At 52.5% G+C, this 230,686-nt stretch carries 206 protein-coding genes, 5 tRNA genes, 1 pseudogene, 1 CRISPR repeat array and 2 other annotated features (1 of these 215 only partly in view); of the genes and pseudogenes, 56 read left to right on the top strand and 156 right to left on the bottom strand.

The window, feature by feature from the left end:
• Positions 1–283: the 5' portion of a deoxyribonuclease IV gene (locus tag MKY12_RS04660; RefSeq protein ID WP_036727528.1), read on the bottom strand. 845 nt of this gene lie to the left of the window's left edge; the window shows 283 of its 1,128 coding nt (coding positions 1–283); it begins with the start codon at positions 281–283; the stop codon falls past the left edge of the window.
• Positions 284–455: 172 nt separating this feature from the next.
• Between MKY12_RS04660 and MKY12_RS04655 the strand changes: the two genes are divergently transcribed.
• Positions 456–920, top strand: a complete 465-nt coding sequence (locus MKY12_RS04655; protein ID WP_209991726.1) for a DUF2621 family protein — start codon at positions 456–458, stop codon at positions 918–920.
• A gap of 48 nt (positions 921–968) precedes the next feature.
• On the top strand, positions 969–1,871 hold the full coding sequence (locus MKY12_RS04650; RefSeq protein ID WP_339313065.1) for a TIGR01777 family oxidoreductase: 903 nt from the start codon (positions 969–971) through the stop codon (positions 1,869–1,871).
• Between the two features lie 42 nt (positions 1,872–1,913).
• Here MKY12_RS04650 and MKY12_RS04645 read toward each other — a convergent pair whose 3' ends face one another.
• The 13 genes from MKY12_RS04645 to MKY12_RS04585 all read right to left on the bottom strand — a co-directional run bounded on the left by MKY12_RS04645 (position 1,914) and on the right by MKY12_RS04585 (position 14,361).
• Entirely contained in the window at positions 1,914–3,626 is a 1,713-nt protein-coding gene (locus tag MKY12_RS04645) for a DUF6382 domain-containing protein (protein ID WP_339313064.1), read from the bottom strand.
• A 38-nt stretch (positions 3,627–3,664) separates the two neighbouring features.
• Positions 3,665–4,174, bottom strand: coding sequence for an A24 family peptidase (locus MKY12_RS04640; RefSeq protein WP_339313063.1), 510 nt, complete (start codon positions 4,172–4,174; stop codon positions 3,665–3,667).
• Positions 4,175–4,199: 25 nt separating this feature from the next.
• Positions 4,200–5,192, bottom strand: a complete 993-nt coding sequence (locus MKY12_RS04635) for a TadE/TadG family type IV pilus assembly protein (RefSeq protein ID WP_339313062.1) — start codon at positions 5,190–5,192, stop codon at positions 4,200–4,202.
• 13 nt (positions 5,193–5,205) lie between these two features.
• The gene (locus tag MKY12_RS04630; protein WP_063830934.1) at positions 5,206–7,365 is read right to left on the bottom strand and encodes a hypothetical protein; all 2,160 of its coding nucleotides are present in this window, start codon (positions 7,363–7,365) and stop codon (positions 5,206–5,208) included.
• Between the two features lie 241 nt (positions 7,366–7,606).
• Positions 7,607–8,272, bottom strand: a complete 666-nt coding sequence (locus MKY12_RS04625) for a TadE family protein (protein WP_339313061.1) — start codon at positions 8,270–8,272, stop codon at positions 7,607–7,609.
• The gene (locus MKY12_RS04620) at positions 8,269–8,457 is read right to left on the bottom strand and encodes a Flp1 family type IVb pilin (RefSeq protein ID WP_036727518.1); all 189 of its coding nucleotides are present in this window, start codon (positions 8,455–8,457) and stop codon (positions 8,269–8,271) included. The genes MKY12_RS04625 and MKY12_RS04620 overlap by 4 nt, the downstream gene beginning before the upstream one ends.
• 13 nt (positions 8,458–8,470) lie before the next feature.
• Positions 8,471–9,343: a type II secretion system F family protein gene (locus MKY12_RS04615; RefSeq protein ID WP_036727516.1), complete on the bottom strand. Its 873-nt coding sequence runs from the start codon at positions 9,341–9,343 to the stop codon at positions 8,471–8,473.
• 18 nt (positions 9,344–9,361) lie between these two features.
• A complete protein-coding gene (locus tag MKY12_RS04610; protein ID WP_155991597.1) occupies positions 9,362–10,162 on the bottom strand; it encodes a type II secretion system F family protein in 801 nt (266 codons plus the stop codon).
• A gap of 53 nt (positions 10,163–10,215) precedes the next feature.
• A complete protein-coding gene (locus MKY12_RS04605; protein ID WP_036727514.1) occupies positions 10,216–11,487 on the bottom strand; it encodes a CpaF family protein in 1,272 nt (423 codons plus the stop codon).
• Positions 11,484–12,644, bottom strand: a complete 1,161-nt coding sequence (locus MKY12_RS04600) for a hypothetical protein (RefSeq protein ID WP_051478183.1) — start codon at positions 12,642–12,644, stop codon at positions 11,484–11,486. The genes MKY12_RS04605 and MKY12_RS04600 overlap by 4 nt, the downstream gene beginning before the upstream one ends.
• A 195-nt stretch (positions 12,645–12,839) precedes the next feature.
• Positions 12,840–13,259, bottom strand: a complete 420-nt coding sequence (locus MKY12_RS04595; protein WP_036727513.1) for a thiol-disulfide oxidoreductase DCC family protein — start codon at positions 13,257–13,259, stop codon at positions 12,840–12,842.
• Between the two features lie 107 nt (positions 13,260–13,366).
• Positions 13,367–13,645 carry a hypothetical protein gene (locus MKY12_RS04590; protein WP_036727511.1) on the bottom strand — a complete coding sequence of 93 codons (279 nt, stop codon included), beginning with the start codon at positions 13,643–13,645 and terminating at the stop codon, positions 13,367–13,369.
• A gap of 281 nt (positions 13,646–13,926) precedes the next feature.
• Positions 13,927–14,361: an organic hydroperoxide resistance protein gene (locus tag MKY12_RS04585; RefSeq protein WP_036727509.1), complete on the bottom strand. Its 435-nt coding sequence runs from the start codon at positions 14,359–14,361 to the stop codon at positions 13,927–13,929.
• Between the two features lie 171 nt (positions 14,362–14,532).
• Here MKY12_RS04585 and MKY12_RS04580 point away from each other — a divergent pair, with 171 nt between their 5' ends.
• Positions 14,533–15,012: a glutathione peroxidase gene (locus MKY12_RS04580; protein ID WP_036727508.1), complete on the top strand. Its 480-nt coding sequence runs from the start codon at positions 14,533–14,535 to the stop codon at positions 15,010–15,012.
• A 119-nt stretch (positions 15,013–15,131) separates the two neighbouring features.
• On the opposite strand, the gene MKY12_RS04575 is transcribed toward MKY12_RS04580, so the two are convergent.
• Both MKY12_RS04575 and MKY12_RS04570 read right to left on the bottom strand, forming a co-directional pair.
• Positions 15,132–15,214 (bottom strand) — tRNA-Leu (locus tag MKY12_RS04575).
• Positions 15,215–15,297: 83 nt separating this feature from the next.
• The gene (locus MKY12_RS04570; protein ID WP_036727506.1) at positions 15,298–15,675 is read right to left on the bottom strand and encodes a helix-turn-helix transcriptional regulator; all 378 of its coding nucleotides are present in this window, start codon (positions 15,673–15,675) and stop codon (positions 15,298–15,300) included.
• 146 nt (positions 15,676–15,821) lie between these two features.
• Here MKY12_RS04570 and MKY12_RS04565 point away from each other — a divergent pair, with 146 nt between their 5' ends.
• On the top strand, positions 15,822–16,019 hold the full coding sequence (locus MKY12_RS04565; RefSeq protein ID WP_036697411.1) for a hypothetical protein: 198 nt from the start codon (positions 15,822–15,824) through the stop codon (positions 16,017–16,019).
• A gap of 217 nt (positions 16,020–16,236) precedes the next feature.
• Here the strand turns inward: MKY12_RS04565 and MKY12_RS04560 are convergent, their stop codons facing one another.
• The 16 genes from MKY12_RS04560 to MKY12_RS04485 all read right to left on the bottom strand — a co-directional run bounded on the left by MKY12_RS04560 (position 16,237) and on the right by MKY12_RS04485 (position 31,416).
• On the bottom strand, positions 16,237–17,049 hold the full coding sequence (locus MKY12_RS04560) for a carbohydrate ABC transporter permease (RefSeq protein ID WP_076082389.1): 813 nt from the start codon (positions 17,047–17,049) through the stop codon (positions 16,237–16,239).
• Positions 17,046–17,975 (bottom strand): sugar ABC transporter permease, encoded by a 930-nt coding sequence (locus MKY12_RS04555; RefSeq protein ID WP_339313060.1) that lies wholly within the window; start codon positions 17,973–17,975, stop codon positions 17,046–17,048. The genes MKY12_RS04560 and MKY12_RS04555 overlap by 4 nt, the downstream gene beginning before the upstream one ends.
• 2 nt (positions 17,976–17,977) lie before the next feature.
• Positions 17,978–19,324, bottom strand: coding sequence for an extracellular solute-binding protein (locus MKY12_RS04550; RefSeq protein ID WP_339313059.1), 1,347 nt, complete (start codon positions 19,322–19,324; stop codon positions 17,978–17,980).
• A gap of 143 nt (positions 19,325–19,467) precedes the next feature.
• The gene (locus tag MKY12_RS04545) at positions 19,468–21,198 is read right to left on the bottom strand and encodes a histidine kinase (protein ID WP_339313058.1); all 1,731 of its coding nucleotides are present in this window, start codon (positions 21,196–21,198) and stop codon (positions 19,468–19,470) included.
• 2 nt (positions 21,199–21,200) lie between these two features.
• A complete protein-coding gene (locus MKY12_RS04540; RefSeq protein ID WP_339254207.1) occupies positions 21,201–22,745 on the bottom strand; it encodes a response regulator in 1,545 nt (514 codons plus the stop codon).
• A 140-nt stretch (positions 22,746–22,885) separates the two neighbouring features.
• Positions 22,886–23,158, bottom strand: coding sequence for a hypothetical protein (locus tag MKY12_RS04535; protein ID WP_339313057.1), 273 nt, complete (start codon positions 23,156–23,158; stop codon positions 22,886–22,888).
• A gap of 58 nt (positions 23,159–23,216) precedes the next feature.
• Complete coding sequence (locus tag MKY12_RS04530) at positions 23,217–23,759, bottom strand: GNAT family protein (protein WP_339313056.1); 543 nt, start codon at positions 23,757–23,759, stop codon at positions 23,217–23,219.
• 73 nt (positions 23,760–23,832) lie between these two features.
• The gene (locus MKY12_RS04525; protein ID WP_339313055.1) at positions 23,833–24,726 is read right to left on the bottom strand and encodes a polysaccharide deacetylase family protein; all 894 of its coding nucleotides are present in this window, start codon (positions 24,724–24,726) and stop codon (positions 23,833–23,835) included.
• Between the two features lie 459 nt (positions 24,727–25,185).
• A tRNA-Leu gene (locus MKY12_RS04520) sits at positions 25,186–25,268 on the bottom strand.
• Positions 25,269–25,272: 4 nt separating this feature from the next.
• Positions 25,273–25,347: transfer RNA gene (locus tag MKY12_RS04515), tRNA-Glu, on the bottom strand.
• Between the two features lie 142 nt (positions 25,348–25,489).
• Positions 25,490–26,623 (bottom strand): alanine dehydrogenase, encoded by a 1,134-nt coding sequence (gene ald, locus MKY12_RS04510; RefSeq protein WP_339313054.1) that lies wholly within the window; start codon positions 26,621–26,623, stop codon positions 25,490–25,492.
• A 177-nt stretch (positions 26,624–26,800) separates the two neighbouring features.
• Positions 26,801–27,997 carry an ABC transporter substrate-binding protein gene (locus MKY12_RS04505; protein ID WP_036723351.1) on the bottom strand — a complete coding sequence of 399 codons (1,197 nt, stop codon included), beginning with the start codon at positions 27,995–27,997 and terminating at the stop codon, positions 26,801–26,803.
• Positions 27,998–28,072: 75 nt separating this feature from the next.
• On the bottom strand, positions 28,073–28,774 hold the full coding sequence (locus MKY12_RS04500; protein WP_036723349.1) for an ABC transporter ATP-binding protein: 702 nt from the start codon (positions 28,772–28,774) through the stop codon (positions 28,073–28,075).
• A 4-nt stretch (positions 28,775–28,778) separates the two neighbouring features.
• Positions 28,779–29,561 carry an ABC transporter ATP-binding protein gene (locus MKY12_RS04495; protein ID WP_339313053.1) on the bottom strand — a complete coding sequence of 261 codons (783 nt, stop codon included), beginning with the start codon at positions 29,559–29,561 and terminating at the stop codon, positions 28,779–28,781.
• Positions 29,530–30,498 carry a branched-chain amino acid ABC transporter permease gene (locus tag MKY12_RS04490; protein WP_339313052.1) on the bottom strand — a complete coding sequence of 323 codons (969 nt, stop codon included), beginning with the start codon at positions 30,496–30,498 and terminating at the stop codon, positions 29,530–29,532. Before MKY12_RS04490 ends, MKY12_RS04495 begins: the two co-directional genes overlap by 32 nt.
• 12 nt (positions 30,499–30,510) lie before the next feature.
• Positions 30,511–31,416: a branched-chain amino acid ABC transporter permease gene (locus MKY12_RS04485; protein WP_036723345.1), complete on the bottom strand. Its 906-nt coding sequence runs from the start codon at positions 31,414–31,416 to the stop codon at positions 30,511–30,513.
• Between the two features lie 546 nt (positions 31,417–31,962).
• Here MKY12_RS04485 and MKY12_RS04480 point away from each other — a divergent pair.
• Entirely contained in the window at positions 31,963–32,793 is an 831-nt protein-coding gene (locus MKY12_RS04480) for a type II CAAX endopeptidase family protein (protein ID WP_339313051.1), read from the top strand.
• 116 nt (positions 32,794–32,909) lie between these two features.
• On the opposite strand, the gene MKY12_RS04475 is transcribed toward MKY12_RS04480, so the two are convergent.
• The 6 genes from MKY12_RS04475 to MKY12_RS04450 all read right to left on the bottom strand — a co-directional run bounded on the left by MKY12_RS04475 (position 32,910) and on the right by MKY12_RS04450 (position 37,263).
• Positions 32,910–33,992, bottom strand: coding sequence for a Gfo/Idh/MocA family oxidoreductase (locus MKY12_RS04475; protein WP_339314778.1), 1,083 nt, complete (start codon positions 33,990–33,992; stop codon positions 32,910–32,912).
• 13 nt (positions 33,993–34,005) lie between these two features.
• Positions 34,006–34,929, bottom strand: coding sequence for a helix-turn-helix domain-containing protein (locus MKY12_RS04470; protein WP_339313050.1), 924 nt, complete (start codon positions 34,927–34,929; stop codon positions 34,006–34,008).
• A gap of 42 nt (positions 34,930–34,971) precedes the next feature.
• Positions 34,972–35,976 (bottom strand): Gfo/Idh/MocA family oxidoreductase, encoded by a 1,005-nt coding sequence (locus MKY12_RS04465; RefSeq protein WP_339313049.1) that lies wholly within the window; start codon positions 35,974–35,976, stop codon positions 34,972–34,974.
• 238 nt (positions 35,977–36,214) lie between these two features.
• A tRNA-Ser gene (locus MKY12_RS04460) sits at positions 36,215–36,303 on the bottom strand.
• Positions 36,304–36,309: 6 nt separating this feature from the next.
• A tRNA-Asn gene (locus MKY12_RS04455) sits at positions 36,310–36,385 on the bottom strand.
• A gap of 125 nt (positions 36,386–36,510) precedes the next feature.
• The gene (locus tag MKY12_RS04450; protein ID WP_339314776.1) at positions 36,511–37,263 is read right to left on the bottom strand and encodes an MBL fold metallo-hydrolase; all 753 of its coding nucleotides are present in this window, start codon (positions 37,261–37,263) and stop codon (positions 36,511–36,513) included.
• Positions 37,264–37,401: 138 nt separating this feature from the next.
• Here MKY12_RS04450 and MKY12_RS04445 point away from each other — a divergent pair, with 138 nt between their 5' ends.
• Both MKY12_RS04445 and MKY12_RS04440 read left to right on the top strand, forming a co-directional pair.
• Positions 37,402–37,830 (top strand): Lrp/AsnC family transcriptional regulator, encoded by a 429-nt coding sequence (locus MKY12_RS04445; protein WP_339313048.1) that lies wholly within the window; start codon positions 37,402–37,404, stop codon positions 37,828–37,830.
• Between the two features lie 32 nt (positions 37,831–37,862).
• A complete protein-coding gene (locus tag MKY12_RS04440; RefSeq protein ID WP_339313047.1) occupies positions 37,863–38,504 on the top strand; it encodes a pentapeptide repeat-containing protein in 642 nt (213 codons plus the stop codon).
• Here MKY12_RS04440 and MKY12_RS04435 read toward each other — a convergent pair.
• Positions 38,501–38,986: a SprT family protein gene (locus tag MKY12_RS04435; RefSeq protein ID WP_339314774.1), complete on the bottom strand. Its 486-nt coding sequence runs from the start codon at positions 38,984–38,986 to the stop codon at positions 38,501–38,503. The two genes, MKY12_RS04440 and MKY12_RS04435, sit on opposite strands and share 4 nt — an antisense overlap.
• Before the next feature lie 119 nt (positions 38,987–39,105).
• Between MKY12_RS04435 and MKY12_RS04430 the strand changes: the two genes are divergently transcribed.
• Both MKY12_RS04430 and cmpA read left to right on the top strand, forming a co-directional pair.
• Positions 39,106–39,465, top strand: a complete 360-nt coding sequence (locus tag MKY12_RS04430; protein ID WP_339313046.1) for a hydrolase/acyltransferase — start codon at positions 39,106–39,108, stop codon at positions 39,463–39,465.
• A 119-nt stretch (positions 39,466–39,584) separates the two neighbouring features.
• The gene (cmpA, locus tag MKY12_RS04425) at positions 39,585–39,722 is read left to right on the top strand and encodes a cortex morphogenetic protein CmpA (RefSeq protein WP_143803736.1); all 138 of its coding nucleotides are present in this window, start codon (positions 39,585–39,587) and stop codon (positions 39,720–39,722) included.
• Between the two features lie 87 nt (positions 39,723–39,809).
• Here cmpA and MKY12_RS04420 read toward each other — a convergent pair whose 3' ends face one another.
• Positions 39,810–39,980, bottom strand: a complete 171-nt coding sequence (locus MKY12_RS04420; protein WP_200869223.1) for a hypothetical protein — start codon at positions 39,978–39,980, stop codon at positions 39,810–39,812.
• Between the two features lie 110 nt (positions 39,981–40,090).
• On the bottom strand, positions 40,091–40,585 hold the full coding sequence (locus tag MKY12_RS04415; RefSeq protein ID WP_339313045.1) for a DinB family protein: 495 nt from the start codon (positions 40,583–40,585) through the stop codon (positions 40,091–40,093).
• Between the two features lie 172 nt (positions 40,586–40,757).
• Here MKY12_RS04415 and MKY12_RS04410 point away from each other — a divergent pair, with 172 nt between their 5' ends.
• A complete protein-coding gene (locus MKY12_RS04410) occupies positions 40,758–41,330 on the top strand; it encodes a CGNR zinc finger domain-containing protein (protein ID WP_339313044.1) in 573 nt (190 codons plus the stop codon).
• 1 nt (position 41,331) lies between these two features.
• Here the strand turns inward: MKY12_RS04410 and MKY12_RS04405 are convergent, their stop codons facing one another.
• Complete coding sequence (locus MKY12_RS04405; protein ID WP_339313043.1) at positions 41,332–42,438, bottom strand: GGDEF domain-containing protein; 1,107 nt, start codon at positions 42,436–42,438, stop codon at positions 41,332–41,334.
• Between the two features lie 338 nt (positions 42,439–42,776).
• Between MKY12_RS04405 and MKY12_RS04400 the strand changes: the two genes are divergently transcribed.
• The 3 genes from MKY12_RS04400 to MKY12_RS04390 all read left to right on the top strand — a co-directional run bounded on the left by MKY12_RS04400 (position 42,777) and on the right by MKY12_RS04390 (position 45,315).
• The gene (locus MKY12_RS04400) at positions 42,777–43,133 is read left to right on the top strand and encodes a hypothetical protein (protein WP_339313042.1); all 357 of its coding nucleotides are present in this window, start codon (positions 42,777–42,779) and stop codon (positions 43,131–43,133) included.
• 68 nt (positions 43,134–43,201) lie between these two features.
• Positions 43,202–43,435, top strand: coding sequence for a helix-turn-helix transcriptional regulator (locus MKY12_RS04395; RefSeq protein ID WP_209876390.1), 234 nt, complete (start codon positions 43,202–43,204; stop codon positions 43,433–43,435).
• A gap of 445 nt (positions 43,436–43,880) precedes the next feature.
• A CRISPR array of direct repeats spans positions 43,881–44,241; the repeat unit is 32 nt; unit sequence ATTTCAATCCACGCACTCGTGTAGAGTGCGAC.
• 363 nt (positions 44,242–44,604) lie between these two features.
• Complete coding sequence (locus MKY12_RS04390; RefSeq protein ID WP_339313041.1) at positions 44,605–45,315, top strand: hypothetical protein; 711 nt, start codon at positions 44,605–44,607, stop codon at positions 45,313–45,315.
• A gap of 232 nt (positions 45,316–45,547) precedes the next feature.
• On the opposite strand, the gene MKY12_RS04385 is transcribed toward MKY12_RS04390, so the two are convergent.
• From MKY12_RS04385 to MKY12_RS04350, 8 genes are all read right to left on the bottom strand, one after another.
• Positions 45,548–45,865, bottom strand: a complete 318-nt coding sequence (locus tag MKY12_RS04385; RefSeq protein WP_339313040.1) for a hypothetical protein — start codon at positions 45,863–45,865, stop codon at positions 45,548–45,550.
• Positions 45,866–45,973: 108 nt separating this feature from the next.
• Complete coding sequence (locus tag MKY12_RS04380; RefSeq protein WP_339313039.1) at positions 45,974–46,435, bottom strand: hypothetical protein; 462 nt, start codon at positions 46,433–46,435, stop codon at positions 45,974–45,976.
• Positions 46,436–46,540: 105 nt separating this feature from the next.
• Positions 46,541–47,029 carry an NUDIX hydrolase gene (locus MKY12_RS04375; protein WP_339313038.1) on the bottom strand — a complete coding sequence of 163 codons (489 nt, stop codon included), beginning with the start codon at positions 47,027–47,029 and terminating at the stop codon, positions 46,541–46,543.
• A 61-nt stretch (positions 47,030–47,090) separates the two neighbouring features.
• Complete coding sequence (locus tag MKY12_RS04370; protein ID WP_339313037.1) at positions 47,091–48,095, bottom strand: HD domain-containing protein; 1,005 nt, start codon at positions 48,093–48,095, stop codon at positions 47,091–47,093.
• Between the two features lie 491 nt (positions 48,096–48,586).
• The gene (locus MKY12_RS04365; RefSeq protein ID WP_339254154.1) at positions 48,587–48,844 is read right to left on the bottom strand and encodes a ferritin-like domain-containing protein; all 258 of its coding nucleotides are present in this window, start codon (positions 48,842–48,844) and stop codon (positions 48,587–48,589) included.
• Between the two features lie 354 nt (positions 48,845–49,198).
• Positions 49,199–49,672, bottom strand: a complete 474-nt coding sequence (locus MKY12_RS04360; RefSeq protein ID WP_339313036.1) for a Type 1 glutamine amidotransferase-like domain-containing protein — start codon at positions 49,670–49,672, stop codon at positions 49,199–49,201.
• A 185-nt stretch (positions 49,673–49,857) separates the two neighbouring features.
• Positions 49,858–50,775 (bottom strand): DUF2785 domain-containing protein, encoded by a 918-nt coding sequence (locus MKY12_RS04355; RefSeq protein WP_339313035.1) that lies wholly within the window; start codon positions 50,773–50,775, stop codon positions 49,858–49,860.
• 93 nt (positions 50,776–50,868) lie between these two features.
• Positions 50,869–51,789, bottom strand: coding sequence for a YafY family protein (locus tag MKY12_RS04350; protein ID WP_339313034.1), 921 nt, complete (start codon positions 51,787–51,789; stop codon positions 50,869–50,871).
• A gap of 218 nt (positions 51,790–52,007) precedes the next feature.
• Here MKY12_RS04350 and MKY12_RS04345 point away from each other — a divergent pair, with 218 nt between their 5' ends.
• Positions 52,008–52,376, top strand: a complete 369-nt coding sequence (locus MKY12_RS04345; protein ID WP_036723313.1) for a DUF6713 family protein — start codon at positions 52,008–52,010, stop codon at positions 52,374–52,376.
• A gap of 178 nt (positions 52,377–52,554) precedes the next feature.
• Here the strand turns inward: MKY12_RS04345 and MKY12_RS04340 are convergent, their stop codons facing one another.
• The 6 genes from MKY12_RS04340 to MKY12_RS04315 form a co-directional block, all read right to left on the bottom strand.
• A complete protein-coding gene (locus MKY12_RS04340; RefSeq protein WP_339313033.1) occupies positions 52,555–53,433 on the bottom strand; it encodes a PhzF family phenazine biosynthesis protein in 879 nt (292 codons plus the stop codon).
• A 221-nt stretch (positions 53,434–53,654) separates the two neighbouring features.
• The gene (locus MKY12_RS04335) at positions 53,655–54,458 is read right to left on the bottom strand and encodes a hypothetical protein (RefSeq protein WP_339313032.1); all 804 of its coding nucleotides are present in this window, start codon (positions 54,456–54,458) and stop codon (positions 53,655–53,657) included.
• Between the two features lie 290 nt (positions 54,459–54,748).
• Positions 54,749–55,255 (bottom strand): AAA family ATPase, encoded by a 507-nt coding sequence (locus MKY12_RS04330; RefSeq protein WP_339314772.1) that lies wholly within the window; start codon positions 55,253–55,255, stop codon positions 54,749–54,751.
• 44 nt (positions 55,256–55,299) lie between these two features.
• Positions 55,300–55,758: a RidA family protein gene (locus tag MKY12_RS04325; protein WP_339313031.1), complete on the bottom strand. Its 459-nt coding sequence runs from the start codon at positions 55,756–55,758 to the stop codon at positions 55,300–55,302.
• A 118-nt stretch (positions 55,759–55,876) separates the two neighbouring features.
• Complete coding sequence (locus MKY12_RS04320; protein WP_339254137.1) at positions 55,877–56,200, bottom strand: hypothetical protein; 324 nt, start codon at positions 56,198–56,200, stop codon at positions 55,877–55,879.
• A 102-nt stretch (positions 56,201–56,302) separates the two neighbouring features.
• A complete protein-coding gene (locus MKY12_RS04315; protein ID WP_339313030.1) occupies positions 56,303–56,854 on the bottom strand; it encodes a TetR/AcrR family transcriptional regulator in 552 nt (183 codons plus the stop codon).
• Between the two features lie 147 nt (positions 56,855–57,001).
• Between MKY12_RS04315 and MKY12_RS04310 the strand changes: the two genes are divergently transcribed.
• On the top strand, positions 57,002–57,940 hold the full coding sequence (locus MKY12_RS04310) for a 2-dehydropantoate 2-reductase N-terminal domain-containing protein (protein ID WP_339313029.1): 939 nt from the start codon (positions 57,002–57,004) through the stop codon (positions 57,938–57,940).
• 522 nt (positions 57,941–58,462) lie between these two features.
• On the opposite strand, the gene MKY12_RS04305 is transcribed toward MKY12_RS04310, so the two are convergent.
• From MKY12_RS04305 to MKY12_RS04195, 23 genes are all read right to left on the bottom strand, one after another.
• Positions 58,463–59,269 (bottom strand): hypothetical protein, encoded by an 807-nt coding sequence (locus MKY12_RS04305; RefSeq protein ID WP_339313028.1) that lies wholly within the window; start codon positions 59,267–59,269, stop codon positions 58,463–58,465.
• 15 nt (positions 59,270–59,284) lie between these two features.
• Positions 59,285–60,583, bottom strand: a complete 1,299-nt coding sequence (gene hemW / locus MKY12_RS04300) for a radical SAM family heme chaperone HemW (RefSeq protein ID WP_339313027.1) — start codon at positions 60,581–60,583, stop codon at positions 59,285–59,287.
• Between the two features lie 4 nt (positions 60,584–60,587).
• Positions 60,588–61,874, bottom strand: a complete 1,287-nt coding sequence (locus MKY12_RS04295) for a B12-binding domain-containing radical SAM protein (protein WP_339313026.1) — start codon at positions 61,872–61,874, stop codon at positions 60,588–60,590.
• 26 nt (positions 61,875–61,900) lie between these two features.
• Positions 61,901–63,184 (bottom strand): radical SAM protein, encoded by a 1,284-nt coding sequence (locus MKY12_RS04290; protein ID WP_339313025.1) that lies wholly within the window; start codon positions 63,182–63,184, stop codon positions 61,901–61,903.
• A 2-nt stretch (positions 63,185–63,186) separates the two neighbouring features.
• Positions 63,187–63,945 (bottom strand): alpha/beta hydrolase, encoded by a 759-nt coding sequence (locus MKY12_RS04285; protein WP_339313024.1) that lies wholly within the window; start codon positions 63,943–63,945, stop codon positions 63,187–63,189.
• A gap of 39 nt (positions 63,946–63,984) precedes the next feature.
• On the bottom strand, positions 63,985–65,181 hold the full coding sequence (locus MKY12_RS04280) for a flavodoxin family protein (RefSeq protein WP_339313023.1): 1,197 nt from the start codon (positions 65,179–65,181) through the stop codon (positions 63,985–63,987).
• Positions 65,178–66,617 carry a U32 family peptidase gene (locus tag MKY12_RS04275; RefSeq protein WP_036723296.1) on the bottom strand — a complete coding sequence of 480 codons (1,440 nt, stop codon included), beginning with the start codon at positions 66,615–66,617 and terminating at the stop codon, positions 65,178–65,180. The genes MKY12_RS04280 and MKY12_RS04275 overlap by 4 nt, the downstream gene beginning before the upstream one ends.
• The gene (gene hemW / locus MKY12_RS04270) at positions 66,614–67,993 is read right to left on the bottom strand and encodes a radical SAM family heme chaperone HemW (RefSeq protein ID WP_339313022.1); all 1,380 of its coding nucleotides are present in this window, start codon (positions 67,991–67,993) and stop codon (positions 66,614–66,616) included. Before hemW (MKY12_RS04270) ends, MKY12_RS04275 begins: the two co-directional genes overlap by 4 nt.
• Positions 67,983–68,300: a carboxymuconolactone decarboxylase family protein gene (locus MKY12_RS04265; RefSeq protein WP_339313021.1), complete on the bottom strand. Its 318-nt coding sequence runs from the start codon at positions 68,298–68,300 to the stop codon at positions 67,983–67,985. Before MKY12_RS04265 ends, hemW (MKY12_RS04270) begins: the two co-directional genes overlap by 11 nt.
• Before the next feature lie 14 nt (positions 68,301–68,314).
• Entirely contained in the window at positions 68,315–69,673 is a 1,359-nt protein-coding gene (gene hemW / locus MKY12_RS04260; protein WP_339313020.1) for a radical SAM family heme chaperone HemW, read from the bottom strand.
• A gap of 16 nt (positions 69,674–69,689) precedes the next feature.
• Positions 69,690–69,998 carry a TIGR04076 family protein gene (locus MKY12_RS04255; protein ID WP_209878724.1) on the bottom strand — a complete coding sequence of 103 codons (309 nt, stop codon included), beginning with the start codon at positions 69,996–69,998 and terminating at the stop codon, positions 69,690–69,692.
• 53 nt (positions 69,999–70,051) lie between these two features.
• Positions 70,052–70,813 carry a cyclase family protein gene (locus MKY12_RS04250; RefSeq protein WP_339313019.1) on the bottom strand — a complete coding sequence of 254 codons (762 nt, stop codon included), beginning with the start codon at positions 70,811–70,813 and terminating at the stop codon, positions 70,052–70,054.
• An 8-nt stretch (positions 70,814–70,821) separates the two neighbouring features.
• Positions 70,822–71,787, bottom strand: a complete 966-nt coding sequence (locus MKY12_RS04245) for an amidohydrolase family protein (protein WP_051477854.1) — start codon at positions 71,785–71,787, stop codon at positions 70,822–70,824.
• A 50-nt stretch (positions 71,788–71,837) separates the two neighbouring features.
• Positions 71,838–72,218, bottom strand: a complete 381-nt coding sequence (locus MKY12_RS04240) for a cupin domain-containing protein (protein WP_036723287.1) — start codon at positions 72,216–72,218, stop codon at positions 71,838–71,840.
• A gap of 10 nt (positions 72,219–72,228) precedes the next feature.
• Complete coding sequence (locus MKY12_RS04235; RefSeq protein WP_339313018.1) at positions 72,229–73,428, bottom strand: MFS transporter; 1,200 nt, start codon at positions 73,426–73,428, stop codon at positions 72,229–72,231.
• 20 nt (positions 73,429–73,448) lie between these two features.
• Positions 73,449–73,829 carry a holo-ACP synthase gene (gene acpS, locus MKY12_RS04230; RefSeq protein ID WP_036723284.1) on the bottom strand — a complete coding sequence of 127 codons (381 nt, stop codon included), beginning with the start codon at positions 73,827–73,829 and terminating at the stop codon, positions 73,449–73,451.
• A complete protein-coding gene (locus MKY12_RS04225) occupies positions 73,826–74,044 on the bottom strand; it encodes a phosphopantetheine-binding protein (RefSeq protein ID WP_036723283.1) in 219 nt (72 codons plus the stop codon). Before MKY12_RS04225 ends, acpS begins: the two co-directional genes overlap by 4 nt.
• Before the next feature lie 46 nt (positions 74,045–74,090).
• The gene (locus tag MKY12_RS04220) at positions 74,091–75,338 is read right to left on the bottom strand and encodes a beta-ketoacyl synthase N-terminal-like domain-containing protein (protein ID WP_339313017.1); all 1,248 of its coding nucleotides are present in this window, start codon (positions 75,336–75,338) and stop codon (positions 74,091–74,093) included.
• On the bottom strand, positions 75,335–76,648 hold the full coding sequence (locus MKY12_RS04215) for a beta-ketoacyl-[acyl-carrier-protein] synthase family protein (RefSeq protein WP_339313016.1): 1,314 nt from the start codon (positions 76,646–76,648) through the stop codon (positions 75,335–75,337). The genes MKY12_RS04220 and MKY12_RS04215 overlap by 4 nt, the downstream gene beginning before the upstream one ends.
• A gap of 17 nt (positions 76,649–76,665) precedes the next feature.
• The gene (locus MKY12_RS04210) at positions 76,666–77,121 is read right to left on the bottom strand and encodes an SRPBCC family protein (RefSeq protein ID WP_339313015.1); all 456 of its coding nucleotides are present in this window, start codon (positions 77,119–77,121) and stop codon (positions 76,666–76,668) included.
• 173 nt (positions 77,122–77,294) lie between these two features.
• The gene (locus MKY12_RS04205) at positions 77,295–77,894 is read right to left on the bottom strand and encodes a winged helix-turn-helix domain-containing protein (RefSeq protein WP_162174671.1); all 600 of its coding nucleotides are present in this window, start codon (positions 77,892–77,894) and stop codon (positions 77,295–77,297) included.
• Between the two features lie 290 nt (positions 77,895–78,184).
• The gene (locus tag MKY12_RS04200; protein ID WP_339313014.1) at positions 78,185–79,414 is read right to left on the bottom strand and encodes an MFS transporter; all 1,230 of its coding nucleotides are present in this window, start codon (positions 79,412–79,414) and stop codon (positions 78,185–78,187) included.
• A 109-nt stretch (positions 79,415–79,523) separates the two neighbouring features.
• Positions 79,524–80,111 (bottom strand): TetR/AcrR family transcriptional regulator, encoded by a 588-nt coding sequence (locus MKY12_RS04195; protein WP_339254098.1) that lies wholly within the window; start codon positions 80,109–80,111, stop codon positions 79,524–79,526.
• Positions 80,112–80,380: 269 nt separating this feature from the next.
• Between MKY12_RS04195 and MKY12_RS04190 the strand changes: the two genes are divergently transcribed.
• A complete protein-coding gene (locus tag MKY12_RS04190; RefSeq protein WP_339313013.1) occupies positions 80,381–81,220 on the top strand; it encodes an aldo/keto reductase in 840 nt (279 codons plus the stop codon).
• A gap of 77 nt (positions 81,221–81,297) precedes the next feature.
• The gene (locus MKY12_RS04185; protein ID WP_339313012.1) at positions 81,298–82,293 is read left to right on the top strand and encodes an S-layer homology domain-containing protein; all 996 of its coding nucleotides are present in this window, start codon (positions 81,298–81,300) and stop codon (positions 82,291–82,293) included.
• A gap of 292 nt (positions 82,294–82,585) precedes the next feature.
• Here the strand turns inward: MKY12_RS04185 and MKY12_RS04180 are convergent, their stop codons facing one another.
• From MKY12_RS04180 to MKY12_RS04165, 4 genes are read right to left on the bottom strand one after another with little or no spacing between them, the layout of a single operon-like run.
• Positions 82,586–83,521, bottom strand: coding sequence for an AraC family transcriptional regulator (locus tag MKY12_RS04180; RefSeq protein WP_209878746.1), 936 nt, complete (start codon positions 83,519–83,521; stop codon positions 82,586–82,588).
• A 54-nt stretch (positions 83,522–83,575) separates the two neighbouring features.
• The gene (locus MKY12_RS04175; RefSeq protein WP_339254092.1) at positions 83,576–84,505 is read right to left on the bottom strand and encodes a carbohydrate ABC transporter permease; all 930 of its coding nucleotides are present in this window, start codon (positions 84,503–84,505) and stop codon (positions 83,576–83,578) included.
• Between the two features lie 12 nt (positions 84,506–84,517).
• Positions 84,518–85,471: an ABC transporter permease subunit gene (locus MKY12_RS04170; RefSeq protein ID WP_339254090.1), complete on the bottom strand. Its 954-nt coding sequence runs from the start codon at positions 85,469–85,471 to the stop codon at positions 84,518–84,520.
• Between the two features lie 28 nt (positions 85,472–85,499).
• Positions 85,500–87,134, bottom strand: a complete 1,635-nt coding sequence (locus tag MKY12_RS04165; protein WP_209878751.1) for an extracellular solute-binding protein — start codon at positions 87,132–87,134, stop codon at positions 85,500–85,502.
• A 407-nt stretch (positions 87,135–87,541) separates the two neighbouring features.
• Here MKY12_RS04165 and MKY12_RS04160 point away from each other — a divergent pair, with 407 nt between their 5' ends.
• Complete coding sequence (locus MKY12_RS04160) at positions 87,542–88,513, top strand: S-layer homology domain-containing protein (protein WP_339313011.1); 972 nt, start codon at positions 87,542–87,544, stop codon at positions 88,511–88,513.
• Between the two features lie 178 nt (positions 88,514–88,691).
• Here the strand turns inward: MKY12_RS04160 and MKY12_RS04155 are convergent, their stop codons facing one another.
• The 11 genes from MKY12_RS04155 to MKY12_RS04105 form a co-directional block, all read right to left on the bottom strand.
• On the bottom strand, positions 88,692–89,606 hold the full coding sequence (locus MKY12_RS04155; RefSeq protein ID WP_339313010.1) for a GNAT family N-acetyltransferase: 915 nt from the start codon (positions 89,604–89,606) through the stop codon (positions 88,692–88,694).
• Positions 89,607–90,410: 804 nt separating this feature from the next.
• Positions 90,411–92,639, bottom strand: coding sequence for a Tex family protein (locus MKY12_RS04150; protein ID WP_339313009.1), 2,229 nt, complete (start codon positions 92,637–92,639; stop codon positions 90,411–90,413).
• 179 nt (positions 92,640–92,818) lie between these two features.
• Positions 92,819–94,030, bottom strand: coding sequence for an MFS transporter (locus tag MKY12_RS04145; protein ID WP_339313008.1), 1,212 nt, complete (start codon positions 94,028–94,030; stop codon positions 92,819–92,821).
• 67 nt (positions 94,031–94,097) lie between these two features.
• Positions 94,098–94,667, bottom strand: coding sequence for a TetR/AcrR family transcriptional regulator (locus MKY12_RS04140; RefSeq protein ID WP_339314770.1), 570 nt, complete (start codon positions 94,665–94,667; stop codon positions 94,098–94,100).
• A gap of 305 nt (positions 94,668–94,972) precedes the next feature.
• A complete protein-coding gene (locus MKY12_RS04135) occupies positions 94,973–95,323 on the bottom strand; it encodes a type II toxin-antitoxin system PemK/MazF family toxin (RefSeq protein ID WP_036697332.1) in 351 nt (116 codons plus the stop codon).
• Positions 95,324–95,326: 3 nt separating this feature from the next.
• Positions 95,327–95,608, bottom strand: coding sequence for a ribbon-helix-helix protein, CopG family (locus MKY12_RS04130; RefSeq protein WP_036697455.1), 282 nt, complete (start codon positions 95,606–95,608; stop codon positions 95,327–95,329).
• A gap of 211 nt (positions 95,609–95,819) precedes the next feature.
• A complete protein-coding gene (alr, locus tag MKY12_RS04125) occupies positions 95,820–97,001 on the bottom strand; it encodes an alanine racemase (RefSeq protein WP_076079572.1) in 1,182 nt (393 codons plus the stop codon).
• A 180-nt stretch (positions 97,002–97,181) separates the two neighbouring features.
• Entirely contained in the window at positions 97,182–98,264 is a 1,083-nt protein-coding gene (locus MKY12_RS04120; protein ID WP_076079571.1) for an outer membrane lipoprotein carrier protein LolA, read from the bottom strand.
• 310 nt (positions 98,265–98,574) lie between these two features.
• Positions 98,575–99,492 (bottom strand): DUF4367 domain-containing protein, encoded by a 918-nt coding sequence (locus MKY12_RS04115; protein WP_339254075.1) that lies wholly within the window; start codon positions 99,490–99,492, stop codon positions 98,575–98,577.
• On the bottom strand, positions 99,489–100,052 hold the full coding sequence (locus tag MKY12_RS04110; RefSeq protein WP_076079569.1) for a sigma-70 family RNA polymerase sigma factor: 564 nt from the start codon (positions 100,050–100,052) through the stop codon (positions 99,489–99,491). Before MKY12_RS04110 ends, MKY12_RS04115 begins: the two co-directional genes overlap by 4 nt.
• Positions 100,053–100,242: 190 nt before the next feature.
• On the bottom strand, positions 100,243–101,463 hold the full coding sequence (locus MKY12_RS04105; RefSeq protein ID WP_339313007.1) for an MFS transporter: 1,221 nt from the start codon (positions 101,461–101,463) through the stop codon (positions 100,243–100,245).
• 151 nt (positions 101,464–101,614) lie between these two features.
• Here MKY12_RS04105 and MKY12_RS04100 point away from each other — a divergent pair, with 151 nt between their 5' ends.
• From MKY12_RS04100 to MKY12_RS04090, 3 genes are all read left to right on the top strand, one after another.
• Positions 101,615–102,190, top strand: a complete 576-nt coding sequence (locus MKY12_RS04100) for a TetR/AcrR family transcriptional regulator (RefSeq protein WP_339313006.1) — start codon at positions 101,615–101,617, stop codon at positions 102,188–102,190.
• 185 nt (positions 102,191–102,375) lie between these two features.
• Positions 102,376–103,500, top strand: coding sequence for a stalk domain-containing protein (locus MKY12_RS04095; protein WP_339313005.1), 1,125 nt, complete (start codon positions 102,376–102,378; stop codon positions 103,498–103,500).
• A 27-nt stretch (positions 103,501–103,527) separates the two neighbouring features.
• Entirely contained in the window at positions 103,528–104,307 is a 780-nt protein-coding gene (locus MKY12_RS04090; protein WP_339254066.1) for a TatD family hydrolase, read from the top strand.
• A 293-nt stretch (positions 104,308–104,600) separates the two neighbouring features.
• On the opposite strand, the gene MKY12_RS04085 is transcribed toward MKY12_RS04090, so the two are convergent.
• Complete coding sequence (locus tag MKY12_RS04085) at positions 104,601–105,458, bottom strand: helix-turn-helix transcriptional regulator (RefSeq protein ID WP_339254064.1); 858 nt, start codon at positions 105,456–105,458, stop codon at positions 104,601–104,603.
• A 165-nt stretch (positions 105,459–105,623) separates the two neighbouring features.
• On the opposite strand from MKY12_RS04085, the gene MKY12_RS04080 reads away from it, so the two are divergent.
• Complete coding sequence (locus MKY12_RS04080; RefSeq protein ID WP_339254062.1) at positions 105,624–105,932, top strand: Dabb family protein; 309 nt, start codon at positions 105,624–105,626, stop codon at positions 105,930–105,932.
• 436 nt (positions 105,933–106,368) lie between these two features.
• Here MKY12_RS04080 and MKY12_RS04075 read toward each other — a convergent pair whose 3' ends face one another.
• The 6 genes from MKY12_RS04075 to MKY12_RS04050 all read right to left on the bottom strand — a co-directional run bounded on the left by MKY12_RS04075 (position 106,369) and on the right by MKY12_RS04050 (position 112,181).
• Positions 106,369–106,935, bottom strand: coding sequence for a histidine phosphatase family protein (locus MKY12_RS04075; protein ID WP_339254060.1), 567 nt, complete (start codon positions 106,933–106,935; stop codon positions 106,369–106,371).
• 48 nt (positions 106,936–106,983) lie between these two features.
• The gene (locus MKY12_RS04070) at positions 106,984–108,267 is read right to left on the bottom strand and encodes an MFS transporter (RefSeq protein WP_339254058.1); all 1,284 of its coding nucleotides are present in this window, start codon (positions 108,265–108,267) and stop codon (positions 106,984–106,986) included.
• Between the two features lie 82 nt (positions 108,268–108,349).
• The gene (locus MKY12_RS04065; protein WP_339254056.1) at positions 108,350–109,504 is read right to left on the bottom strand and encodes a winged helix-turn-helix domain-containing protein; all 1,155 of its coding nucleotides are present in this window, start codon (positions 109,502–109,504) and stop codon (positions 108,350–108,352) included.
• 209 nt (positions 109,505–109,713) lie between these two features.
• Positions 109,714–110,466, bottom strand: coding sequence for a YjgB family protein (locus MKY12_RS04060; RefSeq protein ID WP_339254054.1), 753 nt, complete (start codon positions 110,464–110,466; stop codon positions 109,714–109,716).
• An 88-nt stretch (positions 110,467–110,554) separates the two neighbouring features.
• The gene (locus MKY12_RS04055) at positions 110,555–111,127 is read right to left on the bottom strand and encodes a hypothetical protein (RefSeq protein WP_339313004.1); all 573 of its coding nucleotides are present in this window, start codon (positions 111,125–111,127) and stop codon (positions 110,555–110,557) included.
• A 148-nt stretch (positions 111,128–111,275) separates the two neighbouring features.
• Positions 111,276–112,181 (bottom strand): L,D-transpeptidase family protein, encoded by a 906-nt coding sequence (locus MKY12_RS04050; protein ID WP_339313003.1) that lies wholly within the window; start codon positions 112,179–112,181, stop codon positions 111,276–111,278.
• 257 nt (positions 112,182–112,438) lie between these two features.
• On the opposite strand from MKY12_RS04050, the gene MKY12_RS04045 reads away from it, so the two are divergent.
• Entirely contained in the window at positions 112,439–112,996 is a 558-nt protein-coding gene (locus MKY12_RS04045) for a hypothetical protein (RefSeq protein ID WP_339313002.1), read from the top strand.
• 136 nt (positions 112,997–113,132) lie between these two features.
• Here MKY12_RS04045 and MKY12_RS04040 read toward each other — a convergent pair whose 3' ends face one another.
• Together MKY12_RS04040 and MKY12_RS04035 are read right to left on the bottom strand one after the other, a co-directional pair.
• Positions 113,133–114,116 (bottom strand): sugar kinase, encoded by a 984-nt coding sequence (locus MKY12_RS04040; RefSeq protein ID WP_339313001.1) that lies wholly within the window; start codon positions 114,114–114,116, stop codon positions 113,133–113,135.
• A complete protein-coding gene (locus MKY12_RS04035) occupies positions 114,113–115,168 on the bottom strand; it encodes an SPFH domain-containing protein (RefSeq protein ID WP_209878793.1) in 1,056 nt (351 codons plus the stop codon). Before MKY12_RS04035 ends, MKY12_RS04040 begins: the two co-directional genes overlap by 4 nt.
• A 283-nt stretch (positions 115,169–115,451) precedes the next feature.
• Between MKY12_RS04035 and MKY12_RS04030 the strand changes: the two genes are divergently transcribed.
• A complete protein-coding gene (locus MKY12_RS04030; RefSeq protein WP_339313000.1) occupies positions 115,452–116,435 on the top strand; it encodes an ABC transporter substrate-binding protein in 984 nt (327 codons plus the stop codon).
• A gap of 134 nt (positions 116,436–116,569) precedes the next feature.
• Positions 116,570–118,243 (top strand): helix-turn-helix domain-containing protein, encoded by a 1,674-nt coding sequence (locus MKY12_RS04025; RefSeq protein ID WP_339312999.1) that lies wholly within the window; start codon positions 116,570–116,572, stop codon positions 118,241–118,243.
• Here the strand turns inward: MKY12_RS04025 and MKY12_RS04020 are convergent.
• Positions 118,240–118,935 carry a copper homeostasis protein CutC gene (locus MKY12_RS04020; protein WP_339312998.1) on the bottom strand — a complete coding sequence of 232 codons (696 nt, stop codon included), beginning with the start codon at positions 118,933–118,935 and terminating at the stop codon, positions 118,240–118,242. The two genes, MKY12_RS04025 and MKY12_RS04020, sit on opposite strands and share 4 nt — an antisense overlap.
• A gap of 213 nt (positions 118,936–119,148) precedes the next feature.
• Between MKY12_RS04020 and MKY12_RS04015 the strand changes: the two genes are divergently transcribed.
• The gene (locus MKY12_RS04015) at positions 119,149–119,820 is read left to right on the top strand and encodes a sensor domain-containing protein (RefSeq protein WP_339312997.1); all 672 of its coding nucleotides are present in this window, start codon (positions 119,149–119,151) and stop codon (positions 119,818–119,820) included.
• 111 nt (positions 119,821–119,931) lie between these two features.
• Complete coding sequence (locus MKY12_RS04010; RefSeq protein ID WP_339312996.1) at positions 119,932–120,534, top strand: hypothetical protein; 603 nt, start codon at positions 119,932–119,934, stop codon at positions 120,532–120,534.
• 28 nt (positions 120,535–120,562) lie between these two features.
• Here the strand turns inward: MKY12_RS04010 and MKY12_RS04005 are convergent, their stop codons facing one another.
• Complete coding sequence (locus tag MKY12_RS04005) at positions 120,563–120,973, bottom strand: NUDIX domain-containing protein (protein ID WP_339312995.1); 411 nt, start codon at positions 120,971–120,973, stop codon at positions 120,563–120,565.
• Positions 120,974–121,290: 317 nt separating this feature from the next.
• Between MKY12_RS04005 and MKY12_RS04000 the strand changes: the two genes are divergently transcribed.
• Positions 121,291–122,025, top strand: a complete 735-nt coding sequence (locus MKY12_RS04000; protein ID WP_036723244.1) for a glycerophosphodiester phosphodiesterase — start codon at positions 121,291–121,293, stop codon at positions 122,023–122,025.
• An 87-nt stretch (positions 122,026–122,112) separates the two neighbouring features.
• Here the strand turns inward: MKY12_RS04000 and MKY12_RS03995 are convergent, their stop codons facing one another.
• The gene (locus MKY12_RS03995) at positions 122,113–122,964 is read right to left on the bottom strand and encodes a GGDEF domain-containing protein (protein ID WP_051477842.1); all 852 of its coding nucleotides are present in this window, start codon (positions 122,962–122,964) and stop codon (positions 122,113–122,115) included.
• Positions 122,965–123,166: 202 nt separating this feature from the next.
• On the bottom strand, positions 123,167–123,745 hold the full coding sequence (locus MKY12_RS03990; RefSeq protein WP_036723243.1) for a histidine phosphatase family protein: 579 nt from the start codon (positions 123,743–123,745) through the stop codon (positions 123,167–123,169).
• A 196-nt stretch (positions 123,746–123,941) separates the two neighbouring features.
• Here MKY12_RS03990 and MKY12_RS03985 point away from each other — a divergent pair, with 196 nt between their 5' ends.
• The 6 genes from MKY12_RS03985 (at position 123,942) to MKY12_RS03960 (ending at position 130,806) form a co-directional block, all read left to right on the top strand.
• Positions 123,942–125,108, top strand: a complete 1,167-nt coding sequence (locus tag MKY12_RS03985; protein WP_339312994.1) for a phosphodiester glycosidase family protein — start codon at positions 123,942–123,944, stop codon at positions 125,106–125,108.
• A 392-nt stretch (positions 125,109–125,500) separates the two neighbouring features.
• Positions 125,501–127,123, top strand: coding sequence for a spore germination protein (locus tag MKY12_RS03980; protein WP_339312993.1), 1,623 nt, complete (start codon positions 125,501–125,503; stop codon positions 127,121–127,123).
• Positions 127,120–128,223 carry an endospore germination permease gene (locus tag MKY12_RS03975; protein WP_036723240.1) on the top strand — a complete coding sequence of 368 codons (1,104 nt, stop codon included), beginning with the start codon at positions 127,120–127,122 and terminating at the stop codon, positions 128,221–128,223. Before MKY12_RS03980 ends, MKY12_RS03975 begins: the two co-directional genes overlap by 4 nt.
• Positions 128,220–129,455: a Ger(x)C family spore germination protein gene (locus MKY12_RS03970; protein WP_235191797.1), complete on the top strand. Its 1,236-nt coding sequence runs from the start codon at positions 128,220–128,222 to the stop codon at positions 129,453–129,455. Before MKY12_RS03975 ends, MKY12_RS03970 begins: the two co-directional genes overlap by 4 nt.
• A 12-nt stretch (positions 129,456–129,467) precedes the next feature.
• Complete coding sequence (locus MKY12_RS03965) at positions 129,468–129,701, top strand: hypothetical protein (protein WP_155991300.1); 234 nt, start codon at positions 129,468–129,470, stop codon at positions 129,699–129,701.
• Positions 129,702–129,711: 10 nt separating this feature from the next.
• The gene (locus MKY12_RS03960) at positions 129,712–130,806 is read left to right on the top strand and encodes an endospore germination permease (protein WP_036723239.1); all 1,095 of its coding nucleotides are present in this window, start codon (positions 129,712–129,714) and stop codon (positions 130,804–130,806) included.
• Here the strand turns inward: MKY12_RS03960 and MKY12_RS03955 are convergent.
• Complete coding sequence (locus MKY12_RS03955; protein WP_036723238.1) at positions 130,798–131,700, bottom strand: AraC family transcriptional regulator; 903 nt, start codon at positions 131,698–131,700, stop codon at positions 130,798–130,800. The two genes, MKY12_RS03960 and MKY12_RS03955, sit on opposite strands and share 9 nt — an antisense overlap.
• 246 nt (positions 131,701–131,946) lie before the next feature.
• Here MKY12_RS03955 and MKY12_RS03950 point away from each other — a divergent pair, with 246 nt between their 5' ends.
• Genes MKY12_RS03950 through MKY12_RS03940 form a run of 3 tightly spaced genes read left to right on the top strand, consistent with a single transcriptional unit; the run spans position 131,947 to position 134,316 of the window.
• A complete protein-coding gene (locus MKY12_RS03950; RefSeq protein WP_036723378.1) occupies positions 131,947–132,201 on the top strand; it encodes a FeoA family protein in 255 nt (84 codons plus the stop codon).
• Positions 132,198–132,929, top strand: a complete 732-nt coding sequence (locus tag MKY12_RS03945; RefSeq protein ID WP_036723237.1) for a FeoB small GTPase domain-containing protein — start codon at positions 132,198–132,200, stop codon at positions 132,927–132,929. Before MKY12_RS03950 ends, MKY12_RS03945 begins: the two co-directional genes overlap by 4 nt.
• Positions 132,907–134,316, top strand: a complete 1,410-nt coding sequence (locus tag MKY12_RS03940; RefSeq protein WP_036723236.1) for a nucleoside recognition domain-containing protein — start codon at positions 132,907–132,909, stop codon at positions 134,314–134,316. The genes MKY12_RS03945 and MKY12_RS03940 overlap by 23 nt, the downstream gene beginning before the upstream one ends.
• A gap of 41 nt (positions 134,317–134,357) precedes the next feature.
• Here the strand turns inward: MKY12_RS03940 and MKY12_RS03935 are convergent, their stop codons facing one another.
• Positions 134,358–135,041, bottom strand: coding sequence for a hypothetical protein (locus MKY12_RS03935; RefSeq protein ID WP_339312992.1), 684 nt, complete (start codon positions 135,039–135,041; stop codon positions 134,358–134,360).
• A 161-nt stretch (positions 135,042–135,202) separates the two neighbouring features.
• Here MKY12_RS03935 and MKY12_RS03930 point away from each other — a divergent pair, with 161 nt between their 5' ends.
• The 6 genes from MKY12_RS03930 to cysC all read left to right on the top strand — a co-directional run bounded on the left by MKY12_RS03930 (position 135,203) and on the right by cysC (position 141,220).
• A complete protein-coding gene (locus MKY12_RS03930; RefSeq protein ID WP_209878820.1) occupies positions 135,203–136,048 on the top strand; it encodes an STM4015 family protein in 846 nt (281 codons plus the stop codon).
• The gene (locus MKY12_RS03925; RefSeq protein ID WP_339312991.1) at positions 136,048–137,562 is read left to right on the top strand and encodes an STM4014 family protein; all 1,515 of its coding nucleotides are present in this window, start codon (positions 136,048–136,050) and stop codon (positions 137,560–137,562) included. Before MKY12_RS03930 ends, MKY12_RS03925 begins: the two co-directional genes overlap by 1 nt.
• Before the next feature lie 15 nt (positions 137,563–137,577).
• Positions 137,578–138,363 (top strand): STM4013/SEN3800 family hydrolase, encoded by a 786-nt coding sequence (locus MKY12_RS03920; protein ID WP_339312990.1) that lies wholly within the window; start codon positions 137,578–137,580, stop codon positions 138,361–138,363.
• 72 nt (positions 138,364–138,435) lie between these two features.
• The gene (locus MKY12_RS03915; RefSeq protein ID WP_339314768.1) at positions 138,436–139,794 is read left to right on the top strand and encodes an STM4012 family radical SAM protein; all 1,359 of its coding nucleotides are present in this window, start codon (positions 138,436–138,438) and stop codon (positions 139,792–139,794) included.
• A complete protein-coding gene (locus tag MKY12_RS03910; RefSeq protein WP_339312989.1) occupies positions 139,791–140,660 on the top strand; it encodes an STM4011 family radical SAM protein in 870 nt (289 codons plus the stop codon). Before MKY12_RS03915 ends, MKY12_RS03910 begins: the two co-directional genes overlap by 4 nt.
• Complete coding sequence (gene cysC / locus MKY12_RS03905; protein WP_339312988.1) at positions 140,660–141,220, top strand: adenylyl-sulfate kinase; 561 nt, start codon at positions 140,660–140,662, stop codon at positions 141,218–141,220. Before MKY12_RS03910 ends, cysC begins: the two co-directional genes overlap by 1 nt.
• A gap of 360 nt (positions 141,221–141,580) precedes the next feature.
• Here the strand turns inward: cysC and MKY12_RS03900 are convergent, their stop codons facing one another.
• The gene (locus MKY12_RS03900) at positions 141,581–142,297 is read right to left on the bottom strand and encodes a hypothetical protein (RefSeq protein WP_339312987.1); all 717 of its coding nucleotides are present in this window, start codon (positions 142,295–142,297) and stop codon (positions 141,581–141,583) included.
• 65 nt (positions 142,298–142,362) lie between these two features.
• Positions 142,363–143,787, bottom strand: coding sequence for a PLP-dependent aminotransferase family protein (locus tag MKY12_RS03895; RefSeq protein WP_339312986.1), 1,425 nt, complete (start codon positions 143,785–143,787; stop codon positions 142,363–142,365).
• Between the two features lie 261 nt (positions 143,788–144,048).
• Between MKY12_RS03895 and MKY12_RS03890 the strand changes: the two genes are divergently transcribed.
• Entirely contained in the window at positions 144,049–144,999 is a 951-nt protein-coding gene (locus MKY12_RS03890) for an EamA family transporter (RefSeq protein WP_339312985.1), read from the top strand.
• 88 nt (positions 145,000–145,087) lie between these two features.
• Here the strand turns inward: MKY12_RS03890 and MKY12_RS03885 are convergent, their stop codons facing one another.
• The 4 genes and pseudogenes from MKY12_RS03885 to MKY12_RS03870 all read right to left on the bottom strand — a co-directional run.
• Positions 145,088–145,729 carry an ABC transporter ATP-binding protein gene (locus MKY12_RS03885; protein WP_339312984.1) on the bottom strand — a complete coding sequence of 214 codons (642 nt, stop codon included), beginning with the start codon at positions 145,727–145,729 and terminating at the stop codon, positions 145,088–145,090.
• A gap of 4 nt (positions 145,730–145,733) precedes the next feature.
• Entirely contained in the window at positions 145,734–147,956 is a 2,223-nt protein-coding gene (locus MKY12_RS03880; RefSeq protein ID WP_339312983.1) for a DUF1430 domain-containing protein, read from the bottom strand.
• Between the two features lie 94 nt (positions 147,957–148,050).
• Positions 148,051–148,425 (bottom strand): lactococcin 972 family bacteriocin, encoded by a 375-nt coding sequence (locus tag MKY12_RS03875; protein ID WP_339312982.1) that lies wholly within the window; start codon positions 148,423–148,425, stop codon positions 148,051–148,053.
• A gap of 863 nt (positions 148,426–149,288) precedes the next feature.
• Positions 149,289–149,783, bottom strand: a pseudogene (locus MKY12_RS03870) (general stress protein); the annotation flags it as partial.
• A 341-nt stretch (positions 149,784–150,124) separates the two neighbouring features.
• Between MKY12_RS03870 and MKY12_RS03865 the strand changes: the two are divergent.
• The 3 genes from MKY12_RS03865 (at position 150,125) to MKY12_RS03855 (ending at position 152,525) form a co-directional block, all read left to right on the top strand.
• Positions 150,125–150,436: a (2Fe-2S) ferredoxin domain-containing protein gene (locus tag MKY12_RS03865; RefSeq protein WP_051477839.1), complete on the top strand. Its 312-nt coding sequence runs from the start codon at positions 150,125–150,127 to the stop codon at positions 150,434–150,436.
• A 161-nt stretch (positions 150,437–150,597) separates the two neighbouring features.
• Positions 150,598–151,440, top strand: a complete 843-nt coding sequence (locus tag MKY12_RS03860; RefSeq protein WP_036723222.1) for an AraC family transcriptional regulator — start codon at positions 150,598–150,600, stop codon at positions 151,438–151,440.
• Between the two features lie 95 nt (positions 151,441–151,535).
• Complete coding sequence (locus MKY12_RS03855) at positions 151,536–152,525, top strand: aldo/keto reductase (protein ID WP_036723221.1); 990 nt, start codon at positions 151,536–151,538, stop codon at positions 152,523–152,525.
• Positions 152,526–153,101: 576 nt separating this feature from the next.
• On the opposite strand, the gene MKY12_RS03850 is transcribed toward MKY12_RS03855, so the two are convergent.
• On the bottom strand, positions 153,102–153,308 hold the full coding sequence (locus tag MKY12_RS03850) for a hypothetical protein (protein ID WP_339312981.1): 207 nt from the start codon (positions 153,306–153,308) through the stop codon (positions 153,102–153,104).
• A 217-nt stretch (positions 153,309–153,525) separates the two neighbouring features.
• Here MKY12_RS03850 and MKY12_RS03845 point away from each other — a divergent pair, with 217 nt between their 5' ends.
• Positions 153,526–154,434 carry an aldo/keto reductase gene (locus MKY12_RS03845; RefSeq protein WP_339312980.1) on the top strand — a complete coding sequence of 303 codons (909 nt, stop codon included), beginning with the start codon at positions 153,526–153,528 and terminating at the stop codon, positions 154,432–154,434.
• 324 nt (positions 154,435–154,758) lie between these two features.
• On the opposite strand, the gene MKY12_RS03840 is transcribed toward MKY12_RS03845, so the two are convergent.
• The 13 genes from MKY12_RS03840 to MKY12_RS03780 all read right to left on the bottom strand — a co-directional run bounded on the left by MKY12_RS03840 (position 154,759) and on the right by MKY12_RS03780 (position 191,329).
• Complete coding sequence (locus MKY12_RS03840; protein ID WP_339312979.1) at positions 154,759–155,058, bottom strand: hypothetical protein; 300 nt, start codon at positions 155,056–155,058, stop codon at positions 154,759–154,761.
• Positions 155,059–155,152: 94 nt separating this feature from the next.
• On the bottom strand, positions 155,153–155,884 hold the full coding sequence (locus tag MKY12_RS03835) for a ZIP family metal transporter (protein ID WP_339312978.1): 732 nt from the start codon (positions 155,882–155,884) through the stop codon (positions 155,153–155,155).
• Between the two features lie 74 nt (positions 155,885–155,958).
• Positions 155,959–156,915, bottom strand: coding sequence for a peptide-methionine (S)-S-oxide reductase MsrA (gene msrA, locus MKY12_RS03830; RefSeq protein WP_339312977.1), 957 nt, complete (start codon positions 156,913–156,915; stop codon positions 155,959–155,961).
• Positions 156,916–157,105: 190 nt separating this feature from the next.
• The gene (locus tag MKY12_RS03825) at positions 157,106–157,468 is read right to left on the bottom strand and encodes a hypothetical protein (protein WP_339312976.1); all 363 of its coding nucleotides are present in this window, start codon (positions 157,466–157,468) and stop codon (positions 157,106–157,108) included.
• On the bottom strand, positions 157,455–157,631 hold the full coding sequence (locus MKY12_RS03820) for a hypothetical protein (RefSeq protein ID WP_155991288.1): 177 nt from the start codon (positions 157,629–157,631) through the stop codon (positions 157,455–157,457). The genes MKY12_RS03825 and MKY12_RS03820 overlap by 14 nt, the downstream gene beginning before the upstream one ends.
• Complete coding sequence (locus MKY12_RS03815) at positions 157,628–157,882, bottom strand: hypothetical protein (protein ID WP_036723207.1); 255 nt, start codon at positions 157,880–157,882, stop codon at positions 157,628–157,630. Before MKY12_RS03815 ends, MKY12_RS03820 begins: the two co-directional genes overlap by 4 nt.
• A 205-nt stretch (positions 157,883–158,087) precedes the next feature.
• A complete protein-coding gene (locus tag MKY12_RS03810; protein WP_339312975.1) occupies positions 158,088–159,245 on the bottom strand; it encodes a response regulator in 1,158 nt (385 codons plus the stop codon).
• 29 nt (positions 159,246–159,274) lie between these two features.
• A complete protein-coding gene (locus MKY12_RS03805; protein ID WP_339312974.1) occupies positions 159,275–161,032 on the bottom strand; it encodes a histidine kinase N-terminal 7TM domain-containing protein in 1,758 nt (585 codons plus the stop codon).
• A gap of 160 nt (positions 161,033–161,192) precedes the next feature.
• Positions 161,193–175,214, bottom strand: coding sequence for an S-layer homology domain-containing protein (locus MKY12_RS03800; protein WP_339312973.1), 14,022 nt, complete (start codon positions 175,212–175,214; stop codon positions 161,193–161,195).
• A 286-nt stretch (positions 175,215–175,500) separates the two neighbouring features.
• Positions 175,501–177,114 carry an S-layer homology domain-containing protein gene (locus tag MKY12_RS03795; RefSeq protein ID WP_339312972.1) on the bottom strand — a complete coding sequence of 538 codons (1,614 nt, stop codon included), beginning with the start codon at positions 177,112–177,114 and terminating at the stop codon, positions 175,501–175,503.
• Positions 177,111–182,783 carry a hypothetical protein gene (locus MKY12_RS03790; RefSeq protein ID WP_339312971.1) on the bottom strand — a complete coding sequence of 1,891 codons (5,673 nt, stop codon included), beginning with the start codon at positions 182,781–182,783 and terminating at the stop codon, positions 177,111–177,113. Before MKY12_RS03790 ends, MKY12_RS03795 begins: the two co-directional genes overlap by 4 nt.
• A 21-nt stretch (positions 182,784–182,804) precedes the next feature.
• Positions 182,805–189,623 carry a hypothetical protein gene (locus MKY12_RS03785; RefSeq protein WP_036723198.1) on the bottom strand — a complete coding sequence of 2,273 codons (6,819 nt, stop codon included), beginning with the start codon at positions 189,621–189,623 and terminating at the stop codon, positions 182,805–182,807.
• A gap of 53 nt (positions 189,624–189,676) precedes the next feature.
• Entirely contained in the window at positions 189,677–191,329 is a 1,653-nt protein-coding gene (locus MKY12_RS03780; protein ID WP_339312970.1) for a clostripain-related cysteine peptidase, read from the bottom strand.
• Positions 191,330–191,610: 281 nt separating this feature from the next.
• Here MKY12_RS03780 and MKY12_RS03775 point away from each other — a divergent pair, with 281 nt between their 5' ends.
• Positions 191,611–192,588 (top strand): tRNA-dihydrouridine synthase, encoded by a 978-nt coding sequence (locus MKY12_RS03775; RefSeq protein WP_339312969.1) that lies wholly within the window; start codon positions 191,611–191,613, stop codon positions 192,586–192,588.
• 144 nt (positions 192,589–192,732) lie between these two features.
• On the opposite strand, the gene groL is transcribed toward MKY12_RS03775, so the two are convergent.
• From groL to MKY12_RS03740, 7 genes are all read right to left on the bottom strand, one after another.
• Positions 192,733–194,367 carry a chaperonin GroEL gene (gene groL / locus MKY12_RS03770; RefSeq protein ID WP_036723193.1) on the bottom strand — a complete coding sequence of 545 codons (1,635 nt, stop codon included), beginning with the start codon at positions 194,365–194,367 and terminating at the stop codon, positions 192,733–192,735.
• 68 nt (positions 194,368–194,435) lie between these two features.
• A complete protein-coding gene (gene groES / locus MKY12_RS03765; protein ID WP_036723192.1) occupies positions 194,436–194,717 on the bottom strand; it encodes a co-chaperone GroES in 282 nt (93 codons plus the stop codon).
• Positions 194,718–195,041: 324 nt separating this feature from the next.
• Positions 195,042–195,806: a twin-arginine translocase subunit TatC gene (gene tatC, locus MKY12_RS03760; RefSeq protein ID WP_339314766.1), complete on the bottom strand. Its 765-nt coding sequence runs from the start codon at positions 195,804–195,806 to the stop codon at positions 195,042–195,044.
• Between the two features lie 103 nt (positions 195,807–195,909).
• Positions 195,910–196,152, bottom strand: coding sequence for a twin-arginine translocase TatA/TatE family subunit (gene tatA, locus MKY12_RS03755; protein WP_036723189.1), 243 nt, complete (start codon positions 196,150–196,152; stop codon positions 195,910–195,912).
• A 131-nt stretch (positions 196,153–196,283) separates the two neighbouring features.
• On the bottom strand, positions 196,284–196,769 hold the full coding sequence (locus tag MKY12_RS03750) for a MogA/MoaB family molybdenum cofactor biosynthesis protein (protein WP_036693720.1): 486 nt from the start codon (positions 196,767–196,769) through the stop codon (positions 196,284–196,286).
• A 91-nt stretch (positions 196,770–196,860) separates the two neighbouring features.
• Positions 196,861–197,337, bottom strand: a complete 477-nt coding sequence (gene moaC / locus MKY12_RS03745) for a cyclic pyranopterin monophosphate synthase MoaC (protein WP_036723188.1) — start codon at positions 197,335–197,337, stop codon at positions 196,861–196,863.
• On the bottom strand, positions 197,328–197,990 hold the full coding sequence (locus MKY12_RS03740; RefSeq protein WP_339312968.1) for a 5-formyltetrahydrofolate cyclo-ligase: 663 nt from the start codon (positions 197,988–197,990) through the stop codon (positions 197,328–197,330). Before MKY12_RS03740 ends, moaC begins: the two co-directional genes overlap by 10 nt.
• A 216-nt stretch (positions 197,991–198,206) precedes the next feature.
• Between MKY12_RS03740 and MKY12_RS03735 the strand changes: the two genes are divergently transcribed.
• On the top strand, positions 198,207–200,162 hold the full coding sequence (locus MKY12_RS03735; protein ID WP_036723187.1) for an ABC-F family ATP-binding cassette domain-containing protein: 1,956 nt from the start codon (positions 198,207–198,209) through the stop codon (positions 200,160–200,162).
• 351 nt (positions 200,163–200,513) lie between these two features.
• Here the strand turns inward: MKY12_RS03735 and MKY12_RS03730 are convergent, their stop codons facing one another.
• The 10 genes from MKY12_RS03730 to MKY12_RS03685 form a co-directional block, all read right to left on the bottom strand.
• Entirely contained in the window at positions 200,514–200,717 is a 204-nt protein-coding gene (locus tag MKY12_RS03730; RefSeq protein WP_339312967.1) for a hypothetical protein, read from the bottom strand.
• Entirely contained in the window at positions 200,699–201,145 is a 447-nt protein-coding gene (locus MKY12_RS03725) for a hypothetical protein (protein ID WP_339312966.1), read from the bottom strand. The genes MKY12_RS03730 and MKY12_RS03725 overlap by 19 nt, the downstream gene beginning before the upstream one ends.
• A gap of 218 nt (positions 201,146–201,363) precedes the next feature.
• Positions 201,364–202,926, bottom strand: coding sequence for a 2-isopropylmalate synthase (locus MKY12_RS03720; protein WP_339312965.1), 1,563 nt, complete (start codon positions 202,924–202,926; stop codon positions 201,364–201,366).
• Positions 202,927–203,001: 75 nt separating this feature from the next.
• Positions 203,002–203,291: a binding site (T-box leader), on the bottom strand.
• A gap of 51 nt (positions 203,292–203,342) precedes the next feature.
• Positions 203,343–203,685: a binding site (T-box leader), on the bottom strand.
• Positions 203,686–203,739: 54 nt separating this feature from the next.
• Entirely contained in the window at positions 203,740–204,789 is a 1,050-nt protein-coding gene (gene tsaD / locus MKY12_RS03715; protein WP_339253954.1) for a tRNA (adenosine(37)-N6)-threonylcarbamoyltransferase complex transferase subunit TsaD, read from the bottom strand.
• Complete coding sequence (rimI, locus tag MKY12_RS03710) at positions 204,786–205,310, bottom strand: ribosomal protein S18-alanine N-acetyltransferase (protein ID WP_209878273.1); 525 nt, start codon at positions 205,308–205,310, stop codon at positions 204,786–204,788. Before rimI ends, tsaD begins: the two co-directional genes overlap by 4 nt.
• Complete coding sequence (tsaB, locus tag MKY12_RS03705; protein ID WP_339253952.1) at positions 205,307–206,134, bottom strand: tRNA (adenosine(37)-N6)-threonylcarbamoyltransferase complex dimerization subunit type 1 TsaB; 828 nt, start codon at positions 206,132–206,134, stop codon at positions 205,307–205,309. The genes rimI and tsaB overlap by 4 nt, the downstream gene beginning before the upstream one ends.
• Positions 206,131–206,601, bottom strand: a complete 471-nt coding sequence (gene tsaE, locus MKY12_RS03700) for a tRNA (adenosine(37)-N6)-threonylcarbamoyltransferase complex ATPase subunit type 1 TsaE (protein ID WP_339257308.1) — start codon at positions 206,599–206,601, stop codon at positions 206,131–206,133. The genes tsaB and tsaE overlap by 4 nt, the downstream gene beginning before the upstream one ends.
• Positions 206,602–206,710: 109 nt before the next feature.
• The gene (locus MKY12_RS03695; RefSeq protein ID WP_339253950.1) at positions 206,711–207,685 is read right to left on the bottom strand and encodes a multidrug resistance efflux transporter family protein; all 975 of its coding nucleotides are present in this window, start codon (positions 207,683–207,685) and stop codon (positions 206,711–206,713) included.
• 246 nt (positions 207,686–207,931) lie between these two features.
• A complete protein-coding gene (locus tag MKY12_RS03690; RefSeq protein WP_036723178.1) occupies positions 207,932–208,117 on the bottom strand; it encodes an H-type small acid-soluble spore protein in 186 nt (61 codons plus the stop codon).
• Between the two features lie 15 nt (positions 208,118–208,132).
• Positions 208,133–208,312 (bottom strand): hypothetical protein, encoded by a 180-nt coding sequence (locus MKY12_RS03685; RefSeq protein WP_339253947.1) that lies wholly within the window; start codon positions 208,310–208,312, stop codon positions 208,133–208,135.
• Positions 208,313–208,454: 142 nt separating this feature from the next.
• Here MKY12_RS03685 and MKY12_RS03680 point away from each other — a divergent pair, with 142 nt between their 5' ends.
• Together MKY12_RS03680 and MKY12_RS03675 are read left to right on the top strand one after the other, a co-directional pair.
• Complete coding sequence (locus MKY12_RS03680) at positions 208,455–209,435, top strand: Ku protein (protein WP_339253945.1); 981 nt, start codon at positions 208,455–208,457, stop codon at positions 209,433–209,435.
• Entirely contained in the window at positions 209,428–210,426 is a 999-nt protein-coding gene (locus tag MKY12_RS03675) for a DNA ligase (protein ID WP_339253943.1), read from the top strand. The genes MKY12_RS03680 and MKY12_RS03675 overlap by 8 nt, the downstream gene beginning before the upstream one ends.
• A gap of 4 nt (positions 210,427–210,430) precedes the next feature.
• On the opposite strand, the gene MKY12_RS03670 is transcribed toward MKY12_RS03675, so the two are convergent.
• The 4 genes from MKY12_RS03670 to MKY12_RS03655 form a co-directional block, all read right to left on the bottom strand.
• Positions 210,431–211,252 (bottom strand): hypothetical protein, encoded by an 822-nt coding sequence (locus MKY12_RS03670; protein ID WP_339253941.1) that lies wholly within the window; start codon positions 211,250–211,252, stop codon positions 210,431–210,433.
• 126 nt (positions 211,253–211,378) lie between these two features.
• Positions 211,379–211,600: a hypothetical protein gene (locus tag MKY12_RS03665; protein WP_339312964.1), complete on the bottom strand. Its 222-nt coding sequence runs from the start codon at positions 211,598–211,600 to the stop codon at positions 211,379–211,381.
• A gap of 75 nt (positions 211,601–211,675) precedes the next feature.
• Positions 211,676–212,872 carry a hypothetical protein gene (locus MKY12_RS03660; RefSeq protein ID WP_339253939.1) on the bottom strand — a complete coding sequence of 399 codons (1,197 nt, stop codon included), beginning with the start codon at positions 212,870–212,872 and terminating at the stop codon, positions 211,676–211,678.
• On the bottom strand, positions 212,836–213,411 hold the full coding sequence (locus MKY12_RS03655) for a sigma-70 family RNA polymerase sigma factor (protein ID WP_339257307.1): 576 nt from the start codon (positions 213,409–213,411) through the stop codon (positions 212,836–212,838). Before MKY12_RS03655 ends, MKY12_RS03660 begins: the two co-directional genes overlap by 37 nt.
• A gap of 186 nt (positions 213,412–213,597) precedes the next feature.
• Here MKY12_RS03655 and ligD point away from each other — a divergent pair, with 186 nt between their 5' ends.
• The gene (gene ligD / locus MKY12_RS03650; protein WP_339253937.1) at positions 213,598–214,494 is read left to right on the top strand and encodes a non-homologous end-joining DNA ligase; all 897 of its coding nucleotides are present in this window, start codon (positions 213,598–213,600) and stop codon (positions 214,492–214,494) included.
• A 174-nt stretch (positions 214,495–214,668) separates the two neighbouring features.
• Here ligD and MKY12_RS03645 read toward each other — a convergent pair whose 3' ends face one another.
• Positions 214,669–215,577 carry a YitT family protein gene (locus MKY12_RS03645; protein ID WP_036723169.1) on the bottom strand — a complete coding sequence of 303 codons (909 nt, stop codon included), beginning with the start codon at positions 215,575–215,577 and terminating at the stop codon, positions 214,669–214,671.
• Between the two features lie 167 nt (positions 215,578–215,744).
• Entirely contained in the window at positions 215,745–217,175 is a 1,431-nt protein-coding gene (gene cls, locus MKY12_RS03640) for a cardiolipin synthase (protein ID WP_209878257.1), read from the bottom strand.
• A 277-nt stretch (positions 217,176–217,452) separates the two neighbouring features.
• Between cls and MKY12_RS03635 the strand changes: the two genes are divergently transcribed.
• Both MKY12_RS03635 and MKY12_RS03630 read left to right on the top strand, forming a co-directional pair.
• Complete coding sequence (locus MKY12_RS03635) at positions 217,453–218,730, top strand: M23 family metallopeptidase (protein ID WP_339253935.1); 1,278 nt, start codon at positions 217,453–217,455, stop codon at positions 218,728–218,730.
• 28 nt (positions 218,731–218,758) lie between these two features.
• On the top strand, positions 218,759–219,208 hold the full coding sequence (locus tag MKY12_RS03630; RefSeq protein WP_339253933.1) for a polymer-forming cytoskeletal protein: 450 nt from the start codon (positions 218,759–218,761) through the stop codon (positions 219,206–219,208).
• A gap of 51 nt (positions 219,209–219,259) precedes the next feature.
• Here MKY12_RS03630 and MKY12_RS03625 read toward each other — a convergent pair whose 3' ends face one another.
• Positions 219,260–220,048, bottom strand: coding sequence for an ABC transporter permease subunit (locus tag MKY12_RS03625; RefSeq protein WP_209878251.1), 789 nt, complete (start codon positions 220,046–220,048; stop codon positions 219,260–219,262).
• On the bottom strand, positions 220,041–220,967 hold the full coding sequence (locus MKY12_RS03620; protein ID WP_339253930.1) for an ABC transporter ATP-binding protein: 927 nt from the start codon (positions 220,965–220,967) through the stop codon (positions 220,041–220,043). The genes MKY12_RS03625 and MKY12_RS03620 overlap by 8 nt, the downstream gene beginning before the upstream one ends.
• Before the next feature lie 838 nt (positions 220,968–221,805).
• Between MKY12_RS03620 and MKY12_RS03615 the strand changes: the two genes are divergently transcribed.
• The gene (locus MKY12_RS03615) at positions 221,806–222,999 is read left to right on the top strand and encodes an IS256 family transposase (RefSeq protein ID WP_339249823.1); all 1,194 of its coding nucleotides are present in this window, start codon (positions 221,806–221,808) and stop codon (positions 222,997–222,999) included.
• 298 nt (positions 223,000–223,297) lie between these two features.
• Here MKY12_RS03615 and gltB read toward each other — a convergent pair whose 3' ends face one another.
• Both gltB and MKY12_RS03605 read right to left on the bottom strand, forming a co-directional pair.
• Positions 223,298–227,893, bottom strand: coding sequence for a glutamate synthase large subunit (gene gltB, locus MKY12_RS03610; protein WP_339312963.1), 4,596 nt, complete (start codon positions 227,891–227,893; stop codon positions 223,298–223,300).
• Positions 227,894–228,268: 375 nt separating this feature from the next.
• Entirely contained in the window at positions 228,269–230,623 is a 2,355-nt protein-coding gene (locus MKY12_RS03605; RefSeq protein ID WP_339312962.1) for a YhgE/Pip domain-containing protein, read from the bottom strand.
• Between the last annotated feature and the right edge of the window lie 63 nt (positions 230,624–230,686).

Genomic DNA, 230,686 nt, shown 5'->3' with positions numbered 1-230,686 from the left:
GGATCTCCTCCTGCAGGAAATCTACTGCCAGCTGGTAGGTATTCTCCTTATAGGAGCCCAGGTTAATAATGTAAGGGGCGTGAACCACAATCTCTCCGACGCCATTCTCCCGCATCTTCTGCTTGCCTTCCTCGGGGAACATCGATTCAATCGGCTTCCGGCGCGTATTTTGCGGCGCTCCCGTATATATCATAAACGAGGTAGATCCGTACTCATTTGCTTCATTGGCCGCGCTCAGGAGACCCTTGTCCGCGCAGGACACATGTGAACCTATTTTCAGCATGCTTAATTTCCCTCTTTCCTTCACGAATTAACCCTTATTCTACCGTGATCGGGAGAATAAATCTAGGCAAGCCCTGAAAGGCCGCTTCCGCTTCGCAAACCTAAGGAAATACGCTATACTCAAGAGGAGCAAAAGGAAAGTGACAATCATCATTGTCAAAGGCGGTGTATTAATGCATTTCCATTTACCCTCAAGCTTATTGTCCACATCTCCAAGCAACTGGTTTATGAACTCCATCGCATTTTGGACTTTTTTACTGCTGGGCAGCATGTGTATCGGCGGCTATTTTATGTTCCGCAAATTTCTGAAGGTGCTGCCCAAGGCTGACGGCAAATCCAAGCTGGACTGGCAGAACTACTGGGTGGAACGCAGCCGTCCGCTGTGGAGCGACGAGATGAAGTCTTTTCTGGACCAGCTTGTACAGCCGGTGCCTAGTCCATTCCGCGACATTGCCAAGCATTCTATCGCTGCCGAGATCGGCAAGCTGGCTGTAGAGAGCCATGCAACGGAGGTTACCCGTGAGCACTGTATCCAAGGGTACATTATTGCCACGCCCCGGCGTGACAACAGGTTCCTGATCACCTTCCTGGAGAAGAACGGTATTGATTATGCGCCTTACAAGCACCTGGTCAAATGAATTTATCTACTCACGCCGCCACAGGCGTCCAGAATAGGAGCAATCCCTATGAAATATATCATTTGCGGAGGCAGCGGATTCATTGGCAGCGAGCTTACCGGATATTGGCTGCACAGCGGACATCAGATCATCAGTGTCGGGCGCAAGAACCCCGAGAACAAGCTGGATCATCCGGGGCTTAGCTATCTCACCTGGGACAGCCTGGCAGCCCATCCTGAAGCGGCAGAAGGCGCAGATGCGCTGATTAATCTTGCCGGAGCTTCGCTTAGCCAGCGCTGGACCCCTAAGGGGAAGCAGGCGATTATGGAATCGCGTCTTGAAACCGTTACCGCTGCCGGGAAGCTGCTAAATTCACTCCAGCATAAGCCAAGCGTGATCGTCCAGTCCTCAGCCGTCGCCATTTATGGTACATCTGTGCAGGATACCTATACCGAAGCTTCCGAGACCCGGGTTATAGACTTCCCTTCCGAGGTGGTCAAGACCTGGGAGGAGGCTGCAGATGAGGCCTATGCCGGTATCCGTCTGGTCAAGCTGCGCACAGGGATTGTGCTTGGCAATGAGAGCGGTGCTTTTCCCAAAATGAAGCTGCCTTACTCGCTTGGCTTCGGCGGCAAAATCGGCACCGGCAAGCAGTGGATGTCCTGGATTCACCTTACAGACATTGTGCGCCTGATCGAATTCTGCATTCTTCAGCCTGAGATCGAAGGTCCCGTTAATGCCACCGCTCCACAGCCGGTCACCAATGAACAGTTCGGACGGATGATCGGCAAAGTCTACCATCGTCCGCATTGGTTCCCGATTCCCGCGTTTCTGCTAAAAACCGCTGTTGGCGAGCTGTCAGAGATTCTGCTGGAAGGCCAGCGTGTGCTTCCTTCCAAAGCAATTAACCACGGCTTCACTTTCAACTATCCCACCCTACAGCCCGCACTGGAGCAGCTGAAAAATCAGTAGGCTGCTGGAAACGCACCCTTCTATTCATCCCATCTGTCTCTGCTAAGCTGTGCGAAAGGTGTAGGTACCCTTAACAATGGTGAACACGGTGCCTTCGGTCAGCGGGTATTCTTTGTAGGGAACCATAGCTTCGCCTGCAAGCAGCGTCCCGTTCCTGGAATCCAGATCCTTCAGAATGTATCCTCCTGCGGCTCTGGAGATTTCAGCATGAACCCGTGAAGCACCCTCCGATTTCTCAATGTACTGGGCCACTTCAGAGGAGCGTCCAATAATGAAGCTGGGCCGGTTCAGCTCAATTCTCTCAATAGCTCCAACGTCATCCGGGTCGCTTCTTTCCAGATAAGGTACTGTCCTTCCGGCCTGGGGAAGACTGCTGCCTGTAGCCTGAACGGGTTCCCGGGTCAGCAGCGCTGTAGCCATCGCCGCTTCCTTCTTCTGCGGACTGCTGGCGGCCTTCCCCGGCGGAGCCTGTTGTCTGCCAGCCGGTGTAGCTGTGAAGCCGTTGACTCCCACAGTTGCTTCTTGTTGCTGAGGATTGTAGACCGGGGCAGGAGGACGATGCCGATCTACCGGATTTCTGCCGAAATCCCACTCCAGATCGCTTCTCAGCTTACGGTTCCGGGCTGTACTGTTATAATCCTCTGCCCCCTCCTCCAGAGTATCCATCTCTTCCTCAGCTTCGCCCCAAGCCAGCCTTCCACTCCATACCAGCCAGCATAATGCCGCAAGTATCAGAGTCACCGCAGCACAAACCGCCAGCCAGAGTGTCCGGGGGGCATTCAAATAGAGAAACTTCCATAGTAACGCATCACCTAATAATGCCCCCAGCAATATATATGTCCTGTAAGGACTCTGCTTGTCCTCAGCCTGAACAGGTCCAACTGTTGCATCCATTGCTGTCTGAGCTCCTGATAATCCCTCCCTCCGCTTCAGCTGTGGCGTACCGCTCATCCAAGGCGTGGGATTAAGCATCGAACCGGAAGGCTGCGCCTCCTTATCTCCAAGTACACGGGAGAACGATGCGGCTGCGGACCTTTCCCTGCCCGGGTCCTCCAGCCTGCGAGCCGTAGACTGCGCCCAATCTATCCTCGTTCCTGGTACAGCGGTAGAAGTGCCTGGGCCAGCCATAGGACTTAGATGTGCAGCCTCCGTCCCTTCAATATTGGCGTTATGGGGTGTAACCTCCGTCAGCATTTCTGCGAGCAGTTCCTTCAGCCCCGCCGGGCTAAAAGCTTCTTCCCCGCAATATTGCAGCAGCCGCTGAATCCCGTCACCCGATAACTCCTGAATGGCTCCCATGAAGACCATGATCAGCGATTTCAAGGCTTCTCCCGGCTTCGGTGCGGGATCTGTGAGTTCCAGCGGAATATAGGTCAGGAAGACCTTGCCGCTGCTGAGCGTACCTTCGATAAAGATAAAGTCCTCATGAAGCGCATACTGCTCTGTACGCAGCATATAGAGCTGCCCCTCCTCCATCCCGGCAGCGATCTGCAGCATCAGCCCGAAGAATTCCGTCATGCTCAGCTTCCCGCTCTTAAGTAGGGCTCCCAGCATTTTACGTCTTGCCACCGTGTATTCCAGTGTGACCTTCAGATCTATTTCTCTAAGCAGCAAGCGTAAATGATGCGGTATCCCGCTGGTCATCAGCATCCGGGCCTGCACCATATTCAGCTCTCCTGCGCTCAGTCCCCCGGATCTGCCCAGCAGCATCGTTATTCCATCCTGCTGGATGAAATCCCGTTCCAGTCCATACAAGTCTCTTCACCTCCTAAGCGTCAACGATAAGCTCCAAGTCAGAAATAAATATAAGCACAGATGAAGCCAGGGAACACGGCCAGCATAAAAGGAAACCGAAGCAACTCTCCCTCCCGGCCCTTGACGAGACTCATATTACGAAGCAGCAGGAACCCCGCTGTTCTGCTTATCATGCTGCGCAGCCTACGCCCTGTCTCCCTTCTGTAGAGAATGATAATCCAGCCTACAACTGCCCCCAAGAGCACCGAATAGACAATAACCTGAAGCGAGAAAAGCACTCCTGTCCAAGCGCCGATAGCCGCAAAGAGCTTCACATCACCAGCCCCCACCGCTCCGATAAAATACATAATCAGCAGGAGCAGGAAGCCTGCTCCGCTGCCGCAAAGTGAAAACAGCAGCCCCTGCCAGCCATTGATCATCCACTGCAGGAGCAGTCCGCCAATCAGCGCGGGCAGTGTAATCCAGTTAGGAATTCTCATCCAGCGTATATCTGTGAATAATGCCGCTGTCAGGAACGGCATGCAGCCCCATAGCGCCCATTCCGTCATCTGCCTTCCCCTTTTCTCTACTCTATTATTTGTTCACCACTGTAAAAGTCGCCTGAAGCGTAGCTCCATCAGCCAGACTAACCACAAAGGGCCAGGTGCCCGGCGTAGTATTCACACCGATCTTCCATTCCCATTCGATGTACCCTTGTTCATCTGCCTGCTTCCAGCCCAGATACTTGGCAGTACTCTGGCCGCTCTTGTAAAAGATCGACAGATTGGCCGATGCCCCGGGAGGCACCTTCACCTTGATAATGCCCTGGTGATTCGCTACTCCCGGGTTCGGCTTCTCCAGGATCATAATGGTCCCGGTCTCCTCAGCAGGCTCAGCCGGATCACCTTCCCCGGAAGAATCGGTGTTGCCGACCCATAAGCGTTCAACTGCGCTGGCCTCCAGCACGATTTTTTCATTCAGGAACGGGACTCTCATGGGCAGCTCATAGCTGACTACCATACCGAAATACGGATGCATCCCTTGCCTCAGATCAGGTACAGTGACATTAGATACATGAATTCTGCTATATTCAAGCCAGTCCGATGATAGATATGGCCGGAGCATCGGCTTAAGCACCAGATCCAGTGCAGCCTCGGATGCTCCCGCCTGCACCTTCTGCAGCGGCCCTTCTCCCTCCCGGACCACAGCCTTGACCCAGGATTCCATCGGCTGCGGAAGCTTCTCCACGTAATCCTCACTCCATTCCGTTATCGACAGGCGCGGTATGCTCCAGATGGTGGAGGAGTCCGCATCATCTGAGTGCTCAGCCTCACCTGCTTCTCCGGCTTCCTCCCCACCTCCCCCCTCCTGCTGCTGCATTGCCAGAGCTGCTGGATACATATGGGTTGAGATTATTTTGACAGTGTCAGAAGCCGTACTCTGCAGCGCTGTTGAATACAAGGTCATTTGGATAATGAAGATGAGGAACAGGACAAATAGCAGGAACACAGGCAGAATCAGTGCCGCCTCCACAACCATGCTGCCTTCATCCTTAGGGTCCGGCGATTTCCTCAGCCACCGCTTCATTCTACCCTCCCCCTTAGTAAGAAAAGTCAGCCGCTGCTTGTCTGAAATAAACTTTGCCCCGTACATCTCCTGGCAGACCGGCACTGTAATTCACCAGCTTCACTACACCCGGCAGAAACCAAAGCTGCATCCCCATCGTGATCCCGGCAGAGGCATATGTATATTTCTCTGCCGGATTGATACCGGTATTCAGGCGGATCAGCGCAAGAATCCGGGATAACTGTTCTTCCCCTCCCCCATGCAGCAGGAGGAACAGCCGAAGATAGTCACGATAGCTGAGCTGTGCGGTCATGTATTTGGATAAGGGAATCTCCCCCTTGGTGCAGAGCTGTATCATATCCTGGATAGCCTGCTCAATGCCGTACAGCAGTGCGGCGGCCAGAACGACAAGCGGATTCCCCATACCTGCTTTCTCAATCAGGCCTTCCATTGTCCGCACAGCCAGCCGCAGAGCAAAGATCTCACCATAAGCGGCTGCCACATTGCCTGCAGGATTATAGAATCCGTACAAAATATATTCCAGCTCTTGCGCCTGCGGCTTCAGCTGTTCTCCCAGCTGCTCACCGAATCCTTCAGCAGACCCGGAAGCCAGGGAGGTTAGCGCAGACAGATCGAAATGCCGGAAATACATCGCAGAGTACTCCGTCTGGTACAGCCGGTCTCTGGCTCCTGCCAGCACACTGCCCATAGCAGCATATATCCCATCCATATCTTTCATGGACGATTTGCCCGCAGCGTATTGATCACCAGTATTCACAGTAGCCCCCGGCTCCTGCTCCAGACCTTCGTTAAAGGCCACATTCTGCTGGTAGTATTGACGCAGACTACCATACTGCTCCATCGCTTCATGTGCGCTGCTTCCCAGCGCCCGGATCTGATCCAGCAGCTTCATCGCATCGCCAAGCTTCTTCTTCGCCTTCCCTTCTATCTGCTTACGCTGGCTGTCAGCAGTGCGGCGGTTCTCAATCTGTTCCGCTTCCTGCTTTATAACAGTACCGTCTTGCCCGTAGCTGCTTATATAGCCGTGCACTGCCCGGGAAGCATTAAGAACCCCTGCGCTCATAAGAGAATAGTCGGCATACAGCCCGGATGCTGTACTTAATATAGACGGCAAGCCGGAGACCAGCGGCTCCAAGGGAAGCGCGGCACTTCGCTGTACCCCAATGTTATTCCCCAGCTCGCTAAGCTCAGCTGGAGGAAGGATAAGTCCCTCCACCTGTGCTCTCAGCTTCTTAAGAGGCTCTGAGCTAAGCTCTCCGGCCGTGTCCGGAATGTCCCAACTATGGGCAGGATCATCCCCCGCAGTACTGGCATCCGCATCCGCCTGATTAATGACACTCTTCATTTGAAGGTTCAGCGCGTTCACCTGCTCAAGTGCAGCCTCTGCTTCATCCAGCAGACGGCTATTTTTCTCCTGGAAGTCCGCCAGCACTGCCGGTATCTTGCCTGTTACTTCACCAATCTGAACCTGATACTGCGATAGCACTGCCGTGTACTTCGGCCATGTCTTGGGGGGACGGTAATAATCGTCATAATATTTGTTGACATAATCCCCATACATCGCCGGGATATCGGAGCTTGCGGCCAAGGATGCAAGCGAACGCGCCGGAATACTGTCACCCGGAGGATTCATCAGCAGCTTCTGCAGGTTCTGCGCACTGTCAGCAGCTTCCTTGCGCTTCTTCAGCATAAGATCCAGCGCTTCCTCACGCTGATCATATATGGGCTGCAAGTCACCCAGTATCTCTGTTGTCCGTGAAGCCTCCGTCATCGCCGCCGATAACGGCTTAAGCTTGCCTGCCAGCTCCAGGGCGAAATCAACCGGCGCTTTGTACTTCATCTCTTCTATAATCTGCCGCCGGAAGACCTCATAGGTACCCAGCGGACGGCTCCAGTCCAGCGAAGAGGAATCGACCATCACGGGCAGCAGGTTAAACGCATCCCCCCGTCCGCTCTCGTACAGATTGTCATTAAGCACCTTCGATAGCAGTTGATTGCCGTCCCCGCCGCCGAAGGCGAATAAGCCATAGTTCTCGCGCAGCTCAATGTCATAAGCGGACATTACAGAGCGTATAGCAGCTCTCGCCAGACGTTCCTCCTGCACATTCACCGCCGCAATCCGCGCGTAATCGATCAGCACAGCATTAAAAAGAAACACAAACGCCAGTACCATAATAAGAAAGATAGATACCGAACCTTCCGCTGAGCGAAGATATCTGACAATATATCCCGGTGACCATTTGCCTATGCCTTGGGATGTACTACTGCTAATAGGATCACCGCCGTAATCCGAGCAGCGGCTCCGGCCAGACGATTTGCTTAAGCACCTGCTGTGACTGAAAATACGCATCCGAACTTCCCCTTAACCTTATTCTTGAACACCCCAGTCCAAGCTGCTCCATCACCAGTCATCCTTAATGCAGCTTATCAAGCATCTGGGCTGCATGCTTTTTCTCCATGCCGGTGCCCTCCTTACCGGCGGAGGAATCCTGTTTGAACTTCGACCCGTAGTAACGCATGAGATCCACCGTTCTTATGAATTCAACAGGCTCCGTAACGAAGGAGCGGGCATACACCTCAGGTGCGGCTCTATCGGCCAGCAGGTTGTCCAGAACAGGCAGATGTAGCACTTTCTTCAGCTCCGTACTGATTCTGCGGCCAGTCAATCCGTAGACATAGCTCATTTCTCCCTGTAATCCGGCAGGCACCATCTGTGATGCCCGGCGCAGCTTCACTACCGGCAGGGGCCCTCCTTCTTCAGCATTACCAGGCAGTGTAATGGCCGTACTGCCATTCTCTGCTCCTGAACCGAATAGCGAAGCCAATAGTCCATCCTCACCGATTCTCCAGTACAGCGGATCAACATTTCCGGTCTGGAATTCTCCGCTTACCGCCCGGTTACTATTCTCCCAGTTATATGCAGCCCGCTCCGCAGTAGCTGAGGCAATCTGCAGCAGCATCGACTTCTGATAGCTGTATAAGGAGAAGAACAGCAGCACCATCGTAATCCCCATAAGCATCGGCAGCAGAAGTGAAGCCTCGATAGTGAAGCTCCCCTCATCCTCCCGCAGCGGAATCACTCAAAAACTTCCTGGCTCTTATCTCCGGCCGTGCCGATCAGATCCTTAACCACCTTCACAATCTCCTCACGGAATACCAGAACGACCGCAATCAGGACAGCAATGATCAGAATCATCTCCAGTGTTCCCAGCCCCTCTTCATCTCTCCAAAAACTTCTTACTCCTTCTGCCATCTGCGTTAACATACGCCTCTACCTCCTACATTTTTAACATCATAATCGCCGGTGTTCCCACCAGCACAATCACAATCAAAAAGATAACCACCATCGGAAAAACCAGCTTCGACGATGCCTGTTCGCCGCGTGTGCGGCTGATCGCCTTCCGCTTCTCCCAGAGCATCCGTGACAGATCCCGCAGCGACAGAACAAAGTCGGCCCCGCCTCTGCGGTAATTAAGCAGCACTGTAGTAGTGAAGATGGAGACCTCCTGTACAGCACAGCGCTTACTGAAGTTCTCGAACGCCTGCTGGAAGGAGTAACCGCCGTCCCATTCAGCTGTCATCTTCATTAATTCAGCGTAGAGCGGATGGGCGCTATCTCCATGACGGCTGTTCACACAGCGGACAATCGCCCGCTGAACCGTCTCACCTGCGCCGACCAGCAGAACAATACTGTTCAGCAGCTCAGGAAGCTCCAGCATAATATTCTGCTCCCGTACACGTACCTTTTTGTGCAGATCGCTAACCATCGCCACCGGGAGTGCAACTGCCAAGAGCCCACCGAGGATTATTCCCGCCTGCTCTCCCGTAAAGCTTGTCAGCGCACTTCCTCCTGCGGCAAGCAGCCAGCTGTAGCTAAGCATCTCCCCCATGAACAGTAAGGTCCGTTCTGCACTGTAGCGCATACCATAGATCCGCTGTAGCGAACGTTGTATCCGAAACATCACAGAGGGGAGATAACTGGCGACTCTGCCCTGTTCTACTAGTAACAATAGAGGCTCACCCAGCCGCCGCAGCCGCAGGCCTTCCATAGGCAGCTCCCGCAGAGCAGCATAACGGCTGCCGCATCTCATCCTCAGAATGAGCCAGCCTGCTGCGAGCAGAAGCAGAATCGCACCACAGATCAATGACATCCCTTCACTCACCCTCCTTCACAGCGGAATATCCATGATCTTATGGGTCCAGAGGTAACAGAGGAACAATGCAATCAGCGCCAGTGTAGATACCGCTATTCCTGCCCCAGTATACATAGGTTCCATATAGTCTCCGGCGCTCAGACTCATGAACATCACCATCATCAGCGGAGAGACCAGCAGCGCCTTCGCCTCGAATTTCTTCTGGGCTATACTTACTGCGATGTCCTGCTGGATATCCAGCTTCTCGCCGATGATGGAGGATGTGCGGCGTACAATCTCAACCAGATCCCCGCCGGTACGCTTGCAGACCATGAACACATCTGCGAAGCGCTCCACATCCTCCATTCCTGCTCTTTTGCTGAACTCATACAGCGCATCTTCAATCGGCTCCCCGTTCTCCATCCGGGCACAGATGATATTCAGCTCGGAGATCATGTCACTTGCGCCCTCCGGGTCAAGCATCCGCAGGTCCTGCACGGCCTCGCGGAAGGCATTCTCCACCGAACGTCCGGCAGAGAGCGACGAAGAGAGTGAGAACAGCATCTGCTTGAATTGCAGATTCAGCGCAGCCCGGCGGCGCCGCAGCAGATATTCGCGCAGCAGCCGCGGCCCGTAGGCGCTTCCGGGGACAAGCAGTGCCGCCAGGAGCAGCCGGTGATAGAACAGGTAACCAATGCCGAACAACAGGGCGCCGGCACCCAGAATGACCAGCAATCTTTGCAGGGAGTTCAACTCATATACGGTATAATCCGGCAGCAGCACCTGCTCTCCCCCTTGAGATGCGTTAACCGGCAGCATGGGCGGTGTCGTCTTCATGAATCCTTTGCGTCGCCTTGCTAGGGGATGCCGGTCGCTCTTCTTCATGACGTTCAAGGTACACTCGCCTCCTTCGCAGAGCTTCTGCTCTCATACTGCTTGAGCGGATAATCAAGGATTCCGGCCATCCGCAGCTTGTCTGTATGCAGAAGCGGATGGCCGCAGACCTCAAGTCTCCCCTTCACCCGGCCATCTTGTTCGCCCGACTCCCGAAATTCATATAGTGGATTCAGTATGACTTCGCCGCTGCGGATACCCGCAACCTCACTGATCTCCATCACCCGGCGTGAGCGGTCACGCAGCCGCGACAGATGCACGAATATATCGATCGCTGAGCTGAGCTGCTGACGTACGACGGTTACCGGCAGATCAGCAGCGCTGAGCACCATGGTCTCCAGGCGGCTGAGCATGTCCAGTGCACTGTTCGAATGCCCCGTTGACAACGAACCGTCATGGCCGGTGTTCATCGCCTGCAGCATATCCAGACATTCAGCGCCCCGCACCTCGCCGACGACAATACGGTTAGGCCGCATCCGCAGCGAAGTGCGGATCAGATCACGGATCGTGATCTCGCCCCGCCCCTCTGTGTTAGCATTCCGGGTCTCCAGGGAGACCAGATTGGGAACCGTAACGATCTGCAGCTCTGCCGAATCCTCCACCGTAATGACACGCTCCTGCGGCGGGATGAACTGCGACAGGGCATTTAGAAAGGTTGTTTTGCCCGAGCCTGTACCCCCGCTGATGAAAATATTGTATTTGGCAGCAACCAGAATCCGCAGCAGCTCAGCCGCTTCCTCCGAGAGCGCTTCACGCCTCACCAGCTCCTCCATCGTCATCGGTGTCTCCGGAAATTTGCGGATGGTCATTGCCGGACCCTTCAGCGCGGCAGGCGGCAGTACGATATTGACACGCGAGCCGTCCTGCAGCCGCGCATCCACAATCGGCGAGGATTCATTGACCACACGGTTGACGCCGGAGACGATAATCTGAATGATATCCTCCAGCCTGCTCCCCGATTCAAAAGCCAGCGGCAGCCTGCGGATCATCCCCTCTTCCTCGATAAAGATCTCCTCGTGGCTGTTGATCATAATCTCGGTGATCGCCGGATTATCCACCAGCGGCTGGAGAATATCCAGCCCCCGGAAGGAATCGAACAGCTTCTTCACCAGCTCGTGCTTTTCCTGGGCAGTCAGGAGGCGTAATTGTTCCCGCTCCAGAATGATCCGTTCGATATAAGCAGCCAGCTCATCATTCCCGATGACCGAGGTCACATCCAGCCCTGCACGGATGTCGCTGCGCAGGGCGCGGAACATCTCTTCATTCATACAGGAATCCCTGTGAACACCCCAGGCAATTCAGGCTCTACTATAGCTCTGGAGAGCTGCTGAATGCCGTCAATGTATAGGGGAGAGCTTAGGCAGAGTTCTCCATAATGCTGTAACCCCCAGGATGGAATATACGGAAGTACAGTATCCAGCCGGAGTACTGCGGATAATGGCCTATCATTCTCTGCTCCGGTACAGCCGTTCATTACGAATCGGCTCCTGTTCACCAGCTCGGGCTGCATGCCGGAGTGCGGACTTGCGATATAATCCAGCCAGCGTTCGGTTTTGCGGATACTGGCCTGGTCATTCTTCAGCACCCACAGCAGGACACCGCATCTGTTCAGAACAGCCTGGGCCCGCTCCTCCTCAATAGCGCCGGTGTCTACAATAACTACATCATAGCTTCCGGCTCCAGCCAGCCCCTCCAGTAGATCCAGCGTGTCCTGCCGGGACATTTGGAGCATCTCCTTGAAATTCTCTACAGGCCTGAAGGCATCACACCGCAGACTGTCATGTCTGAACGCATAATCGGTCCATTTCGGCTCCCCTCTTCCTCCCTTATTCTCTGGTCCTCCGGCCTTTAGCTCATATAAGAGCCGCTCCAGACCGGGAACATGGCTGCCCGGCATCCGCAGAATGAATCCGCTGCTGTCTACACTCTCCAGGTTCAGATAGAACACGGACAGGCCAACCGCTCCAAGCTGCTTCGCCATGTTCAACGCTACCGTAGTTTTGCCGCTGCCGCCGCTAGCCGAGACAATCCCGAGCAGCAGCGTTGCTTCCTTAGGCAGAGCAGTCGTCCGGACCCGCTTCAGATCACTCAACTGGAGAATCGCTTCCAGCAGCGACGGCAGTGCCTGATACTTGGCAATATGCCTTCCCCCTGCCAGATCCCGCCCATTCGGCAATTCTCCGCCTTCGCTTAAGACTGCCCAGGGAACTGTACTTCTCCCTTCCACCAGCCAGGCTTCAATGAAGGACGGGTCCCCGGCTACCGCATCCGGCAGCTCATCGCCTGTCATAAATTCCATAAAAGCGTCCAGTCTGCTGAAAGCCGTAATCCGAAGCATCTCCGCGTATTCGCTATGGTGCAGATAATGCAGTAGCGGTTCAATATATTGGCTCTCCCGGACTGCAAGCACGATTCTTGCCGTCATGAACTCCTCCTCCTCTCTTGAATACATGGAAAAAAGAACAGCAAAAAAGCACCGCCAATAACCGTGAATACGGTCATTGAACGGTGCTTCCGTTACTGTTCCTGTAATTTACTGCTATAGTAGCATAGATATAAGAAGTCAGCAATAACTTTTTCACCACTATTTGAGAGAATCCCTCAGAATCCCCCTTACCGGCTACAGAAATCTGCGCTTCATATCCGGTGTCGGCAGCAGACACTGCTCATCCCTGCCGAACCAGCGGTAGCGGTTCCTGGCCACAATCCTGTACATAGCGTTACGCAGCGGTCCCGGAATTAGGATGAACACATATGCGGCAGGCCACGGGAACCGGAGTCTGCGGGCAATCCGCAGCACTGCTGCCGATTTCGTATAATACTTGCCGTTCTCTATCAGCACCACAGTGTCTAATTGCTGCTCGGGTAGACCGCCTGCCTTAAGCAGTTCCCGGGCCGCATCACTCTGCAAGGAAGCGAATTTGAAGTGCGCCTTGGGATCACGCGGAATAATGAACCGGACAATTCCCTGGCACAGATGACAGACCCCATCGATCAGCACAATAGATTCGCCCTGCACTTCCTTCCGCTCTTCAGTCACATCGCCGCCCCCTTCCTCTTAAGCATAGTGTAACATTCATATCCCCTTTTGAAAAAAAAGCAAAAAACGCGGGATAGCTCCCGCGCCTACAACGTCCGTTCGTCTAATTATTCAGCAATTGCCTTGTTAATCCATTCGTCCCCGGTCATTTGCTCTTCGAAATCAGCAGTGAAGGATTCCATGCATTTGCAGATGAAATCTTTGCGGCATACCGGACAAGGAGTCTTGAGCAGGCGGCTGATGTTCGTCATTTTCCATTCCGGAAACCGGTTGTAGAACGCGCGGCACTCCGTTCCGTCAGCAAGCTTGATAATGAACTCGTACAATCCTTCCTTATCATTGCTGCTGGCTTTGGTCACATTCGTAATACTCGGTTTGTAAGACATCTTCATCACCCATTATTTAAATTTTTGGTAGTTAATAGCACGCGCGACATTAACAGATACTTAGACATATTAAAGAATTTCCGGGGTGATGTCAACCAAAGTACAGGCTCCTGCAAGCTATTTACCACACTTCCGGCCTTCTCAGACTCTATTTAGTCATTATTCCCAGCTTTGTCCATTCCTACCCGTGGTTCTGCGGCTCTACATAACGTAAGACCAGACATTAACTTGTCTGGTCTTACGAATACGCATGCTATTCAATTGAACATTGCTATCTATCTCTACAGAACGTTCAGTTCAACCTCGATATTTCCGCGGGTCGCCTTGGAGTACGGGCAGAAATCATGGGCTTTCTTAGCCAGATCCTCTGCCACAGAGCGTTCAATGCCCGGCAGCTTCACATCCAGTTTCACGGCCAGCTTGAAGCCTCCGTCGCTCTCGTCCTTGCCGATCAGCACATTCGAGGTAATCTCGACATCCTGCAGCTTTACGCCTTCTTTACGGGCAATATTAGCAAGGGCACTCTCATAGCACGCACCATAACCTGCCGCGAACAGCTGCTCCGGATTTGTCCCTGCACCACCAGGACCTCCAAGCTCCTTCGGAATTTTGAGATCATGCTTCAGCGCTCCGTCGGACGATTCCACCGAACCTTCACGGCCTCCGCGAACCTTGGCTGTAGCAGTATATAGGGGTTTTAGTTTCAATGTACTCATCTTTAAAATCTCTCCTTTTTAACACAAATTTTGTAAGAACACTTACACTTAACTTAAACAACCTCACATTTTTGAAACGACCCGGCAGATTGTTACCTTTTAAAACTTGCTTCCGGCGGTGAATAGTGTACAATTAAATTGTGATAAATCAATGTTCGGGAGGAATCATTCATGAATGTCCATGATTTTGAAGCCAACACCCTGCGGGGCCAGGAAGAATCACTTTCCAAGTACAAAGGCAAGGTTCTGCTCGTCGTGAATACAGCCAGCAAGTGCGGACTCACCCCGCAATATAAGGGTCTCCAGGAAGTGTACGATAAATTCAAAGACCGCGGTTTTGAGATTCTGGGCTTCCCCAGCAACCAGTTTGCCGGACAGGAGCCAGGTGAGAGCGAGGATATTGCCGAGTTCTGCGAGATCAATTACGGTGTATCCTTTCCGATGTACGAGAAAATCAACGTCAAAGGCGCCGACGCCCATCCCCTGTTCAAGTATCTGTCCAAAGAGGCACCAGGAGTACTCGGCTCGAAGAGTATCAAATGGAACTTCACCAAGTTCCTGGTGGACCAGGAAGGCCGTGTACTGAAGCGGTTCGCCCCGCAGACAACACCGGATCAGATCGAAGAGGATATCGAGAAGCTGCTGCGCTAGAGCGGATTCAACAAAAACACCCTTCATACCCGGATTAGTTCCGTGCGAAGGGTGTTTTTGAGTTCAAAAAAAAGCCGAAACCCTTGAATGATCAAGGATCTCGGCTTTTATGAAAAATATGCGGTAGAGAGGACTCGAACCTCCACGGGTATACACCCACTACCCCCTCAAGATAGCGTGTCTGCCATTCCACCACTACCGCGCGGTGTGTCTAACGTTGAAGCATTGTTTGAGGCCAACATTCAATATTATAAATCGGTTGCGCTCAAAAGTAAAGGTACCAGCTTAAGAATTTTCGCCTTTCGTATCCTGATCCTTGTCCTTATCCTTACGATACTTGGTAAAGGCCAGATATTCCTTAATAAAGTTCTTTTCCTCCGGCAGCAGCTCCTCCGTTTGGCAATTCAATTGCCGCATTTGGCCAAAAAAATAATCCTCGCCGCTTTCCTGAATCGTCTGGGGCTGTTTGCCCAGGATCAGCCAATCTAAGCTCACATGAAAAAATGCAGCAATCTCAATCAGCTTATGTGTGCCAGGCGTAGATTTGCCACGCTTCCAGTCTCCCATATTGCCGGTGCTGATTCCGAGCTGTGCACAGAAGGATTTCTTCGTAATTCCTTGCCGTTTAATCAATAATTCAATACGTTCATAGATGGATTGCATCAGTCAACTGCCTCCCCAAAAAATATAATACGTAAAAACGTTATTTTTTATTGAAAAATGACGTAAAAAAGTATATAATTAACTATTATTATATCTTTACCTATTTTATATCATACCGGCTGGATAGTCGATACGAGGTGAGCAATCTGAACAGCAAACGCCCTATTACTGCCTACGGCTGGGCCATTAAGCAACGTCTGGCAGAACTGCACTTGGATCAGAAGAAATTCTGTGAATTACATGACATCCCACCCTATCGGCTGTCCAACCTGATTCACGGTACGCGCAAGGCAGACAGATACCGCCGTCAAGTAGCTGAATTATTGAATCTGCCGCCATCTTAGTTCCAGTTGGAGCAGCAGTTCTCCATGTGTGGGCCGACCGGCATTATTCTTCTTGTAGCTACTGTTATTCTACCTTATCTTGGCAAAATCCTTCTTTTCCCGTGCACTCTATTCATACACAAAAAAACCTCTCCGGTGAAATGGCTGAGCGTACTCCATTTCACCACAAGAGAGGTTTATTTCCTATTTTTTCCTGTTTCTTACCTAATTTAGTGAGTTAGCCTTTGACCGCTCCGCCGGTAAGTCCTCTGACCAGGGTCTTGGAGCCGAACAGGAAGAGAATAATCAGCGGCAGCGTACCGAGGGTCAGACCCAAGATACTAGCTGAATAATCCGTGCGGAAGACGGTGGACAGATTGGCAATGCCCAGCGGCAGCGTGTACAACTCCGGCTTGTTGATCGTGACCAGCGGCAGCAGATAGCCGTTCCAGGACCCGAGGAAGGAGATCAGCCCCAGGGTGCTGATGGCCGGCATGAGGAACGGAACAACAATTCTTGTGAGAATAGCCGGTTCCGAGCAGCCGTCGATCCGCGCGCTCTCAATAACCTCTGTCGGGACGGAGGAGCGGATGAACTGGGTCATGAAGAATACGCCGAAGGCATTATTCAGTCCGGCCAGAATCAGCGGCGCATGAGTGTTGTTCAGGTGGAACCACTTCATTTCCATCACATATGCAATCAGACCAAGGTGTCCGGGAATCATCATCGTCAGCAGAATGAAGCCGTACAGCGCATTTTTACCCTTGAATTCATATTTGGCAAAAGCAAACCCGGTAATCGAGGCCACCCCAACCGTCACCAGTGTGAACAATACAGCAACATAGAAGCTGTTCCAGTAATTCCGCAGGAAGCTGGCAGACATGATCGTCTGCAGATTCTCCAGCAGATAGCCGCTGGGCAGAATCGGAAGCTGCTTGAACAGGTCCTCGGAATAGTAGGTTCCCATCACAATCATCATATAGAACGGGAACAGGAACGCGATAGCGATCAGGCTAAGCAGCAATACGGTAAAAAATTTCTTCGCTCTCATTTGTCGTCACCGCCCCTGTTGATCCATTTCATGCCAACTACTGAGAACAAGGCGATGAACAGGAAGGTGCCGTAAGCGATCGCTGCCCCTTTACCATACTTGAACGCACTGCCGTTGAAGGAAGCATCGAACATGTACCAGATCGGTGTGAAGGTGGAGCCGTCAGGCCCTCCTACCATACTGGAGCCTGAAGCCCAGCCGCTGAACAGCAGCATCGGTTCTTCCACCAGCTGCAGGCCGCTGATAATAGAGGTAATAATCAGGAACAGGTTGATCGGCTTCAGCAGCGGAATCGTAATGCGCGTGAACACATCTTTGGAAGAGGCTCCGTCAATGACTGCGGCCTCATAGATGGAAGTATCAATACTGGCCATCCCCGCCGTGTAGAACATGACGAAATACCCAAGATTTTTCCAGAAGACCATCAGGATGACTACCCAGCGGGAGGAGCTGGCGGAGCCCAGCCAATTAATCTTCTCCTGAATAATGCCCAGCCCCATAAGCATATTATTGAAGAACCCGCCCTGCCAGTCGAACAACAGGGAGAAGATAATTCCGACTGCGACCGGAGTTGTCATATAGGCACTGAATACGCTGAGGCGGAAAAAGGTTTTGCGGCGGATCAGCTTGCTTTCGATAAGGCTGGCTACCAGCATTCCCATAAGGACAAGGGCCGGAAGGTATACCGCCATGAAGATAATGACATTGAGCAGGGATTTCCAGAAGAAGGCATCATGGAAAAATAACTGCGTGTAATTGCTGAATCCGATGAAATTCCGGTTGCCGTACAAATCCCAGTCGGTAAGACTGATATATAGAGTGAAGAGAATTGGAAACAAGCTCAGTACGGCGTAGGATAAGAAATAAGGCGTGATGAACAGGTACGGCCATTTATTTTTGCTGCTGATTCCTTTAGATTTCTGCATCGTTATTCAAAAGTCAGCTCAGGATGATTTTTCTTCAGCTGTTCTTCCCACTTGTCCAGGGCCTGCTTCGCATCGAAGCTGTTATCCTGCGCCATGACCTGAAGCACCAGCTCAGAGGAGCTGTAGATATCCTGATCGTATTTGGTCACTGCTTTGGACTTCATGTTCGGGAACACCTTCTCTACCCAGAACTTTCCAAGATCCTGTCCGCCGAAATATTCATCCGCCCCGGAAGATAGCTTGGAGGTATCCTTGAAGAAGGATTTCAGCGGCAAAATATAATCGGAGACGGCGAAGTTGGCTTCAGCGCCTTCGTCCGTGCCTAACAGCCAGTTGAGATACGCCCAGGCCGCATCTTTATTTTTGCTGTCCTTCCAAATACCGATAGTAGTACCGCCGTATGGATATCCGCCTTCCGGAGGCACCATCAGACCCCAGCGGCCATTACTGGCCTTGTCGTTAGGCTTGATTACGAATTCTGGCGACCAGTTCGCCGACGGATAAAAGATTACGTTGTCCTGCGAATACGAAGCATTCCAGGTGGGTGACCACATTGCCAGCTTGCCCTCTGCGTTATTGTCGCGGATGGACTGCAGCTGAGTGAAGATCCTAAGCAGCTCTTGAGTATTCACCTTGGTTCCGTCTACAACTGCGGTTGTCCCCTGGTTGGAGAGGATGGTATACGCATCCATCAGGCTTCCCAGCATGAATGTCTTACCGCCGCTCTTCTCATAGACTTCTTTGCCCTTGGCAATGAAGGTATCCCAATCAGGGAACATGGCAGTCAATGCATCAGGATCATCTGTCCCGAAGTATTCTTTAGCCAGATCACGCTTGTAAGCCAGTGCTCCAGGCGAGCCGGATTGCTCCAGACCAACAAGCTCTCCCTTGCTGTTCGTCAGCAGCGGAAGCTCGAAGTCGAGCAGATTGGAGGTATCGAAATTGTAGGGCTCTTCGGACAAGCTTTGCAGTACGTTAAGCTCATAGAGAGCGCCGCGGAAGGCCGCTTCTCCCCAGATAATATCCGGCAGACCGGAGCCTGCAGCGATAGAGGTCTGAATTTTTTTCAGATAATCCCCCGCCGAGACTTCAACGAACTCCAGCTTGACATTCGGGAACTTCTCGTTGAACTTGGCTCCGGTGCCCTCGAACCAGGCTTTGTCCCAGCCCCACACGGTTAATTTACCGGAAGCGTTTGCAGGATCGCTTGAGGTGTTCGCAGGGCTTGCGCCGCTGGAGTCCCCGGAAGCGTTGTTGTTTCCATTGCCGCAGCCGGCCAGCACCAAGGTGAAGCATAACGTTAAGACAAGCGCTATAACCGATGCTTTTTTACTGAATAGATTGTGCAAATTAAGATCCCCCTTGCATCTGTTGTGACAGCGGGCGGTTCCTGTAATGTCTTCCGTCCGTCTGTATAGTAGTACTATAAGCTTGAAGGCATCGCCCAACAATTAGACGATCCGATGATTTTGTATAAATAATGATAGTATTCTCACTCCGCCGATGGCGGCCGTGAGGGCAGAAGAACCGATACCCTGGTGCCTCCCTGCTCACTTGAACGGATGACCAGGCGGCCTTCCTGCCCGTACAAATACTCGATTCGTTCCCGGATATTCCACAGTCCAATCTGTTTCATCGCCCCTGAACGAAGTCGCGCCGGCGGCAGGGTTCCATTCGTAATGGCCTGCGCCTTCTCCTGGCTCATCCCGCAGCCGTCATCTCTGACCGAGATCAGCAGCCTTCCGCTGCGCTTACGGATAATGATCTCAATACGGCCTACAGACTCCTTCTCCGCAAATCCATGGAAAATAGCATTTTCCACCAGCGGCTGGATCAGGCTCTTTGGAATATAGTCCCCTTTCGCCTGTTCTTCCACGCTCCAGACTACCTCGAACCGGTCGGCATACCGGTACTTCTGAATGGTAACGAAGTGATTGATAATGTTCATCTCCTGCTCCACCGTGATATACAGACCGGCATCGCCGATATTGACAGCATCATGCAGAATGCCAATGAAGGATTCAACCATCTCTTCAATCGCGGCGTAATTCTTTTTGCGGGCCAGATATACCACGGTGTTCAGGGTATTGTAGATGAAGTGGGGGTTGATCTGGGCGAACAGCAGCTCGGCCGTCATTTTACGCTTCCAGCGCTCCTGCTCCACCTTCTCACTCATCTGCCGCTCAATATCGCCAAGCATCGTCTCAAAACCATTCTTCAGCACAGACAGCTCATCATTGCTGCGGAACGAGAGCTGAACATTATAGTTGCCCATAGACACCTGCTTCATCGCTTTGGTCATCTGCAGAATCGGACGGATAATATTGGAGATAATCGGAAGAAACAGCAGAAAGCACAGCACCAGACACAAGGCGAGGAAGACGGCCCAGTAGCGGACAATATAACCCACCCATTCATAGAAACGTTCATTGGAGGTAAACGTGGAGACGGACCAGTCCGATTTTTCAAAAGCGCTGGCCAGATAATAACCCTTGTCATGCTTAACGACTTGAATGTCCGGGCTGTCTGCGCTCAGCGTGTGGGCAGGCATCTCAGTGGCGGTGCCTTGCTGATAGAGCAATGATTGACCCGGGCCGATCCAGGCTACCTGGTCGAAGGACTGGCCCAAGTACTGGAACAGACTCTCAAAAGCTGCGTAATCAATATTCAAAAGCAGCACTCCGCCATACTGGGGATCAAAACGGATAAAGAAGCTGACAATTTTTTTGCTCTCGGGGTCCTGGATCAGATGGGGGGCTGTGAACCCGCTTTTGGCATTGTTCTTCAAGGCATCCTGATACCAGTCCTCTTGCAGCAGCCGTTCAAAATACGGATCAATATACAGCGAGGACCAGAAAATCTTCCCATCAGAGCGGACGATGGCCGAGCTCTCAAGGTAGTCCCGCAGCACATTAAATTTGGTCAGCTGAGTGACCACATCGCGGTATGCACTAAGCTCGTCATACGTAGAGGAATACTTCAACCTTGCAGCGAACTGCTGAAGCAGCTCATCGTTGACCATATTGGCGGCATATTTCTGCACATCGTCAATCATATGGTTCATCTGATTCGTGGTCTGCTCCAGATGGATGGTATCCTCACGCAGGGCCTGCGCTTCGAGAATCGAAGAGAACTGCTCATACGCCAGGGCACTGATGGCCGTTACCGACAGCGTAACGATCAGAATCACGCTGCCGAGAATTTTATTCTTAATTTTTCGCATAGCTATTCGCTGCCCCTCTGCTGCAGGAAGTCCTTGGGTTGTATGCCCGTTGTTTTTTTGAAAACCTGGCTGAAGTATTGGCTGGTTTTGTACCCTACCTTCTCCGATACCTCGTAGATCTTGTACTCACCAGTCTGCAGGAGCTGCTTCGCCAGCCCGATCCGATATTCCGTCGTATAGTCGAGCAGGGACTGGCCCGTCTCCCGCTTGAAGGTTGTCCGCAGATGGATGCTGCTGATCTGCAGATGGCCTGCGACCGTCTCCAGGGACAGATCGGGATCGGCGTAATTCCCGGCAACATACTCCATCGCTTTGTTCACCCAGCGGGAATACTGCTTCGGACTCTGCGGCTGCTGCAAGCAGTCTTCGAGAATCCGGTACAAGCTGTTAACTACTTGCCGCGCGTCTGTGCCCAGCTCCTGGTCTATGGCGAAGCTTCCGTCCTTGCGGCATGCGCCTCTGATCTCACCCATGACGGCGCGCAAATCTACCAAGTAGGCCTGGGTAGCGATGTGGTCCAGACCGGTCTTCAGCCGTTCCAGCAGGCTGCGTTCGGGAGATAACAGGTATTGTCTGACCTCTTGAGCAATACAGGTAGCTTCCCGAGTAGAAGCAGCTTGCTCCAGCAGAAATACAGCACCTGGCGGCAAAAACACAGAATAATCATAAGCCTGCCTCATCGCCGCATATCGGCGGTCCGGCAATTCTGCGCCATTGCCTGCGGAGAGGATCACTCTGGGAAGGTTCCCCCGATAGTAAGACTCCAGACAGAGCAGAACTTGGGCAGCGAGTTGCCGCAAGCTATAGTGCTGGAGCAGCAGACTGCTGGAAGAGGTTATCTTCAGCAGCACGATGTATCCGCCTTCATCCATCTCTAGAAGTTGAAGCTCCTCCAAGTCCGTTGTCTGACGGCGGATCTCTTCTTCGATATTCTTCCATACGAGGGCCGTGCCACTGCGCGTATTACTCCGGCTGCCGTCCAGCTTCATTGCAGCCTCCAGCTCGAAATACAGCAGTCCGGGCTGACCCTGCTGATAATCTGCGACGAGGCGGTGCAGACGGGATTCCTGATTTCCTGCAGGAGCCTGATACTTGCCTGCCAGCATATCCTTAAGCAGGATATGGAGCGCATGTCCGTGCCCTTCTTCCTCGGCGGCCTCCACTGCCAGACCTTCCTTCAGCAGCTTCAGCTGTTCCAGCAGGCGGTTACGACTAATCTCATGCTTAAGCAGATAATGGGCCGCGCGCAGCTCCAGCGCCTGGCGGGCATAGTCGAAATCCCGGTAAGCAGTCAGAAAGATCAGCCGCGTTCTTGGGGCAAGCTGGACGACATGCCGCCCCAGCTCCAAGCCGTCCATCGGCGACATGGAGATGTCGGTGATGACAATCTGCGGCTGTAATTCCTCGAACATCCGCAGCGCCATGCGCCCGCTGGTCGCCTGGGCGACCACCTGGAAGCCATTCTCCTCCCACGGAACCGAGTGGTACACATGATCTAGTGCAAGCGGCTCATCATCTACGAGCATGACTGAAATTAATGAATTCACTGTAGAAATCCTCCCGTCCCTGTCGAATCCTGATATATATGCAGGTATAACGGAACATGGAAGGGCTGTCAATGGAAATGGATTCCTAAATAAATTGCAGATAGCCCTAGTCTTCCACACAAAAAACTCACCGGCCGGCATTATCCAAGACTGCCGTCCGGTGAGTCGTTAACATCGTAATTTTTATGAAAATATGCTTCTGAACACCACCGGATCAAGTCCTCCCGCTCTTTCTCATGCAGCTTGACCAATTGATTCAGAACGAAGATCCTCTGCACCATATCCTCAGCAAAACGCAGTTGATTCGTGTAGTAATCGATTTCCCTTTGATAGGCCGAGTACTCTCCGTTGTTATGAGCAGAATAAGCTTTTAACAATTGAAGGTGAAGATCATAGATCTCAGAGTAATTCATTACCGTAGACTACCTCCCAATAAGGCGTTTACTAGTATTGTCTCCAAGATTGATAGGATTATACGATAGAACTCCACTCTTCATTTAGAATTGCATACTGGTACGCATCATGCCATACAGGCTGCCCGTCATCTGTTCTTTTGAAAAAGGCTTTTTTCTTGAAATGCCCTTCACGGCGCATATTCAATCGCTCCAGCAATCTCCAGGAAGACGCGTTCTCAGGATTACACATAGCCACCACCCGATGAATTCCTAATTCTTCAAACCCGTATTCTAAAACTCTTTGGCAAGCCTCAGTGGCATAGCCTTTTCCATAAAAATCAGGGTTGAAGATGTAACCTATCATCCATGTTTTAAATTCAGCAGGCTCTTGTTGCCCAAAATAAACATGACCGATCATTTTATTGGTCTCCTTCAAGCTAACTGCCCAGAAACAATCTCCTTCCGCACGTTCCCTGGCCATATTCTTGCATTCCTCTTCACCGCTTACACCGCCCGGCTCGTATTTCAGCACCTGCTCCAATGACAAATACTCGTGTAAATCGCTCCAGTCGTTTTCTGAAAATCTACGAACAATTAGCCTTTCCGTTTCCAGTAACATAGGATCTCCCTTTCATTCATCTTCGTTTCTCCATTCTAAAGGTTTCAGGTAATTGTCACCAGCTAGAGCGTGATCAAGTTAGAATTCTTTGGAAATCACGTATTTCTTTCCATGAGATTAAATTAATATTCTCTTTATTAAGCACTTTCTTAATATCTGGGTCTATTAGTAATAGATACTCAATCCCACGCTCAAAATAACAATTCGTTACAGACTTCAATTCTTCAGTTATTTTCGATGGATGTATAGTTAATTGTGTTATACCGGGCTTAATATTTTTTAATAGCGTGAGCAACTGTCTCTTCATTTCCTCATATTCCACGGGCTTACAGCAGTACGGCAAAGAAATTATATCATCAATAAACAAAATCCCACGTTTTCTTCCTGAATTAATTCTAATGCGAAAAGTTTCTTTTTGCTTGTTATTAAAAAATGGTTGTTCAATTATTCTTGTTGGTAAGTTAAAGGGGAGACGATATTTCTCGCAAAGATCAAAGGTTATTTCTAAAAAATCATTGCCCGCATATAAACCCATAATGCTACCACCATGACTGTCAAGATGAGTTGGGTCAATTCCTAACATAGTTGCACTTTGTATTTGAGCCTCTAATTCAATTCTAACTTCTTCATCATCAGCATTTTCCTCTATATACGAAATGTCATTATGGAATTTACCATTCTTATTGATTAGACTTTTCAATGGCCTTTCTTGAAATACTGGACTATATGAATGATGCTCACCGCTTGTTAAGGTAAGATGAATCCCGATATTTTCTAGAATGTTTTGATTACTAAACTTAAGGGCTTCCCGCGCTGCTGGACAGGGAAACATTATAGATGTTGAGGTTATAGCTTGTTGTTCAAATAGACTAACAATCGCTTCATTAGTTCCCTTAGTTATTCCGAAATCATCAGCATTAATAATTAATAAACGGTCATCTGAAGAAAAGCCTAATTTGCTTATCATAAAGATCTCCACCTCGACTAGTTTTGTGATCATAAAAGAAAAACAGTAGGGATACAAAACACATTGTCATGTGCGTATCGCTACTGTTTAGTTTCAAAAAAACTAAATACAAATTAACCCTAACGGGTGAATGATGCTGATGCCTTCCCTCACCGGCCGCTTGTATAGAGAATTGTTGCACTTCTTGCAAGATTCATCTATACCGATTACTCAATGAAGTACAATGTTGCATGATTTGCACAAATTTCGGTGGTTAGATCAAGTTAGCGCTGGATTTGTTGTATTTTGTGCAGGATTTCAGCATAGACCGCCCTCTATGGAGCAGTATTGTTGCATTTCTTGCATCATTCCTCAATCAATGTTACTGGCTGTGGGGCATGCCCCCTTCCCCCGGCGCAGCAGCTAACACAAAAAAGCAAAGACCCTTGGATAACCAAAGGTCTCTGCTCATTCCTAGTATGCGGTAGAGAGGACTCGAACCTCCACGGGTATACACCCACTACCCCCTCAAGATAGCGTGTCTGCCATTCCACCACTACCGCATATTGGTGACTCGTATGGGATTCGAACCCATGTTACCTCCGTGAAAGGGAGGTGTCTTAACCCCTTGACCAACGAGCCAAATTTAAAGTTTTTCTTTGTGACAACAAAAATGAGTATATCAAACGTCGGCGGATTTGACAAGCCTTTTTTTGAAGGTCGCATTTCCCGGAAAATACGGGGAGAACCGCAGTGTGCAGCCTCTGCTTCTCCCCTCTTAAGATCAGCTATCCCCGCCCGCAGCCAGCACCTGGATTCCATCCGTATATTCATACCCCAGACTCCCGGCCACCGCAGCATTGGTCACCTGTCCAGCTACCACATTCAGGCCGCGCGCAAGCGCCGCGTTATTCACCGCAGCCTCACGGATGCCACGGTTTGCAATCTGCAGCGCATAAGGAATAGTCACATTGGTCAGCGCCAGTGTCGAGGTCCGGGCGACTGCCCCAGGCATATTAGCTACAGCGTAATGGACCACGCCGTGCTTCACATAGGTCGGGTTCTCATGGGTGGTGATCCGGTCAATCGTCTCGATCGACCCGCCCTGATCAATCGCAACGTCCACAATTACAGAGCCCTCTTCCATCTGCTGCACCATATACTCTTTGACCAGCTTGGGGGCACGGGCACCGGGAATCAGCACCGCTCCGATCAGCAGATCCGCCCGGCGCACAGCCTGCTCCAGATGATAGGAATCCGACATCACGGTCACCAGCCGCCCGCCAAAAATATCGTCCAGCGCGCGCAGACGACCCGCATTCAGATCCAGCACCGTGACGCGCGCCCCCATGCCCAGCGCGATCTTCGCCGCATTGGTGCCGACAATTCCGCCACCGACAATGACGACCTCTCCCGGCTGCACGCCAGGCACACCGCCCAGCAGAACGCCCTTGCCGCCATACGGCTTCTCCAGCAGGCCGGCGCCGATCTGCACCGCCATCCGTCCGGCGACCTCACTCATCGGAATCAGCAGCGGCAGCGAGCCGTCTTCAAGCTGAATCGTCTCATAGCCCACAGCGGTCACACCGCTATCCACCAGTGCTTTGGTCAGCTCTGCTTCAGGTGCCAAGTGCAGATAGGTGAAGAGGATCAGCCCTTTGCGGAAATAACCGTACTCCTCCGGTAGTGGCTCCTTCACTTTGATAATCATCTCCGCCTTGCTCCAGACCTCAGCGGCCGTATCCAGAATCACAGCGCCTTTATCCGAATATTCCTTGTCGCTGAAACCGCTGCCTATGCCGGCAGAAGCTTGAATATACACATCATGACCTGCCTTCCGGAGCGCTTCCACCCCGGCCGGGGTGATGGCGACGCGGTTCTCGTTATTCTTGATTTCTGCGGGTACGCCAATAATCATGCCGATTCCCCCTCAAAGTTGTTCTATTATAGTCAACATTGTATCCCTGTAAGATGCGAAAAGAAAGGCTCCCATTCGGGGCCTTCCTCTTCACGGTTAAGGTGAGGCAAGAGGCTCCCTGGCCTCCTGCGGACCGGCTCCCCCGTTCCTTCACCTTAGTATATGCAATTTCGCAGCTTAAGGATTAACCTTGGTTTCAAAGGTTTGCTTCCCGTCCACGAATTTCAGCACAACTGCGGCTTTGACCGGGTCATGCTTGTCGTTCAGGGTGATTTTACCTGTAGCGAGCTGCAGATCCTTAGTCGCTGCCAGTGCTTCTGTAATCTTGGCCGGATCAGCTTCACCCGCACGGGTAATCGCATCAGCCACCAGCTTCAAGGCATCATAGCCCAGGGCCGCCATACCATCAGGAACCGCTCCGCCGTTAGCCGCTTTATAGGCGTCTACGAAGCTGGTTACTTCAGGAGCTGTATCTTCAGGCGAGTAGTGATTGGACATGAACGTGTTCTCCAGCGCTTTGGCACCGGCGATTTCCGCCAGCTGCGGGGAATCCCAGCCGTCGCCACCGAGGAACGGAACGGTAATGCCCATCTCACGGGCCTGCTTCACAATTTTACCTACTTCTTCATAATAACCAGGCAGGTAGATGACATCCGGGTTCGCTGCTTTGATTCGGGTGAGAACTGCTTTGAAGTCAGAATCCTTCTGCTGGTAAGACTCCTGGCTCAGCACTTCGCCGCCTTTGGCCTTGAAGGTCTCTTCGAAGAACTTCTGCAGACCCTTGGAATAGTCGGAGGACGTATCAGTATAGATAACTGCCGTCTTGGCCTTCAGGGAATCGAGCGCAAAGTTAGCCATAACCTCACCCTGGAACGGATCGATGAATGCGGCGCGGAACACATATTCATTCACATTGCCGCTGCGCTCATCCACGGTTACCTTCGGATTCGTAGCGCCTACCGAGACCAGCGGGATCTTCTTCTCCGTAGCTACCGGAACGATCCCCAGTGTGTTGGTCGATGTGGATGCGCCGATGATGGTCACGACCTTATCATTGGTGATCAGCTTCTGCGCCGCTTGTGTAGCTTCCTCCGACTTCGATGCATTGTCTGCAACTACCAGCTCCAGCTGCTTGCCGAGTACACCGCCTGCGGCGTTGATCTGGTCCACCGCCAGCTTCGCGCCCTTGGAGGCCGAGTCGCCGAAAGAAGCCTGGCCGCCGGTAAGCTCCAGGTCAGCCCCGATTTTGATCGTGCCTCCGGCACTGTTCCCGCCGCTTGCAGAGTTACCGCTGTTCTCTGTGTTGTTGCCGCAGCCGGATGCTAATACCGCAGTCAATACTGTCGACAAGATAATGGCCCCAATTTTCTTCATAGTTTCTCCCAGCCTCCTGATTATTTAGTTTATATATGTTGTTTCTGTGATGCTGCTGTAGGATGGATACCTCTGCTAGTGCCCGAGATAAGCCATTTTGATCTCATCGGAATCGGCCATTTCCTTGGCATCCCCTTCAAGCACTACCCGGCCTGTCTCCAGGACATAGGCACGGTCGGCGATTTTGAGCGCCTGGTGGGCATTCTGCTCAACCAGCAGGACAGTGGTTCCGGCATCGTTGACTTCCTTGATAATCCGGAAAATATCCTGGACCAGCAGCGGCGCCAGCCCCATCGACGGTTCATCCAGCAGCAGCAGCTTCGGGTGGCCCATAATAGCCCGGCCCATTGCCAGCATCTGCTGCTCCCCGCCGGATAAGGTCCCGGCCTGCTGCTTCTTGCGTTCAAGCAATCGCGGGAAGGTGTTGTACACCTTCTCGAAGTCAGCAGCCAGGCTGCTTCCATCCTGCAGGTAAGCGCCTAATTCGAGATTCTCCTCGACAGACATATTGGCGAATACGCGCCGTCCTTCGGGACAATGGATCAGCCCTTCTTTGACAATCGCCTGAACACTTTGATTCGCTATGGATTTATTCAGGAATTCGATACTTCCTGTCTTGGGCTTCAGCAGCCCCGAGAGCGTCTTAAGCAGCGTAGACTTGCCGGCGCCATTGGCACCGATCAAGGTCACGATCTCTCCCTGCTTCACGGTGATGCTTAGCTCCTTCAAGGCATGAATCGCTCCGTAATAGACATTAATCCCTTGTACTGTAAGCATAGCGTTACGCCTCCTGTCCCAAATACGCTTCGATGACCTTCGGATTGTTGCGGATCTCCGCCGGTGTTCCGTCAGCAATAAGGATTCCGCGGTCCAGCACGTAGATGCGGCTACAGACCCCCATAACAAGTGACATATCATGCTCGATCAGCAGAATGGTCAGGTCGAACTCCTCCCGGATCCAGGCGATCAGATTCATCAGGTCACGCGTCTCATTCGGGTTCATCCCGGCGGCCGGCTCATCGAGCAGCAGCAGCTTCGGTCCGGCCGCAAGCGCCCGGGCAATCTCCAGACGCCGCTGATTCCCATAGCTCAGGTTGCTCGCCACCTCTTCACTCTGGTCAGCCAGATTGAAGATTTTGAGAATCTCCATCGCCTTCCGGGTAATCTCCTCTTCGCCCTGGAAATGCTTCGGCAGACGTAGCATCGAAGAGAACAACGAGTGCTTCGCATGCTGATGGAAGGCAATCTTGACGTTCTCCAGCACGGTCATAGCCGTAAATAGGCGGATATTCTGGAACGTACGCGCAGCGCCTTTATGATTGATCTTGTAAGGATTCATCCCGCCGATAGACTCATTGTTCAAAAGAATGCTGCCCGACGAAGGCGGGTACACTCCGGTCAACAGGTTGAACAGTGTTGTTTTACCGGCACCGTTGGGTCCGATCAGGCCGATCAGCTCGCCTTTATCAATATGAAGGGATACCTCACTGACCGCCTTCAGTCCTCCGAAGGCCCGGCTGGCCGCTTTCACATCAAGGAGTACCGCTGCTCTCGATTGCGTCATTTGCCTTCGCCTCCTTTTTGCCGAACTTGCCAAATGAGAATTTGCTTACGCCAAGCAGGCCGCTCGGACGGAAAATCATCATCAGAATGAGCACAATCGAGTAGATAATCATGCGCCATTCCGGGAATTCACGTAAGTAGGTGTACAGCAGGGTAACGAACACCGCACCCACGATAGAACCAGCCGTACTGCCCAGCCCCCCAAGAACCACCATGACGATAATTTCAAAAGACTTTAGGAAGTTGAAGCTGCCTGGCGTAATAACATAGAACGTATGGGCCGACAGGCCGCCCGCCATACCGGCAAACAGTGCACCGATGGTGAAGGCGATGATTTTGTAGCGTGTCGTATTAATCCCCATTGCCTCAGCAGCAATCTCATTCTCGCGGATCGCAATACAGGCCCGGCCGTGAGTGGATCTAATGAAGTTATTAATCAGTACGACTGAGATCAGAGTGAAGAAGAAGAGCATGGTCCAGGTCGTCTTGGCCGGAATACCGCTGAGCCCTGAAGCACCGCCGACATATTCCGTATTCAGCATAATGATGCGGATAATCTCACCGAACCCCAGCGTAGCAATAGCGAGATAGTCCCCGTTAAGCCGGAGCGTAGGCATCCCGATCAATACACCGAATAGCGCTGCCAGCAGTCCGCCCGCAAGAATCGCAGGAATGAACGGCACATTGTAGTCAAGGGTAAGAATCGCTGAGGTATACGCACCCACCGACATGAACCCGGCATGACCGATGGAGAACTGCCCGGTAATCCCGGTAATCAGGTTCAGCGACACAGCCAGCATGATATTAACCCCGATGAGCAGCAGCATAGACTGATTCACATCGCTAAGGATTCCTGTTGTTAGAAGAACTTTTATGATTCCATAGAACGCAAGGGCAATAAGAATGCCCAGCCAGAATTTTTTATTTATCTTTTTCACGGCAGCTTCCCCCTACACTTTCTCCCGGACATTCTTGCCGAACAGCCCGGATGGTTTGAAGATAAGGATTAGAATCAGTACCGCAAAGGCTACACCGTCACGCCAGGAGGAGAACCCGAGCGAAGAAATCTCTGTCTCAACCGTTCCCAGCAGCAATCCGCCGACAAGCGCACCCGGTATACTGCCAATTCCTCCAAGCACTGCCGCGACAAAAGCCTTAAGCCCGGGCATTACGCCCATGAGAGGATCAACCGAATTGTACGTCATGCCGAAAATCACGCCCGCCGCAGCGGCCAGCGCCGAACCGATGGCGAAGGTGGCTGAAATGGTGCGGTCTACGTTGATGCCCATCAGCCGCGCCGCTTCTACATCGAAGGATACGGCCCGCATGGCTTTGCCCGTTCGGGTGTACCTGACGATATATTGCAGCACTAGCATAAGAATTATGGTTGTTAGCAGAATCATAATCTGATTGGATTCGACCTGGATGGAAGAACCGAACAGGTGATATTGCTTCTTATCCATAATATCCGGGAAGCCCTTGGCCTGCGGCCCGAGGATCAAGACCCCGGTATATTCGAGCAGGAAGGATACGCCAATCGCAGTAATCAGAGCCGCTATCCGTGTGGACTTACGAAGCGGCTTATACGCCAGACGTTCGATGCTGATACCTAGCAGCGCACTGATCGTCATCGAGATCATCAGCGACAAGAGCAGTACAACGATAGGCGGCAATCCCGCATTCGCCAGGTATTTGGCACTGTATAGACCGATGAACGACCCTACCATGAATACATCGCCATGCGCAAAATTAATCAGCTTGATGATACCGTACACCATTGTGTAACCAAGGGCGATTAGAGCGTAAATGCTGCCTACGGATATTCCGTTTATTAGTTGCTGAATGAAGTACTCCATCGCCATCCCCTTCTCCCCATATTCATCTTGTATACCCCTTTCTCTGTGCTGCTTCTCTTTTCTTGGATTATGATGTCATTTATATTAACACAAGGTCAGAGAATCGTCACTAATTTTTGTGGAAATTAATACAAAATTCAATTATTGGTGTTATATTACATAACATGATATATGTAGGATTCGGTAGGTTATTGTAGGTTTACGAAAAATGCGCAGAAAACAGGAGAAAAACAGAGGATTTTTAAGCAGGAACGTTTTAGAAGTTGTTTCCTTTTCTTATACAATACTTTTTTTCTGCGGAATTAATATAACATTTGTCTCTTTACAGCATCATTCCTTCAATTAATTAAAGGGGTAACGGATTGAACCGGCAGTGTGCGGTGGTAGAGGTCAGGATTAAGCGTATAAAAGTCCCCCTGCGTCTACAGTCTCATTGATGACTGGGCCAAGGTCCCAAGGGCTGCTAGGCTCCAGGTTGTTCCTCGCATTCCCGTTCGTTGCTATACTCTACCAAGCATTACACACATTCAAAGGAGTGAAATTGAAATGAGCAAAATCGAAAAAGAGGTGACCGTCCAATCTGCCAGGAGAGGGTTGCTAGTATTCTTCCTGATACTCATTCCTCTTACGGCTATTAGTTACATACTGGCTCTTACTGTAACGCCTGTATATGGCTTGCTGCTGATGTGGGCTCCCGGGATCTCCTCCATACTCACCCGTATCCTGCTGCGTGAGGGCTTCGCGGATATCTCCCTGAGATTCGGGGGACGGCGCACGTTGAAGGCCATTCCATTCATCTTGTTGTTGCCGGTGGCGGTTGGCCTGGTGGCCTACGGAACCGCCTGGATCACAGGACTGACGGAGTATACCGGCCACAATGGCAATATTGCCGGTTCGCTGGTCGGGGCTATCCTGATTCAAATGTCCATCGGAACCGCGACGGGAATCATCAGCAGTGCAGGCGAGGAATTAGGGTGGAGAGGATACATGCTGACCCGGCTCATCCAGGCCCGCGTACCCAGACCTATAATCACGGGCGGTCTGATCTGGGGCGTGTGGCATATCCCGGCGATTCTAATCGGCAGCTACTATTCAGGCCCTTCTCTGGCCTTATCGATCGTATTGTTCATGATAACCATCAGCTCATTTAATATCATTATTAGTCTATTGCGCTTAAGCACGGGGAGCATATGGCCGGCTGTTCTGCTCCACGCCTCATGGAATGCCATCATTCAGGACGCTTTCGACCGGTTCACCAACGGGAAGAATGCCTATCTCTGGACGGGTGAGTCGGGGATACTGGTGGCTGTTACACTCGTGATTGCAGCGTGGATCTTCTACAGAAGATCTGCGCTTGTAAAGGATGCCCGGTTGTAAATTGTAGTACGGCAAAATCCGGGCAAAAAGTAAGCCCATGCACAATTGCATGGGCCTCTCACAGAACTGGAAGTGCGGGTCATCGCATCCGAAAACCATCGTGTGGCAATGATTCTCTAGTCCAAATATACGGCCTTCCCCGTCTGGGCCGATTCATAGATTGCCTCCAGAATCCGGGAGACCACGTAAGCCTGTTCAGGAGTCACGACCGGATCTTTATCCTGTTCGATCGCTTCGATCCACTTTCTTAATTCGATATCCGTAGCTTTCTCTTCTTTGCCGTCATAGAAGGCTACTCCCCCGGCACCAAGCTCAATTTCATTCGTGTATAGCTTGCTATGCTTCTCCCCGTTAATCCGGAGGCCGTCCTTCATGTCCGCCCCCGCTTCGGTTCCGCTCAAGCTGCACTTGGCTTCATCCACATCCAGCGAATTCAGCGCCCAGCTGGCTTCCAGCGTAATCGTTGCGCCGTTCTCCATCACAATCATCCCGAACGCCGAGTCTTCCACGGTGAATTTCTTCGGGTCCCAGGGTCCCCAGGCGTTGGCAGCGTCTTCTTTTTGGGAGAGCTCGTGGTATTTGGTCCCCAGAACTACCTTCGGTTTGTAGTTATCCATCATCCATAGCGTCAGATCCAGCGCATGGGTTCCAATATCAATAAGCGGGCCGCCTCCCTGCTTCTCCTCATCCAGGAATACGCCCCAGGTAGGGACCGCTCTGCGCCGGATGGCATGTGCTTTCGCATAATAGATATGGCCGAGCTCGCCTGCTTCACAGACTTTTTTCAGGTACAAGCTGTCTTGCCGGAACCGGTTGTCATACCCGATAGTCAGCTTCTTCCCTGTACGTTTCGCTGCTTCAGCCATACGTTTGGCGTCCGCCGCAGTTTTGGCCATGGGCTTCTCACACATCACATGCTTGCCCGCTTCCAAAGCCGCAATAGATATTTCCGCATGCGCATCATTGGGAGTAAGCACATGAACAATATCAATGGAAGCATCCTTCAATAACTCCTGATAGTCCGTATAGACAGCAGCATCCGCACTGCCGTATTGTTCAGCAGCAGCCTCAGCCCGTTCCTTGATAATATCGCAAAAAGCTACCACTTGAACCTTATCCTGTCTGCTTAAGGCCGGCAAATGCTTCCCGTTCGCAATACCTCCACAGCCGATCACTCCAACACGATACACTTTGCTCATCGCCATCTCATCCTCACTGTTCATGTATTTTTCGGGCCTTGCGGTAGGCAGCCGGGGTCATGCCCAGCCGCTTGCGGAATACCGAATGCAGATAGGTCGCATTGGTGAACCCCTCGGACTCCGCGATGTGTTCAATCGACAGGCTGCTGGCTTCAAGCTTGCTGCACACTGCCTTCAACCGGATCTCTTCAAGAATCCGGCTGAAGGGTTGATCCGGATCAACTTGCTTAAATATCCGCTGTAGCTGCCTCGGGCTGATATTCAGCTTCTCCGCAACATTCTCCAGCGTCACGGCTGCTGAATAATTCGCTTCCATGTACTGAACAGCATATTGATAGCGGTAGGTCAACATATCCCGTACGGGTGCCTCAGCTCCCATCCCGCCTGTATCATAAGCTCTGGTTACCTTGAGCAAGATACTGATCACGAGATGCTTGATGGATGTGTAATATCCCGCAAGCTTGCCGTCACAGGCTTCATAGGCTTCCAGAAAACACTTCATCGCCCTGTGATAATCCTGCGCCGGGATAAGCGGCAGCCTCCTCAGCTTCTCCACACATTCCTCCGCTTCCGCAACCTCCCATGGGTCTGCATCGTCCCTCTGCTTCTCCGCAATATGGATATGCAGACATAACTCCTCCATCGACTCTTCCGCATCGGCTTCCTGACGATGCATAACGCCCGGTCCGGTCAAATAGAGCATTCCCTCCGATAAAGGATACTGCTGATCGCCAAGAATGACCGTTCCCTTGCCCCGTGGTATGAAATGAAATTCAAATTCAGCATGGTTATGGAAATCAATGACCTTCCCCGGCGGAAAAGAGGTCAAATGAAACCGGAGAACAGAAATTTCATAATGTCCCCACAGGATGGAAATATCCAGTCTTTCCAGCAGATCCATCTTCTCAAACATAATCTCGAAAGGAAAAGGGCTCATGTTAACCTCCTGCTTAAGCTACGTCAGGTATCGGATAAGTGATCAAGACTTCAGTTCGGCTAACCGGACCACCCGTCCTGCCTTCGCCGAGAGATTCGCCGCCTCCATTAACCGGGTAAGCTCCGTTGCCGCTTGAATATTGTCAGAAGCAAGCGTGTTGTTCTGGATGTGGGCAACCCACTGCTCAAAAGCGCTGTCACGGTTGGCCAGCACAGGCGTATCATTCCAGGCAGCCCCTTGATCTGCCGCTTTGGTACTTCTGACGAGCAGCTTCGCTTCAGGCGTTCCATAGAGCAGAGTTCCTTCCGTTCCATGCACTTCTATGGTAAAAGGAGAGTAGCTGTTCACGAAGCCGGCTTCCACCACACCGATCGCTCCCGAACCGGTATAGAGCGTCGCTACTGCGTTGTCTTCCACTTCCTTGCCCGTCACATATCCGAAGCTCGCGCTTACTCCGGTCACCTCTTGACCCAGAAACAGCCTGGTCAGGTACATGGGATGACATCCCAGATCAATCAAAGCCCCGCCCTGACATTGCTCCAGGCTATAGAAATGCTCGGGAAGCCAGTTGGCCGTTGCGCCGTTATGGGATAAACGGACTCTGACATAAGTGATCTCCCCAAGCAGTCCCTGGCTTAGAATGTCTGTAACCGATAACGTGTAACCGTCATTTAGCCGCGGCAGAGACACGGTCAGCTTCACTCCATGATCCGCGACCTCGGAGAGGATTTCATTCACCTCACTCAGCGTTGCAGCTACAACCTTTTCGGTGAAGATGTGCTTGCCTGCTCTGGCCGCCGCAATCATGACCTCCCGGTGCATATGGGTTGGCGCGTCGACAATCACGGCATCGATATCCTTCCGGGCAAGCATGTCCTCCAAAGAATCATAAAACGGGACATTCAAACTCTCTGCCGCCTTCCTGCCCCGCTCCGCATCCTCGTCCCATACCGCAGCAATTTCCGTATCGCTATGCTCCTGAGCCTGCTTCGTATAATCCCAGGCATGTACATGCCAAAAGCTGATCTTGCCAATCCTAATGCTCACCCGCCTGCACCTCCATATACATTATTCTGACATCACCTATAAAGTATCATATAATAAGCAGGATTTTTAGTAGATAAATGCGACATCGACTATATGGAATTACGACATCAGACAGGGAGATCGTATCGTTCAGATGTTCAGTGTTTCCCGCTAAAAGGACGCAAAAAAGGAGCTCAATATGAGCTCCTCCAACGAACCACTGAGGGTTCTCATCCCTGGCAGGGAAGTTTAATCAGAACGGAGAGAGAGGGATTCGAACCCTCGCACCGCTTACGCAGTCTAACCCCTTAGCAGAGGGTCCCCTTATAGCCACTTGGGTATCTCTCCAAGTAATGGCTCCCCGAACAGGACTCGAACCTGTGACAACTCGATTAACAGTCGAGTGCTCTACCAACTGAGCTATCAGGGAACATTAACATGAACAAGGATTAATTTATCATGATTCTACGGGTTAGTCAAGCGCGTAGCGAGAGATTATGAGATCGTTTACAAACTCTACCTATCTGTAGGGTATCCCTATAGGTGTTGCTTATGTCAGACCCACTCTCCATCCAGCGGAACAGCCACGCGGCTCAGTAAGCCCTCCTGTTCAAGGCGTTGCTTCAATAGTTCCCTCGTCACATGGCAGTGGTTAATCGTATCCATATGCATAGCAATTACCGAAGCGGCCGGAGCGGCATGGCATACCTCCACCACATCCTGTTCGTTCATGGTAATGGGGCCTCCGCTCAGGAAGCTGGCACCTCCGGCATTGACTATAATGACCTCCGGTGTCTGCGCCGCTATCACCTGCTGAACCTCTTCGCACCAGATGGTATCTCCCGCCAGGTACAGCACAGGTTCGCCCTCCGCCCGGAAGACGAAGCCGGAGACCTTGCCCATTAATTCCCCGATCTCCCCTGTCCCGTGATGCCCGCCTGTACGTGTCAGGGTCACACCGCCGACGGACACAGAGCCGGTATCCATAATTTCTGTAACACGCTCAAAGCCCTGGGCAGCAATTCGCTCCCCATCACCTTCCTGGCAATACACCGGCAACTCCTTGGACAACTGCTCTACTGCCGCAGCATCCCAGTGATCCTGATGTAGATGCGTGACCAGTACAGCATCCGGCTCCAGCCACTGCTGGACAGGCCCCGGCAGAGGCACCAGCGGATTCCGGCGGTCATCGCCCGAATTCATAATCGGCGGATTCACGCCCTGCGCACTCAGCATGGGATCGATCAGAAACGTCGCACCGCCGTATTCCAGCCATAGGGTGGCGTGGCGGATCAGCTTAATTTTCATCATATGCACCTCTTCCCGGATGTCTTACTTAAGATCAATTTCTGATACAATAAGTATAAATCAGGGCAAGAATAGAAGACATTGCGCCGCGAAAGAGATTCTTACGTTCTGCTTTCAGCCGGAAAGGAATTCAAGGAAATGACCTCTTACCTCATCGACAATACCGATTACCGCATCCTCCAGCTCCTTATCGGAGACTCCACCTTAAGCCATAAGGATATCGGGGCGATGGTCCATCTGACCGGCCAGGCTGTAGGCGCACGTGTCCGCAGATTGCGGGAGCTTGGCATCATTGAAGGCTACACCATCCGTTATAACCCGCTGCAGATGGGTCAGAACATTCATGCCTTTATAACGGTTTTTCTAAGCAGCAACAAGGATCATCCGCCTTTTCAGGCTTTTGCGAAGACCCATGAGAGTGTCACCGAGCTGTACCGCATCAGCGGGGAAGGCTGTTACTGGATGCGGGTGCGTACGGTGGATCAGGACGCGCTGACCGCTTTTTTGGACGAATTACTGAAGTATGGGAATTACCGGATCAACCTGGACATGGGCCAGATTAAATAGCATTAAGTATAAGAACTGCCAAGGAGGCCGACATGAGTAACAAGATTGAACCACCCAGAATCCCAGATCCCGGGCTACTTACGCCGCAGGACATTCACACCCTTGCTTCCAAAGACGAATTCAGCCGCTGCCTCATTGAAGGAGCGCTCATTGAATATCAGGAGGCTACGAGGGTAGCTTTCGACAAGACTATTTTCAAAAACGTCACCATCACGGAATCCTCGCTGCAGCGCATCGAGCTTACCGATGTGATCTTCGATCATTGCGACCTGTCCAATGTGGATTTCAGCGACGCCTTCATACACCGGACCGAGTTCAGGGATTGCCGCTTGATCGGCACAGACTTCACCAGAGCGCGGTTTCAAAATGTATCCATTACCGGATGTATCGGGGAATTCGCGGTGTTTCGTTTTGCCAACTTCAAAGGGGCTTCCTTCGAGCGCAGCTCGCTGGTCAGCGCGGATTATTACCAATCCACCCTGAAAGACCTGTATTTCTCGGAATGTAATCTGGAGCAGGCCACGCTGGCAGGATGCAAGCTGAAGGGCGTTGACCTGAGCGACTGCGAGTTCACCGGCCTGCTGGTGGATCTCCAGGATCTGGAGGGCTGTATCATCTCTGCGGAGCAGGCGGCTTCTTTTGCCGGACTACTAGGTCTGGTTATCAAACATTAAGTAGCCGGACCCGCGCCCGCTTCTAGCGCAATCAGCTTCAGCTTGCCGGAGCATTTACCGCATCGGTACCGCCCAGGATCGGCCCGGCGCTTACGCAGATATTCAGTGGCACAGACGATGCATACCAGCTTATACCGGTAAGGCTGCGGCTTACGGGCCTTGGCGCCCGGCAGGGTCTGACAATACCGGCTGCCGCCTACGCGGGCCAGCAGTGTTTTGAAATCAGCATCCCGGTGCATATATCCCCGCTTCGCAAGATGCAGGTGGTAGTGGCAGAGCTCGTGCTTAATGATCTTCTCCGTCTCCTCCCGTCCGTACATCGCCAGCTGCTGGGGGTTAATCTCTATATTATGGCTCTTGGTAAAATATCGTCCGCCGGTTGTCGTAAGTCTGCTGTTAAAGCTCGCCGTATGCCGGAAAGGCACGCCAAAGCTCTTCAGTGACACCTGCTCAATCCATTGCTGCAGCTCTTCGTTGCTCATACTGGTCATAGCGTTCCTTCACGGTCCTCTCTGCCTGAAATTAGATCACTACTTGAATTGTAACTTGCCCATACGCTACACTGTCAAGAAGGAAGACAAGTCCGGAGGGAGAATGAAACATGCCTAGAATGCGTTACGTAATTATGCAGCAGGATCAGGAATTGCTATTCGTGGAGATGCCGGAGGAATATGCTTACCAGCTAAGCGCCCTCAATCTTCGCCTGAACAAAGAAATCGACAAGCTGACAGCCGAGAATGTACCCGGACTGCCGCGGGCGGTGGCCGAATGCGAGGCGCTGGAGCTGCTGCGCGAAGAGCATCACTTGGAGTCGGGGCTGGCGTATATTAACCGGCTGGAGCAGGCTTTTGCCTCCATTAAGGAGGAGCATTACCCGCTGATCTCACTATTGACCGAAATCCGGGCGCTCCAGGCCCAGCTGGAACAATGGTATGAAGAGGAAGAAGAACGGGCGCAGTAACGCTGGTTCCGGGCGGCCTTGTGAAATTCGGCTTGGCTACCTGAAACTAACCGTGCACCTTTGGGCGTATTCCCCCATATGCTATCTATACACAGGAAGCATGCAGAGGAGGGGTACCCTTGCCACAATGGCTTCGCCAACAACTCATGAAGGCCTATTTCAAGAAGGACTGCCGTCAGATTAGACTGCTGAATGAATGCTGGTTCTTTTACCGGAATACCGCCGATTCCCACGAGATGATCCAGAAGAACGTATAACGGTTATGTAACAAAAAGCCGCGATCCCCTGAGGGGTATCGTGGCTTTTTGGCGTGAATCCGGCCAAGTCTGCGCTTGGCAGCCGGCTTATTTAAACATCGGGAATACGTATTTCACCAGGAAAAACAGAACTCCGAAGGTGATTATAATGTAGGCTGCATATTTAATGAACGTGGATGCGACCAGACTGGAATCCGATTTGCGGTGCACCTCTGTCCGTTCAACCTCAACACTTCTGTCCTTGTAATTCGGCTCCATCTTCAATCTCTCCTCTCGGGGTTTAGCTGCATGTCAACCATTAACCCGGGGATTTGGAGCTGAAACAGTAGTATAGAGACGCAGACTGCTTGTAAAATATGACTGTCGTCTTAATCGAAACGGCGGGTGCTTGGCCAGGAGCCCTGCAGCTTGCGGACCAGTACAATCTGTCCCGTATGATAGGCATCATGCAGAATCAGGCTCATGACCTCTTCGCCCGGCGCATGTCCGGAGCCGCCCCATTCATATGCGCCTTCTTCCAAAGCTACAATAATCTCGCGCAGCGAGGCATGAATGGACTTCAGCTTGTCTACCGCCTGCTTCCAGTCCTCTTCTCCGCTTCCTGTTACAGTGAATGTAGCATCATTGCTCTCCAGATCAGGCAATTTCTCCATTCCCTTGAGCTTACGCAGCAGACGCTCCTTATAATATGTCAGATGGTTAACGTTCTCCCAGATCGAATTGCCCGCAGCTCCCTCCGGCTTCCAGACGGCCTGCTCATTGTTCACGCCTTCAAGCGCAGCGCTAAGCGGCGGCTGCCAATCCTCCACATCCATCACATAATCCCAGTTCTCGATCAGCACATCGCTAATTTTGTTTTCCATCTGTATCCCTCCTGTAAATTGTGGGTGTACATGCTTCGGTAACGACCAAACAACCCGAATAAAAGTTACATGAGCAATGTAACATATTTGCCGGAGCGGTTCAAGTAACTAGCATAACTTATTTTTAACTGTTACAATCAAAGGAAAGGTAACGCGAAAGGACAGATGAAGCTTGCTGTGGGTAGATTTCATGAACAGCTATTGGCGGAATTGGCGGACTAGTGACCGGAGCACAGACAAGGACCGGTTGGAGGAGCCGGAGTGGCTGGCGGAATGGCTGGCAGAGCATAAGCTGCCGGCGGCAGCTTCTCCCCGGCCGGAGGAGTTGGAGCAGCTCAAAGACCTGCGCGGCTTGTTGTGGGACGAGCTCCAGCGGCTGGTCGCGGGAGAGTCTCCGTCTACAGAACTGCTTGCGCAGTTAAATACTTACATGGGCAACGGGCCGGTTGTTCGCCGTGTGGTCTGGACGCCCGCAGGTGACGCAGAGATCTCACTCCAGCCGCAGGGTGCGGACTGGGGGCAGATTATGGCGGAGATTGCCGCTTCTTTTGCGGCGGCGCTGCTGGAGAAGGAACCTTCTCGCTTCCGCATTTGCGGGAATCCTGACTGCCTCTGGGTCTATTACGACGATACCCGCAACCGCTCGAAGCGGTACTGCGACGACAAGCTGTGCGGGAATCTGATGAAGGTCCGGCGGTTCCGGGCACGCAAAAAAGCAGCGGAGGGTGAAGCTTCAAAGGAGTAATCTACACAGCATTCCGCTGGGTCAGCGGGGTCAGCGTAGTATTTTTGCCGGAGTGCTTGGCCGTATAGAGGAGATTATCGACTTCTTCGAAGAGCGTTTCTTTGGTGGTGCCTTCGTCATAGCTCTTGAGGCCAATGCTGACAGTAACCGCCCGTTGCTCCATCTCCTCATGGGACGTATGCGACAGCTCCTGGCGGACTTGTTCAATCAGCGCGTAGGCTTCCTCGAAGCTTTTCTCAAACAGCAGGATCGCGAACTCCTCCCCGCCATAGCGGGCCGCAATATCTGCGGGCGAGATGTGGTCCTTAATGATCTGGGCGACCCGCGCCAGCACCATATCTCCGGTACGGTGTCCATACTTATCGTTAATTTGCTTGAAATTATCGATATCCACCAGCGCAAGATGGAACGGGGCACCCTGGCTGCCGTATTCCAGCGCTTTTTCATAGAATTCGTGAAAAGAAATATGGTTATACAGTCCCGTCAGCGCATCGGTGGTCGACAGCTTGCGGATCACCGCATTCTCGATCATCAGATCCTGCTTGGCCGTTAAGGTAGCTTCCAGATCGCTCGCCAATTCACGCCCGTTAATAATGACAATCCCCGCCACCAGGGTCCCGACTAGCAGGAAGAGCGGAATGGCAACCAGGTCGAAGTCTGTAAGGTAATACTTGAACCAGTAATCCCAGCGGTACAGAATGAAGAACGCAGCCGCTTGGAGGGCAGACGTGAACAAGGTCAGATCCAGCCGAAAAAAAATCGCCGACGCAATAATCGGCAGCAGCATCAACGCCCCGATAATCCGGATATCCATATTCAGATGGATAATCATCATGGCAATAATCGTCCCCGCCACAAACAGCAGCACGAAGGAATACCTCGGTGCCGCAAAATCCACAAACTGCGTAATCCCCACCACCGCACTCATCAGCAGCGTCGGATACAGCAACACATCATAGTAGAACTCATGTGCCCCCATGGGATACGGCAAACATACAAAAGACCCCAGCTGGGCCAGAAAATGCAGAGCAATCACCAGCCAATACGTATACAGAAACCGCTTGACCCACTTCGCCTGCCGATGCGCCGAAGTCTCCGAAGGGCCCATGTAATCTCTCAATCTCAACGCTCTCACCTGTTGCCCCCCGATTAAATTCACACATAGGATGTACACATTGCTCCTATTTTAACATGTCACGGTCCGGGTCGGATACTCACTTGTGGGATATGTACGGGGGGAGTGGGGAGGGTGTGGGGGAGTGATTCCCACACTTCTATTTTCAGCTCAGGAAATATGGGATAATTTATAAATAGCGCTTAGCCGCTCCAATGGATGCGTGGATTCAAAGTAGTCTGAAACTAACTTCTTTTTTGTGTATGTACTCCCGTATATTCTCAATGTTCCTTTATAATATAAAGTATATTAAGTACAATGGGGTGTAAAAAGTGAGTATCAATTTTTTTGAGCACAGGGAGATAATTTCTAATAACATGGTGATCTTCTTGCGGTTGAGAGGGATCTCTAAACTGTCTTTATCAAAACAGACAGGGATATCCCGCCTTACCATCGACCAAATCATCAGCGGCGAAACTCCAAGCCCTAAGCAGTACAACTTACAACTCACAAATATTAACCATACCTATGAGTTACCCGAAGACTATTTCATCACTTCTCTCCCTTCAGTTCAACCAACCTATGCTTACTCCAGTATTGGTGATTCGGCGAAAGACCCAGTGGTTAGGGAGCTGTTGGATGGCTTGGATAACATTTTAGATATCTATTCTTTGTACCATTTACATTAAGGGAATGGGTATCAACATTATTCAATGTGCACTTTAGAAGTGTATTTTTTTCATGTAGGAGGACCCCTATGGAATTTGATAAATATACATTGCACTTTAAACTCGACCAAATTTTAAAAGTTCACAATATCTCAGTACTTAAACTGTCTAATGAGATAGGGCATCGAAGAACTACCATTATGGAATTGGTGCACAACACCAACATGGATAAAAAGAAAATATCCGCAGAGTTGATCATGAAGTTGTGTCTCTATTTTGAAGTTAGTCCTAACGATTTATTTGAGATACGCCTGAAGAAATAGAATAGGATTAAAAAAGCACTGAGTCCTGCGGCTGCGCAGATATTCAGTGCTTTTACTTATGAGTAGGGGCTAACCAGATTCTTGTAAATCAGCTAAACAAAAAGTTGGGACCCAACCGTATACGTTATTATCCGCCTTACAGTAAGTCCATTCGTTTAAGTGCTTTAACCCCCACAATATTTCCCCTTGAGTAACTGTTAGTTCATGCGCAGAATAATCTTCAGTCACTTTTGCAATATCATGGCTATCTGGAGAAGTTAAAATCTGCTTCGGCACCCCTCTTTGCTAGTGGACACTGATTTACAAAAAATCCAATTAGGAAATTGAGTCTCCTTTCGTATTTTTTAAAGTCCCAGGTTGGTATTCGCACATAAAAATGATAAATGAAGTGTGTTTGTGATGTTGTATAAGAGGAGATCCCTCCTATAGAGGATATCCCAAAGATATTTCAATCCACGCAATCATACAGAGTGCGACAATGCGCATTTTCCATAGACCACGAATTCAATCATTTCAATCCACGCAATCAAGTAGAGTACGACAGGTGATAGTAGTGAATGTTATCAGGTAATCCTTATTTCAATCCACGCACTCGTGTAGAGTGCGACGCCGAGGTTGTATCAATACTTTATCTACTGGCATATTTCAATCCACGCACTCGTGTAGAGTGCGACCTTGAATAGTTCAAGTGGACTTTTCCCATTGTTGATTTCAATCCACGCACTCGTGTAGAGTGCGACGGGTGGCAAAGGTAATTATTACGCTGAAACACATATTTCAATCCACGCACTCGTGTAGAGTGCGACAGCGAAAAAAGTGTAACCCATGCTTTTCCCGCATTAATTCACCATCTGTCCCCTTATTCTAATCTTGAAAAGATATACAACCACCCTTGGCTTTTAAAGACTATCCTCTTATTTATAAACTTTCGACAAATTCTGAGGTGCGAAACCCCCGGAGATTTCATGGGAGCTTGGCATTCGCACCGAGCCCTCTCCTTCTATTTTAACCCATTTGATAGGTTCTGTATAACTATAACTTCTTTCAATTTTGTAGTTTTTTTTCTTATCCACTGCGTTTTAAATTAAGAGACTATTCGATATACTGGGTAGGAATGTAAGCATCATGAGGGAAGAATCCTCGTAGAACATGGGAAGGAAGTAGACTCGATGAAAAAACTAATAGTAAGGTCCGTAGGAATTGTTGCCCTTTTAAGCTACATAGTGAGGTGTACTGATCCTTCTCATATTCAAACTGCTGAGGCAAAAGCAGCTTCAACCCAGACCCCAAAGCCAGTAGCCAAAGCAGATAACATCAACGCACTAATTCCGGCCGCGTGGCACATTTTAGAGCCTGTCCTGGGAGAGAAGGCCATCGCCAAAGGTGATTTGAACAAAGACGGGATCTCAGATCTCGCAGCGGTCATTGAGAAGGATATGGTTACGGACGAGGCGTCTCCGCGATCCCTTTTAATCGCTTTTGGCGATAAAAACAATTCGTACACCCTCTCTATCATTGCCAAAAATGTCATTTTGCGATCGGATGAGGGCGGCATCTGGGGCGATCCTTTTGATAGCCTTACCATTAATCGGGGGTCTGTCCTGGTTAGCGATTATGGGGGGAGCAACTGGAGATGGTATAACAAATATAGATTCCGGTATCAAGATAAGGATTGGTTTTTAATCGGTTACACGAGCGTTAGCTACTTTACAGGAGCCACTACCATAGAGCAATCGGACGAGGATGACATTAACTATCTGACCGGACAATTTATAGAGCGGCGAACGGACGAACAAGGACATACCACCACAAGAAAAGGAAATCAGAGGAAGAAGGAGTTAATTCGGCTTAAGGAGTTCAACCCAGAAAATTTGCATTAACCGAGGGACCCTAGCAAAACATAGCGGACAACACAGCCCTACTCGGGCGTTGTCCGCTTTATTGTGCCTACCCACCATTTTGCAGCATCCAAAAGTTCCATCGCCAATAACAGCACATCGAGTTAGATCTAGCCCGTAATACGCCGCAGCTTGTTAGCACATTCCTGGTTGAGGTTTATGACATCCACAGCCGTCTTCAAGCTCATGGGGACATATGTATGTTCCATCGTATTTATTTGAAGGTATGGGGAAATATCATTTCTTTTATTTGACTTAAAACGCTAGGTGAATATTCTTGTGGATGCATAATAATTGCAACCAGCACACTTATTAAGATAACTGTAATCCAATAAAAGCTTTTAATTACTTTAGATTTTATTTTTCGAGTGATAAGTAGAGAAATCAAAAAAATAGTAGTATTAAAAAACAAAGTTGAAGGAATACTCAAAATTCTTCCAAGTCCAGTATAAGGAAAATATTCTATTAATAAAAATATGGCCAGTATACTCGGAATCATGGCTAGAGAGATTGTTTTTATTGTCTTTTCCATGTGGACTCCTAATCAATTTCTTGATTGCCAATCTCCAGGCTGCTCTACCAGATAGGAAAAAGAAAATTTGGCAGAATTTTTCATGATAATTCTTACGTTTAATCAATTCTAAATCAGTACAAATTCAGAAGATACAATAGTTTTGTTCCATTCTATAAGTACTGTGTATGAACCAGGCTCCAAGTTCAAAAATGTCTTGCTATCTGTATACTCCTGACCAGACTCCAAATCTATATAGTCCTTTATGGGAACCCTGCCTTCGTCTGCTACTTGATTGTCCTTTAATAACTTATATCTTGCTCCTCCAACGACAGTCACTACTTTATCGCTCTGATTTTTGAAGGTATAAGTTACGTTTGTTTCGGAACCTGAGTTGTCTACCTTAACGGAACCGGTTACATCGGATTGATTGGTATTGCTGTTAGCATCGGATGGTGTATTGGTAGAAGTGTTCGTGGCTAACGGCTCAGTGTGTGTTATTTCGGATTCCGTATTTGTCTTTGTGCAGCCTGCAAGTATAATACCAACAACTAAAACTAACATTATGAGCAAGCTATTCGTTCTCGTCATCATATCGCCTCCATGATACAAACAGACGATAACTGTTTTGAAAAAGTTTCAATTCCAACGTTTGGTCATATTCAGGTGACCTGCCCGGTAGCGTCTCTCGTACAACTAAACTTCCCTTTGAAATTTGAGATTACATTCGTGCGTTGTGGATGTAGCGTAATCCATAAAATTCACAGAACCCTTAAAGTTCAAATAAGCTTCATAACGCAGACGGATCGCAGGTAAAGTAATGAATTCTAGAACATTTTCTTTTGGAACCCACCTGCAATCGCTTGTTTCATCCGAAGTAGTTAGCTCCCCACCTACAACTGTGCACACGAAATCAAACATGACCTTCGTTGGAACATCAGTCACACCGTCATACCACTTATGGATCGCTGTATTAGATATAACACTAATTAAATGGCTAACCGTGGCCTCTATTCCACTTTCCTCTTTAATTTCACGAAGCACGCCATCAATCAGGTTTTCTCCAACTTCTGTTATTCCACCAGGATACACCCAACCATCGTCATGTGCTTTCACTAATAAGATATTTCCATTTCCATCTTCTACAATTCCGCCTGCCGATACAATATGTGTCGGGAACGTCATTTAAAGACCTCCTAATAGGGATAAAGTAACACCGATCAGCATCACCATTAAGCCCTTAATTTTAACACTCCCACCAAACGTAGTAGGTGCCTAGCAGCTCTGTAAGTTGGTTAATCGTAGCGAGACAATCTTGCGAATATTCATCTGAATATTCAGTGATCACAACACCCTGGATGAGCGGCATTGCAAGATAGAGCTTACTCAAAACTGCCGTTTCCACTGGAAAAGCTGGCTTTTCCCGAGACACGCGAATTCGCCATGATTCCATGAGCAACTGCTCATACTCTTCCCGTGTGTCCGGATCACTACAAAGCAACTGCTCAATATGTGTATCCGTCATGGCCGGCAACTTTGCTGCTTCAATTTCATCCTTATGTATTACGCGGCCAGCCAGTTTCCTCATGATCGCGTTTACGCCGATGTTAGCCGGGGAAGCTTGCATACGGGCTTCTTCCCATATGAGCTCGGTGACCTGCTTGCCAGCCTCCAGTGTGAACTGGAGACTTCCATTTCTATAGCTCATCGCTTCTAAAAGTTCCCCAGTTGTAATAGTCAGATAACCGCCGACAAATGCACTTCTGACCCAGGAGTCCAGATGATCGGCATGAAGAATTCCGTCCTTGTTCCTCAAGAGGCTACGCTTTGACCCATCTATATAGTCCATAACATCAGTTGTACGAATATTCGCACTGGCTAGGATGTCAACGATCTCCTGTGAAAACACGGCCTCCCGCGTCCATTCATGATGATCCACACCTGGAAGGGATTCTAGTGTATGACTGAAAGGCGCATGTCCGATATCATGCAGCAATGCAGCTGCCCGCAACGTACGATTATCCGGCTCAAAATGCGCTGTAAGCGCAAATACACCTAACGTATGCTGTAAGCGGCTGTAGGTATGGTGGGTATTAATGAAAGAAGCTCCTCCATGCCGAATGTAATGAAGCCGCCGCACCTTTTTGCTTCGGAGCAGTGCTTTTTCTTCATCAGTGAGCTGAATCCTGAGCTTCCATAGAGGTTCATAGATTTCATCTAAAGCACCATCCAGTCTTAACCTAAAGTCCATTCCAAGGTTTCCTCCTGTGTTCTTAAATTCTACGGACCAGTGAACAGTAGACGCAAACTGTGAAGTAGAAGTATTTACGAATTAGATTTCTCTTTGTACTTTGACCAATTTATCCAAGAGATGCATAAAAGACCTAAAGTCATAATAAGAAATTGCATTGGACCTCGATTAATATCGAATACAATTACGATGCCAGCAGTGAGAGGTATTAATATAATACTAATGATGGAGATCCATTTATATATATTTTGATCTTCCTTCTTTTCGTTTTTCATATTTTTACCCCATTTTCAAATAAAGTAATTAACCTATTATATCATGCTAACTTGATCTGATGTCCACACACTGCGCAGTCCGAATATGGGGCGTAGCAGAAAGGGAATTTTTTATGTACTCTACACCAGATACGGCTAGTGAACACTAGATGCATATTAATCAGCAAAGAGGCCCCTCCACTCCCTGTGAGTAAAGAGGCCTCTTCGTGCGTAGGATCAGAACCGATTTGCAGCTAAGTTTTGTAGCAGGAGATTGTTATATTTAGCCGCATGTTTTTGCTCATCCAGAATAATGCCATACAGAGTATCCTTGTAAATGCCGTACGGAAGACCGAACCATATCTTTCGATATTTCTCAACAGCAGATAATTCACCTTGGAAGGCTTGTTGCAACCCGGCAATATAAGAATTAACATTATCCGGAGGTTCGTTGCCAACTCCTGTTACTTCATGCCCTGTTAATTCCTTATACATTTGTCGGAACATTTGATTATGTCCTCTTTCATCATTCCGAATAGAGGTAATCACTTCAACTTGTTCTTGGTTTGGGGCAAGTCTGATGAGTTGATCATAAAAAAGTTCATCATTTTGTTCACCTCACAGTTCCTAGATTAACACTCCCACCAAACGTAGTATGTGCCTGGATGAGCGGCTTTCCAAGGTATCCTCCTGGGTTCTCCTTTATTTTTCAACCTCAAATATTGAATCGATGATGATTGGAAGATTGTCTCTAACCGAAACAGCTCCAAAGACTGAACATGCATGGATACCTTTAGCATTGATCCAATCGCTGACTGTATTTCAAATGGTTCTGTGGTTGTTTCGTAATCATACACTTATTTTCTGAATCTTCGAGCGGGATATTAAATATACCGGGCCCATTATTTCGATTGCGCCGTCTTTTACACGAATCGCACTCTCCTGCTCTGCCGCATATACATCGATCTCCTCCGATAAGGGGAACAGGTAGCCTTGAACGAAAGAGGCGTAATCGCGTTTCGAATGAGATTCATAGGCAAAAGGATTAAAGTCCAACCCATCATGAATCGTATCTATTTCAACTGTATGATCGGCGTTCTGCGAGGTTACCCATTTGGCAGCCATGTTCAACGCCCCGGCGCTGGCCCCCAAGATGACGGCATTGCTGTTCTTAATCACATCGGTTAATTCATATTCCGCCAAAAAGTTGTTCTGTTGAACAGGATCTCCGCCGCATAAAAAAATGACCGACGCGTTCTGAATCCATTGCCGGGCCTCATCCTTCGGCATGCGGTAATCGATGAAATGCTTCTCCTTAAACATAAGATTAGCCTGATGGAACCATGTCCATTCCGTTATATCCTCAAAGTGAATCTGCCCGTCTTCATAATCAGAGGGTTGAGCGCTAATCATAACAAGCGATTGTCTGTCTTGTAGATCCTCCTGCAACCACTCAACCAGCCCCTCTGGTAAAAAATCATTAAACCAACTGAAATAATAGTGAGTACTCAAGCTTCATCACCTCCATATGCAGGGTTTACCCCGTTAAAGCGGTTTAATTTAGCTTCAGCCGCCAGCATGGCGCTGGTAAGTCTCCGATGATTCCCGTCATGCCGGGCAAGTGTTCTGAAATACAGGCTGCGCACCATATTTTTCCCGTTCACTCTGGCAACTCTCTGTGCGCGTGTATCCGGCCATTCCGTACACTGCGCCAAGCTATGAATCCAGTCGGCAATCTCCTGCTGTGGTAGCAGCGATTCACTGATCATCGTGTCCACAACGTTAGCCATACGTTCGTCTTCCTCCTCGTCAAAAATCCGGACACCGTTATGCAGCATTCCTGTAATCGCCATAAGCACCTCGTGCTGCACCTCAATGTCACTTTCCTTATAGCGGATCAGCTCCTCCAGGGCATCTGCCCCGTGAGCTGCGGCATGAGCCCAGCCTTCGGCTGCCAGATAACCGCGCAGGTCCTTCTCCTCCTGATAGTAGCGAAGCAGCGAGCGCTTTAGATGCTGGAAGTCTTTTGGCGTCAAGAATGGTTGAAGCCTGTCCCGTTGCATAATAAGAGCGATCGGCAGAACCGCGAATGCCCTGGTGAGTACGCTGTGGTCATCCACACTTCCAATCCGGTAGAACAAATACCGGTCGTCCATCAGGACAGTCAATAGATGCCGCATTTCCTCATCTGTGAACTTATTATCGCGCTTCAGCCATATGTAAAAGGTAGAATAAATATGCTCACGAAGCTCAGGCTCCGGGTCACCAATATGCCGCAGCATCAGATCGGTAAAGTCTTGGATGCTTTCTCCATCTCGCAGGATATACTGTTCTTCCTCCAATCTGTGCAGCTTGTGTATCAGTTCTGTCCGCGTGTCCATCGTACCCCATTCATTGACATCTTCGTCCAAAATGCAGGCTTTCATTTAGTCGGTTCACTCCTAACCCAGTTATAGCGGCGTTATGTATTTCTCTAGCCGATATGACTACTATAAAACACAATGACTGACACCAGGGGGTCAGTCATTGTAGGATAGAAGCATATTTTGCATATATTGCTGCAGCTCCGCCCGTAATTCACGAGGCTCCAGCAGCTCGCACTCCTTGCCGAAACTTAAAATGAACTTCAGCAGACCCTCCTCATGAGGAAATGTATCCGTAACGAGATAAAAGCCATCTTCACCCCGGCTAATCTTCTCTTTCTCAAAATACTCGGAAAGCTGCGCGCCAATTCGCGAAGTGAATCTCAACACAACCTGTATGCCCGCCTGCGAATAATTGTGCTCAATGACATCGGCGATCCGCTCTGCCGACAGCTCTCTTTTTTCAAAAGGCGGCCCCTGCTCTAATTGCCTGATCCGCACGAGCTTAAATCTGCGGTAGTCCTTTCTGACCCGGCAGAAGCCGACCACATACCAATGGCCGTGACGAAAGTCAATCCAGCCCGGCTCTACCGTTCGCTCCAGGTATTCCATATCCCGGTTGATATAATCGAACACTAGCAGCCTGTTATCCGTGATGGCCTCGCTTATGATCCCGAGGTACTCCTTAATCTCTTGCTCCATGCTGAAATGGGACAGATCCAGAGTCAGTTTATCCTTACCCGGCTCCCGCCTATAGGTATGTTCGACTTTTAGCAGAATGTCATTAAAAGCTTCGTTCCGGCCAAACAAGCCGTGTAAATTCTTCATTACAGCTACAAACGTATGAGCTTCGTCCCCATTAAGAAAGAGGTTGCTCACATTATAGCTGTCCATAATATAGTATCCTCCGCCCTTGCCGCTGGACGATGCAATAGGTATGCCGGCTTCGCCTATTTTCTCGATATCCCGGTAGATCGTCCGCAAGGATACCTCGAAATGCTCGGCAAGCGCCTTGCCCGTTACCGTACCTTGACCGGAGATGATCAGCAGCATGGAGAGTAATCGATTGACTCGCATGATTGGTGTGTGACGCTAAGTAACGTCTCCTCCTCTGGGTGGGATTTTTTTCATATTACATCTTTGGGAAACACCTTATTCATTATCGACAACGGATTCAAGTTAGACAGATATAACTTTTCTTGCTACATTTCCAACAGCTTTACGTATTAACATTTTAATGTGCATATTCATTGATCTGTATTAAACATTTGTTATACAATTTTGGGAGGTTTGATATGCCTGATTTATTGTTGTTACTATTCTTGTTTAACTTGTCTTTATTTCTGCTGCACGAAATGGATGCAATTCGACGTTCGGAATGGAAACTATTTCTCGTTCTACAAGATATGGATGATGCAAAAGCCTATAAAGTGTTCACCTTTATCCATCTCCCCCTGTACACCATCATACTCGCTTTACTTTTTAGCCAATATCAGACGATTACGTTTTGGGTGCTAGATATCTTTCTCATGATCCATGCGATCCTGCACTTTTTTTTCGAAAAGCACTCCCGCAACGAATTTAAGAATACATTCTCTCGTTTCATCATCTATCCGATGGGAATTATTGCCGCTGTCCATTTATTATTGATTGCGAATCCGTGATTTTCTCGCTTAACTTGCAGCCATCACATATAGTCACATTAAATCGCTTCAACTATCCTGCCAGTTAGCTTGATCACTTTACTGGTTAGCAACCAAATGGATATCTTCAAATGGTATGTACTTGTTTTGTCTGAGAGCTTCATTTCTTGCCCCCTATGGTATGGTGGCTTAATTCCGCTTATATCATGACATGTCTTCGTTCAATGCCAGCCACTGCACCGCCAACCCGAACCTGATTGATTTCACCGTTCTCGCTTAGGCGCAGTCCTGCCCTGATTTCAGAAGGACAATCCATCGAATACCCTTGCCTGAACATGACATTCTCTACTTCCCGCAAGGATCGTTGGCCATGTTGGTACAAATAGCTGAGCAGGGCACCGTTGGATGTTCCTGTCGCGCTCTCCTCGGGAATATCGTACAGCGGCGCAAAATTCCGGCATTCCGCAGCAGCATCGTCTGCAGTATCCATCGTGAACAGATGATATCCAACTACATCATATTTTTCGCTGATGGCGGTTATGGCATCAAAATTTGGCTGAACCTCATTCAAGAGCTTCCTGCTGCGGATGGGGATCATAATGTCCCGCAGACCCGTCGAAACAATCTGGATGGGCAGCCCGGTTTCCAGATCCCCGGCGTCCATCCCCAAAGATGGAGCGATTTCTTCACAGGATATCTTTTCAAGAAATTGAGGTAAAGCCTGTGACAAATAAACAAGACCCTCGGAGCTAATATCGACATCCAGAATCCCTGCCTTGGTTTCAATCGAATAGGAGGTCCCTGCCTTTGACAAACCCAGTGAATGCATTAGTCCAAACGCAGCAATCGTGGCGTGTCCGCACAGATCAACTTCGCTGGCGGGGGTGAAATAGCGGATTTTGTAATCCGCAAGCAGGGATTTTTCCATAAAGGCCGTCTCCGAAAAGCCCAATTCCTTCGCTATGAGCTGCATTTGAGCAGCATCCAGAGAAAGGCCATCCTCCAAGACAACGCCTGCCGGATTACCGCCACGCCCCCCTTTCGCAAACGCATTTAACGTATACACTTCCACATTCATGTTCTGATCATCCTCTCTTTATCTTCGAAAAACTGATGTGCGCAACCGCAATCTTCTCTCTATAACGTCTTAACAGTGCCATTCTTCTTTTGCAAGTAGAACAGTTAATTCCTTGCCCCCCCTTTCGACTGCTCCCGGACCAGTGAGAGAAATGCTGCCGTCGTGCGTGTTGATGAACTTGCGTTTCTCGTTAGTTCTCTCGGGCATTTTACTCCAGCCTATTAGAAACGCAGATTGCCCCCGATCAAATCTTTGGTCATTGGATCAAAAAACATTGTAATCGGTCCCAGTTGGCCGTTCATTTCCGTATCAAATTGATCGGATACAACAACATCTAACTTTCTGTCATCCATCCAATAGCCAACGTTTTTTCCAGACTCTAGGATCACTATGGCTTTCTCTTTCGGCGTGGTTAAAGTGCTTCTTTCCTTTTCTGAGATTTGGGCCCAAGCTAGATTCCGAAATTCATCTTCATTTTTAAGTTTGTCATAGTGGAAGACATAATAGTACCAGCCGCCGCCCAGATTCTTATAGTCATTCACATAGCTGAATTTCGAAGGATCCCCTTTGGCCATCTCTGGTAGGCTTAGGTAGGTTATGCCTTGTTGATACAAGTTTTCTTCGGCATCAAACAAAAAGTCAATACTTTTACTAGGGTTATCATTTAAGGAGGATATCCTTTGTACAATGCCTTCTTGAAAAAATGTTTGAACGATTTGTCGAATTTCAGGGTCTTGGATCTTCTCTATGGAATAATCTTGTTGAAGTATGACAGGCCGAGACTGGAACACTTTTTCATTCTCTAACAGATAACTGCCTAGAATATCAAAGTCCTCACGACGGTTCTGAAAATATTTAATAACCCCAGTCTCTGGACGCTTCAGCACTTCGCTAACGTTCAGGGGAATAATAAAGTCACTTGCCGTAACATGCTCCTTGCTCTTGCTGTTCAAGCCAGCACATCCGCATACCGCCAATGCCAAACAAATTACAACTGAAATGAATTTCATCGGCCAAAAATTCATAATGCGGCCCCCCATTAAGACAAGAGTTGTGAATTTATGTCACGAAATGGCTTCTCGGTGCTGTTGTATAGGTATATAGGAAAGGAGCTAGAATTGTAGAGATGATAAGTTATAAAGGACGTCAGAGACACAAGGTGAAGTGACCCTCAGTATATCCAATGTTGTTTTTGACGGGGACAACCTTGTCATGAAGATCAGTCAGATTTTCTGTGAGAAGTTTGTGCCTGGAGGTCACGCCAGTGCATAATTCATACGACTTGTAGCATTAGCCTGAAATGCAGAATGAGAGTCTAGACTGTTTTTCTTAAAATTATTTCAATAATTTCTTCAGTTTCTCTATGGTCAGTATCTATGTGTTCTTGAAATCTACTCTCATTAAATGTAGTTATACCTGCTTTTGTATGCTGCTGGTACCAAGCATCATAAGTGTTCCCTCGTTTTTCAATACGTTTTTTAATTGTGTTTTCGGATGCTAAGAGACAAAAATGAAAAACTTCTCGATCCATACTTTTAAAACCGTTGTAAATGTACTCGAAATTCACAGCTTTGTATATTGTCATAGGAACAATAAGATGTTTCTTGTACTTCTTCAATAATTCTTGAGCTGTCTTTACAGCAAGTATTCTCCATAATTCTATATCCTGAAAATCATCAGTTAGTTCCTCTTCATCTTCTGTAATGATCTTTCTTAACATATATCCAACTTCCTCAGGATCATAAATCATGCTATTTGGAATTAAGGGTTGAAGCCTTTGAGCAGTCGTAGTCTTACCAGAGCCAAACGCTCCGTTAATCATAATAATCAAGTGATCACTCCTGGATTTATAAATAAGTTGATTATTTACTCCTCAACCTCAAATATCGAATCAATAATGATGGGAAGATTGTCTCTAACCGAAACAGCTCCAAAGACTGAACGGGCATGAATACCTTTTTCTCCGAAAACATCCAGCATAAGATCAGAACAGCCATTTAACACTTTATGATGTTCTTCAAAATGAGCGACCGCATTCACAAAACCCTGAATTTTAACCACTCGTTTCACTTTATCCAGTGTATCTAAAGCTGTTTGTAGTACAGCCAAAATCTCAATCCCCGTTTGCCGGGCAAACTCATAACCTTCTGCGGTGGTATACTCCTGACCTAACTTACCTTTAGGCGTATCAGCAGGTCCTTTACCTGAAACAAACAGTAACCCATTTACTTTTACATAGTTTGCGTACTTAGCTGCCGGTTCGCTTGCATGGGGGAGAACGATTCCTAATGTTGCTAATCTACCAGCCACTGTTTGATCAGCCATTTTTCAATCTCCTCACTCATTAGATTTGGAAAAATTAAAGTGAATTTTAACGCTTTCATGGCATCCTATCCTCTACGTTTTTCAGCCTATCTTATCGCAGAGAACACCGAATCAGGTTCTACCACCGCTTAACCCAAACGGGCTCCAGGCTCGAGTAACCCATGGCTTGCAGCAGCTCCCAAGCATTCTCTATCGTATGCTGCTTTCCTGTGAGCCACAACTCAGGTTTTTCCCGTTGTATGTAAAGAATAAGCTCGGAAATATGTCTCGGTTTGCCTAGATGAATGGTGGTTTGGGAGTTGTTTTTGTATGCTGAAATATCATAAAACTCCCAGGAGGTGTGACGATCCTCTTCAGGTGGAGTGACTGCGAAAATGAGCGTGATTTTTGTGGTTTTATCTTCCTTGGGTGAAATATTTAACGTGAGGCGGGAACCGCCCACATGCCAGTATACAAAAGGCCGGTCTTGGACGGTTAGCTGTCTGATCTGAGTTTTTACCGTAGGACAATCCTCCTCATCATATCATTGTTGTATTTTAACATATTAAGGAATCACCGTCGTCCCAATCCCATTAGTAAATAGGGTATCTATCAGCTTGACCAATTCTTCCGACGACAGATCTTTGTCATTCCGTATCCACAGGCGAAACATCGACATTAGTGTGGATATGTAAAACTCAATGATATAGGGTGCTAAAGCTTCATTTGCCGGAAGGTCGACAATTAATCGTTCAAAAGGGATTTCTCTTTTCAAACGTTCGATAAAACGAACAGAACCATAGTCGCCCAAGAGGGCTTTCAGGATTGAAATTTCCTCTGCATTCTCCAGGCATTGAAGTGCGTCTTGGAAGGTATGTGTGGAGAACTCTCTGCTTGCCATTTCCTCTTTAATGGATCTAAAAACACGCTCTTCCACGTAATCCAACAACTCATAGATATCCGTAAAATATTGATAAAAGGTACTGCGGTTATATCCTGATCGCTTAGCGATCTCTTGGATGGTTATTTTTTCAATGGGTTTCTGGCTATATAAATCGCAGAATACATTGATGAAGGTTTGTCTTGTTTTATCCGTAATTTCAGGTTGCTTATTCATTATTGGCCTCCAGTTTCTGTACACCGATTACACGACAGATTTTAAAAATCTGATGGTTGATGGTCCTATAGCGCTTCTATACAATAAATTATACAACACGTTGTTGGATAATCAACAAGGATTAATATATAGGCTCAGGAGGCTAATATGCGAATTTTATTTTTCGGCAGAGGTGTCATATCGGTCCAGTATGCTTGGGCGATGGAACAGGCAGGGCATACCGTGGAATTTTACGTTAGAGAAGGGAGGAAAGAAACTTTTGGAAGCAGCATTAAGCTTGAAATGTGGGATGCACGAAAAGGAAAACAGCTCGTCAAAGAAAACTGGAACGTTACATTGCATGAGAAAATCAGTCCCGGTTATGACCTCATTATTGTGAGTGTCAACACGGAACAGCTTCCGGCAGCAGCACAATTATTATCGGCAGTTGTCGGGAGCACGCCTATCCTCATCTTCAATAACCTTTGGCAGGATTTGAAATCATCGATCTCGCCCCTGTCTATGAACAATGTGGTCTTTGGATTCCCGGGAGGCGGCGGTGGCATTGAGGACAACAGGCTTAGAGGCGGCTTTTTAAAAATGCTGTTTCTGGAGCAGCCACGGGCAGGCACTGAAGCTATTAATAACAAGGTCAAAGTGCTATTGGAAAGTGCCCATTTTAAAATTCGTTGGATCAAGGATATGCAAAACTGGCTCTGGAATCACTTCGCCATGAATGCGGCAATGGAAGCCGAGGTGTTGAGACTGGGAAGTTTTGCGGCAGTCTTGGATCATAGCGACTCCTTCGCAAATGTTGGCAGGAGTATGAGGGAGATGATTCCGGTAATAAAAGCCAGAGGCGGAAAAGCTGATGCGACTTCTCTGCTGCTGACTAAGATCCCGCCGGCACTTCTCGGCACGCTGTTTAACAAGCTGGTTTTTGCAAAGGGCAGCTTGGCGCGCCTTTTCATGGAATACAACAATAGCAAAGCAGGCTTTGCGATACATGAAGTTGTGCGGGAAGCGAAAAAGTTAGGTATACCTTTGCCTCGGCTTGCTGCGGCTTTGGAAAACAGTGGACAACACAAAGTAGAGGTATCAGGATAGGAGTGGTTTAAGCTATGTATTGAAACAGAGTAATTCTGAGTTCAATCCACGCACTCTACACACGTAGAGTGCGACTGCATCCAAATTAACAAATACATAAACACAAAACACTGCAAATAAGCCGGACCGCATACTTATGAATGCAGGCCGGCTATCTCTGTTTCCTTTACTTGACTAGGACCTCAGCGTGGTGCTCTCTTCCACTCTTCCAAGTGGACTCAGAGGCCCTTATTTCGCGAAAAATCCAACTTTTCCAGCATTCGCGGACTACAGGGCGCTTATTGATGGATATGCCACCTGAAAACGCCTCGCAGAGAGACAATAAGCGCACTACAGTCCGCCTAGCCGCAAAAAACAAGGTTTGTTTAAAAATAACGGCCCTCAGGTCCGCGAAGGAGCATGGAGCAGCAGAGTTGGGTAACCAGACGGGTTCGCTCCCTCAACAAGCGTATTTCTCAGGAGCCTTAAGCCGCCGCCCCTCCAATCCCCCACGAAGCGCCTCATTCCGCCCCCGCTCCCCCATCAAGCATTCATCAATACCTGAATGCGCTCCACATCCTGGCTGAATTTCTTCGCCAGGCGGGCTTTGCCGAGGTTGGACTTCACGATCTTCTGCATCCGCTTGTCATCCGTTACTGCGAACTTGGCGAGCATGCGGAAGCCTTGCTCGGGGGCGCGTTCCACGAAGACGCTGAGTGCGTACTCCAAACCTTTGGAGAGAACGCGGAATTCTTCCGCACCGTAGCGGGTCTGTCCGGCGGCAATCTGGTCCAGGATCTCCTCGGACAGCTCCAGCGCATACAGGACATTAGCCTGCTCCTTCAACATCGGCGGGTGGGCCAGGGCGGCGACGAAGGCCCGCTGCTCCAGCGCGTTAGCCGTGCCTTTCATGCCATCGAACAAGGCGCGGAGCGCGCCGAAGTCCTGCTCCCCGATGCGCTGCAGCGCCATCGCTGCCGCCTCGCGCATCCGCCAGCGGGCATCATTCATCGCCGCCCGGCAGCGCTCCAGAATGGTCTCCTGGCGGGCAGGCTCCGCATAACGGTAATAGCTGCCCATCGCCTGGAGCGCGCAGAACGGCAGGAACTCGCGGGGATCGTCCGTAGGCGCTTCCGCCTCCGTCTTGCCGGTCCACTCCACAAGCAGCTCCCAGGCTTCGCTGGCCACCCAGTCCGATGCCAAAGCATCCGCGAAGGTGGAAGCCGCGCCCAGATTCGCCCGGGGTCCCGGCAGGTTCGACTCGCCCATGAGACGCTGCTCCAGTTCCCCGAACCTCCCGGCCTCCTGAAGATCCTCATAGAAGACGTTTTTGGTTACTTTACTATTCATCTCAGTACCCCTCCATCATTTTGGAAAAGCCATCTTGATCTGCTCCTCGCAGAACTCCTTACATACATTGTTGCCCCAGAACAACCCGTGGAAACGCGTCAGCGCGATGGTGTCCTCGCGGATCTCCACCAGCCCTTCCTTCACGAACTTGTCGAACAGCTCGGGGAAATGCTCCTCCGGGAAAACGCCGAATTTGCGGCGGAACTGCTGGCGGTCAATCGCTGTACGGCGCAAGCCCATCGCCAGGAACTGGTTGGGCAGATCCTCTGCCTTCACTTCGTAGCCTAAAGCAATGGGCAGGTCGCCGGATGTAATCTTTTTCACATATTCAGGGAGTAATTTCACATTCTGGTAGGCATACCCGCCCACATCGCCGAACGCCCCCAGTCCCACAGAGAGCAGGTCCAGGTAATCGTCAAAATGCTTGCGGCTATACACATGATGGCCTCCCGGCCGGACGAAATCATAAGTCGATTCCACCGAATAGCCCTGCGACTCCAGATAACGGCAAGCCTCTATATACATCTGCTGCTCCAGCTCAAGTCCGCCGCAGGCCGGAAGCTCGCCGCTGGCAATGCGCTTCGCCAGACCGAAGCCGGGAATAATCTTCAGCGGAAACAGCGTGACATGACCGATGTCCAGCTCCACTACCTTCGCCAGATCCTCAAGCCATTCCTGCATCGTCTGGCCCGGCAGATTGTACATCAGATCCAGGCTGACGTTCGCGATGCCCGCCTCTCTGGAATCCTGAATCGCCCGCAGGGAATCCTCCCCGGTCTGAAGCAGCCCAAGACGTCTGCCCAGCTCATCGTTGAACGTCTGCACCCCGAGACTGATCCGGTTCACCCCAAGCGCCTGAAGCAGCTTCAGCTTGGCAGCGGTGAACGAGGCGGGATTGCCCTCGAATGTGATCTCTTCGATATTATGCATAGGAAGTGTAGCCTGTAGCTGCTCGAATAATGCGGTAATCTCTTCCTCGTCCAGCACGCTTGGCGTCCCGCCGCCGATATATAGCGCCTCCACGGAGCAATTGCGGATCTGCGGCGTCATCCCGTACATCTCCAGCTCGCGGAACAGTGCAGCTAGATAATCCTTGCGGGCTCCCTGCTCGTTGAACGCCTTGGGGTACGGGCAGAACGGGCAGATCGAGTCACAGAAGGGAATATGTACGTAGACCAGCTTGGAGCTTGCCGTGGCTTGATTCAAGTTCATGAGTGACGGCAGCCGTTTGCTGTCCTCTGGCGACACCGGCGTGTTCCCCATGGGATAGTGCCCTATCCCGATCTCCCGGAACGGGTACACAGGCTTGTTCATTCTATCAAGTCCTTCCTCCAATTGAATTCATAAGCATATCTTTATAGATGTGGCGTGATGCGGACAGAGCATCGGTGAGCAGGTCAGCGCTGTAGTCCTTGGACTGGTAGTAGGCTGGAGCAAGCAAGTTATCCTCAGCCCGGATCACCTGCTCCTGTAGAGCGATATGGTAGAGTGCGGTGTGAGGGTAGACACGAATGCCTTGGCTGGCCAGAATATACACAGGGTTCATCTGATTGACCACCTGGACCGTCTCTTGCACCGTCTCCGCATCCTCTCCCGGCCCGCCGAACAGCAGCGATACCGAATAGGGAAGCTGATAGTGCTCCAGCAGGTGTCCCAGCTCAACAAGCTGCTCCGTGGTGAATTGCTTGCCCATCCGCCGGAGCATCTGCCGTGAACCCGAGTCGGCCCCGATGTCCACGAAGCGGCAGCCGTTCTCCTTCAGCGAGCGGATCAATTCCTCCGTAACTTGAGCCGGGGTCAAGGCGCAGCTCCATTCCAGCGAGGGGCTTGTGCAGCCGATCAGCTTACAGAACTCCACCGTCTCCTCCACCTCATGATTGAACACCCCGTCTACAAAAGTGATGTTATGCACCTGATAGTCATTCTCCAGGATCTTCATATCTTCACTGAACTGCTCCGCAGGAATCCGGCAGGCACCGGCATTCATGTAGCCCTCCGAGCAATAGATGCAGTGCCGGCTGCAGCCTCTGGAGGCCTGGTAGCCCATCGAGGCTTTTTTGATGCGGGGATTCGGGATAAAATACTGCGGAGCGAACAGCGGCTTCGGCGGAATACGGCTGTACACCGGATGATAGGCGGGATCTGCATTACGTACCGTTCCTGTCTCCGGGGCTTGCCCCCGCTCGATCTCACGGGCCAACCGTACCGCTTCCGCTTCGCCCCCGCTCCCTTTGATGCCGTAATCCGCCCCCAGCTCCTTCACCAGTTCGCCCGGCATTACCAGCATTGCAGCCCCGCCAAGCAGTACCTTGGCTGAACTGCAGGTACGGCATACCTGCATGACTTGCTGTAAGAAAGAGAGATAGCTCTCCGGTTGCTGGATCACCTGATTATCGATGTTGCGCACCGAAAGGCAGATCAGATCCGCTCCGGTGACCCGCAGCTCCTCGCGGAGCGCCTCCAGCGGCTCAGCCACAAAAGCCAGATCCAGAAAGCGTGCCTTAAATCCGGCAGCCGTGAGGGCCGAGTAGACCATCCCCGCCCCGACAGGCAGGACTGGCAGCGGCTTCAGCAGCGTATTCGTAGACACCACCAGTATTCTCATGCTTCACTCCACCCGCTCTTCCTCATTCAAATGAACATCCAGTCCGGGTTGCGCTCCCGGTACGGCGCACAGATACTGTTCGCCTGCTCCAGGCTCAGCTGCGGGGACATGAAGAATTTCGGATGAAGCAGCTCATCCGGCTCCGGCGAACCTGCATAGCTGTACATATCGGTGGACGGCAGAATACGGATGCCGAACAAGCCGAAGATGCGCTGCACCGCAAGCTCCTCCATCAGCTCCAGCGTCTCGTGCAGGGTCTCCGGCGTCTCCTCCGGCCCCCCGATCAGCAGGCAGAAGCTGAAGTCCAGCGCCTGATCGCGGCAGAGCTGGACCACCGATCGGATCTCGGCCTGCCGGAAGTTTTTCTTGAACGACCTGAGACAGATATCGCTGCCTGAATCAATGCCGAACTCCACCTCCGTACACCCGGCCTGTTTAAGCAGCCCGGCGAATTCTGCCGTAAAGAACCGCGGATTCAGGAAGCAGCCCCAGGATAACGGAAGTGTCCGCCCGATCAGCTCCCGGCAGATTTCTTCGGCATGCTCCAGGGGATAGTTGAACACACTGTCCACGAAATCAAATGAGCCGATGTCATACTGCACCACCATCTGCTCAATCTCATCTGCCACCCCCTTAGGCGACCGCAGGCGGACGGCCCGGCCCTCCAGTGACGGGTAAGCACAATAGGTACAGCTTAGCGCACAGCCCCTTTTGGTCAATACATTATGACGGACCCTACGCTCTACATCATAGCTGTGCAGAAACCCGCTGCGGCTGGGAAAATACTCCTGATCCAGCTGTTCAGGCGCATACGGCGACCAGTAATTCCATTCCCCGGCCCTTGTCCTGAACATGAGCCCGCTTACTGCGGATGGCACCTGCCCCGCTTCCAGCTGGCTAAGCAGCTCCACGATGCTGTCACAGCCGTCACCGACAATGCCGTAATCGGCTCCCGTCTCCTGCAGCCACTGCCGGGGCAGGAGTGAGAAGCCCGCCCCGCCCAGAATGATTCCGGCCCTGCTATTCCATTCCCGCACCCAATCCACCATCAAGCAGACCTGATCCACGAAGCTCCGGGGATACTGCATGCAGCAATTATCCAGGTTACGGATCGACAAGCCGATGTAATCGGGCGCATAGGCGTTAAGGTAATTCGTAACGGCCTCCCGGGTGTACTCCAGCTGAGTCATGTCCAGCATGCCTGCCTCCCAGCCGGAAGCGACAAGACTGGCGTGAATATAGCTAAGACCCAGCGGGAATACAGGGGGCCGCTTCTCCGTATTCGCCGAGATCAGCAGCACTCTGCCCATGCTCACTCCCCCTTAAGAAAAGTGAGCGCGGCAGCAGCTACGTCTTCGCCCGCCTCAAGAAACATAAAGTGTCCAGCGCCTGGAACCGAATGCATCCGGGAGTCCGGCAAATACCGGTTCAGCTCCAGGGCCTTGTGCAGCGGCGTAATCCGGTCCGCCTCACCGGTAATAATCAGCGATCTCTGCCGGATGCCCTGAAGGATCGGCCGGAGATCGGGATGCTTGATCTGAATCATCAGACGGTGGGTCGCGGCAGGCAGCCGGGACCAGCCCTCCAGAATCTGATGCTGAACCTCCTCATGGCCCTCGGTGAAAAAATACGGAACCGCCGCCGCATTCGTCTGCCGCACAGCATCCGGCGTGATCTCTTCCCCGTGTTCCGGCCGCTTGAACGGAACCGCGAAGGTGGCGGCGGCCCCCATCAGCACCAGCTTCTTCACCCGGTCCGGCTCACGCGCAGAGAGCAGGAGCGCAAGCGTGCTGCCCAGGGAATGCCCGATGATCGAGACCTGCTTCAGCCCCTGCTCATCCAGCAGCCTGAGAATATCATCAACCATGTCCTCCAGGGTGAAGGCCGGACCGGCGTATTCCGATTGGCCGTGTCCGCGCAGGTCCGCGCGGAGCACCTGGTAATGAGGCTCCAGTGCCCGGGCCAGGTCCCCGAAGACGAGCGAAGAGTCCCGGTTGCCGTGCAGACACAGCACGGCCTCCCCGGCGCCCTGCCGGCTATAAAATAAAGGTATCCCCTTAGTCTTCAGCATGTAGTGTGTATCCTCCCTTGAACTTCCCGGCCGGGCCGCTCATACGACAGCTTCCTCTAGATAGTCCACGACCCGGTCTATATCCCGGCCGTCTGCTTCATCGACTGCAAACAACCTCCACTCCCCGGGGCTTCTGCCTACCAGAATAGCCGGCTGTCCAGGCGCCAGGGTGCAGCGTGAGGCCAGCTTATCCTCCCAGTCATAGTAGAGCATGAAGCCGGGAACGGTCTGGCTCGTCTTCTCCTTCACGAATTCATGCGTGATGAAGTGGGGCAGCTGCCCGACTCTTGCAATCAGCGCACAGTCTGCGCTCCCGCCGAACTGCTGCTCCAGCTGTTCCAGCAGCGGCCCGCAGCGGAGGCTGGCCTGCTGATCACCGATAACGAAGATGCGCGGCTGAATCGAAGCCAGTTCACCGAGCGTAACCTCCTCATCCCGGACGTCCTGCACAGTGAAGGCAGACCAGACTTCAGCCTGCACCCCGCGTTCCTGACTCGGCTCCATAGGGTCCTGGCTCGGCTTCATAGCATCCTGCCCCCCGCTTCCCTGCTCTCGCCCTGCCCCCGACTGCCCGGGAAGGTCGAAGTAAGAGAAGCCCAAGGATGAGGCCACCCGCATCCCGACCGCCCGGGCCATCATCTTCGCCTCTTCCGCTTCTTCAATCGGCTTGCTCCAGGAGCGCTTGCGGATACCCGGCTGGCCGTCATATTCAATCAGGCTGATGCCCGCGCTGGCAATCATCGACAGCTTGATCGCCGTGAAGCAGGGCATCAGCGAGGCCAGCGCCCATTCATGTCCCGGTCCCGCTGCGACAACAATCTGTCCGGCGACCTTGCCCTTGAACGCTTTGCCCTTCACTCCGGCTACCCGGTCATAATTGTAGTACTCGAAGTCCAGATCCTCGTCACTGCACGGCTCGCAGCGGTCGATCCAGTTCTTCCAGACGGCCGGAAGCGAGAGCGCATAGACCGGGGAGGCGAAGACGAACCCGTCCGCCTCCTTCAGCTTGTCGTACAGCTCCGCCAACTGGTCCTCCGGGTCCTTCAGCAGGTGGCAGTGCTTGCCGTTCATGCAGTTACCGCAGCCGTCACAAAGCAGAATGTTGTAATCATTCAGCCTCAGCAGCTCCGTCTGCACCCCCTGCTCCGCTGCGGCTTCAAGCGCAACGGAGAGCAGATATTCGCTGGAGCTGTGATGCTTCTTCATGGACCCGGCAAGCCCGATGATCTTCTTCATCCGGCTGCCTCCTCTAAGTCCAGCTCAGCCGTATCGAAGCCCAGAGCCCGCAGATCGCTAAGCGCGAACATCCGGAAGTCTGCCGGGGTGCACAGTACATTGGCCTTGGCGACATCCTGCCGTAAGACCTGGGCACTTCCCCGGGCAGCCGCCAGCTCCTCGGCCTTCTTCCGGATCTCAGGCCCGGCCATATCGCGGATGAACTCAGGCTTGCGCCCAATGACCGCGCCTAGAAGACTCTCGCCCTCCGCGCTCCAGACTGCCTTCGCCCCGGCCGCTGACTCGAAGAAGCTTCCCGAAGCAAGCGCCGCGAACAGCTGCTCGAATTCCTTCAGCGCCTCATCCCCGGGCTTCGCCATGGACACGGTCCGGCTGGCCCATTCAGCACAGTAGCCGCACTTGTCACAGTCCATCCGGTCGCAGCGCTTCGAGCGGAAGCCCTCCAGGAAGCCTTCCATACTCTTGTTGTCGATGCTGGCCTGGAAGCTGAACAACAGGCGGTAGACCTGTCTCATTTTGTCAGACGGTGCGAAATCCTCCTTGATGTTCTTCGAGAAGTTCGGCATTTCGAAGTCAGCCTCGGCCATCCGCGAATTAAGCAGGCTAAGCAGGTTCCCCTCATACTTCCGCTCGGAGTAGGACTGCGCAGTCGCGGCAATCTTCTCCGTGGTCTTCATCCGCTCGGTCAGCTTGAACTTGTGGTAGCCCAGCTCTTCATAGATATACATGTCCTCCGGGCGAATCCACTGCGACTTCAGCAGCTCCTCCGGGTGCTGGAGCTTACGCTCCGTACAGCGCAGCATATAGTAATCCAGCGCGAAGCCGTCCGTCACATGGTTACACTGCGAGGCATGGCTCTGAAAGTTCGCATGATTCTGGCGCATCGGGCAATCCAGCATACAGTCATTGGTCGCAATGAGCTGATAGTCGAGGCGGGTATTCTTGCTCAGGCTCTCCAGGAAGGCGAAGTCACGGTTCCGGCTCTCGGGCAGGGTAATCTCGCTGACACCCTTTTCCTCGAAATACCGGGCTTGTCTCAGCGTATTCACATTAGCAAAGGTAGACAGGCTGATCTTCACATCCGGCAGCGCGGTGCGAACCATATCAATCAGCATCGGGAGCGATACCGTCACATATTCCGGCTGCAGCGTGCCGATCCATTCCAGCAGCTCGCGCAGGCGGTAATGGAAATCCTTCGTGGTCTCCAGGTTATCCAGACAGGTAGCGTTCAGCAGATAATTGAACTTGAACCCGTAGGCATGCAGCAGCTTCACATGCTCCTCCACCCTCGCCCGGTCTATGGTTGGCAGTGCAAAGGTTGGTCTTCCGCCGCCCACCAGATCTGAGGACAGCTTGCCATAGAAAACATCCACATGCGAATCCTTCAGCAGGATAGGCAACCGGTCATCAAAGTTCGTGCCGACAGACAGCTTCATCCCTTCAGCTCCTCTCCGGCAGCCTCAGCCGGCTTTTGTCCGCGTGCCAGCTTCACACGGCTCTCGAAGGTCTGCTGGTTCGCTTCCGAGAAGAATTCCTTGCAGACGTTGTTGCCCCAGACAATACCTCTCGCGGACAGGCGGATCTCATGCTCATCCGTTTCCAGCAGGCCTTTGGCTACCAGCTCATCGATCGTCGTACCGAAGACCTCCTCCGGCTGGAATCCGAACATGCCGGTGAAATCCTTCCGCTTCACGGACAGCATCCGCAGGCCCTTGGCCATCATCCCGTGCATCGCTTCCAGATCATCCGCCTGGCTGGCGATGAAGACGGACAGGAGCTGCTGCTGGAGCCGGTCACTGTACTCCTGGATATCTCCCTGGTTGATATACATCAGCTTATTGACATAACCGAAGGCGGCCGGGCCGTGCGCGAACAGATCCTTCTGCTGGGTATAGTACAAGAGGACATGCCGGTCCTCGAAGCCCGGCTTGGCGAAATCCCACACGCTGTACTGGACATACCCCTCTTCCTGCAGCAGCAGCTTGGCCTCCAGGTACATATCCACTTCCAGCTCGACGCTGCCGGTTGGCGGAATCTTGCCTTCCTTGATCATTTTGAACAGTGCTGTGAAGGGTACTACACACAGAGAGAATACCGTGATATGGTCGATGCCGAGCCGCACCGCTGTTCGCACATCCTCCAGCCACTCCTCCATGGTCTGCTCAGGCAGGTTATACATCAGATCGATGCCAATATTCTCGAAGCCTGCTTCCTTCGCTTCCTCCAGCACCTCGAAGGCCCGCCGGGAATCATGGCTCATCCGCAGATGATGCCCCATCTTGTCATTGAAGGTCTGGATGCCGATGCTGATCCGGTTCGCCCCCTGGGCGCGGATGGCCTGCATTTTCTCCAGCGTCAAGGTTGCCGGGCTGCCCTCGAAAGAGATCTGCGCATCCGGCGTCACCCGGTAATTCGCCTGGACACTCTTTAGCATCTCCACCATCCGTTCAGCCGACAGAGCCGAAGGCGTTCCGCCCCCGAACGTCACTGCACTGATCGTGGACTGCGAACCATACGGGGAAGAGGCATAGATGCCGATTTCGGCCTTGACAGCCTCCATGTACTGCTCCACCTGCTTTTCCTGATAGGCCATCTTGTTGAAGGGGCAGAAGATGCAGACCGAGGCGCAGAAGGGAACATGGACATAGACTGCGCCGACATTATGCGCCGGAGGCTGGTCACCAAGGCCCATTGTTCCGTAAATATCAGCCGGGGTAACCTCGGTCACAGGATTGGGGTAGTGGGATACGCAGATAGGATCTCTGTGAGGATAGATATTATAAAAGCGCTCGTTGGACGTTTTAACTGCCATGATGAACACCCCGCTTGGCTTCCACAGCCGACATTGCCGCAGCAAGGCCCGAGGAGACCGCCTCAATCCCTGCCACCGGCAGACAATTCATCACGGTCTCTGTCACTTCCTCCGCGCTCGCACCCAGCTCATAAGCCTTCAGCGCATGCAGCCGGATGCCGTAGGTAGAACGGTCTGTAACTACGCAAGCCAGCCGGATCAATTCCCGCACCTTAGGCTCAAGCGTCCCTGTATCCTCAATCGACTTGCACATGCTATCAAAAGCGGCCCCTACCTGCGGATTAACTCTCATCAACATATCGCTCATCAGCTATACCCTCCTTATGATTGAACCGATTGTACCGGGCGTCCCTTAGCCAGCTTCATCCGGTGCTGCAGCCCGTAATCCGCATATTTTGCGGAGAAAAATTGCTTGCTCACATTGTTGCCCCATATAATGCCATCCTCGGTCAGGCGAATCCCTTCGGCATCCTGAATCAGCAGCCCGTCCTGCACCAGACGCTCTATCGTCTCCGGGAACAGCTGCTCCGGCTCCTGCCCGAACATCTTCACGAACTCCGCACGGTTAACGGACAGCATCCGCAGACCCTTGGCCATGGCCCCGTGCGCCAGCTCCCGCTCATCCGCCTTCTCCCCGCAATTGACCGGCAGCAGCCCGTCCTGCACGCGGGTCATATATTCATTCAGATTGCCGCTGTTGATATACATATAGCCGTTGATGATGCCAAAAGCGGCCGCGCCGATCCCGATCATATGCGACTGCTCCGAGAAGTATAGGGTGGCGTGTCGGTCCGTCTTGCCCGGCTTGGCGAAATCAATGACGCTGTACTGCTCATACCCGGCTTCCAGCAGCATCTCCTTGGCGATGGTATACAGCTCGATCTCCCGGTAGACATCCCCTATGCCCGGAATCTTCCCTTCCGCTATACGCGAGGCAATCTGCGTATGCGGGACCACACAGAACGAGATTACGCAGATATGGTCAATCTCCTGCTCAATGGAGGTGAGGATATCCGCCCGCCATTGATCCAGCGTCTGACCTGGCAGATTGTACATCAGATCAATCCCAACATTCTCAATACCGCTGTTACGCGCATTCTTCACTAACGCGAACGAGTCCTCCACACTGTGGTACAGTCCCAGCACCTCGGCCAGCTCCTCCTGGAAGGTCTGCACGCCCACGCTGATCCGGTTCAATCCCTGCAAGGCCAACGTCTCCAGCTTGTCAGCGGTGAAGTTCCGGGGGTTGCCTTCGATGAAGATCATGGCATCGTCGTCCACACGGAAGGACTGCTTCATATATTGCAGGAGTCCGGTCAGCTCTTCCGAGGACAAGCAGGAGGGTGTCCCGCCGCCGAGATTAATAGACGAGACGGTAATGCTGCTGCCAAATGGCGTAGCTGCATAGCTGTCCATCTCCTGCCGGACAGCGGCCAGGTAGCGGTCCACCTGATCCTTCCGCTTCAGATAACGGTTGAACGGGCAGAACGAGCAGGTGGCATCGCAAAAGGGAATATGCAGATACAGGGCTACCGGCGTATCCTTGGTATTCACCTGATCCAGCTCCATCAGCGACCGGACCTCAGGCTCTGTGTGCTGTGAGACAGGCACCGGATAATGCGAGACGCAGATCGAATCTCTCTCCTTGAACATTTCAACGTATGGCTTCGCATTATTCATATGGAGCGGTCTCCCTTCATTTGGATTGCAGCATCCGGCCTGCATATGGAGAATCTTCGGACGGCTCCACCGGGATGCGGCGGATTTCCATAGTCATCTGGTTGCGCATATCCGGGCAAGCCGAGTGTACAATATTGCCCTCCGGGTCCCACGGCAGCTTCGCATCCATGTTCAGCGCCAGCAGCATCGGGAAGACCGCATGAAAGGCCGTTCCGCAGAGATTGCCTGCGTTCAGCGGGGAGACCTTCATGACATCCCCTTCCTTATGCCCTGCCCGGCAGTGCCCTTTAACGCCTGTTACCTTGAGTTCAAATTCATAATTCATCCCTAATTCCTCCTCATATAATATGTGATTCGTTTCACTTGCACTGAAATGCGCTACTCGATAATCGCTACTGCCCGTACCCAGGACGCACCGGCCTGCCTGATCTTGATCGGAAAGCAAGCCACCTTGAATCCGTAGGGTACCGGAATCTGCTCCAGATTCGCCAGGCGCTCCATGTGGCAATACGTCTGTTCTCTGCCCCAGAAGTGAGCGGGGAACAGATAGGCGTTATCCCCGGTCCGCTTATAATCACTGATCATATGCTTGAACGGACGGTCGAACCCGTAGCTGTCGATGCCCATCAGCCTAATGCCTTGGCCGGTCAGGAATGCCGTAGCCTCCCTGCTCATCCCCGGATAATCCGTGAGATACTTGGAGGTCCCCCAGTACCGGTCCGCACCTGTACGGATCAGCACAATATCCAGCGGCTTCAGCCGGTAACCGATTCGCTCAAGCGCCTGCTCCACATCCTGCTTCTCAATCGCCCCGCCCGCCTGGATATGGGTGAAATCCAGCACCACTCCGTCGCCGAAGCACCACTCCAGCGGCACCTCGTCAATGGACGCTGCCGGCGCTCCCTCACTCCTGGAGCCGAAGTGCAGGGGGGCATCGAAGTGGGTTCCGGTATGAGTGGACGCGGTGATCATCTCCATATTCAGGAACTCTTCGCCCGGGAAGTCCTTCCGGCTCCCGTCGAATTGGCGGGCGAAGCGGTCCGCCCCCTCCTGATGGCCGGTCTGCTCGAACCCGTACGGGGCCAGCTCGCCCGGATTCTGCTCCATAGGCACACTTAAATCAATGAACTGAACTGCCATGTCCTCACCTACTTCATAATTCTGAGTGCGTTGCGTCCCAGGATGTTCTGGACATCCTCCCGCTTGATCTCCTTCACCCCCATCATCAGCTTCATGGGCAGCGGGATCACTACCTTTTGCATGTAATTCAGCACCTCGGCGATGTTCGGGGTAACCGTCCAGTCCGAGCCCCAGAGGATCTTGTGGCTGCCGCAGACCGAGATCATCTTGGCCAGCTCCATCCGGAATACCTTCGGATTATTGTGAATCAGGATATTGGCTACCGCCGTGATCGTCACATACATATTGTCGTGTCTGCCGACCATGTAATAGCACAGGTCATTCCAGGGATGGCCCATATGCTCCACAATCAGGGTCAGGTCGGGAAAATCCACAGCAACATCATCGAGCAGTATCGGGTAGTTATGCTTCATCCGAAAAATACTGCCCGGCGTAATTCCGGTATGCACGCTGACCGGAACGCCCAGCTCGCTGCACCGCTCATACAGTGGATACAGCAGTTCACGGTCGTTCAATACGAAGCCCCCATAATCATTGGGATTCAGCTTGAAGCCCTGCATGCCCAGCGTCTTAATGGCATAATCCAGCTCCGCCAGCGCTTCCTTCCCCTTATAGGGATTGACGCTGGCGAAGCCGCGCAGCTTGTCGGGGTGGGCGCGGACCGCCTCGGCGATTTTCTCATTGGACAGCACCTCATAGCCGTAGACATCCTCGAAGCTCAGCTGATGAACCCAGCTCATGGCGATCTGATTCTCGTCCATACAAGCAAGGTAATCCTCCAGCATATTGTTCTCGTCCACGAAGCCGTCTCCGCCAGCGCCCACCATCTTTTTCAGATATTGCAGGTCATCGAAGCCCTTCTGCTTCTTGTAATCCGGGACGGTCCCGGCCGCGGCCAGGCTAAGCTCCAGGCTCTTATTCTCCTTGACGGCGAAATGGGCATGGGTATCTACAATCACAAGATCACTCTTCACGTTTGTCTTCTCACCACTTTGCTTAGAATTGGTATTGCCTAGAAGGGAGGTCAGACCTCTCTGTGCCCGATCTCCGGCCTGGGGGCCAGCGGCGCTGTAGCGAAGACCAGCTCCAGCTCGCCCGGACCCTCATTGACTACCCGGTGCCGCTCACCCCTCCGCGCAATGAACAGGCTATTCTCCCGGATGGCATGCGGAATATCCTCAATGAACGCCGTTCCCCGGCCCCGGACGACGTAGACATTCTCTTCGCCGTAATCATGAAGATGCTCCTTGATCTCTTCTCCCGGCTGGAGCAGGACATGGCCCATGATCAGCTGGGTGGATCCGACTGTCGCCGGACTCGCCAGCACGCGCATCTGTCCTCCTCTGGAATGAACCACCGGCACTTCATCCATATGGACCACTGTTTTCGTGTAGACCTGGTTCATACTGCACCCCTTATCCCGCAGATTTATATTCGGTGACGTCAGCTTGTTCCTTCTTGCCAAGGCTCAGTGAGATCAGCAGCGTCAGCACCATCAGCCCGGCGGCCACCAGATAGCTGGGATGCGTTCCGATTCTGCTGTAGAAGAATCCGCCAAGCGTGGACCCCAGCGCAATCCCGACCCCCTGAAGGGTCCGGAAGGTTCCCAAGGCCGCGCCCATCTCCATCGGATTAATCTTAATGACCTTATCCGTAATAATCGTATTGACCAGGGTAATAATTGGCCCTTCCGTAAGTCCGATCAGGGCATATCCGAAGGTTAGCAGCCAAGGATTGAAGTCAAGTGCATACAGCAGCACAAGCGCTCCTACACAGATCGACTGGGCCCAGATCAGCGGTGCATGTCTGCCTACCTTGTCTGAGATCCAGCCAACGAAGACTGCTCCGAACGAGGCTACTGCTTCATACGGAATGAAGAGCAGGCTGAGCAGCACCAGGGAGATATCCTGTTCCTTAGCCGCGAACGGCACCAGGAAGGTGGTGAAGACCCCCACCATGAAGCACAGGGTTCCGACAATACCCGCCAGCAGAATTTCGCGGACGCCCAGCCATTTGAAGGAGCTTTTGAAGGCTTGCCCGATGCTTCTGCTTGTATTCTTGACCCCAGTCTCCCTCAGCAGCACCGTGGTAACCAGCGTGGACAGCAGCAGCAGTGAAGCCAACACCGCGAAGGAGGTATGCCAGCCGAAATAATTGCTCAGCAGGCCGCTAAGCACATACCCCAGCACCGACCCGGCACCGATGGCCCCGGACACAATGCCCATCGCTCTGCCCCGCTCCTCGGGCTTGCACACATCCATCACCACCGCGAAGATCGGTGTGGACACGAAGCCTCTGGCGAAGCCGAACAGCAGCCACCCCGCCGTGAACAGCAGGACTCCGTGGGATGCAGCTACCATGAATACGGCCACGGCCGACAGAGCCATGGAAGCGATAATAATCTTCTTCCGCCCGTAGCGGTCCGCGAACACGCCGGAGGGAATCGACAGAAAGGTCATCACCAGCGAGGCAATCCCCGCTATCGTTCCAATCTCACCGGAGGTCATGCCGAGATCACTGCTGATCAGGGGTGCGATGGGGAAGATGCTGACCATAATTGAAAATACAAGTAGAATGTTGATGGCCAAAAGTGTGAATATTTTGTTGTTGCTCATGTGACTCGTCCTCCTCACAGTCATTGACTGCTCTCAATAATGATGAATGCAGCAGCATAATCACCGTGATGGCTGATGCTTACATGGATGGAATCCTGCTGCTGTACATAAGGCTCCAGGCTGCGGCTGCGGACCAGATAGGGCTGGCCGCCGGGATGGTTAAGGAACTCCAGCTCATTCCAGTCCAGCTCACAGTTCATTCCGGTGCCGATGGCCTTCAGCAGCGCTTCTTTGGCGGCGAATCTGCCAGCCAGGAAGTGTTCTGCATGTCTTTTTTTACAGGCGAACAGCTCCCTCTCTTCCATGGAATAATACTGCTGTACGAACAGTTCACCGCATTTCTCCAGCATCTGCTCGACAAAGCTGATACTGACCAGATCCATGCCGATCCCTCTAATCATGCCTTCAAGGCAACGGCTTCGATCACTTGAGCTACAGAATATGTCTTAAGCACCCTACTCTCAATGAAGATGCCAAACGCCTTCGCAAGTGCTGTAGAGACCAGCGCCAGCTCTGTTGAATCCAGGGCCAAATCGTCATAGAGCCGCGATGATTCGATAATCTCATCCTCAATGCCAATATCCTCAATGATTGCTTTTACCTTCTCGAATACCATTAGATACACCCTCCCGGTTAAGTTAATGTGCCTTAATGTTCATCCTTCACAAGCCTTCAGCGTTCACAACCAGTGCCGAAGAGACACCCCCCCTCCCTCTGGACAGAATCAGCGAAGACTCCACAGCGATCCGGCGGCTGATCCCAGGCACGAAGTTCAAGCCATTGTCTTGAACCGATTCTGCCAGATACGGAAGGCCGGGCAGCTCCCCGTGATTCATAGCCAGCACGCTCAGTGCGACATCGAACGCTCCTGCCGCTCCAATCGTGTTGCCGAAGACGGTCTTGGGGCAGCCCGCCCACTTGGCTTCTGTACTACTGCCGAACACCTCCTGAATGGCCGAGCATTCAATTCCGTCTTCGCGGGCGGAGGCGGCCCCATCCAGCGACAGATAGCCGATCCGCTCCGGCTGCGTCTCCGAATGCCCGATTGCCAGCCGGATCGCCCTGGCACACTGCGCTATACTCTCCTCAGGCGGGGCGGCGGCTTGGCCGTCATTCGTGAAGCCGAAGCCCTGGATGCTCGCCCGCACCCGGCGGGACGCCTCGCGCTTCTGGAGGCTGCGCTCCGATTCGAGGCACAGGAATGCGGCTCCTTCAGCCAGGGCCAGCCCGCTGCGCCCCTCCACGAACGGCCGGTATGCCGTCTGCGGGCGGTCCGCACTCAGATTCAGCAGTCCCTCCGTGTTATAGAAGGAGAGCGCCCACGGATCGAGCGGCGTCTCGGCTCCGCCAACGATCGCCGCATCGATAATCCCGTTGCGGATGGCTCTGGCCGCATAGGCAATGGCGAGCAACCCGCTGCTCCGGTCGGCGATTACCGTCTTGCTGTAGCCCTTGATGTCGAAGGCCAGGGACATATGCCCTTGTGCCGCCGCAGGGAACCAGTTGCTCGCCAGATTTGGGTCAATGAAGGGCGCCCCTTCGGTATGGAGGACACGCAGGCCATTCCGTGCACTCTCCCAGCCGCCCGAGTTGTTGCCGACGAAGATGCCGATCCGCTCGCGGCTCATCTGATCAAGCTCCCAATGCGCATCATCCATGGCATCCTTCGCAGCCAGAATCGACATGACAGAGAAGCGGGAGCATTTCTTGAGCAGACGCTTCGAGATGACCTGCTCCGGCTCCATCCCGCGGACTTGTCCGGCGAAGGGAGGCGCGGTACCAGTCGTACCCTCAAGCTGGAGCGGAGTCATATAATTACGGCCGCTCAGGAGTCCTTCCCAGAAGGCCCCGGCACTATTTCCGCACGGCCCCACCATCCCTACTCCGGTTACGAATACTGTATTCTTCATAGGCTGCACATCCATTGTTCAGTCTGAAGCTTGCCTGCCCGGTTGCTGTATTCGTTCGCTGCCAGAATCATCGCGGAGTGAATCCCGGAGAATCCGCTGGCATTGGTCAGAATATGGTACAGGTCGCGCTGGATCGCTTGCTTCGGCACATAATTCAGATCACAGGCAGGGTCCGGCTCGTCCAGATTGGCGGTTGGCGGGATATAACCCTCGTTCAAGGCCAGCAGGCAATGCACAATTTCAATGGCACTCGCTGCCGAGAGCGGATGACCTACCATGGATTTCGTGGAGCTGATCGGGATGGAGTAGGCGAGCTCTCCGAACGTTCTTTTATAAGCGGCGGTCTCAAAAGCATCATTCTGCGGAGTCGAGCTGCCATGTGCGTTGATATATTGAATGTCCTCCGCTGTCAGGCCCGCGTTGCCCAGCGCCTCGTTCATCGTCAGACTGAGCGCATCCCCATCCTGTGGCAGATCGGTCATATGAAAAGCGTTATTCGTACTGGCGAATCCGGTCACCTCGCCATAGATCGGCGCCTGCCGCCGGAGCGCATGCTCCAGCTCCTCCAGCACCACGACGGCACACCCCTCGCTGAGAACGAAGCCGCTGCGGGTCTTCTCAAAAGGTCTCGAAGCCCGCTGCGGGTCATCGTTGAACCTGGAGGTCAACGCACCGATGGCATCGAAGGAGGAGATGGTCATGGAGCTGACCGGTGCTTCCGCTGCGCCGCAGATCATGACGTCATGTTCCCCGGCTATAATCGACTCATAGCCATATCCGACAGCATCAATGCCGCCCGTGCAGCCTGTGGACATGACCAGTGCCTCTCCCTGAAGCCCGAATTCATGCGCCACTTCGAAGGCAATATAAGAGAACATGCCTTTGCGGTACAAATCCTCCTGACAGAGTCCATGATCAATCGGCCCCTGCCCGCCCTCCGTCATCCGCAGGAAGGTCTGCTCCGAGAACGGGGTGTCGGCAATCGCATTGGCGATGCAGACCCCGGAACGCTCCCGCAGCTCCTTCGTGAACACAAGCCCCGCATCGGCAACCGCCCTTATCGCGGCGTTGACCGCCAGAATACCCGGCCGCCCCATGCCTGCCCGCTGCGCTTCATCAGCCGTCCGGCCCAAATGCTCGAACTGCGGTATTGTGCCGGTAACGCGGCTTTTCAACGCCATATGCTCATAGCCCTGCAAGCGGTCATATCCCACCTTGCCCTGCAGGCTGTTCCTCCAGAACTGCTCCAGCGTATTCCCCAGCGGGGTAAGCAGCCCCATGCCAGTGATCACGACTCTTTTTCTTGTCACATTCTCCATATAAGCCCTCAGCTCCGAACCGTTTGCTTCTCGATATTGTGCTTGATCGCCGTCATCTGCTCCTTGGTCGTGCGGTTCAGATGCGCTTCCACCTGCTCCCCGGTCAGCCCGCTTGCCGGATCTACCTCGAATTCCTGAATCCAGGTCATATACGTCCCTTCGTCCTGCTCCTCATAGAGCCATTCGAGATTCATATGCTTGAACGGCAGCAGCGGCGCCAGGCGTCTGGCCGTAATCCGGAAGTTCGGCCGGTCCAGCCAGCGTTCAGATTCCCACGTGCGCGAAGGCCGGTTCCCCTCGGGATGTGTCGTCAGCTCAAACCGGATGTAGGCCTCCCCTTGCTCCAGCACCCGCGTTTCCTTATATTCCGTGAATAAATCTGTCCAGTGCGCAATATCATTCGTCCGCTCAAATACGGTGATCCGGTCTGCGTGAATCCAGATACTGTTCTGAATCGTTGCCACTCCATATGCCTCCCCATTCGTAATAATGACATCGTAACGCCTAAGCCCGGAAGGGGACATAACCCGGCTGTTAAGCTTGCGTTAATTTACAGTTATTGTTTATTTATGGGAGGATACGGAAGAGTGCAGTCTATGTGTTTCCCGGGCACAAAAAAAGACCTGACAGAACTCTGTCAGATCAATGGGTTCACCGAATATCCGATCCCCCGGCGAAACAGGATGATGTCGCTTCGTCCGGAGATGATCTCGATTTTGTGCCTCAGCTTGTATACGTACTGCCTCACAATCTCAGGGGATGTATACCTGTCCCATAGCTGGTGCAGAATCTGCTCGGTGGGGATGTACTGGCCCTGGCATTCCAGCAGCAGCTCCAGGAGTTCGAACTCTTTACAGGTAAGCTCAATGACGAATTCTCCGACCTTCAGGGATTTGGAGTGCAGATGAAGGGCGATATCCTTGATTTGTCTGGTGTGGTGTGTGTGAGGGGCCAGTCCTTCGTCGAACCAGCAGCGCAACCGGCTGAACAATTCCTCCTGGAAGCCGTTGCGCTCGAAGCTGCTGATGTACATATGATTGGAAGGAAAAGGGACAGGGGTACCCTGCGCGCTGATCTCTTCTACAATGAAGAATATTCTCAGCGTAAGCATCTGTTGCAGATACTGCATCGTGTGAATGAAGCCCGGGTTGAAATCAGGGGTGCTGATCACTACACCATCCAGCTGTAGGCCTTCCTTCACAATATCGACCAGCGCCTCCAGCTCCTTGAAATGCAATACCTTACAACCGTACTCCTGTGCAAAAAAAGAATGAACAATTTTAAACCTGCAATCCTCACAAGGCTCTGTGGAATCTGCACAACACACCAGCGCAACACGCATGAACTTCTCTCCAATCCCATTCTTCTCAAAAACTACCGGTTTCACAAAGATTACATTTTCTATAATATAGTATTTTTTGGGATATAAAAGGAAAAATATCATAGCTTCTTACTTGAAAAATGAACAAAAAAGGGCCGCGCATTTTCGCTACGGTCCTCTGTTTTACGGACAACCCTCTATCTGCATTACTTACCCGCTGTTTCTCTCCCCTCTGCCTGCTTAGCTACAGGGTAGTCGAAGCGTAGACGAAGCGCTACCAAGGCCGCCAGCATCAAAATCAAACCGGATAGCATATAGACAAAGATAAGCGAGCTTTGCGCCACCAGCATACCAGAAAGTCCTGTCCCGATCAGCGTACACCCGATAAAAATTGGAGTGATGAGGCCATTAATCCGTCCGATATATTCAGCTCGAACCAAAGTCAGCATATACGTGCCAATTACAGTCTGCGTTAAAGCCAGGAACAGACCGGTAATCAGCCGCATCCCGCCTGTTAGAATGGGCCAGACCGACCATACTTCAATCATCGTCCCCGCCCCGAGCAAAATCAAACCGGCGAAAACCACCCCTTTGCCCTTCAGGCGACCGGACAGGCTGGCGGCGATTATTGCCCCGATCAGGAGGCCCAAGCCGGACAAGGCGGTAAACCACTGCAAGTCTGCTTCTGCCAATCCCAGCCGCTCCGTAACCAGAAAGATGTCAAGCGGAGCGGTCAGACCAGCTCCCAGAGCAAGGACGCCAAACATCACCATCAACACTTTCAAGTTGGCATGTTCCCGCAGGTAGAGCAGTCCGCCGCGTAAATCCCTGACCACAGCCTGCACTGACAACCTTTCCATGGAGCGCGGCGAATCCGGCAGGAAGAGCAATAAACAAGCGGAAAGCGCAAAGATTACCAGCAGGCTGCTCAAGGAAACCATAACTCCGAAGGTGTAGTAAACAAAGGTGCCGAGGATGGGGCCCAGAATGATAAACAGCGAGCCGACCATCTGGGTCATCGCCATGGCAGCCGTCAACTCTTGTTCAGGAACATGGGTTTTAAGCAATTTGGCCGAGGATGGTTGGGAGAACAGCGACACAATCGCGGAGATCATCGTCACAATAAAAACCGCCTGCCAGTATCCCCATGCCACCACAAATAAAATTGGCACAATGGAGAGAAAGCTTAGAACATCGCCCCAGATCATGGTGCGCTTAGGGCGCCAACGGTCAGCCAGCACACCGCCCACCAGGGAAAATAAGAAAATCGGCGCGTATTCCACCACCGTAAGCAAGGACACAGCCACCGGGTCACCCTGCGTCTGCTGCACCACATAATAGAGCAAAGCCATATTTCGCACCCAAATCCCCACCTGCTGCAGCACATCCGAGGCCATCACCAGCAGAAATACCCGATTTCGCAACAATTCTTTCATCGTATTACCTCCTTTTTCAATAAAACTGACCGTTCGGTTTAATAATTCTCAAATAAAGCGTGCCTGCCCGAGTAGTGCGGTTCAACGACTCGAACAGGCTGCGCTTCATTCATTTCTTCTTAATTCCCTCCAATAACGCAGCTACCGCTTCTTGCGTATGCTGATGCATCCCGTCTTTGGGGAACACTTGGGGGTACAGCGTCAAGCCGCTTAACATACTGGTGAATAACACAGCCAACTTGCCCGGGTCCGCCTTAGTAAAAACCTGCTGCTCCATTCCCTCCCGGAAGATCTCGGTAAATACTTCAATCTGCACCATTGAGATCTCAATCAGCCGCTGATGTATCTCCTCGTAACCATCCTGCATATTCATGGAGAACTCTTCAGCCACCTTCGTCAGAGGACTCTGGAAGCTGTTCACAAAATGCAAGCTTGCTCCCATCAGTCTGCTTCCGACCTCCGGAAATTGGCGGCGAATCTCCGACCACTCCTCCACCCATTCGCGGTTGATTTTTTCGACCATACTCACAAACAAATCATCTTTGCTGGAAAAGTGGTAATAAATGCTGCCCTTGCTGACCCCGGTATGCTTGACGATATCCTCCATCGAGGTGGCGGCATATCCCTTCTGCACAAAAAGCTCCAACGCCTGGTCTAGGATCATACTCCGCTTTACCGAACCTTTTGGTGTACTCATTTCATTCCTCCTAAAAAACCGACTGTTCGGTTTAATTATATGGGTTCATATTTGGGAATGCAAGCATGATTATTATACGGAGTGCGACAGCGGAGAAAAGAGCATAACCCATGCTATCTCCGCATTAATTTCTTGCTTTTCTCATAAAAATCCTACGAAGTGCATCCGTCTCGATTTTCTTTCCCAATGATGATTAGTTGCCTTCTTATGCTATAATCGTTGACCAAGAGGGCTGGTTATACGAACTCAAAAGGAAAGGAAGATGCGAAATGGAACATTTCGTTTTGAATAACGGAGTCCAGATGCCGAAGGTGGGTCTGGGTGTGTATAACATCAAAGACAATAATGAAGACGCTCTAGTATGGGCGCTTCAGAACGGGTACCGGCATCTGGATACGGCAGCAGCTTACCGCAACGAGGAGCTGATAGCCAGGGCTATTCAGAAATCGGGTGTACCTCGAAGCGAGCTCTTTATTACGACTAAAGTATGGAGCACAGACCTGGGGCGAAAGACCCGTAAAGCCTTTGAAGCCAGTCTTCAAAAACTCCAAACGGATTATGTTGACCTCTACCTGATCCACTGGCCCGCCAAGCACTATCTGGAAAGCTGGCATGTCCTGGAGTCTTTATACAAGGAGGGGAAGATCCGGGCGATCGGGGTGTCCAATTTTGAGCCGGAGCATCTGGACAAGGTCATGAAGCAGGGGACGATTGTCCCCGCAGTGAATCAAATTCAGACGAACCCGCTGCTCCAGCAAGGGTCGCTTCATGATTATATGAGGGGGCACGGTATCCAGCATGTCGCGTGGAGCCCTTTTGGACACGGTAACTCGGAGATGCTTGCCCACCCTGTACTCACCGAAATGGCAGCCAAATATGATAAAACTGCGGCTCAAGTCATCCTGAGATGGAACCTTGAGCGGGATATCGCTGTAATTCCGAAGTCTGTTACTCCTGCAAGGCTGAAACAGAATCTGGAGCTGTTTGATTTCTCCTTGTCGGACGAAGAGATGAAGAGAATCGCAGCCCTGGATCAGAATAAAAGAGGATTTACCGATCCGCAAAATAAATTGTACCTGTGGTCCACCCGGTTTATCCCGTTATCCTAAGTTTTTTCGTATTATTTTCCGGACAACTGCAACTTTTCGCCGTAAAGAACCATCTGAGTATATAGAGGTGATGCACAATGAAACCAACTAATCTAACGAAGCACGCAAAAAAAATGAGCATCGCGTGCGGAATCCTGGCTGCCAGCTTATCCTTCGGAGCGTCCGCATTTGCCTTTTCGGACCTCAAGGGAAATTCAGCCGAAACCAAGATCAATACACTGCATAGCGCTGGTGTAATTAACGGAATTACGAACGACCTGTTTGCCCCCAATGCCAAAGTGACGAATGCGCAAGCCGTACAGTTTCTTGTAAAAGGATTGGGGCTTGCACCGAAAGCCGGTTCCGACAGCAGTACTAAGGCCAGCCAGCTTTTTGACAATGTAAAAGATAATGCCTGGTACGCCTCCTCCTTCGCCCTTGCTAAGCAGAGTGGCCTGACGCTGGCAAAGGATATCAACCCGAATGCACCGATGACCCGCGCGGAATTCGCCCATCTATTGACCCAAGCCTTGCAGAGCAAGGGCAATTTCCCGGTAACTAAGATGTTCTTCATGATTGAGGATGGCGATAAACTTACTCCAGAGGTTAATTACAGCCTGCAGGTGCTGCTGAACACGAAGGTGCTCACACTGGATAACGGGAAATTCCGCCCGTCCGATGCGATTACCCGCGCTGAAGCCGCTGTTATGATCCATGATGCCGCTGAATTCGCCGACCGGGTGATTACGCCGAACAATCCGGGCAATGAGCCTTCTGAGCCGGAGCCGGTTCCGGCTAACAATTACGTCTCTGATGTAGTCCTGGACAAAGTCGCTGAAGGCGTCAACAAAGCGACCCTCACCGTCGACAATCTGCCGAATCCCGGTTACGGCCTCGCGGTAGAGCGTATCGAGTTCACCAGCGCCACCAAAGCCGTAATCTTCTTCAAGGTAACCCTGCCTGAGCCGGATAAAATGTATCCGCAAGTGATCACCAAAGGCTCGGTATCCACATACCTGCCCGCAGGCTACACTGCAACGGCTGAGCCTGTAATGGGTTCGCGCTGGCTTGATCCGTCGGCTCCAGCGAAGTGAGCTGTTCCCCTTCCACCACCAAGGCTTGCACTACAAGCAGATAAAAGCAGTTCCCATACGGGAACTGCTTTTTCTTGTTTTATATAAGAAGTGTTAAGGTTTATTACGAAAAGCAAAAAAGAAGCGGAGGGGAAATTTGGAACTGTAGGAGCGTTAGCGACCGCCTTTGTGTTTGGATTTTTACCACACGGAGCGGTTATAATCAGGAAATCCAAACACAACAGCGGCCAGAAGTCCAAATGTTCACCGCAGCGACGAACTCAGCTTCAAGTCGAATCTTAAGCTGCTCCGCCTACTTACTCTGCCTCAGCCGGTTCCGGTAATCCATCGGGCGGCAGCCGTAGGTTTTCTTGAACATCTCCGTGAACCGGTTCACATTGCTGAAGCCGGTCATGCCGGAGATCTCCATGATCTTCTTATCCGTGGTCTCCAGCAGGCTGACCGCCTCCGAGATCCGGTATTCATTCAGGAAGTCCATCGGGGACAGATCGAACTGCTTCTTCATGAAGCGGCAAAAGTAAGACGGGCTCATGTTGACCTGCTGCGCCATATCGGAGAGCGTGATCCGCTTACTGTAGTTCTGCTGGACGTAGGCCAGCGTTTTTTTGGCCAGCATGGAGCTGTTGCCGCCCCGGGACTGCCCGGGCAGTCCTGCCCGCGGATGCTCAGCCGCACACTTTTCCAGCCGGTACAGCACCTCGAACAGCCTGGCCTTAATCAGCATCTCATAGCCGTGCGCCTCCTGCTGATAGAGATCCCGCACCTCCTCCAGCAGTGGAATCAGCCGCAGCTTCTCCTCCAGCTCCCGCCCGATCAGCAGCGGATAACGCCGGTTGTCGAGGAAAAGCGGGGAAACAAACTGCTGCTGAATCTGGTCTCTCTCCAGGCTGGAGAGGAAATTGAAATGCACCAGCACCGCGCAGAAAATAATCTCCTCCTGATCCACCCGGATCGCCGAATGCAGCATATTGGGCTGAATGAAAACCGCCTCTCCGCTCTGGACGACCAATTTCTCCTGCCCCACATGGAATTTGGCCGTGCCCTTAATCATGAACAGCAGCTCCAGCTCTTCATGCCAGTGGGAATACAGCACCAGATTATTGAGCGAGGATAGCTTGGTTACATGCACACTCATGCGGAATTGCCTGCTGCCATGCATAAGCTTTTCCTTCATATCCTGAGATACGGGTTCGCCGATGGAATCGAGCAGTTCAAGACTTTTTTTCACTGAGGTTCCCTCCTCCCGGCCCACTGGATGCTGCCCGCAGCGTCAGCTATACGCTCAGCCCTTCACCGCACCGATCATTACGCCCTTCTCGAAGTACTTCTGGATAAAAGGATAGATAATCAGCACCGGCACCGTCGATACGATAATGACCGCATATTTGATCTGATCCGCGAACTGCTGGGCATAGCTGCCCGCACCGGCCCCGGCACCTGATCCGGCTCCGCCCGCGAACGCCTGATTGGATAATAGAATATTGCGCAGGACGATCTGCAGCGGCTGTAAGCTATCCGTATTGATGTAGAGCAAGGCGTTGAAGAAGTCGTTCCAGTGACCCACCATATAATAGAGCGTGATGACGGAGATCACCGCCTTGGACAGCGGAACCACCACCGAGATGAAGTAGCGGAAGTGCGAGCAGCCATCCAGGGTAGCCGCTTCGTGCAGCTCCTCCGGTATAGAAGTCTCGAAGAAGGTTCTTGTAATAATCAGATTGTATACACTAATGGCGCCGTTCACAATCATTACCCAAGGCGTATTCAGCAGATTCAGGTCACGGATAAGCAGATAGGTAGGAATCATGCCCCCGCCAAAATACATCGTGATCACAAACAGCGGCATAATGAACCTGCGTGCCCGGAATTTCCGCTGGGACAAGGCATACGCCGCAGGGAGCGTGACCAGCAGATTGAGCATCGTGCCCAGCACCGTGTAGATAATCGTATTTTTATACCCCTGCCAGATCCGGGTGTCCTTGAATATCTGCTCATAGCCGTACAGGTTAATGTCCTTAGGCCATAGAATAACCTGTCCCTGGTTCACCATGGTGGAGTTGCTGACGGAAGCTATGATGATGAAATACAGCGGGTACGCGACCATGATGAACGCGGCGATGCTTATAACCGCAACCACCAGCGTATACAGCCTGTCTGCGATACCGCCCGAATGCTGTATCTTTTGCGAATGAGCGGCTTGACTGTTTGACATCCCATTTCCTCCCTACATCAGACTGATTTTTGAAGTTTTTTTGGCCAGGGCATTCGCCAGCATCAGGAACGTGAAGTTGATCAGGGTATTGAATAGTCCGACCGCTGAACCGAAGCTGAACTGGTTGGATTTCACGCCCACATTGAAGACATACGTGGAGATGACTTCCGATACGGGCTTGTTAAGACTATTTTGCATAAGAAAAGTCTTCTCGAAGCCTACACTGAGTATGCTGCCCATATTCATAATCAATAAAATAATAATCGTCGGCAGGATGGCCGGAAGCTCCACGTGCCAGACGGTCTGCCAGCGGTTAGCCCCGTCAATCCGGGCGGCGTCATACTGCTGCGCATCCACCGAGGACAGGGCGGCGATGAAGATAATGCTGTTCCAGCCGCAGGCTTGCCAGATGGCAGAGATGACATACACCGGAACGAAGGCGCCGGGATCACCAATGAGATTCGTATCCGCAGGGATCAGGTGCAGGGCCTTCAGGAAGCCGTCGATCAGTCCAGTGGTAGGCGATAGCATAATTTGCAGCAGTGCGACCAGTACAACAGTGGAAATGAAGTAAGGCATATACACCGTAGTCTGCAGGATACGCTTGCGTCTGTTGCTGCGGATCGAGTTAACCACCAGCGCCAGCAGAATCGGCATCGGGAAGCCCAGCAGGATGGAGAAAAAGGCAATGATAAACGTATTTCGCAGCGTAGGCCAGAACATCGGGCTGTTGAAATACTGCTCGAAATATTTGAACCCGGCCCATTCCCCGCCCGTCAGTCCTTTGCTGAAATCAAATTCACGAAAAGCAAGCTGGATGCCATACATCGGACCATAACAGAAAATGGCGATGTAAATGACCGCAGGAAGCACCATCAGCCATAGCTGGTAATGCCCGGCCTGCTTACGAAGCCATCCGTTCCCGCGCAGCGTCTGATGCGGCACCGTGGTCTGTGCTGGTTTCATTTGGGAGCGCCCCTTCCATTCAAGTCCACTATTTCAAGGTCGAGAGGTATTCGTCATAAGCCTTTTGGCGGATTTGCAGATTCTGCTCCAGGCCGGAGCTATTGACGGAGGCGACATACGCAGCCCACTCCTTCTCAATGTCAACCTTGGTGGTCAGCCAGTTGGCCCACTTTTGATCCGTGATATTATTGACGTTCGCCTGATTCATTGCCAGGGTGTTAGTGTCCTCCGTGCTGTACTTCATGAAGTTCTGCGGGTAGACATTGCTCTTCTCGTCCGCCTTATTCAGCAGCTCATCATAGACAGCTTTCTCCTTCAGCACATTCTGCATATCCGAGCCAAGCGTCACCTTGTCCTTCAGCGCATCGGCAATGTACATCGGACCATTATCCGCGAACGAATTCGTCCATTTCCACGAGCCCGGGTCGAGGGATGCATCCGCCGGAGGAAGAATCGCATACGTGCCGTCCCCGTTATCCTTGATTCCCTTATCTGTGTCATTCATCCCGCCGAACAGGACCTGCAGACTAACCTCCGGCTCATAAAAAGCATCAATGAACCGCATCGCGGCTTCCTTGTTCTTGGAGCGGGCACTGACCGACACCGCATTGGAGCCGTAATTCTGGTAGTAGTAGTCATTGCTCCAGTACAGCTCATTCGTAGAGTCTGCATGCTGCTTCAGCTGCGGCAGGGTAACATATTGGTCTTTCAGCTCATTGCCGAAGCGGTCTCCTGTCTCCCAGCCCCAGGTGAATCCGACCTTGGCTGTAGTTCCATTCCCGCGGGCAACGGACTGGTATTTGGAGTAATCCTGCGTGACCACTTCCTTGCTGATCAGGTTCTGGCTGTACAGCTTCTGCAGGAATTGCATGAGTGTCTTGAACCGCTCATCTACATAGAAATTCTTAACCTGCGCCCCTTCGGTGAAGTAGCCGTCGCTCGCCCCGTTGGACAGAGGCAGCCCAAGGCTGCCCAGCAGCAGCTTCGGTGTGAAATCCCAGCCGATCGGGTTGAAGTCCATCGGAATCTCATCCGTCTTATCCCCGTTCTGATTCGGGTCTCCCTCGCGGAAGGCAAGCAGCACAGTCTCTAGCTCATCCCAAGTCGTAGGCACCTGAAGGCCGAGATTGTCGAGCCAGGTTTTGTTAATGAACATTGAGGCGGTGGAGCCGGGCCAGATCCCCTTATAACGCGGAGTGCCGTAGAGCTTCCCGTCAATTTGAGTAGCAAGCGTTTTCAATTCCGGGTGCTCGCTGAACATCTTTTGAATATTAGGAGCGTCCTTCTCAATCAGCGGGCCCAGATCCTCGAACAACCCGTTGAATTGTACAAAATCGGAGTTAGAGGTCGCATTGAACAGCAAATCCGGAATTTCACCGCTGGCAAACAGGGCACTTTTCTTCTGATCCCAGTCCGCAGAGATTTGCTGCCATTCAATTTCGACATTCGCCTTCTCTTCTATTTCAGCGAGCCATTTCATTTGCGTGACATCTTTGGTTAGTGAATGCTTCACAATAATCGCCTTCAGTTTCGTCTTCCCCTCCGGCGTGTTGCTGCCGTCGTTCCCCGCATCCGGGCTGTTCCCCTTACTGCTGCAGCCTGTGAGTGATAGTCCTGCCAAAGCGCCTGCCAGCATCAAGGCAAGAATACTCTTTTTTCTCATTTGACTTACCCCCTTAGTAGGAATTCATAAATGATCTATGCTTAAGAGCGAAGCTCTGTTAGCCGGGAGACTCGGAACTATTAGGTCACAAAACACTCAGGTAATACAAGCTATTCCTGCTTCGCATTATTCACGAAAGCGTTATCATTATTATAATTTTTCTTCCGCACCCTGTCTCACCGTATATTACCTTTTAATCATCGTATATTGACCTTTTTGGCTGCAAAAGTAGCTGAATTCAGGCGAAGATTCGACTTTCGGTAGGTGAAAATTGACACATGATGAATTTTTTTCGAGTGTGGAGAATCAGTGCTGCGGGGTTAGAGAATAATAATTCCATCTATGGAGTGACGGGCTGCAACCTTTTGCTCCTAAATCCCATCTAAGAGGATACGAGGTGATGTACAATGAAGAATACATTAACCCGGATGCGCACGGCCAAAATCTCGCTGGCCTGTAGCATTCTGGCGGCAACCTTAGCTATCGGGGCACCGGCTTCCGCTTTCTCAGATCTGAAGGGCCATGCGGCCGAAGCCAAAATCAATGCCCTTCATCAGGAGGGCATCCTTAACGGAGTGACCAGCGACAAGTTCGCGCCGAAGTCCAGCCTTACGTATGCGCAAGGCGTGCAGTTCATGGTGAGCGGCCTGAAGCTTGCTCCGCAGCAATCCTCTGGCAAGAAGGCCAGCGATTATTTTGACAACGTAAAAAATACCGCCTGGTATGCCTCCGCATTCCTGAAGGCCAAAGAAAGCGGCTTAATGCTGGAGCGGTCTATTGACCCTAATGCTGTGATGACACGTGTCCAGTTCGCACAATTGCTGCTTCAGGCGCTACAGAACAAAGGGGAATTCGCGTATACGGAGATGTATGCCAACATTACGGATGGCAGCAAGCTGTCTGCCGCTGAGATGAACAGCCTGCAGATTCTGATTAACACCGGACTGGTCACGCTGGAGAAGAATAACACCTTCCGTCCGAATGAAGCGGTTACCCGTGCAGAAGCTGCCGTCCTGGTCTACGATGCCGCCAAATTCGTGAAGGAAGTGATTATGATGGATGAGAACATTTCGGCCCCGTCCACCACATACGATGCCGCCGTTACGCTGGACAAAGCCGCCGCTGGTGTGAACAAAGCTACGGTGACTGTATCCAATCTGCCGAACCCGGGATATGGCCTGGTCATTGAACGGATTGAGTTCGGTGCTGACAAAACCGCAGTGATCTACTTCAAGGTCACCTCACCGAAGCCCGGTTCCATGAACCCGCAGGTCATCTCGGCAGGCACCGCCGTCACCTATCTACCGGAAGGCTATACCGCAGTAGCCCAAGCTACACCAGGCTCGGCAACCTCGGCTGCTTCCAGAGTGACAAAGTAACAGCCTCCACCTAACTAGATGCACCACAAAGAGCGCACCGCCGGATACCCGGCCGGTGCGCTCTTTGTGGTGCTTGATTTTACAATATCCATGAACCAGTAAGTCCACCCGTTGCGGACTGAAGATCTCACACTCTGGATCGGCTGGTTAGCGCGGCCTGCGGCTGGCTGGTTAGCGCTTAGTCCAGCTCCTTATAGTACCGGATCTCCTGGCGCCCAGTCTGGAAACCGGCTGACCGGTACAGAGACAGCGCGGAATCATTCGTGGTCAGTGCGACCAGCTGCGCCTGCTCCAGCCCTTTCTCCTGAAGATACATTAACGCATGATTCAGCAGCGCCTTGGCAATGCCCCTTCTTCTCCAGGGCTTGCAGACAAATACATCTTCAATGATGCCAAGCTCCTCCTCCTGCCAGACCATCAGACTGCCCGCCACCCGGCCTGCATCCCGCACAACCATCCATGTCCAGAGCGGATGCTCCTGATATTCCAGCAGACGCTCCATTCCGAGCGGGGTCTCCGGCCAGATCTCCGCCTCCAGCTCCAGATAAGCCGCCCGCTGCTCCGGCGAATCCATAGGCGCATTGGTCAATTCAAGGCCTTCCTCCAGCTCCACCGCATGGACGGGTTCACGAAGGTCGCGCTGGAGCGTATACAAGCAGCTATCCGGCAGGTAACCAAGATGCTCTGCGAAATAAGCATGGCAGCTCTCCTCCGGCGCATAATTGCCTGTGCACAGGAGGGTTCTATATTCCGGGGGCAGCGTACGCTTCAACACCTGCGCCCGTTCCAGCAGAAGGGCGTAGACGCTGTCACGCAGCTCCAGATCCTTTTCCCGTCCGGGCCATGTCTTCAGATTCACGAAAATCTTGTGTTTACTCTCCGCCGCGCGTCCCGGGGGCACCACATTAAGGAGCTGCAGCTGGCCCTTGGCCACCATCTGCTCCCCTTCAAAAGCGCAGAATACATTCTCCCAGTTGCTCTCATCCCCGACCCACCAGAACAGCACATCCTCCTGCGCCGACACCTGCCCGTACATCGCGCCAAGCGCCGCCATATCCCTCTCTTCAAACTGCCGGATCACTCTATTGCTCAATTCCCAACCGCCACCTTCTGTTTCTGTCCATCATAACACCACCTGGCAGGGGACCTCCGTTCTTGAATAACTATAGTTGTTTTATACTGCTGAGCTGAATCTCCAGCTCAAATTCATAAGACCCATCCTAGAACAAAATCACCCTTACAGGTGAATGAGATTACCTGCGCGCAAGCAAATGTATGTTGTTTTTCGCATACATTCGGGCCATGCGCCTGCTTGCGAGCACAATGTATGCTGTTTTCCATATACATTCGGACCATGCGCCTGCTTGCGAGCACAATGTATGCTGTTTTCCACATACATTCGGGTCGTGTGCCTACTTGCGAGCACAATGTATGCTGTTTTTCACATACATTCGGGTCGTGTGCCTACTTGCGAGCACAATGTATGCTGTTTTTCACATACATTCAGGCCGTGGCCTGCGTGCAAACACATTACTGTTTTTCATATACATTTGGTCCATATGCCGCTGTACCAGCCAATTGTATACGGTTTCAAGCAATTTACACTCACCTTTTCCACAGCAGCAGGATACTATAGTTTCCTATACAATAAAAAACTGTGCAATCCTGTTGAAGGAAAGCACAGCTCATTTTTGATTCTCCGGTCCTTTGCGGACCAGGATGCCGTTATTCACTTTGAAATGCCTCTTTTGTCAGCCTAAACGGACTCAAAAGACGCTAAGGAGGCTGTCAGGCCTATTTACAGGCTCCGAAGCCTGTATTAACGGCTCCTGAGTCCGCACACGATCCGCAAAACGCCGATTCCAGCACGATAAGGTCCTCTGAGTCCGTAACGCCTCTACTCCCCGCTGCCCGCCGCCTCGCGCGGCTGGCGCATCGTCAGGCTGACGCGGCCTTTCTTCACATCCACGCCGAGTACCCATACGGTGACATTGTCGCCGACGGAGACCACGTCCATCGGATGCTTCACATAGCTGCCGCTAAGCTGGGAGATATGGACCAGCCCGTCGTTCTTGATCCCGATGTCGACGAAGGCACCGAAGTCGATTACGTTGCGCACCGTGCCCTGCATCTCCATGCCGGGCAGCAGGTCTTCCATCTTCAGCACATCCTTGCGGAAGATGGGCAGCGGCAGCTCCTCGCGCGGGTCGCGGCCCGGACGCTGAAGACTCTCCAAGATGTCGCGCAGCGTAGGCACGCCCACCGCAAGCTTCACCGCAAGCTCCTCCGCATCCTGAGCACTTAGCTGCTCTGCAACCTCCTTGCTGCCGAGCTGCTTCACATCCAGCCCCAGCTCGCGGAACAACTTGTCGACCACCGCGTAGGATTCCGGGTGGATCGGCGTGCGGTCCAGCGTATTGTCGCCTCCCGGGATACGCAGGAACCCGATGCACTGCTCGTAGGATTTCGCGCCCAGGCGCGGCACCTTCTGCAGTGCCTTGCGCGTAGTGAACTTGCCGTTCTCCTCGCGGAACTTCACAATATTCTTGGCAATCGTCGTATTCACTCCTGCCACATAGGAGAGCAGCGAGGCCGAAGCGGTATTCACGTCGACGCCGACATGGTTAACCGCCGACTCCACGACGCCCCTCAGGCTCTCTTCGAGATGCTTCTGCGACACATCATGCTGGTACTGCCCGACACCGATGGCCTTCGGGTCGATCTTGACCAGCTCCGCGAGCGGGTCCTGCACGCGGCGGGCGATGGAGGCGGCGCTGCGCTCCGCCACATCCAGATCCGGGAACTCCTCCTGCGCCAGCTTGGAGGCCGAATACACACTGGCCCCTGCCTCGTTAACGATCAGGTAGGCCAGCTCAGGATCGCCGACCTCGGCAATGACCTCGGCCGTGAACTGCTCCGTCTCCCGCGAGCCGGTGCCGTTGCCGATCACGATGAGCTGGATGCCATATTTGGCAATCAGCTCCTTGAACTTGGCCGCCGCCTCACGCTTCTTGTTGTTCGGCGGCGTCGGATACGTGACCGCTACCTCCAGCAGCTTGCCGGTATCGTCCACTACGGCCAGCTTGCAGCCGGTGCGGTAGGCCGGGTCGACGCCCAGCACATGCCGTCCCTTCACCGGCGGCTGCAGCAGCAGGCTGCGCAGATTGCCCGAGAAGATGGAGATCGCCTGCGTCTCCCCCTTCTCTGTCATCTCTCCGCGCACCTCGCGCTCAACGGAAGGGGCAATCAGCCGCTTGTAGGCATCCTCGGTCACCGCTTCCAGCAGCTCCTTGACCGGAGAAGGCCCCTTCACCAGCTTGCGGATGATGAACGCATGGATCTTGTCCGGCACCACCTCGATGCCGACCTTGAGGATATTCTCCCGCTCCCCGCGGTTGATCGCGAGAATACGGTGCGGTGGCATCCGGTGCACAGGCTCCCGGTACGCATAATAATTCTCGTATACACTTTCCTGCTGGGCATCTTTGGCTTCGGAGACCAGAATCCCCTGACTCGCTGTATACTGGCGCACCCAGGAACGGATAGCCGGATCATCGGCAATATTCTCGGCAATGATATCCATCGCCCCTTGCAGCGCCAGCTCGGCACTCTCCACACCTTGGTCCGCATTGATATACTTCGCAGCCTCTTCCAGCGGAACCCCTTGGCGTCTCTGCTCCATCACCCAATCCGCCAGCGGTTCAAGTCCCCGTTCCTTGGCGACACTGGCCCGTGTCTTGCGCTTCTGCTTGAACGGACGGTACAGATCCTCCACTTCCTGCAGCTTCACCGCCTTCATGATGCTCGCCTGCAGCTCAGGAGTAAGCTTGCCCTGCTCCTCGATGCTGCGGATCACATCCTTCTTGCGGTCACCGAGGTTACGCAGATATCCGAGCCGTTCTTCGACATCGCGGAGGACATTCTCGTCCAGCTCCCCGGTCATTTCCTTGCGGTATCTGGCGATGAACGGAATGGTGTTGCCCTCATCTAGCAGCCCCACCGTAGTTCTTACCTGCTTCAGACTGATGCCCAGCTCCTTCGCAATAGCTGCAAGTATCAGTTCCTGCTCCTGACGGGCAGCGGCATCTTCCGCCGCCTTCGCCGCCTGATTCGTATCAACGCTCAAGTAGATCCCTCTTTCTATACACAGTCTGAGTTCATAACTCTCTACTGAAATACTATCACAGTTTGCCGCAGGACCAAAGTTTGTCCCTTACACAAGAAGAAGCGGCTGCACCGTCCCCACCGGGATAGCGCAGCCGCAATCATAATCATAAGTCCGTTATTCTATTCACGCTCCGGATACTAGCGCACCGCAGTAACCTGCTTGCTTCTTCTCCGCCGGGCATAGCCAACCGACAACATGAAGCTGATGAACAAGACGAGCGCAGCCACCGCATAAGGGAAATTGATATCCAGGTCGAACAGAACCCCTGCCACAATCGGGCCGGCAATGTTGCCAAGGCTCGTATACGCGGAATTCATTCCCATCACCAGGCCTTGCTGCGAATCATCTGCCATCTTGGAGAGCTGGGTGCCGACCGCCGGGCGAAGAATATCCATAGCCAGAAAAACAACAAAGGTCACAGAAACAATCGCTACGAAGCCATGCACGAACAGGGTCAGGAGAATCGACAAGCCCGCGATCAGCAGACAGGCGGAAATGACCCGGCTCTCCCCGAATTTGTTCAGAATCCAGCTGAAAGCGGTAATCTGCACCACCGCCCCGGCAATGGAGCCGAAGGTCAGAACAAACGCAATATCCTTAGGGGTGAACGCGAATTTATGATCCACGAACAGTCCGAATACCGTCTCATAATTGGCCAGTCCGAAGGACAGCACGAATACAATAATTAATCCGAAAAAATAAGGCTCACGATACGAGCGCATGAGCTGCATGATTAGACTATCATTATTCCCTTCCATCGTTCTTGATTCTTCGCGCAGCTCCGCTGAACGCGATTCCGGCAGGACTAACAGGGTGATAACCGCAACAATGGCGGCTGCCCCCGCAGCGACGAAGAAGGGGACGCGAATGCCCAGCTCAGCAAGATAGCCGCCGATTCCCGGACCGATGATGAAGCCGGTGGTAATGGCTGCGTTGATGAAGCCCATGCCTTGGGCCCGCTCCTCTGAAGTCGTGGTGTCTGCCACATAAGCCATAACCGCAGGCATAATCATCGCGGCACCGATACCGCCAAGCATTCTGGATACGAACAGCACCCAGGAGGCATTGGCCAGACCGAATAGAAGCTCCGAGAAGGCGAATACGGCCAGCCCGCCGACAATGATTTTTTTGCGGCCCATCTTATCCGACAGTCTTCCGGCGAAGGGCGAGACCAGTAGCTGCGTCAGCGAGAAGGCTGCCACCAGCAGTCCGACCACACTCCCGCCAATGCCCAGCTCGTTCATATAGGTCGGCATAATAGGGACAACCAGACCAATCCCCGTGAACGCCAAAAAGATATTTAACATCAGGAGCAGCATCGCTCCCCGGTTTTTTAACAGTAATGACATGGTGTTTCCCTCCGTATATCCCAGGGCCTTGCTATAAGCTCCGGTTGTAATACATCTATTTCTCTATTTATTGCTCCATCTTCCCCGACCCTATCCCCTGAAGCAGGATCTGAATTCCCGCACGGTAGTATGCCCTGATCGTCTCCGGGGTATCGGTCCTGCCTGTGATCTCATGGACCCGGCTGATTCCCTCCAGCATAGCACTGAGCGTGATTACATAGTTATCCAGGTCACCACGGACCAGGTAGCCGGAATCCATCCCCTCTTGCAGCAGCACACGGCAGGCCTCTGTGACCGATTCGAAAATATGTGAGAGACGCTCGCGGATATCCTCCGACAGCGTATGGGATCTACCGTATTCCTCCAGGGCATGGATCAGCGGATTCTGGATATCCTTTGCATAGTGATCCCCCAGCGCGTATAGACGGGCCTCCGTTCCGCTAATCCCGCTCCGCAGCTCCTCCCACTCATTGAGCCACTTCTGGGTATCCACCTCCACCACGTACAGGAACAATTCATCCTTGCCCGGAAAATGGTGATACAGACTGCCCTTGCTGACCTTCGCGGCTGTGCAGACCTCGTTCATGCTTACAGCGCCGTAGCCCTTTTGCGCAAATAAACTGGTGGCATGCTCCAGAATCCGGCTCTTCGTTTCTTCTCCATCTGAACGTCCCTTAATGGTTAACCCTCCTCTAGACCGACCGATCGGTCCAATTATAGCACGCAGTTATGCCCTCGCACAACCCCCATCATCAACACTCATCTATCCTCGGGTATATCAATAAGTATATATCGGTTAGGCGCCAAATAATCCCACCAAGTGGGGTTTTAGCTTCGATGACTCAGGTACTTTGCGGGGACCCCAAAACATCAAAAAGGCAGCACCGGAGCTGATCCGGCCTGCCTTTTGTTACGATGATTGATGTTATATCCCCGTAGGGTTCAGAAATCAATCAGCCCCAGGCTGATTTGCAGCGAATCATCCACCAGCTTCATGGTCTCATCGTCCAGGTGGGTGATTTTATCCGTTAAGCGTTGCTTGTCAATGGTACGAACCTGCTCCAGCAGAATCACGGAATCCCGGTCAAAGCCATGTGCAGCCGCATCAATCTCCACATGAGTCGGCAGCTTGGCCTTCTGGATCTGGGCAGTGATAGCTGCCACAATCACAGTCGGGCTGAAACGATTGCCAATATCGTTCTGAATAATCAGTACCGGCCTTACTCCACCTTGCTCAGAACCCACAACCGGTGAAAGGTCGGCAAAAAAAACGTCGCCGCGTTTAACAATCAATAGTTACACCCCGCTTACTAAGCGGCCAAGAGTACTGTCTGCATCTTCCTCAGCGAGAAAGGCCTCGCATGCCATGGTCAAATTAATCTTAGCCATTTCCATATAGCCCCGCTGCATGGACTCGCGGATGGTGCGTTTCCTCCGATCGCTCAAGTACAGCTTCATGGCCTGCCTGATCAATTCACTACGGTTAGAGTTCTCCAGTTGAACGATCCCATCTACTTCCTGCAAGAGATGATCGGGCAAGCTGATCATGATTCTTTTGGTGTTCTGCAAATTGGCCACCTTCTCTTCCACCCCCACAAACCTTCTGCCCTTGTGTTCCAGTGTTACAATATACAAGGAATTTTATACAAGGAATATATGCCGCCAGTATATCAAGTATGCTGCATCCCATTATAAACTAGAAATGGCGGTTCGTATAGACTATAAGTCACAAGCTCTATACGGTACGTTCCTTATATTCAGTTCCTGTACTAGGTATCTGGTCAGGGTATTAGGCTTGCAGCAAGGGATTAACGAGGTTGGGTAGCATACCATGGCGTACATACACGCGCGGTACCCGGTGAGCCAGCATACAGATTACTTCGTAGTGGATCGTCCCTAAATGGAGCGCCAGTTCATCTGCCGTGATCGACTCGGTGCCCTGGCGGCCGATGAGTACAACCTCTTCGCCTGCTTTGATTTGTTCCGCTTCTAGAGCGAAAGATTTCAGTGATACCATACACTGGTCCATGCAGATCGTTCCGACGACAGGAACGCGGCGTCCGCGTATTAGCACCTCCGCTTTGCCTGTTAGCATGCGGGAATATCCGTCAGCGTACCCCACGGGGAGCGTAGCGATAACCTCATCGCCTGCCGTGAAGTACCGGGTGCCGTAGCTGATGCCTGAGTCAGGCGGCAGGGTTTTGACATATACAGCCTGCGTCTTCAGCGTCATTACCGGGTGCAAGGCCACCAGCTCACGGTTCACCTCAGCCGAGGGGTAGAATCCGTACAAGCTTATGCCTACACGCACCATGTTAATGGATAGTAGAGGTGTATCAATGGCCGTAGCGCTATTGCCCGTATGTATGATCGGGATGGTAATGTTCATGTCCCGAAGCGCTTCCGCCACGCTCATGAAACGTCGGTGCTGCATTAGTGTATAGCTTTTGTTGTGTTCGTCTGCTCTGGCAAAATGGGTGAACATGCCCTCCAGCTCCGCCTGTTCCACCGCATGCACCTCAGCGATGAATGCGGGCGCATCCTCCGGCAATAATCCCAGTCTGCCCATTCCGCTGTCAATCTTGATGTGTACCTTCAGCCGGTGCTCCTTCTCAACAGGAAGGGCGCTAACCGCTTCCAGTACCTCCGGTGTGAACAGTGTAACGGTAATATTGTTCTCCCAGGCTACGGCAATGCCTTCCGGTGAAGTATAGCCCAGCACCAGGATAGGAAGTAGTATTCCCGCCTGACGCAGCTCCAATGCCTCATCGAGAAAAGCAACACTGACGTAGTCCGCTCCAAGCCGCTCCAGCTCCCGCGTCACTTCCACTGCCCCATGTCCATACGCATTTCCTTTGACGCATCCCATGAACTTGGTCTCCTGCGGCAATACGCCGCGAAAAGCTTCGTAGTTGGCACGCAAATCATCCAGGTTAATCTCGGCTGCTGTCGGCCGATAGCTTGCCTTCACTTCAGGTCACCTTCTTACATTGTAGTAAAACATCTCTGCCTTATTCGCACAGATCAGAAGTCTTACTGCCAATGGTAATGCTCGTGAAGGCCGCTGTCAATGTGAGCAGATGTAGACAAAAAACGGATACCGCGGGTAGAGGAATGATTCCCACCTTGCGCAGTATCCGCCCACTGTTTTTTATTTACCCGATTGTTCCTCCATAGAAGCGGCTATTTGCATCATTTCCGTAACTGGCAGATTTGCGCTTGTTATCCGGTACTCTACACCCTCGCTCATCCAGGTCAGCGTCTGCTGCTCATCCCCGCTAAGCAGGCCTGCCGTGAAGCCCAGATCGACCAATGTTCCGGGAGCCAGCGACACCGCACGGTCCAGCGGACGGGCTTCCATAATCGTATACTGGTAAACGCCGTCATAGCGGATCAGCACCGCATGGTCCTTGCTGCCTTCAATTTTGTTCGTGTCCTTCAGCTTCACACCAGCCGGAATGTAAGCCGGCTCAATGATCCCGAAGTCGCCCAGCTCGGCCGTAACCGGCTCACCGGCCTGTTCACCATCTTCAGAGACCACCGGATTACCTTCTTGGTCCACTTCCGCCATCGTGTTCTCGGAAGGGCTGCCGGCCGCCATATTCTTCTGCATATCGAAGGAATCTGCTGTGAATTCCGGATCGAACTTGAAGCTGTCGAAGGTCACATTCACCACAACCTTGGCTTCGGAATCCGATACCTGCACCTGCTTCGGCTCATAGGTCTTTTTATTCAGCCAGATCTTCTGGCGGACCAGCGCACTGCTCTGATAGTTCGCAGCGACCTCGAACACATAATTATCCCCGTCCTCCACGAACTGCCGGTTGTTGTCGGAGACAATTCCCTTCAGCAGCGTCTGGTACAGATACACCTGACCCTGGCTGTCCGGCCAGTCGCTCTGGAAGCGGAAGCTTTTGCCAAGGCTCGGGGTCAGGACGAATACGCCCTCATCATTGCGCAGCACAATCTGCTTCACATCCTTCTGGACGTTCGACAGGCTGATCCGGTAATACGAAGGATTCTTATACCATACCTCCACCTTGTAATCCTGCGGCTGCTCCCCGGTGTACAAGGTCATCGTGCCTGAGCCCTGATAAGCTCCCTGCTTGCTCTCCAGCTTGTCAGACACTTGATTCAGATCCTTGACCACAGAGGCGGCATCCTTCTTCCCGCACCCCGCCAATACTAAGGCCACGCTCATAATGATCGCGAGTACCCATGTTATCCGGCGCATGACATCATCCCCTTAACCTGTTTTGAATGCATTGATTAGTACATGTCTATGAAGGACTTGGCCTCAATATGCAGACGGGCATGACAAGCATGAAGAGAAGTGTTATTCCAGCCGCGAATCCGCTCCCGCCACCCGGGAATCTAACAATCTATGTATGGTTCCTCTTATTTCCTTATATATAGTAGAAACACTATTGCAAAAAGCACCAGCCCGCGATCCCCGCCACGCTCCGGGGTTGCAGTCTGGTGCTCTGATTCATCCCATGCCTGTCTATGCCTCGTACTTGTTCCCTTATCCGCTGCTCAGCAGCTTACCAGTTAATGGATTCTGCAATCTTCAGGACCTCTGCACGGTCAAGGCCGCGGGTGCTGAGACCGTATATCACGCCGTTCGCTTCCCAGTCCAGCGTTCTGCCACCGACAAGAGCTGCATCCGTCCCCTTGATCTTCACCTGCTCAACCTTATCATCCGTTGCCATTGAAAAGGCATTCTCCTCATTGGCCAAGCGCAGCTGCATCCAGATTCGCTTATCCTTATCTTTGCTAGCGAAGAACAGTTCAACAATCTGCCCGCTTACACCCGCCTCGTCCTTATAGAACTCCCCGTGGTCAAAGGCAAAGCCCTCTGGCAGGTATTCCGGCAGCTTCACCTTGAAGAGAGCGTATTGATCCAGCTTAACTGCCTCCTTGACGGTAAACTTCTGCTCTGAAGCTTCCTTGTCAAGCTGCTCCTGCTCGCTCAGGGTAATCAGCTTATCCCCGTCGAAATTGACGATGGCCTCCCCGGCAGCATTGAAGATGGCTTCCGGCATGGGGTTAAACGAAGTGACGGGATTCCCCTCCTGGTCAAATATCTTGCCCTTCCAGGCATCCGGGAACTCCTTAGGGTGACTCCCGTCCATCTGAGCGACCTCAATATGTCCCAGATGGACGGAATTCAGCACACGCTCCAGCATTTCCTGTGCGAACGAGGGTCTGACGAAAGACACGCTCACCACGGCTGCCACCAGCAGAGAAGCTGCAATCATCACCGGGCGTCTGATTCGTTGTTTGTTCTTCATTCTATTATCCTCCTGTTGTTTCTGAATGGAACGGCTTCTCACTTGGCGCAGAACCGCCGCCGGATCGGACTCTCGGGAGAAGTCCTGCTTCGCCAGGTATTCGCCCAGCTCGTGAAGCTCCTGAAGTTCAAACCCTTCCGCCTGTGCAGCGTTCTTCTTGTTATTCATAGCTCTTCCACACTCCCTATTTCAGATTTCAGTTTTCGCATGCTGCGATAGAGAATGACTCCGACATTGCTCTCCGAGATTCCGGTAATCCGGGCAATCTCCGTATTCTTCAGATCCGCCCCGAATTTCAGAGCGATGAGGTTACGTTCCTTCGGGCTGAGCGTGTCCAGCGCATCCTGTAGCCTATCGCTGCGCTCTCTGCCGAGGATGAGCGTCTCCGGCTCTTTTTTGCCAGACACCAGCTCCCGGATACTGTCCAGTGAGAAGAAGCGCTGCCGCGCGCGGCTCCGGTAATAATCATTCACTACGTTGCGGGCAATGGCGAACAGCCACACTTCCAGCGGTGCTTTCTCCGGGGAGTAGGCGGGCAGCTTGGATAGCGTCTTCTCGAACACCTGGCTGGCCAGATCCTCAGCGGTGTAACGGCAGCTCACCCGGTAGGCGATATAGTTGAATATCCGTTTATAATAGACTTCGAAAACGGCTGAAAACTCCAGCTCTGTCTCTATATGGGATGAAACCCTGTCATGTATCAAAGGCAGCAATGCGCGCTCTTGCATTCCTTAAGCCCTCCCTTCCAGGCTGAATTTACTTGGCCAAGTATTCTACATGAGCTAATACGCTCTATCTATCGAATCCATTACATATGCAGACGAAAAAAGACAGAGGATCGAAGCTCCCCTGCCTACTGTAGTTTTTTTAGGATTCACTGGCTATGCGGATTATTGCTGAACGCCACGGCTCCTTTTCTCAAGCGTGCTCCTTCTTCTCGGTCAAAAAGTAGATCAGCGCCAGCACTGGCAGTGCCAGCCCGATCAGGGTTGTCAGACTCCAGCCGCCGTAAGCATACGCCCAGCCCCCGAGTGATGATCCCACGGCTCCTCCAATGAAGAAGATCGCCATGAACAAGCCGTTCAGCCGGCCCCGGGTCTCATTGCCCAGTGAATAGATCGCCCGCTGCCCCAGCACCAGATTACCGGACACGCTCATATCGAGCAGAATGGCCGTCAGTACCAGCAGGCCTAGAGTAAGATTGGAGGTATCCCGCAGCAGGTAAGCCAGGATAAAGGAGAGAACGGCCAGTGAAATGCCAAGACCAGTCAATAGCCGGGTCCAGCCCTTGTCAGCCAATCTGCCCGCAATCGGCGCTGCTACGGCTCCGCCCACACCAGCCAGGGCAAACAGGGCGATTCCTTGCTGGGACAGGTGATACTCACTGGACAAATGTAGCGGAACAGTCGTCCAGAACAGACTGAAGGCACCGAACAGGCTGGCCTGGTATAAGGCGCGGCGCCGCAGCACCGGCGTATGCATGAGCAATGTGCCCAGAGAGCGGAGCAATTGTCCGTATCTCAAGCCGGGAGCGGGCTTCCGGGCGGGCAGGACACGGGCTAGTAGCAGCGTCAGCAGCGCAGTTACGACAGCGGAGACGATGAAGATGGACTGCCAGCCCCAGAGTCCGGCCATGAAGCTGGCAACCGGGCGGGCGAACATAATGCCCAGCAAGAGGCCGCTCATCACATTGCCGACGACGCGGCCGCGATCTTCCTCAGTGGCCAGATAGGAGGCATACGGCACCAGGACCTGTGCGGCTACCGAGCCCAGCCCGATCAGCAAGGAGGCGGCCAGGAACAGCGGTGCATTTGGTGCCAGAACGGACAGCACCAGGGCGGCCACAACCAGTATCAGAGACATCACAGTCAGCCGGCGGTTCTCGATAATATCACTGAGCGGGACAATGAACAGCAGTCCGGCTACGTAACCGATCTGCGTCAGGGTAACGATTAGCCCTGTAGCTCCGGCGGACAGATGAATGGCCTGCCCGATGGGCCCAACCAGTGTCTGGGTATAATAGAGATTAGCCACGATCAGTCCGCAGGATACAGCGAGCAGAAAAGTGATCCAGCCGGGGACAGCCTTTTGAGTAACAAGGGATACTGTTTGTTGTTGCGCAGGAATTCCATCTTTCATTTGAAGCGCCACCTTCCAGTTTTAAATAGTGAACGTCAAGTACATTAATTAACCATGACCAAATAATATACTAAACGTTCAGTATTGTAAATAGGCAGTTTTATGGTATACTCCAATTATAGTTGAGCTAGCACTGTCAGGAGGTATCACCATGGAGAAAAAAAGAGGCCGCCCGCGCAATACCGAGGCCAAGAACGCTATTCTGAACGCTTCATATGAATTATTGCTGGAGACGGGCTTCGGCGCAGTTACCGTAGAGAGGATCGCGGAGCGGGCCCAGGTCAGTAAAGCAACGATCTATAAATGGTGGCCGAATAAAGCGGCCGTGGTCATGGATGGATATTTGTACGCCGCTAACGCCAGACTGCCAATCCCGGATACAGGTTCCGCCAAGGAGGACATTCTGATTCATGCGGGGACGCTCGCGCAGTTCCTCACCAGCCGGGAAGGTAAAGTCATCACCGAGCTGATCGGTGAAGGGCAATCCGATGCCGGACTGGCGGAGGCGTACCGGAGCAGATATTTCGGCCCGCGCCGCGAGGAAGCCCGGAAGCTGTTTGAACGGGGGATTGCCCAGGGGGAACTGAAGCAGGGACTCGATATCGGGAGTTGTATTGATCTCGTCTATGGCCCCATCTTCTACCGTCTGCTGCTGACCGGGGGAGAGCTGAGCGAAGACTCTGTCAGAGCCCTTGTGTTACTTGCCCTTCAGGCGCTGGAAGCTTGAGGTTTCTGCAAGTCTTCTATTAGGATATGGCAAATTGCATTTGTCTAGGCACAATGCAGTATGGGCAATATAAGCATGGGCTGTAACAGGCTTGTCTTATCTTTGTTAACAGAACGTGACCCGCAGGCGGAGTTTTTCATTTATAATACAAGAGATTGGAATTTCCAGACTCCGGAGGTTATCTTATGAAAAAATTAATTACCGCTGCCGCTATCGCCCTGCTCCTCGCAGGCCATGCGGCGGGTTCATCCATAGATATTGCCAATTCTGCTGCTGCCCCTCTATCCCTTGTTGTGGACGGACAAGCCGTTCTTCCCGGGGCTCCCCCCTTCCACTCCGGCGGCACATTATACGTACCTGCCCGCACGCTGCTGGAGTTCTACCCGATGCAGCTACAATGGAACAACACCCTCAAGCAGCTTACTCTGTTCACGAGCTGGGACAAGACCATTCTCACCCCAGGCACCGCCTCCAAACAAGTGACTTATACGCAAACGGACGGAGGATATCAAGAGGATCTGGACGCTCCTGTCCTGCTGAAGGCAGGCCGTGTATATATCGCGGCAGCTACTTTGGACTCCCTTACAGGAGCTGTTACAGAGCTGAATCCGGGAGGAAGCCGGGTTAACATTACCCCGGGCAGTCTTAGCACAACCGTCAGAGTACCTGCAGCCCCACTAGCCATTGCAGAGAATAATCCCAAGGTGAAGCTGTACGCTGCGCTCAAGGACGGCAATACCTACAAGGGATTCATTCTTGAAGTGAACGGGAAAAAGCAGCACTTCAACTGGACCGTATCCAGAGACTACTCGCATCCGCCTCAGCTCTTCTATGCTGATGTAGATTCTGACGGCAAACCGGAGGCTACGGTTGTGTTCACCCTGGGAACCGGAACCTCGCTGGTTGCACAGGAGGTTCATGTCGTGAAGCCTGAACAGTGGAAGGAAATTTCGGTGCCTACTGCTGACAAAGCGGCCTCTGCTGTAGTATCCTCCAGTATTTCGCTGGATAAGGACGATGTCCTGCTGAAGCTTGAGCTTACAGGACCCACGCCGTCCAAGGTGGCCCTGAGAATTCCCGGCCGCGCCGGAGACGGGCTGAAGTATTTCGGCAGCAAAGCGGCTATTGGCGCAGTGACCTACTATTCAGTAGAGAATAACAAGCTGCTCGCAGATACCAGCTTAATGGTCGGCATGACCGAGAGTGTCGGTACCCTGAAGCTGGAATATAAGGCAGGCAAGACGGGAATGGAGCTGGGGTCTATTGCTTTTGAGCCGGACGAACGGGGTGAAGCCATTGTGGAGAAATAATCCGTTGCCGGAAGGAGAGGCTTGCAAATGATTGATGCCCATATTCATCTAGACCAATATGAGGATCACGTAGTGTCCTCGCTGCTGGGGGGACTGCCGGAGCAGGGCATCGAGTCGCTGATCGCCGTCTCCATGAACCTCGCCTCCAGCAAGCGCACCCGGGAGCTCGCAGCCGGATATCCCGGCCTGGTGAAGCCGGCTTACGGCTTCCATCCCGAGCAGCCGCTGCCTGCGGAGGAAGAGCTGAACGTGTTGCTGAAATGGATTACAGACCATGCGGACAATATGGCCGCTATTGGTGAAATCGGCCTTCCCTACTACTCCCGGGCCGAGGCTGTGGAGCGTGGCGAAGCTTGGGATATGGCACCCTATATTCAGCTTCTGGACAGACTTCTTGGACTGGCTGCACGTTTGGGCAAGCCTGTAGTACTACATGCCGTCTATGAGGATGCGTGGACCGTATGCGATCTGCTGGAGCAGCATGGCCTTACGCAGGCCCATTTCCACTGGTTCAAGGGCCCCGCCGCTACCGTTGACCGGATGATTAGCCGCGGGTACTACATTTCCTTCACTCCCGACATCCTCTACGAACCGGAGATTCAGGAGCTGGCACGCCGCTATCCGCCGGAGCTGGTCATGGCAGAGACGGACGGCCCGTGGCCGTTTGAAGGACCGTTCGCCGGGCGCACCACCCATCCGGCTATGGTCCTTGACGTTGCCGCCGCCTGGGGGGCGCTGCATGGATATTCCGTTCCAGAGGCCCAGGCCCTGCTGACGGCCAACACAAAACGATTCTATGGGCTATAGGGTTAGCAGTTCCACTTAAATACAGCACCAGACTTAAATCTGTTAAGGTACAAACTAAGCTATATACTTAAGTGCATTCCGTACAACTAAAACGTTTGATTCACTGCCAAATATACGTTTAGTTGTATTTCATACATTTAAAATAGCTCATTATCGGGGATCTCGCCCACTCGGGCAGATTTAGTTGTACAAACTACAGTTAGAAGAGCAAATTCTTCCTTTTGACTGTTTTTAAATGTACATAATACAACTAGCCCTGAATGTTAGCTTCGACCAAACTAATCCAATTGCCCTTAGGGCCCGTAACGCTGGTCCCGATAATCGGTTAACAGCTGCTGCATTTTTTCCACCGTGCCGTCTTGATGAGGAACATGGATGGATACGGTCAAATTTGAGTCGTTCAAATACTGAAACGATACAAGATCGAAATTCAATTTCCCGAGATTCGGACAATGCAGCGTCTTCGGAGCATCTATGGCATCGAGAATCTCATGAGAGTCCCAAAATTCACGAAACTCACTGCTAACCTTGGACAGTGCCTCGAACTGCTCAGACCACCAAGGGTCTTCGCCGTGTCGCGCATATCTGGCATGGAAAGTAGCAACGATTCGCCTGGCATGCATTTCCCATTGCTCTCCCTTAACGTAGCGAAAACGGGCAGAAGTAAACGTCATCCAGACGAAATTCCGTTCACTCTCCGACATAGCCGCGAGATCCCCATTCATTGCACAGTAGGCTTCATTCCAGGCAATGATATTCATATGCGCATCCATGACATTCGAAGGTGACAGGGTTTGGCTATCCAAAAAACGTTGAAGTTCCGCTGTTACCTTGGAGGGTTGATGGGTATTGATCAAGGGGAATTGCTTTCGAGCCAGATGGTACAGATGCCTGCGTTCTGCTTCATCTAACCGAAGCACTTCTGATATTCGGTCAAGTACCTCAGCGGATACGTTAATAGGACGCCCTTGTTCCAAGTAGGTGTACCAGTCCAATCCTACATCTGCCAGCTGGGCTACCTCGCTTCGGCGAAGTCCAGGTGTACGTCTGCGTCCGGTTTCCGGCAAACCCGCTTGCTTAGGAGTCATTCGTTCACGGCGTAAGCGCAAAAAACGAGACAATTCCCCGTAACGGTCCAGTCTGTCCGCCATAATCTCCTCATGCCTCCTATCTATTCTTGAACGTAGGATTTCCAATCCTACGATAACCAGATATCTCCCTAACCTCGTTAGGCTCATGTACACTAGTCTATGTCCTCCATAGGAGAAGAGCAAGAATGGTTAGGACAAGTTGATATTAGTTTTGGGGGGATTAAGATGTTTGAGCATATGGTGCTATTGAAATTCAAGCCTGATATTTCTATTGCAGAGCAAGAAGACGCTGTTAGGCGCGCGCAGAACTTTAAGGGGGAAATTCCAGGTATCGTAGATCTTAGCGCGGGGATTAACGTGACGGAGGAAATCGAGCACACCCAGGGGTTCACGCTGGGGATCAGAGTTACTTTTGAGAATCAGCAAGCTTGCCGTGAATATATTCAACACCCGCTACATCAAAATTTATTGAAATCCATAGGCCCATTTGTTGATGGAATCATCGTTATTGATTATCCGTTTGCGGCCAGTTGATCACGAAAAGCTAAAGAGGCAGCCACCACATTGGTCGGCTGCCTTCTTGGGATTATTGAGGTATTGTTTCCTTTTAGCGTAATGACTATCATTTTTTAGTAATAACTGTTCTCAAAAATCTCCAAGTAAAGTAAACCATTATTCCAAGTAGCATTAAACCAGAGAATTCAATTACTCTCCCTAACGGACTATATTCATACCCGAATGTGATTTTGTGTTGCAAATAATCCACCGACGTATACCTACCTGCAATGTCTGGAACATAGTTCTTTGTTAGATACATCCCACGGATGATCTGAATGGCATAATAAACACATGCAAATATTAGTCCAACAATTAAGCTTCGAAATAATGGATTTTTCATACTAACCTCCTTGTACTCCTCACCTCATTTTACCATTTTATTGTAATAACGATAACTATTCTACCCCTTAGTTTAAAAAGACATCCGCCGGACCGACACTTCATCTTCTCCGAACTCCATGACATAGATATCCGGCTTGGTCGTCTGTAGTAAGAAGTCCAGACCGTATCCCGGGGCAAAATAGCCCATCATCAAGGACATCACCATGCCGTGGGTTCCGATGGCCACTCTTTTACCTTCATGGGTCCGCAGAATATTCTGCAGCGCCTTCACTGCCCGTGCCTGGCACTCCCGGTTCGATTCCCCGCCCGGCAGGGCATAATCGGGATCGGTGTACATCTCCTGGAGTTCATCGTATAAGCCTTCGTCGGATAGCTGCTGGTTGCCCTCCATCCAGACCTTTTCTCTAAGATCATCAATCAGAATGATTTCCTGCTCCAGTTGATCCGCCAAATCCGCAATCGTATCGACCGCCCGGATATACGGGCTGCTGTACAACACATCTATCCCTTCATCCTTCAGGCATTCCGTGACCTGCAGGGCATCCTCCTCCCCCTTGGGCGACAGGCCGCGCGTCCATTCATCCACCCCGGTACGGAGCGAGTCTCCGTGCCTTACCATGTAGATATAAGTTGTCATAAGCTCCTCCTAATCGTACATACAGAAATTAGTGATCCGTTAACCTTCTTAGCTACTCTCTACCGCTGGCTGAGCGGCTTTCGCTGTAGACCTCGCCACCGGCCAGAGCTGCCGTCTGAACGCCACACCCAGCAGACCCAAGAGCAGCTGCAGTAAGCCAATGTTAACAAAAATGCGGGCCGGACCTGCATATTGCACAAGCACGCCGCCCAGCAAAGGTGCCACAATGAGTACCGTGCTGAGGACGGTGTTCTGAATGCCGAAGATGCGGCCGGTCATGTGCGGCGGGGTTTCTTTTTGCAGACAGTAATTGAAGGTAATCATGAATACCCCGTTGCCGATCCCCAGCACAAACCCGATCAGCAGCACCCAAATCATAGATGCTCCTGGTTGAAGCAGACCCAGCGCCGCAATCGATCCGCCGATCAGGACATACCCAGATCCCAGCTTCCAGCCATAACCTTCTTCCAATTTCAGCTTGTTCAGGATTAGGATGATGAGCACAGCTCCAGCTCCGGTAGCAGCTACCATCCAGCCGAGCAGGGATTCCCGGTCTGGAGCGAACACCCGGAACAGGCTGGTGAATTGAAAGTCGACGACTTGAATGACCAGCGACCCGGCAAGCCCGAACAGCATCGTATTCAGCAGCAGCCGGCTGCGGAGCATGAAGCTCCAGCCTTCCCGCCACATGGTACGGAGCGGAATTTTGTTGTCCGGCGCTTCCGGCTGCTTGCTGTCTTCTTCCTCCGTATGGATGTTTTTTACGGACAGCAACAGCAGATAAGAACAGCCGCGCAGCAAGGCATTGAGCAGGATGCACCACTGCGGCGTAAGGAAGGCGAGCGCCAGACCGCCGAGCAGCGGCCCGGCGATTTTGGAGCCTTGGTTGACCAGTCCGTTGAGTGACGAGGCTTGCAGCAGCTGGTCCTCTCTCACAAGACTGCGGGTCAAGGACTGCTGGGCCGGCATATTCAGTGTAGACAGCGCTGAGCGCAGCGCCAGCAGCGGCAGCAGCCAGACCATGCTCGGTGCAAACAGCACCAGCAGGGTCAAGAGCGCTGTCAGCAGGTCGCAGATGCGCATCAGCTTCAGCTTGTTCAGCCGGTCGGCGGCTACCCCGGCAATCGAGCCGAGCAGAATACTCGGCAGCGCCAGCGCTACCGGAATGAGGGCCAGCATCAGCGGCCCGGCCTGCCAGCGGTAACCGACCAGCACCTGAATCGCCAGTGCATCGAACCAGTCGCCGAAGCTCGCTGTGGCAAAAGCGCTGTACACCCGCATATACGTTTTGTTATGAAGCAGACTGTTTCCCTGCTTGGTTGATCGTTCCATCTGACACTCCTCCAGGTTACCTAAGATCGTAGATGAAGCTCCATCTATGATTCTAAAGTAACGGAGAATTGTCAGAGAATTATCATGGGGTCTCCAGCAGCGGCAGCAGGATGCGCTCCAGAGTGTGTTCCAGTCTGTCCAGGCCACAAGCTTCAAGCTCGGCCGCAAACAGGCTATTATACTTTCGGTCCAAGGCACTTCCGGTCAGGAACATCCGGCAAAAATGATGAATCTTGTACAGTGCATAGAAGCGCAGCGGCACGAATCCCGACATATCCAGCACCTGCAATCCCTCATTGATGAGCCGCTCCCCCTCTGCCCACTGTTCACGGCGCAGCTTCCAGAGTCCCTTCACTACCTTGTAGTTGCCAATCTCCCGCAAAAAGGGCTTGTCCTGCAAAATCCGGCTGACGGCTTCATCCATCCGTTCCAGCTCTTCATCGCAAGCTCCCGCTGAGAGATGGATGAACAGCTCTGTAATTACCGTGACCGGGATGAAATTCTCAAAGCCGGGTCCGGCGATCACCTGGTAGGAACGCTTCAGACGTTCCAGTGCTTTTTCCGGCTGACCTGCAAGGGTGTACATGTCCAGCATCGTCAGAATCTCAAGCTCGGTTTGTTCTGGCGGGTTCAGCAGATTCCGCGCAATCAGGCGCTCGGCGTACGCCACCTTCTCCCTGGGATCACCAATGAAGAAGTAGAACAGATTGAGGTAAAAGAGCCGGTCCTTCAGCGGAATCTCGTCCGTGTGGACCAACCAATCCAAATCTCCCTGCACAAAATGAACAACCATAGAATAATGCGGGTCCAGCTCGTAGCCGAGGATGTCCTGCTGGCGGGCAAGAGTGAGCATGGAGTTCCCCTGACCATAGACATGGAACTTCATGAACACCTCACGCATCGTGTCGCGCAGCTCCGGGTCATTCGTTGCCGGATTTACCGCTACGCCCGCAAGGCCGCCCGGAATTGCCAGACTGTACCCGAACCCACGAATCGTCTTAATGTCGATCCCGCCTAACGGCCTCAGCTTCTTTCGCAGCCTGTAGATATGATCGTCAACGGTCCGCTCCACCGGATACTCCATGGGCCAGACTTTATCCAGCAGCTGCTCCCGGCTGAAGGTCCGCCCCCGGTTACGGTACAGAAACTGCAGCAGCGCGAACTCCTTGGGCAGCAGCTCTACCTTTAATCCTCCGGCGGATACCTTATATTCACTTCCGTTCAACTCCAGATGCATGGCGGTGCCTCTTTTCTTCTTCTGCTAATGAATCCACAAGTCGATTATATCAGCTTGCACTTGCTTGCACGATATCCCTCTCACCCCTCACTGGCCTATTGTATTCGATTCACAAAAAATCCCCCTACAGTTGCCGCTGTAAGGGGATTTCTCACTACAATATTGATTTGACTACAGTCGCTCTAATCGTCCCACCTGTTGACGCGAGGCTAGCCTGCCATATTATTAATGGAGTCCTGCTCCGAGAACACCGAGATATGATCTACCGTTCCTGTTGATTCCGGGATGATGAATTTGAGCTGATACTGCTTGTTGGCCTGATAAATATAGATATTATGCTCGCCATTCACGGTAGTAACATCCGGCTTGCCGAGGACTTCTTCAATCTGCTTCAGTGTCAGGTTACGCAGGTCCGGGGCGCTGGAGCGCACATCAAAAATCTTCATACCCTTGTTAAAACCAAACACCACACTCTTCTTGGAATATGTGGAATAGACTCCCTTGCCTGCCGATTCCTTGAGGTCCGGCTCTCCCCACGCGGCTTCCACCTCATCAATAAGTCCGGTGTGTGCAGCATATTCGACGCCGGGCACCTTGCCCTGCTTAGCAAGCTCCAGCAGCTCCTTCAGCTGCTTGCTCCGTTCCTGCGGGGTAGCGGGAGCCACGGTATCTGCTTCAGCCCCTGCAACCTCAGTAACCGTAGACTCTGTTGAGGCTCCCACTGCGGCTTCAGAGTCAGCAGTTACAGGCTCTGCGCCCGCAGCAGCGCCGTCATCTGTACCAGATTCGCTCACCTGCGCACCTTCTGCTGCCGATGAAGCGCTATCCCCTGACTGCACAGTTGCTGTAGCCACAGCCGTATTGTTAGGCGATGGTTCCGTTTTGCCGGAATTACAGGCTGTAAGGCTGAGCATCGCCCCAACGATAAGAATACCTGTGATTGTTCTAATTAATGTAGTCATGATGCCATCTCCTTCGTTATGGGAACCATCCTCTTTTGTCTAAACTGTACCCTATGACGCAGGGGCTGTAACAAAGGTTGCATGCCTCCTAGGTTTCCAACACACTCTTCCCCTGCACATACCTGCCCACATGCTGCAAAATCTCATGATTCCCCTGCACGATGATCCGCTTAGCCTGATACTGTTCGGTTAATGCCATTATCGCAGGAATACCCTCTCTCCTGAAGCTGCGGTTCCATTCCAGCAGCATCACCCGGAGATACTTGAACGACTGCTTATAATTTCCCTGCTCAAGCCCCAGCCTGGTCTTCATGAACCTGCTGATGACCCGGGCATCCTGTACATAAGCCTTAGGCCGAATCAGAAAAATCAGATCCGCTTGCCGGAAGCTTTCTGTTCCCCACTGGTAATGTACGCCCTCTATGATCCACGACTCCGCATCCATAGCTTCCGCGAGCTTGGCATCCCGTACCTCCGGGGAGTTCTTGGTGTTGTCCCTGCGATCCCAGACAAAATTATCCGTTTCATAGCACGGGATTCCATAACTTTGAGCTAATTTCCGGGCGATATACGTCTTTCCGCTCCCGCAGCCGCCTATAATACGTACTCTAATCTTCAGTCCCTCCCCTGGCAGATCAAGAATATAACAAATCTCTCTCATATTACTATTCTCTATGTATCCTGTCACTCTACTCCACCCGGTTAAACACAGAAGCCAACCCATCAATAATCGATCGGCTGGCTTCTGGAGCCGCAGTATACGGCGGCATCTTGGTTGGATAATCTGGCCTTGTGCAGCCACTACTACTTTACAGCTTCACTGCTCCCTCTTTAGCATTCCAGGTGAACGGCAGGCCGAACAACGGCGTTAAGCTGCCCAGCGGAATGTACAGGCGGCCGTCTACACTTTTGGAGGCTAGCATCTCTACGGTTTTGCCGTTCACTTTGGCCTTCGTGCTAAGCGGCTTGTGAACGGCTGTCTTCTTGCCGATTGTGATGATAAGCGCTCCGGTTCCCGCCTCCTGCATCAGGCTTCCGCCCAGCAGCTTCACGGATTCACTCAGTGGAATGTATACCCGCGAATCCTCCAGCAGGAAGGAATTCTTCACCGGCAGCTTCTCCCCGCCCTTGACAAAAGCTCCCGCAATCATCGTAGATCCCAGACGGTAGCCGTTCTTCTCGGCAATCGCCGCCATCTCTAGCCCGGAGGTTGTAATGACGACCCGGGTATTCTTCGCAATCTTCGGATACAGCCAGTGAATATCGTCATTATGCATGCGGATGCATCCGGCGCTGACATATTTACCGATAGAGGATTCATTGTTGTTGCCGTGAATGGCATAGGTCGTGCCGTAAGTGTCATTGACCTCCAGCCCCAGCCAGCGGTCCCCCAGCGGATTGGCCGGATCGCCTCCGGGAATCTTATCCTTGTAGTAGGGTCTGTTTTTGATTTTGACCACCATCTTGAAGCTGCCTTCAGGCGTCAGGCTTTTCGTTTTACCGGTAGCGACCGGAAAAATCTTCACCAGCTTACCATCGCTGTAATACGCCAGTTTGTTCGTTTTTTTGTTCACAATGATCAGATCTGAGGAAGACGATGCCGCAGCAGCCGATCCTGTGAAGCATGCGGTCAAAAGCATTACGAATACCAGTATTAGTGCGATGCTTTTGGGAAAATACGTTTGAATCCGGCTTACCTGTTCACGCTGACTCATAGTTGCCCCACCTCCAGGTTATGGATGATTCTGGATTGTCTTTTCTACATAGACGTTCATTTGCCGCAATAGTTGCAGAGCAGCCTGTACCTATTCTTATCAACTCGTCCTGCCCGGAGTGACGCAACGTTTGCAATATTGTAACCGTTCTGGGCGGAAGCGCCTCCCTTGCACTCCGAAGCATGAATATTCGCCAGCGCCATCAGAGATAATAAGCCCGCATGACCATAACACCTATCTCAAGGAGGCCAACTATTTTGAATACCAACTCATCTGCACAGATCCGGGAATGCGAGCAAATCGTTCAACAGCTGATGGCACAGACCCAGCAGGGAACGCAGAATTACCAGCAGCTTCTTCAGCAGGAGCAGCAGGATGCCGCCAAGCTCCAGGAGCTTAGCCAGCATAACAGCAAGGCCATTCAGATGATCCAGCAGGCGCTGCAGGGCCATCAGACCGCGATGCAGCAGCTGCAGCAGATCTCGCAGTCGGTCAGATCGATGGAGCAGTTCACGCAGACTTCCGGCTTCAATACCCATACAAGCATTCCAAGCTTCAATTCCGGGAACCAGATGGGACTAATGCATTCTATGGGACAGAACCAGCCAATGGGCCAGAGCCACAATACAGGAATGGGAGGGTATAACTCCTCCTTTAGCCCATCCTTCACTTCAAACAGCCAGCCGGTGAACTCACTGCATAGCCCGATCAACGCGGGGATTAACCACCAGCCGATGCATACGCCAATGCAGACACCGATGTCCGCAGGATCCTCCTATAACGCTCCAATGAACCAGGGACGAAGCTTCCAGTAGGAAGAGCGGGGAGCATAGGCAGCTTCGCTTGAACGGCTGTTTTGTATGCTAAAAAGGGTTCTCTCAGACCGCAGCAGCGGAAGCTGAGAGAACCCTTTTGGCGTACCCGCCACGCCATGAACGGTCCGCGCCTCGTCTAGACTACCAGCCTGCCGGTCTTCTCCGCCAGTCCAATCGTCGCTTCCACCCCGGAGTTGAACTCCAGATAATCGCTCTCCACTCCATCGCTGAAGATCACGCCGTCCTCGGGCATCTGCGACGTAATGCGCAGCGGCAGACTGCTGCTGATTCTCCCGAATACCAGCTCTGCTGAAGTCGTCCGGCTTGGAAAAGGCTCCCGCACAGTGAAATACAACTCCGGATGATTCCAGGCCAGCCCGCTGCCCGCACTGACTGCGGCAACCTCCGCAGACACCCGGGCTGTCTGTTCAGCAGCTGCATCCTGCATTTGTGCGGCACGGCTGACGATACCTGCGGCTCCGGCGAGCACACTCTTGAGCCAGCCCGTGGAGCCCAGGCCGGTCGAGACAATGATGCCGCTGGAGGACTGCTGCTCCAGCTGCCCGTTCAGCTCCAGCTGATACCGGGCCGAGACATGGGTCCGGCGGCCGATGAACAGATCGTTCACCCCGTACAGGCTCTGCCCGTCATTCAGCTCCACCTTGGCAAGGGTAACCTCGCGGACCTGGCGCTGGGCGCGCAGCACCTCACTCACCACTTGCCGCACCTCCTTGACTCTGAAGGGCAGCAGCACGCCATCCCAGCGCAGCGGGTCAGGATTCACTCCGATCAGCGGCTGCTCCTGAAGGTATTTCAGCGTATTGGCGACCAGACCGTCCTGGCCCAGGACCACTACGGTATCCTTAGCCCCGAAGATGAAATTCGGCACATGCTGCCGCTCCAGCACCTGGAGCCGGCCGATGGCGCTGAGCTCGGTCACTGTGGTCTCCACCGCCTTGCGGTATTGAAAATCCTCGCTTAAGTAGTCGCTGAAATCGGCTCCCAGCCGTTCAATATAGAACTGGGCCTGCTGGATCGTATTGTAGCGGACCACCAGCTCCTCCAGGCGTGTCTTGCGCTTGATCAGTATGATTTTGTTCTCCGATCCCCGGCTGCTCATCGTCCGTTACCTCCTCTTTCTGCTCCGGCTCCACCTCCTGCCGAGCCGGCCATGATTCCTTGCAGCAGATCCGGTGTAATGTTAAGCTGGCCGATCTTCCCGGCATTCACCGCTAGCTCCTGGAAGGCGATGGCGATCAGCTTATCCGGGTTCATGCCGACATTTGTCAGCGCCTGCAGGACGTTAGGCGATACATTTTGCAGCGAATTCATTACCGCCGTCAGCTCGTAAGCCTTGGCATCCGCTTCGGCTCTCTTATTCGCTATGGCCAGCTCAATCAGCGCCTGCTTCTTCTCCTCCAGCTCCGTATCAAAAATCAGCTGCTCTTCCTTCATCTCATTCTGCTTCTGCTTCGCTGACCGGTCAGAATCAAGCAGCGCCTCCCGCATCTGTCTCTTCTTCGTCTGAACGGCGATCTCCGTATTCAGCTCATTCTCCTTCACCCGCCGCTCCTGCTCAATTGAAGCATTGCGCCGCTCATATAGCGCGTTATCCGCGCTGCGGAGCATCTCCTCTCTGGCCTGCGCTTCCAGGGCCCGCAGCGTCTCCTTATTCGGTACAATCGCCAGAATGGACAGGCCCATCAGCTCAATGCCCAGCTTCTCAATCTCCGCACTCTGGCCGATTTCATGGGTAATCATCTTGGCAAGACGTTCACTCGACTGGATAGCCTCCTTCAGCGGGAGCTGCCCCAGCTGCTTCTTGGTCAGGACCTTGGCGATATTAATTACCCGCTGGGCCAGCTTGTGCGGATCGTCGGAGAGATAGGTGTTCTTTTTGAGATTATAGGTGTAGTTGAGGATCTGGGTGGTCTTGCGGTAATCGACAATCCGGTAGGTCAGCTGCCCCTGGACGGTTACCGTCTGATAGTCCGCCGTAATTTCCTCGAACATGAATGGAACATCGATCGAGGAGACAGGCACGACAACCACCGAAGTTGTCGGCGCATAATAATGAAAAGAAAGCCCGACCCCTTCACGCACTACCTTGCCATTCTTCACCTTGAGCACATAATCACTAGGCTGAAATTTCACGAACCGGAATCCAAACATGGTCATTACCTCCTAGGGGTTGTATTCTGAGTCATCTGTTGAGCAAAGGTGAACTCAGTTATTAATTAATTGTTATTATTAATTTGTTATTAACAACATCATAGCAGACTCTCTTGATATTATCAATATGTTATTAACAGGACAGGCAAAAAAATATTGTACAAATTCAAATCCTGTCTCGTGTTTTGTCCATTGAGTAACAACTGGCTATAATTTATGATGGTCTAAACGATAATGATTATCATTATTGGTAATCACAATACCTTTGGGAGGCATACATACAATGAACAAGACTCGACAACCCTTCGCTATCCTGGGCATGCTCTTCCTGATGGGCACTTTACTGCTCGCCTGCAGCAGCAATAAGAATAATCAGGGGAGTAGTGCAGCAACCACCGCACCTGACGCGCAAGCTACTGCTGAAGCTGCAGCTACTACCCGTTCACACACGGATTACAAAGGCCACACGGCAGAGATTCCAGTGAATCCGCAGCGGATTATCTATTCCGGAGAAACGTATGGCGATCTGCTGGCACTTGGTGTACAAGCCATCGGCTATCCGCTCTCCATGGGGGAGGGCCAGGTCTTCGAGGACAAGCTGACCGGAATTGCAGATGTCGGGTTCCCGATCAATCTGGAGAAGACGCTGGAGCTTCAGCCCGATCTGATTATCTACGCCGGTATTGATGAAGCTGATTACGACGCTCTCTCCAAAATCGCTCCAACGATTATCTTCGATACCTTCGCCCCCCTGAAGGAGCGGATGCTGGATATTGGAGATATTTTAGGCAAGAAGCAGGAAGCGGAGGCTTGGCTGGCCCAGTATCAGGCGAAGGAGGATGCGATGTGGGCCCAGCTTAAGGCTGCGGGCATGAAGGACGGTGAGACCGCTTCGGTCTTCACTTATTATCCGGGGGACCGGCTGTTCGTAATGGCAACGACGGGCCTCTCGCAGGTACTGTACGGAGAGCAAGGCTTCAAGCCTACCCCGGCTATTCAAAAGGTGCTGGATGCCGATATGGGCTTCCAGGAAATCTCACTGGAAGTGCTCCGGGAATACGCCGGAGATCGTATCTTCCTGCTGACTCCGGTAGCAGACGAAGCCAAGCAATCGACCGGCAATCTGCTGAAGAGCGCGGTGTGGAACAGCCTGCCTGCCGTTAAGAACGGCTACGTCTACACACAGGACATCACGAAGACCTCCAGTGATGCTACCACCAGAGAGTGGCTGCTCGGTGAGATGCCTACCATGCTGGGCAAGCAATAATTCCGGGGCAGACAGACTGAAAAGCAGCTTATCAACGCCTGTTGATAAGCTGCTTTATTTTATATACAATATTGTTTATTGATAATCGTTCTCAATATAATTCAATTCTAAGCTGTCTGAAAGGAGTGCCTGCCTTGCGCGAGCCTGACCACGACCACCTGCCTGCACTCCCGTCCGCCCCTCTCCGTTCCCTGCTGTTTCAATTCAGGAGCATTGAACTGGTGATGCAGAGCGCTGACACTATATCGGCTGTGCAGACAGCGGAGCAGCATACGCTCCTGCTGTTTACGGGCGGGCGCGGTGAACTCGGAATCACTGAGCAGACCTCACTCTCTGTGCATGCGGACAAGTGCTGTCTGCTGCCTCCCGGAACCTCATACAGTCTGGATAACCGGGAGCTGACGCTTTATTTTTATGTGTTGACTTTTGCCGCTTTGACTACAGGGGATTCCCCTGCGTTCTACGTAGATGAACTGCTCCCGGGGCAAAAAGAGCTGATTGTCCACCCCTTCACCAGAGTGATCCGGCTGGCGGAAGAGCTGCTTGCGCATCATAATGGCAGGGATGAGCTCCAGCATGTCAGACAACAGCTCCAATTCCAAGAGCTGCTGCTCCTGCTGCTTGAACAGAACTACTCCACCCGCCAGCTGCCAAGTCCGGCGCAATCGGTGGAGAGTACGATACACTTCATGCAGCAGCATTATAGGGAGAGTATCACGGTGAAGCAGCTCGCGGAGCTGGCCGGTGTCTCCCCCTGGCAATACACTCCGATCTTCCAAAAACTGACCGGCCAGCGCCCGCTCGATTATCTGACGGATCTGCGCATTGGGCACTCGAAGACTTATCTGCTTGAAGCCGCCGAGCCGCTGCGCGAGATTGCCCTGCGGGTAGGCTTCTCCGACGAATACTACTTCAGCCGCCGCTTCCGGCAGAAGACGGGAATGACTCCCGGGCAATATGCCCGGTCGCAGCAACGCCGGATTACGGTCACGGACTGGACCGGACATTCGGTGGACATCCCTGAGCGTCCGAAGCGTGTTGTCTACCACGGGGAGACACTGGGCGATGTGCTGGCGCTGGGGGTGAAGCCTGTCGGCGGTGACGAAGCGTTCGCCCGGGGCAGTGTCTATAGCCACCGGGTCAAGCGCTTAGCCAATGTCGGATTTCCGCTGGACCCGCAGCTGACCCGGTCCATCCGGCCTGACCTGATTATCCTCGCAAGCCCGGATGAACAGATCTACCGGGGTGTATCCGGCATTGCCCCAACACTCACCTTCGACTCCTTCGCACCGCTGGAGCAGCGGCTGCGGATTCTTGGAGAGTGGCTCGGGAAGCAGCGCGAAGCTGAGGTCTGGCTGCAAGCCTATCATGCCAAGAACTCAGCCATGTGGCAGCATCTGTACGCCGGGGGACTCTTGAAGGATGAAACAGCTTCGGCGCTGTTCTATGACCATGGCAACCATCTATACGCCATGGGAATGACCGGCTTGTCCACGGCCTTGTATGCCCCTGGCGGCCTGCAGCCGACAGCGGAGATCAAGGACATTCTGGACAAGGATCTTGGGTTCCGCGAAGTGGACCCGGCGATGCTGCACAGCTACGCAGGGGACCGTGTCTTCATGCTGATTCCAGAGCGGGAGGACTCCCGGGAGGCCATGGAGCAGCTGCTCCAGACGGAGCTCTGGAGCAGTCTGCCTGCCGTGGAGCAGGGCCATGCCTATATGCTGGATGGAGCCAAATGGAATTCCGGCGATGCGCTGACCCGGGAGCGGCTGCTGACGCTGCTGCCCAGACTGCTGGGCCTCTAACAGGGCTTGAGAAGCGCACGGATGGCTTCAAGCCGTTCCGGGTCAATGGGCTTCAGCGGATCGCCCTCCTCCCGGACCGCCGATCCGAAGTGTACCCGGCGGACTCCGGTCCTTGTAACGAAATCCTTCAGATCTGCGGCGTTCAGACCGCTACCTGCCAGGATGGAGAGCGAAGAACCGGCAGACAGCCGTTCCAATACGGCGAGCCTTACCATACCGCCGGGTGTATTGGCCGCAGCAGTCCCGCCGGAGGTCAGGATATCGGTAATCTGCGGATACCGCTTCAAGACCTCAAGGGCTTCAAGCTGGTCCTGCACCTCGTCGAACGCACGGTGGAAGGTAACCTCCATCCCCCCTGCCCGCTCCAGCAGCCGATTCAGCAGTTCTTCATCTATTGTCCGGTCCTGGCGGAGCATGCCCATAACCAAAGACAGCCCGCCTACCCCGGCTACATGCCGGATATCGCGCAGCATAGTCTCCACATCGGATGCGTCATACACGAAGGAGCGGGCGTGCGGTCTGACCATCACTCTCACAGGAATACTGACCTTTTCCCGGACCGCTTCGATCAGTCCCAGACTAGGCGTTAATCCGCCCTCCCGGATACCCGTGACCAGTTCAATCCGGTCAGCACCATAACGCTCCGCTATGACCGCATCATTTACTGTAGTTGCTATAACCTCTAACAGCATAAATTGCTACACTCCCCTTCTTAGTCGTAATCCTTATAAACCGCTCTACCCTTAGTATAAAGATAAACATTGTAAATAGCAGGAAGATTCCTGACTATGTCAGTACTAGACCTGCGACCAGGATTTTTCCCGCCTTTTGGAGAGTGTGTTCTCTGGATGAAGCCTCTATACTGAAGAAGTTGAAATTTGGAAATCCGGAATGGAGCGCCCTGAATGATAAGACAAAGTATACACGCGTGGAAAATGCTGATCCTCTCTCTGCCTAAAGGAATCATCGCCTTCGTAATTGCTGTTACAGGTCTATGTGCAAGCCTGCCCTTGATTATTGTATGGGTGGGGCTGCCGCTGCTGGCCCTGACCTTGGCCTGGTGCCGCAGCATGATGTCCAGTGAACACAAAACAGTTGAAGCCTGGTCCAGCGGCAACAGCCGACGTGGAACAGGGCTGCCTGCTGCCGCAGATCATGCTCCCGCCTTCCGCTGGGAGGGGCTGCGGGCATTAGGACACCAGCTCCGCGAGAGGGAGTCATACCGGGGGATCCTGTACAGCCTCCTCCAGCTACCCGCAGGGATTCTGGGCTTCACGCTTGCGCTGGTCCTGCCTACGGTTGCCTTCAGTGCTCTTCTGTCACCTGTGGCCCAGCGAATCAGTTCATCCGTATTCTCCTATGATCTGAATATGCTGGACCCGGAGTTCTTCTTCTTCCTGTCCGGCACAACCTCAGATGAACGCTCGTGGATTCTATGCGGAACCGGATTTGTACTGCTGCTGATTCTGCCGCTGCTGCTTGTGGGTCTTGGACGTCTGTATGCGGCCTGGATCAACGCAGTTTCAGGAACACCTGTGAATTCCACCAGTACCCCGCTTGAAGTCATACATACCTGATCTCTTCCCGCATATCTATTAATAGTTCACTTGCCAAAGCTTACGAAGCGGGTTGTGCCCGAAGTGATTGCAGGAAGGGCAGCCCGCACAACCTTGTGAGGAGGCGGTTCAGTGCTCATGATCCTGGTGTATCTGTTTGCTGTGCTTGGCGTGTCTCTCCTGCTGTTGGCTGCGGTTCTTCAGTACAGACTCTCCCGTCCCAAGGCAGCGGGCCATAGCGGGGCTACCCATGCCCTGTCCGCCTTCAGCCTGAAATTCCCCCAGCGGTTCATAACTCCAGACGAATCCCATCTGATTGCCCTGGACGAAGAAGGCCAGGCGCTCGCCATCGGGCTGCTGCATCCGGGGAAGCCGGAGCCGGCGACAGCCACCCTGTATACGTTCGATGCCATCCTTGGAGCAGAGATTGTCGAGAATGCTCTGACTCTCAGCAAGGTAAGCAAGACCAGCCGGATTACCACCAGTGCACCGAGAATACGGGCAGGTGCCGCCGCAAGCTATGAATTCACAGAGCCTGTCCAGGGCGGCAGTCCTGCCGAAGAGATCCGCGAGCTAACGCTCAGAATCTATTTTAGCAGCGCAGATACGCCTGTGGTATCCATTCCTTTTCTCCCGGCGCGCCTGCCGGCCCGCAAAACAGATCTTCAATATTCCGCAGCCTTCCTGGAGGCGCAGCAGGTACATGAGAGAATCCGCGACATCGTCTCTGCATAAGTGAAGCCTTAGCCTTCAGAACTCGCAATTACCGGACAACCGCTGTAAAATCCTCCAGAGCCCTCCCCTGTCTCAGCTTATCAATAATTGTAAGCAGGAAGCTCTCCGCGAGGCTGCCTGGTAATATGGCGTCCGCAGCTTCATCCAGTGTGAACCAGGCTGCGTGGTCCAGCTCGTCGCTCATGGCACTCAGGTCCTCCGTGTCAGCCACACTAATGTAATTGAGCATTAATGTATTAGACGGGGCGAAATACTGGCTGCGCATATATTCATAAGCAATCACCTCAAGCCCCGCTTCTTCCTTCACTTCACGGATCAGGGCCGCTTCAGCATTCTCTCCCTTATTCACGTACCCGGCGAGCAGAATGTAATCCTTGCGCTTATACTGCTGGATAAGCAGGATTCTATCGAGTCCCCGGTTCATTACGGCTGTACTCATCGCTGTGCTGAACACAGGGAATCTGAAGACGGCGCATGAATCACAGTAGGGTACCTCACCTTCTCCATTGCATTCCTTCATTACCAAGTGTCTTCCGCATTCCAGACAAAACTTCAAGCTTTATCGCTTCTTTCTGTAGGTAGTATAGTTGTTGTCTATTCTAAGCGATTGCTTCCGAACGTACCACGGTAAAATTCAAGAAACCCGTCCTTTATAGAACAGGGGACAGGGTTTCTTGACGTGATGTGGAATATACTATAAGGGGCCCGGACACTACGGGCTGCATTACATCATAGAGATGGAGGGAACTACTCGACATGAACATCATTAATTTCGCGCATCGCGGCGCATCCGCAGCCGCCCCGGAGAACACAATGGCGGCCTTCCGCAAGGGTCTAGAGCTTGGTGCAACCGGCATTGAGACCGACGTACAAATGACCAGTGACGGAGCAGTAGTAGTGATCCATGATGAGAGTCTTAACCGCACCACTTCAGGCAGCGGTTATGTGAAGGATAAGACGCTTCGTGAGGTGCTGGAGGTGGACGCAGGCTCCTGGTTCAGCCCTGAGTTCGCAGGAGAACGGATTCCGACACTGGACGAGCTGCTGGATCTGCTGCAGGGCCGGGAGACGATTCTGAATATAGAGCTGAAGAACGGGACCTTCCTCTATCCCGGCATGGAAGAGAAGGTAATCGCCGCTGTCCGGGAGCAGGGTATGAGTGAGCGGGTGGTAATCTCCAGCTTCAATCATTATTCCCTGGCCTACTGCAAGTCGCTGGCACCGGAGATCCGTACGGGTATTCTCTACGGCGAGGGGCTGTACCGTCCTTGGAATTACGCGGCTACCCTGCAGGCGGATGCACTGCATGCCCATCATTCCTCGGTCCTGCCGGAGTTCGTGAATGCTGCTGCGGAGAAAGGCATTGTCTATCATCCGTGGACGGTTAATGATCCCGAGCGGATGCAGGCTCTAATCGATGCTGAGGTGGCGGGGATCATTACCGATCATCCGGATGTTCTGGCCGGGCTGCTGGCTGCCAGAAGCGTCTGACTGATATAACACGGCTACGCTGTCCATAGGATGGCGCAGCCGCTATTGTCAAAAAAGCCCCACAAAGTGGGGCTTTAGACGAAATATTTATTGTGCCCTTGAGCTGCTGACCAGCTTCACGGAAGGAATACGGCTCTCCTGCTTGTATACGGCATAACGCCCGCTTCCCAGCTGCTTGGCACTGTACATAGCCGAATCCGCCTCCTGAAGCAGCTGCTTCGGGTCAATCCGGCCCTGGCTAATCGTCACGCCTACACTGGCGGACACGAATAATTCATGGCTCTCCAGCTTATAGGTCCGGGTGATGCGCTCCAGAACCTTAAGGGCAAGCTGCTCTGACTCCTTACGGCTGCAGCGTTTGGCGATAATGACGAATTCATCTCCGCCCACCCGGAAAATATGCCGCTTGCCTTTGCAGGTAAATTGCTGCAGGCTGGTTCCTACAGCCTCCAGTAAAAGATCCCCTGTATGATGGCCGAGGGTATCGTTAATCGATTTGAACCGGTTCAGGTCCAGATATAATACCGACAGCTGCTCGCTCAATTTGCAGTGATCCCAGAAATGATCCATTCCGTTCTTGTTCAGCAGGCCGGTAAGCGTATCCCGGTATGCCAACTCCTTGAGCTGGTCACGCTCTCCAAGGATCATGCGGATCCGCAGGAACAGATACAGAATACCGGCAAGTGTCAGCATGTACAGGAACAAAGAGATCAGCAGGCTTCTGCCTTCTGTAGTGAAGCCGGTTATGGCTCTTCTGCCCAGCAGATGCATGCCGCCAAGTCCGGCACTGATTACCAGCACCACAAGACTCGAGCGGACCGCCCGGGTTCTTTGCGTTTGTCTGGAGAAATCCTTTGTCAATCTGAGCGTGCTATATACGGTCAGGACCCCTATAAGTATGGATAGAATCGTCAGCATATAATTGCGGGCCTCTTCCACTAGTCTTACGCCCTCCTTCAGCCTATCAATGAATTTATGGTTTTATCGCTTTCAAGCGCTACTGTACAGGATCCGACTGAACATATTCTGAACAACTCCGGCAGGGGATGCTGGACATTAATACCCCCACCGGATCAGCACTAAGCATATTATCGGCAGGACCGGCGCTTTATTGTAATGAAATGCTCGGAAATATCCCGTCCTATCGGTCCATATGCTCCGCGCTGTTGTACAATTCACAGCTCCAGCTGTCATTCTCATTGACCAGGCAGGTGATAGAGGTGTTCTTCAGCAGCACGCTCACATCCAGGGAAGGCACAAGTCCGGCCAGCGTACTCCGCAGAATAGCCCCGTGGCTGACTACCAGCACATTGCTGCCGGGATGGCGGGCAGCAAGCTCTTCAATCGCCCGGACTCCCCGTTCGCGGGCCAGTTCCTGGCTCTCCAGCTTCAGATCCATCGTCTTCCACTGGCTGCCGAAGCGCTCGATCCGCTCGCTCTCTGTGGTTCCTTCAATCAATCCGCCGTTCATCTCCCGGATGTCCGGAAGGAGACCGGCCAGCGGGATGCCCAGCCTCCCGGCGATAGTCTCCGCCGTCTGTCTGGCCCGCAGCAGGTCGCTTGAATAGATATAATCCCACGCTTCGCCGCTAAGCCGCTCCGCAAGCACGCCGGCCTGCCGGAAGCCTTCCTCGTCCAGAGGATTATCCGTGTGGCCCTGGACCCGGCCCTCCTGATTCCAGCGAGTGCTGCCGTGCCGGATTAAGCCTATTCTTGTCATGATCGCTACCACCCTTATATGCAGATATTCTAATGTGTTCCCATTATAAACTAACCCGCTGCTGGATGCATGCTCCATTGACGGTAACGGAAGACGATTATATGATGGTAGCTCAAGTGCTGCATTCTGGGGCCTGTTCCAGAATCATCCTAACCTGCAGATCAACCTGCTATAAGCAAAGGAGATTTTGTGTATCATGAAAAAACTGCTCACCCTCTTTACCGCCTTCTGTCTGCTGGCTGTCCTTCTTCCAGCACTGCAATCCGGTGCCGCTGCGGCGCCGCAGGCCAAGCTTGCCGTATATGTGGACAAGGAGAATCACTCCTTCATCCCGGTCCGCTTCCTGAACGGCTTCGCTGGTATCCAGTCTGTGCTTACCGCTTCCGGCGGCCAGATTGAGATATCACGCGGCGAGAATTCCATTAGCTTCACTCCAGGCAAGCCCGGGGCTTCCGTCAACGGCAAGCCCGTTACCGCAAGTGTGCGGCCTTTCAGTGAGAACGGGACCACCTATGTCCCCTTGTCTCTTGTAAGCCAGACACTTGGCATACAGCTCCAGTGGAACAAGGAGGCCGGTTCGCTTACGCTGACAAGCGGGGCTGAAACAGGCACCGCTGAGACAGCCACCCTGCCTGTACAGAACGGCAGCCTGATCAAAAGCGGATCGCCCGCTGTAGTCAGCGGACATCATACCTACAAGGTCGGCGGCCGCTCCTTCAGCGTCCAGACGGTCACAGTCTCCCTGCTGCATCCTTCAGTGAAGCTGGATGCCGTTCTGGCCGGGAATACCGTCGGCAAGACAGAAGCTCTTGCCAGCATCGCCAAGCGCAGCAATGCCGCCGCCGCGATCAACGGCACATTCTTCGCCGCCTATACTGACGGCGCCTTCAAGGTTCCTTACGGCTACATCATCAGCGGCGGGAAGATGCTGAAGAACAGCTCCGGAGATAAACGGGCTGTCTTCGCTTACGACAGTAATATGCTGGCTGAGCTGATTCCGGGCAGTGAATTCAAGGCACGCTTCGATTCCGGTTCCGTTCTCGGCGCACTCCAGGCGGGACCACGGCTGTTGGTCAACGGGAAAGTCGCGCTGAATGTGGCGGCCGAAGGCTTCCGGGACCCCAAAATCCTGACTGGCGGTGGCGCCCGCAGCGCATTGGGCATCACCCGCGATCATAAGCTGATTCTGCTCACCTCCGGAGGGGCAACTATTCCCCAGCTGGCGGAAATTATGAAGCATGCAGGAGCCTACCAGGCGATGAACCTGGATGGCGGCGCCTCCAGCGGCCTGTACTACAATGGCAAGTATCTAACGACTCCGGGACGCCTGATCAGCAACGCGCTGGTCGTAAAGACAAAATAATGCATAGATAAGAAATCACTTAAGAAATTAACGAAAAGCAATAAGAAGCGGAGGGGAAATTTGGAACTGGAGGAGCGGTAGCGTCCGCCTTTGTGTTTGGATTTCTACCGCGAGGAGCGGTCTAAATCAGGAAATCCAAACACAACAGCGGCCGGAAGTCCAAATGTTCACCGCAGCGACGACCGAGCTTAGAGTGTAAATCTTAAGTGTGTTGATGAAACTGCCTTTATGGAATGCTGCGAAGCGGCCATTCCTATGGGCAGTTTCTTTTTTTGATTCCAGCGGCTCCTCAAGCGGGCTCAGTTCAGTCTGTAATCAGGCAGAATAAGGAATACGCCTATGGGGGATAATACACCAACACATCCAGATTTCAGCAGAAGGGAGCCCCCGAGATGCCTCAAGAGCCGAAGAAGAGCCGCCAGACTACCAAAGATCCTGTAGAAACCTCCGTGCCTGCACCGCTTCCGCTGAAGCTCTCCCTTGAGGATAATTTACAGGAGTTCAGCCGCCGGATCGGCAGCAGCTCGGATATTGTTATCCGCCATTATAAGAGTGAAGCCAAGCCTCCACTTACCCTTGCCTTCATTTATATTGACGGTCTGGTCAACGCAGATACGGTCAACCAGGCGGTGCTCCAGTCTTTGATGGAGAACAGCACGCTGAACGGAGATAGCATTAACACAGAAGCTGCCTTCAACCTAATCAAGGAGCACATTCTGCCGGTTGGGGGAGTGAAGGAGGCCCGGACCCTGGAGGTGCTGCTGCCCCTGCTTTTTGACGGCTATACCCTGATTCTGTTCGAGGGGCTTCAGGTCGCACTGGCCGCCGACACCTCCGGCTGGGAGAAAAGAAGCATTAATGAGCCGACCTCCCAGGGGGTTATCCGCGGGCCCAAGGAAGGCTTCACCGAGAGCCTGCGCACCGGGACCGCCATGCTGCGCCGCCGCCTGAAAACTGCTGATCTGCGGATTGAGGAATATACCATCGGACAGCGTACCGGAACCGGAATTGCCCTCGTCTATCTGAAGGGCCTCGCCAGTGAACAGGTGCTGACCGAAATCCGCCGCCGGCTGAACGCCATCAATACCGACGCCATTCTGGAGAGCAATTATATTGAAGAATTCATACAGGACGGCGGACTGACGCCTTTTCCCACCATTCAGAATACCGAACGTCCCGACGCCATGGCCGGGGGCATTCTGGAAGGCCAGGTGGGGATTGTCATTGACGGCACCCCCTTTGCCCTGCTGGCCCCGTCCACCTTCTTCAACTTTTTTCAATCCAGCGAGGATTACTACCAGCGGTATGATATTTCCTCCTTTCTGCGGCTGATCCGCTACGGTGCGTTCTTCGTCTCTATGCTGCTGCCTGCACTCTATATTGCCGTTACTACCTTTCACCAGGAGATGCTGCCGACCACGCTGCTGATCAGTCTGGCTGCCCAGCGGGAAGGCGTTCCGCTCCCCGCCTTCGCAGAGGCACTGCTGATGGAGCTGACCTTCGACGTCCTGCGTGAAGCGGGGGTACGTATGCCGCGGACCATCGGACCGGCTATCTCTATCGTCGGTGCGCTGGTGCTGGGGCAGGCTGCTGTTCAGGCCGGGCTGGTCTCGGCGGCGATGGTCATTGTGGTTTCTTTTACCGCCATCTCGAACTTCGTGATTCCGTCACTGGCCATCGCCAACTCCATCCGGCTGATCCGCTTCGTGATGATGTTCATCGCTGCCTCGCTCGGCCTGTTCGGCATTATGTCCTTCCTGATGGTGCTGCTGATTCACATGGCGGGCCTGCGCTCCTTTGGTGTGCCTTATCTGTCTCCGGTGGCGCCGATGATTCCGCGTTATCTGAAGGATATCTTCATCCGCGTTCCGCTATGGGGCATGAATATGCGTCCCAAGACCAATCTGGGCAAGGAGACCCGCAGACAATCACCGCACCAGAAGCCGCAGCCCGTTGACAACGCAGCTAATCCATCACCGCCACAGCCTAAGCCACAGGGAGAGGGTCCAGCATGAATGGAAAAATCGGCACCACCCAAGCCGCCATGCTTGTCGTCAATACCATCCTGCCGACGGCCACTGTCGTACTGCCTATCATTATCAGCACCTATGCAGAACAAGACGCTCCGCTGGCGATCATCATGTCTACTGTGGCGGGGCTGCTTATTGCGTGGATCGTCGGGGCGGTGATTCAGAGCAGCAACGGTGCACCTTTTCTGGAGTGGGTGGGGGAGAAAAGCTCCCCTGTAGCCGCAGTGATCCTGGGTCTGCTGATGCTCCAGTTCTACCTGGACACCACTGCAACCATCCTGCGGGAATTCGTCAATTTCCTGAAAGAAAACGTTCTGATCAACACCCCCATCACGGTGCTGGTCATACTCATTCTCTTCATCACTATCTATATGGTTAGGCAGGGCATTGAAGCGATCGCCAGAGTGAACAGTCTGGTGATTCTGCTCTATCTGTTCTTCGTACCGCTGTACCTGTTCGGGCTCTACAATGATCTGAATGTGCATCATCTGCTGCCCATGTTCGATCATAATCTGGCTGAAATCACCCTGGCGAGCCTGACACCGACAGCATGGATGTCTGAGGTGGCGGTGCTGCTGTTCCTGGCCCCTTACCTGCAATATCCGCAGCGGGCCAAGATTATCGGCTGGACAGGCCTACTGTTCGTTGCTGCACTGATGATGTTCTCCCTGATCACAGCCCTGATGGTCTTCGGCCCGGAATTCATTAAGCTCAGCAGCTACCCTGGCTTCGCTACCGTCAGTATCCTCCGGATCGGCCGGTTCATAGAGAAGCTGGACATTCTCTTCATCTCTTATTGGGTGCTGTCGATCTACCTTAAATTTGCGATCTTCCTGTTCGTCACGGTGGAGTGCTTCAAGCAGACCTTCCGGGTCAGCAGCAGCAGGCCCTTCATTGGCGCTCTGGGTCTGATCATTGCCCTGGAGTGCCTATTCTCCTGGCAAAGCTCCGCCAAGCTGAATGTCTATAACGAGGAAGGGCGGTTCGTGGTCTTCTTCCTGTTCAACGTGCTGGTGCCGCTGGGCGCCGTCTTGCTGAGCAGGGTACACAAGGCCCGATCTAAGCGGAAGGGGCTGGAGACATGATGAACAAACCGGGCAATCTGTTGCGCCTCCTGCTCACCTTCCCGCTTCTCACCCTCCTGCTCTCCGGCTGCTGGGATGACCGGGAGCTTAACGAGCTGGGCATTACCTCCGGCTCCGCCTACGACTGGGAGGATAATCAATGGAAGGCGACCTATCAGGTCATTAACCCCTCCTCAGGCGCCAGCGGGATGGGCAGCAGCGGAGGAGGCAGCACCAGCTCGCCGCCCTTCCTCACGTTCACCGTCAAGGGCCGGACGATTATGGAGGCCATTGAACGAACCAATCTGACCAGTACGCGGGAGATGTTCTTCTCCCACTCCCGGATTGCCGTAATCGGCGAGAGCCTGGCCAGGCACGGAATCAATCAGCTAATTGATATCTTCCTGCGCAAGCAGGATGCCAGAGAAACAGTGTATGTATTCATATCTGAGGGGGAGGCCGGTGTCATTCTGGATCAGCTGATGCAAATGACTAAGAATCAAGGGGCAGGCATCCAGCTTATGATTGAACAAGAATCACGGCTCTTGTCCTACTATCCGGGAATCCGCCTGTATGAGCTGGCAATGGCGCTGTCCTCCGAGTCCAAATGCGCGGTATTGCCGGAGATTCTGCTGACCGGCCCCCGGACGATGGATGAGACCAGTGAGACAGCGGTTACCGATCTGCCCTCGCGGTTGGCACTGGGAAGGCTGGGCGTCATTAAGGGGGACACGTTCGCGGGCTGGCTCAGCCAGAAGCAGGCGTTCGGGCTTTCTTTTCTGACCGATAACATTGATTCTGCCACCATCGCCTTCCCCTCCCGGCCGGCAACAAGCGACAAGCTGGATGCTTCATTCATCCTGCAGAATTCGGCCACCACCGTCCACCCTGTCTGGGACAAGGATCATTATGTGATGGAGGTTAACGTCAAGGGCAGCGGTGTGCTGACGGAGCTTGGCAGTGTCATGGATCTGAACGACCGCAAGGCGATCAGTGAAATGGAGGCCTCGCTGGAGCAGCGGGTGCTGGAGCTAATGAATAACGCCTGGGCGGAGGTCAAACGGCTGGGGGCAGACGTCACCGGATTTGCTGTGAGAGTACACCGGAGCGATCCGAAGCGCTGGAAGCAGATTGAGAAGGCGAAGAGCTGGGACAGCGTCTTTCAGGAGATTGAGCTCCGCCCGCAGGTCTCCATCGAGATGGAACGGACCGGACTCAGCAATAAATCGTTCAAGTCTGTCCAGCAGAAGTAAAGGGGCATATCTATGAAAATAGCTATTACTCTTATACTCTATGCGCTTGCCTATGGTTGGGGGTGGACGAAGCTACGCGGAGAAGAGCGCCGCCGGCGACGGCTCTTACTTGGCTGCATTATGGGGTACGGGGCGTATCTTAATCTATGCGGAATTACCAATACCCCTCATGTATCGCTGGGCAGCCTGTATACGGCGTTCTTCCAGCCTGTCGGCAGAGCCATTATCTATTGGTTAGGAGGCTAAAGATGCAATCATGGTGAACAAAGAACAGGTCTCTTCCCTGCAGATTGCGTTCATGATTATGCTGTTTGAAATCGGCAGCACGCCGCTGTTCCTGCTTGGGGGCACCGCTAAGCAGGATTCCTGGCTGGCGATGTGTGCAGGTTCAGCGGCGGGCTTCGCCCTTCTCCTTGTGCTGATGTGGATTCAGCACCGGTCTCCGGGCACGGACCTGATCGGAATGCTTAAAGCTCATTTTGGCACAGCTCCAGGGGCGTTCATCGGCGCGGTCTACAGCCTGTATTTCGCCTATCAGTCCATGCGCAATGTCCGCGACCTCGGCGAGCTGACGGCGATGACCATGCTGCCGAGAACCCCAATGGCCATTACGATGCTGGTGTTCGTGCTGCTGGCCCTATATGCGATCTGGAAGGGGGCGGAGGTTGTCTTCAGGCTGCCTGAGGTGCTGCTGCCGGTCATGCTGTTCTTCTATTTCCTGCTTGTTGTGATGCTGAGCATCATGGGGGCGATTGATCTCAGCCGTCTGGCGCCGGTTATGGAGGGCGGGCTGATGCCGGTCCTGCAAGCGGCACTGCCGGAGATCGTCTCATTTCCCTTCGGGCAGATGATTGTTTTTCTGATGCTGTGGACGCTATGGGAGAAGCCCGGTGTGCCTGTAAAATACACAGTGAACGCCTATCTGCTCATCAGCGCATTCCTGATTTTCATGAACGCGCTGAATGTGGCCGTCCTCGGCCCGGCGATAGCGGGAGTGAGCCAGCTGCCTTTTCTCAAAACCGTCCGGGTACTGTCCAATCTCAAATTTGTCGAGCGGCTTGATATTCTGGTCACGATCCAGCTCTTCCTGGGGCTGCTGATCAAGATGATGCTCTTCTACTTCTGTTCCGTAAAAGCTCTTGCAGAGCTGACCGGCAAACCGGCCAAATGGTGGGTCTTCCCTGTGGGGGCAGTCATCTACGGCTCCTCATTCCTGGAACGGGATTACACCCAGCATATCGCCGTCGGCCTGGGGCCGAGTCTGAAGCTTGACCCGCTCTTCCAGGTTGCCATTCCGCTGCTGCTGGCCCTGTCGATCTGGGTGCGGGGCCGGTTACAGCGTTCAGCTTGAAGCAGAGTGCTCCGGCTGCTGGTCGAACTTCAGATTCTGCGGCCCGGACGGAAGGTTCTCCGCACCTGTAGAGCCATCCGTTACGGGAACATCCTTGCCTACTTCCTCGAATTCACATTCCCCCAGCCATACCTGTCCGCTTCCGCTCAGCAGAATTCCGATATTGATCACATCGGCTTCGGACGGAATATCCATGACGCAGGCATAGTGGTTCCATTCTGTGGTTCCTTGTATGCTCCGGTTCTGCATGTTGTCAAATGCCAGCATATTCTGCTGATGATCATCCACCCTCATCCACAGGCCGCTCCAGCCGGTGACATCCTCCGTTCTAACGAACCCGGAGAAGCGCATCCGTCTCCCCCGATACTCTCTTGCCTGAAACTGCTGCATCAAGGTTCCAAAACCATTGTCGTCCTGCGCAGCCTCTTCTTTGGAGTGAAGATGCATCGAGGGACTTGTCTTATAGCAGACGCGGGGATCAATCTCGACCTTATATTTCTCCTGGTGGGTACCTGTAATATACCAGCCTGTAATCTCTGACATTGTCAATACCTCTCTTTCTTGAATCAATAGTCTCACCTGCGATCTGTACTGAGCAGGCGGCAAATCATAAATTTCCTTGAAAGCTCTTGTAAAAGCCTCCTGGCTCTCAAAGCCGCACTGCAGCGCAATCTCAAGAATACGTGTCTCGGAGTACAGCAGGAGATTGGCTGCTTGGCTGAGACGGCGGGCCCGGATATATTCATGGACATTTTTATTCACATATTTCCGAAAAATCCGGTGAAAATGATATTTGGACAACCCTGCTGCCTTAGCCACCTTCTCCAAATCCAACTCCTCTTCCAAATGCTGCTCAATAAATTCGATGCTCTTGTGAATCAACTGATAGTGCATGACTCTCACCCCCTCCACAACTCAAAGTATATAGCAGACACCGGAAATACTTTTGATAAATCTTGCTGTATCTATCTTTCCCTAGGGAAACATTATTGTTGCAAGGACAAATTTATTTACGTATACTAATCTTGTGGCAGGATGCAATATTCTGTGCCGTGCACAATATACTATACAAGTGCATATTTCATACTTAAGGATAACTATAACTATTCATTCATTATTCATACGAAAGTGGGAGAGCTTATGGCCGGAGCCGTAATTCCATTGTCTGAAGCTACGAACGGCAGCACGCTGCGGATCAGCGGCATCGAGGTCCAGGGTGTGCTGCGGAGAAGACTGCTTGATCTCGGATTTGTTGCCGGGAACCGCGTAGAAGTGCTGCGGCGCAGCCCGCTTGGAGACCCTACGGCTTACCGGATCAGCAATACGACCATTGCCCTGCGGCGGGAAGAGAGTTCCCTCATTTATGGCGAACTGATTGGAGGCGGAGAAGGATGAGTGAGTATACCGTAGCTTTTGCCGGCAACCCCAATACAGGCAAGAGCACGCTGTTCAACCTGCTGACCGGGATGCGCCAGCATACCGGCAACTGGGCCGGTAAAACTGTAGTCACCGCCGAAGGGCGGTTCACCCACAAGGAGCATACTTACCGGGCCGTTGACCTTCCCGGCACCTATTCGCTCTACTCCAATTCCGCCGATGAAGAGGCGGCCCGGGACTATATTATTTTCGAGGAGCCGGATGTCACGCTCGTGGTTCTGGATGCAACGTCGCTGGAGCGCAACCTCAATCTGGCCCTGCAGGTGCTGGAGATAACGGGACGCGCCGTAGTCTGCATCAATCTGATCGATGAAGCCAAGCGGCTGGGCATTGATATTAATCTGAAGCGGATTGCGGAGCGGCTCGGGGTGCCTGTCACGGCCATTTCGGCCCGCAACGGGATCGGTATTGAAGCGCTGCTGGATCAGATCGCACGCGTAGCGACCGGTGAATTCAAGGCTGAGCCGCTGAAGATCACCTACAACGATGAGATTGAGCGGGGCATTGCCGAGCTGATCCCGATGGTGGAGCAGACGGTCGGCGCAAGGTATCCGGCACGCTGGATTGCCCTGCGCCTGCTGGACGGTGACCACAGTCTGCTGGCTTCCCTTGCGTCCCATATGGGACGCAAGGGAATATCTGTAACGAAGGAGGTGGCCCGTCATGGAGTCACCGCATGCCATTAACGGCCAAGACCCGCTCGATTCCCTGCTCGCTACCGCGAAGAAGCTGGCAGACAAAGGGGCGGTCCGCGACGAGATCGTCAGCGGAATCTACGGCGTATCGGCTGGAATCTGTAGCGATGCCGTTACTTATCACGACAAGAAGAAGCTGGGCAGCACCTACAAGCTGGATAATATCGTCACCTCGAAGATCTGGGGCTTCCCTATTATGCTCGCCGGTCTTGGCTTGGTATTCTGGATTACCATTGCCGGAGCCAACTACCCTTCCGGCTGGATTGCCTCCCTCTTCAGCTGGATCGAAGGCTATCTGACCGCCGGCTTCGAGGCTGTTCATGCCCCGGCCTGGCTGCACGGCGTCCTTGTGCTGGGACTGTATCGCGGAACCTCATGGGTCATCAGCGTCATGCTGCCGCCTATGATGATTTTCTTCCCGGTGTTCGCGCTGCTTGAAAATTTCGGCTATCTGCCCCGGGTCGCTTTTAATATGGACCGCTTGTTCAAGAAATCCGGGGGGCACGGCAAGCAGGCCTTGACGATGTCGATGGGCTTCGGCTGCAACGCTGCTGCTATTCTGTCCACCCGCATTATTGAATCGCCCCGCGAACGGATGCTGGCCATTCTGACCAACAACTTCGTCCCGTGCAACGGCCGCTGGCCTACGCTTATTCTGCTCTCCTCCATGTTCATGGTCGGGGCGGCAACCACCGGAGCACTGCGCACCTTCGCGACTGCGCTGGTGTTAATGGGCATCGTACTGGTCGGAATTATCGTCACCCTGAGTGTATCGTGGATCATGTCCAAAACCGCGCTGCGCGGTGTGCCTACCCACTATACCTTGGAACTGCCGCCTTACCGCCGCCCGCAGATCTGGAAGACCATTGTCCGCTCCTCCAAGGAAAAATCCCTCAATGTGCTGACCCGCGCCATCATCGTGGCCGCTCCGGCAGGGATCATCACCTGGATTCTCGGCAATGTGTTTGTCGGCGGTGAGAGTGTGCTGAATCATATGGCGGCCTGGTTCGATCCGTTCGCGCAGCTGCTCGGCATGGACGGCTTCATTATTATGGCCTTCATCCTCGGCCTGCCCGCCAATGAAATTGTGCTGCCTATCCTGCTGATGGGCTACATGTCCTCGGGGGCCATGGTAGATATCGAAGGTCTCGGCAGCATTAAGGACATCTTCCTGAGTCACGGCTGGACCTGGCTGACGGCGCTTAATATGATGCTCTTCTCCCTGCTCCACTATCCTTGCGGCACCACACTCGTGAACATCTACAAGGAGACCAAAAGCCTGAAGTGGGCCGTGCTCTCCGCTGTAATCCCGCTCGCTATCGCTATCGGCGTAACCTTCGCGGTGGCTTCGGCAGCCCGGCTGTTCGGTTGGGTTTGAGCGCAGGGGAGCTGCGGGCGGCGGTAGGGCAGAAGCTTACGTCAAGTACCGGCTCCTTCAAACAGAGCACTATCTCCCGTCCGGGCGGATAGTGCTCTTTTGCGCTTTTGTGCGCGCGGCGGTTCATATCGGCTGGGGTGTGAGCGCGGGCCTGGGGCGCATTCTTCGCGGTAAGCCCTGGCACGCCTGCCACATTCTCTGCAGCCCCCGATTGTGATCGGTTTTTCGATTATATTCCGCTCATTCGCCTCCGCCACGCCCAATGTGATCGGTTTTTCGATTACATTCCGCCCACGCGCCTCCGCTACGCCCAATGTGATCGGTTTTTCGATTACATTCCGCCCACGTGCCTCTGCCATGCCCAATGTGATCGGTTTTTCGATTACATTCTGGTCCACGCGCCTCCACGCTGGCACATTGCGATTGTGTTCGGTTTTTCGCCTATATTTGGTCCACGGGCCCTGCGCTGGCACATTGTATGCTGTTTTTCGCCTATATTTGGTCCACTCGCCTCCCGCACTGCCCATTGTGTTCGGTTTTTCGACTACATTCCGCCCACGTGCCTCTGCCACGCCCATTGTGTTCGGTTTTTCGACTACATTCCGCCTACGTGCCTCTGCTACGCCCAATGTGATCGGTTTTTCGACTACATTCCGCCCACGTGCCTCTGCCACGCCCAATGTGATCGGTTTTTCGATTACATTCCGCTCACATGCCTCTGCCATGCCCAATGTGATCGGTTTTTCGACTATATTTGGTCCGCACACCCCCGTGGTTACAGGAGTTAACGGGCAAATAGGGACACCTGCTCCTCTGCTATTTGACTCTCCCTCTCCCTACATGTTAGGGTGATTTGGAAGCTATTATTTTCCGGGAGGGATTGTTCATGACAGCAGTGAAGCTCAGTATTGATTACGATGGATTTGAGGAAGGCAAACGGATGGAGACGGAGATTGAACGCTTAAGCGAAAGTCCTGAAGCCGCCGGGCTGACCAGCCTTACGATTGGCGACTGGGGACAAGCTTACGAGAACACCTCGGAGGAAGCCGTCCAGGCCCTGGTGAAGCACAGCGCCAGCTTCCCTGCGCTGCGCAAGCTGTTCATCGGGGACATGAGCTATGAGGAATGTGAAATCTCGTGGATTAACCAGACCGATCTCTCGCCGCTGCTGCCCGCTTATCCTGAGCTGCAATCCCTGACTGCACAAGGCGGTACCGATCTGCGTCTGAGCCAACTGCAGCATGACAAGCTCGAAGAACTCATTATTATTACCGGCGGACTCAGTAAGGCCGTGCTGGCGGACATTGCCGCTTCTCGCCTGCCGAATCTGCGCAAACTGGAATTATACCTTGGGGTGGACAATTACGGCTTTGACGGCGGGCTGGAGGACCTTCTGCCGCTGATCGAGCCCGGGAAATTCCCTAATCTAACTTATCTTGGACTCAAAAACAGTGAGATCCAGGACGAAATTGCCGCAGCCCTGGCGGATGCGCCGATTCTGGACCAGCTCCATACCCTGGACATGTCACTGGGAACGCTTAGCGATACCGGCGCAGAGGCGCTGCTCGCCAGCGAGCGGGTGAAGGGACTGAAGCTGCTCAACCTGAGCCATCACTACATGTCTGACGAGATGATGCTGCGCCTGAAGAACAGCGGATTGCCGGTGGATGTCAGCGACCAGCAGCAGGCCGATGACGATGATGACTGGCGCTATCCGTCAATCACAGAATAATGCAGCCCGCAGCTCCGCTGATTGTCTTCTGCCAGCCCGGCGACCGGCGCTCAGCCGGTATACAGCAGGCGCGCTCGCGTCTCGGGATGCCATCGGCGCTGCTGATTCCCTACGCCGGGCTGCTGCAGGGCCAGCCGCTGGCTGATCTGCTTACGCTGGCTGTGCAGCGGCAGATTCGGGACGGAGGCCCGGGGCAACCGCTGCTTGAACAGTGGGAATCCTTGCGCGACTACAGCAGCGGGCCCTCCGAGCGGGAGTCCGCTAGCGGCAGCTCCAGCGGGCATCCCACACAAGAGTCCGCTGGCGGCAGCTTCAGCGGGCATCCCACACAAGAGTCCGCTAGCGGCAGCTCCAGCGGGCATCTCACGCAAGAGTCCGCTGGCGGCAGCTCCAGCGGATCCTCCGAAGCGGAAGCGCAGCACCTGCTGCCGGATTCTCCGGGCAGCAGCTCCAGCAGGCACGCTGCGCCTGAATCCGCAGCGTGCCCGCCACTGCTGCGGCTGGAGTCCCCCGGCGGCAGCTTCGCGCTGGAGCGGGCGCTTATCGCGCTGGGCGCACCGGATGCGCCGGACGCGGACGACTCGCTGCACCCGTTCGGGCAGCAGCCGGACCTGAGGCCGCTCAGCTTCAAAGCGGCCTCAGCCCTGAAGGACCTGCCTGGCGTGCTGCATCACCCGTCCCAGTGGTTCCGCGGCTACTGCCGCCTGCTGGCGCGGCTCCGGCAGGAGGCCGGGCAGCTTCTGCCCGCCTCCCGCTGGACCAACGATCCGGCGGAGATCGCAGCCATGACGGACAAGCGCCGGACCCAGCAGATTCTCGCCGAGTCCGGCGTGTCTGTTCCCCGGCCGCTTCGCGGCAGCGGCGGACAAGCCCCCGTGGACTACGCCTCCCTGCGCGAGCTGATGCTGTCGCAGCGGATGCACCGCGTGTTCATCAAGCTGGCTAGCGGCTCCGCCGCCTCCGGCGTGATTGCTTATCAGCTGAACCCGGCCACGGGAGCTGAGTCGGCAGTTACCACCATCGGGGTCGAGAGCTATATCACCCGGCCCCCGGTGTATTATAATTCCGGCAAGCTGCAGCGTTATACCGATTCTGCCCGCCTTGCCGGAATCATTAACTGGCTCTACCGCCACGGCGCCTATGCCGAGCAGTGGATTCCGAAGCCCGGCAAGGACGGACATTCCTTCGACATCCGTCAGCTGGTTGTCGCTGGTGAAGCCTGCCATGCAGTCGCTAGAGTCAGCACCACACCGATTACGAATCTGCATCTGCGCAGCCGGCGGATGACTCCGGCGGAGGCCGGGCTGAGCGAGGCACAGCAGGCAGAAGTACGCCGGACAGCGGAGGCTTCGCTGGCCGCTTTTCCAAATTGCTCGGTTGCGGGCATCGATGTGCTGGCGGGAAGCTCCGGGCGGATGTATACGGCAGATGTGAATCCTTTTGGCGACTTATTGTACGATGTTGAATACCAAGGCTGCAGCACCTACGAATGGGAAATGAAGCAGCTGTCTTAGGAGGAATCCGGCCCCATGACCGATATGAACGCCATTGTCGGCACCCACGATATCTTAATGATCACACTCGATACTCTGCGCTACGATGCGGCTGTGCTGGAGGAGGCGAATTGCCCCAACCTGTGCGGCAGCGGCTCCTGGGAGCAGCGGCATACCCCCGGCAGCTTCACCTATGCGGCCCATCATGCCTTCTTCGGCGGCTTCCTGCCCACTCCGGCTAACACGAATAAGGCTGAGCATGTGCGGCTGTTCCACTCCCGGAATACCGGGCTGAAGACCCATCCCCATACCTGGCTGTTCGATACACCGGATATGGTATCGGGGCTGGCAGCGGCGGGTTATCAGACGGTGTGTATCGGGGGCGTCATCTTTTTCAGCAAAAAAGTGCCCCTCGCCCGTGTCCTCCCCGGTTACTTCCAGCACAGCTACTGGCGGATGACCTTCGGGGTCACGAACCCGCGCTCCACGGAGCATCAGGTGAATCACACGCTCAAGCTGCTCGGCAACACCCCACTGGACCAGCGGCTGTTCCTGTTCATGAATGTCTCGGCGATCCATGGCCCGAACCATATGTTTCTGCCGGGTGCGCGCAAGGATTCAGTGGACAGCCAGCGGGCTGCGCTGCGTTATGCCGATGGAGAGCTTGGGCGTCTGTTCGATGCGTTCCGGAAGCGGGGTAATCCGGTGTTCTGTCTGGCTTTTTCCGATCACGGCACAGCTTACGGCGAAGACGGCTATCAGGGCCACCGGCTCGCGCATGACACGGTATGGAATGTTCCGTACCGGGAATTTATTTTATAGGCATGGAACTGAAATTCGATCCCGCACAAGGAAGGAGAACGTATGACGTCCATCCGGCAATCGCTGCATCACATGAACCAAGACGGACACCCTCCCTTCTCCGCTGGGGAGCTTCAGCAATGGACGGAGCAGATCACCGCCCATCCTTACCGCAATTATCTCTATTCCTATCCGCACAAAACCGCTTACCGCGAGTTCGCGTCCCCCCTTCCTTTAGAGGAGCTGTGGCGGGATGAGCCTGCGGAGAGTTTTTTCTTATATATGCATATTCCGTTCTGCGGCGCGCGCTGCGGCTTCTGCAACCTGTTCACGCTGCCTGATAAAAGAGCGAATGTACACGCCGAATACGTGGATGCGCTGGAACGGCAGGCCCGGCAGTGGGCAGCCTTCACCCGTCACAAGCCTTATGCGCGCTTCGCCATCGGCGGCGGAACGCCCAGTCTTCTTGCTCCTGCGCAACTGAACCGGCTGTTCAGGATTGCTACGGATATCATGGGAGTGGATCTTGGGACCACCTCCATCTCCGTGGAGACCTCACCCGAGACACTGACGGAGGAAAAGCTGACGATTCTGAAGGAGCATACCGTGGACCGCGTCAGTATGGGCATCCAGAGCTTCGTAGCCGCCGAGTCGGCTGCGATCTACCGCCCGCAGGACCCCGAGGTGGTCTACCGTGCGCTGGAGCTGCTGGGGCAGTTTGATTTTCCCATTCTCAATCTGGATCTGATCTACGGACTCCCGGGGCAGACGGTGGACTCCTGGCTCTATTCGCTGAACCAGGCGCTATTGCATGAACCGGAGGAAATCTTCCTCTATCCGCTCTACACCCGTGAGCATACGATTGTGAAGCCGGGCGACCTGGTGAACCAGCTGGATATCCGTCACGAATGCTATGAAGCGGCACGTGCAGTGCTGGCAGAGCGTGGCTATCGCCAATACTCTATGCGCCGGTTCGCCAAGGAGGATGCCGGGACCGGCAAGAATATTCTCGACTACAGCTGCCAGGAGGAAGGGATGGTCGGCCTCGGCTGCGGCGCGCGTTCCTATACCCGGAATGTTCATTATGCCTCCCGCTATGGCGTCAGCCGCAAGGCCACGGAGAGCATTATCGCGGATTATGTTGCAGCCGAGCGTTATGATACAGCCGATTATGGCATCGTGCTGAGCCTGGACGAGCAGAAACGGCGGTTCATTCTAAAAGCAATCCTGCACAGCGAAGGACTGACAATTGCGGACTATAACCAGCGGTTCGGGACCACCCTATGGGAGGATCACCCCGAGCTTGGCCTCTTGGTACAGAGCGGGTTCGCCACGGATGATGAGGGCATTCTGCGGCTGACTCCTGATGGGCTGGGCTACTCCGATTCCATCGGTGACTGGTTCATCTCCGGCGCAATCCGCGAGCAGATGAAGGATTTCGTCCTGCCATGAAGGCAGTCCTCTACTACCGGGGTTCCCTCTCCTCCTGTAATTATGACTGCCCATACTGCCCCTTCGGCAAAACCAAAGACAGCGCCGCCACCCTCGCCAAAGACCGCGCAGGTCTTGAGACCTTCGTCCGCTGGGTAGCGGAGCAGGGGGCTGCAGGCCACCGCCTGTCTATTTTTTTCAATCCGTATGGCGAGGGCTTGACGCACCGCTGGTACCGGGATGCGCTGATCACGCTGTCCCATATGGAGCATGTGGATAAGGTCGCCATCCAGACCAATCTGTCTGCCCGGCTTGATTTCACCGCTGAACTGAACCCGGCCAAGGCAGCCTTCTGGGCAACCTATCATCCGGGTCAGGTCAGTGAGGAGCGGTTCCTGGCGCAGTGTATGAGCGTATACCGCCGGGGGATTCCTTTTAGCGTAGGCAGTGTGGGGGTGCATAGTGCCTTCCCGGCTATCTCCTCGCTGCGTGCGGCCTTGCCGGAGGACGTGTATCTGTGGGTTAACGCCTACAAGGACAAGCGGGATTATTATACGGCGGAGGATATTAGCTTCCTGAGCGGGATAGACCCGCATTTCCAGATTAATGCCATGGACTACGACAGCCTCGGCGCCAGCTGTAATGCCGGCAGCAGCGTATTCTATGTGCAAGGACCCGGCCTGGTGAAGCGCTGCTATAAGGACCGCGCGGTCATCGGCAACCTCTACCGTGACGGACTGGAGGGGCTCGCTGCCCGGCGGAGCTGCCGCATGAAGGTCTGTGACTGCTATATCGGCTATATTCATATGCCGGAGCTTGGCCTGGAGCAGATCTACGGCTCCGGCCTGCTGGAGCGGATTCCTTACGGCGCAGGGAGGACAGAGTAATGACTACTGGTAAGCTACAAGCACACAAGACCTCTGCCGGGTTAACGATTTGGCTTACCGGTCTGTCGGGAGCGGGCAAGTCTACGCTTGCCGCGCTGCTGACAGACCGGCTCCGGGAACAGGGGCAGGCGGTGGAATGGCTGGACGGCGATGAACTGCGGCGCAGCTTGGGCCGTGGACTCGGCTTCAGCCGTGAGGACCGGTTCGAGAACATCCGCCAGGCCGTCTACCTCGCCGGGATGCTGAACCGGCATGGCGTGATTACCGTGGTCTCGGTAATCAGTCCTTATGCTGAGATGCGCAGCTATGCCCGGCAGGAATTGCCGGGCTTCGTCGAGGTCTATGTGGACTGCCCGCTTCCCGTCTGTGAAGCAAGGGATGTCAAAGGGCTGTACGCCAAGGCCCGCTCCGGTGAGCTTCCGGCCTTCACCGGGATCTCAGACCCTTATGAAGCTCCGGCTGACCCGGAACTAACGCTGCACACAGCGGAGCGTACACCTGAACAGTGCATGGAAGAGCTGATCAGCTGGCTCACAGAGCATCGGCTTTATCGGCTGTGATGGAATAGGAGCATACAGAATAAGGAGGGGCATTATGCCCCTCCTTTGTTTATTTAGCGTGTATCCGGGGAATTCAAGCGCACTAATGCACCTCATTTGCTCGTTTAGTGCGCATCTGGGGAATTCAGGGGCACTTGTGCCCCTCATTCGCTCATTTAGGCCGCATCCGGGTGAATTCAGGGGCACTTGTGCACCTCATTCACTCGTTTAGCGCGCATCTGCTGCATTCAGGGGCACTAATGCACCTCATTCGCTCGTTTAGCCAGCATCCGCTGCATTCAGGGGCACATTGGGACAAATTGTATGTGAAAAACCCAATACAATAGTGTAGGTAGTTCCGTCTTATAAATCCACTCCAGATTATTTGCGCGAGTTAGATTGGCGGCGCAGGAGAATCACTGCGGCGGCTCCAAGGACTACGATTCCGGCACCTGCTCCAGCGTAAATCAGCCAAGCTGCAGAGTTTGTTTCAGGCACGGCCGTTGGATTATTTTCAGTTGTTGAGTTATTTTCAGAAACTGGAGGGTTTGCTGAGGTTGGGTTGTTACCAGAGACTGCCCCTGGATCATCAGCGATCCCGGGCGGTTCCGTGGGCGATCCCCCTGACATCCCTGCGCCAAGCTCATTCAGATCCTCTTGGGCACCAGAGAATAATGCGGTCCGGCTGCACAAGCTGACTGTAAGTTTAGTTGTCCCTCCCTTACCTTCTCCTTCCTCTCCGCCTGCATACACGATGTAGCGTTCCCCCTTGGTGAACTCGAACCCGCAGCTCGCCCCCGACGATGCCGTAGTTACAGTAACCTTCTCCCCCAATTCACCCTTCCACCGGGCTCCCACTTGAAAGGTTACTGACACCGGGTCCATACTGGACTGTATCGGCTTAACTTCCTCTTTAATCGAAACTACTGTTCCCTCAAAAACAGCTGCACTTTTCTCCATTGCTTCCAGCGGTGAAGGAGACACTACGCAAGAACAGGCATAGGTTACCTGCGGGCGTACAGTCAGCAGTGTCATGAAGACAATCAGCGTACAGAGAGTCATCAGACAGGCGCTCCGTATTTTCCTTCTCGTAACCATCAATATCACGCTCCTCATAACCCTCAGACGGAAATTTCCAGAGAAAGGTTACACACGCCCGCCATCTATTCCCCCGCCTCAATCTCCCGCGCAATGGCGGTGAGCCGCTGCATTCCCTCGCGCAGCAAGGCTTCACTGGCGAACGAGTAGCTGAGACGCAGCCAGGACTTCATCTCCCCCAGCGGATCGCAGAGCTCACCGGGAACGAAGGAGATGGATTGCTCCAGGCAACGGGCCAGCAGCTTAGCTACCGGAATACTGTCCGGCAGCTTGACCCACAGATTAAGCCCGCCCTGCGGGGTGGTCCATTCCCAGCCGGTGGCCGCAAGCTCCTCCTCCATAATCTCCTTGTGCACCTGAAGGGCAATCCGCAGCTTGCCGAGATGCTGCTGTAAGCGCGGCGAGGTGTAATAATGCAGGAAAATCTTCTGATTCAGCAGGGGCGTCCCGTTATCCGCCAAGGACTTGGCGGCGATCAGCCGCTCCATGAACGGATAACGGCAGGCCACCGCACAGATCCGTAGGCCGGGGGCCACATACTTGCTGAAGCTGCTGATATACATGACCCAGCCCTCTGTATCATAAGCGAAGAACGGCGGGGGCGGCTCCTCTAGGAAGTACATGTCACGAAACGGATCATCCTCCACGAGCAGACAGCGGTAGCGCTCTGCAAGCTCCACCAGCAGCTTGCGCTGCTTCGCCGGAATCGTATACCCCGTCGGGTTATGATGGGACGGGTTGATGTAGAACATCCGCGGCTTATTCTTACGCATCAGCTCCTCCACCGCCGCCAGATCATAGCCCTGCGGCGAGATATCCACAGCTACCAGCCGCGCCCCTGCCCGCCGAAAAATATCCAGCGCCACACTATACGTAGGCCGCTCCACCAGCACCGCATCCATCGGGCCGAGCATGATCCCGGCAATCAGATTGATGGCCTGTTGTGCACCTGAAGTAATCAGCAGCTCGCGGGCCGACAGCTGGAGCTTATACCGCTCCTCGAAATGGCTGCTCAGCGTAACACGCAGCTCTTCATCCCCTTCCACGGAGGAGTAGGTGCCCATGACCTTCGGGTAGAGATCGAATACTTTTTTGACATAATCGGACAGGAACAGGTTCGGCAGCAGCCCCGGATCAATCAAGGCCTGAGAGAACTGGTACGTGACCGGCATCCGCTGAATATCCGACATCGGGCTCCTGACCATATACCCCGGTACTGCCGCCCCTTCGTCCACCGTAGGGTCCAGCCTGCTGCCCGGGGCCACATAATAACCGGATTTGTCTTTGACATACAGCTTGCCGCTCTCGGTCAGCGCACGGTAGGCCTTGAACACTGTCAGCCGGTGAACCCCCAGCTCCTCCGCCAGCAGCCGGATTGACGGCAGCTTATCACCGGTCTTCCACTCCCCGCGCTCCATCCGGTTCAGCATGAACTCATAGACTTGGCGGAATAAGGGATTATTCTGCTCGGCACCCGCTATTTTTTTCATCAACCTGCCGCCTTTCTGCAACATATACCGGGGTCACCCCCGCTCCATCGCTCAATCTTCACTCGACACAGCTCCCTATGACGCTTGCTGACTTCTACACATCCGCGCACGCCCAGCCGCTAACTTCTCTTTGCCCTATTGTACAGCATTCCCTCCCGCAACTGTTCTACTATCTCCAATCTGTTCTGTGCCTATGAGGCTATGATTAACTGAAATCTTGTAAGAGGGTGGCACAATACCACCGCAAAGGGGAACTGAACCATGATTCTGTTAGCTTATTCACTTGTCTGTCTGATCTTCGGCACTACCTTCCTGGCCATCAAAATCGGCGTAGACGCCGGAGCGCCGCCATTCTTCTCTGCGGGTCTGCGTTTTTTCACGGCGGGTGCGGTGCTGTTCCTGTTCATGGTTCTGCGGGGCAAAGCCCGCTTCTCCCTGCTGCTGCGAAAGGAAATGCTGCTCACGGGAGCAGCCCTGACCTTCGGCACCTTCGCCGCGCTCTATTGGGCGGAACAATATGTATCCTCCGGGCTTGCTGCCGTATTGTCAGCCACCGGACCGATGATGATTCTGCTGATGCAGACGGCTGTTCTGCGGCAAAAAGCTCCCGCCTACTCCCTGCTCGGCTGTATTATCGGGTTCACTGGAGTCCTGCTGCTGGTGCTGCCCAGCCTGGCGGCTGACGTTACTCCGCTCTGGCTGATCGGCTGTGTGGTGGTGCTGATTGGGGAACTCTGCTACGCGGCGGGGGCGATCTATTCCAAAAAAGTAATCACCACCTTCTCCGCCGAGTCCCCCGTGGCTCTGAACGCTGCCCAGATGATGTACGGCGGGGCGCTGCTGTTCATCATCTCCCTGTTCACAGAGCCGCTGCACCCGTCCTTCCTGTTGTCATTCAAGACCGCAGGTTCCCTGCTCTACCTGACCGTTGTCGGCTCCATGATCGGACATACCCTGTTCTACTGGCTTGTCTCCAAGACGAATCCGGTTTTTCCATCCACCTGGCTGTATATCTCTCCGCCGATTGCCGTCGGGGTAGGCTTCCTGTTCTATAACGAGACCGTGACCTGGGTAACGCTGCTTGGCGTGTTCACGATTATATTAGGAACCATCCTTGTGAATGCCGGCGCACTGAAGCAGCTGTTCTTCAAGCCTAAACCGGTAATACCCGTTCTGCCAAAAGCAAGCGTTGAACCCCTGGTTCAGGAGTAACTGCTGCGCTTCTCCCCGAACACAAACAGCCTGCACCCTGACTTAAAGGGATGCAGGCTGTTCTGTTATTTTCACAAGCTTCACCTCATCACTCAAGCTTTATAACTCTACTGCATTTTTCAGTCACATATTGATCATGAGTAACGATTATAATCGTTTTCCCTTCGTCATTAAGATCCTTTAGAATCCTCATAATCTCATTTCTATTCTCCGCATCTAACGAGCCTGTAGGTTCATCCGCTAATATTATCTCGGAAGGTTTTAATAGAATTCTTGCGATAGCAACCCTTTGCTGCTCTCCACCCGAAAGTTCATGTATTTTTTGTTTAAGTGAAATTTCTAGACCCATCCGCTCCAGTACAGCCAATTTCATTTTTCGTTTTTCTTTCTTTCCTACATTAGAATACATAAGTGGTATTTCCAAGTTATACTCAACGGTTTCATTATCAATTAATGCATAATTTTGAAACAGATACGAGATCTTTGTCCGGAGAAGCCTGTTTCTACGGAGGGGACCAATTCTCTGATCTTTCTCGTCAAACAATTTGATCCTGCCGCTATCAGGTTTTTCAAGTAACCCAAGGATATTCAATAGGGTCGTCTTCCCCGAACCGCTTTTCCCCGTAATAGCTACCATCTCCCCTTTTGAGACGGTCATATTGATATTATCTATGACTTTATGATTATTATACTTTTTACATATATCAACAAGCTCACATATAGTATTCATATCTTTAATTCCCCCCCTTTAAAACTTTCACTTTGTTTTTCTTTTCTATGAGTAAAATCGCTACGGAAGAAGCTATAAAATCGAACAATAGCAGAATAGCTGCAACTATAAGCATTCTAGGCTCAATTCCTTTATCCATGACACCACAGATCACTATTTGGACTAACCATACGAGTGAGAATAAAATGGCGTATTCCTTATAAGTTTTGAAAAACCCTGTACCAAATAATCTTCGAACTATAAGCTTATGCTGGTTTTTGTTGAAATAAATTATAATATTCTGAGTTGAAAGCAATATGAACCCTGACACCAGTCCCACAATAGTAAGGAGGCTTTCCTTCATTGATTTTTGCTTTTGATAAATTTCCTCTAAAATATATTGATCAATCGTAACCAAGTGTTTTAAATTATCATCCACTTTCAATTCTTTAAACTTTGGCTCCAGCGTTTTATACGTTAACAGCGGATCTCTGTTCATCAGCTTTATTTTCAACGGATCTCCCGGTCCCCGCCCTAATATGGAATCTCTGTCTGTGAGCACACTGTTGGACTCGGTTACAACCTCAATAATGGGATCAACTATCACATTGTTCTCAGAAGGAAATACTTTCGGATTAAAACTAAATATCCTTTGATTATTACTAATCCACTTGATGTCAATTTTTTGATTTTGGATCCGATCAGGAATCACCTTTTTGTAAAACTCCTGATCATTTCCCATATTATTTTTTCTCATTTGTAGAAAGAAACTTACAATCTCTTCTTCCTTGTCCCGATATTTTTCAGGCACCAACAACACCCAGTCGCTAATATCCTCAGAGATTTGCACAGCCTCATTATTGATATCAAAAACCGGAAACTCTTGCAGGTAGTTATTGTTTGCCTTTATAGAACGTATTCCTTTCCAATTCCTGTCTAAAAGAAGCTGATCCTCCTCATAACTTTGGGTTTCTATTAATATAGCCCCCATCTTATTCAGCAAGAAATAAAGCTCATCATGCGAAGTTAATTCAAATAAGGAATCCCTTCCAAATATTCTATCTCCGTCGTAGCCATTGTTTACCGGATAAAGTACTCCGTAGTCCTTACTATGCTCCCAATTTTTCAACTCATGCTGCTTATCATTAATAGATGTATATTCCGACCATGTTGAAAGTCCTACTAAGACCAAAAGGATGGAACAACCAATCTTGATAAGCATATTTAACACAAAGATAGGATTGGTGTATTTGTAATGTTTGATAATACTAATGATCTTAATCCTCATAATATACAAATGTGAAACTAGGGAAAGGATGATCAGTAGAAGAAAAACTTTAAGCTGGTTTGAAATCACTGTGTATATAAATATGTAAGATGTATTTTTTACTAAAAGGGCAAGAAGAAATGAAACGGTTACAGAAAATATAAACACAGAGGTTATAAGTTTTCCTACCAGCACAAACCATACACGAATATTTGATACGCCATGCATTTTCAATATTCCTATTCTTCTGGACTCATTGAATAAGTAATAGATAAGTAAAACTACTGCACATCCATAAATGGCATAGCTTAAATAGGTTAAAATGGTGATCCAGGGAAAGGTAACCATGTGCATTTCATCACCATTTGAATCTTTTACAAAATCCTCAGCAGTAAAAATACTATCATTTTTGTTATAATACTTATTCGCCTTATCCACAAATAGGTTTATAAAATCATTAAAAGCTTTGTCGTCAGCTGCTTCTGCATAGTATGTTCCTTGAACAGGAAAAATCTCATAAGATGATTTTAACGGCTTTATGCTGATTCTGTTGTTATCTCCGAAATCTCTAATTTCACCAATCTGATGACTACCTTCTAAATGAACTGTGGATAAATAGAAATTAGTTTGTTTGGTGTCTGCTTGTGTTAGATATCTTCCCTGGGTAAGCTTAAAATGATTAAAAAGATCTGTGCTGGCTGTCAGCAATATATATTTAAAAATCTCTACTTCATCGTTCTCTTTATAATTAATACCGGCCCGTAAAATATTCACTTTGGAAGCTTCTGCTGCTGAAGCTAATATCGGGTAAACCTCCTCAGGGCTTGCAAGTCCGGGTAAATTCGGAATTACAAATTCCTTGCCCACGGTTTGTTCTATATTCTTAACCTTCTCAAATTCTTCATAATCCGTTCGAAGATATGCAGTATAATAAGAAAACAAAAATGCCGCTACTAGAAATAGTAAGGATATTTTTTTCAAGTTCAACAATCTCCTTATAAGAAAAAAGTGTGATACTCCATTTCAAAAGTGGAATATCACATCATTTTAATGATGACTTTTATCTAAATCCCAATTATTTTTTATAAACATCCCAGTATGCATATCCTGTGCTGCTTTTGTTACCATAGATCTCGGATTTAGCTGTGGTTTTTGCATATTTCCAACCACTTGTATGAGATTCACTTCCTAATTTGGTCGAAGCTTTATGCGACAACTCAGAATGGTCATATTGTGACCATACATGCTTTTGATTTCCAACTTTTTCAGTTCCGTAGTTCCAGGTTCCGCCACCCACACTTGTACTTGCAAACGGAGTAATCATTGCATTGGTTAATTTTACAGAACCGCTTGTTGCTCCATTTGCACTGGCAGCCATGGCTGGTGTTAGTGATGATAAGGTAAGTACTCCTGCTATTACTATTGAACTTAATGTATGTTTTTTGATCATTTATGAACCTCTCCTTATAAATTTTTGAGTTTACACAGATAAAGTTAAAATGTAAAATGCTACATAGGTTCTTAGATACCCACCCAATCCAAAACTTTCTCAGGGTCAAGATATGGGGGTATATAGGAGCCTTTTTTCCATATTCGGCGGTCTAATATTTTCCATGGTTCTTCTCACCTCCTTTCATTATCAATAAAACTAAATTATAAATAAAAGAAATGATATGTTATATCATTCCATTTTTTCCTTTCAACAAGCTTAACACACCAAATTTTGTTATTCAATACTTTGGTGTCTAATCATGGGCAAAAACATCATTTCATGTTATATCAGACAATAGCGAATTCCCCGGTTCAGTTACGATCCACATCACAAAACAAGGGCTTCCCTAAAGTCCGGCAGGACTTCGGGAAACCCTTGTCTTTCATCATTCTATGCCCATGCGTCACCCGCTGTTCATTCGCCGCTTAACGGGTGCGCCCGTGGTTTCTGAGCAGCTCGCTGTTATCCTTCGCCTTCTCATCAACAAAGCTGCCGGGCCGGGCTTCTTCCTGTCTGGCGGCTTCCCGGGCCTGCTGTTCCTCCCGATCGGCGAGCCTGCGTTCCGCGGTATGATCCGGGATCTTATCGATGCCGTTACGCGTGCCGGAATACAGATCTCCTGTCATTCCCGGCCGTTTCATATCCTCCACTGCGCTTCGCTCCGGGAGATCATGCTCCGTGGCTGAATTCATCGTGTCCAGCCCGGTATCATGTCTGCCTTCCAGACCTGAGCCATTGAACGCCGCATCCACCGCATCTGTTACGGAGTCCCGAGGAGCATTCATTTCTGCAGCTGTTCCGGCAGTCCCCGCATCCCTCATATAGCGGTCAGCATTCGCCGAATTATGGTTGCGGAATACAGTGTATACGTCCTTTTCGCGGGAGATATCTGCATCCACCATGACCAAAATGCGGCCTTCGTCCACATCGTTGTCATAGCTCGCAGCTTCATCCTCCGGAATGCCCAGTCCGATCAGCCCGCCGACCAGACCACCCGTTCCAGCCCCTACCGCAACGCCTGTTAAGGTGGCTGCAATCGGCCCCGCTGCGATAATCGGCCCGATTCCCGGAATCGCCAGAGCGCCGATGCCTGCCAGCAGTCCGGTCACACCACCAAGGATACCGCCGGTCGCCGCCCCGGATGCCATACCCTCCGGCACCTTCGTCCCGGTCTCATCATTGATCGCTTCCACATCGCGTTTATTTCTCGCTATCACTGAGATATCCTCTGTCAGAAAGCCGTGCGCCTTCAAGTCTTCAATAGCCCGTGAAGCTTCATGCTCTGTATGGAACACACCTACAATTTTCTTATTCATAACGATTCCCTCCTGGTAGCTGATTTAGATTGTTAATGGTTTGACTCTCGCTTTACTTTCACATCCCTTACTTAACCAAACCCTTCTCCGCGAAACTGGTAACTTTCGATCTTGAGCCGGGTTCCGCAAAAAAATTTATGAAACAGGAAATTGCCCGCCGGACACATTTTCCACAAATTCAGTGATTTGAAGTCAGCTTAGATCACACTGAATTCTCCAATTGATGACAGTTATTAAGCCTTTGGGAACAATGCTCCAATCTCCTTACAGCGCGGCCAAAAGAGACTATACTCCTCGTATAACAGGTAAGCTACTCTTATAGAATCCAGGGGGAAACCGCGATGAATATGCGTCTGAAGGTACTCAAGAAACATCTGCTCTTCTGCTGCAGTGAGCACTGCAATAACCAGGATGTCCTGGATGTCATGCAGGAATTCAAAGAGCAACTAGTGGAGCAAGGGATCAACAAGACGGTCAAAATCAACAAAACCAGCTGTCTCGGCCTATGCGGCAACGGCCCTTTTGTCATCGTGTATCCGGACGGGGTCTGGTATTACAATGTAACGACGGAGAATGTGGCCCGTATCGTGGAGGAGCATCTGGTGAACGGACAGCCGGTAGAAGAGCTGGTTATGCTCAAAATGGAAGCCTGATTCCCAGCAGCCCCAGCCTGCCTTCAGCCTTTTACTCCTAGTCCCTCCCCTCCCCGGGCTGGGACTATTTGCGGTTGTCCGGTCCTCCTCCTTCTGAGGTATACTAGAGGTATATGTTCATTAGGAGTGTCATCATCCTTTTAGGAAATGAGGCTGCACGCATGACTGTATTCAAATATAACGCCCATCGCCCTCACCGGGCCAATCCTGACTTATACCTGCATTACTGGGGCCAGGAGCAGTGCGCACCCGGTCATTCATTCGGACCCGGAGTACGCAACCTGTACAAAGTCCACTTCATTCACGCCGGAACCGGCAAGGTAACCGTCGGTGAAGCCACCCATACATTGAACGCAGGGCAGGCCTTCCTCACTTATCCGCATGTGGTCACGCATTATGCCGCAGATCAGGATGATCCTTGGCTGTATTCCTGGATTGCTTTTACCGGGGAGGAGGCAAGTTATCTGCTGGGACGGACTTCCCTTACCCCGGAGCAGCCGGTGTTCCCGATGGACCAGGTGCTGATGCCCTCGCTGTCTGCCAGGTTATCGGAGACGGGAAGCAGCGGGGAGCTGCTGGACCTGCCGCTGAAGGTGATGCTCTATGAGTTCTTCGCCCTGCTGCTGCGCACGGTCCCGGCTGCCGACAGCCCGGCTCCGCGCAGCAGAAGTGTCTATGTGGAGCAGTGCCTGCATTACCTCCAAGCCCACTACGCCGAGAATGTGACGATGGAGAGTCTGTCCGCTTCACTGAAGCTGGACCGCAAATATATGTCGGCGCTGTTCAAGCGGACGGTCGGCTTGCCGCCGCAGCAATATCTGCTCCAATTCCGTATGTCCAAAGCCTGCGAGCTGCTGACAGAGACAGGCTGCACCATCGGGGAGATCTCGCAATCCGTGGGGTATCAGGATGCTTTGCTCTTTTCCCGGATGTTCAAGAAGGTGAAGGGCTGCTCGCCCAAAGAATACCGGCTCCGCCATGCAGATACGGACATTGTGCTATAAAAATCATCCTTGCTGACATACGATTGAAAGCGTTTATCCGCTACAATTAGGGAGGTATGAAGTCCCGCACAACTTAAATTTAGGAGGAATCCAATATGTATATCGCCAATCCTGAACGTTATGACACGATGAAATATAACCGCACCGGACGCAGCGGCCTGCTGCTCCCGGCCATCTCCCTCGGGCTGTGGCATAATTTCGGCGGCAATGATGTCTTTGAGAACGGCCGCGCTATGGTCCGCCGGGCGTTTGACTTAGGAATCACCCACTTCGACCTCGCTAATAACTACGGTCCGCCCGCCGGCTCTGCCGAAGAGAGCTTCGGGCAGATGCTGAAGAAGGATCTTGCCCCTTACCGCGATGAGCTGATCATCTCCAGCAAAGCAGGATACTATATGTGGCCCGGCCCTTACGGTGAATGGGGCTCCAAGAAGTATCTCGTCTCCAGTCTGGATCAGAGTCTGAAGCGGATGGGGCTGGATTATGTAGACATCTACTACCACCACCGTCCAGACCCGAATACGCCGCTGGAAGAAACCATGTCCGCCCTCGACCTGCTGGTACGCCAGGGCAAGGCGCTGTATGTGGGCCTCTCGAACTATAGACCGGAGGAAGCGCGTGAAGCCGCGCAGATTCTCCGCCGCCTGGGCACGCCTTGCCTGATCCATCAGCCGAACTATTCGATGATGTCGCGCTGGATCGAGGACGGCCTGCAGGATGTGCTGGAGGAAGAGGGCATCGGCACCATCGCCTTCTCCCCGCTGCAAAAAGGGATTCTGACGGACCGCTACCTGAACGGCATCGCAGCCGATTCCCGCGCAGCCGGACCGAGTGTCTTCCTCTCGGAGAAGGAGCTCACGCCTGAGGTGCTGGCCAAGGTTGGCAAGCTGAACGAGATTGCGGCTGCACGCGGACAGAAGATGTCCCAGCTCGCCTTATCGTGGGTACTGCGCGGCGGCAAGGTGACCTCTGCACTGATCGGGGCAAGCAAGATCAGCCAGATCGAGGATGCCGTAGCTTCACTGAATGCGCCTGAGCTAAGCGCGGAAGAGCTGGAGCAGATTGAGACGATTCTGCGCGGATAAGCCGGGGCGGATACTGCACCTGCCGAACCTACAGATCACAGATCATAGATTATGACGGCAATCCTGCCCACCGCTCGCGGTGGTGCAGGATTGTTTTTTTGTGCAAATATCCTTAGCTAGTAGACCATCAGATTTTAACCTGTGAAAATTACTTTAACTAATCGCTTGCTGAGGGTTTGCCGCGCCCCGATTAGGGTGTAAGGGATCGGCTTAATTGCAATCTGTACAACTAAATCGCCCGGTGTGCCGCCGAATCTTAGTTTAGCTGTATTTCGTGCAATTAAAATGTCTCTATACCTGGATTTTTGCCCAACGTGGCAGATTTAGTTGTACAAAATACAGTTAGAAGAGGAAAGCCATCCGTTTCATTGTTTTTAGTTGCACAGAATACACTAATCTCTGATGGTTCGCTACAACCCGGGTGCATTCTTTACTCCATCCAAAATATGAGTTCCTCCATCTGTTACACTGAGTCCTCCAGCAGAGGGGGCCCTGATTTCACCATTTTAAATCTGATGCTGTACTAGTAGACCATCAGAATTAAACATATAGGTTGGATCAGTAAGACAGAACCACCTAAACTATTAGGTTCGGTTTTTCGCCTACATATTGACCGCCCACCTCCGCACTACCCAATGTGTTCGGTTTTTCGCCTACATTTGGACCGCCCACCTCCGCACTGCCCATTGTGTTCGGTTTTTCGCCTATATTTGGACCGCCCGCCTCCGCACTGCCCAATGTGTTCGGTTTTTCGCCTACATTGGGCCCGATATCTTCACGCAAGCAAATTGTATTCGGTTTTTCACATACAATTTCCCCCAACGCTTTCACTCTTTTAAAACTTCAGGTCTCTGTCATTCCCAAGCACATTTTAAAGACTGATGCTGTACCAGTTGAACCTTGAAGCAGTCCCTTCCGAGTGCTTACGCTGTGCCTGAATGCTATAATGAACTCATTCGTACCCATCAATACCCATCACTGCGTAACGAAAGGACATCCGATGAAGACTAACCGATTGGGGCAATCTGATTTACATGTAAGTGCCATGGGGCTTGGCTGCATGTCGCTGGGGACCGAGGAAGCGCAGGCCACCGCCATTATCCACGAAGCGCTCGAACGCGGAATTAACTTCCTGGATACCGCCGACCTCTACGATGAGGGCCGCAATGAGGAGATTGTCGGTCAGGCCATCCGGCACCGCCGCGCCGATGTGATCCTGGCGACCAAGGTGGGCAACCGCAGAATTCCCGGCAAGGAAGGCTGGAGCTGGGATGCCTCCAAGGCCTATATCCGCTCCGCTGTGAAGGAAAGTCTGCGCAGGCTGCAGACCGATTATATTGACCTGTATCAGCTGCACGGAGGAACGCTGGAGGATGATATCGATGAGACGATCGAAGCCTTCGAGGAGCTTAAGCGGGAAGGGGTTATCCGGCATTATGGCATCTCCTCCATCCGGCCGAATGTGATCCGGGAATATGTGCAGCGCTCCGGCATCGTCAGCGTGATGAGCCAATATAGCATTCTCGACAGACGCCCGGAGGAGAGCATTCTTCCGCTGCTGGGCCGTGCGGGCATCAGCCTGATTGCACGGGGGCCGCTGGCTAGCGGCATTCTGACCGATCATGGCCGCACCAAGGCGCAGCGGGCGTATCTCGACTATACGGAGGCAGAGCTTACGGAGCTGCATGATCAACTGATGAGCCAGACTACCCTTACCCGGACGCTGACGCAGACCGCGCTGCAATATCCGCTGGCCGATCCGGCGGTTGCCGCCGTGATCCCGGGGGCCAGCAGCCTGGAGCAGCTGCGGCAGAATATTGCGGCTGCCCGCTCGCAGCCGCTCTCTGCACTGGAGCTTGAAGCTGTACGGGATTCCAGCAAGGCAGGACGGTATACCCTGCACGTATAGATCCGCCTTACGAGAGCCGCCTTACGGCTAACAGAAGAAGCTGTCCGGAAACTGTAGGCATTACAGTCTCCGGACAGCTTCTTATTTTTTTCTTATATAGATTGAACTAAAAATTCAAGTTAAAGGAAAAGTGGCGGAGGGGAATTTTGGAACTGGAGGAGCGGTAGCGGCCGCCTTTGTCTACGGATTTCAACCGTTAAAAACGGTAAAAAATCATGAAATCTGTAGACAACAGCGGCCGGAAGTCCAAAACTTCTTTCTCTGGAGTCACGGTTAATTCCAAAACATAAAAACATTAGTTCAATTTATATAGCTTCTTATTTTCTACCTACGCACGCGATTCCTTGCCTTAACTATCCACGTAATCAATGCAGCCACAAATACAACTGCGGTAATGAGCCAGGTCAGCATGAACGCCATGCCTAGCCCGATATTGGCATCCAGTGCTTCCCTTCTGCTCTCCAGAATCAGCATCACGGCCAGCGGCGCTCCGCTGGCTATCAGGAGAACCGTCATGCTGTAGCGGGCGAAATTCGTCCGCTTCTGAATAGCCGCGTATAAGCACAGGTATGAAGCAATCAATAATACGAAGGATAATACAGCTTCCCATTCCAGTCTAACCATCCTGTCATCACTCCTTCTACATAGGAACCGGGGATTGCGTTATAGTATAGCGGCTGCGGTAGGCAGATGCAAATGACACTGCCGCTGAAGCACCCTAGCCAAAAAACTGCGTAATATAGACCATCGCCAGCAGCCCGAAGATAAACGAATACGTCGAGGGCCGTTCAAAGCCGTGGCCGTGGCTCTCCGGGATCAGCTCCTTATACACGATGAAGAGCATTGCCCCGGCAGCAAATGCCAGCCCGTATCCAACCACATTCTGTACATAGCTGGCTGTAAAATACCCGATCACAGCCGACACCATCTCCATCAGTCCGGTCAGTGCGGCTATCATTAGGGCCTTGCGCCGGCTGGCGCGGGCATTCATGAGGAAAATCGCCAGAATCAGCCCTTCCGGCATATTCTGAGCGCCGATCGCAATCGCCACCATCGGGCCGAGGCTTGTCTGCTCGCTGGCATAGCTGAAGCCTGTGCTGAGCCCTTCGGGGATATTATGAATGAACAGCGCAATCATGACGAGCAGCGCTTTGGAATCCAGATTGCTGAGGCCGGGCTTATTCTCCACATCGATATGCGGAATATGGCTCTCGATCAGATCGAGCAGCAATACGCCGGTGATCAGCCCCAGAGTCAGCGCGGTAATGCCCGATTCCTTAATCGCCTGCGGCATCAGCCCGAAGGTGCTTGCAGAGACCATGATCCCCGCAGTGAAGGCCACCAGCACATCCTTCCACAGCTCGGACAGCCGCCTTACGAACAGAATAGGAATAACGCCCAGCACCGTTGCCATTGCAGACAAAAAGCTGCCTAAAAGTGCACCCGCCAAATCTTCAACCCCTTTTGTGGACAGGACTATAGATCAAGCATATGCTCAAGGCAGCTATAAATATGACCTAAACTTCAGAGTCTCACATACCGTCCCAGCCCCCGGTCTTCAAGCTCTGCCTTCGGGACGAACAGAAGGGCGGCAGAATAGATATGATAATGCTGCTTCGCCGGCTCCGGTCCGTCAAAGGTTAGATACCCCAGATAAGCTCCGCTTAACCTGCTGCGCAGCACGGTCCGCACCTGTCCGCCGCTATAATCGGCTTCCCGCCGGATTATCCCCTCTTCCACCGGACCCGTGAAGCTGGGCCAGCCTGTGCCGGAATCGAATTTGTCTGCCGAGCTGAACAGCGGATCACCGCTGATCACATCTGTGTAGATGCCCTCCTCGAAGTGGTCCCAATACGCATTCTGGTAGGCAGGCTCCGCGCCTTTGTTCTGGGTGACCTCATATTGCAGCTCTGTAAGCCGGCCCCGCAGCCGCTTCTTGTCCTCACGGCTGTTCCAGTGCAGCGCTGTGAAGTCGTCACGGCCTGAGCCCTTTTGATATAGCTTATAATCCAGCGGATGGGTCTGGTAATAGTGCTGATGCTCCGCTTCCGCCGGATAGAACGGCGCAGCCGGCAGGATGGGCGTCACAATCGGCGCCTTGAAGCGCTTGCTGGCCTTCAGCCTCTCCTTCGACAGCTCCGCCAGCTTCCGCTGCTCTTCATTCTGAACGAAGATCGCCGGAGCGTAAGAATGCCCCCGGTCCATGAACTGCCCGCCGTCATCCGTCGGATCGATCAGCTGCCAATAGATGTCCAGCAGCCGTTCATACGGGAACAGCTTCGGATCATAGACAATCTGCACCGCCTCCCGGTGCCCGGTAGCTTCTGACCCTACCTCTTCATAGGTTGGATTCTCCGTATGCCCGCCTGTATAACCCGATACCACCGAGACGATGCCCGGCAACTCGTCGAACGGCTTGACCATACACCAGAAGCAGCCGCCGGCGAAGGTCGCCAGCTGCAGCGTATCACTCGAAGTCAAACAGACCGCCTCCCTGCATGCTTTTCCCCCTATTATATCTGAATATCCCGCTTCTCCAAAACGGTCAGGGTGATGGTTAGAGACAGCTGTTTCAGCTGGAGCTGGTGCTTTTTCATATTGAGAGAGATGAACGTGGCGGAGGACGGGTGTCCGAGGGGGAATGATGGGGAATGATGGGGAATGGGGCCTGCTATTTCAGTTTCTTGCGCTCACGGCGGGTCTTGTGCCTATGGTTGCTGTCCCATAACTCCTTGTGCATCAAGCCTGCGAATACAAGCATGACAAGCGTCAGCACCAGCACATACTCCCGCAGGATATCGGATAAGCTGCCGGACAGATTCAGCCCAAGAATAATGTTCAGCCTTCCCCACAGCAGATTGAGACACAGTAGCGCTACTGCCCCATAAGTTACCCATACACTGCGGAGGTACAAATTATAGGTGCGCATAGGCCCCCGTCCGATGAAATATTTGCTGTAACGGATAACATATGCGGTAAAAGCGATCAAGGCGATCAGTTCCAGTGTAATCAGTACCAAGTCAATAATGTCCATGCAGATCATCTCCCCTTCTACCTAAGCCAGTGCGGTGCAGATCAATAAGCCTCTCTAGATCATTGGATTCATACGCCTCCTGAATTTGCCCCAGGGTCTCAATTTCCCGTTTGACCCGGCTGGGCTTCAGCTCGTGCTTGCGAAAGATATCGAGGAGCTTCACTTGTTGACGACCTCCTCATCATTAGGTTTTCTCTCTGCGGTTCCTCTCTCAATCAGCAGCTTCACGAGCGTACGGTTATATTCGCTAAGCTGCTTCTCATTCTCCTCATCGCGTTTCTGATAATTCTGAATCACTTTCTCTTTATTCGCAATTTGCTTAACACTCCAGATCAAGGCAGTAGATAACAGAACATTCAGCACGACTGAACCGTTGTTATCTACGAAAAGGCCAGTCAATGCACTGAAATCCATCTGTATCCCCCCATTTCCTAATGTAATCGGAACGGATTCGCGCCTTTACCCCTGTCCACATTTTTGGCGAAATTTCTTGCCGCCACTCTAACAGAATCACCCTCAAGCTAATCTACTCTAGCAATTGCCATTCTGATTGGGTTGAGCAGCAAAAAAAAACGGAGGACCCGTAATCCGGGCCCTCCGGAGAAGGCTGAAACAAAGATTATTTGAGTTCCGAGATCCGCCGGACCAGGGAATCATACAGATAGATCAGATCGCCGGAGGGCTTGATGCCAAGCTCGCGGCTTAGCAGCCGCACGTAGTCTGTGTAGACGGCATTGAGGCCTTTTTTGTCTCCGGCCAGTTCGTGTACGGCCATCAGCTGGCGGATCACCGATTCATCGAGCGGATTCCGCTTGTTCAGCTTCAGCAGCAGCTTGGAGGCCGCAGCGGAATCCCGGCTGGCAATGAGCGCTGCGGCCAGCCGTTTGACGAAGGAGGCATACAATTCCGCATAACGCTCCGTCTCATGGATGGCCCACACATAAGCCTTGTCGCCGAACAGCTCCCCTGTATAGAGCTGCTCGATACGCATAGCCCGCTCTATATCCGGGGGTTCTATAGTGTGCAAGGCTGCAGCCTCCTGTTCAAATTCCAGATAGTCGATAACCGGCACCTGAAGCTCAAGCGCGTACCCGTCGTTCTCCGAGCGGATCGCTTCACGCAGGCCCAGCGGCTCCAGAGATTTGCGCAGTTGATAGATGGTAGTGTTAAGATAGCTCTCCGCATTGGCCTTATGCATGCCGCCGAAGATATCCGCAACCAGCCTGGAACGGGGGACACGCTTTCCCCGGAGCAGCAGCAGATAGGCAAACAGCTCAGCACATTTACGGGAGGTCCATTTGACCCGGCCTGCCCCGCTGCTCACGGCAACATCCCCGAGCATCGTGAGCCTTACCCGCCCGGAACCGGCCGGAGCCTGCACCTCCGGCAGAGGGGAGAGCCGTGCCGGAGCAGCCCGCCGCTGGGTAAGCACCCGGTTCACCGTACGCGCAAGCCGCTCCTGGGAGACCGGCTTGACCAGATAGTCCAGCACGGACAAGTCGTAAGCCTCCAGGGAAAATTCCTTATGAGAGGTCACGAACACAATTTGCACTGGAGAACCGGCAGCCGCCAGCCTGGCTGCAAAGGCCATGCCGCCCTCTCCCGGCATAGAGAGGTCTACGAAAGCAAGCTCCACATCCGGGTGCTCCTCCAGAAAGGCAGCAGCCGGCTTCGTATCTGTGAACGTACCCGCAAGCTCGACTTCCGGCAGCTTAAGCAGCATAGTGCTAAGAATCAGATGCATCATCCGTTCATCATCGACCAGTATAACCTTCATTTGTATATCTCCTCCCTCCCGCTGCCCCGTTACTCCATCCGTTCTCCTCCTGCCGATCCCGGCAACGTGAAGTAGAAGATCGTTCCACTTCCCGGCTTGCTCTCAAACCACAGGCTCCCGCCATGGATGCGCACGAATTCACGCGCGAGCGCCAGGCCGAAGCGGGCATCTCCTGACTCCTCCCCCAGTGGCGCCTTCAGAATCGGCTCCTCCAGGCGCAGCATGTCTGCGGTCGCTTCATCAATACCAATCCCGTCATCTCGCACAGACAAGATAACCTTCTCCTCTTCAAGCACGGCATCAACCTCAATAGAGCCGCCTATTCCCGTGAATTTGATTGCGTTAGAGAGCAGATTACGCAGGATCAGATCCAGCATCTCTTTATCCGCCCGGACGGTCAGTTCGCTGCCGATACGCTCCGTCAGGCGGATCTGTTTCATCCCGGCCTTCGTACCCGCCAGCATCAGGGCCTGCCGGACCACCTGCTGTACACTCCAGGCCTGCGGATGGAAGGAGACCTTTCCCTTCTGGCTGCGGTACCAGTCCAGCAGATTATCAACGAGCTGGAATGTATTACGGACCTGCCCTTTGATCTCACGCACCACCTCCGCGTGCTCAGCATCCGCAGCCGTCAGCTCGTCGCCCAGCAGCTCTGTCAGGCTGACCAGCAGTGCTACCGGATCGCGGATATCATGGGCCACAATGGTGAACAGCTTGTCCTTGAAGGCATTCAGCTCGGATAGCTGCCGGGCATTCTCGCGCAGCCGGACCTCGCTCTCCTTCAGCTCCGTAATGTCGCTGAATAAGAGGATTTTGCCGATAGGGGTGCTGCCTGTATCATGAATGAAGGACAGACTGCAATTATAGTACAGGCGTCTTCCGGCCTGAAGCCGCTCGTAGGCAAACCGCTCGTCCTCATCGCTTAAGCCCCTGAGACGTTCAAGCAGCTCCCCGCTGCCGGCAAGCACCTCCGTCATATCCGCCGGGTAGCGCCTCCTGCTCCCAAGCTCGGGAAACATCTTCTCTGCGGCACGGTTGTAGCTGACGATCTGGTTCTCATAATCGAACAGAAGGACACCGTCCCGGATCGTCTCGAACACCTGCGCCATCGCCAGCGGAGTCAGGCGGAGCAGGTTGAATCTGAGGATGCCCCAGGCGTAGGCGATGCCCGACACTGCAAATCCGAACGGCGTGAGATCTATCCGGGTTCCGGTCCACAGAAACAGATTGAGCAGCATAGGCGCAACCGCACCCAGAAGCAGAACAGCAATCTGTTTGCGTACAATCGGCAGCGCCCGCACAAACATGGATATGAACAGCGCAATCCCGCCAAGCAGCACCAGATAATTATACGCAGCATGGATGTTATACCACAGCCCCTTGACGGTGTAATACAAGGAGACCGAAGGGTCCGTATTCAGCAGAAAATCCCGGTAGATTAGATGATGCCAGTCATTGGTGAGCTGCAGGATGAAGATGACGGCGGGGATCAGGAACAGCAGGGCGATCAGTCGCTTGCGGAAGCGCGCAGCGGCTCCGGTGAATTGAATCGCTTGTACCAGCCATAAGGTGGAGACAAAAGGAATACCCAGATATTGAATGTGCAGCGCCAGCTTCACCTGGCTTAAGTTCCCGCTAAGCAGCTCAAGACCATAGCCGAAGGCGTAGAAGGCTGCTGTCAGCATAATCAGAATCATCGTTCTGGCAACAGGCAGATGTCTTTTCTGGTACGACAGGAACGACACAAACAGCATCAGTGCTGCTGCAATAAAAAGCATAATCGACATCCAGTGCCTACTTTCCACGGCTGCGTCTCCCTTAATAACAAATTCTATTAAGTTAGGATAGCACCTTCCGGGGCGGGGTGTCCACGCCTTGATTTTCCATAACAGGTTACCGGCAAAGGCCAGTCCTTATGTGGACCGGCCTTCGCTGTAGCCTCATTTCTTACTTGGATACTTTGTAGATAATCTTGGATAACGTCATTACCAGCGTATAGTAATTTTTAAAGTCCGAGATATACTGGCCTGCCGCCTTTTCGAACATCTTAAGCACAATCTTCGCCCCGATATAATCGCGGTAGACATCCCATACGGCCCCAGCCGAATCCAGCACGTTGGCTCCGGATACAATCAGCACCTTCAGTGCATCCTCCGGTTCAATCCCTTCCGTCACCTTCAGCTGATTGGTAACATCGGCGATACTGATCCTTCCGTTACGCATGGCGGACACAACTACAATCATAGCAATTTCATTGTTATCCAGCAGCCTGCGCTCCACGCTGCTCAGACTGTCATAGAATTCACGCTGTTTGGCGGTGGACACCTTTTTGAGAATACGGTAGGTCTCCTTGAGCACGCCGCCCGTGGCCATCTGAATTGCAGTGCCCAGATCCACGAGTGAGATCAGACCGGAATCCAGCATCCCCTGGGCGATATCATCCATTGTCCAGCCGCCAATCCCCACCAGCAATTCCAGCAGCCAGACCGGCTGATAATTGATCGAGATCAGAGCACCTGCCACCTCTCTGACCTGTGTAAAACCTCCATCGTACAGCACTTTGGCTATATAATAATGGCCCAGACTGCCCTTGTACTGAATCAGTAGCTTGGCAATATCGTTCGCGGACAAGCCGAGCTGCTGCCGCAGAATCGCAATGGTATTATCGGTCTGCACATTCCGGTAAGCAATGTATTCGCTTGGCGTATAGCCATTGCGGATCAGCCATTGCAGCTGCTCGTCCACGGACCAGCTTTTGCCCAAGAAGACCAGCGCCCGCACTACTGGAAGTCCAAGCTTTCTGAGAATCGCAGCAATGCTATCCCCGCCTTCTCCAATGATATCAAGGCCTCCCATGATAGCTTCACCATCGTAGCCCTGTTCACGCATGGCAAGGGCAATCTCCGCGATTGGCGCATTCGGCAATCCCGCTCTTACGATCTTAAGAACCTTGTAAGGGGCCAGACTCCACTTGCGCAAATATTGAACGATGGCGGCTGGCGTATTCACGCCGAACTGCACCAGCTGCTTTCCCTGCTCCTCTTCCGAGCCTGCATTCTTGCGTGTCTCGTTGAAGTAATTGTAGCGCATCTTCAGAATGCTGGCGTTGTCGTACCCCAGGCTCCTCAGCGTATCCACCAGATAACTGGACGGCGCCAGCTCAAGCAGTCCCCGCAGATCCAGCTCGGCAGCCACATCATTGGCATTCGCTCCCCTGTCCTTCATACGCTTCAGATAAGCATAGAGCGGATCAGCTCCGAATACTTCGGTCACTGCTGCCCGGACACGCTCTGCAGGCATCACCGCATTAGTGATTGCATCCAGCACTCCCAGAGCGTCCAGATTGAACATCACCCTCAGCGCAAGCACGATATCGGTATCCCTGAATTTCGCCTTCATATAACTCGCAACCGTTCCCGGGCTGCCCATAGAGGTTGCCGGAATCAGCTTCGCGAGGTAGCCGATATTCGTGCTGCTGTAATACACCGTAGTGACGGCCAGACCAAGCTCCGGACCTTTGACATGCACTGCCAGCAGGGCGGTTGCTTCATCGGCACCCAAGTTATAAGCATCCTTCAAATACTGGAGGATATCCTGTATCGCTGTACCTTGCTTATAGAGCAGGCTTACAGCAGCTTCTGCACCCGTGATTCCATACAGATCAAGCAATTGCTGAAGAGTTCCAGAGGATGTGCCCACTGCAAAATACACCTCAGCCACTGTCTTCTGTACCGCATCCGCTGTGTAAATACCCAGTCCGTTCAGGATCTCCTTCGCCTCCGCCTCCGTCTTGCCGTAGCTCTTCTTCAATAGTTCTGCGATATACGCCATCCGGTAGCCGCTTGTGCTCAAGACCTGCGCCGCTTGCGGGGCATCTGTGAAAATACCCTGCGCTCTGAAGAACTCCATTGTGGCGGCATCATTCGTGGTCCCATAAATGGCGCTGATGCTGCTCAGAACTGCTGAAGCACTGAATGATCCGTCTGCAATCAGCAGTGCTGCGGCAGCCGCCGCTGATTGGCCGTTATACTCTTTGAGCATTTTGACAATATCCTGGAGCGGGTAGCCCGCAGTCCATAGATAGGCAATGGCCGCTTGCTCTCCTATAATTCCGGCTTCCTGCAGGATAGATTGAGGCGTTGCAGCCGTATTGCCTTCCTCCACAGCTGTGCCGTAGACCTGCCGCACCGTCCATTCTATAATGCTGGCGTCTTCCAATTGGAGCGACAGCAAAGCATCCCGAGTAGCCTGTAGCGAATTTCCATAATAGCTCTTGGATACTTCGGTCACATCCTGCAGCGTGTAGCCCAGCGAACGAAGATATGGCGCTGCATCCTGGATGGAGGCAATGCCGCTGCGGTTCAGCAGCTCCTCCACGCTCTCATTCACCGGTTTGCCGTAGTATTCCGCCACAGCAGCCAGAATGTCAGCCACCGGATAGCCCCCGGATTGCAGCAGGCTGTAAGTCGTCTCTCCGGCGCTAAGATTGTAGTGCGTCTTGCCTGCAAGCACCAGGTCGGTGATTGCAAATCCGGCGCTTCTCAGCTCCGGCACAGCATCGGTGAACACGGTGATCCCCAGCGCATTCAGCGTATCCAGCCGGGTCTGCGTCAGATTCTGCCCGTATACATAGGACACCGAATTCTGTATGTCCTCATCGCCATAAGATCCCTCGACTGTCAGAGCGGCGGCAGTCTCTCCGGCCTTTAACCGGTAATGCTCCTTGCCCACCCTGACGATCCCGTTCAGATCGAACTTCATGTTGCGCAGGAAGGATACAGCAGATTCCAGGGTGACCAGCCCGCTGGCTGCCAGTGAATCCACGATACTCTCACGCTGCGAGGTCCGGTAGATATCCGTCACACCCGCAAGGATATCCTCCTGGCGGTATAGCCGGGAATCTGTGAGCAGCTGCAAGGCTGTTCCCGCAGATAATCCGTATTCTGTCTTGGCCAGCCTGATGCTGTTCGCCAGACTGAACCGGGCCTGGAACACAAAGGCAATGGCTTCCTCGAAGGAGGGAGCTCCCTGCCGGACAAGCAGTGCATGAATCACTTGTTCAACAGATTGTCCATAGACTGCGGCAAGGGTCGTTACCAGCACATTCCTGTCAGCCAGAATATTCTTCTGCACGAAGAGCAGCGCCGTCTGACCTGCGTCCTGGTGGAAGGCGTCTTTGGCTGAGCTGGCAATATCTCTAGGCGCAAATCCCGCATTCCACAGATATTCAACAGCTGCGCTTACTTCAGTAATTCCCTTCTCCTGCAGTGCTTCTGCTATCGTACTTCCGAGCGTCTGTCCGTATACGGAAGCAAGCCCGGATAGAATAAGACTCTGATCATTCGGATATGCGGCGGTAAGCAGCTTGGCCGCTTCTCCGGCCGTAAGCCCGTAATAATCCTTGAGTGCGCGGGCCATATCCGGCAGCTTGTAGCCGCCCTTCTGCAGAAATTCCAGCCCGTCCTCCGGCGATACGAGCTTGGCAGCGCTCAGGAGCTGGGCAATGGTAATTTGCTGCTGGCTATAGAGCGACTGCAGCAGCGCAAGCGTTGCCTGCAGGTTGCCCCGCACTCCGGCATGGATCAGCAGCCCCCGCATGACCTCGTCCTGGCTGAATCCGCCCTGAATCAGGGCCGGACCCACCTTGTCCGATTGCCAGTAGGCAGGGTAACGCGCAGCAAGCGTGTTAATCACGGAGGCAGCCGTAGCCCCTTGTGCCCGCAGCGTCTGAATCCACAGCGAGATTGGATCGCTGCCGTAGGCCCAGGCCGCCGCCCGGCCGATATCCTCCTGATCCTCGTCAGTCTGCTGGAGCAGCAGTGCCATCGCAGCAGCGCTATCCAGCCCGTAGGCTTCACGCAGGACCAGCGCCCGGTCCTTCAGCGGATACGGAGCCAGCCGGTCAATGACCTGGCTCATGGTAAGACCTTTTGTAACCAGATAAGCAGTCACATCATTTGCTGCAATTCCGTATGTGCTGAAAGCGGCCACCCATTCACTCCACCCCTGACTGTCGAATTCAGCAGCGACCTCTTCGAAGGAATACCCCGCATTTTTCAGCGCAGAGATCAGGTAAGGCATTCCTTTCGCTCTGACACCCCCTGTAGGGTAGAGATTAATCGTCCCTTCCACGATGATATTCAAGGTATACCGGCTGGATAAGCTCATGGCAACAGTGATATCCGGCAACGTCGCACCAGCGAATAAATACTGGGTATCCTTCACCACCGTCCGCACATCACAGGCGCAGCCAAATCGGGAAAAGGCCTCGGTGCGCTCCAGCTCCACCCAATCCTGCATCGTGAGGCCCATCTGCCGGATAAGCGGCCCTGCAATCTCAAGCTTATCCCACAGCCTGGAGTTACTCATAACAGCCGCTATCGCGGTAGCATCCGCCTTCTCATCTGCATCCTGGGCGAACACGGTACGCAGCGCCGTCAGGACCTGGTCTGCTTCGTAACGGTTATTGTAATCATGGTAGAACAGATCCATTGCACCGCTCAGCGTGAGTGCTGTTCCTGCTTGTCTGTAAGCATCATACATTGTCTGCAGCGATTGTACCGGCGTTTTGCCTGCCAGCCTGAACTGTCTGAACAGTTCATAGGAATTGCTGCCCTGCTTCAGATAATAGTCCGCCAGCTGAACCGGATCATATCCCCCATCCAAAAGGTATTTCAGTACATGCTCCCGCTGGGTTTGGGTAAGCCCTGGAGAGAGAGCCGCAATCGCTGCCGGGAGTTCTGCACCGAACTGTTCACGTAACAGCGCGGCCTGTGCTGAAGCCTGATACCCGCTGGCGGCGAATTGAGCGAGTACCTCGCTTAACGTGACACCTGCCGACACCCATAAATCATTCACGATGATGGCAATTTCCTGCACCTCATAGTGCTTGGCCATTAAGGCGCTAATGATCACGGAGGCACCATCTCCGGCCGATTTAACCGCTTCGGCCACTTCCCGTGCAGACACCTTCGCGTTCAGCAGCTCTGTCGCCGCATCCTGCTGCGAATATTCCCGGCGCAGCAGAGAATACGTATACGCCGCCGGGAAGCCAGCGCCCATGAAGGCCCGCAGCATTTCTGCCGCGCCAGCAAAGCTGTATTGCTCTGCAATCGCCTTGCTCACATCCGCCGCCGAATATCCCGCTTGGGACAGCCAAGTCGCACTGGTAACGGCATCGCCCGAGTACAGCTCCTTGATGACCGCCGCCGATTCCGTTGCCGGTTGCTTGCCTTCGGCCATGGCGGACACGGCCTGTGCATGGCTCAGACCATATGCACTCTGGACAGCTCCGGCAATCCCGAGGCTGTCATAACCTGTCAACCGGAGTAACTGTACAGTATTACCGCTTGTTTCATTCCAGTTATCCTTTAGGACCTTCGCCGCTTCTGTAACGGATACATTGTAGCGCTTCAGATATCCCAGGATGTCTTTGCTGAGCAGACCGAATCGCTGGAGCACTGGAGCAATCTCACTGATCGAATAGCCTGCCGAGAGAAACTCTGGGACAATCAATCCATCATATTTAGAAGTAGGCCGCTTCAGCGAATTGTAAGCATCATAGAGCGCTGACGCATCCGCATGCATTGCATGCAGGATAGGAGTGATTTCTGAAGTGATCATCCCGTACTCGACCAGCACCGCACGGTACAGATTCGCTGCCTTGAAGCCGCCGTCCCGCAGAAGTACCGCCGTCTCCAGCGCCGTCTTGCCATATTGCGTGTGAAGAATTTGAGCCGGGTAGGCCGCATCATTCTTATAAGCATAGCTGGAGACGAAGCCGAGCAGTGTCGCTACATTGGCCACCGGCAATTCGTCGAAGACAGCCAGATACGTCTGATTGACCGCCTTTACCCGGTTCACCCCTGTGTAAGCCACCGATACCGCGGAGGCTGAACCAATCACCCGGCCGCTGCTGTTCCAGCTCAGGAGAATCTGCGCCGGATCTGCCCCGAGTACCGCAGTCACGGAGCTTTGCCATTGACCATCGATCTTGACGGAGAAGGACCCGCTTGCTATTACGCTGGCCAGCGGCTTGTCAAACGTAAGGATAACCTGGGTCCCATTCTCCGAAGAGGTCGCATCCATCAGGAGCGGCGGCGTGCTTACATTATTCACCGTCAGCTCCGCACCGAGATCATACCCCGCTGCATCCAGCCGCAGCTTGAATTCCTTATTGTAAGCCAGGTTCGCTGCCACCTTGTACGTCTGGCCGAAGTCTGCAGTGGATACCGGACCCAGTGTTGCCGGGTTGTTGCCGGCATCCTGCAAGCTGAACTGTACACCTTGAACTGGTGTACTGAAGCTTACAGTGAAGCCATTCTCATTCACACCTGTGATACTTGAAGTGACACGGTAAGCCACATACACCTTAACCGCTGCCCCAAAGTCATACCCCGCCTTCTTCAGAGTCAGCGAATACGTACTGCCTTCGGCAAGCTGGGTTTGAATGATGTAGGTACCTGCGTCTGTTCCCGCAGCGATCCCCGTCACCTTGATCCTATCGCCTGCCGCCGTAAGAAGCTCCACATCTTCAGGCTGCACATCAATTCCCTTACGGCCCAGCAGCACACTTATTCCGCCGGCATCCGCACGGGTGACCTGGCTCGTAACCGCAACTGGCAGCACCACTTCGAGAGGCCCTTCTACCGGGTGGGACGGATCTTGCACCATCAGCGTATACGTTTGACCGGCGGCTATAGGCACACGCACCAGATAGATTTTGCCCGCATCGGCTGTACCCGGATTAGCATCATAGAATGAGCTGGAGGTGAGGGTAATATTCTGCCCGCCCGGTCCGCTCAGGCGAACGGAGGACAGACTCAGATTAGGCACAGCCTTGCTCAGATTCAGACTGAACCCGGCGGCGGTAATGTTACTCGCTGTCAATTGCAGCATCGGAAGGACATCCAGATGAACCGACGGGCCAAAATCATACCCCTTAGCTGTCAGCGCCAGCCGGTACGCCGCCCCTTCCGTCAGCTTCGCCGCCGCTTGATACGTCAGCCCGCCGTCCGCCGTCACCAGGGAATCTAGCGCAACAGCCTCGCCGCTGCTGTCCTTCAGCAGAATGTGGCTGACCTTCAAATCCGGGACTGCGGCTTGCAGCCGCAGGGTGAACCCGTTCTTGGACAGCGCCTCGATGGACTTGGCGACAGGCTGCAGTACCGTGAACGGCAGGACCGCGCCGAAATCATAACCGGCTGCCACTATATTCAGACTATAGGCGTCCCCGTATTGCAGTGCCGCTTGTACGGCGTAGGTCGCACCTCCATCTGAGGTGGTTGCCGCAGACACAACGCTCTGATTGCCCTCCGCATCCTTCAAGATGAAGCTGGCTGCGCTAAGTCCCGGAATAGCCGGGTCCAGCTTCACCGTCAGCCCGTCATTCTGAATTTTGTCATAGCTGAGTGCAACTTGTACTGGCACCTTCACCGCAAGAGCTGCCCCAAAGTCATAGCCTGTCCCGGCCACAGTCAGCGTATAGACCGCTCCATCTGCAAGATTAGCAGACAATACATAACCGGCCCCCCCGTTCAGCTCCTTGACGGCTGTAACCGGAGTGGACTGCCCGGCAGCATTAACCAGCTTGAAGCTGGCAGCCTTAAGCCCGCCAACAGCCGGGTTCAGGAGAACACTCACGCATTGCCCGTTAACAGGACCAACCTCACTTGCAATCACACTCGGCAGCGTAGCCGACAAGACTTCCCCGAAGTCATGACCCGTCTGTTGCAGCGCAATCGTATAGGTCTGGCCTCCGGCAAATGCTGCCTTCAGGCGGTAAGTCAAGCCATGGTCGTCCGTCACCGCAGAGGACACAGGCAACACTTGCCCTGTGCTATCCTTCACCGTGAAATCAGCGGCACTCATTCCAAAGACACTGGGATTCAGTCCGATCTCCACGTAGTCCGCTCCTATTCTCAACACTGCCGCGCTTATCCTAGCCGGAACGTCAATGAAGATCGGGGTGCCGAAGTCATACCCGTGCTTGACAATACGCAGCGAGTAACGCTCTGTTCCCCAGAAGCTCGCTTCTACCTTATAAGTGAATCCCCCGTCCGCTGTCGATATTTTCATAGGATGGTAGACTGTAGCGTTGTCTCCTTGCTTGATGTTGAAATCACCCGGCAGCAGGCTTGGCACCGCCTGATCGAAGCGTACAGTGAACGCCTGATTGTTCCCGGTCTCCATCCCCTCGAACGCAGCCGCTACAGCCTGGATGGACAACGGCAGCTCCGTACCCAGGTCGTATCCCGCCACATGCAGGCCCAGCTTGTACTGCACACCCGCCTTCAGATAGACACTAATCTCATAAGACCGGCCCGCATCCCGGGTAATGACCGATCTTAAGTTGACGGTTTGGCCTTGGTCATCCGTCAGGCTGACATTTCCGGGGTCCAGACTGAGCGGTGAGGACAGGCTCAGCTTGAAGCCGGTCACAGACAACTGATCCACCGTAGCCGAAGCCGCATTCAGGGTGAACGGGTCAATGCTGTCAAAAACATACGGCGCCTTCGCAGCAATCTTCACCGTGTACGTCTTGCCTCCGGCCAGCGGAACAAGCACGTTATAGCTCCCTGGAGCAGTGGAAGCCTGGAGGGATTGTACCGCAGCGATATTTCCCTCTTTATCAGTGACGGTAATATCCGCAGCACTTAGACCGGGCACCTCCGAGCTCAAAACAAGCTTGAAGCCGCTCCGCGATTGGCCGTGAATGATTGCATATACCCCTACTTGGAAGCCCACCGTAAGTGGAGCCCCGAACAGATAGCCGGGATACTTGGCTTGCAGGGTATACGTCTCGAAGGCGTCGAATTTCCCTTCAATATTGTACATCGCGCTTGCCGGACCCTGAGAAGTCACCGTAATCGCGATCTTGCGGCCTTTGCTGTCATACAACGCGAAATGCTCTTCGGTCATATCCGGCAGATTCGGAGAGACGGACACCACAATCTTATTTAGCACCGTGCCCACCAGCCGGAGGGCAGCCGACGCCGAGATATCGAAGGAGACCGGAGAAGCCAGCCGGAACTCCTCTCGCGCCAGATCCAGAGTGTACCCCTTGCCCGCTGCCACCGCATTCAGCGTCACCTGGTAGCTTAGGCCCTGATCCGTTGTCTTGAGTGAATACTCATTCACAGGGATTGGATTCCCGCTCGGATCACGGAGGATCACTTGCTGCGGGGTCAATCCGGCAACCTTGGAGCTGAATTGAAGCTTGAACCCCAGTACCGTTATATTGCTGAGCGCAGCCGTAATGATTTTCGATATTGGAAAAGCTACGGGTTCATTCACCTGATAAGTTACATCCGGCTTGTACTGTACCGTATACGTTTGCCCTCCGGAAAAGGTACCGGCAAGGGTGTAGTGAGCGCCTGCATCCGCTGTTGCCGCTGAAGTCAGTGCAATGCTGTCACCAGCGGCATTTCGGATTACAAAATGCCGCTGGGCCAGCCCCGGAACCGGCGCATCCAGCTGCACCTTCACACTTGCTGTTGTCGCCTCCATAACTGTCAGCGTTGGCGGCAGCCGGAAGGAGACTGGATTCATTGAGAATTCATCCTTGTCCAGCTTGACCATGTAGGCCATACCCGGCTTCAACTGATTGCCTGGCACTCGAAGCTGGTAGCTCGCCCCGCCGTCTGCCGACTCGAACAGATTCGGATAATAGAGCGTGCCGGCTTCATCCGTTAACGACAGCCCCAGATAATTCTCAATCTCCGGGAACGCGGGAGCGAACTTCAAGGTGAACTGCCCGTCCTTCGTTACATCCGCTATGCTGGCGGCAATCCACTTATTCACATGGAACGTGACCGGCGAGCCGAAGAGGATATACCCTTTCTTCAGCACAATCGTGTAGTCCGCATTCTCCGCAAGCGTTACCCGCACTTGATAGGTCCCGCCATTATCACTCGTGGTTAACGTAACTCCGTTCAGCTTGTTATTCTGCGCATCCGTGATCGTAAGGTCACCAGGCAGCAGGCCCGGCACCGGGTTGGCAAAAGAAAGCTCGAAGCCCGCACTCGTGATCTTCGATACACTGGTTGTCCCTGCGTCTGTGGTCGCTGCAACCTTGAAATTCACCCCTGCTTCCGGTAGATGCCCGGTCAGCTTCAGAGTATAGCTGCCTCCCGCCAGGTGGGCCGACAGCCGGTAGCTTGCGCCCTGGTCCGCCGTTGTTGCTGAGGATATCACTACGGGATCTCCTGTATCGTTGTTCAACAATACGAAATTCCCTGCATCCAGCCCATCCACGGCATAATCGAGCTTCGCAAGCAGCCCACTGTTCTCAATCTCATCGACAGAGACTGTAGCAATTAGCGGAACCGCAAAGGAGACCACATTCGGGTCCACATCTGCATCCAGCGCGAGACTATAGTAGCCCGGGGTCAAGGCGGCTGAGAACTGGTAGCTTCCGCCTTCCGGGTCATTCATGACGACCTTCTTGATGGGAACCTCCGGGCCTCCAAAAGCCTTGGTTAGCTTAAAGCCGTATTGCGTATTAATCTTCATCGCAGGTGACATCACCAGCGTGAAGCCGCTGTAAGTCGGATCTACCACCGTGTTCTGGGCATACACATATATCTTCTTCGGCGCGCCGAAGTCATACCCGTCCGCCTGAACCGATACGTAATAACTCTGACCGCCCTCTCCGTCAAAAGCCACTACATAGATCCGCTGCTGGTTATCCCATGTCACACCTGTAATCGCAACCTCATGGCCTGCCAGATCCGTGGCCCTGAAATGTTCAGCGGTCAAATCCGGCACGCGCGGATTCAGTCCGGCCATGAATTGGGTCGGCTTCCGCCCCGCGCCCCACACATTCAGAGTCGCGTTCACCAGTGTGGCCGGCTTCCCGAAGCTGTAGCCCGGAGCCGTAATGCCAAGTACAAATGGGCTTCCGGCATTAATCTGCGTAGTAAGCAGCTTGTAGGTACGGCCTCCGTCACTGGAGCCCGCCGAGTCCAATACAACCGCCCCGCCGCTGCTAGTCTTAAGCTCAAAGGCTGAGACTGTCAACCCCGGTACCGCCCGCCCGAAGTGAACCGTAAGGCCGCTATAAGCACCGGGATACCCGTCGAAGGTCGTATACTTACTGATTTCCACGGTCTCAGGAACAGCAACGGTCCCTTGTATGAACCGTCCGTCATAGAGATTGACATGGTAAGTATAACTTCCTGCTGCGGGCAAATCCGCAGCTATCACTGCAGATTTCCTGTCCAGACCAAGCTGGACTTCATCCACGGCTACGGCCCCGCCGCCCGGAGCCTGCAGAGTCATATCGCCTGCCGAGAAGTCTGGCGTACCTTGCGCAAACTGCAGCTCAAATCCGCTATGCGTCACCCAGCCTGCCGAAGAGGGAACTTCCTCTGCCCGGACCGCCAGAGCCGCCGGTTCCGTGAACTCATACCCGTCCATATCAAGCGAAAGGGTATACGAATCCTTCGGGGCCAGGCTGGCCCACACTTCATATTGCCGGCCGGGAACCACTGTACTGAGCATATCGATACTGACCTGCCCGCCCGCCGCGTTCTCCAGCACCAGGCTCAGAGAATCTATCTCCGGCACTGTCGTATCCATAGACAGGATAAAGCCGTAAGTACGCACGGTACCAATCGAAGGTTCAACCTTCACCTTGCCTACGGCTGGTACAGTCACTTCAAGCGCTGTCCCGAAGCTATAGCCGCTCCGTTCCATACTAAGCGTGTAGGTGCTGCCCGGGACAAGTCCTGCAGTAATCGTGTATACACCGCCATCCTCTGCGGAGGCCGCTCCGTCCACCGGAATGCTGCTGCCATCCCCCGCTGTCAAAGCGAAATGAGCTGGGGTTAATCCCGCAACCGGTGGATTCAAGGATACCTGGAAGCCCGTCTCCGTGATGCCGTAGACCTCAGCAGATACCGGGATCACTACCGGGTCCGTGACCGGAACGAATACGGACACAACCCCGCCGAAGTGGTAGCCCGCCTTCGTCACGCTTAACAAGTAGGTAGCCCCTTCCTGCAAGGCAGCTGTCAGCTGGTAAGAGCTTCCGCCGTTATGGGCAGCAGCCTCTTGAATAGCGACAGCTTCGCCCGTCCCGCTGCGCTTCAGGGTGAAGCCAGACAGCAGCAAATCGGCTACCGGCTGATCGAACTGGACCTCCAAGCCCGCTACGCTGATATTCTGCACCGCCGTGGCCACCCGAATATCCTCCGGTGTAGTCACCGGAATAACTAAGGTTACCGGGGCGCCGAAGGCATACCCTGCCTTGGAGAGTGTAACAGTGTAGGTCTCCCCCTCCTTCAAGGCTGCGGCAACCCGGTAAGAGCTTCCCCCATTCAGTGAGCCAATGAAGGATATCTCTATGGCCTGTCCCGCTGCATCCTTCAGCGAGAGCTCTGCTGCTGTCAGGTTCGCAACAGGCTTGCTGAAGCTGAGCATGAAGCCGCTCGGAGTACCGAGCGCAGCAGTAACTGCCACCTCAAGCGGCTGCTCTGCAGGCGGCAGGGTTGGCTGAGGTGTTGGGGATGGAGTTGATGTTGGAGATGGCGGGGTCGTCGGGTTGCTTCCGCCACCGCCGCCACCACTTCCTCCGCCAGTTCCACCCGCTCCACCTGCTCCGGCAGGAGCCGTGCTTGCAGCCGGAGCAGTAACCGTATACTCTCCGCGTGTCGTAGTTTCCACGCTGCCGGGGGAACGTTCAAACACTACTTTTGGAGCATCTACCAGTGCCTTCACGATTTCTCCCGCGCCTGATACACTTGCTGTGCCATGCAGCTCCAGATCACTTACCTTCACGCCTTCGTTCAGCGTAATGGACGAAGCGCTGACTCCCCCGGCAACGCTTAAGCGGCCTATGGTCCCCGAGGTGACCACAACCTTGACGTTGCTCTTAATCTCCACCGAGCTGAAGTCCCCGCTCAGGGTGACTTCACCCGACCCTGAAATAACAACTCCCTCAATACCGCCGGAAGCTGTCCCGCGCTGCTCTGACTCAAGCTTGGCATCGGACTGGACATTCAACTGCCTGATGATCGTTGTCCCGCCGACCACAACCCGTACCAGACCGTCCGCCCGATCCACGGTTACAACACCGAGCTGCGAATGATTGATATGTACACTATGGGCACCGCCGCCTTGAATATCTGTGCTGCCCTGTACCGTCACCTGTTCAAGGTAGATCTCTCCGTCTCCAACCTTGGAGCCGATGAGCAGATTTCCTTGAACCTGAACGTTGCGCAGCGTTATGCCCGGCGCATTCAGGGTAAGATCACCGGCAACGGTGAACGAGCCTGTAGCAGGACCATAAGTGCCGCCCGTCTCCAGAGTCTTCGCTGGAGCAATGATCCCTCCCTCTGCATGGCTGCCGGACTGCTGCTTCAGACGATCCAGCAGCACAACGGCTTCGGCCCGTGTAAGCTGCCGTGAAGCTGCAATCGTTCCATCCGGGAACCCCTTCATGTAACCGGCACTTAGCACAGCACCCAGCGCATCACGGCCATAGCCCGGAATACTGCCGGCATCCTTGAATACCTTCAGCGGATCTTCGCCGTCCTTCATCAGCACAGGCGTAAGCTTGGCGAGCATTACGGCCGCCTCCACCCGTGACAACGGCTTGTCCGGCTGGAAGGTCCCGTCAGGAAATCCCTTCACATATCCGGCCTGGACCGCTGCCTGCACCTGTGAGACGAACCAGGCCGCAGAGGGAACATCCTTGAAACTGATCTTTCCCGTTCCCTGGTAAGCAAACAAGCGGTTCACTAACGCCACAAACTCTATACGTGAGATAGTCTGATCAGGCCGGAAGCTTCCATCCTGGAACCCTTTGATATACCCGCCTCCTATCCATTCGCTTAGTTGCGGCTCCGCCCAATGACCGTTAATATCGCTCGCAGCAGAGGCTGTCCCGTTCACAGCCGCAGCCTCTGCCTGGCCTGTCTGCCAAAGTCCGGGACTCCACAGCCCCGCAATTAGACTGACAATCAACAGCCAATGGAGCAAGAGCCTTATTCTCTGTTTTGCCCGGTGGTTCTTCACGCCAATTCCCCCTTCATCACAGCACCCTTGTTTTTCGACAATCTATGAGATTTTTCTCATAGACAGAATCATATCTTGTATATTTGAGTCTACAGGAAGGGAATAAAAGAATAATGAAAGCTTTGGAGAGCAAACACAGAAAAACCGCGAAGCAGCAAGGCTTCGCGGTTTTTTATTTCGCGATTTTTTATTTAATGAGATAAATATTTCGGGGCGGTTTGTATTTATTTTAAATTCAGTTCAGCTCACTAAACCTTTCGAGCATAGTGGCAACCTCTGCTCTGGTTGCAAGACCCGAAGGATTTATAGTCAAATCCGTGTTGCCCTTCATAATGCCCTTAGACACAGCCCATGTAATGGACTCTTTGGCATAGCCTGAAATTTGATTTGCATCTTTGAAGCTCAGGCTTGCAGTTTTAGCTTGAAGGTCAACACCTTTAACCTTTGCGTATCTATGCAGCATAACAGCAATTTGCTCACGGGTGATGGCAGCATTGGGAGCGAATTTACCCTTATCATACCCGTTAACAATGTTACTTTGATTTGCCCAAATCACCGGATCTGAGTACCAACGGCCACTTTGAACATCAGAAAATACATTGGCAAATGTAACATTCGGTTTATTTTCCATACGATAGATTACAGTGGCCAGCATGGCACGGCTCATTTTCCCGGAGGGTGAGAATTCCGTCTCAGAGGTTCCCGTGAATAGTCCCTTGTTGTACACATACCTTACAGAAGGATAGAACCAATCGTCATGTGCTATATCTGTAAAAGGAGTTTTCTTAGCAAAGGTTACAACCACAATGGTGTCACGGCTAACCTCTGGAATGGTGTAAATGTCATGGCCTATAAATTTGTCACCGTTGACAAAGATATATTCGGTCTCAAACCCTTCATCCGGAATCATTCTGATGGTGGCAGAGGTTGTTGCACGAATGGTCTGAGCTTCAAAGCCCTCGGCAATTTTGCCATTTCCGCCTTTAACAGAAGCTTTAACGGAATAGTACAGATCAACTGCGGTGTTATTGACTGTGGTATTGTCGGCCGGAGCAGCCCAACGTTTCGGACCGACAATTTTGGAGCTCTCAAAATCGGAAACACCAATGCTAAGCTTTTCAATAGCTTCAGTGATTTCAGACGCCAGCGCATCCTTGTTATTAAAAACAGCCTCAGCCCCGGCAATCACCTCTCTCAGTTTTTGAGCGGATTTTGTCGGATACCAATGATCCGGATAGTAGATGTTTTTGGGATTATCCGCAATAGTAACTGAAGCAAGTAAAGCTTTTGCAGCAACAATGTCTTCATATAATAGAGATTTTGAGGGGTCCTTTACTCCATCGCCCACAATAATTTGCACATCTTCAACCGGTTCAATATACCGGTGTGTCGCATCTTTGTTCGTCAGAATGAAGCTGCTTGAAGAGATGCTGAACGTGCCGCTGTTCTTAGCTTGAAATACAGCCGTTCCAATATTTTTCAGTATGGAATCCTCTCTTCCCTTGGCGGTCATATCCAGATAGACATAGTTGATGGCACCATCGGAATATTTCATTGAAATGTCCTTTTCCACATTCACACCGGTATTTTCCAGTACATAAGAATCAAACTGCAGCTTTCCTTGAAAGCCATATACAGGCGCCCTTCCGGCACCCGTATAGGAAAGACTTAGCTTAACAAATATTTTTTCTCCAACTTCAAAAGATGATTTCAAGGAACCTGAGCTATCCGTTACTGTGATGTCCACACGATAACTAAGGTCTGCAGCATCATTTGCGCCATAGGCATATGAGGGTAGGGCAGCCCCTAGAAGCATGATGCACAAAATGATTTTTAAGTATTTGATCATCTTTTAAGTGCCTCCATTAGTGTGAGCTGCGCATCTACAATATCAACAATGCCGTCACCGTTTGTATCAGCTCTCATCCAATTTTCTACAGAACTAAAGCCGTTGTAAACATTGTCTAAAATAGCATTCAATGTTGCCAAAACGTCGACTTTATCAATAGCACCACTGCCATCGGTGTCTCCACGCAGAAGAACAGGAGATTTCACCGTTGGTTCAAAACCAAGCTTGGCTGTTAATTGCTCGCCTGTGACAAGCTCCTTTGAAGCACCAATATATGCTTTCTTAAGATTGTCATATAACAAAGTTTGTTTGTTGCCTCCAATCACAACCGTTGCCTTGCCCATGTTCATTTCAGTGTATATGGTGTACAACGAGAACCCTTGTGTCTGACGAACTTCATAACGGTAACCATAATCTTTTACTTTGATTTTGATAACGTCTGACAGTTCTTTATAGACCGTCTTCCCGTCCTGGCCTTCAAAGGCAGACAGTCTATAACTAACCTTGATGGCCGTTTCGCCTGGAGCTAATGCTTCAATGGTCCCATCTTGCGAGAGTCTGATGATGTTCTGATTATAAAGAACGTCCCACACAACGTCTTCTGCTTTTAGAACGGTGCCGTTAACTGTGCGGAGAGCTTTCACAGACAGCGCCGTTGTCCCGCCTATGCCAAGCTCGATCGAATCAGGCTGATCCTCGGAGCCTTCCAGGTCAGAGATTAGTTTAATGCTTTCATACTCTGACAGAACACGATTCACAAGATACACTGGAACAGCCGTTTCGTTACCGGCATCATCAACCGCTTTAAGCATCAGGGTTTGGTTCGGTTCCTCACTTGAGGCCTTACGATTGACAACGAAGGTTCCGTCCGGACTGATAACAATTCCGTCTGAGCTGCCGTCTAACGTTAATGTTGCGGATGGATCTGTCAGACCACGGAAGCTGTAGCTTGAGTCTGCGCCAACAAAAACAACTTGATTGCTGACGGTGTTATCAACGTTTTCCCCGTCAAGGCTGGTTTGAACATCTTCATCAAGGAGTAACGCAGGTGCTTTTGTATCAACAGTAAATCCAATAGCCCCTGATGACCTGCTGCCTTGGATGGTGTCACGGTTTTCAGCCACCGCTACAAAGTCAATCAGCTGCTGGCCGTCTTCAACGCTTTCTTCAAATGACCAGACCTTCTTATACTCTTGAGGCGTGTTTTTATCTTCGGTATTAAGGTTGAAGGTCATTTTAACAGGTCTGTCGAAGGTGTACGTTGCCTTTACTTGGTCAGTGTTTAAGTAATACCGGTCTTTGGATCTGTCAATGTTTGTCTCAACGCTTACAAGCTGAGGTTTATCCGTTGAAGGCATAACAAAGCCTGGCGATGATGCAAATTCGGTTGAACGATAGTATTCCGCCTGTTTAAGAGGAGACTCCACAATTCTAACCGCCTGCACTTTAACAAAATAAGTCTTGCCTTCCTGCAGTAGAGGCCGGTTGGTTTGGTTTTCTAATGGTTTTAGAATGATGTCACTGCCCACTTTAAATTGACCGAAGGAATTCTCGACCTCAACTCCTGCTTCGTCTTGGATCGCCACAAGATAATGGGTTGCAGCGTCGTCGCTTCCCGTTATGCCAACCTTCACATAGCCGTCACCGCTGTAGACCGCAGACACAGATTTAGGGTTTTGAGGGAGCAATGGATTGGTGAAAGTGAATGTTGAAGCAGTGATTTTCTTGCTCATTCCGCCTTGATGGTTAACAAGCATTGCAACCACATGATATTTCCCTTCAGGGAAGGACTCAGGAAGCGTGAATACATGAGAACCTGATTCAATTTCATCTAACTCCAGGTTGCCGATACTAATTAAGGATGAAGTATCTTGAATGTTAGAGGATTCGATGGTTTTCATGATTGACGGGTCTTTCGTGACATAGACATTAAGTGCACCCGAATATTGGCCTTGCTTGTCCGTTGTCCAAGAAACGTTAAGTTCACGGCTTGTATTTGTGCTAGTAGAAGCACTAACTCCTGTAAGCTCTGGCATATAGTCAACACTGTTTACTGCAAAGTTGTCTATATAAACGTCAGGTGTTGAAACTGAAATGGACCAGTTCCCCCCAACAATCAGAGAGGGATCAGTGACTGAAATGTACAAATAATTAGTGCCATCTAAAGATTGAACAAGATAGTTTCCGTTGCCCTTATTATCGTCTTCAACCATGGTCAATCTTTTTCCATTTGGATTGGTAATATTAATTTCTGATGCAGAAGGCTTGATTAAACCACGAAGTGGAATTTCAAAGAGAAGTGCATCCTTTGTTGCCGGGTTAATCTCTTTTGTAATACCATTACCGGACCTTGTCTTAGCGACGGCCTCCGTACCCAGTCTTCTCATATTCGTTCCATAGATCATGGTGGTTGGCACAAGGTTGCCGCTCTCGTCCAGCGCTTCCGAGTGGACATAGTGAACGGCGTCTCCTCTTGAAGAGAGGTCGATGGACCCGCCAAAGCTTAGGTCACCGTTCCAATAATAGATAAAGCCCAGCTTCACCCCAATGACCTTAAAGTTTGCACCCACAAAGTCAGATGAGACGGCTGCCTCAACACCTGCGATCTCCTTGCCCCCGAGCAGCGGGATGGAGTCTGGAATGAACAGCCCTGCATAAACATAACCATAAAAATAATCTTCCGTAATTTTAATCGTTATCCCGCCACGAATGGCTCCGGCATGAATACTGATGCTGCCGAAGGCATTAAGCTGAAACGGCGAGATCCATTGAACATTCATTCCCGCTTGAATATTAAGAAGTCTTCCTTCTTCGTCTTTTTCTAACCGGCCGGTACCTTCAATGGCAAGACCCGATAGTTTCGCATCCAGCTTAAAGTCACCTACAATAATCGCATTAATTAAAAGCCTCGTTTGAAGATGAATGGTAAGGGGTGGAAGCTCGCCTGCCGGTTCTCCGGCAACGGTGTCTGCAAGGTTCGAAATTCCTCCGCCAAGGCCTGTGATAAATACATAAGGTGCAACCACAGGAACCTTCATTGTAGTTGGCGCTAAAAAGAAGGTGAGCTTATCAAGCATCATCTTGGGAACTTCGTTAATAGGAACCTTCTTCAGTGCCAGTGACCCTTCTACTTCCAGCATGGTAACGGAAACACCGGCATCAATGCTATAAATATCATCAATGGTGTTAATGGTTATATCCGCCTTAACACCGGCCTCGTTTCCTACTAATGGGCCTAATATATCTTTGGGCAGGGCTACAGATAGTGTTGTGTTAATGCCAACAAAACCAATTTCGCTGTCTTTACTGCCATAGAGAACATCTTGAACATTCGCTGTCAGTGAGCCTTTATAATCATAATGCTCCTCACCCTTCGCTGGATCAGCAGCTTTTAAAGGCATTGAAATCCTTCCGCCAAAGCTGATTCCGAAATCATCATCGTCCTGGGTCATCACACCATATTTAATATTGATCAAAAAACCGGCAATATTTTGCAGCATAGAACCGGCATCTCCAAGCTGAAGTTCAAAGGCCTGAGCAGTCTTCTCGGAAACAGCCTCCCGATTCAGAGTATATTTGGTTCCATTATTGGCTTCAAAATGCCACTTATTATGCCAAATATTAATCGAGTTGATCACTTTGACGGTACCATCGCCTTCCAGCTTTGCACCCTTGTTGTCAACGGTCATCTTAAGAGCTTCGTTGCTGTCATAGGTCAGGATGCTGTTGATGGTAATATCGCCATCGGCTCTGCTGGCAGAGTAATATTTTTCTTTACCCGTATCCATAAGCCTGATTTTTCCGCGAAGGGTCAACAGAATTTCTGTTTTATTTTCTTCAAATGCTATTTCTTTGTGAAGAATGCCATCTTTTTTCACGCCGCCGGATATAAATTTCTTCATTACATCTTCGTTTGTAAAACTAATATAATCATATAACTGTCTGTTGTTTGCAGCGTCTGTGAACCGGACTAGCGAAACAATACCGTAGCTTGCACTTTTATCCGCTAAATTATTGGTGACATCCACTGTAGTTGTTGCTTTAATTTTGGTACCGAAGGCATCGATCAGCTGTTGATTCGTAAATCTAAATTCAATGTCATACTTTCCAACCGCCAACGTCTGATTCGTTGAGAAGGCAAGCGTTTGACCTTCATCAATAAAACTTATTTTTCTTTTGTCAATCAGAACAGCCTCAGCGCCGGATGCTGGAACAAGGTACAGACTCCATCCGTCACTTCCCGAAAGGGCCTCCATCAGAACCTTCATATCGCCGGAAACGGTGATATTTTTGTCGCCTTCATAATAAACTGCCGCCGGGAAAACATGCTTCATTGAAACTTCCGGGAGCTTTCCTTCCACTGCTGGAATCAAAATGTTCGTGTTTGCACTATAGTCAACCACTTTATTGGTGCTAGCATCAATAATTTCTGTTGCGTTTAATGAAACGACCAGACGTTTTGATGTGATCATAGACTGTGTCTCTGCAATAATGTCAACATCCGGAATATCAAACACCGTTCCAATGTTAAGACCGCCCGAAATCTTCACCGTGTATTCCCGTGTATTCGTGGCTGCAAACACAAGTCCCTCTTCGAGGCTAAGCTTCACAATGGGTTCTATAAGTTCTTTTGCTCCTGAGACACTGTTGTCAATGGTTACCTTCGCTTTAAAAACACCGTTGTTTTCATATCCTTTTTTGTCGTTAGCCAAGTATACATTTCCGGTGTGGATACCTATTGAAACATGCTCTTTTTTGGTTTGATCAGCAAAGTTGCCGATACCATAGAGCATTTCAGAAATTCTGACTTGACCCGGTTCAATGGTTTTTTCATTCCAATAATAAGCCGTTGCAGTGTCAGGAACTAAATATTTGTTGGAGTAATTCGTAAAGTCGACACTAGGGTTTGGTGTATAATCGTATCTTGTGTTTGCAAGATTAATCCAGTGTCCCACAATCACTTTATCAACGTTCACATCCTTGTTGCCGCTCCAGCCGGACAAGAGGGCATAAGCCGTCTTGTTCGAAGCTGAAAGCGAATCAACATATCTGATTTGCTGCGGAAGGTTGTCACCGCTATATTCGGTTTCAACGATTGTCGGCTGCGACGGGTCAACCAATGCATAAGGTGCATCAATTTCTGAACCAAGCGCGTTGTCTAGTAGAAGCCGGATCCCCACCGTTCCGGCTGTGGCATTGTTATTTTTCACATCATATGAAATACCAATGTTTCCAGCTCTGGAGTTGTTAGGGTCAATCGAAATGGACACCTTTTGTGTGATGGTATAGCCCTTAATGTCCCATGCAATGGTTAAAAGCCTGTTTTGCTCTGAAACGACAGGTTCATGAAGCTTTGTATCGATGCCAAACCAGCCATACTCCTGACCGAAAACAAAATCCTTTCCGTCGATACGAACGGTTGTGAAGGATGTTCCATTGCTCCTTGCCGCATCTTCCTTATAAAGAAGCGGAAGGTTGTTGTCAAACGCTTTTTGTGGATGACCGTCAATGGTTTCAATGGAGAAACCACCCGTTTTTGAATTGATTGAATATTTCATAAATTCGTTCGCAATGGAATAATCCGCATTGCTGGCGTCAGCATGAACAGGGAAACTGGCAAAAGTGAAAAGCATGGATAGAATAATAGCTGCAGCGATGCTGCGTTTCATTGTTCTATAGAACGTCATTGCCTATTTCCCTCCTTGATTTGAGACATATACATGAATGTTGAAATAGTCGCGTTTATCCGTTTGGATATATACGGTGTACCAGCCGCTCGTAACATTATCGAGGGTATACACTCCGCTTTTCTCCCGAAGGACCGTTCCTTTTGTTTTCATCTGACCTTGTGTTAAGACACCTTTTTCATAACGTGCATACGAGATCCCGGAAAAATTTTTCAATGAGATTTCAACTTTGTTGCCAAGAACCGACGCAGCATTGGAACTGTCTGGCATCACGCCGTTCACAAGGGCTATGGTGTCATACAGACCTACCAGGCGAACGGTTCGGCGAATAGTGGTCTGATTCCCTGCATCATCTCTTACCGTATAGTCGATATAGTACGGGTTCGAGCGGACAAATTCATTTGCCGAGATGTTGTCAGGGTTAAACACCCGTCCGCCTGATCCATAGCTTATGGTGACCCGGTTCGTCAGGTCCACCTTTTTACCCGCAACCATATCCCATGCTTCGAAGTCTAGAAGCTTGGACTTGTCATAGGCAATGGAGGCATCTTTTTTAGGCGTCATGCCTTCGATGAAGATTAGCTCTTCCCCATTTTTAAGTTTTAGCTCTGGGGGTGTTTTATCGATTAGACCAATGTCGACACCATACGAGGTATAGGTCCCTGTTCTTCCTTCAAGGTTGAAATTGTATAGTCCATTTTCTCTATAGTTCATTGACTTCTCTTGTTCCCAAGGATCGTTTCCGCCCACGAGTTTAGCATCTTTATCCGTGATTACCGTGACATTCACATTCTGGTTTGTTGCCGGGTTCTTGTCGATTCCCACAACATATCCTTCTTCTTTTCCAGAGGTGTCCACACCAACAACAATCTTGTTTTGATGATCCTTTTCCACCCACTCACCACTTTGGTTCTTTTCGAGATATTTGTATGTCCAGCGAACTTCTTTAACCCTTGGGCCACCCACTTCAATGCCTTCAACCGTTACGAGAATTTTTTGCGTGATGCCTGTTTGGTCCCTAACTTGAAAGACGTGCTCTCCGTTAGTTTTAACGTTGATTACTGCCTCTTTATAGGACAGGGCATCGCCGGACTCGTCCTTCACTTCAGTCAGAAGTGCATGTTCATATCCACGATAAGAAACGGTAAGGTCTGTTAGTTTTCTAAGAATGTCCAGCGGAACGCCGTCACTGTCACGGATTTGGTCAAAGGTTACATTCACGCTCAGCTTATCTTCAGCTAATGTGGCAGTGGCTTTGATTTGCGGCGGTGTGGACACAATATTGGATACGGTAATCACTTCCTGTCCTTCGTTGCCATAGTCGTCAACAAAGAACATGGACACTGTACCATTTTTTCTAAAGCGAACAGCTTTTGTGCCGGGGATATGTACGATATCGTTGGCAGTTAGGCTTCCGGCAGGTTCTACGCCGGTGACTGTTATCGTTTTGATGTCCTTGCTGAACTGTGTCAACTCCACATTCACGCTTTGTGCAGTAATGGTGGCTGGAGGCGTGCTGTAAGTCCTTGCGATTGCAGTAGGCGCTACCTTGTTAATGTTTGAGACGGTGATCGGAGTTGTCCAACGGTTTCCAGCATAGTCATAGGCTGTCACATTATAAATTCCTGAGCTGTCCAGTTCAACGACATATTCATTTTCGAGCGGCTCCCCTTTGAAGGGATAAACCACATCGCCCTTCTTCACCTCAGCAAATGCGATTTCACCGGAATCATCCGTTAAAGTGATCGTGGCAAAGATATTTTTGTTGGTCTTGGCCGTATTGGATAACACATAGGATGTTTGTCCAATGGTGTTGTCAAACTGGTTATAGCTAACCGTATGAGAACCTGTGTTGCCCGATTGATCCCTAAACTCAAATGTGAAGGTGTTATTATCCTCAGTTAGAGTCCTTGAGAAGGCTGCGTTGTTGTTTGTCATCGAAAGAGTTTTTCCGCCTCCGGTAAACTTGAGCGTTGCCATAACCCTTCTATAGGCTTTTCCTTCTGTGATTGGAACCCAGTTCCCAAGATAGTTCTCGTAGCTGTATTCCACCGTGTAGTGCTTGTCTTGCGTGATCGGCGTTTTATCAATATTCGAGACGGTGACCGGCAGTACCGTTGCTATTCCGGCTTTGTTTGTCACTTTGAAATATACCGTTGCATTCTGCTCGAAGGTTTCGGTATGCGAAACAACGGAGTCAATAGGGCTGAAGCTTATGCCGTCATACGAACGTTCAAATTTTAATATCCCGCTTTCCGGGTCATAGACAGACAGTGTTGCGGTAACATTTTGGTTGGTTGGCTCCGTGCTTGAATAGTCCACCTTGGCAACAGGTGCAGTTTCATCAACCACAGTAATTGCAACATATTCAGCTTCCATCCGGTCAGCTTCCATACCTTCTGCCGTGTATGACTCGAAATAAGCTGATTTTGTTGTTTTGCCGTCTCTTAGCGCTTCGAATACCAGCTTTGAATAAGCTGTTCTTCCTTCCTCTTCTGTAAATGAAGGGTCCGGAACACTTAGCTCTGTATTGAGTTCTAATCCGGATAACACTGCATTTTCAACAAAGAAATATTGTCCGGAATACTTTGGATCCGGAACGACAACATAATACAGCTTATCGCCCTGGTTATAGGATATAAACCCGCCGTTTTGGATGGTTTGACCATTTTTCTCTACACGACCGGAAATGTCGAATCCTGTAACGAAATTAACATCAGGTGTGAATTCTAGAACGCTATCCCTTCCAACCTCGTCCTGAATATAGAGGCTGATTGTATTATTGTTTTGAATTACAACCTCGTAGTCCATGACATAGTCAGCCGATGTTGTTAGAAGTCCTGTATACAGAAGGTTCGACCTTGCCATTTCACCCACAACATCACCCTCTACAGGTGCGTTAGGCATCACGGTGACTGGAACGTTAAAATAAACGCTAACCGTTGCGGTGGTTTTTGTTGTTGCAGGGTTTGCGCTGACACTTACAATTGCTGCCTCCGCGTCAACCAGGTCTAGTTTTGAGTCAAAGAACACTATTTCAGTCACATTTCCTGCTGTGTCGACAGCTTTGACCCCAATGGCATAGCTTCCACTAAGCCCCTTCAAGTCAATGGTGTAGGTTCTCTGTTTGTTGCCTGCGCCATTAATGATTACCGGACTACTCTGCATTTCCACGGATGGGCTTGATTGAAACAACGCATAGTCCGCTTCGGTTAGAATATGGTTGTCTGCCGGGTCTTGAATAAGCGCGAATGAAACGGTTGTATCGTTCTTGTCTGACACTTCAACGGTAATCACACCATCTTGTCTTGCTCCTTTGGTCACGATGTTACTTGAAGCAAGCGCAGAGGGAGCTGCCCGGTCAATGTTAGATACCGAAATAGGAACCAGAACATGATTTCCAAGCTCGTCAGACAGGGTCAGGTTTGTTGATATATTTTCGCTTACCGTTACTGTGAATGCACCGTCTGTATACGGAGAAACCGTGATTTTGTCTGCATCCTCTGGTGCAACTGTCAGTTTGCTAATCCCTGTCCCAGCATCACTTGCGATGATTGTTGCTGTCACGGAGGCGTTGGTTGGCTGAATGGTGCTATAGTCCGGCAATTCAAAGGTTGGTGCCTGGCTATCATAAAGAATGGTGAGCGGCTTTGCTTCTGTTAAAAATTCAGGTTTGTCGTCCGCAGGAGCATTGATGAGTCCAAACTGGAAATAGATCGTGTTGACACCTTCTTGAAGCGGAACCGGTGTGTCGAGTGTAAATGCATAATTCCCGCCGGAATTGTTGCTCGCTGTAAACTCAGGAACTAAAGCGCCGTTATCTGTTGGCATGCCGTCCGTTGTTGCATAATATACCGGGTTTTGATATTTCAATGCGCTATCAGAAGTCCATGCTGCATGCGGTTCATTCAAGACAGCATAGACACTATAGGTTCCATCCGTTGTTGTACCCATTCCGTTTACAGTCTTTGACTCCGTAAATTTCAATGTGTCAATGATCGCAGCTTCTGACCTCATGCCAAAGTAGGGGGAAACCTTCTTGCTCTGTCGTCCATGCGGATCTTGTGCCACAACAACAATGCTGTACGCACCTGATGGAAGTCCTGTTAGAGTCAAGGTCTGATTAACCTGTGCTATATTGTCACTGTCCAGCGTCAGAGTCAGCGGATAGTTGGGCATAGCTTCAATTCTGATCTCTGAGTCTGGCTTAGATAAATAGTAATATGCACTTGCAATTCCACTGCGGTCTGTCACTTTCACGTTAAACTGTTGTGATGATTTGAAATGATCGTGCTGACTTATTGCGGTATATTTAATCTCCGGGGAATAGGCGTCATACGTGTAGACTTGTGAAAATTCAGCAGTGTTACCAGACTGTTTATTTTTCACACGATATTCCAGTATATATTTCCCGTCCATCAAAACTTTGGTTCCGCTAAGATTCGATTTTTCAGCTGCACCAACATCTTGGCTTGATTCATAAACTCTAAAGTTTTGTGTAAAGCTTTTGTCATTGCCAGGAGCAGAAATCCACCGGTAACTCGTTTCAAAGTTTGGATTGCTTACGTCAAAGCTAATGTCAAAATACGGCTTTGGAAGACTGGAATCCTCCGTATGGAGGGTGTCGGCAACATTTCCATTGAACATACTCACAGGCTTTTTATAGTATCTAGAGGCTTGCTCGTTTCTAGAATCGTTTCCAAGTGAGTCTACTGTGAAATAATAGAGCGTTCCCTCAAAGTTGTCCCCTTTTGGAATGGATAGAATGGTAGTTGTGCTGTCACCTTCTGAGTCTACAAATGCCCACAGCCCTTGAGTTGAAGCAATTTCTTTGGAGGCAGGTTTAATTTGATTGATTGGCGTGTCAGGCGGCGCCGCAATTCCGTCTACAAAGGTATAATAAGTCCTTGACCAGCCGTTGTTGCTTTGCTCAAGGTCGTTCATTTCAAAGCGGTATTCATTTCTTTTGCGAAGCTGCGCATCTTGCGGATGTACAGTTTCATGTACGGTCACCCGCGGAGCCAGGTTGTCGATTTTGATATTTTCAATTTCTGCATAGCCGGCATCTCCGCCCAGCGGATTGTCAGCTTGATCCCATCCATACAGACGAAGCTTGAATTCGCCTTCCGTAGGGTCGATCGGACTTAGCTTTATGCTGACTCCATTGATGACCTGCGTGTTAATAGGTGCGGTAACTCTTGTTCTGTTTCCTGTACCGTCAAAGTTTGTTATTCGGGTCACGGCCGGTTCATAGGAATCGCCGGTTTTCTTGTACAGCTCATAATTCAAATAGTTTTGATTCGACTCGCTGTGGGCGACATTTCCCTCTGGATAGAGTGTTTCGCTGGCAACCATATAAAATTCATGCAGCTTTTTGATGTTGTTTTGAATGGAATTTGCCCCCAGCAGGTCATTTCCATTTTGGTCGGTCACTCTTACAGTTGGGGTTTTTGTGTCCACTTTATGAGTTGAGAAATAAAAACTTTGTGATGTCGGTGATTCTGGAGTTGGATTCTCTAAATAATAGGCCTGAGCGCGCCCCTTTTTCATTAGATAGGTAGATACGTTGTTAAGCTGAAGCCTTATGCCCTCGCTTTCAACTGCGCTAACATCCAGCGGAACTTTTCCAGTGAACTGAAGTTTGCCGTTTGGTTTGCCGTCATTGCCCTGCAGTTTGGTCATGGTAAGGTCGGCAAGCGGTGTTTCCGTACTGTTGCCAAGATATAACACAGGCGTTGCCTGGAAGTTTGTGATGAGCTCCGTTTTAATTTCTTGCGTCATAGCCTTTTTATGAATGGAAACCGCTTCAACTGTGATGTTAACATCTGTCAATTTCCGATTCAGATACCGGTTGTCCTGGCTCGGCGAATAGGTAACCGTCTGATTGATATCGGGGTTGCCGAGGTTATATATACTACGATAGAACGTATAAGTTACATCTTTATAATAGTAATTCGCTTGCCCTATCTTTGTTGTTAAATAGGTTTTAACCTCGGGATCGCCTGAGCTTGTATGGGCAAAGGTCCCCCCGAGGCTTTCAGCATTGGTAGACTGGGCAAGCAGCGCCACCCTGTAGGTTAGCGAAATCTCTGCTTTGTTCTGTGCAACCATTTGATCGTGAAGCTTCTTGCGGTCAATATTGAGCTGAAACGTTTTTGTTTTTGTAGGCTCCTCAAATGTTAACCAATCCCTGCCTACAGCGTCGTCCGAAACAGAATAGCTGAATACAGGAGCATCCTCATATTGCATGATGTCATAGTAACCATATTGATCTCTGACATATTTGTTCCACTCTGCATGTTCTGAGCCTGCCGAATTCGCATCCAGGTAGAACTCTCCGCCGAGCTCATCAACATAACCTATATCTGTGAATTTTCTTTTGGTTACGTCCGAAATGTCACGGTAAAGTCTGCCCTGGTCTCTTGTCCAGGAATCTATTTTAATGGTCTGTACCTTAGCCGGATTGGTATTCCCCTCAAGATAGGGAAGATACAAATCCACAGATTTACCGTACCAGTCATCACTGCCCACCAGCCAAAAAACGAGCTCATTCATTCTCCATGGTGGAATATTTTCCATTTTAAAGGTATGTCTTATATCAGACCAAGCGGGAGCTCCGCCAAAATTTGCTGCATAATCAGAGGCTGGTCCAGATTCATAGGTACTCACGCCCATGTAAATATCATCACCTGTTCCGCCGTCATCGTTTCCTCCTGTTTTCACACCAAACTCATAATTGTACTCTGTTGCTACATTCGCATAAACAGGCGTTACTGATGCGAGAAGCGATATTACCAGCATCAAGCTTAAAATCTTCTTCATAAAATACCTCCTCGTTATAAGACCACATTCTGGACAACGATCAGCCTTTACAGCTAATTTCCGCTGCAAATAGTTTCTATGTATTTTGAGCTAAGACCAATGGCTTGTAGCTCTTGTTTCATTTGATGGGTGAGTTCGATTTTTTGGTTAGGGACATATAAAGCCACGCCGTTGCGATTTTTGTAGCCAGCTGAATTTCTTACTTCGAAAGCAAGTGCTTGGGCGGCAGCAGTGACTTCTGATGATTGACCCATGATCTCTATAAGATCATATTGATCCAATATCCCTTCGTTTTTGCCTAACAGCTCTGATCGTTTTGCAAGGTCTGTTAGTGAGCGATCCAATTTCGCCTTTTCTATGGCCTTAACCAAGGATTCTGCCTGAGACAGCTTCATCATGGACATGGTTGTTTGCATCTTAGCTTCCATCCCCGAATGAAGGGTAAAAGAATCTAAAATTAACCGCCCTATTCTTTCCGTGCTGATCTGCGGGTTTCGCTCTAGCGCACCTATCCATGTGGTATAATACAAGCCTGCTGCGGGGGTTGAATCTTCAGAAGCTATGAGATATTTGCCCTGATCTCTAAGAGCATAGGCAGTTTCAACGGTGCCCATAAGACATGCATCAAAGACGATTAAGTCGAAATACAGATCTGATGAACCGATTGCTTGGGAAAGCTCCGAAACCTTCATCGTTTTTCGTTCGTTTAGCTCGTCTGCACCAAATCCGCCCATTGTACCGTACCCATGATCCCATAGAATCAGGATATAACGCTCACTTGGTGCAACGGTTTTACCCCAAACAAGAAAATCCCTTAGTGTCCTAGGGTCTGATGCGGCAGTTTGGATATGACTTTCGTGCTTTTGAAGTTGTCCATGGCTAACCTCAAAGCGTTCGGACGCTCCATCGGCCATATATTTGTTGTGATATTTGAGCGTTCCGCCTGTTTGCATCAGGATTTTCGTATTTTGGTTTGGCTGACCACGTAAAATTTCTTCCAAATCATCGGTGAGCCGGCCTTGCTGAGATTCAAGATCAGAACCAACCGCATAGATTAAAATCGTCGCTCCATCCAGATTTTTATCCTGCTCCCAAAGTGCCCTTGCCTCGTTTAATTGTTGCGTGGTGAAGACATCTGTTGCACTAAGGGTTTGACCTAGCGTGGCAAGTTGGTTTTTGGGTCTTGTGTTTAGAACATAACTGCTTATTTTTGCAAGAGTTCCCCGATTGAATTCGCGTTCTTTGGTAAGGTCTATTCCTAGAACTATAGAGGCGAAAGAAACCGCAGTTCCATAGGTAAAGTCGCCCTTGGTTTCTGAATATCCCAACACCCTTAATACCATTGAACAATATTGGTTAAGAGAGATGGGCCGGTTACCGCCAAAACGAAATTCATCAATTCCGTTAACTACACCCTTGGTATAGGCATACGACACGTAGCGGCCTTCCCACCCCGTATCAGTGAATGGATTTTTATAGATGCTATTCAGGGCCTCTTCTTCCTTCCCCCACAGCCGCAGCATCATTACAAGGGATTCTGCCCGGGTAGGCACCCGCGACAGTTCATATCCATGCTCCGTTCCACTGAACAACCCCAAGTGGTTAAGCCCTTCTGCATAATTTGAGCTTTGTGCCGCTGCTGCTGCTGATGGAGTTGTTGCGAGAAGAAAGATTAAAAAAATGATAAAACCTCGGATTTTCCCCATCAAGTTCCGGCCTTTCAATTTGAAATCCCCTTCTTTGCTCCTAAATTAGCTGATTAACCCTATCAAGCTACTCTAACATGACAGTTTAACCCCTGTGTGAAAGTTAAAGAAATCTTTAAGTTCTCACTTGCCGCTCGATTTTGGCAGACACCACAAATGTGTCCGTCGCTCACACCATTGATTCTGTGCATCAAACGAAAAATAATGATACTATGTATGATGGGTAAAAGACTTTGCTATAGACTATATCGTTTTTATATGTTGCAACAGGAGAAGATAATATGCGTAACGAACCAAACTTTTGGCTGGATTTACCGAAACCGTTTTTTATATTAGCTCCAATGGAAGACGTCACAGATATAGTATTTCGTCACGTCATTAGTGAAGCTGCAAAACCTGACGTATTTTTCACAGAATTCACAAGCGCAGAAAATTATTGTCACCCTGTTGGAAAAGAAAATGTAGGTGGCCGGTTAATGTTCACAGCTGATGAGCAACCGATTGTCGCTCATATTTGGGGCAATAAACCTGCACTTTTTGAACAGATGAGTATTGATATGAAAAAACTTGGTTTTCGTGGTATCGATATAAACATGGGGTGCCCGGCACAAAACGCCGCAGCCAGTGGAAAAGGGGCCGGATTAATACGCCATCCTGAAGTTGCAGCAGAAATTATTCAAGCAGCAAAAGCAGGTGGATTGCCGGTTAGTGTTAAAACAAGATTAGGTTACTCTAAAATTGATGAGTGGCGCGATTGGTTAGGACATATATTGAAACAAGATATTACGAATCTTTCCATTCACCTTCGTACCAAAAAAGAAAAGAGTAAAGTAGCTGCACACTGGGAACTAATTCCTGAAATAAAAAAATTGCGCGATGAAATTGCCCCAAATACGTTGTTAACCATTAATGGAGATATTCCGGACCGCGCAACAGGATTAAAAATAGTTGAACAATACGGCGTTGATGGTATCATGATTGGCCGCGGCATTTTCACTAATCCATTTGCTTTTGAGAAAGACTCTAAAGAACATAGCGCGAAGGATTTTCTCAATTTACTTCTTTTACAGTTGGATCTTCACGATAAATATTCAACAGAAACCTTGCCACGTTCATTTAGACCCCTTCTTCGCTATTTCAAAATCTATGTTCGTGGATTTAGTGGCGCAGGCGAACTAAGAGACCAATTAATGGAAACCACTTCAACAGAAGAAGTGCGTCGTTTAGTAAAACCTCTTTTAGATGAAGAATTAGATTGAAGAATATTAAAGATATGAGCTACGAAAAAGAGACTTCCCACAAGTTCAATGAACTCATAGGAAGTCTCTTATTTTTGCATTCATGTGGTCAAACGGTGTTTCCTTCTCAGGAAACCCTTGATGCATAAGGGTTTGTCACCCTTATTACATCATGCCGCCCATACCGCCCATGCCGCCCATATCTGGCATTCCGCCACCAGCAGCGGCTGGTTCTGGCTTGTCAGCGATAACCGCTTCAGTAGTCAGGAACATAGCAGCTACGGAAGCCGCGTTCTGCAGAGCATAACGTGTTACCTTGGCAGGGTCAACGATCCCTGCTTCGAACATGTTAACCCACTCATCGGTAGCAGCGTTGTATCCGATGCCGATCGCTTCTTTTTTCAGACGGTCCACGATAACGGAACCTTCCTGGCCTGCGTTAGCAGCGATGGTACGAACAGGCTCTTCCAGTGCGCGCAGCACGAGGTTCACACCCGTTCTTTCGTCGCCTTCAGCTACAACAGCAGCTACAGCAGCATATACGTTCACAAGAGCCGTACCCCCACCGGATACGATACCTTCTTCAACCGCAGCGCGGGTTGCGTTCAGGGCATCTTCGATGCGGAGCTTGCGCTCTTTCAATTCAGTTTCAGTAGCAGCACCGACTTTGACAACGGCTACGCCGCCAGCCAATTTAGCCAGACGCTCCTGCAGTTTTTCTTTGTCGAACTCGGAAGTGGTTTCTTCCAGCTGGGAACGGATTTGGCTAACGCGTGCATTAATGTCCGCCTTGTCGCCGCTTCCGTCTACAATTGTAGTGTTTTCTTTGGTTACGCGCACTTGACGGGCGTTACCCAGTTGCTCGATAGAAGTGCTCTTGAGATCCAGTCCAAGCTTCTCAGTGATCACTTGGCCGCCTGTCAGAGCAGCGATATCCTGCAGCATAGCTTCACGGCGGTCGCCGAAGCCAGGAGCCTTAACCGCTACAGCATTGAACGTTCCGCGCAGCTTGTTCACGATCAGCATCGCCTGAGCTTCGCCTTCGATGTCTTCAGCGATGATTACCAGCGGACGCGCCTGTTGAACGATCTTCTCCAAGAGTGGAAGAATTTCTTGAGTGCTGCTGATTTTCTTGTCTGTAATCAGGATGTACGGGTTCTCCAGAACGGCTTCCATCTTGTCCGTATCGGTGATCATGTACGGGGAGATGTAACCACGGTCGAACTGCATACCTTCAACCACTTCAAGCTCTGTCAGGAATCCGCGGGATTCTTCAACGGTGATAACGCCGTCCTTGCCCACTTTTTCCATAGCTTCAGCAATCAGTTGGCCCACTTCTTCGTCAGCAGCGGAGATTGCAGCTACTTGTGCGATCGCTTGGGAATCCACAATCGGCTTAGCGATATTCTGCAGTTCAGCGACAGCAGCCTTCACTGCTTTGTCGATCCCTTTACGCATAACCATCGGGTTAGCGCCTGCAGTTACGTTCTTCAGACCTTCGCGGATCATAGCCTGAGCCAGAACCGTTGCAGTTGTAGTACCGTCACCAGCCACATCGTTAGTCTTGGTAGCTACTTCTTTAACGAGCTGTGCGCCCATGTTCTCGAAGGCATCTTCGAGTTCGATTTCCTTGGCGATGGTTACACCGTCATTCGTGATCAGCGGGCTGCCGAATTTCTTCTCCAGTACCACGTTGCGGCCTTTTGGACCCAGTGTAACTTTTACTGCATTTGCCAAAGCGTCAACCCCGCGCAGCATTGCACGGCGAGCATCTTCACTGAACTTAATTTCTTTTGCCATTGTATAGTTAACCTCCTAATATAATTTGTGAATGTATTCTGAATCTGAGTTATGAGAGACGCTTAAGACTAGTCAAGAATAGCGTGAATGTCGCTTTCTTTCATAATCAGATATTCTTTGCCTTCGTATTTGATTTCAGTTCCGGCATATTTCGAGAAAAGCACACGGTCGCCTTCTTTCACTTCCAGCGCTACACGGACTCCGTCTTTCAAAGCTCCGCTGCCTACAGCGATAATAGTACCTTCTTGCGGCTTCTCTTTGGAAGAGTCCGGAAGCACGATCCCGAAAGAAGTGGTTTCCTGTTGCTCGCTTGGTTCTACCAATACGCGTTCACCTAGTGGTTTAATCATGAAAAAATAGCCTCCTTTGAAATTATGTGATTTGCCTTGAAAACATAGATTGAGCTGCGGGGATCTGCCGTCAGGGCGGCAATATAGCGGATCAGCATCTTGATAAGGGATGTTGCTCCGGCTATTCCCGGTTTTTTCGCAGCGTTAGCACTCAACCCTCTGTAGTGCTAACAACAATTTTTATGATACTCAACTTGAAGGCGAATTTCAAGTCCTTTTACGTAAAATCGTATTTGTTTTTGCCAAAATTATGGTTTCAGCGCTTGTCCGTCACACACTCTCCTACATTCTATCCAGCAAGGGGCATATTATGCCCCCTTCCCACTAATCTGCCTTCACATACCGCGACTCCCGCTTAGCGTCCTCAGCCAATTGCCTGCGGTAGACGAATGCGGACAGAAACACACTGAATTCATACAGCACCAGCAGCGGAATCGTCACCAGAAAGTCCGAGATGAAATCAGGCGGTGTAATGACCACAGCAATGAACACAAGCGCGAAATAGGCATAACGGCGCATCTTGCGCAGACGCAGCGGGTTCAGCACCCTGAGCTTAGTCAGGAACATGACAATCAGCGGCAGCTCGAAGAGCAGGGCCAGCGGAATCACCAGGCTGAACAGGAAGTTGAAGTATTCAGCGATGCCGTAGGTCTCCTCAAGCCCCATATTCCGCGTAATCGAAATCGTGAAGGATAAGGCCATAGGGAATACTATGTAATAGGCAAAAGCAATGCCGGCAATAAACAACACAAACACATAAGGCACATAACGCAGGGCAGCGCTCCTCTCCACAGGCCGCAGGCCGGGGCTGATAAACGCCCATAGCTGAAAGGCAATAAACGGCACGGAGAAGACCAGTGAGACCGCCATAGCGATCTTCATATACATCCCGATTCCGTCCCAGAAGGAGAACGCATGCAGGACGAAGCCCTGCGCAGCATCGGCGCTGATCAGGTACAGATAGATTGGCTTGGCGACGAATAAGCCGAGCACAAGTCCTGCTACGAACACGATCAGCACGTAGATAAGACGTCTGCGCAGCTCCGTCAGATGATCGACGAGGGACATTTCTTCCGCTTCCAGAGACATGACTGACACCACCCGGATTGACATTTTTTCATCTTCAAAAAAAGGGCGCCGCCCCGGTCTAAAGCAGACCTGGGAAAGACGCCCCTGCGTGGGAACCTTAAAATTATTCCGGCAGACGGCGGTCCTGCGGAAGTTCTGCTGCTGCCGTCTGCGCAGCCGCAGGAGCAACAGTCTCGCTCCGCTTGGCCGCTTCCGGCTCGTTCACAATCTCCCGAGCACCGTCCTTGAATTCACGGAAGGTACGCCCGACTGCCCGCCCCAGCTCAGGAAGCTTATTGGGACCGAAGAGCAGCAATGCCAAGATAACCAACAAGATAATTCCGGGTGTGCCAATACCACCTAACATACCGGTTTCCTCCCATCCTTCTGTCCGTTCATGACAATAGTTAACGATAAAATAATAATACCATAACTTATATCACACATCCATTGTGTATCCTGAACGATTTAGACAAAAGTGAGGAGAGCAGAGTCCGATTACTGGCGGTATTGTCCCGTAACCATTAGCAGAGCTTCCGGAAGCTGATCCATAATCGCCGCCAGATTCTCATGTACCCCCTTCGGGGTACCGGGCAGATTGACAATCAGAGTTCTTCCGCGGATGCCGCAGATTCCCCGGAACAGCATAGCTGCGCGGTTCTTCTGCATCACCGTACTGCGCATCGCCTCGGAGAGTCCGGGCACTTCGCGTTCAATGACCCGCCGCGTCGCTTCCGGCGTAACATCGCGGATGGCCAGATCGGTTCCGCCGGTTGTCAGCACCAGATCCGCCTGGAAATAATCCGTAAGCTCAATCAATGCAGCAATAATCTCATCCTGCTCATCAGGCACGATCCGGTATTCAATGATCTCGCCGCCCAGCTCCTCCTCCACCAGCTCCCGAATCACCTGGGCGCTCGTGTCTTCCCGTTCGCCCCTGGCCCCTTTATCGCTGGCCGTCAGGATTGCTGTTTTCCACGCCATAGGTTGTCCCTCCCTCTCTATGTACTATGTATATCCGGCTGCTGAAGCAGCTGCCGCTGCGCCTTCGGCTGTATCCTTCCCTGCTGCTGCTCTATTCTGCTTCCAGCGCGTAATCCCCATTCTTGCCGCCGCTCTTGGACACCAGCATCGTAGGTCCGATAATCATGTCCTTCTGCAGCGCCTTGCACATATCATATACGGTCAGCGCCGCTGCCGATACGGCAGTCAGCGCCTCCATCTCCACCCCGGTCTTGCCGGTAGTGCTGACGGTTGCTTCTATATATAGTTCATCTTTGTTGTTATCCATGAAGCGGATATCCACTCCGGTAAGCGGCAGCGGGTGGCACATGGGAATCCAGCTTGCGGTCTGCTTCGCCGCCATGATTCCTGCAACCTGAGCTACCGCTAGCACATCGCCCTTGCGGACCGTTCCCGCCTTAATGGCGCTCAGCGTCTCCGGGGCCATATGCACCTGGCTTCTGGCTGCCGCTGTCCGCCTGGTAACTTCCTTGTCGCTCACATCCACCATGCGGGCTCTGCCCTGCTCGTTGAAATGAGTTAATTCCATGCAGCCCTCTCCTTCCGGCAATCCCAGATGCCGTTCTCCGTAATCAGCAGATCCATTAAGGCATCATGCTCCTCAAGCGGTACTTCCGGTACCAGCTGGAGGCCGTAGGCCAGACCAATCCACATAGGCTTGGCAGCCGTACCGGGGACTCCGGCCTCCAGGGCAGTGCGCAAGCGGTCATAATAACCGCGTCCGTAGCCGAGGCGGCCGCCCCGCCGGTCAAAGGCCAGTCCGGGCACGAAGATGACCTCCGGGCAGCCGGTTCCACGTCCTGCTTGCGCGAGGGCTCCGGCAAGAGCAGCACTCCCGGCCGGCGGCTCCATGATCCCGTAGGTTCCAGGGACAAGCTCATCCCAGGAGCTTACCTGGTGAAGGCTTAAGTCCCCGCTCTCCCGGTTAACGCGGGGAAGCAGCACCTTATGCCCTTCCGCCCATGCCGCCGTAAGAAGCGGACGGCAGTCCAGCTCGGAGCGAAACGGCGCATACGCAAGCAGTGAAGCTGCGCCTTCCTGTGAGAACCAGCTCCAGGCATGGGCGCACACCCGGGCGGATAACAGCTCCCGCTGCTCCATGGGCAAGGCATCGCGGAGCGCGGTATTCCCGGTGCGAAGCTCGCGCTTCCGCCCGGCAAGCTGCATGCTGTGCTCCTGCATAGGCAGCCTCCTCCTTCACTTGTTCCTAGCTTATCATAGTTTGTAAGCTCAGTTTACCACTCTTCTCACCGGTTCGCCAAGGTTGATTCATTCCCCTTGTTAGAAGAATGAACCTCGCACGCCCCACCTTTTTCATGTAAACTGGAGAATAAGATTAGACAATCGCCTGGGCGCAAGCCGCCGGGGCCAATTTGCAAGGGCGGAGGTTTCATCAGAATGCTTCTTCAAGCGACAGGAATTACGAAATCATACGGTATACAAAGCGTGCTGGACGGCATTAGCCTAATGGTGAACGAGAGGGAGAGAGTCGGGCTGGTTGGCGTCAACGGGGCAGGCAAATCGACCTTTCTGCAGATTCTCGCGGGTGAGATGTCTTATGACAGCGGACAAATTCATAAGTCTAAAGAGACTACGATTGGCTATCTGGCCCAGAACAGCGGCCTGCAGTCGGATAACACCATACAGGAAGAGATGCTCGCGGTATTTGCGCCGCTGCTGGAGGCAGAGGCCGAGCTGCGGCAGCTGGAGACGGATATCGCCGATCCGGCACTTGCCGAAGATCCGAAGCGTTATGAGGATCTGCTGGAGCGCTATGCCAGACGCTCCGACTGGTTCAAGGATCACGGCGGCTATGAGATCAATACGCGTATCCGCAGCGTGCTGCACGGGATGGGCTTCGGAGAGTTCGCACCGGATACTCCGATCTCAACGTTAAGCGGAGGCCAGAAGACACGTCTGGCACTGGCCCGCATTCTGCTTCAAGCCCCTGATCTGCTCATGCTCGATGAGCCGACCAACCATCTGGACATTGAGACGCTCACCTGGCTGGAGGATTATCTGCGCGGCTACGCAGGCGGTATTCTGGTCGTATCCCATGACCGGTATTTCCTCGACCGCCTGGTGACGACCATTGTGGAGATTGAGCGGCACCAATCGCGCAGATACACAGGTAACTACAGCCGTTATATGGAGCTGAAGGCTGCGGAATACGAGATTCGTATGAAGCAGTATGAGAAGCAGCAGGACGAAATTTCGCGGATGGAGGATTTCGTGCAGCGCAACATTGTCCGGGCCTCCACCACCAAGCGGGCACAGAGCCGCCGCAAGGCGCTCGACAAAATGGAGCGCATCGACAAGCCGCTGGGCGACCTCAAGAAGGCCAGCTTCTCCTTCGAGCCTGACTTCATGTCCGGCAAGGAAGTGCTGCAGGTCCGGGAGGTCGCAGTCTCTTTCAGTCCTGAGGCTGCACCGCTCTTCCGCAATGCCTCCTTCGAGCTGCGGCGCGGCGAGACAGCGGCGCTGATCGGACCAAACGGGATCGGGAAGTCCACACTGCTGCAATGCATGACCGGCACCCGCGAGCCTTCCCGCGGAACCGTGAACTGGGGAACCAAGGTGAAGATCGCATACTACGACCAGGAGCAGACCCGGCTGAATCCGCGCAATACTGTGCTGGAGGAGCTGTGGAGTGAATATCCGATGCTGGAGGAGGCCAGAATCCGTACGATTCTTGGCAACTTCCTGTTCAGCGGCGAGGATGTACTTAAGAAGGTAGCTGCGCTGAGCGGCGGCGAGAAGGCCCGGGTGGCCCTGTCCAAGCTAATGCTTCGCGGAGCCAATATGCTGATTCTCGATGAGCCTACCAACCATCTGGATCTCGTCAGCCGTGAGGTGCTCGAATCGGCCCTGATCGATTTTGAAGGCACATTGCTGTTCATTTCCCATGACCGTTATTTCCTCAACAAGATGGCTGAACGGGTACTGGAGCTGCACCCGGACGGAATTGATCAGTATTTGGGCAATTATGACGACTATATCGAGAAAAAGCTCGAGCTCAAGGCGATTGCCGAAGAGGAAGCCGAGCTTGCCGCCGCCAAGTCCTCCCGCAGTGCCGACAACGAAGCGGTATCCGCCGAGAAAGGAAGCTCCCTCTCCTATGAGGCGGAGAAGCAGGCCAAACGCGAGGAGCGGAACCGCCAGCGCCGCATCTCCGAACTGGAGGAGAATATCGCGAAGCTGGAGGAAGCCATCGCGGGGATTGAGCATGAAATGACTAAGCCTGAGGTGTATCAGGATTATATGGCGCTTCAGGAGCATGAAAGTGAGCTTAAGGACAAAAAACGCGAGCTGGGAGATTTATTTAGCGAATGGGAGAAACTGGCTGAGGAATAATGTAAAGGCGCATCAAAAAAAATTTTAACAGTTTCCAATTTGTTCAAATCTAGTTATCCACAGGCTCATCCACAGTTTCCGTGCATAACTATCGTCTAAAATTAGCCCTTCGGGGCTTTTTTCATGCGTAAAATGGCTACTTTGCTTGTCAAGGACTTTTTATCCACCGAATTATCCACATTATCCACAATTCTCACAATTTTGTTTCATAGCATAACCTCCTGTTTATGGTGCTCGCAAAAAAGGCGTTATTGCTGATTTTACACGGTTTTTACACAACTCGTGCGGAATATGTGGATAACGTTGTCCACAGGTTGACAAATGCCGCAAGTGGCAAAAATCATGTTAGGTTTAGGCGATATGTACGTTCACTTGTGCGCCATCCGGCCCACGCTCCCAGGCAACGCCGAATGTGGTCGGTTTTTCGATTACATTTGGCTCGCGTACCCTCATTCGGCGCATTGTGGTCGGTTTTTCGATTACATTTGCATTTGGCTCGCGCACCTTCATCCGGCGCATTGTGGTCGGTTTTTCGACTACATTTGGCTCGCGCACCTCACCCGGCGCATTGTGGTCGGTTTTTCGATTACATTTAGCTCGCGCACCCTCATCCGGCGCATTGTGGTCGGTTTTTCGACTACATTTGGCTCGCGTATCCTCATCCGGCGCATTGTGGTCGGTTTTTCGACTACATTTGGCTCGCGTACCTCACCCGGCGCATTGTGGTCGGTTTTTCGACTACATTTGGCTCGCGTACCCTCATCCGGTGCATTGTGGTCGGTTTTTCGACTACATTTGGCTCGCGCACCTTCATCCCCGGCAGCCATCGCGACGGGAAATGTGGTCGGTTTTTCGACTACATTTGGCTCGCGTACCCTCATCCGGCGCATTGTGGTCGGTTTTTCGACTACATATGGCTCGCGCACCCTCATCCGGCGCATTGTGGTCGGTTTTTCGACTACATTTGGCTCGCGTACCCTCATCCGGCGTATTGTGGTCGGTTTTTCGACTACAATGCGCCCATCAGCCTCGCGACGAGAAATGTGTTCGGTTTTTCGACTACATTGGGCTTACGCCGCTTTGCTAGCCCCTGACAGCAAAAATGCCCCTGCCGATGTTGGTGACATGGCAGAGGCATCCAATCCTTGAAAAGCGTTGAACCCGCGCGGTAACTTCGCTCTGTTCTTGGGTCTCTAGCTTTTTAGCTATTCACCGCCGAGCCGGGAGAGGGCACCTCCGATTCCGACAGCAGTGCCGCATTACAAGCGGCGATGTAAGCAATGCCTGCGGCCATCACGATATCGTGATGGATGGCCGTGCCCCGGAACTTGGTGTCCTTCCACTCCACCATGACGGCGGCCTCGGCCTGGGCATTCCCGCCGCTGCCGAGGGAATGCAGCTCCAGCCCGTCGAAGCGGATATCCTCGGCAATCCCTTGCCCTATAGCGGCAATGATTGCTTCCAGCGGACCGTCTCCGGTGCTGGTCTGGGTCGTCTCTGCGCCGCTCTGCAGATGGCGCACTGTCACTGCGGCCACGCGGCGCGGCGCGCTGCCGGCCAGGACCTGGACCTCGCCGAGCGCATAGACCTGCGCCTGCTGTCCTGTGGTGCTGCTGACCATCCGCAGCAGCTCATCATCGCTGACAGCCTTCTGGCGGTCAGCCGTCTCCTTGAAGGATTCGTAGAGCGCGTCCAGCTCCGCCGAATCCAGGGCAATGCCGTACTTCGCAGCGCGGTCCTTCAGCGCATGCCTGCCGGAATGCTTGCCGAGGATAATCATGCTGCGCGGGATGCCCAGCCGCTCCGGGTCCATAATCTCGTAGGTGCTGCGGTCCTTCAGCAGGCCGTCCTGATGGATGCCGGATTCATGCTGGAAGGCATTGCGCCCGACCACCGGCTTGTTGAAGGCAATCGGGAAATGCATCGCCCCGCTGATCATCCGTGAGGTGTCATACAGCTTATCCAGCACGATTCCAGTCTCGGCGCCGATAGAGTCTCCGCGTGTCTCCAGCGCCATGACCAGCTCCTCCAGCGCACAGTTGCCGGTCCGCTCGCCCACTCCGTTGACCGTAACCTCAATCTGTGTGGCGCCGCCTTCAATGGCCGCCAGGCTGTTCGCTACGGCGAGGCCCAGATCGTTGTGGCAGTGGGCGCTGTAGATGACCTTGTCTCCGCCCCTGGCCCCAAGCCGCACACGCCGGAACATCTCTCCGTATTCCTGAGGCAGCGCATAACCTACCGTATCCGGCAGATTGATAATCGAAGCGCCCTCTTCAATCACCGCCTCGACCATCTCGATCAGATCGTCGATGCCCGTCCGCGCAGCGTCCATTGCAGTGAACTCTACCACATCGCAGAACTGGCGGGCATAAGCCGTCATCTCTCTGGCAACCACTACAACCTCAGGGCGGCTCATGCGCAGCTGATGTCGCAGATGGATGTCGGAGGAGGAGATGAACAGATGAATCCGCCGCCGCGCGGCATCCCGGGTGGCCCGTACAGCAGCATCGATATCCCCCTTGACTGCCCGTGCGAAGCCGCAGATCTCCACGCCCTGAATGTTGCGGGAGATCGTCTCCACCGCAGCGAAATCCCCCGGACTGGATACAGGGAATCCCGGCTCCATGACATCCACTCCCAGGTCCGCCAGCTTGCCGGCCAGAATAATCTTTTGCTCAGGGGTAAGACTGGCTCCCGGGGCCTGCTCCCCGTCACGCAGCGTCGTGTCAAAAATCTGAATTCGTTTCTTTACCGGAATAATCATTGTAATTCCTCCTCAAATTAGGTTTATCTAATGGAGGGCTGCCTCCTAAAAAGCACAAAGACCCCCCGTCTCTTATAAAGAGACGGGGGGTCAGCCCTCCGCGGTACCACTCTTTTTGACGCATAGGCTCCCTGATGTCAGAAGTCCTGGCTGCGTCCAGCTTAGATCAGATCTCCCAGCCCCGATAACGGAAGCTATAAAGATCTGAAGGGTCCGGTAACGGGGACATCCGTAGCAGCGTACCTGTAGCTCTTTCCGCCGCTCCGCTCACGGGTGAGATTCGCCGGCCTCTGGTGTCTGCGTCGCACCTCCCCGCAGCTCTCTGTTCACCTTAGCCGTCTACTGCTCCCGATCCTTGCGTGTCATTCCTATATCACTTCTCACAAAATGTGCACAAAAAAAGCCTGCCGTCTCATTCAAGAGACGACAGGCTGTTCACTGTCGCGGTACCACTCTTGTTGATATCCGAACCCGCTAACCTTCCAGCTGCTCTGCGATACCCACTCCATGTCTGCAAGGTTCCCGAAATGTTACCACTCCGTCCAGCCTTGACTGACCACCCTCTCACGGAGGTTAACCGTAACGGTGTACCTAGGGTCGCCGGATTACATCCTGTACCGGCCAGCGCTCCTGTTCAAAGAGCTCCCTGCTTCCACCGCTCCGCTCCCGGACGAGTTCAGGTCTCCATCGACTGCGTCGCACCTTCCCGCAGCTCTCTTATCCCGGAGTGACCTTACTGCTTCCGATCATTGCGTTTGTTCAAATATAAGATGATTGAATTGAACTGATTATACCCGGCGGCATCTGCAAAAGTCAATAGGCAGATACCGACCATTTCTCCAGCGAATAGCCGGGATCGGCGACCATATCCAGCGGAATCCCGCCTTCATGTCTCCATTTCACGTAAGCTGCGGCACCAATCATCGCCGCATTATCCGTGCAATATACGGGAGGAGGGATAACCAGCTCGATCCCCTCTGTCCCGCAGCGCCGGATCAGGGCTTCGCGCAGCCCCTTGTTCGCCGCTACCCCTCCGCAGAGCAGAAGCTGCTCCGCGTGGTATTCACGGACGGCACGGATCGCCTTCTCGACCAGCACTTCAACTACGGATTCCTGGAAGCCGCGCGCAATGCCCGCGACATCCGGCACAAGCCCCTTCATCTTACTCTGATTCACCGCGTTCAGCACCGCAGACTTCAGACCGCTGAAGCTGAAGTCATACGAGCCCGGCTCCAGCCACACACGCGGCAGAGCGAAGGCTTCCTCCGCTTCATGCGCCAGCTTGTCCACATGCGGCCCTCCCGGATAAGGGAAGCCCAGGGCCCGCGCCACTTTGTCGTACGCTTCGCCGACGGCATCGTCACGGGTGCGCCCGATGATCCGGAAAGCTCCTTCCCGCTCCATATGCACCAGCTCCGTATGCCCCCCTGACACCACCAGCGTCATGCCCGGATACTTCAATTCCTTGACCAGCCGGTTGGCATAGATATGACCGGCAATATGATGCGTGCCGATGAGCGGCTTGCCCCAGGCCAGCGCCAGGCTTTTGGCAGCCACGACTCCGACCAGCAGCGCCCCCACCAGTCCCGGACCCTGCGTTACCGCCACTGCCGTCAGCTCCTGCGGACGTACGCCGGCTACGCTTAAGGCTTCTTCAATGACCAGCGTTATCACCTCGACATGCTTGCGGGAGGCCACTTCAGGCACCACACCTCCGAATGCCCGATGGGTCTCAATCTGGCTGGAGATGATGTTGGACAACACCTCACAGCCATCCTTCACTACAGCTACAGAGGTCTCGTCACAGCTGGTTTCAATCGCCAGAATCAATACAGGCTCCCTTGCGCCCGTGTCTGTCTTCATTTCAAGTCCACGCTTCCTTCCGTTACAGCTTGCTCCCCGTACTCCGGCAGATCGGCCCACATGATGAGCGCATCCTCGCGGTTGTCCGAATAATAGCCCTTGCGGGTACCCGCAGGCTTGAAGCCTTTTTTGCGGTATAAATTCTGGGCCACCTCATTGGAGACCCGTACTTCAAGCGTGATCGACTGCATGCCGAGATAAGCCGCCGTCTTCATCAGCTCGTCCAGGAGCCGCTCGCCCCATTTACGTCCCCGGTATGCCTCCAGCAGTGCAATATTGGTAACATGCGCCTCATCGACAATCGCCCACATTCCTGCGTATCCAATAATATGCCCTGCCAGCTCCATTACCATATATTTAGCAAAATGATTGTGGGTCAGCTCGTTGCGGAAGGCTTCCTCTGTCCAAGGCATGGTGAAGGCCTCCCGTTCAATCACAAGAATCGCAGGCACATCCTCCAGCCGCATCAGGCGAAAAACAAGCTCAGTCTCCTGAGCTGGTCTACGTTCCGGTTCGATCATCGTGTATTCAGGCTCCCTTCGCTGCTGCGGCGCAAATTCGCCTCCGCCTCTGACAGCTGCGTATAATTGGGAATCAGCGTATGCAAATCTCCGCTCTCTTCGTAGAGACCCGCTTCCGCCAGAAATCCAGTCCAGCGTCCTTCAAGCTCATAAGGCACTGCCTGGACGTTGGCGGCTTCCATCAGCGGAGCCAGCATGTCCGCACTTCCGTGCAGCGCCGTCTCGCCTACGAACCACAGTGTGTCCGGCAGATCGCCCTCAGCTGCGGCTTCCTTCAGCCGTACCGCCAGCTCCTGCACCCAGTCGGCCATCAGCCTGATGGCATCCGGCGCCAGCCGCCGGGGAGGCTTGTTCCCGTCCGCCGTGAATACAGCGGTGTATGCCTGTCCCCGCCGGGCATCGATCAGCGGAATGATCCAGTCTGTTCCTGCCGTGCCGTTCGGGGACGTTATGGGGTCTTGCTTCTGCTGCGCAGAAGCCGCATGGTATCCGCCCCAGGCCAGCGCATGCAGGCTGGATACACCGGTAACCGGTACGTTCCAGGCCCAGGCCAGCGTCTTGGCTGCAGTCACAGCGATCCGTGTTCCGGTATAGGAGCCCGGGCCGATCCCGACCGAGATTCCGCCGATTCTTTCGGCCGTAGTGGCAGACGCCTGAAGTGCCTGCTCAATAATAGGGAGCAGATGAACCGAATGGTTCCGCTCCCCGGAAGCATTAATCTCATGCAACAGCTCCCCGCCGCCAGTCACGGCCACTCCCAGAACTGCCGTTGATGTATCCAGCGCCAAAAACCGCTTACGCGGCTCATTATTCGAGTTCGTCATGTTTCTTTACCCCACTTCTGGATCAGCATCCGGCACACTTCGCCGTAAGGCTCTCCGATTCCGGTCACCGTAATCTCCCGTTCATCCGGGCCGGCGGTCTTCAGCTCTATATGGAGATGCCGCGGCGGCATCAGATCAGCAATGATTCGGCTCCATTCCACCAGACACACACCCTGACCGTAGAAATACTCTTCCAGTCCCAGCTCGTCCGCTTCCTGCAGCGATATCCGGTATACATCCATATGATACAGCGGCAGACGTCCTTCATACTCTTTGATAATGGTAAAAGTAGGACTATTCACAATACCTTCCACACCCAAGTGGCGTGCATAGCACTGCGAGAACGCTGTTTTGCCCGCACCTAGATCCCCGTCAAGTCCGATAACCATCCCCGCCGATGACGCGGCAGCAATGGCGGCGGCAAGTGCCTCCGTATCCTGAAGGCTGAATGAACGGGTTGTAAACACCGTTTGTGTATTATTGTCCAAAGCTGCAACTACCACCTTTTTGAAGATCCCTTAACAGTTAACAATACTTTTAATTATATCGGTATGCTACTTGTACCGCAACAGCCTGTCAGTCCGTTGAGAACGCCGGAGCCGCCGCAGGCTTCCCCGGATGCCGGGAGAACAGGCTATGCAGCACCATACCACCAATAATGACCGCAATCCCCGCCCATGACAGGAGGGAAGGCAGCGGCGAGGCCAGCAAGAGCATCTCCCCCAGCAAGGCGAACAGCACCTCCAGTGACTGGGTCGCTTCCACGGCTGCCAGACTGCTCATGCTATCCCGGACCAGATCGGTAGCCCGGAAAAACAACACCGTAGCCACAATTCCCGAACTGAGTGCAACAATGACTGATTGTCCTAATTGCGAGGAGGAGGGCAGGCCTGTATCTGTCATACCATACAGAGCGACAGCCAGCCAGAAGGGCAGGCTGGCAAGCGTCATGCCAAGAATCCGCTGGAATACATCCAGCTGGCCGCCGCACAGCTCCATCATCTTACGGTTGCCGAGCGGATAAGCGAAGGAAGCGATAAGTACCGGGACAATGCCGAGCAGGACCTGGGATGGGGCAAGCTGCCGCGCCTGCTCCACCTGCAGCAGCGCTACTCCGGCGAGAATAATCAGGGAGAGGAGCAGCCCGCGCAGCGGGATTTTACCTCTTATGTATACTTGTCCTCCCGGTCCGCTGACCCATTCTCCGAAGAACGGAGCCAGCAGCGAACCGGAGATAATCGTGATCTGCCACGTTCCAGCCGTCAGCCAGCCCGGTGCATAGGCAGCGGCGAAGCAGATGGGCGCGTAGAACAAGCCGAACCCGACAGTTCCCCACAGCAGCCAGGCTCCAGGCCGTTCTCTCATCGCAGCCAGCAGCGGCTTCAGCCTCCCTCTTCCGGCCACAATCGCCAGCAGCAGCGGGAGCGTGAACAAGTACCGCAGCGAGGCGCTCCACGCCCAGCTTCCTCCCGCAAGCTCCATCCTCCGGTTCAGCACAAACGTCACCGCAAAAAACAGCGCCGAGCACACACCCAGTAATATCGGACGCACTTCCATCATCTCTTTTCGTCAAAATTCTTCTTCCAAATATAGGGCTCACCACTCCCGGCGTCAATATCTGTGTCAGCTATTATTTAGAGGCTACGGCTCCATACCCCGGCTCTGAGCATAACGATTATTTTCGGTCAGGCCACACAAAAAGCAGGAGACTCCCCGCGATGGTGCCACCGCCAAAAGAACTCCTGCTCGAATGAGTATTTTACCTGGATACCTACCAGGACTTATTATGCTGACCCGCTACTTCCTCTGCTCCTCCAGCCGCTCAACACCAACAGTCTGTGTATTCGTCGGCCGGGAGCCTACCTGAACCGTTGCCATACCGTTATCCGAATCTACATGCTCAATCCAGACCGGCTCACCGTCGAGATGCACCGCAATCTTGTCCTTGGAAGCGTAAATATCCTGCGCACGTGTTATATCCATTCTTTTCTTGCCCCCCTATTCCTCTTCATCTTCCGCCGGAAGCTCCCCGATTGTTGCATCAGCATCCAGTAGTACTGCATCCTCGTCCAGTCCGGCATCCTCCGGATCGGCAATAATATTGTCCCAATTGACCGCCTCAGCCGGAATATCCTGCTCGGATAACGCATCGCTCCAGTGATAGTGCTCCTTGTCCATAATGCCTCCTCTTCTCGCTTTGGGTCTGTGCAAGCTGAGCAGCATTTATTTTTTCCCATGACTCTCAAAACATGCATCCGGCTAGAAAAAGCCCTGCCTCCCCATACTAAGCCATACCACATCCCATCAGGAGGCGATTCTCATGCATACCGTTTGGAAAGGAGCCATCAGCTTCGGGCTTGTGCATGTTCCGGTCAAGATGTTCTCCGCTACGGAGGATAAAGACATCTCGCTGCGCTACATCCACAAAGAATGCGGTAGTCCGCTGTCTTATGTACGTAAATGTCCTGTCTGTGACAAGGAAGTCACCTGGGAGGAGATCGGCAAGGGGTACGAATATGAGAAGGGCAAGTTTGTTCTGTTCGACAAGGAGGAGCTGGATCAGCTAAGCGAGGAGAGCAGTAAGAGCATCACCATACTGGATTTCGTGGATTTGACGGAGATTGACCCGATTTATTTCCAGAAGACCTACTATTTATCGCCAGACCAGGCAGGCGCCAATGCTTACCGTTTGCTGATGGAGGCGATGCGTCAGACCGGGAAGATCGGTATTGCCAAGATCTCCATCCGCTCCAAAAGCAGTCTGGCCGCCATCCGCGTCCTGGCAGACTGCTTGGCGATTGAAACGATCTATTACCCGGACGAGGTCCGTCCGGTATCGCAGGTTCCCGGCCTGCCGGAGCCGGGCAGCGTGAACGACAAAGAGCTGGATATGGCCAAGCTGCTGATCTCACAGCTGTCCACCCCGTTCGAGCCTGCCAAATACACCGATGATTACCGCCAGCGGATGCTTGATCTGATTACACATAAGATTGCAGGCGAAGAGTTCCATATTGCTCCGGCCCGCCAGGAGAACAATGTTATCGATCTGATGGCTGCCCTGCAGGCCAGTATCGAGGCTGTGCAGCATATTCCTTCCGATCCCGGACCGGCTAAGGGAGGCAGCGGGGCTAAGCCAAGGACAGCCGCCGGTGCGAAAAAACGTCCGGCCAAGGCCACTGCCGCAGGGACTCCAACCGATACAGCCGCCGCTCCGGTTGTAGATGAAGCTACCGGACCAATTCCGGTGATTGCCCCGAAGCCGAAGCGCCGGAGCGCGAAGAGCAAGGTAACCGGTGCCTAGAGGCCCGGCGTCTGCACCCGCCGCCAGGCTGGACAACTCCCTTCAGCTTAAGACCATCACTCCGTTTGAGCCTGTACTGGCCTCTGTGCTTCCAAGCGGAGAACAGTGGATCGCCCAGATCAAATGGGACGGCGTGCGGATGATCTCCTATTACGACGGGAGCCATGCTGAACTGATTAACCGCCGTGGCAATCGGCGCACGCTCCAATATCCTGAGCTGGCCGAACCAGGAAGCTATTGCCGGGCCGGCTCCTTCATTCTGGATGGCGAGATCATTGCACTCAGCGGCGGCAAGCCCTCCTTCCATGAGGTCATGCGGCGGGACAGCCTGAAGAACGAGGCTGCGATCCGGGCAGTGCAGCCCCAGGTTCCGGTGCTGTATATGGTTTTTGATATGCTGTATTGTGACGGCATCTGGCTGCTGGATGAACCGCTGTCCCGGCGGCAGGAGCTGCTGAAGGAGATGCTGCTGCCCCATCCCCATGTGCAGCAGGTGCCGAGCTACCCCGATCCCGTCCAGTTGCTCGCTGCGGCACGGCAGGGCAGTCTGGAGGGGATCGTCTGTAAGGATCTGGACAGCACTTATGCGCCGGGCGGCAAGGACAAGCGCTGGCAGAAGCTCAAGATCATCTCCGATGTCACCGCTGTCGCCGGGGGCGTCACCTTCCGGGACGGCATCGTGAATGCGCTGCTGTTCGGCCTGTATGATGATGCCGGCAGGCTGCATTATATCGGACATGCCGGAGCAGGCAGAATGACCGTCCAGGACTGGCGGACACTGACCGGACGGATTCCGGGACTTGTCACAGAGCATATGCCGTTTGCCGACCTTCCGCAGCGAAGCTCAGGCTCCGTTTGGATTAAGCCTGAGCTGGTGTTTAAGCTGCATTTTCTGGAATGGAATCCCTCCGGCACCTTCCGCCAGCCTGTGATTCAGGCTCAGGTCGATCTGCCCGCCCATTCCTGTTCTTTAAGCCAGAGGGGGTTCTAGCTGCCTATTGGGGAGTAAGGCTTCCGGCAAGTTTCAGCAGTTCAGCCTTACTCTGCACAGTGTTCCGGCTATCCGTTAATGTGTACTCTCTGCTGCCGTCCGTGCTGCTCCACTGCAATTGCGATTTGAGGTTGCCGTGATGCGGCCCGAAGGAGGTGAACATCATCTCCTGCCCGTTAACCTGCACCTTCTCATCCTTGTCCTCCGGCAATACGGCCAGTGTAACTCCAGCCGGAAGCTTGCTTGCAGGCTCGGCACGCAGGCTGAGCACCTCTCCCTTGCGGGTATACGTCAACGTGGTGACATGACCGCTCCAGGGGAGCATTTTGGAGACGACCTTTTTACCGGCTGACGTAGATTGTTGCTTGAGTTGCTCCCTGAGCTGCGCATATCCTTCCTCATACGAAAAAGGAATGTCGGGACTGATGTTTGCCTCCTTCAGCACATAATCTTTTGGGAGCGAAGCTGGAGCCATGAATGCACCTCCGCCCATTGACGTTAATTTCTGCGCCGCTTTGCTTACAGACGTATAACTAAACGGCACGTAACTGATATCCAGACTGTCCAGCGTATTGATTTTGATGTCATTCACATACACAGCCCGGATTTCCCCTGCGTTCAAGGGAGCCTCATTCGCTTTGGACAGCAAAGCGTCCAGCGGGGATGGCGCAGCCGGTTTAGCCGGCTTTTCGGTTTCTTCCCACAGAATGCCATTGCTTTTATTTTTTAATTTATCAGGCAGCCTTCCCGCTGCTCCCACCGACCCCGCTGCTGCGCTCAGCAGCATGGACAGGCATATTGCGGCAGCAGCCGCTTTCTTTTTCATTAACAGAGTCATGTTCATATTCCTTCCCTTCAGCTGATTTGTTGTTGCTGCAACACTCCTGTAATGCCGCAAAGTGCCGAAAGGGGACATTCAACTGTGAAATAATAATAAAAGAACAGCATCACCCTAACTGATGAATACGACTGTGTTCGGTTTTTCGACTATATTTGGTCCACGCGCCTCCACACTGCTCATTGTAGTCGGTTTTTCGACTATATTTGGTCCACGCGCCCCCGCGCTGCTCATTGTGTTCGGTTTTTCGGCTATATTTGGTCCACGTGCCTCCGCACTGCTCATTGTGTTCGGTTTTTCGGCTATATTTGGTCCACGTGCCTCCGCACTGCTCATTGTGGTCGGTTTTTCGCATACATTGCCTCCACACTGTGGCTTCCGGAGACACCTGTATTTAACGCCCATAAATCTTCAACGCTGAACCATCCCGGCGGCAATGCTCTCCCATTGCTCCCGGGTCAACCGCTTATCCGGCGGGTCCGTCATCCAAGCAAGCCCTCCATAGGCGTTATCATACCAATACAGTCTGCTTACTGAACTTCCGTTCTCTTCTCCAGCGCCTGCCCCCGGAATGAACAGTAGCTCCTTATCCTCGTAGGTCCATAGTTCAGCCGTTTGGCCGGGGGATACGTGAATTTGCGAAGGACCGGTTGTTGCTGCGTTATTCCAGAATAACTGAAGCTTCAGCTGCTGGCTGCCATCCCGATAGATCACCTCGGCGCTTGCGAGATTCTCCAAGGGCCATAAAGTTGCAGCCAGCGGATTCCCGTCCGGAGCAGCTTCCGTTTTGGCCTTCAATGCCTCCAGTGCCAGCCTATACTCCGGCTCAAACGCAGAGGGGGTTTTGGCGAACAGCCGGCCCTCCGCAAACTGTAACCCGCCTATTCGCTCAGGCGGCAGTGCAAAACTCCACTTGCCCGTTTGCTCCCGGGCGGCTGACAGCTTCGCGTAGCTGGTATACGTAACCGTTCTGCTGGTGAAAAATAGCGGTTTTCCATACCCCAGCCCGTTCATCAATGCAATCAATTCACTGTCATTGACATAATAAGCTGCTGTCTCTCCCGGCTGTAAATCCGCTTGCGCCTGTTGTTCATATTGCTCCCTTAGCTTAAAGTAACGTTCCCGGGCTGAGCTAGAGCCAATGTAAGGCGTGTAGACCTTCGATTCAGCGTACCTAAGCTGCGCCACAACTCTGCCGCCGCTGTCCTTCAAGACCAGAGGCTGCCCCTCCGTCTGCCGGATGACCGCAAAGTCCGGGTGCAGCGCCTTCCCCGTAGTTTCCTGGTCTGTCCCATGGCGGAGAACGCTGAACCCAGCCAGCCCCAGCAGCGCAACCGCACAGAGTCCGGCGGCCAGCCTTCTGCCCCGCTGTACCGCAGGACGCAGCGAAGGTATCGGCTGCCTGGTCATCACAGGCCCTTGCCTAACCATTTCAGGCACCGCTTGCCCCGGTGAAGCTGGCGTTCCTCCGCCCTCTGATGCAAGCCGCTGTGCATGGATGACACGTACCCGCTCCATAACGGATGACTTAACATCAATGCTGCCCGCTGCCTCACCTGCGCCCATTCGTCTTATCCTTTTTTCTTCAGCAGCGAAGTGCTCGTCCATTGTGCTTCCTCCCCCTCTCTTTGCGATTTCAGCAGGTTGGTGAGTTTAATAATCGTGCGCTGATATCTTTTTTTGACCGCATCCTGATTCTTGCCCAGAATCACGGCGATTTCGGCAAAGCTCTGCTCTTCAAAAACCCTCAGCAAAAGCAGGTTCCGCTCCTCCACCTTCAGCCGGGAAAGCGCTACAGCGAGCGGTTCATCGAACAGGAAGCGGTCCATCTGCTGCTCCGGGCTTTCCGCGTATTTCTGCGGCCGCAGCAGCAGCATCACCCGGCTATGCCGCTGGCGCTGGCGGATAACCGCCAGGCAATGATGATAAGCGATTTTATACAGCCATGAAGAGAAGCTGACCAGCGGACGGTACTTGCCGATATTTTGATAGGCTTTGACCAGAATCTCCTGCACGGCATCCTCCGCCTCTGCCCCGCTGCCTAGCAGACGGCTGCAATAACGGTACATCGGCTGCTGAACAGCTTCAACGATCCGCCCGTACTGCTCCACGTCGCCGTTTTGAACCTTAACAACGAGGTGTTCCATTTCATCCAAAATCGTAAAACGCTCCTCTCTTCTAGCTAACACCCTTATAAGCACCTGCCCGGGCCAAAAGGGACATTTTGCGCAAAAAAGTGTGAACTGCCCTTATCCCGGACCGGAATCCCGACTGAAAACCGGCAGCACGGCAAATACTAGGCAGACATACACAAGCCTAAGGAGGGATGTCCCATGCCAGCGGCCACCAAAGGAACCATTACCGTAGACGGGCAGCAAATCAGCATCACCAATCCCGACAAACCGCTCTGGCCCGAGATGGGCATCACCAAGCAGATCTATCTGCAAAAGCTGGCGGCCCTCTCGCCCTACCTGCTGCGCTATTGCAAAGACCGGCTGCTCACGGTGATCCGCTATCCCCATGGCGTTCCCGGGATGTCCTTCTATCAGAAGAACGCCCCGGAGCCGCTGCCGGAATTCGTCCGCACGGCGGTGCAGGACAATATCACCTACATTGTGCTGCAGGGCCTGCCGGAGCTGCTCTGGCTGGGCAATCTGGCTGCGCTCGAATTCCATCCCTCCCTCCATTATGCCGGCAATACACTGCCCTGCGAATGGATGATTGATCTGGACCCTTCGCTTGAGGTCGAACCGCGGATTATGGAAGCTGCTGCTGTGGTAGGGGAGGTGCTGAGATCGCTCGGACTGGACTCCGTTCCCAAAACCTCGGGAGCCACCGGAGTGCAGATCATTGTTCCGGTTAAGCCGGGGGTGACCTTCGATGAGCTGCGCCGGATCGGGCATTTCGTAGGCCGTTATGTCACCGAGAAGCGACCCGATCTCTTCACCCTGGAGCGTCTGAAGAAGCATCGCGGGGATAAAATATATTTCGATTATCTCCAGCATTACGGCGGCAAAACACTCGCTGCCCCGTACACCCCGCGCGCCCGGCCGCTGGCTACTGTCTCCACTCCCCTCCTGTGGGAGGAGGTTGAACGGGGTGTCAAGCCTACAGATTTCAACCTGCTGAATATAGAAGAGCGTCTCAGCCGGTTAGGAGATCTGATTGCCAAGGTTCCTCCTCAGCCGGTCGAAGCGATTATTGCCAAGCTGCCCTCAGGACAGCAATAAGCCCGCAAATGCCTTTCTCAGGCTGCGGGCTTATCTGGCGTCCAGAATCAGGACGGAAGGTATTATTATATATGGGCATACGGCGCAACAAGTCAGGACCGCCGTATGGGTTACTCTGTCGTTCGTAAATATACCTTCCTTCGAAGCGTTCCGGCTGAACCGGTTACGCTAATGCTAATGAATTGCTTTTTTCTTGAAGCGACCGCCCTTAACATCATGGATATTGCCGATCGCGATGAACGCGTCAGAATCCCAATCTTCTACGATAGACTTCAGCTTCGCTTCTTCCAGACGGGTAATGACAACAAAAATCACTTTCTTGTTATCGCCGGAGAATCCGCCCTCACCATCAAGATAAGTCACTCCGCGTCCCAGACGCTCCGTCAGAGCTTCGCCGATATCACGGAATTTATCACTGATAATCCATACCGACTTGGACTGGTCCAGACCTTCAAGTGTAATATCGATCAGTTTGAAAGCAATGTAATACGCAATGAGCGAGAACATCGCATTATTCCAGCCGAACACAAAGCCTGCGCCGGACAGGATGAACAGGTTGAAGAACATAACGACTTCCCCTACAGAGAACGGAAGCCTCTTGGATACAAGAATGGCTACAATCTCAGTACCATCGAGCGATCCGCCGTAACGGACAACGAGCCCGACCCCAACGCCGAGAATTACCCCTCCGAATACTGCTGCGAGCAGCGGCTCAACCGTAATGGGATGAACAGGATGGAGCAACTGGGTACCGATGGACATTACAATTACAGCAAATAGAGTAGATAAGGCAAATGTCTTACCGATCTGCTTATACCCGATAACCAGAAACGGCAGGTTAAGCAGGGTCAATAGAATACCGAGCGGTATATTGAAAATATGGGACAACATAATGGAAATACCGGTGATTCCGCCATCAATCAACTTATTGGGAACAAGAAAAATTTCAAGGGCAACAGACATCATGGCCGCTCCGATGACAATCATCACAATCCGCTGGGCCAGTCTTGCCGTCTTGAACACTCCAGACTTCTCCGGCTTCTTCTGTTCTTCATTCGTAAAGATATGTTGGCTTACAGTCATAGAACTCCCCCTATAAATAGTATATCTAAGAAGCTTACGAAAGCGAACGTACAGTCGTGCCTTCTCCCCTGTTCTTCTTATATTTCCATTATATCATAAAAGAAAGTCAAATAACGCATGTAAATTGATATAACCTTCGATAATCGATGATTCGGCCATCTTTTCTGTCATAATAGCGGAGATAAGAGCTGACACAGACTTTCTATGCGTTTGACATTACGGCTGCGCTCCCGGAACTTTTTCGGATCAATGAATTCACTCTGCTCCAGATCTCTGCTGAAGTCCTCAGCCAGCTCTGTAATTGTCTCCGGACGGAACAGCACCGCCGTCAGCTCGAAGTTGGAATAGAAGCTGCGCATGTCCAGATTGGCACTGCCGACGGTGGCCAGCAGGCTGTCGATAATCATTACCTTGGCATGCATGAACCCTCTGGTATAGCGGTAAAATTTCACGCCGGCGTCCTGCAGATTCTCCAGATACGCCAGCGTGGCATAATAGACCAGCTTGTTATCCGGCTTCGCCGGGATAATAATCCTTACGTCCACACCGCTAAGGACTGCATTCTTCAGCGCCCTGCAAATCGCGGGGTCGGGGATGAAGTATGGTGAGGTCATCCAGATACGTTGCCTCGCGGCACAGATGGAAGCAAAATACATCTCCTGGGTGGCATCTATGCCCGCATCAGGACCGCTGGCGACAATCTGCACGGCTTCCCTTCCGCTACAGTCATGATCCGGAAAGAAGCGCGGATGGCTGAGAGCTTCACCGGCCGCCAGCCGCCAGTCCTTGAGAAACACATACTGCAGATGATAGACGGCATCCCCTTCAAGCCGCAGATGTGTATCCCGCCAGTACCCCATTTCCGGATTTTTGCCCAGATAATCATCGCCGATGTTCATGCCTCCGGTGAATCCGGTCAGTCCGTCCACCACCAGGATCTTCCGGTGATTGCGGTAGTTGAACCGGCGGTCCGGCAGTGCAGTCAGCGGCGGCAGAAAAAAATAAACCTGCACTCCCGCGTTCTTCAGTGTATTCACAAAGCCCCGGCTAAGTTTATGGCTGCCCAGGCCATCGCACAGCAGGCGCACCCTCACCCCCTGGCGTACCTTGCGGATCATCAGCTCCTGGAACTGCCGGCCGATCCCGTCCTCCCGGAAAATATAAAATTCCATGTGGATATGCTCCTGCGCACCTTCCATCACCTCCAGCATGGACTTATACGCTGCCTGTGCGCTGGACAGCACTTCACACCGGTTGTGGCTTGTAACCGGACTGTCCGCCAGTTCAGAGAACAGATGCAGCAGCTCAGAGCGGTGTTCAAATCCGGGGTTGCCGGTATCCTCCGCCTGCTTGACCTTATGAATCTTGCCGGCAACATGAATACGGATTTCCCGCAGCAGGGAGACGCACCGGTTCACGAGCTTGCGGCTCTGCCAGTAATCGCGCCCCAGGAAATAGTAGAACAGCAGACCCAGCGGCGGGCAGCAGAAGGTAATACATATCCAGGCAAGCGCCCGCTGCGGACGGCGGAATTCGGAAGCGGTAATAATGGCAAGCTGCACAATAAAAAGACATAAGATCACGGCAAATATCCTCATTCCGGGCCTCCTGATCAACTGAATGAACTATTACTATCTCTGCGGGCATAGACAGCGCCTGCTAACTTTCATGAGAAATCTGCGGCGGCAGAAGCCTGCGCTTACTACAGGTTTTGCCTTAACTCTCCTTCTTTATTCAAGTAAACCGTTGTCATGTTCACCTTAGTTATGGAATACATAGAGTAGTAGGACGAATCGGATAAGCCCCCTGCACCCCGACAGATGATTTCAGTCAGTTCATACCCAGCGGCTGCCATGGCCGCAGTAAGGAGACGTTATGAAGAGTCAGCCAAGTCAGGAAAAGATTACGCTGCTCGTTATGCGTGAGGCCGGACGGCCTGTGAAGCAGCTGCAAATGTCAAAGCCCTTCGCTCTGGCGCTGCCTGCCGCGGCCGCGCTGTCGCTCTCCAGTCTGGTCACCTCTATGCATATCCATGCCTCCCGGTCCATCGCAGAGCTGGAGGCCGAAGCGGCCGCCCTATCACTGACCAATATCCGCATGGAGCTGAAGGTTGCCGATAAGGATCAGGCGCTACAGCAGCTGCGCGGCCAGGTAAGCGAGCTCTCGGAGGAAGCGGAGAGCATTAAAGACAAGCTGAAGAGTGTGACTGAGCTGGAAGAGCAACTGCAATCACTGATCAACAAAGAAACCACTTCTTCTGCTGCCGGTAGCGGTTCTAGTGCGGCTATCCGCACTGAAAATACTGGCTCCAAGACCTACAGCGCGGATACGTCAACCTCAGCAGCTTCCTTCAAAGGCAACCAGCCGGTAGTGGCAGATTTGCCTGATACCGGAGCAGGAACCGCAGCCGCCGGAAGCTATGGCAAGGTCAGCCGGTTAAGCGCCGGCCCGTTCATCCGGGAACAGCCGGAAGCTCTCTCTGCCGCCGTATCGCCTGCCGTCAACTTCCGGATCAGGGCTGCTGCTACAGCACTGAGCCTGCCTGCCAATCCGCAGGTCGGCGGTGAATATGTCGCCGTCTACGAGAATGATCCGCAGCGGCTGGTTGAGGAGACAAAGGACGACTTCGAGGAGATCCACAGCATAATGGATGAAATGATCAGCAGTATCTCAAGCACGATTACACAGGCCGAGAAGGCACACAAGACAAGAGCGGAGTTTCAGGCAAAACAAGCCCAGGAGAAGCAAGCCCGGCTGGCACGGGCCGTGATGTGGCCTACCGGCTCGAAGGTCATTACCTCCAGCTTCGGTTACCGCTCCGATCCTTTCAAGGGCGTCTCTGCTTATCATTCCGGGATTGATATTGCCGGAAATATCGGAGATGCAGTATACGCAGCACTGGGCGGCGTCGTTACCTCTGCAGAACAAATGGGAGCCCGGGGCAAATACATCATCATCAAGCATGACAATGGACTGGAGACCTGGTACATGCATTTGAACCAGATGATAGTCACCCCCGGTGAGCGGGTCGGCAAAGGGGAGCAGATCGGCATGCTGGGCAGCACCGGGCGCAGCACGGGCCCCCATCTGCATTTTCAGGTCGTGAAGCAGAACAAGCCGGTGAATCCGCTCAACTATGTTAAGCCTTCATAATATTAAGAATATAAGGAGGAATGCTGGAATGTGGAACAGACGTCAACCGGGTGCTTCACCCAAGTCAACCGACTCGCTGATCGGCCATGGCGGCACGCTCGAAGGGAAAGTGCATTGCGATACGAACCTGCGGATTGAAGGGAATTTCAGCGGGGAGATTCTGTGTGAGGGTATAGTGACGGTTGGTGAACAAGGCACCGTCCACTCCAGCATTGAGGCGCAGGAGATCATTATCGCCGGCAAGGTCTATGGAGACGTAACCGCCCAGCGGAAGCTCATTCTCACCGGAACAGGACAACTGCATGGTAACATTGCCGCCGGTTCCCTGAGCATTGCGGAAGGCAGCCTGCTGAACGGGGCTGTGGCCATGACCGAACAGCCCGCCCCTGAGACAGCGGGCGGGCTGCATACGGTCAATACCAAGAAGACTGCAGGCAAGCGCAGAGAGAGCAAGCAGAGTAAGCTGGAGGGCGCATGAGCCGTAAGCTCTCAGCCTGTACGGTTACACTAGCCAGCCCTATCCTGCTACTTACGCTGCTACATCCCTTTTACGGAACACAATCCATGATACCGCCATGAATACCACATAATACACAGCCAGGACGGCAATCGCGAACCCCAGCGTCGCTCCCCCGGGACCGGTATCCGACACCACATAATTACTAAGATTCATATGGGCAAAAATCAGATAGTTCGCCCACTCATACCGGTCGGGGTTGAAGATGGCGATAAAGATATCCTTGGTGAACATGATCGACAGCGACAGCACAATCGCCAGGCCGCTGGAACGGAATACGCTGGAGATCATGAAGGCAATGGCTGCTGTCAGGAACAGCTCAATGTAGCTGCACAGAATCAGCATGAAGACATATTCCCCTTGCCCCCAGCCCATCACCATGTCCCCCGAAATCCCTGCAGCCCCGGAAGAGAAAATGAAGGCGGAGCCATAGCCGAAAAGAATTAACACTCCCGTGCTGACAAGACTGAAGATAACCAGCGAAATATACTTCGAGAGCAGAATCTTGGAGCGGCTCCAAGGGCGGATCAGCAGCAGCTTAATCGTTCCCCAGGTGAATTCGCCCGCTACGGAGTCGGCAGCCACTAAGGCAGTGAAGATGGTATTCAGGAAAAATGCGATGGTTACGGTGGTCCGGAAGCTGTCCCACAGCCCGACTACATTACTTCCGTTCGTGGTGAAATGAATTAGCGCCGGAAACAGCGCACTCATCAGTGCCAGAAGAACCAGCATAATCCATGTCCGCAGACGTCTGAATATTTTGATATTCTCATTATGTATGAGAGAAGCGAACTCACCCAATGCCTTCACCTCCTGTAATTTCCAAGAATTGATCTTCGAGCGAACGGGACAACGACTTGATGCTGTAGACCTTAATCCCGGCAGCTACCAGCTTGGCATTCAGCTCAGCAATCTCCTCCCGTACCGCATCTACAGCTAATCCGCCTTCCATGATTACACCTTGGCCGATCTGCGCCAGTGCAGCCTCAGGGTTATCTACCTCGAAGAACGTCTGGCTTACCGGTACCGCTGCATCCCCGACCGTCTTAAGCTGCTTCACATCGATCAGCCGGCCGTTCTGGATAATCGCCACACTATCGCACATCAGCTCCATCTCCGACAGCAGGTGACTGGAGACAAACACGGTTGTCCCCTCAGTCTGACACAGCTTGCGCAGATAATCACGCAGCTCGCGGATACCCTGCGGGTCCAGTCCGTTGGTCGGCTCATCCAGAATCAGCAGCTTCGGCCGGTGCAGCAGAGCCTGGGCCACCCCCAGCCGCTGGCGCATCCCTAAGGAATAGGTCTTGACCCGGTCATTGATCCGCTGACTGAGGCCAACCAGCTCAACTACTTCATTGATGCGCTCTTTGGTCACGCCTGGCACCATGCGGGCATACTGGCGAAGATTCTGGTATCCGGTTAGGAACTTGTACATTTCAGGATTCTCTACGATGGCCCCCACATTAGCTATGGCCTCTTCAAAATGGTCTTTGATGCTTCGTCCGCAGATCAGGATATCCCCGCGGCTAATGGAGATCAGTCCTACCATCATACGGATGGTAGTGGTTTTACCGGCTCCGTTCGGCCCGAGGAATCCGAAGATTTGCCCGGGTGGAATGTCGAGTGTCAAGTCGCTGATCAGCGTTTTGGAGCCTATTCTTTTGGTAACCCCCATCAGGCTGGCTACAGGCTTCACCACTTCTGCCGTATTCGGCATAACTTCACTTCCTTTCGTCGGTTTGGTGTGAAACGAGTACAGATTAAAATTAAAGTGTCCATCGCAACTGCGGGAAAGGTTTGGACTTCCCCTCCGTTACTTACACTTTATTGTTATATCCAAAACCCGTTTCAACCATTTATATATTTTACCACACCTTTCCTTTTCCCTGAAATTAGGGAAGAAATGCAGGGAAAGTATAGAAAGGAAACAAAATCATCCTACCGGATGAACGGGATAGCACAATGTGTGCTGTTTTTCGCATACATTCGGAACATGCGCCTGCGTGTGAGCACAATAATCGGCCAGCGTGGGGCGCGAGGGTGGAATGTAATCGAAAAACCGATTATATTGGGCCAGCACGGGGCGTATGAGCGGAATGTAATCGGAAAACCGATTATATTGGGCCAGCACGGGGCGTATGAGCGAAATGTAATCGAAAAACCGATTACATTGGGCCAGCGCGGGGCGTATGAGCGAAATGTAATCGAAAAACCGATTACATTGGACCAGCGCGGACCCCGTGTACCGAATGAGTACTGTTTTTCACATACATTCGGGGCATGCGCCTGCGTGCGAGTACTATATGTGCTGTTTTTCGCATACATTTCCCCCGTCCACCCTCGCGTCAGTACAATGTATGCTGTTTTTCACATACATTCGGGACATGCGCCTGCGTGCGAGTACTATGTGTGCTGTTTTTCGCATACATTTCCCCGTTCACCCTCGCGTCAGGATGGCGTAAAGTAAGTTGTGTACCAAGATTTGGAGCCTAGTCAGGCACCAAAAAAGTAGGGTATCCTCGGGATTGCGAAACCACCAAGGAGGAACCCTACCAATGAATATTTTACCCGAAAGTTCGCTGAATAATCTATTTGAAAAACTTGTTAAAGATTTTGTGAAAGACAACATGGAACGCCTGTTGCGCGCCGAAATCCAGGGGTTTATGGAGAGTGAAGAAGCCGGCGCCAGCAATAGTCGCAATGGCTACTATACGCGAGACTTACACACGAAATACGGCCATATCGAGGATCTTCAGGTGCCCCGGGACCGCCAAAGCCTTTTCCAGACGCAGTTGTTTGAGCCGTACCAGCGGCGGGACGGATGGTTAGAAGAGGCCGTCATCCAAATGTATAAATCGGGCATGGGTACGCGGGATGTGGCCCGGTTCATTGAAAGTATGTTTGGCAGCCACTACTCCCCCACCACGGTCAGCAATATTACGGCTACGGTGCTAGACGATATCCACCAGTGGCAGAAACGGCCACTGAGCAAACGGTACTCCGTCATCTATTTAGATGGGCTGTACGTGAAGCTGAAACGGGGCACGGTTCGTGGTGAAGTGGTCTACTTTGCGATGGGAATTGACGAGGAGGGCCAGCGTCAAATTCTCGGGTTCTACGTGGGTGGCCAAGAGAGTTCGAATGGCTGGCGGGAGGTACTCAAAGACCTGTACGACCGCGGAGCGCAGGAAGTCCTGCTGGGTGTGTTTGACGGGCTACCGGGACTGGATGCGGCGTTTAAAGAGACCTATCCTCAGGCGGATGTACAGCATTGCGTAGTGCACAAAGTGCGGGCCACGTTTCATAAAATTCGGGTGGAGCACAAAACCGATGTCATGGAGGCGTTGAAAACCGTATATACGGCACCGGATGAAGTGGTCGCCCGGGCTAACTTTGATACGGTCAAAGCGAAGTGGAACAAGCTGTATCCGAAGGAAATGAGGTCCTGGGAGGAACAGTTATCCACACTCCTGACGTTCTACAACTATCCGCTGTCGATCCGTAAAGCGATCTACACGTCGAACCCCATCGAGCGGATGAACAAGGAAATCCGCAAGCGTCTGAAACCGATGAACAGTCTGACAAACATGGATGCCGCAGAGAAAATCGTGTACCTGGAGATGCTGGAATACAATGAACGTCATGCAGGGCGGGTCGCCCAAGGCTTTGGAGTGGATGCCGTTAAAAAGAAGCTAAAAGAGCTATTCGAAACACGCTACCCCTCTTTGCCCACACCGGAAGAGGCGTAACAGAGAAATCCAGTTTCTGGGAGTCGGGGTTCCCCCTCCCCCCAGAAACACTACATCCCAACCCGTAACCCGGGGGAGGCACTTCTACTCTTTTACACAAACTTCTTGACGCTACCCGCGTCAGCACAATGTATGCTGTTTTTCACATACATTTGGCCCGCTTACCCATCAGACGAGACCTAATTTCCTGTAAGAAAAACATAAGAGGCTACCTCTTCCATATGGGAAAGAGGTAGCCTCTTGAATTGACAATGCGCTCCGTCAATGCTGAAGCACATCACTTATGAAGTGTAAAATCTTAACCGCCAACACGCGCAAGCTCACGCATATTCGCTTCAAAAGCAGCCATCAGTGCAGCTTCACCGGTCAAACCGCTGCTCTCCACCTTGCGGATCTGCTCCAGCATCCGTTTGTAATCCTTCGGAATGACACGGGCAAATCTCGGCAGGGCCTCATCCCATGAATCCAGAATTGCCCGGCCCGCATTACTGTCTGTATGCTGGGTATGGCGGCTGATCATAGCATGCAGTTCAGCGATTTCGTCCGCTTCCTCTACACGCTCCAGCAGCACCATCTCCAGGTTACAGCGTTTGATGAAGGTGTTGTCAGGATCGTATACATAAGCGATACCGCCCGACATCCCTGCTGCAAAGTTACGGCCTGTTGTACCCAGTACAACCACACGGCCGCCGGTCATGTATTCGCAGCCGTGGTCGCCTACGCCTTCAACGACTACATTCGCCCCGGAGTTGCGGACGGCGAACCGTTCACCGGCAATACCGCTCACATAAGCTTCGCCGCCGGTTGCTCCGTACAGCGCCGTATTTCCGATGATGATATTCTCTTCTGCCGCGAAGGTAGCCTTGCGCGAAGGCCGGATAATCAGCTTGCCTCCGGACAGCCCTTTGCCGACATAGTCATTCGAGTCGCCTTCAACGGTAATAGTGATGCCCTTCGGCACGAAGGCGCCCAGACTCTGTCCCGCAGATCCGGTAAAGTGCAGGCGGATCGTATCGTCCGGCAACCCGGCTGCGCCGTATTTGCGCGTCAGCTCACTGCCGAGAATCGTACCCACGGCACGGTTCACGTTCGTGATCGGCAGGGAAGCTTCCACTGCCGTGCCGGATTCCAGCGCAGGTGCAGCAATATCGAGCAGATGCGTCATATCCAGAGTCTCTTCCAGACCGTGGTTCTGGAACTTGCTGCGGAAGCGTGTGCTTCCTTCCGGCATAGCCGGAATGTGCAGCAGGCTGCTCAGATCGACGCCCTTCTTCTTCCAGTGCGTGGATGCCTTAACCGCATCCAGACAATCGGTACGGCCGACCATCTCTTCAATCGTCCGGAAGCCCAGCTCGGCCATAATCTCGCGCAGATCCTGTGCCACGAAGGTCATGAAGTTCACCACATGCTGCGGATCACCCATGAAGTTCTTGCGAAGCTCAGGGTTCTGGGTAGCTACGCCCACCGGACAAGTGTCCATCTGGCATACACGCATCATGATACAGCCTACGGCTACCAGAGGTGCAGTAGCGAAGCCGTATTCTTCAGCACCCAGCAGAACGGCTACCGCGAGGTCGCGCCCGCTGAGCATCTTGCCGTCAGTCTCCAGCACGACACGGTCGCGCAGATTGTTCAGCATCAGCGTCTGGTGGGTCTCCGCCAGGCCCAGCTCCCAAGGCAGTCCGGCATGACGGATGGAGTTCATCGGCGAAGCGCCGGTCCCCCCATCATAACCGCTGATCAGGATAATATCAGCGCGGCCCTTCGCCACACCTGCGGCAATGGTGCCGACGCCGACTTCAGAGACGAGCTTCACGTTGATGGCAGCGCGCGGATTGGCATTCTTGAGATCATAGATCAACTCTGCCAGATCCTCAATCGAATAGATATCGTGATGCGGCGGCGGCGAGATCAATCCCACACCTGCCGTTGAACCGCGGACCTCTGCCACCCAAGGGTACACCTTGCGGCCCGGAAGCTGTCCGCCTTCACCCGGCTTCGCGCCCTGCGCCATCTTGATCTGAATCTCGTCGGCGTTCACCAGATAGTTGGAGGTAACGCCGAACCGTCCAGAAGCGACCTGCTTGATCGCACTGCGGCGGGAATCGCCGTTAGCGTCCGTAAGGAAGCGCGCCGGATCTTCTCCGCCTTCACCAGTGTTGCTTTTGCCACCGATACGGTTCATGGCAATAGCCAGCGTCTCATGTGCTTCCTTGCTGATCGAGCCGAAGGACATGGCACCGGTCTTGAAGCGTTTCATGATCGATTCAGCGGATTCCACCTCATCCAGTGATACCGGAGCACCTACGCTCTTGAACTGCAGCATCGAGCGCAGCGTCTGGTGCTTCTCGCTTTCGCCCTGAACGAGCGCTGCATACTTCTTATACATCTCATAATCACCGCTGCGCACGGAGTGCTGAAGCAGATGAATGGTCTGCGGGTTGAACAGATGCTCTTCCCCGTCACTGCGCCACTGGTATTCACCGCCGGAATCCAGCACCATATCGTTGCCGTCTTTGTCGGTGAAGGCGCGGTTATGGCTGGCAAGTGCTTCTTGCGCCACTTCCTCCAGGCCAATTCCGCCGATACGCGAAGGTGTCCAAGTGAAGTAACGGTCTACGAACTCGGAATTCAGACCGACCGCTTCAAAGATCTGTGCCCCGCGATAGGACTGAATCGTGGAGATTCCCATTTTGGATAGAATTTTGACCACGCTCTTCGTAGCTGCCTTGATATAGTTCTTCACAGCCTTCTCATGCGAGATTCCGCGGAGCAGGCCTTGGCTGATCATGTCATCAAGACTCTCGAAAGCCAGGTAAGGATTGACCGCACTTACACCATAACCCAGCAGAAGCGCATAATGATGAACTTCACGCGGTTCGCCGGATTCCAGCAGGATGCTGACCTTGGTACGGGTTCCCGAGCGGATCAGATGGTGATGCAGGCTGGAGACTGCCAGGAGCGCCGGAATTGCCGCATTCTCGCGGTCTACACCCCGGTCGGACAGAATAAGGATATTATGTCCCTTGCCCATGACGCGGTCTGCCGCCTCATTCATCCGGTCAAGCGCAATTCTGAGACCCTCTGCCCCCAACTCGGCCGGGAAGAGAATCGGAATGGACATCGACTTGAAGCCCGCACGGCGGACATGACGGATTTTGGCGAAATCCTCGTTCGAGAGAATTGGAGAATCCAGCGAGATCTGCCGGCAGCTCTCCGGTTCTGCCTTCAGCAGGTTGCGTTCAGGTCCGATCGTAGTCGCTGTGGACGTTACCAGTTCTTCACGGATGGCGTCAATCGGCGGGTTGGTGACCTGGGCGAACATCTGCTTAAAGTAATTGTACAGGCGCTGTGGACGGTCTGATAACACGGCCAGCGGCGAATCGTAACCCATGGAGCCGACAGCTTCGGCGCCTGTGGAGGCCATAGGCTCCAGCACCTTGCGCAGATCCTCGAAAGTATATCCGAAGGACTGCTGCAGCTGCTGCACATTATCATGCTTCGGATTCGGCAGCTCCGGTGCATCCGGGAGCTGATCGAGACCGATCAGATGCTCATCCAGCCACTCTTGATAAGGCTGCTCGGAGGCGATCTCGGCTTTGACCTCTTCGTCCGAGATAATCCGGCCCTGCTTCGTATCCACGAGAAGCATGCGGCCCGGTCTCAGCCGGTCTTTGTATAGAACATCTTCTGCCGGAATGTCGAGGACACCCGCTTCAGAGGAAAGAATAATCAGATCATCTTTGGTGACATAGTAACGCGCAGGACGCAGGCCGTTACGGTCCAGGATGGCCCCGATCTGTACACCGTCGGTAAAGCCCATTGCGGCAGGTCCGTCCCACGGTTCCATCAGGGTGCTGTGGTATTCATAGAAGGCTTTCTTCTTCTCGTCCATGCTGTCATGATTGCTCCAAGGCTCAGGAACCATCATCATCGCCACATGGGGCAGGGAGCGTCCGCTCAGGTAGAGGAATTCAAAGGTATTATCGAACATGGCCGTATCGGAGCCGTCCGGGTTCACCACCGGCTTAACTTTGCTGATGTCTTCTCCGAACTTCTCGCTCTTGAACAGCGACTGGCGGGCATGCATCCAGTTCACATTGCCGCGAAGGGTGTTAATTTCACCGTTGTGGATCATGAAGCGGTAAGGGTGGGCACGTTCCCAGCTCGGGAAGGTGTTGGTGCTGAAGCGGGAGTGGACCAGCGCAATCGCTGATTCCAGCGTCTCCTCCTGGAGGTCCAGATAGAATTGTCCTACCTGTACGGTAGTGAGCATGCCTTTGTATACGATCTTCTTACAGGAAAGACTCGGCACATAGAAGGATTCGCCCTCTTCTGCCCCGCCGTAGCGGATCGCCAGCTCTGCCCGTTTGCGGATCACATACAGCTTGCGTTCGAAGGACAGGTCATCCTTGATTCCCTCCGAGCGGCCGATAAATACCTGCCGTACATAAGGCTTAGCAGCCTTGGCTGTCTTGCCGAGCATTTCGTCAAAGGTCGGGACATCGCGGTAACCGAGTACCTGCTGCCCCTCTTCCGCGATAATCTCGCTCAGGAGCGCCTCGTGGCGGGCGCGGATCTCCTCGTTATGAGACAGAAAGATCATGCCCACGCCATAATGGCCCGGCTCCGGAAGCTCAAAGCCCAGCTTCGCAGCTTCGCCGGCAAAGAAACGGTGGGGAATCTGCAGCATAATGCCGGCTCCGTCTCCAGAGTTCGGCTCACTTCCCTGGCCTCCCCGATGCTCCATATTGAAGAGCATAGTCAGTGCATTACTGACAATCTCATGGGACGGCTTGCCTTTTATATGCGCGACAAATCCCATGCCGCAAGCGTCTTTTTCGAACTGGGGATCATAAAGGCCCTGTTTGCCGGGCAGTTCAGTGTGTCTCATCACATGCAACCTCTCTATTATAAAGTAGACGGAATTCCAGGAAAATTTTTCAGCGGAAAATCTTAATAATTATTCAGGCAGAATTGGTGTTATTATTTTATCATCGAGCTGACATGAGCGCAATTTAAACTTTTTTATGAGCTTGATTAACATTTGCTTTTGCATTGCAGCTTTAGCGAATAAAAGCGTAAAAAAACTGTCGAATGTATAATTATGCATAAATGACGAATAAGTGCTTATGCACTGAAAGCGTTTCAATCATTTTCCCGGCCTGAAAACAGCACTTCCTTTAGCTATTTATATTTATGAATAAACCAAAAGCGCCCCGTAAAGGGGCGCTTTTGGTTCGTATGTTGTACAAAGAATGTTGTTGATTTATACAGTCAAAACTTGTTCACTTTTCAGTACCGCTTCATTGCCGCGGTCGCGGGTCATGAAGTAGGTGAAGGTAAGAGCCAGGAAGATTATCCCATAAGCGCCAAGCGTTCCTGCATCGGCCCACATGGAGCCGAAGTCTCCCGTAGAGATTACTGCCTTGAAGCCTTTGACACTGTAAGTCATCGGCAGCAGCGGATTGAAGATCTTCATCCAGTTAGGAATCAGCTCCAGCGGGAAGGTTCCTGCGCTTGTAGTCAACTGGAAGATCAGAATCAGAATGACTACGAAGCGGCCAGGCTGATCCAACCAAGTAACAATCGCTTGAATCATCCACATGAAGGCCAGGCTGGTAATGAACGAGAAGGCGTAGAACAAGGGTACATTCTGTACTTCAAGTCCCAGACCATACAAGACAATCAGGACAGCCAGCAGAGCCTGAAGCACACTCATCATGGAGAATGTAAGTGTACGGCTCATGAACCGGTTGAACCGGCTGGCTCCAATGACTTCGGAATCACGCATAGGGATAACAATCGTACAGATCAGAGCACCTACGAACAATCCGAGGGACAGGAAGTAAGGAGCGAATCCTGTGCCGTAGTTAGGCACCTTGTTAACCTTCACTTCTTCGATCTGTACCGGCTGGGCGAACATCGATACCAGTCCATCGGTCTTGTTCACCGATTTGGTCTGTGAAGCCGCATCGCCCAGCTTGCTTGCCAGCTCACCGGAGCCGGTCTTCAGCTCATCCAAGCCATCCTTCAGCTGCCCTGCTCCGTCACTCAGCTTCTTCGAGCCATCGGCTACCGAGCTAAGGCCGCTGCCCAGCTTGCCTGCGCCAGCCAGCAGCTTCGTGGTGCCGGCTTCCAGCGCCTTGCCGCCGTCTGCCAGCTTCACGCCGCCCGCTGCAGCTTCGTCCAGCTTCGCGCCGAACTGCTTCATGCCTGCGGCCAGCTTCGCGCCGCCGTTCTCCAGTGCGCCTGCTCCGGCGGCCAGCTGATTCTGGCCATCCAGCAGCTGTGTGCTGCCTGCGTAGAGCTTCTGCGCTCCCTCATGCAGCTGGCCCACACCTGCATCCAGCTGCTGTGAACCACTGTGCAGCTGATTCGCTCCCTGCAGCAGCTGCTCCTGGCCGCTGTTCAGGGCCGCAGCTCCGTCAAGGAGCTGCTGCTGGCCCTGGTCCAGCTGCGTCGCGCCCGCAGCTACTGCTGCGCTTGCTGCCACCAGCTTCTGCACCTCAGGGCTTGCTGCCAGCTGAGGATTCGACTTCGCCAGCGCCTGCAGACCGTCAGACACAGCCTTAGCTCCGGCTGCTGTCTTGGCACTTCCGTCCTTCGAAGCCGTAAGTCCGGCTTCAAGCTTCGCACTGCCCTCGGCGGAGGATGATAATCCGGCCGCTAGCTTCGCGCTGCCATCCACAACTGCCTTCGTACCTGTCTGCAGCTTCTCGGTGCCGACGACAGCCGACTGTGTTCCAGCCTGTAGCGAAGCTGTTCCGGCTGCCGTCTTCTGCAGCCCGGCATTCAGCTGCTTGCTGCCCGCTGCCGACTGCGTCACCCCATCCTGCAGCTGCTTATGCGCAGCGGATAACTGCTGCAGTCCTCCGGCCAGCGTGCTGCTGCCGGTTTTGAGTGCGGCTGCTCCGTTATTCAGATCACTCACGCCCTGCGTAAGCGGCGCTACACCATCCAGCAGCTTGCCGGTGCCTTCGGTGAGGACAACCAGATTGTCCTTCAGCTTCAGCGCCCCGTCATCCAGCTTGGTGGCGCCGTCTGCGATCTTGGTCGCACCGTCTCCGGCTTCGCCCAGACCGTCTGCGATTTTGGTGATTTTATCAAACACAGAACTGGTATAAGCTTCCGTAATCTTGGCGGATACCTTGCTCTTAATATCCTTCACTGCCGTGCCGCCAATCTGGCCTGCCAGGAAGTTGTAGCCTTCATTCGGCTCGTAGATGATCTTGGCCGGCTGCGGGTCTGCATCCAGCAGTGTAGTTGCCTTGGCCGAGAAGTCTTCCGGAACCACAATCGCCATATAATAGGTATTGTCCGCAAGCCCGGCTTCCGCCTGCTCCCGGCTGACGAAATTCCACTTGAACCCGTCCGTCTTCTTCAGCTCCGTGACCAGATCTTCTCCGGCGGTCAGCTTGGTGCCTTCATAATCAGCACCCTTATCCTGATTGACAACCGCTACCGGAAGCTCGTTCATTTTACCGTAAGGGTCCCAGAATGCTTTCAGGAACAATCCGCTGTACAGAACAGGAATAAATAGAATGGCGAACATGGAAATACGCATCTTGGGATTCTTGAATACCGCGCCAAGATCCTTCATAAACACGGATAAAGATTTCATTCTGGTTCTCTCCTTATGATCATATGCTCTCTCTTGAAAAATAAGATGACCTGCTGTGAAATG

Origin of the sequence: Paenibacillus sp. FSL M7-0896, assembly GCF_037975415.1 — a bacterium.
GTDB lineage: Bacteria > Bacillota > Bacilli > Paenibacillales > Paenibacillaceae > Paenibacillus_AQ > Paenibacillus_AQ silagei.
The sequence above is the reverse complement of the archived record's forward strand: the minus strand, read 5'-3'. Positions and strand labels throughout refer to the sequence as shown.

Excerpts from the sequence above, each read along its gene's own strand:
- MKY12_RS04655 (WP_209991726.1), top strand. The coding sequence starts at position 456 with ATGCATTTCCATTTACCCTCAAGCTTATTGTCCACATCTCCAAGCAAC.
- MKY12_RS04650 (WP_339313065.1), top strand. The coding sequence starts at position 969 with ATGAAATATATCATTTGCGGAGGCAGCGGATTCATTGGCAGCGAGCTT.
- MKY12_RS04640 (WP_339313063.1), bottom strand. The coding sequence starts at position 4,174 with ATGACGGAATGGGCGCTATGGGGCTGCATGCCGTTCCTGACAGCGGCA.
- MKY12_RS04635 (WP_339313062.1), bottom strand. The coding sequence starts at position 5,192 with ATGAAGCGGTGGCTGAGGAAATCGCCGGACCCTAAGGATGAAGGCAGC.
- MKY12_RS04630 (WP_063830934.1), bottom strand. The coding sequence starts at position 7,365 with ATGGTACTGGCGTTTGTGTTTCTTTTTAATGCTGTGCTGATCGATTAC.
- MKY12_RS04620 (WP_036727518.1), bottom strand. The coding sequence starts at position 8,457 with ATGTTAACGCAGATGGCAGAAGGAGTAAGAAGTTTTTGGAGAGATGAA.
- MKY12_RS04615 (WP_036727516.1), bottom strand. The coding sequence starts at position 9,343 with ATGTCATTGATCTGTGGTGCGATTCTGCTTCTGCTCGCAGCAGGCTGG.
- MKY12_RS04610 (WP_155991597.1), bottom strand. The coding sequence starts at position 10,162 with ATGAAGACGACACCGCCCATGCTGCCGGTTAACGCATCTCAAGGGGGA.
- MKY12_RS04605 (WP_036727514.1), bottom strand. The coding sequence starts at position 11,487 with ATGAATGAAGAGATGTTCCGCGCCCTGCGCAGCGACATCCGTGCAGGG.
- MKY12_RS04600 (WP_051478183.1), bottom strand. The coding sequence starts at position 12,644 with ATGACGGCAAGAATCGTGCTTGCAGTCCGGGAGAGCCAATATATTGAA.
- MKY12_RS04590 (WP_036727511.1), bottom strand. The coding sequence starts at position 13,645 with ATGTCTTACAAACCGAGTATTACGAATGTGACCAAAGCCAGCAGCAAT.
- MKY12_RS04585 (WP_036727509.1), bottom strand. The coding sequence starts at position 14,361 with ATGAGTACATTGAAACTAAAACCCCTATATACTGCTACAGCCAAGGTT.
- MKY12_RS04580 (WP_036727508.1), top strand. The coding sequence starts at position 14,533 with ATGAATGTCCATGATTTTGAAGCCAACACCCTGCGGGGCCAGGAAGAA.
- MKY12_RS04570 (WP_036727506.1), bottom strand. The coding sequence starts at position 15,675 with ATGCAATCCATCTATGAACGTATTGAATTATTGATTAAACGGCAAGGA.
- MKY12_RS04560 (WP_076082389.1), bottom strand. The coding sequence starts at position 17,049 with ATGAGAGCGAAGAAATTTTTTACCGTATTGCTGCTTAGCCTGATCGCT.
- MKY12_RS04555 (WP_339313060.1), bottom strand. The coding sequence starts at position 17,975 with ATGCAGAAATCTAAAGGAATCAGCAGCAAAAATAAATGGCCGTACCTG.
- MKY12_RS04545 (WP_339313058.1), bottom strand. The coding sequence starts at position 21,198 with ATGCGAAAAATTAAGAATAAAATTCTCGGCAGCGTGATTCTGATCGTT.
- MKY12_RS04535 (WP_339313057.1), bottom strand. The coding sequence starts at position 23,158 with ATGAATTACTCTGAGATCTATGATCTTCACCTTCAATTGTTAAAAGCT.
- MKY12_RS04530 (WP_339313056.1), bottom strand. The coding sequence starts at position 23,759 with ATGTTACTGGAAACGGAAAGGCTAATTGTTCGTAGATTTTCAGAAAAC.
- MKY12_RS04525 (WP_339313055.1), bottom strand. The coding sequence starts at position 24,726 with ATGATAAGCAAATTAGGCTTTTCTTCAGATGACCGTTTATTAATTATT.
- ald (WP_339313054.1), bottom strand. The coding sequence starts at position 26,623 with ATGATTATTGGCGTACCCGCAGAAATCAAGAATAACGAGAACCGCGTC.
- MKY12_RS04505 (WP_036723351.1), bottom strand. The coding sequence starts at position 27,997 with ATGAAGAAAATTGGGGCCATTATCTTGTCGACAGTATTGACTGCGGTA.
- MKY12_RS04500 (WP_036723349.1), bottom strand. The coding sequence starts at position 28,774 with ATGCTTACAGTACAAGGGATTAATGTCTATTACGGAGCGATTCATGCC.
- MKY12_RS04495 (WP_339313053.1), bottom strand. The coding sequence starts at position 29,561 with ATGACGCAATCGAGAGCAGCGGTACTCCTTGATGTGAAAGCGGCCAGC.
- MKY12_RS04485 (WP_036723345.1), bottom strand. The coding sequence starts at position 31,416 with ATGGAGTACTTCATTCAGCAACTAATAAACGGAATATCCGTAGGCAGC.
- MKY12_RS04480 (WP_339313051.1), top strand. The coding sequence starts at position 31,963 with ATGAGCAAAATCGAAAAAGAGGTGACCGTCCAATCTGCCAGGAGAGGG.
- MKY12_RS04475 (WP_339314778.1), bottom strand. The coding sequence starts at position 33,992 with ATGAGCAAAGTGTATCGTGTTGGAGTGATCGGCTGTGGAGGTATTGCG.
- MKY12_RS04470 (WP_339313050.1), bottom strand. The coding sequence starts at position 34,929 with ATGAGCCCTTTTCCTTTCGAGATTATGTTTGAGAAGATGGATCTGCTG.
- MKY12_RS04450 (WP_339314776.1), bottom strand. The coding sequence starts at position 37,263 with ATGAAAATTAAGCTGATCCGCCACGCCACCCTATGGCTGGAATACGGC.
- MKY12_RS04445 (WP_339313048.1), top strand. The coding sequence starts at position 37,402 with ATGACCTCTTACCTCATCGACAATACCGATTACCGCATCCTCCAGCTC.
- MKY12_RS04440 (WP_339313047.1), top strand. The coding sequence starts at position 37,863 with ATGAGTAACAAGATTGAACCACCCAGAATCCCAGATCCCGGGCTACTT.
- MKY12_RS04435 (WP_339314774.1), bottom strand. The coding sequence starts at position 38,986 with ATGAGCAACGAAGAGCTGCAGCAATGGATTGAGCAGGTGTCACTGAAG.
- MKY12_RS04430 (WP_339313046.1), top strand. The coding sequence starts at position 39,106 with ATGCCTAGAATGCGTTACGTAATTATGCAGCAGGATCAGGAATTGCTA.
- MKY12_RS04420 (WP_200869223.1), bottom strand. The coding sequence starts at position 39,980 with ATGGAGCCGAATTACAAGGACAGAAGTGTTGAGGTTGAACGGACAGAG.
- MKY12_RS04415 (WP_339313045.1), bottom strand. The coding sequence starts at position 40,585 with ATGGAAAACAAAATTAGCGATGTGCTGATCGAGAACTGGGATTATGTG.
- MKY12_RS04405 (WP_339313043.1), bottom strand. The coding sequence starts at position 42,438 with ATGGGCCCTTCGGAGACTTCGGCGCATCGGCAGGCGAAGTGGGTCAAG.
- MKY12_RS04395 (WP_209876390.1), top strand. The coding sequence starts at position 43,202 with ATGGAATTTGATAAATATACATTGCACTTTAAACTCGACCAAATTTTA.
- MKY12_RS04390 (WP_339313041.1), top strand. The coding sequence starts at position 44,605 with ATGAAAAAACTAATAGTAAGGTCCGTAGGAATTGTTGCCCTTTTAAGC.
- MKY12_RS04385 (WP_339313040.1), bottom strand. The coding sequence starts at position 45,865 with ATGGAAAAGACAATAAAAACAATCTCTCTAGCCATGATTCCGAGTATA.
- MKY12_RS04380 (WP_339313039.1), bottom strand. The coding sequence starts at position 46,435 with ATGACGAGAACGAATAGCTTGCTCATAATGTTAGTTTTAGTTGTTGGT.
- MKY12_RS04375 (WP_339313038.1), bottom strand. The coding sequence starts at position 47,029 with ATGACGTTCCCGACACATATTGTATCGGCAGGCGGAATTGTAGAAGAT.
- MKY12_RS04370 (WP_339313037.1), bottom strand. The coding sequence starts at position 48,095 with ATGGACTTTAGGTTAAGACTGGATGGTGCTTTAGATGAAATCTATGAA.
- MKY12_RS04365 (WP_339254154.1), bottom strand. The coding sequence starts at position 48,844 with ATGTATAAGGAATTAACAGGGCATGAAGTAACAGGAGTTGGCAACGAA.
- MKY12_RS04360 (WP_339313036.1), bottom strand. The coding sequence starts at position 49,672 with ATGTTTAAGGAGAAGCATTTCATCGATTACCGCATGCCGAAGGATGAG.
- MKY12_RS04355 (WP_339313035.1), bottom strand. The coding sequence starts at position 50,775 with ATGAAAGCCTGCATTTTGGACGAAGATGTCAATGAATGGGGTACGATG.
- MKY12_RS04350 (WP_339313034.1), bottom strand. The coding sequence starts at position 51,789 with ATGCGAGTCAATCGATTACTCTCCATGCTGCTGATCATCTCCGGTCAA.
- MKY12_RS04345 (WP_036723313.1), top strand. The coding sequence starts at position 52,008 with ATGCCTGATTTATTGTTGTTACTATTCTTGTTTAACTTGTCTTTATTT.
- MKY12_RS04340 (WP_339313033.1), bottom strand. The coding sequence starts at position 53,433 with ATGAATGTGGAAGTGTATACGTTAAATGCGTTTGCGAAAGGGGGGCGT.
- MKY12_RS04335 (WP_339313032.1), bottom strand. The coding sequence starts at position 54,458 with ATGAATTTTTGGCCGATGAAATTCATTTCAGTTGTAATTTGTTTGGCA.
- MKY12_RS04330 (WP_339314772.1), bottom strand. The coding sequence starts at position 55,255 with ATGATTAACGGAGCGTTTGGCTCTGGTAAGACTACGACTGCTCAAAGG.
- MKY12_RS04325 (WP_339313031.1), bottom strand. The coding sequence starts at position 55,758 with ATGGCTGATCAAACAGTGGCTGGTAGATTAGCAACATTAGGAATCGTT.
- MKY12_RS04315 (WP_339313030.1), bottom strand. The coding sequence starts at position 56,854 with ATGAATAAGCAACCTGAAATTACGGATAAAACAAGACAAACCTTCATC.
- MKY12_RS04310 (WP_339313029.1), top strand. The coding sequence starts at position 57,002 with ATGCGAATTTTATTTTTCGGCAGAGGTGTCATATCGGTCCAGTATGCT.
- MKY12_RS04305 (WP_339313028.1), bottom strand. The coding sequence starts at position 59,269 with ATGAATAGTAAAGTAACCAAAAACGTCTTCTATGAGGATCTTCAGGAG.
- hemW (WP_339313027.1), bottom strand. The coding sequence starts at position 60,583 with ATGAACAAGCCTGTGTACCCGTTCCGGGAGATCGGGATAGGGCACTAT.
- MKY12_RS04295 (WP_339313026.1), bottom strand. The coding sequence starts at position 61,874 with ATGAGAATACTGGTGGTGTCTACGAATACGCTGCTGAAGCCGCTGCCA.
- MKY12_RS04290 (WP_339313025.1), bottom strand. The coding sequence starts at position 63,184 with ATGGGCAGAGTGCTGCTGATCTCGGCGAATACGGAGAAGCGGCCCCCT.
- MKY12_RS04285 (WP_339313024.1), bottom strand. The coding sequence starts at position 63,945 with ATGCTGAAGACTAAGGGGATACCTTTATTTTATAGCCGGCAGGGCGCC.
- MKY12_RS04280 (WP_339313023.1), bottom strand. The coding sequence starts at position 65,181 with ATGAAGAAGATCATCGGGCTTGCCGGGTCCATGAAGAAGCATCACAGC.
- MKY12_RS04275 (WP_036723296.1), bottom strand. The coding sequence starts at position 66,617 with ATGAAGCTGTCTGTCGGCACGAACTTTGATGACCGGTTGCCTATCCTG.
- hemW (WP_339313022.1), bottom strand. The coding sequence starts at position 67,993 with ATGGCAGTTAAAACGTCCAACGAGCGCTTTTATAATATCTATCCTCAC.
- MKY12_RS04265 (WP_339313021.1), bottom strand. The coding sequence starts at position 68,300 with ATGAGCGATATGTTGATGAGAGTTAATCCGCAGGTAGGGGCCGCTTTT.
- hemW (WP_339313020.1), bottom strand. The coding sequence starts at position 69,673 with ATGAATAATGCGAAGCCATACGTTGAAATGTTCAAGGAGAGAGATTCG.
- MKY12_RS04255 (WP_209878724.1), bottom strand. The coding sequence starts at position 69,998 with ATGAATTATGAATTTGAACTCAAGGTAACAGGCGTTAAAGGGCACTGC.
- MKY12_RS04250 (WP_339313019.1), bottom strand. The coding sequence starts at position 70,813 with ATGGCAGTTCAGTTCATTGATTTAAGTGTGCCTATGGAGCAGAATCCG.
- MKY12_RS04240 (WP_036723287.1), bottom strand. The coding sequence starts at position 72,218 with ATGAACCAGGTCTACACGAAAACAGTGGTCCATATGGATGAAGTGCCG.
- MKY12_RS04235 (WP_339313018.1), bottom strand. The coding sequence starts at position 73,428 with ATGAGCAACAACAAAATATTCACACTTTTGGCCATCAACATTCTACTT.
- acpS (WP_036723284.1), bottom strand. The coding sequence starts at position 73,829 with ATGATTAGAGGGATCGGCATGGATCTGGTCAGTATCAGCTTTGTCGAG.
- MKY12_RS04225 (WP_036723283.1), bottom strand. The coding sequence starts at position 74,044 with ATGGTATTCGAGAAGGTAAAAGCAATCATTGAGGATATTGGCATTGAG.
- MKY12_RS04220 (WP_339313017.1), bottom strand. The coding sequence starts at position 75,338 with ATGAAGAATACAGTATTCGTAACCGGAGTAGGGATGGTGGGGCCGTGC.
- MKY12_RS04200 (WP_339313014.1), bottom strand. The coding sequence starts at position 79,414 with ATGAAAGAATTGTTGCGAAATCGGGTATTTCTGCTGGTGATGGCCTCG.
- MKY12_RS04195 (WP_339254098.1), bottom strand. The coding sequence starts at position 80,111 with ATGAGTACACCAAAAGGTTCGGTAAAGCGGAGTATGATCCTAGACCAG.
- MKY12_RS04190 (WP_339313013.1), top strand. The coding sequence starts at position 80,381 with ATGGAACATTTCGTTTTGAATAACGGAGTCCAGATGCCGAAGGTGGGT.
- MKY12_RS04185 (WP_339313012.1), top strand. The coding sequence starts at position 81,298 with ATGAAACCAACTAATCTAACGAAGCACGCAAAAAAAATGAGCATCGCG.
- MKY12_RS04175 (WP_339254092.1), bottom strand. The coding sequence starts at position 84,505 with ATGTCAAACAGTCAAGCCGCTCATTCGCAAAAGATACAGCATTCGGGC.
- MKY12_RS04170 (WP_339254090.1), bottom strand. The coding sequence starts at position 85,471 with ATGAAACCAGCACAGACCACGGTGCCGCATCAGACGCTGCGCGGGAAC.
- MKY12_RS04165 (WP_209878751.1), bottom strand. The coding sequence starts at position 87,134 with ATGAGAAAAAAGAGTATTCTTGCCTTGATGCTGGCAGGCGCTTTGGCA.
- MKY12_RS04160 (WP_339313011.1), top strand. The coding sequence starts at position 87,542 with ATGAAGAATACATTAACCCGGATGCGCACGGCCAAAATCTCGCTGGCC.
- MKY12_RS04145 (WP_339313008.1), bottom strand. The coding sequence starts at position 94,030 with ATGTCATTACTGTTAAAAAACCGGGGAGCGATGCTGCTCCTGATGTTA.
- MKY12_RS04120 (WP_076079571.1), bottom strand. The coding sequence starts at position 98,264 with ATGCGCCGGATAACATGGGTACTCGCGATCATTATGAGCGTGGCCTTA.
- MKY12_RS04115 (WP_339254075.1), bottom strand. The coding sequence starts at position 99,492 with ATGAATAACAAGAAGAACGCTGCACAGGCGGAAGGGTTTGAACTTCAG.
- MKY12_RS04110 (WP_076079569.1), bottom strand. The coding sequence starts at position 100,052 with ATGCAAGAGCGCGCATTGCTGCCTTTGATACATGACAGGGTTTCATCC.
- MKY12_RS04105 (WP_339313007.1), bottom strand. The coding sequence starts at position 101,463 with ATGAAAGATGGAATTCCTGCGCAACAACAAACAGTATCCCTTGTTACT.
- MKY12_RS04100 (WP_339313006.1), top strand. The coding sequence starts at position 101,615 with ATGGAGAAAAAAAGAGGCCGCCCGCGCAATACCGAGGCCAAGAACGCT.
- MKY12_RS04095 (WP_339313005.1), top strand. The coding sequence starts at position 102,376 with ATGAAAAAATTAATTACCGCTGCCGCTATCGCCCTGCTCCTCGCAGGC.
- MKY12_RS04090 (WP_339254066.1), top strand. The coding sequence starts at position 103,528 with ATGATTGATGCCCATATTCATCTAGACCAATATGAGGATCACGTAGTG.
- MKY12_RS04085 (WP_339254064.1), bottom strand. The coding sequence starts at position 105,458 with ATGGCGGACAGACTGGACCGTTACGGGGAATTGTCTCGTTTTTTGCGC.
- MKY12_RS04080 (WP_339254062.1), top strand. The coding sequence starts at position 105,624 with ATGTTTGAGCATATGGTGCTATTGAAATTCAAGCCTGATATTTCTATT.
- MKY12_RS04075 (WP_339254060.1), bottom strand. The coding sequence starts at position 106,935 with ATGACAACTTATATCTACATGGTAAGGCACGGAGACTCGCTCCGTACC.
- MKY12_RS04070 (WP_339254058.1), bottom strand. The coding sequence starts at position 108,267 with ATGGAACGATCAACCAAGCAGGGAAACAGTCTGCTTCATAACAAAACG.
- MKY12_RS04065 (WP_339254056.1), bottom strand. The coding sequence starts at position 109,504 with ATGCATCTGGAGTTGAACGGAAGTGAATATAAGGTATCCGCCGGAGGA.
- MKY12_RS04060 (WP_339254054.1), bottom strand. The coding sequence starts at position 110,466 with ATGACTACATTAATTAGAACAATCACAGGTATTCTTATCGTTGGGGCG.
- MKY12_RS04055 (WP_339313004.1), bottom strand. The coding sequence starts at position 111,127 with ATGAGAGAGATTTGTTATATTCTTGATCTGCCAGGGGAGGGACTGAAG.
- MKY12_RS04050 (WP_339313003.1), bottom strand. The coding sequence starts at position 112,181 with ATGAGTCAGCGTGAACAGGTAAGCCGGATTCAAACGTATTTTCCCAAA.
- MKY12_RS04040 (WP_339313001.1), bottom strand. The coding sequence starts at position 114,116 with ATGAGCAGCCGGGGATCGGAGAACAAAATCATACTGATCAAGCGCAAG.
- MKY12_RS04035 (WP_209878793.1), bottom strand. The coding sequence starts at position 115,168 with ATGTTTGGATTCCGGTTCGTGAAATTTCAGCCTAGTGATTATGTGCTC.
- MKY12_RS04030 (WP_339313000.1), top strand. The coding sequence starts at position 115,452 with ATGAACAAGACTCGACAACCCTTCGCTATCCTGGGCATGCTCTTCCTG.
- MKY12_RS04020 (WP_339312998.1), bottom strand. The coding sequence starts at position 118,935 with ATGCTGTTAGAGGTTATAGCAACTACAGTAAATGATGCGGTCATAGCG.
- MKY12_RS04015 (WP_339312997.1), top strand. The coding sequence starts at position 119,149 with ATGATAAGACAAAGTATACACGCGTGGAAAATGCTGATCCTCTCTCTG.
- MKY12_RS04005 (WP_339312995.1), bottom strand. The coding sequence starts at position 120,973 with ATGAGTACAGCCGTAATGAACCGGGGACTCGATAGAATCCTGCTTATC.
- MKY12_RS04000 (WP_036723244.1), top strand. The coding sequence starts at position 121,291 with ATGAACATCATTAATTTCGCGCATCGCGGCGCATCCGCAGCCGCCCCG.
- MKY12_RS03990 (WP_036723243.1), bottom strand. The coding sequence starts at position 123,745 with ATGACAAGAATAGGCTTAATCCGGCACGGCAGCACTCGCTGGAATCAG.
- MKY12_RS03985 (WP_339312994.1), top strand. The coding sequence starts at position 123,942 with ATGAAAAAACTGCTCACCCTCTTTACCGCCTTCTGTCTGCTGGCTGTC.
- MKY12_RS03980 (WP_339312993.1), top strand. The coding sequence starts at position 125,501 with ATGCCTCAAGAGCCGAAGAAGAGCCGCCAGACTACCAAAGATCCTGTA.
- MKY12_RS03975 (WP_036723240.1), top strand. The coding sequence starts at position 127,120 with ATGAATGGAAAAATCGGCACCACCCAAGCCGCCATGCTTGTCGTCAAT.
- MKY12_RS03970 (WP_235191797.1), top strand. The coding sequence starts at position 128,220 with ATGATGAACAAACCGGGCAATCTGTTGCGCCTCCTGCTCACCTTCCCG.
- MKY12_RS03965 (WP_155991300.1), top strand. The coding sequence starts at position 129,468 with ATGAAAATAGCTATTACTCTTATACTCTATGCGCTTGCCTATGGTTGG.
- MKY12_RS03960 (WP_036723239.1), top strand. The coding sequence starts at position 129,712 with ATGGTGAACAAAGAACAGGTCTCTTCCCTGCAGATTGCGTTCATGATT.
- MKY12_RS03955 (WP_036723238.1), bottom strand. The coding sequence starts at position 131,700 with ATGCACTATCAGTTGATTCACAAGAGCATCGAATTTATTGAGCAGCAT.
- MKY12_RS03950 (WP_036723378.1), top strand. The coding sequence starts at position 131,947 with ATGGCCGGAGCCGTAATTCCATTGTCTGAAGCTACGAACGGCAGCACG.
- MKY12_RS03945 (WP_036723237.1), top strand. The coding sequence starts at position 132,198 with ATGAGTGAGTATACCGTAGCTTTTGCCGGCAACCCCAATACAGGCAAG.
- MKY12_RS03940 (WP_036723236.1), top strand. The coding sequence starts at position 132,907 with ATGGAGTCACCGCATGCCATTAACGGCCAAGACCCGCTCGATTCCCTG.
- MKY12_RS03935 (WP_339312992.1), bottom strand. The coding sequence starts at position 135,041 with ATGGCAGAGGCATGTGAGCGGAATGTAATCGAAAAACCGATCACATTG.
- MKY12_RS03930 (WP_209878820.1), top strand. The coding sequence starts at position 135,203 with ATGACAGCAGTGAAGCTCAGTATTGATTACGATGGATTTGAGGAAGGC.
- MKY12_RS03925 (WP_339312991.1), top strand. The coding sequence starts at position 136,048 with ATGCAGCCCGCAGCTCCGCTGATTGTCTTCTGCCAGCCCGGCGACCGG.
- MKY12_RS03920 (WP_339312990.1), top strand. The coding sequence starts at position 137,578 with ATGACCGATATGAACGCCATTGTCGGCACCCACGATATCTTAATGATC.
- MKY12_RS03915 (WP_339314768.1), top strand. The coding sequence starts at position 138,436 with ATGAACCAAGACGGACACCCTCCCTTCTCCGCTGGGGAGCTTCAGCAA.
- MKY12_RS03910 (WP_339312989.1), top strand. The coding sequence starts at position 139,791 with ATGAAGGCAGTCCTCTACTACCGGGGTTCCCTCTCCTCCTGTAATTAT.
- cysC (WP_339312988.1), top strand. The coding sequence starts at position 140,660 with ATGACTACTGGTAAGCTACAAGCACACAAGACCTCTGCCGGGTTAACG.
- MKY12_RS03900 (WP_339312987.1), bottom strand. The coding sequence starts at position 142,297 with ATGGTTACGAGAAGGAAAATACGGAGCGCCTGTCTGATGACTCTCTGT.
- MKY12_RS03895 (WP_339312986.1), bottom strand. The coding sequence starts at position 143,787 with ATGAAAAAAATAGCGGGTGCCGAGCAGAATAATCCCTTATTCCGCCAA.
- MKY12_RS03890 (WP_339312985.1), top strand. The coding sequence starts at position 144,049 with ATGATTCTGTTAGCTTATTCACTTGTCTGTCTGATCTTCGGCACTACC.
- MKY12_RS03885 (WP_339312984.1), bottom strand. The coding sequence starts at position 145,729 with ATGAATACTATATGTGAGCTTGTTGATATATGTAAAAAGTATAATAAT.
- MKY12_RS03875 (WP_339312982.1), bottom strand. The coding sequence starts at position 148,425 with ATGATCAAAAAACATACATTAAGTTCAATAGTAATAGCAGGAGTACTT.
- MKY12_RS03865 (WP_051477839.1), top strand. The coding sequence starts at position 150,125 with ATGAATATGCGTCTGAAGGTACTCAAGAAACATCTGCTCTTCTGCTGC.
- MKY12_RS03860 (WP_036723222.1), top strand. The coding sequence starts at position 150,598 with ATGACTGTATTCAAATATAACGCCCATCGCCCTCACCGGGCCAATCCT.
- MKY12_RS03855 (WP_036723221.1), top strand. The coding sequence starts at position 151,536 with ATGTATATCGCCAATCCTGAACGTTATGACACGATGAAATATAACCGC.
- MKY12_RS03845 (WP_339312980.1), top strand. The coding sequence starts at position 153,526 with ATGAAGACTAACCGATTGGGGCAATCTGATTTACATGTAAGTGCCATG.
- MKY12_RS03840 (WP_339312979.1), bottom strand. The coding sequence starts at position 155,058 with ATGGTTAGACTGGAATGGGAAGCTGTATTATCCTTCGTATTATTGATT.
- MKY12_RS03825 (WP_339312976.1), bottom strand. The coding sequence starts at position 157,468 with ATGGACATTATTGACTTGGTACTGATTACACTGGAACTGATCGCCTTG.
- MKY12_RS03815 (WP_036723207.1), bottom strand. The coding sequence starts at position 157,882 with ATGGATTTCAGTGCATTGACTGGCCTTTTCGTAGATAACAACGGTTCA.
- MKY12_RS03810 (WP_339312975.1), bottom strand. The coding sequence starts at position 159,245 with ATGAAGGTTATACTGGTCGATGATGAACGGATGATGCATCTGATTCTT.
- MKY12_RS03805 (WP_339312974.1), bottom strand. The coding sequence starts at position 161,032 with ATGTCGATTATGCTTTTTATTGCAGCAGCACTGATGCTGTTTGTGTCG.
- MKY12_RS03795 (WP_339312972.1), bottom strand. The coding sequence starts at position 177,114 with ATGATCAAATACTTAAAAATCATTTTGTGCATCATGCTTCTAGGGGCT.
- MKY12_RS03790 (WP_339312971.1), bottom strand. The coding sequence starts at position 182,783 with ATGAAACGCAGCATCGCTGCAGCTATTATTCTATCCATGCTTTTCACT.
- MKY12_RS03785 (WP_036723198.1), bottom strand. The coding sequence starts at position 189,623 with ATGAAGAAGATTTTAAGCTTGATGCTGGTAATATCGCTTCTCGCATCA.
- MKY12_RS03780 (WP_339312970.1), bottom strand. The coding sequence starts at position 191,329 with ATGGGGAAAATCCGAGGTTTTATCATTTTTTTAATCTTTCTTCTCGCA.
- MKY12_RS03775 (WP_339312969.1), top strand. The coding sequence starts at position 191,611 with ATGCGTAACGAACCAAACTTTTGGCTGGATTTACCGAAACCGTTTTTT.
- groL (WP_036723193.1), bottom strand. The coding sequence starts at position 194,367 with ATGGCAAAAGAAATTAAGTTCAGTGAAGATGCTCGCCGTGCAATGCTG.
- groES (WP_036723192.1), bottom strand. The coding sequence starts at position 194,717 with ATGATTAAACCACTAGGTGAACGCGTATTGGTAGAACCAAGCGAGCAA.
- tatC (WP_339314766.1), bottom strand. The coding sequence starts at position 195,806 with ATGTCTCTGGAAGCGGAAGAAATGTCCCTCGTCGATCATCTGACGGAG.
- tatA (WP_036723189.1), bottom strand. The coding sequence starts at position 196,152 with ATGTTAGGTGGTATTGGCACACCCGGAATTATCTTGTTGGTTATCTTG.
- MKY12_RS03750 (WP_036693720.1), bottom strand. The coding sequence starts at position 196,769 with ATGGCGTGGAAAACAGCAATCCTGACGGCCAGCGATAAAGGGGCCAGG.
- moaC (WP_036723188.1), bottom strand. The coding sequence starts at position 197,337 with ATGGAATTAACTCATTTCAACGAGCAGGGCAGAGCCCGCATGGTGGAT.
- MKY12_RS03740 (WP_339312968.1), bottom strand. The coding sequence starts at position 197,990 with ATGCAGGAGCACAGCATGCAGCTTGCCGGGCGGAAGCGCGAGCTTCGC.
- MKY12_RS03735 (WP_036723187.1), top strand. The coding sequence starts at position 198,207 with ATGCTTCTTCAAGCGACAGGAATTACGAAATCATACGGTATACAAAGC.
- MKY12_RS03725 (WP_339312966.1), bottom strand. The coding sequence starts at position 201,145 with ATGAGGGTACGCGAGCCAAATGTAGTCGAAAAACCGACCACAATGCGC.
- MKY12_RS03720 (WP_339312965.1), bottom strand. The coding sequence starts at position 202,926 with ATGATTATTCCGGTAAAGAAACGAATTCAGATTTTTGACACGACGCTG.
- tsaD (WP_339253954.1), bottom strand. The coding sequence starts at position 204,789 with ATGAAGACAGACACGGGCGCAAGGGAGCCTGTATTGATTCTGGCGATT.
- rimI (WP_209878273.1), bottom strand. The coding sequence starts at position 205,310 with ATGATCGAACCGGAACGTAGACCAGCTCAGGAGACTGAGCTTGTTTTT.
- tsaB (WP_339253952.1), bottom strand. The coding sequence starts at position 206,134 with ATGACGAACTCGAATAATGAGCCGCGTAAGCGGTTTTTGGCGCTGGAT.
- MKY12_RS03690 (WP_036723178.1), bottom strand. The coding sequence starts at position 208,117 with ATGGATATAACACGTGCGCAGGATATTTACGCTTCCAAGGACAAGATT.
- MKY12_RS03685 (WP_339253947.1), bottom strand. The coding sequence starts at position 208,312 with ATGGACAAGGAGCACTATCACTGGAGCGATGCGTTATCCGAGCAGGAT.
- MKY12_RS03680 (WP_339253945.1), top strand. The coding sequence starts at position 208,455 with ATGCATACCGTTTGGAAAGGAGCCATCAGCTTCGGGCTTGTGCATGTT.
- MKY12_RS03670 (WP_339253941.1), bottom strand. The coding sequence starts at position 211,252 with ATGAAAAAGAAAGCGGCTGCTGCCGCAATATGCCTGTCCATGCTGCTG.
- MKY12_RS03665 (WP_339312964.1), bottom strand. The coding sequence starts at position 211,600 with ATGAGCAGTGCGGAGGCACGTGGACCAAATATAGCCGAAAAACCGAAC.
- MKY12_RS03660 (WP_339253939.1), bottom strand. The coding sequence starts at position 212,872 with ATGGACGAGCACTTCGCTGCTGAAGAAAAAAGGATAAGACGAATGGGC.
- MKY12_RS03655 (WP_339257307.1), bottom strand. The coding sequence starts at position 213,411 with ATGGAACACCTCGTTGTTAAGGTTCAAAACGGCGACGTGGAGCAGTAC.
- ligD (WP_339253937.1), top strand. The coding sequence starts at position 213,598 with ATGCCAGCGGCCACCAAAGGAACCATTACCGTAGACGGGCAGCAAATC.
- MKY12_RS03645 (WP_036723169.1), bottom strand. The coding sequence starts at position 215,577 with ATGACTGTAAGCCAACATATCTTTACGAATGAAGAACAGAAGAAGCCG.
- cls (WP_209878257.1), bottom strand. The coding sequence starts at position 217,175 with ATGAGGATATTTGCCGTGATCTTATGTCTTTTTATTGTGCAGCTTGCC.
- MKY12_RS03635 (WP_339253935.1), top strand. The coding sequence starts at position 217,453 with ATGAAGAGTCAGCCAAGTCAGGAAAAGATTACGCTGCTCGTTATGCGT.
- MKY12_RS03630 (WP_339253933.1), top strand. The coding sequence starts at position 218,759 with ATGTGGAACAGACGTCAACCGGGTGCTTCACCCAAGTCAACCGACTCG.
- MKY12_RS03620 (WP_339253930.1), bottom strand. The coding sequence starts at position 220,967 with ATGCCGAATACGGCAGAAGTGGTGAAGCCTGTAGCCAGCCTGATGGGG.
- MKY12_RS03615 (WP_339249823.1), top strand. The coding sequence starts at position 221,806 with ATGAATATTTTACCCGAAAGTTCGCTGAATAATCTATTTGAAAAACTT.
- gltB (WP_339312963.1), bottom strand. The coding sequence starts at position 227,893 with ATGAGACACACTGAACTGCCCGGCAAACAGGGCCTTTATGATCCCCAG.
- MKY12_RS03605 (WP_339312962.1), bottom strand. The coding sequence starts at position 230,623 with ATGAAATCTTTATCCGTGTTTATGAAGGATCTTGGCGCGGTATTCAAG.